The organism is Methanomassiliicoccales archaeon, from assembly GCA_026394395.1.
Classification (GTDB): Archaea; Thermoplasmatota; Thermoplasmata; order Methanomassiliicoccales; family UBA472; genus UBA472.
The window spans coordinates 225,781-437,772 of sequence record JAPKYK010000001.1 but is presented as its reverse complement, the minus strand read 5'-3'; the positions used below and the strand labels follow the sequence as shown (position 1 = coordinate 437,772).

The 211,992-nt window shown below is 58.7% G+C and carries 220 protein-coding genes and 11 tRNA genes (1 of these 231 only partly in view); 108 read left to right on the top strand and 123 right to left on the bottom strand.

The genetic code is table 11. The features are described 5' to 3' along the window. On the bottom strand, window positions 1-4,686 hold a 4,686-nt coding region (locus NT131_02335), incomplete at its 3' end, for a hypothetical protein (protein ID MCX6650482.1). Between the two features lie 274 nt (window positions 4,687-4,960). Between NT131_02335 and NT131_02330 the strand changes: the two genes are divergently transcribed. Genes NT131_02330 through NT131_02320 form a run of 3 tightly spaced genes read left to right on the top strand, consistent with a single transcriptional unit; the run spans window position 4,961 to window position 8,098 of the window. Continuing rightward, the gene (locus NT131_02330; protein MCX6650481.1) at window positions 4,961-5,698 is read left to right on the top strand and encodes a hypothetical protein; all 738 of its coding nucleotides are present in this window, start codon (window positions 4,961-4,963) and stop codon (window positions 5,696-5,698) included. Next, entirely contained in the window at window positions 5,698-5,937 is a 240-nt protein-coding gene (locus NT131_02325) for a hypothetical protein (GenBank protein MCX6650480.1), read from the top strand. Before NT131_02330 ends, NT131_02325 begins: the two co-directional genes overlap by 1 nt. Window positions 5,938-5,941: 4 nt before the next feature. Next, a complete protein-coding gene (locus NT131_02320; protein ID MCX6650479.1) occupies window positions 5,942-8,098 on the top strand; it encodes a hypothetical protein in 2,157 nt (718 codons plus the stop codon). On the opposite strand, the gene NT131_02315 is transcribed toward NT131_02320, so the two are convergent. Continuing rightward, on the bottom strand, window positions 8,074-9,609 hold the full coding sequence (locus tag NT131_02315) for a tripartite tricarboxylate transporter permease (protein ID MCX6650478.1): 1,536 nt from the start codon (window positions 9,607-9,609) through the stop codon (window positions 8,074-8,076). The genes NT131_02320 and NT131_02315 overlap by 25 nt on opposite strands. A gap of 96 nt (window positions 9,610-9,705) precedes the next feature. Here NT131_02315 and NT131_02310 point away from each other — a divergent pair, with 96 nt between their 5' ends. Both NT131_02310 and NT131_02305 read left to right on the top strand, forming a co-directional pair. Then, window positions 9,706-10,614 (top strand): ATP-binding cassette domain-containing protein, encoded by a 909-nt coding sequence (locus NT131_02310; GenBank protein ID MCX6650477.1) that lies wholly within the window; start codon window positions 9,706-9,708, stop codon window positions 10,612-10,614. Further along, complete coding sequence (locus NT131_02305) at window positions 10,611-11,399, top strand: ABC transporter permease (GenBank protein MCX6650476.1); 789 nt, start codon at window positions 10,611-10,613, stop codon at window positions 11,397-11,399. Before NT131_02310 ends, NT131_02305 begins: the two co-directional genes overlap by 4 nt. On the opposite strand, the gene hpt is transcribed toward NT131_02305, so the two are convergent. Next, window positions 11,392-11,982 carry a hypoxanthine/guanine phosphoribosyltransferase gene (gene hpt / locus NT131_02300; GenBank protein ID MCX6650475.1) on the bottom strand — a complete coding sequence of 197 codons (591 nt, stop codon included), beginning with the start codon at window positions 11,980-11,982 and terminating at the stop codon, window positions 11,392-11,394. The genes NT131_02305 and hpt overlap by 8 nt on opposite strands. A gap of 57 nt (window positions 11,983-12,039) precedes the next feature. Between hpt and NT131_02295 the strand changes: the two genes are divergently transcribed. Continuing rightward, on the top strand, window positions 12,040-12,342 hold the full coding sequence (locus NT131_02295) for a Rieske (2Fe-2S) protein (GenBank protein MCX6650474.1): 303 nt from the start codon (window positions 12,040-12,042) through the stop codon (window positions 12,340-12,342). 3 nt (window positions 12,343-12,345) lie between these two features. Here NT131_02295 and NT131_02290 read toward each other — a convergent pair whose 3' ends face one another. Together NT131_02290 and ade are read right to left on the bottom strand one after the other, a co-directional pair. Then, window positions 12,346-13,032 carry a phosphoribosyltransferase gene (locus NT131_02290; GenBank protein MCX6650473.1) on the bottom strand — a complete coding sequence of 229 codons (687 nt, stop codon included), beginning with the start codon at window positions 13,030-13,032 and terminating at the stop codon, window positions 12,346-12,348. Window positions 13,033-13,085: 53 nt separating this feature from the next. Beyond that, entirely contained in the window at window positions 13,086-14,711 is a 1,626-nt protein-coding gene (ade, locus tag NT131_02285; GenBank protein ID MCX6650472.1) for an adenine deaminase, read from the bottom strand. Window positions 14,712-14,773: 62 nt separating this feature from the next. Here ade and NT131_02280 point away from each other — a divergent pair, with 62 nt between their 5' ends. Next, window positions 14,774-15,001 carry an RNA repair domain-containing protein gene (locus tag NT131_02280; protein MCX6650471.1) on the top strand — a complete coding sequence of 76 codons (228 nt, stop codon included), beginning with the start codon at window positions 14,774-14,776 and terminating at the stop codon, window positions 14,999-15,001. A gap of 1 nt (window position 15,002) precedes the next feature. On the opposite strand, the gene NT131_02275 is transcribed toward NT131_02280, so the two are convergent. After that, the gene (locus NT131_02275; protein MCX6650470.1) at window positions 15,003-15,608 is read right to left on the bottom strand and encodes a hypothetical protein; all 606 of its coding nucleotides are present in this window, start codon (window positions 15,606-15,608) and stop codon (window positions 15,003-15,005) included. Between the two features lie 168 nt (window positions 15,609-15,776). On the opposite strand from NT131_02275, the gene NT131_02270 reads away from it, so the two are divergent. Together NT131_02270 and NT131_02265 are read left to right on the top strand one after the other, a co-directional pair. Further along, entirely contained in the window at window positions 15,777-16,538 is a 762-nt protein-coding gene (locus tag NT131_02270; GenBank protein ID MCX6650469.1) for a C15orf41 family protein, read from the top strand. A 49-nt stretch (window positions 16,539-16,587) separates the two neighbouring features. After that, on the top strand, window positions 16,588-17,577 hold the full coding sequence (locus tag NT131_02265; protein MCX6650468.1) for a PD-(D/E)XK nuclease family protein: 990 nt from the start codon (window positions 16,588-16,590) through the stop codon (window positions 17,575-17,577). Window position 17,578: 1 nt separating this feature from the next. Here NT131_02265 and glmS read toward each other — a convergent pair whose 3' ends face one another. Both glmS and NT131_02255 read right to left on the bottom strand, forming a co-directional pair. Beyond that, on the bottom strand, window positions 17,579-19,375 hold the full coding sequence (glmS, locus tag NT131_02260; protein ID MCX6650467.1) for a glutamine--fructose-6-phosphate transaminase (isomerizing): 1,797 nt from the start codon (window positions 19,373-19,375) through the stop codon (window positions 17,579-17,581). Continuing rightward, a complete protein-coding gene (locus NT131_02255; GenBank protein MCX6650466.1) occupies window positions 19,375-20,565 on the bottom strand; it encodes a sugar phosphate nucleotidyltransferase in 1,191 nt (396 codons plus the stop codon). Before NT131_02255 ends, glmS begins: the two co-directional genes overlap by 1 nt. A gap of 145 nt (window positions 20,566-20,710) precedes the next feature. Here NT131_02255 and NT131_02250 point away from each other — a divergent pair, with 145 nt between their 5' ends. Further along, entirely contained in the window at window positions 20,711-22,150 is a 1,440-nt protein-coding gene (locus tag NT131_02250) for a hypothetical protein (GenBank protein ID MCX6650465.1), read from the top strand. A 9-nt stretch (window positions 22,151-22,159) separates the two neighbouring features. Further along, window positions 22,160-22,840, top strand: coding sequence for an RAD55 family ATPase (locus tag NT131_02245; GenBank protein ID MCX6650464.1), 681 nt, complete (start codon window positions 22,160-22,162; stop codon window positions 22,838-22,840). On the opposite strand, the gene NT131_02240 is transcribed toward NT131_02245, so the two are convergent. The 7 genes from NT131_02240 to rnhB form a co-directional block, all read right to left on the bottom strand. Continuing rightward, the gene (locus NT131_02240; GenBank protein MCX6650463.1) at window positions 22,841-23,044 is read right to left on the bottom strand and encodes a hypothetical protein; all 204 of its coding nucleotides are present in this window, start codon (window positions 23,042-23,044) and stop codon (window positions 22,841-22,843) included. 39 nt (window positions 23,045-23,083) lie between these two features. Next, entirely contained in the window at window positions 23,084-24,073 is a 990-nt protein-coding gene (locus NT131_02235; protein MCX6650462.1) for a heterodisulfide reductase-related iron-sulfur binding cluster, read from the bottom strand. After that, on the bottom strand, window positions 24,070-25,125 hold the full coding sequence (locus NT131_02230) for a hypothetical protein (protein MCX6650461.1): 1,056 nt from the start codon (window positions 25,123-25,125) through the stop codon (window positions 24,070-24,072). Before NT131_02230 ends, NT131_02235 begins: the two co-directional genes overlap by 4 nt. Then, window positions 25,122-26,648: an anaerobic glycerol-3-phosphate dehydrogenase subunit A gene (gene glpA, locus NT131_02225; GenBank protein ID MCX6650460.1), complete on the bottom strand. Its 1,527-nt coding sequence runs from the start codon at window positions 26,646-26,648 to the stop codon at window positions 25,122-25,124. Before glpA ends, NT131_02230 begins: the two co-directional genes overlap by 4 nt. Window positions 26,649-26,719: 71 nt before the next feature. Next, window positions 26,720-26,794 (bottom strand) — tRNA-Met (locus NT131_02220). A 63-nt stretch (window positions 26,795-26,857) separates the two neighbouring features. Further along, window positions 26,858-27,190 (bottom strand): SCP2 sterol-binding domain-containing protein, encoded by a 333-nt coding sequence (locus tag NT131_02215; GenBank protein MCX6650459.1) that lies wholly within the window; start codon window positions 27,188-27,190, stop codon window positions 26,858-26,860. A 4-nt stretch (window positions 27,191-27,194) separates the two neighbouring features. After that, complete coding sequence (gene rnhB, locus NT131_02210) at window positions 27,195-27,836, bottom strand: ribonuclease HII (protein MCX6650458.1); 642 nt, start codon at window positions 27,834-27,836, stop codon at window positions 27,195-27,197. Window positions 27,837-27,969: 133 nt separating this feature from the next. Between rnhB and NT131_02205 the strand changes: the two genes are divergently transcribed. After that, window positions 27,970-28,632 (top strand): GTP cyclohydrolase, FolE2/MptA family, encoded by a 663-nt coding sequence (locus NT131_02205; protein ID MCX6650457.1) that lies wholly within the window; start codon window positions 27,970-27,972, stop codon window positions 28,630-28,632. Further along, window positions 28,629-29,309, top strand: coding sequence for a phosphoglycolate phosphatase (locus tag NT131_02200; GenBank protein ID MCX6650456.1), 681 nt, complete (start codon window positions 28,629-28,631; stop codon window positions 29,307-29,309). Before NT131_02205 ends, NT131_02200 begins: the two co-directional genes overlap by 4 nt. Before the next feature lie 220 nt (window positions 29,310-29,529). Here NT131_02200 and NT131_02195 read toward each other — a convergent pair whose 3' ends face one another. The 5 genes from NT131_02195 to NT131_02175 form a co-directional block, all read right to left on the bottom strand. Continuing rightward, a complete protein-coding gene (locus NT131_02195) occupies window positions 29,530-30,024 on the bottom strand; it encodes a hypothetical protein (GenBank protein ID MCX6650455.1) in 495 nt (164 codons plus the stop codon). A gap of 63 nt (window positions 30,025-30,087) precedes the next feature. After that, window positions 30,088-30,441: an aspartate 1-decarboxylase gene (locus tag NT131_02190; GenBank protein MCX6650454.1), complete on the bottom strand. Its 354-nt coding sequence runs from the start codon at window positions 30,439-30,441 to the stop codon at window positions 30,088-30,090. Between the two features lie 85 nt (window positions 30,442-30,526). After that, window positions 30,527-31,312, bottom strand: a complete 786-nt coding sequence (locus tag NT131_02185; GenBank protein MCX6650453.1) for an ABC transporter ATP-binding protein — start codon at window positions 31,310-31,312, stop codon at window positions 30,527-30,529. After that, window positions 31,312-32,337 (bottom strand): iron ABC transporter permease, encoded by a 1,026-nt coding sequence (locus NT131_02180; protein ID MCX6650452.1) that lies wholly within the window; start codon window positions 32,335-32,337, stop codon window positions 31,312-31,314. The genes NT131_02185 and NT131_02180 overlap by 1 nt, the downstream gene beginning before the upstream one ends. 53 nt (window positions 32,338-32,390) lie before the next feature. Beyond that, window positions 32,391-34,403: a hypothetical protein gene (locus tag NT131_02175; protein ID MCX6650451.1), complete on the bottom strand. Its 2,013-nt coding sequence runs from the start codon at window positions 34,401-34,403 to the stop codon at window positions 32,391-32,393. Window positions 34,404-34,585: 182 nt separating this feature from the next. Between NT131_02175 and NT131_02170 the strand changes: the two genes are divergently transcribed. From NT131_02170 to NT131_02160, 3 genes are all read left to right on the top strand, one after another. Then, window positions 34,586-34,915 (top strand): hypothetical protein, encoded by a 330-nt coding sequence (locus NT131_02170; GenBank protein ID MCX6650450.1) that lies wholly within the window; start codon window positions 34,586-34,588, stop codon window positions 34,913-34,915. A 64-nt stretch (window positions 34,916-34,979) separates the two neighbouring features. Then, window positions 34,980-36,059 carry a hypothetical protein gene (locus NT131_02165; GenBank protein ID MCX6650449.1) on the top strand — a complete coding sequence of 360 codons (1,080 nt, stop codon included), beginning with the start codon at window positions 34,980-34,982 and terminating at the stop codon, window positions 36,057-36,059. A gap of 147 nt (window positions 36,060-36,206) precedes the next feature. Continuing rightward, on the top strand, window positions 36,207-41,297 hold the full coding sequence (locus tag NT131_02160) for a PKD domain-containing protein (protein MCX6650448.1): 5,091 nt from the start codon (window positions 36,207-36,209) through the stop codon (window positions 41,295-41,297). A 4-nt stretch (window positions 41,298-41,301) separates the two neighbouring features. Here NT131_02160 and NT131_02155 read toward each other — a convergent pair. Further along, window positions 41,302-41,374 (bottom strand) — tRNA-Asp (locus tag NT131_02155). A 175-nt stretch (window positions 41,375-41,549) separates the two neighbouring features. Between NT131_02155 and NT131_02150 the strand changes: the two genes are divergently transcribed. Together NT131_02150 and NT131_02145 are read left to right on the top strand one after the other, a co-directional pair. Beyond that, window positions 41,550-42,662, top strand: a complete 1,113-nt coding sequence (locus tag NT131_02150) for a zinc ribbon domain-containing protein (GenBank protein ID MCX6650447.1) — start codon at window positions 41,550-41,552, stop codon at window positions 42,660-42,662. A 62-nt stretch (window positions 42,663-42,724) separates the two neighbouring features. Next, window positions 42,725-43,525: a CBS domain-containing protein gene (locus NT131_02145; protein ID MCX6650446.1), complete on the top strand. Its 801-nt coding sequence runs from the start codon at window positions 42,725-42,727 to the stop codon at window positions 43,523-43,525. Window positions 43,526-43,541: 16 nt separating this feature from the next. Here NT131_02145 and ppsA read toward each other — a convergent pair whose 3' ends face one another. Then, entirely contained in the window at window positions 43,542-45,854 is a 2,313-nt protein-coding gene (ppsA, locus tag NT131_02140) for a phosphoenolpyruvate synthase (protein MCX6650445.1), read from the bottom strand. Window positions 45,855-46,341: 487 nt separating this feature from the next. Here ppsA and NT131_02135 point away from each other — a divergent pair, with 487 nt between their 5' ends. The 4 genes from NT131_02135 to NT131_02120 are packed head-to-tail and all read left to right on the top strand — an operon-like array spanning window position 46,342 to window position 49,281. Beyond that, entirely contained in the window at window positions 46,342-46,902 is a 561-nt protein-coding gene (locus NT131_02135; GenBank protein ID MCX6650444.1) for a 2-oxoacid:acceptor oxidoreductase family protein, read from the top strand. Then, on the top strand, window positions 46,902-47,183 hold the full coding sequence (locus tag NT131_02130; protein ID MCX6650443.1) for a 4Fe-4S binding protein: 282 nt from the start codon (window positions 46,902-46,904) through the stop codon (window positions 47,181-47,183). The genes NT131_02135 and NT131_02130 overlap by 1 nt, the downstream gene beginning before the upstream one ends. Then, window positions 47,183-48,346 (top strand): pyruvate ferredoxin oxidoreductase, encoded by a 1,164-nt coding sequence (porA, locus tag NT131_02125; protein ID MCX6650442.1) that lies wholly within the window; start codon window positions 47,183-47,185, stop codon window positions 48,344-48,346. Before NT131_02130 ends, porA begins: the two co-directional genes overlap by 1 nt. Window positions 48,347-48,378: 32 nt before the next feature. Further along, a complete protein-coding gene (locus NT131_02120) occupies window positions 48,379-49,281 on the top strand; it encodes a thiamine pyrophosphate-dependent enzyme (GenBank protein ID MCX6650441.1) in 903 nt (300 codons plus the stop codon). Window positions 49,282-49,303: 22 nt separating this feature from the next. Here the strand turns inward: NT131_02120 and NT131_02115 are convergent, their stop codons facing one another. The 6 genes from NT131_02115 to NT131_02090 all read right to left on the bottom strand — a co-directional run bounded on the left by NT131_02115 (window position 49,304) and on the right by NT131_02090 (window position 54,130). Further along, window positions 49,304-50,002: a radical SAM protein gene (locus tag NT131_02115; protein ID MCX6650440.1), complete on the bottom strand. Its 699-nt coding sequence runs from the start codon at window positions 50,000-50,002 to the stop codon at window positions 49,304-49,306. A 55-nt stretch (window positions 50,003-50,057) separates the two neighbouring features. After that, window positions 50,058-50,270 carry a HypC/HybG/HupF family hydrogenase formation chaperone gene (locus NT131_02110; GenBank protein MCX6650439.1) on the bottom strand — a complete coding sequence of 71 codons (213 nt, stop codon included), beginning with the start codon at window positions 50,268-50,270 and terminating at the stop codon, window positions 50,058-50,060. 17 nt (window positions 50,271-50,287) lie between these two features. After that, complete coding sequence (locus NT131_02105) at window positions 50,288-50,617, bottom strand: nascent polypeptide-associated complex protein (protein MCX6650438.1); 330 nt, start codon at window positions 50,615-50,617, stop codon at window positions 50,288-50,290. A 104-nt stretch (window positions 50,618-50,721) separates the two neighbouring features. Continuing rightward, window positions 50,722-51,399, bottom strand: coding sequence for an SOS response-associated peptidase (locus tag NT131_02100; protein MCX6650437.1), 678 nt, complete (start codon window positions 51,397-51,399; stop codon window positions 50,722-50,724). Between the two features lie 58 nt (window positions 51,400-51,457). Then, window positions 51,458-52,801 (bottom strand): glutamine synthetase family protein, encoded by a 1,344-nt coding sequence (locus tag NT131_02095; GenBank protein MCX6650436.1) that lies wholly within the window; start codon window positions 52,799-52,801, stop codon window positions 51,458-51,460. A 150-nt stretch (window positions 52,802-52,951) separates the two neighbouring features. Further along, window positions 52,952-54,130 carry an alanyl-tRNA editing protein gene (locus NT131_02090; GenBank protein MCX6650435.1) on the bottom strand — a complete coding sequence of 393 codons (1,179 nt, stop codon included), beginning with the start codon at window positions 54,128-54,130 and terminating at the stop codon, window positions 52,952-52,954. A gap of 346 nt (window positions 54,131-54,476) precedes the next feature. Between NT131_02090 and glnA the strand changes: the two genes are divergently transcribed. From glnA to aspS, 3 genes are all read left to right on the top strand, one after another. Further along, window positions 54,477-55,904 carry a type I glutamate--ammonia ligase gene (gene glnA / locus NT131_02085; protein MCX6650434.1) on the top strand — a complete coding sequence of 476 codons (1,428 nt, stop codon included), beginning with the start codon at window positions 54,477-54,479 and terminating at the stop codon, window positions 55,902-55,904. A gap of 205 nt (window positions 55,905-56,109) precedes the next feature. After that, window positions 56,110-56,574, top strand: a complete 465-nt coding sequence (locus NT131_02080) for an Lrp/AsnC family transcriptional regulator (GenBank protein ID MCX6650433.1) — start codon at window positions 56,110-56,112, stop codon at window positions 56,572-56,574. 174 nt (window positions 56,575-56,748) lie between these two features. After that, window positions 56,749-58,569: an aspartate--tRNA ligase gene (gene aspS / locus NT131_02075; GenBank protein MCX6650432.1), complete on the top strand. Its 1,821-nt coding sequence runs from the start codon at window positions 56,749-56,751 to the stop codon at window positions 58,567-58,569. On the opposite strand, the gene gatB is transcribed toward aspS, so the two are convergent. From gatB to gatC, 3 genes are read right to left on the bottom strand one after another with little or no spacing between them, the layout of a single operon-like run. Continuing rightward, complete coding sequence (gene gatB, locus NT131_02070) at window positions 58,566-59,900, bottom strand: Asp-tRNA(Asn)/Glu-tRNA(Gln) amidotransferase subunit GatB (protein MCX6650431.1); 1,335 nt, start codon at window positions 59,898-59,900, stop codon at window positions 58,566-58,568. The genes aspS and gatB overlap by 4 nt on opposite strands. After that, window positions 59,897-61,213, bottom strand: a complete 1,317-nt coding sequence (locus NT131_02065; GenBank protein MCX6650430.1) for an amidase family protein — start codon at window positions 61,211-61,213, stop codon at window positions 59,897-59,899. Before NT131_02065 ends, gatB begins: the two co-directional genes overlap by 4 nt. Then, on the bottom strand, window positions 61,210-61,482 hold the full coding sequence (gene gatC, locus NT131_02060) for an Asp-tRNA(Asn)/Glu-tRNA(Gln) amidotransferase subunit GatC (protein MCX6650429.1): 273 nt from the start codon (window positions 61,480-61,482) through the stop codon (window positions 61,210-61,212). The genes NT131_02065 and gatC overlap by 4 nt, the downstream gene beginning before the upstream one ends. A 104-nt stretch (window positions 61,483-61,586) precedes the next feature. Here gatC and NT131_02055 point away from each other — a divergent pair, with 104 nt between their 5' ends. Beyond that, the gene (locus NT131_02055) at window positions 61,587-62,015 is read left to right on the top strand and encodes a ribonuclease HI family protein (protein MCX6650428.1); all 429 of its coding nucleotides are present in this window, start codon (window positions 61,587-61,589) and stop codon (window positions 62,013-62,015) included. Between the two features lie 149 nt (window positions 62,016-62,164). Here the strand turns inward: NT131_02055 and hisS are convergent, their stop codons facing one another. After that, window positions 62,165-63,412 (bottom strand): histidine--tRNA ligase, encoded by a 1,248-nt coding sequence (hisS, locus tag NT131_02050; protein MCX6650427.1) that lies wholly within the window; start codon window positions 63,410-63,412, stop codon window positions 62,165-62,167. 92 nt (window positions 63,413-63,504) lie between these two features. Here hisS and NT131_02045 point away from each other — a divergent pair, with 92 nt between their 5' ends. Next, a complete protein-coding gene (locus NT131_02045; GenBank protein ID MCX6650426.1) occupies window positions 63,505-63,864 on the top strand; it encodes a hypothetical protein in 360 nt (119 codons plus the stop codon). Here NT131_02045 and NT131_02040 read toward each other — a convergent pair. Together NT131_02040 and NT131_02035 are read right to left on the bottom strand one after the other, a co-directional pair. Then, window positions 63,861-65,024 carry an aminotransferase class I/II-fold pyridoxal phosphate-dependent enzyme gene (locus NT131_02040; GenBank protein MCX6650425.1) on the bottom strand — a complete coding sequence of 388 codons (1,164 nt, stop codon included), beginning with the start codon at window positions 65,022-65,024 and terminating at the stop codon, window positions 63,861-63,863. The genes NT131_02045 and NT131_02040 overlap by 4 nt on opposite strands. 45 nt (window positions 65,025-65,069) lie before the next feature. Further along, on the bottom strand, window positions 65,070-66,185 hold the full coding sequence (locus NT131_02035; protein ID MCX6650424.1) for a GTP-binding protein: 1,116 nt from the start codon (window positions 66,183-66,185) through the stop codon (window positions 65,070-65,072). Window positions 66,186-66,448: 263 nt separating this feature from the next. On the opposite strand from NT131_02035, the gene NT131_02030 reads away from it, so the two are divergent. From NT131_02030 to NT131_02015, 4 genes are all read left to right on the top strand, one after another. Beyond that, window positions 66,449-67,420: a zinc ribbon domain-containing protein gene (locus NT131_02030; protein MCX6650423.1), complete on the top strand. Its 972-nt coding sequence runs from the start codon at window positions 66,449-66,451 to the stop codon at window positions 67,418-67,420. A gap of 78 nt (window positions 67,421-67,498) precedes the next feature. After that, window positions 67,499-69,484 (top strand): DNA topoisomerase VI subunit B, encoded by a 1,986-nt coding sequence (locus tag NT131_02025; protein ID MCX6650422.1) that lies wholly within the window; start codon window positions 67,499-67,501, stop codon window positions 69,482-69,484. Then, window positions 69,477-70,571 (top strand): DNA topoisomerase IV subunit A, encoded by a 1,095-nt coding sequence (locus NT131_02020; protein MCX6650421.1) that lies wholly within the window; start codon window positions 69,477-69,479, stop codon window positions 70,569-70,571. Before NT131_02025 ends, NT131_02020 begins: the two co-directional genes overlap by 8 nt. A gap of 53 nt (window positions 70,572-70,624) precedes the next feature. Beyond that, a complete protein-coding gene (locus NT131_02015) occupies window positions 70,625-70,984 on the top strand; it encodes a hypothetical protein (protein ID MCX6650420.1) in 360 nt (119 codons plus the stop codon). A 32-nt stretch (window positions 70,985-71,016) separates the two neighbouring features. Here NT131_02015 and NT131_02010 read toward each other — a convergent pair whose 3' ends face one another. Next, window positions 71,017-71,337, bottom strand: a complete 321-nt coding sequence (locus NT131_02010; GenBank protein MCX6650419.1) for a DsrE family protein — start codon at window positions 71,335-71,337, stop codon at window positions 71,017-71,019. Window positions 71,338-71,400: 63 nt separating this feature from the next. Then, window positions 71,401-72,933 carry a lysine--tRNA ligase gene (gene lysS / locus NT131_02005; protein ID MCX6650418.1) on the bottom strand — a complete coding sequence of 511 codons (1,533 nt, stop codon included), beginning with the start codon at window positions 72,931-72,933 and terminating at the stop codon, window positions 71,401-71,403. Between the two features lie 126 nt (window positions 72,934-73,059). Between lysS and NT131_02000 the strand changes: the two genes are divergently transcribed. Continuing rightward, window positions 73,060-73,227 carry a preprotein translocase subunit Sec61beta gene (locus NT131_02000; protein ID MCX6650417.1) on the top strand — a complete coding sequence of 56 codons (168 nt, stop codon included), beginning with the start codon at window positions 73,060-73,062 and terminating at the stop codon, window positions 73,225-73,227. Between the two features lie 11 nt (window positions 73,228-73,238). On the opposite strand, the gene NT131_01995 is transcribed toward NT131_02000, so the two are convergent. Continuing rightward, a complete protein-coding gene (locus NT131_01995) occupies window positions 73,239-74,591 on the bottom strand; it encodes a cation:proton antiporter (GenBank protein MCX6650416.1) in 1,353 nt (450 codons plus the stop codon). Window positions 74,592-74,770: 179 nt separating this feature from the next. Between NT131_01995 and NT131_01990 the strand changes: the two genes are divergently transcribed. Further along, on the top strand, window positions 74,771-75,307 hold the full coding sequence (locus NT131_01990) for an inorganic diphosphatase (GenBank protein MCX6650415.1): 537 nt from the start codon (window positions 74,771-74,773) through the stop codon (window positions 75,305-75,307). 71 nt (window positions 75,308-75,378) lie between these two features. Here NT131_01990 and NT131_01985 read toward each other — a convergent pair whose 3' ends face one another. Then, window positions 75,379-75,696 carry a rubrerythrin gene (locus NT131_01985; protein MCX6650414.1) on the bottom strand — a complete coding sequence of 106 codons (318 nt, stop codon included), beginning with the start codon at window positions 75,694-75,696 and terminating at the stop codon, window positions 75,379-75,381. Between the two features lie 83 nt (window positions 75,697-75,779). Here NT131_01985 and NT131_01980 point away from each other — a divergent pair, with 83 nt between their 5' ends. After that, entirely contained in the window at window positions 75,780-76,139 is a 360-nt protein-coding gene (locus tag NT131_01980) for a hypothetical protein (protein MCX6650413.1), read from the top strand. A 5-nt stretch (window positions 76,140-76,144) separates the two neighbouring features. Here the strand turns inward: NT131_01980 and NT131_01975 are convergent, their stop codons facing one another. After that, entirely contained in the window at window positions 76,145-76,549 is a 405-nt protein-coding gene (locus tag NT131_01975) for a hypothetical protein (protein MCX6650412.1), read from the bottom strand. Window positions 76,550-76,733: 184 nt separating this feature from the next. Between NT131_01975 and NT131_01970 the strand changes: the two genes are divergently transcribed. The 3 genes from NT131_01970 to NT131_01960 are packed head-to-tail and all read left to right on the top strand — an operon-like array spanning window position 76,734 to window position 79,091. After that, a complete protein-coding gene (locus tag NT131_01970) occupies window positions 76,734-77,720 on the top strand; it encodes an ATP-binding cassette domain-containing protein (GenBank protein ID MCX6650411.1) in 987 nt (328 codons plus the stop codon). Next, window positions 77,713-78,447, top strand: coding sequence for an ABC transporter permease (locus tag NT131_01965; protein MCX6650410.1), 735 nt, complete (start codon window positions 77,713-77,715; stop codon window positions 78,445-78,447). Before NT131_01970 ends, NT131_01965 begins: the two co-directional genes overlap by 8 nt. Beyond that, window positions 78,444-79,091 (top strand): ABC transporter permease, encoded by a 648-nt coding sequence (locus NT131_01960; GenBank protein MCX6650409.1) that lies wholly within the window; start codon window positions 78,444-78,446, stop codon window positions 79,089-79,091. The genes NT131_01965 and NT131_01960 overlap by 4 nt, the downstream gene beginning before the upstream one ends. A 68-nt stretch (window positions 79,092-79,159) precedes the next feature. On the opposite strand, the gene NT131_01955 is transcribed toward NT131_01960, so the two are convergent. After that, window positions 79,160-79,654 carry a PH domain-containing protein gene (locus NT131_01955; protein ID MCX6650408.1) on the bottom strand — a complete coding sequence of 165 codons (495 nt, stop codon included), beginning with the start codon at window positions 79,652-79,654 and terminating at the stop codon, window positions 79,160-79,162. A 270-nt stretch (window positions 79,655-79,924) separates the two neighbouring features. On the opposite strand from NT131_01955, the gene NT131_01950 reads away from it, so the two are divergent. After that, complete coding sequence (locus NT131_01950) at window positions 79,925-80,680, top strand: formyltransferase family protein (protein ID MCX6650407.1); 756 nt, start codon at window positions 79,925-79,927, stop codon at window positions 80,678-80,680. Window positions 80,681-80,983: 303 nt separating this feature from the next. Here NT131_01950 and NT131_01945 read toward each other — a convergent pair whose 3' ends face one another. Together NT131_01945 and NT131_01940 are read right to left on the bottom strand one after the other, a co-directional pair. Beyond that, on the bottom strand, window positions 80,984-81,313 hold the full coding sequence (locus tag NT131_01945; GenBank protein ID MCX6650406.1) for a hypothetical protein: 330 nt from the start codon (window positions 81,311-81,313) through the stop codon (window positions 80,984-80,986). Window positions 81,314-81,533: 220 nt separating this feature from the next. Beyond that, a tRNA-Glu gene (locus NT131_01940) sits at window positions 81,534-81,608 on the bottom strand. Between the two features lie 96 nt (window positions 81,609-81,704). On the opposite strand from NT131_01940, the gene NT131_01935 reads away from it, so the two are divergent. Beyond that, complete coding sequence (locus NT131_01935) at window positions 81,705-82,181, top strand: hypothetical protein (GenBank protein ID MCX6650405.1); 477 nt, start codon at window positions 81,705-81,707, stop codon at window positions 82,179-82,181. On the opposite strand, the gene NT131_01930 is transcribed toward NT131_01935, so the two are convergent. Further along, window positions 82,182-82,982, bottom strand: a complete 801-nt coding sequence (locus tag NT131_01930) for an NAD+ synthase (protein ID MCX6650404.1) — start codon at window positions 82,980-82,982, stop codon at window positions 82,182-82,184. Window positions 82,983-83,032: 50 nt separating this feature from the next. Between NT131_01930 and NT131_01925 the strand changes: the two genes are divergently transcribed. The 7 genes from NT131_01925 to NT131_01895 all read left to right on the top strand — a co-directional run bounded on the left by NT131_01925 (window position 83,033) and on the right by NT131_01895 (window position 89,026). Beyond that, window positions 83,033-83,845 carry a carbon-nitrogen hydrolase family protein gene (locus NT131_01925; protein MCX6650403.1) on the top strand — a complete coding sequence of 271 codons (813 nt, stop codon included), beginning with the start codon at window positions 83,033-83,035 and terminating at the stop codon, window positions 83,843-83,845. A 74-nt stretch (window positions 83,846-83,919) separates the two neighbouring features. Continuing rightward, window positions 83,920-84,020: transfer RNA gene (locus tag NT131_01920), tRNA-Ser, on the top strand. Window positions 84,021-84,139: 119 nt separating this feature from the next. After that, the gene (locus tag NT131_01915) at window positions 84,140-84,637 is read left to right on the top strand and encodes a hypothetical protein (GenBank protein ID MCX6650402.1); all 498 of its coding nucleotides are present in this window, start codon (window positions 84,140-84,142) and stop codon (window positions 84,635-84,637) included. 1 nt (window position 84,638) lies between these two features. Further along, window positions 84,639-85,658 (top strand): homoserine dehydrogenase, encoded by a 1,020-nt coding sequence (locus NT131_01910; protein MCX6650401.1) that lies wholly within the window; start codon window positions 84,639-84,641, stop codon window positions 85,656-85,658. Window positions 85,659-85,735: 77 nt separating this feature from the next. Then, window positions 85,736-87,322: a citramalate synthase gene (gene cimA / locus NT131_01905; protein ID MCX6650400.1), complete on the top strand. Its 1,587-nt coding sequence runs from the start codon at window positions 85,736-85,738 to the stop codon at window positions 87,320-87,322. Window positions 87,323-87,337: 15 nt separating this feature from the next. Further along, window positions 87,338-88,273, top strand: a complete 936-nt coding sequence (locus NT131_01900; protein MCX6650399.1) for a hypothetical protein — start codon at window positions 87,338-87,340, stop codon at window positions 88,271-88,273. Between the two features lie 144 nt (window positions 88,274-88,417). Continuing rightward, window positions 88,418-89,026, top strand: a complete 609-nt coding sequence (locus tag NT131_01895; protein MCX6650398.1) for a hypothetical protein — start codon at window positions 88,418-88,420, stop codon at window positions 89,024-89,026. Window positions 89,027-89,238: 212 nt separating this feature from the next. On the opposite strand, the gene NT131_01890 is transcribed toward NT131_01895, so the two are convergent. Together NT131_01890 and NT131_01885 are read right to left on the bottom strand one after the other, a co-directional pair. Beyond that, window positions 89,239-89,625 carry a VOC family protein gene (locus tag NT131_01890; GenBank protein MCX6650397.1) on the bottom strand — a complete coding sequence of 129 codons (387 nt, stop codon included), beginning with the start codon at window positions 89,623-89,625 and terminating at the stop codon, window positions 89,239-89,241. Window positions 89,626-89,751: 126 nt separating this feature from the next. Next, window positions 89,752-89,923, bottom strand: a tRNA-Trp gene (locus NT131_01885). Between the two features lie 451 nt (window positions 89,924-90,374). Here NT131_01885 and NT131_01880 point away from each other — a divergent pair. After that, complete coding sequence (locus NT131_01880; GenBank protein ID MCX6650396.1) at window positions 90,375-91,211, top strand: PH domain-containing protein; 837 nt, start codon at window positions 90,375-90,377, stop codon at window positions 91,209-91,211. A gap of 138 nt (window positions 91,212-91,349) precedes the next feature. On the opposite strand, the gene NT131_01875 is transcribed toward NT131_01880, so the two are convergent. Then, window positions 91,350-91,450 (bottom strand) — tRNA-Arg (locus tag NT131_01875). A gap of 211 nt (window positions 91,451-91,661) precedes the next feature. Between NT131_01875 and NT131_01870 the strand changes: the two genes are divergently transcribed. Continuing rightward, a complete protein-coding gene (locus tag NT131_01870) occupies window positions 91,662-92,228 on the top strand; it encodes a nitroreductase family protein (GenBank protein ID MCX6650395.1) in 567 nt (188 codons plus the stop codon). Here the strand turns inward: NT131_01870 and NT131_01865 are convergent, their stop codons facing one another. Further along, window positions 92,229-93,119, bottom strand: a complete 891-nt coding sequence (locus NT131_01865) for an amidohydrolase family protein (GenBank protein MCX6650394.1) — start codon at window positions 93,117-93,119, stop codon at window positions 92,229-92,231. A gap of 66 nt (window positions 93,120-93,185) precedes the next feature. Further along, window positions 93,186-94,076 (bottom strand): amidohydrolase family protein, encoded by an 891-nt coding sequence (locus tag NT131_01860; protein ID MCX6650393.1) that lies wholly within the window; start codon window positions 94,074-94,076, stop codon window positions 93,186-93,188. A 244-nt stretch (window positions 94,077-94,320) separates the two neighbouring features. Here NT131_01860 and NT131_01855 point away from each other — a divergent pair, with 244 nt between their 5' ends. From NT131_01855 to NT131_01845, 3 genes are all read left to right on the top strand, one after another. Further along, window positions 94,321-94,725 carry a DUF4332 domain-containing protein gene (locus NT131_01855; protein ID MCX6650392.1) on the top strand — a complete coding sequence of 135 codons (405 nt, stop codon included), beginning with the start codon at window positions 94,321-94,323 and terminating at the stop codon, window positions 94,723-94,725. 447 nt (window positions 94,726-95,172) lie between these two features. After that, complete coding sequence (locus NT131_01850) at window positions 95,173-96,024, top strand: 4Fe-4S binding protein (protein MCX6650391.1); 852 nt, start codon at window positions 95,173-95,175, stop codon at window positions 96,022-96,024. 52 nt (window positions 96,025-96,076) lie between these two features. Then, window positions 96,077-96,265, top strand: a complete 189-nt coding sequence (locus NT131_01845) for a hypothetical protein (GenBank protein MCX6650390.1) — start codon at window positions 96,077-96,079, stop codon at window positions 96,263-96,265. A 41-nt stretch (window positions 96,266-96,306) separates the two neighbouring features. On the opposite strand, the gene NT131_01840 is transcribed toward NT131_01845, so the two are convergent. From NT131_01840 to NT131_01825, 4 genes are read right to left on the bottom strand one after another with little or no spacing between them, the layout of a single operon-like run. Continuing rightward, on the bottom strand, window positions 96,307-97,053 hold the full coding sequence (locus NT131_01840) for an ABC transporter permease subunit (GenBank protein MCX6650389.1): 747 nt from the start codon (window positions 97,051-97,053) through the stop codon (window positions 96,307-96,309). Between the two features lie 2 nt (window positions 97,054-97,055). Continuing rightward, window positions 97,056-97,985 (bottom strand): ABC transporter ATP-binding protein, encoded by a 930-nt coding sequence (locus NT131_01835; GenBank protein ID MCX6650388.1) that lies wholly within the window; start codon window positions 97,983-97,985, stop codon window positions 97,056-97,058. Further along, entirely contained in the window at window positions 97,982-98,803 is an 822-nt protein-coding gene (locus NT131_01830; GenBank protein MCX6650387.1) for an ABC transporter permease subunit, read from the bottom strand. The genes NT131_01835 and NT131_01830 overlap by 4 nt, the downstream gene beginning before the upstream one ends. Continuing rightward, window positions 98,803-99,768 carry an ABC transporter ATP-binding protein gene (locus tag NT131_01825; protein ID MCX6650386.1) on the bottom strand — a complete coding sequence of 322 codons (966 nt, stop codon included), beginning with the start codon at window positions 99,766-99,768 and terminating at the stop codon, window positions 98,803-98,805. Before NT131_01825 ends, NT131_01830 begins: the two co-directional genes overlap by 1 nt. A 139-nt stretch (window positions 99,769-99,907) precedes the next feature. Between NT131_01825 and NT131_01820 the strand changes: the two genes are divergently transcribed. Together NT131_01820 and NT131_01815 are read left to right on the top strand one after the other, a co-directional pair. After that, complete coding sequence (locus NT131_01820) at window positions 99,908-100,099, top strand: hypothetical protein (GenBank protein MCX6650385.1); 192 nt, start codon at window positions 99,908-99,910, stop codon at window positions 100,097-100,099. Window positions 100,100-100,823: 724 nt separating this feature from the next. Continuing rightward, entirely contained in the window at window positions 100,824-101,036 is a 213-nt protein-coding gene (locus tag NT131_01815; GenBank protein MCX6650384.1) for a 4Fe-4S dicluster domain-containing protein, read from the top strand. Between the two features lies 1 nt (window position 101,037). On the opposite strand, the gene NT131_01810 is transcribed toward NT131_01815, so the two are convergent. The 7 genes from NT131_01810 to NT131_01780 form a co-directional block, all read right to left on the bottom strand. Continuing rightward, window positions 101,038-101,110 (bottom strand) — tRNA-Ala (locus tag NT131_01810). A 257-nt stretch (window positions 101,111-101,367) separates the two neighbouring features. Further along, window positions 101,368-102,777, bottom strand: a complete 1,410-nt coding sequence (gene purF, locus NT131_01805; protein ID MCX6650383.1) for an amidophosphoribosyltransferase — start codon at window positions 102,775-102,777, stop codon at window positions 101,368-101,370. A 17-nt stretch (window positions 102,778-102,794) separates the two neighbouring features. Next, window positions 102,795-102,962 carry a 50S ribosomal protein L37e gene (locus NT131_01800; protein ID MCX6650382.1) on the bottom strand — a complete coding sequence of 56 codons (168 nt, stop codon included), beginning with the start codon at window positions 102,960-102,962 and terminating at the stop codon, window positions 102,795-102,797. 9 nt (window positions 102,963-102,971) lie between these two features. After that, window positions 102,972-103,187, bottom strand: coding sequence for a small nuclear ribonucleoprotein (locus tag NT131_01795; protein MCX6650381.1), 216 nt, complete (start codon window positions 103,185-103,187; stop codon window positions 102,972-102,974). A gap of 80 nt (window positions 103,188-103,267) precedes the next feature. After that, the gene (locus NT131_01790) at window positions 103,268-104,395 is read right to left on the bottom strand and encodes a YkgJ family cysteine cluster protein (GenBank protein ID MCX6650380.1); all 1,128 of its coding nucleotides are present in this window, start codon (window positions 104,393-104,395) and stop codon (window positions 103,268-103,270) included. After that, a complete protein-coding gene (gene pyrC, locus NT131_01785) occupies window positions 104,388-105,638 on the bottom strand; it encodes a dihydroorotase (protein MCX6650379.1) in 1,251 nt (416 codons plus the stop codon). Before pyrC ends, NT131_01790 begins: the two co-directional genes overlap by 8 nt. A 4-nt stretch (window positions 105,639-105,642) precedes the next feature. Further along, a complete protein-coding gene (locus tag NT131_01780) occupies window positions 105,643-106,236 on the bottom strand; it encodes a TIGR00296 family protein (GenBank protein MCX6650378.1) in 594 nt (197 codons plus the stop codon). A gap of 128 nt (window positions 106,237-106,364) precedes the next feature. Between NT131_01780 and NT131_01775 the strand changes: the two genes are divergently transcribed. Beyond that, a complete protein-coding gene (locus NT131_01775; protein MCX6650377.1) occupies window positions 106,365-106,922 on the top strand; it encodes a CBS domain-containing protein in 558 nt (185 codons plus the stop codon). A gap of 4 nt (window positions 106,923-106,926) precedes the next feature. Here the strand turns inward: NT131_01775 and NT131_01770 are convergent, their stop codons facing one another. The 8 genes from NT131_01770 to NT131_01735 form a co-directional block, all read right to left on the bottom strand. Continuing rightward, window positions 106,927-107,229, bottom strand: coding sequence for a hypothetical protein (locus NT131_01770; protein MCX6650376.1), 303 nt, complete (start codon window positions 107,227-107,229; stop codon window positions 106,927-106,929). Between the two features lie 9 nt (window positions 107,230-107,238). After that, a complete protein-coding gene (locus tag NT131_01765; protein ID MCX6650375.1) occupies window positions 107,239-108,387 on the bottom strand; it encodes an ArsA family ATPase in 1,149 nt (382 codons plus the stop codon). Between the two features lie 98 nt (window positions 108,388-108,485). Further along, window positions 108,486-108,590, bottom strand: a tRNA-Met gene (locus NT131_01760). A 15-nt stretch (window positions 108,591-108,605) separates the two neighbouring features. Continuing rightward, window positions 108,606-109,316, bottom strand: a complete 711-nt coding sequence (locus tag NT131_01755) for a 30S ribosomal protein S3ae (protein MCX6650374.1) — start codon at window positions 109,314-109,316, stop codon at window positions 108,606-108,608. A gap of 107 nt (window positions 109,317-109,423) precedes the next feature. Further along, window positions 109,424-109,717, bottom strand: a complete 294-nt coding sequence (locus tag NT131_01750) for a DUF749 family protein (GenBank protein ID MCX6650373.1) — start codon at window positions 109,715-109,717, stop codon at window positions 109,424-109,426. A 9-nt stretch (window positions 109,718-109,726) separates the two neighbouring features. After that, entirely contained in the window at window positions 109,727-110,581 is an 855-nt protein-coding gene (hdrB, locus tag NT131_01745) for a CoB--CoM heterodisulfide reductase subunit B (protein MCX6650372.1), read from the bottom strand. After that, on the bottom strand, window positions 110,582-111,091 hold the full coding sequence (gene hdrC, locus NT131_01740) for a CoB--CoM heterodisulfide reductase subunit C (protein ID MCX6650371.1): 510 nt from the start codon (window positions 111,089-111,091) through the stop codon (window positions 110,582-110,584). It abuts the gene before it with no gap. 87 nt (window positions 111,092-111,178) lie between these two features. Beyond that, window positions 111,179-111,988 (bottom strand): LysR family transcriptional regulator, encoded by an 810-nt coding sequence (locus NT131_01735; GenBank protein MCX6650370.1) that lies wholly within the window; start codon window positions 111,986-111,988, stop codon window positions 111,179-111,181. A gap of 92 nt (window positions 111,989-112,080) precedes the next feature. On the opposite strand from NT131_01735, the gene NT131_01730 reads away from it, so the two are divergent. Next, complete coding sequence (locus NT131_01730) at window positions 112,081-112,542, top strand: hydrogenase maturation protease (GenBank protein MCX6650369.1); 462 nt, start codon at window positions 112,081-112,083, stop codon at window positions 112,540-112,542. Here NT131_01730 and NT131_01725 read toward each other — a convergent pair. After that, complete coding sequence (locus NT131_01725; protein MCX6650368.1) at window positions 112,539-113,816, bottom strand: pitrilysin family protein; 1,278 nt, start codon at window positions 113,814-113,816, stop codon at window positions 112,539-112,541. The two genes, NT131_01730 and NT131_01725, sit on opposite strands and share 4 nt — an antisense overlap. A 100-nt stretch (window positions 113,817-113,916) precedes the next feature. Here NT131_01725 and NT131_01720 point away from each other — a divergent pair, with 100 nt between their 5' ends. The 5 genes from NT131_01720 to NT131_01700 are packed head-to-tail and all read left to right on the top strand — an operon-like array spanning window position 113,917 to window position 117,094. After that, window positions 113,917-114,678, top strand: a complete 762-nt coding sequence (locus tag NT131_01720; protein ID MCX6650367.1) for a PAC2 family protein — start codon at window positions 113,917-113,919, stop codon at window positions 114,676-114,678. A 59-nt stretch (window positions 114,679-114,737) separates the two neighbouring features. Further along, window positions 114,738-115,226, top strand: coding sequence for a GTP-binding protein (locus tag NT131_01715; GenBank protein MCX6650366.1), 489 nt, complete (start codon window positions 114,738-114,740; stop codon window positions 115,224-115,226). Between the two features lie 2 nt (window positions 115,227-115,228). Next, entirely contained in the window at window positions 115,229-116,182 is a 954-nt protein-coding gene (locus NT131_01710) for a DUF835 domain-containing protein (protein ID MCX6650365.1), read from the top strand. A 40-nt stretch (window positions 116,183-116,222) separates the two neighbouring features. Continuing rightward, complete coding sequence (locus NT131_01705; protein ID MCX6650364.1) at window positions 116,223-116,693, top strand: pyruvoyl-dependent arginine decarboxylase; 471 nt, start codon at window positions 116,223-116,225, stop codon at window positions 116,691-116,693. After that, window positions 116,693-117,094: a hypothetical protein gene (locus NT131_01700; GenBank protein MCX6650363.1), complete on the top strand. Its 402-nt coding sequence runs from the start codon at window positions 116,693-116,695 to the stop codon at window positions 117,092-117,094. The genes NT131_01705 and NT131_01700 overlap by 1 nt, the downstream gene beginning before the upstream one ends. Here the strand turns inward: NT131_01700 and NT131_01695 are convergent. From NT131_01695 to NT131_01685, 3 genes are read right to left on the bottom strand one after another with little or no spacing between them, the layout of a single operon-like run. After that, window positions 117,091-118,170, bottom strand: coding sequence for a transglutaminase domain-containing protein (locus NT131_01695; protein MCX6650362.1), 1,080 nt, complete (start codon window positions 118,168-118,170; stop codon window positions 117,091-117,093). The genes NT131_01700 and NT131_01695 overlap by 4 nt on opposite strands. A gap of 26 nt (window positions 118,171-118,196) precedes the next feature. After that, window positions 118,197-118,892: a hypothetical protein gene (locus tag NT131_01690; GenBank protein MCX6650361.1), complete on the bottom strand. Its 696-nt coding sequence runs from the start codon at window positions 118,890-118,892 to the stop codon at window positions 118,197-118,199. A 26-nt stretch (window positions 118,893-118,918) separates the two neighbouring features. Beyond that, the gene (locus NT131_01685) at window positions 118,919-120,838 is read right to left on the bottom strand and encodes a phosphoadenosine phosphosulfate reductase family protein (protein ID MCX6650360.1); all 1,920 of its coding nucleotides are present in this window, start codon (window positions 120,836-120,838) and stop codon (window positions 118,919-118,921) included. 81 nt (window positions 120,839-120,919) lie between these two features. On the opposite strand from NT131_01685, the gene NT131_01680 reads away from it, so the two are divergent. Continuing rightward, window positions 120,920-121,591: a hypothetical protein gene (locus tag NT131_01680; protein MCX6650359.1), complete on the top strand. Its 672-nt coding sequence runs from the start codon at window positions 120,920-120,922 to the stop codon at window positions 121,589-121,591. Here the strand turns inward: NT131_01680 and NT131_01675 are convergent. Then, on the bottom strand, window positions 121,584-123,029 hold the full coding sequence (locus tag NT131_01675) for an FAD-binding oxidoreductase (protein ID MCX6650358.1): 1,446 nt from the start codon (window positions 123,027-123,029) through the stop codon (window positions 121,584-121,586). The genes NT131_01680 and NT131_01675 overlap by 8 nt on opposite strands. 137 nt (window positions 123,030-123,166) lie before the next feature. Between NT131_01675 and NT131_01670 the strand changes: the two genes are divergently transcribed. From NT131_01670 to NT131_01645, 6 genes are all read left to right on the top strand, one after another. Then, window positions 123,167-123,478, top strand: a complete 312-nt coding sequence (locus NT131_01670; GenBank protein MCX6650357.1) for a rhodanese-like domain-containing protein — start codon at window positions 123,167-123,169, stop codon at window positions 123,476-123,478. 261 nt (window positions 123,479-123,739) lie between these two features. Next, window positions 123,740-124,378 carry a corrinoid protein gene (locus NT131_01665; protein ID MCX6650356.1) on the top strand — a complete coding sequence of 213 codons (639 nt, stop codon included), beginning with the start codon at window positions 123,740-123,742 and terminating at the stop codon, window positions 124,376-124,378. A gap of 1 nt (window position 124,379) precedes the next feature. After that, window positions 124,380-125,477, top strand: a complete 1,098-nt coding sequence (locus NT131_01660) for a uroporphyrinogen decarboxylase family protein (protein MCX6650355.1) — start codon at window positions 124,380-124,382, stop codon at window positions 125,475-125,477. Between the two features lie 70 nt (window positions 125,478-125,547). Further along, the gene (locus tag NT131_01655; GenBank protein MCX6650354.1) at window positions 125,548-126,249 is read left to right on the top strand and encodes a hypothetical protein; all 702 of its coding nucleotides are present in this window, start codon (window positions 125,548-125,550) and stop codon (window positions 126,247-126,249) included. Continuing rightward, a complete protein-coding gene (locus tag NT131_01650) occupies window positions 126,246-126,719 on the top strand; it encodes a hypothetical protein (protein ID MCX6650353.1) in 474 nt (157 codons plus the stop codon). The genes NT131_01655 and NT131_01650 overlap by 4 nt, the downstream gene beginning before the upstream one ends. A gap of 2 nt (window positions 126,720-126,721) precedes the next feature. Beyond that, window positions 126,722-127,033: a hypothetical protein gene (locus NT131_01645; protein ID MCX6650352.1), complete on the top strand. Its 312-nt coding sequence runs from the start codon at window positions 126,722-126,724 to the stop codon at window positions 127,031-127,033. On the opposite strand, the gene NT131_01640 is transcribed toward NT131_01645, so the two are convergent. The 8 genes from NT131_01640 to NT131_01605 form a co-directional block, all read right to left on the bottom strand. Next, a complete protein-coding gene (locus NT131_01640) occupies window positions 127,034-127,411 on the bottom strand; it encodes a hypothetical protein (GenBank protein ID MCX6650351.1) in 378 nt (125 codons plus the stop codon). Continuing rightward, window positions 127,408-127,761, bottom strand: a complete 354-nt coding sequence (locus tag NT131_01635; protein MCX6650350.1) for a hypothetical protein — start codon at window positions 127,759-127,761, stop codon at window positions 127,408-127,410. Before NT131_01635 ends, NT131_01640 begins: the two co-directional genes overlap by 4 nt. Then, entirely contained in the window at window positions 127,739-129,766 is a 2,028-nt protein-coding gene (locus NT131_01630) for a hydantoinase/oxoprolinase family protein (protein MCX6650349.1), read from the bottom strand. Before NT131_01630 ends, NT131_01635 begins: the two co-directional genes overlap by 23 nt. A 105-nt stretch (window positions 129,767-129,871) precedes the next feature. Beyond that, the gene (locus NT131_01625; protein MCX6650348.1) at window positions 129,872-131,014 is read right to left on the bottom strand and encodes an ABC transporter ATP-binding protein; all 1,143 of its coding nucleotides are present in this window, start codon (window positions 131,012-131,014) and stop codon (window positions 129,872-129,874) included. 4 nt (window positions 131,015-131,018) lie between these two features. Further along, the gene (gene cbiQ, locus NT131_01620; GenBank protein ID MCX6650347.1) at window positions 131,019-131,804 is read right to left on the bottom strand and encodes a cobalt ECF transporter T component CbiQ; all 786 of its coding nucleotides are present in this window, start codon (window positions 131,802-131,804) and stop codon (window positions 131,019-131,021) included. 3 nt (window positions 131,805-131,807) lie between these two features. After that, window positions 131,808-132,068 (bottom strand): energy-coupling factor ABC transporter substrate-binding protein, encoded by a 261-nt coding sequence (locus tag NT131_01615; GenBank protein ID MCX6650346.1) that lies wholly within the window; start codon window positions 132,066-132,068, stop codon window positions 131,808-131,810. Between the two features lie 28 nt (window positions 132,069-132,096). Continuing rightward, on the bottom strand, window positions 132,097-132,765 hold the full coding sequence (locus NT131_01610; GenBank protein ID MCX6650345.1) for an energy-coupling factor ABC transporter permease: 669 nt from the start codon (window positions 132,763-132,765) through the stop codon (window positions 132,097-132,099). Beyond that, window positions 132,756-133,142 (bottom strand): transcriptional repressor, encoded by a 387-nt coding sequence (locus NT131_01605; protein MCX6650344.1) that lies wholly within the window; start codon window positions 133,140-133,142, stop codon window positions 132,756-132,758. The genes NT131_01610 and NT131_01605 overlap by 10 nt, the downstream gene beginning before the upstream one ends. Window positions 133,143-133,296: 154 nt before the next feature. Between NT131_01605 and NT131_01600 the strand changes: the two genes are divergently transcribed. Genes NT131_01600 through NT131_01575 form a run of 6 tightly spaced genes read left to right on the top strand, consistent with a single transcriptional unit; the run spans window position 133,297 to window position 138,813 of the window. Beyond that, window positions 133,297-133,608 carry a hypothetical protein gene (locus tag NT131_01600; GenBank protein MCX6650343.1) on the top strand — a complete coding sequence of 104 codons (312 nt, stop codon included), beginning with the start codon at window positions 133,297-133,299 and terminating at the stop codon, window positions 133,606-133,608. A gap of 1 nt (window position 133,609) precedes the next feature. Next, the gene (locus NT131_01595) at window positions 133,610-134,287 is read left to right on the top strand and encodes a DUF1638 domain-containing protein (GenBank protein ID MCX6650342.1); all 678 of its coding nucleotides are present in this window, start codon (window positions 133,610-133,612) and stop codon (window positions 134,285-134,287) included. 31 nt (window positions 134,288-134,318) lie between these two features. After that, a complete protein-coding gene (locus tag NT131_01590) occupies window positions 134,319-135,437 on the top strand; it encodes a tryptophan--tRNA ligase (protein ID MCX6650341.1) in 1,119 nt (372 codons plus the stop codon). Beyond that, on the top strand, window positions 135,434-135,823 hold the full coding sequence (tsaA, locus tag NT131_01585) for a tRNA (N6-threonylcarbamoyladenosine(37)-N6)-methyltransferase TrmO (GenBank protein MCX6650340.1): 390 nt from the start codon (window positions 135,434-135,436) through the stop codon (window positions 135,821-135,823). The genes NT131_01590 and tsaA overlap by 4 nt, the downstream gene beginning before the upstream one ends. Next, window positions 135,813-137,258: an MFS transporter gene (locus tag NT131_01580; GenBank protein MCX6650339.1), complete on the top strand. Its 1,446-nt coding sequence runs from the start codon at window positions 135,813-135,815 to the stop codon at window positions 137,256-137,258. Before tsaA ends, NT131_01580 begins: the two co-directional genes overlap by 11 nt. A gap of 34 nt (window positions 137,259-137,292) precedes the next feature. After that, entirely contained in the window at window positions 137,293-138,813 is a 1,521-nt protein-coding gene (locus NT131_01575) for a phenylalanine--tRNA ligase subunit alpha (protein ID MCX6650338.1), read from the top strand. On the opposite strand, the gene NT131_01570 is transcribed toward NT131_01575, so the two are convergent. Next, on the bottom strand, window positions 138,803-140,062 hold the full coding sequence (locus NT131_01570; GenBank protein ID MCX6650337.1) for a tetratricopeptide repeat protein: 1,260 nt from the start codon (window positions 140,060-140,062) through the stop codon (window positions 138,803-138,805). The genes NT131_01575 and NT131_01570 overlap by 11 nt on opposite strands. A 126-nt stretch (window positions 140,063-140,188) precedes the next feature. On the opposite strand from NT131_01570, the gene NT131_01565 reads away from it, so the two are divergent. After that, window positions 140,189-141,019, top strand: a complete 831-nt coding sequence (locus NT131_01565) for a D-aminoacyl-tRNA deacylase (GenBank protein ID MCX6650336.1) — start codon at window positions 140,189-140,191, stop codon at window positions 141,017-141,019. On the opposite strand, the gene NT131_01560 is transcribed toward NT131_01565, so the two are convergent. Together NT131_01560 and pyrH are read right to left on the bottom strand one after the other, a co-directional pair. Next, a complete protein-coding gene (locus NT131_01560) occupies window positions 141,016-141,792 on the bottom strand; it encodes a zinc ribbon domain-containing protein (GenBank protein ID MCX6650335.1) in 777 nt (258 codons plus the stop codon). The genes NT131_01565 and NT131_01560 overlap by 4 nt on opposite strands. A 34-nt stretch (window positions 141,793-141,826) precedes the next feature. After that, a complete protein-coding gene (gene pyrH, locus NT131_01555; protein ID MCX6650334.1) occupies window positions 141,827-142,510 on the bottom strand; it encodes a UMP kinase in 684 nt (227 codons plus the stop codon). Window positions 142,511-142,572: 62 nt separating this feature from the next. Here pyrH and prf1 point away from each other — a divergent pair, with 62 nt between their 5' ends. From prf1 to NT131_01540, 3 genes are read left to right on the top strand one after another with little or no spacing between them, the layout of a single operon-like run. Beyond that, window positions 142,573-143,820, top strand: coding sequence for a peptide chain release factor aRF-1 (prf1, locus tag NT131_01550; GenBank protein MCX6650333.1), 1,248 nt, complete (start codon window positions 142,573-142,575; stop codon window positions 143,818-143,820). Further along, complete coding sequence (gene argS / locus NT131_01545; protein MCX6650332.1) at window positions 143,821-145,533, top strand: arginine--tRNA ligase; 1,713 nt, start codon at window positions 143,821-143,823, stop codon at window positions 145,531-145,533. Continuing rightward, window positions 145,533-146,024, top strand: a complete 492-nt coding sequence (locus NT131_01540) for a GNAT family N-acetyltransferase (protein MCX6650331.1) — start codon at window positions 145,533-145,535, stop codon at window positions 146,022-146,024. Before argS ends, NT131_01540 begins: the two co-directional genes overlap by 1 nt. Here the strand turns inward: NT131_01540 and NT131_01535 are convergent, their stop codons facing one another. The 4 genes from NT131_01535 to NT131_01520 all read right to left on the bottom strand — a co-directional run bounded on the left by NT131_01535 (window position 146,025) and on the right by NT131_01520 (window position 152,306). Beyond that, window positions 146,025-146,765 (bottom strand): biotin/lipoate A/B protein ligase family protein, encoded by a 741-nt coding sequence (locus NT131_01535; GenBank protein ID MCX6650330.1) that lies wholly within the window; start codon window positions 146,763-146,765, stop codon window positions 146,025-146,027. A 43-nt stretch (window positions 146,766-146,808) separates the two neighbouring features. Then, entirely contained in the window at window positions 146,809-149,694 is a 2,886-nt protein-coding gene (locus tag NT131_01530) for a PKD domain-containing protein (protein ID MCX6650329.1), read from the bottom strand. A gap of 153 nt (window positions 149,695-149,847) precedes the next feature. Next, window positions 149,848-151,005: a formate--phosphoribosylaminoimidazolecarboxamide ligase family protein gene (locus tag NT131_01525; GenBank protein MCX6650328.1), complete on the bottom strand. Its 1,158-nt coding sequence runs from the start codon at window positions 151,003-151,005 to the stop codon at window positions 149,848-149,850. A 56-nt stretch (window positions 151,006-151,061) separates the two neighbouring features. Next, window positions 151,062-152,306, bottom strand: a complete 1,245-nt coding sequence (locus NT131_01520; protein ID MCX6650327.1) for a magnesium transporter — start codon at window positions 152,304-152,306, stop codon at window positions 151,062-151,064. A 274-nt stretch (window positions 152,307-152,580) separates the two neighbouring features. Here NT131_01520 and NT131_01515 point away from each other — a divergent pair, with 274 nt between their 5' ends. Together NT131_01515 and NT131_01510 are read left to right on the top strand one after the other, a co-directional pair. Continuing rightward, on the top strand, window positions 152,581-153,231 hold the full coding sequence (locus NT131_01515) for a potassium transporter TrkA (GenBank protein MCX6650326.1): 651 nt from the start codon (window positions 152,581-152,583) through the stop codon (window positions 153,229-153,231). Next, on the top strand, window positions 153,231-153,809 hold the full coding sequence (locus NT131_01510) for a potassium channel protein (GenBank protein MCX6650325.1): 579 nt from the start codon (window positions 153,231-153,233) through the stop codon (window positions 153,807-153,809). Before NT131_01515 ends, NT131_01510 begins: the two co-directional genes overlap by 1 nt. A 9-nt stretch (window positions 153,810-153,818) precedes the next feature. On the opposite strand, the gene NT131_01505 is transcribed toward NT131_01510, so the two are convergent. Next, window positions 153,819-153,894, bottom strand: a tRNA-Gln gene (locus NT131_01505). Between the two features lie 48 nt (window positions 153,895-153,942). Further along, complete coding sequence (locus NT131_01500) at window positions 153,943-154,575, bottom strand: adenylate kinase (protein ID MCX6650324.1); 633 nt, start codon at window positions 154,573-154,575, stop codon at window positions 153,943-153,945. A 106-nt stretch (window positions 154,576-154,681) separates the two neighbouring features. On the opposite strand from NT131_01500, the gene NT131_01495 reads away from it, so the two are divergent. The 3 genes from NT131_01495 to NT131_01485 all read left to right on the top strand — a co-directional run bounded on the left by NT131_01495 (window position 154,682) and on the right by NT131_01485 (window position 155,873). Further along, window positions 154,682-155,212 (top strand): GNAT family protein, encoded by a 531-nt coding sequence (locus NT131_01495; protein MCX6650323.1) that lies wholly within the window; start codon window positions 154,682-154,684, stop codon window positions 155,210-155,212. Then, entirely contained in the window at window positions 155,206-155,760 is a 555-nt protein-coding gene (locus NT131_01490) for a GNAT family protein (GenBank protein MCX6650322.1), read from the top strand. Before NT131_01495 ends, NT131_01490 begins: the two co-directional genes overlap by 7 nt. 29 nt (window positions 155,761-155,789) lie before the next feature. Beyond that, window positions 155,790-155,873, top strand: a tRNA-Leu gene (locus NT131_01485). A 44-nt stretch (window positions 155,874-155,917) separates the two neighbouring features. Here the strand turns inward: NT131_01485 and NT131_01480 are convergent. Continuing rightward, the gene (locus NT131_01480; GenBank protein ID MCX6650321.1) at window positions 155,918-157,402 is read right to left on the bottom strand and encodes a leucine-rich repeat domain-containing protein; all 1,485 of its coding nucleotides are present in this window, start codon (window positions 157,400-157,402) and stop codon (window positions 155,918-155,920) included. 212 nt (window positions 157,403-157,614) lie between these two features. After that, window positions 157,615-157,878: a universal stress protein gene (locus tag NT131_01475; protein ID MCX6650320.1), complete on the bottom strand. Its 264-nt coding sequence runs from the start codon at window positions 157,876-157,878 to the stop codon at window positions 157,615-157,617. Between NT131_01475 and NT131_01470 the strand changes: the two genes are divergently transcribed. Then, window positions 157,856-158,176: a hypothetical protein gene (locus NT131_01470; protein ID MCX6650319.1), complete on the top strand. Its 321-nt coding sequence runs from the start codon at window positions 157,856-157,858 to the stop codon at window positions 158,174-158,176. The genes NT131_01475 and NT131_01470 overlap by 23 nt on opposite strands. A 51-nt stretch (window positions 158,177-158,227) precedes the next feature. Beyond that, complete coding sequence (locus NT131_01465) at window positions 158,228-158,632, top strand: pyridoxamine 5'-phosphate oxidase family protein (protein MCX6650318.1); 405 nt, start codon at window positions 158,228-158,230, stop codon at window positions 158,630-158,632. A gap of 1 nt (window position 158,633) precedes the next feature. On the opposite strand, the gene NT131_01460 is transcribed toward NT131_01465, so the two are convergent. The 3 genes from NT131_01460 to NT131_01450 are packed head-to-tail and all read right to left on the bottom strand — an operon-like array spanning window position 158,634 to window position 161,615. After that, window positions 158,634-159,839 (bottom strand): glycosyltransferase 87 family protein, encoded by a 1,206-nt coding sequence (locus NT131_01460; protein MCX6650317.1) that lies wholly within the window; start codon window positions 159,837-159,839, stop codon window positions 158,634-158,636. A gap of 16 nt (window positions 159,840-159,855) precedes the next feature. After that, window positions 159,856-160,557 (bottom strand): glycosyltransferase family 2 protein, encoded by a 702-nt coding sequence (locus NT131_01455; GenBank protein MCX6650316.1) that lies wholly within the window; start codon window positions 160,555-160,557, stop codon window positions 159,856-159,858. Window positions 160,558-160,574: 17 nt separating this feature from the next. Beyond that, window positions 160,575-161,615 (bottom strand): lysylphosphatidylglycerol synthase transmembrane domain-containing protein, encoded by a 1,041-nt coding sequence (locus NT131_01450; protein MCX6650315.1) that lies wholly within the window; start codon window positions 161,613-161,615, stop codon window positions 160,575-160,577. 166 nt (window positions 161,616-161,781) lie between these two features. On the opposite strand from NT131_01450, the gene NT131_01445 reads away from it, so the two are divergent. Next, on the top strand, window positions 161,782-162,219 hold the full coding sequence (locus NT131_01445; protein MCX6650314.1) for a flavodoxin family protein: 438 nt from the start codon (window positions 161,782-161,784) through the stop codon (window positions 162,217-162,219). A 2-nt stretch (window positions 162,220-162,221) separates the two neighbouring features. Here the strand turns inward: NT131_01445 and NT131_01440 are convergent, their stop codons facing one another. From NT131_01440 to NT131_01430, 3 genes are read right to left on the bottom strand one after another with little or no spacing between them, the layout of a single operon-like run. Beyond that, entirely contained in the window at window positions 162,222-163,550 is a 1,329-nt protein-coding gene (locus NT131_01440; protein ID MCX6650313.1) for an MFS transporter, read from the bottom strand. Window positions 163,551-163,609: 59 nt separating this feature from the next. Beyond that, window positions 163,610-163,948, bottom strand: a complete 339-nt coding sequence (locus NT131_01435; GenBank protein MCX6650312.1) for a DUF1634 domain-containing protein — start codon at window positions 163,946-163,948, stop codon at window positions 163,610-163,612. After that, window positions 163,948-164,793, bottom strand: a complete 846-nt coding sequence (locus NT131_01430) for a sulfite exporter TauE/SafE family protein (GenBank protein ID MCX6650311.1) — start codon at window positions 164,791-164,793, stop codon at window positions 163,948-163,950. Before NT131_01430 ends, NT131_01435 begins: the two co-directional genes overlap by 1 nt. Window positions 164,794-164,868: 75 nt before the next feature. Between NT131_01430 and NT131_01425 the strand changes: the two genes are divergently transcribed. Continuing rightward, a complete protein-coding gene (locus tag NT131_01425) occupies window positions 164,869-165,720 on the top strand; it encodes a THUMP domain-containing protein (protein MCX6650310.1) in 852 nt (283 codons plus the stop codon). A 9-nt stretch (window positions 165,721-165,729) separates the two neighbouring features. On the opposite strand, the gene NT131_01420 is transcribed toward NT131_01425, so the two are convergent. From NT131_01420 to NT131_01380, 9 genes are all read right to left on the bottom strand, one after another. Then, complete coding sequence (locus NT131_01420; GenBank protein ID MCX6650309.1) at window positions 165,730-166,368, bottom strand: 50S ribosomal protein L15e; 639 nt, start codon at window positions 166,366-166,368, stop codon at window positions 165,730-165,732. Window positions 166,369-166,499: 131 nt separating this feature from the next. After that, window positions 166,500-168,932: a DNA polymerase II gene (locus NT131_01415; protein ID MCX6650308.1), complete on the bottom strand. Its 2,433-nt coding sequence runs from the start codon at window positions 168,930-168,932 to the stop codon at window positions 166,500-166,502. Between the two features lie 3 nt (window positions 168,933-168,935). Then, the gene (locus NT131_01410) at window positions 168,936-170,126 is read right to left on the bottom strand and encodes a redox-regulated ATPase YchF (GenBank protein ID MCX6650307.1); all 1,191 of its coding nucleotides are present in this window, start codon (window positions 170,124-170,126) and stop codon (window positions 168,936-168,938) included. An 86-nt stretch (window positions 170,127-170,212) separates the two neighbouring features. Then, complete coding sequence (locus NT131_01405) at window positions 170,213-170,989, bottom strand: DUF169 domain-containing protein (GenBank protein MCX6650306.1); 777 nt, start codon at window positions 170,987-170,989, stop codon at window positions 170,213-170,215. 37 nt (window positions 170,990-171,026) lie between these two features. Then, complete coding sequence (rsmA, locus tag NT131_01400; protein MCX6650305.1) at window positions 171,027-171,836, bottom strand: 16S rRNA (adenine(1518)-N(6)/adenine(1519)-N(6))-dimethyltransferase RsmA; 810 nt, start codon at window positions 171,834-171,836, stop codon at window positions 171,027-171,029. A gap of 1 nt (window position 171,837) precedes the next feature. Beyond that, window positions 171,838-172,386 carry a DUF655 domain-containing protein gene (locus NT131_01395; GenBank protein MCX6650304.1) on the bottom strand — a complete coding sequence of 183 codons (549 nt, stop codon included), beginning with the start codon at window positions 172,384-172,386 and terminating at the stop codon, window positions 171,838-171,840. Between the two features lie 12 nt (window positions 172,387-172,398). Next, the gene (locus NT131_01390; GenBank protein MCX6650303.1) at window positions 172,399-172,731 is read right to left on the bottom strand and encodes a hypothetical protein; all 333 of its coding nucleotides are present in this window, start codon (window positions 172,729-172,731) and stop codon (window positions 172,399-172,401) included. A gap of 11 nt (window positions 172,732-172,742) precedes the next feature. Beyond that, window positions 172,743-173,039: a 50S ribosomal protein L21e gene (locus NT131_01385; GenBank protein MCX6650302.1), complete on the bottom strand. Its 297-nt coding sequence runs from the start codon at window positions 173,037-173,039 to the stop codon at window positions 172,743-172,745. A 2-nt stretch (window positions 173,040-173,041) separates the two neighbouring features. Beyond that, entirely contained in the window at window positions 173,042-174,277 is a 1,236-nt protein-coding gene (locus tag NT131_01380; GenBank protein MCX6650301.1) for a tRNA pseudouridine(54/55) synthase Pus10, read from the bottom strand. Window positions 174,278-174,387: 110 nt separating this feature from the next. Between NT131_01380 and NT131_01375 the strand changes: the two genes are divergently transcribed. Both NT131_01375 and NT131_01370 read left to right on the top strand, forming a co-directional pair. Next, on the top strand, window positions 174,388-175,302 hold the full coding sequence (locus NT131_01375; GenBank protein ID MCX6650300.1) for a 4Fe-4S binding protein: 915 nt from the start codon (window positions 174,388-174,390) through the stop codon (window positions 175,300-175,302). A 4-nt stretch (window positions 175,303-175,306) separates the two neighbouring features. Next, entirely contained in the window at window positions 175,307-176,179 is an 873-nt protein-coding gene (locus tag NT131_01370) for a radical SAM protein (GenBank protein ID MCX6650299.1), read from the top strand. A gap of 8 nt (window positions 176,180-176,187) precedes the next feature. Here NT131_01370 and NT131_01365 read toward each other — a convergent pair whose 3' ends face one another. The 4 genes from NT131_01365 to NT131_01350 all read right to left on the bottom strand — a co-directional run bounded on the left by NT131_01365 (window position 176,188) and on the right by NT131_01350 (window position 178,798). Next, window positions 176,188-176,733: a KH domain-containing protein gene (locus tag NT131_01365; protein ID MCX6650298.1), complete on the bottom strand. Its 546-nt coding sequence runs from the start codon at window positions 176,731-176,733 to the stop codon at window positions 176,188-176,190. After that, window positions 176,730-177,521, bottom strand: coding sequence for a serine protein kinase RIO (locus tag NT131_01360; protein MCX6650297.1), 792 nt, complete (start codon window positions 177,519-177,521; stop codon window positions 176,730-176,732). The genes NT131_01365 and NT131_01360 overlap by 4 nt, the downstream gene beginning before the upstream one ends. Before the next feature lie 7 nt (window positions 177,522-177,528). After that, a complete protein-coding gene (gene eif1A / locus NT131_01355; GenBank protein MCX6650296.1) occupies window positions 177,529-177,870 on the bottom strand; it encodes a translation initiation factor eIF-1A in 342 nt (113 codons plus the stop codon). A gap of 100 nt (window positions 177,871-177,970) precedes the next feature. Next, window positions 177,971-178,798 (bottom strand): hypothetical protein, encoded by an 828-nt coding sequence (locus NT131_01350; protein MCX6650295.1) that lies wholly within the window; start codon window positions 178,796-178,798, stop codon window positions 177,971-177,973. Window positions 178,799-178,970: 172 nt separating this feature from the next. Between NT131_01350 and NT131_01345 the strand changes: the two genes are divergently transcribed. Then, a complete protein-coding gene (locus NT131_01345) occupies window positions 178,971-180,035 on the top strand; it encodes a site-specific DNA-methyltransferase (GenBank protein ID MCX6650294.1) in 1,065 nt (354 codons plus the stop codon). Between the two features lie 116 nt (window positions 180,036-180,151). Then, window positions 180,152-180,254, top strand: a tRNA-Glu gene (locus NT131_01340). Between the two features lie 272 nt (window positions 180,255-180,526). Here NT131_01340 and arsB read toward each other — a convergent pair. From arsB to NT131_01305, 7 genes are all read right to left on the bottom strand, one after another. Further along, entirely contained in the window at window positions 180,527-181,615 is a 1,089-nt protein-coding gene (gene arsB, locus NT131_01335) for an ACR3 family arsenite efflux transporter (protein ID MCX6650293.1), read from the bottom strand. Between the two features lie 159 nt (window positions 181,616-181,774). Further along, window positions 181,775-182,056 carry a hypothetical protein gene (locus tag NT131_01330; GenBank protein MCX6650292.1) on the bottom strand — a complete coding sequence of 94 codons (282 nt, stop codon included), beginning with the start codon at window positions 182,054-182,056 and terminating at the stop codon, window positions 181,775-181,777. Between the two features lie 10 nt (window positions 182,057-182,066). After that, the gene (locus tag NT131_01325; protein ID MCX6650291.1) at window positions 182,067-182,840 is read right to left on the bottom strand and encodes a sulfite exporter TauE/SafE family protein; all 774 of its coding nucleotides are present in this window, start codon (window positions 182,838-182,840) and stop codon (window positions 182,067-182,069) included. A 13-nt stretch (window positions 182,841-182,853) separates the two neighbouring features. Continuing rightward, window positions 182,854-183,492, bottom strand: a complete 639-nt coding sequence (locus NT131_01320; GenBank protein ID MCX6650290.1) for an FmdE family protein — start codon at window positions 183,490-183,492, stop codon at window positions 182,854-182,856. A gap of 272 nt (window positions 183,493-183,764) precedes the next feature. Beyond that, window positions 183,765-184,097, bottom strand: coding sequence for a hypothetical protein (locus tag NT131_01315; GenBank protein ID MCX6650289.1), 333 nt, complete (start codon window positions 184,095-184,097; stop codon window positions 183,765-183,767). Between the two features lie 207 nt (window positions 184,098-184,304). Further along, complete coding sequence (gene dcm / locus NT131_01310; GenBank protein MCX6650288.1) at window positions 184,305-185,657, bottom strand: DNA (cytosine-5-)-methyltransferase; 1,353 nt, start codon at window positions 185,655-185,657, stop codon at window positions 184,305-184,307. A gap of 58 nt (window positions 185,658-185,715) precedes the next feature. After that, the gene (locus tag NT131_01305) at window positions 185,716-186,582 is read right to left on the bottom strand and encodes a hypothetical protein (protein MCX6650287.1); all 867 of its coding nucleotides are present in this window, start codon (window positions 186,580-186,582) and stop codon (window positions 185,716-185,718) included. 150 nt (window positions 186,583-186,732) lie between these two features. On the opposite strand from NT131_01305, the gene NT131_01300 reads away from it, so the two are divergent. From NT131_01300 to NT131_01235, 14 genes are all read left to right on the top strand, one after another. Continuing rightward, window positions 186,733-186,966 carry a winged helix-turn-helix domain-containing protein gene (locus NT131_01300; protein MCX6650286.1) on the top strand — a complete coding sequence of 78 codons (234 nt, stop codon included), beginning with the start codon at window positions 186,733-186,735 and terminating at the stop codon, window positions 186,964-186,966. A 650-nt stretch (window positions 186,967-187,616) separates the two neighbouring features. Beyond that, window positions 187,617-188,579, top strand: a complete 963-nt coding sequence (locus tag NT131_01295; GenBank protein MCX6650285.1) for an NAD-dependent epimerase/dehydratase family protein — start codon at window positions 187,617-187,619, stop codon at window positions 188,577-188,579. Between the two features lie 58 nt (window positions 188,580-188,637). Beyond that, window positions 188,638-189,831 (top strand): aminotransferase class I/II-fold pyridoxal phosphate-dependent enzyme, encoded by a 1,194-nt coding sequence (locus NT131_01290; protein MCX6650284.1) that lies wholly within the window; start codon window positions 188,638-188,640, stop codon window positions 189,829-189,831. A 216-nt stretch (window positions 189,832-190,047) separates the two neighbouring features. Next, window positions 190,048-192,006 (top strand): FAD-binding protein, encoded by a 1,959-nt coding sequence (locus NT131_01285; GenBank protein ID MCX6650283.1) that lies wholly within the window; start codon window positions 190,048-190,050, stop codon window positions 192,004-192,006. Then, window positions 191,999-193,363 (top strand): glutamate synthase-related protein, encoded by a 1,365-nt coding sequence (locus tag NT131_01280; protein MCX6650282.1) that lies wholly within the window; start codon window positions 191,999-192,001, stop codon window positions 193,361-193,363. Before NT131_01285 ends, NT131_01280 begins: the two co-directional genes overlap by 8 nt. Further along, the gene (locus tag NT131_01275; protein ID MCX6650281.1) at window positions 193,356-194,846 is read left to right on the top strand and encodes a glutamate synthase-related protein; all 1,491 of its coding nucleotides are present in this window, start codon (window positions 193,356-193,358) and stop codon (window positions 194,844-194,846) included. The genes NT131_01280 and NT131_01275 overlap by 8 nt, the downstream gene beginning before the upstream one ends. Further along, on the top strand, window positions 194,843-197,434 hold the full coding sequence (locus tag NT131_01270) for a hypothetical protein (GenBank protein MCX6650280.1): 2,592 nt from the start codon (window positions 194,843-194,845) through the stop codon (window positions 197,432-197,434). The genes NT131_01275 and NT131_01270 overlap by 4 nt, the downstream gene beginning before the upstream one ends. A gap of 51 nt (window positions 197,435-197,485) precedes the next feature. Beyond that, a complete protein-coding gene (locus NT131_01265) occupies window positions 197,486-198,196 on the top strand; it encodes a hypothetical protein (GenBank protein MCX6650279.1) in 711 nt (236 codons plus the stop codon). Window positions 198,197-198,244: 48 nt separating this feature from the next. Beyond that, complete coding sequence (locus NT131_01260) at window positions 198,245-198,787, top strand: THUMP domain-containing protein (protein MCX6650278.1); 543 nt, start codon at window positions 198,245-198,247, stop codon at window positions 198,785-198,787. A 231-nt stretch (window positions 198,788-199,018) separates the two neighbouring features. Then, entirely contained in the window at window positions 199,019-199,237 is a 219-nt protein-coding gene (locus NT131_01255) for a hypothetical protein (GenBank protein ID MCX6650277.1), read from the top strand. Window positions 199,238-199,358: 121 nt separating this feature from the next. Continuing rightward, window positions 199,359-200,648 (top strand): glutamate-5-semialdehyde dehydrogenase, encoded by a 1,290-nt coding sequence (locus NT131_01250; GenBank protein ID MCX6650276.1) that lies wholly within the window; start codon window positions 199,359-199,361, stop codon window positions 200,646-200,648. After that, window positions 200,645-201,736, top strand: a complete 1,092-nt coding sequence (proB, locus tag NT131_01245) for a glutamate 5-kinase (protein ID MCX6650275.1) — start codon at window positions 200,645-200,647, stop codon at window positions 201,734-201,736. Before NT131_01250 ends, proB begins: the two co-directional genes overlap by 4 nt. Before the next feature lie 69 nt (window positions 201,737-201,805). Then, window positions 201,806-202,966: a hypothetical protein gene (locus NT131_01240; protein ID MCX6650274.1), complete on the top strand. Its 1,161-nt coding sequence runs from the start codon at window positions 201,806-201,808 to the stop codon at window positions 202,964-202,966. Continuing rightward, window positions 202,963-203,238: a hypothetical protein gene (locus NT131_01235; protein ID MCX6650273.1), complete on the top strand. Its 276-nt coding sequence runs from the start codon at window positions 202,963-202,965 to the stop codon at window positions 203,236-203,238. Before NT131_01240 ends, NT131_01235 begins: the two co-directional genes overlap by 4 nt. 29 nt (window positions 203,239-203,267) lie before the next feature. Here NT131_01235 and NT131_01230 read toward each other — a convergent pair whose 3' ends face one another. The 4 genes from NT131_01230 to NT131_01215 all read right to left on the bottom strand — a co-directional run bounded on the left by NT131_01230 (window position 203,268) and on the right by NT131_01215 (window position 206,443). After that, entirely contained in the window at window positions 203,268-204,329 is a 1,062-nt protein-coding gene (locus NT131_01230) for a HAMP domain-containing sensor histidine kinase (GenBank protein MCX6650272.1), read from the bottom strand. 126 nt (window positions 204,330-204,455) lie between these two features. Further along, window positions 204,456-204,677 carry a hypothetical protein gene (locus tag NT131_01225; protein MCX6650271.1) on the bottom strand — a complete coding sequence of 74 codons (222 nt, stop codon included), beginning with the start codon at window positions 204,675-204,677 and terminating at the stop codon, window positions 204,456-204,458. A 155-nt stretch (window positions 204,678-204,832) separates the two neighbouring features. Then, on the bottom strand, window positions 204,833-205,945 hold the full coding sequence (locus NT131_01220; GenBank protein ID MCX6650270.1) for a hypothetical protein: 1,113 nt from the start codon (window positions 205,943-205,945) through the stop codon (window positions 204,833-204,835). Between the two features lie 93 nt (window positions 205,946-206,038). Next, entirely contained in the window at window positions 206,039-206,443 is a 405-nt protein-coding gene (locus NT131_01215; GenBank protein ID MCX6650269.1) for an archease, read from the bottom strand. Between NT131_01215 and NT131_01210 the strand changes: the two genes are divergently transcribed. From NT131_01210 to NT131_01195, 4 genes are read left to right on the top strand one after another with little or no spacing between them, the layout of a single operon-like run. Further along, a complete protein-coding gene (locus NT131_01210; protein ID MCX6650268.1) occupies window positions 206,442-207,389 on the top strand; it encodes an aspartate dehydrogenase in 948 nt (315 codons plus the stop codon). The genes NT131_01215 and NT131_01210 overlap by 2 nt on opposite strands. Before the next feature lie 46 nt (window positions 207,390-207,435). Continuing rightward, window positions 207,436-208,527 carry a Xaa-Pro peptidase family protein gene (locus tag NT131_01205; protein ID MCX6650267.1) on the top strand — a complete coding sequence of 364 codons (1,092 nt, stop codon included), beginning with the start codon at window positions 207,436-207,438 and terminating at the stop codon, window positions 208,525-208,527. Continuing rightward, complete coding sequence (locus tag NT131_01200) at window positions 208,527-209,900, top strand: TldD/PmbA family protein (protein ID MCX6650266.1); 1,374 nt, start codon at window positions 208,527-208,529, stop codon at window positions 209,898-209,900. The genes NT131_01205 and NT131_01200 overlap by 1 nt, the downstream gene beginning before the upstream one ends. Next, entirely contained in the window at window positions 209,901-211,256 is a 1,356-nt protein-coding gene (locus NT131_01195; GenBank protein ID MCX6650265.1) for a TldD/PmbA family protein, read from the top strand. Here the strand turns inward: NT131_01195 and NT131_01190 are convergent, their stop codons facing one another. Both NT131_01190 and ilvC read right to left on the bottom strand, forming a co-directional pair. Continuing rightward, window positions 211,257-211,628 carry a cyclophilin-like fold protein gene (locus NT131_01190; protein MCX6650264.1) on the bottom strand — a complete coding sequence of 124 codons (372 nt, stop codon included), beginning with the start codon at window positions 211,626-211,628 and terminating at the stop codon, window positions 211,257-211,259. 47 nt (window positions 211,629-211,675) lie between these two features. Next, window positions 211,676-211,992, bottom strand: the 3' portion of a protein-coding gene (gene ilvC / locus NT131_01185) for a ketol-acid reductoisomerase (GenBank protein ID MCX6650263.1). Its footprint extends 673 nt past the window's final position; 317 of the gene's 990 nt are visible here — the last part of the coding sequence; its start codon lies beyond the right edge, outside the window — the gene reads right to left on this strand; it ends in the stop codon at window positions 211,676-211,678.

Below are 211,992 nucleotides of genomic sequence, written 5' to 3'. Positions count from 1 at the left end.
GTTGTCGGGGCAACCGTCGTCATCGGTGTCATTGCGAGTGGGGTCGGTTAAGGTGCCGCAAAGAGTGTTGCCATGTATCTCGTTCCAGTCCGTGACGCCATCGCTGTCGCTGTCCGCGGAGCGCGGGTTGGTGCACCAGCCGTCGACACCGAACTCCACCTCCTCGCCGTCCAGTATGCCATCGCTGTCCGAATCGGCGACCAAGGCGTTGGTCGTCCCGTTCACCTGCAGGCGGGCGTACTCCACCCGGCCCTGGGTACCCGCCGTGACGTCCCTCACGTATATGTGCCAGACGTTGGCGGTGCTGAGGTCGCTGGCCGAGTATGGTGAGGTCATCGTGAACAGATTCTTGAGGACGAAGTAGTTCGCGCCGCTGCCGGTGTTGGCGGCCTTGATCACCTTCTGCGTTCCCGTGCCCTTGGCGATCTTTATTTCCAGCTGGTGCTGCGCTCCGTGCATTATGCCCAGCACCAGGCACAGGGACGATATGGACGACGTTCCGCCTTGAATGGCTGGCAAGGACAGGTCGATGATGAGGACGGTGTTGTTGTCCGGTATGAGGTACGAGTCGTCAGTCGACCAGGTGTACGAGTATCTCTCGGAACCGTCGAGCAGTCCGTCGGAATCGGTATCGGGATCACAGGGGTCCGTGCCGTACGTGGAGACCTCCACGTTGTCGTTCAGGCCGTCCGAGTCCGTGTCCGCCGAGAAGGGATTCAGGTCGTGCAGGTGCGTTCCAACGTCGGCGATGGTCATCCTCAGAGCTTCGTACGCATCGCTGTAGGTGTCCCCGTCGCTGTCCCGACATACGGAGATGGAGTCGATGGCGACGGAGTTGTAGGAAGTGATCTCGAAGATCAGGTCGACCTCTCCACCGGCGATATTGTCGTACACATTAGCGGGGGAGGTGATGTAACTGGTGGTATGCCATTGTCCATCTACGATCAGATTGCCCAACGAAAGGTAGCCGCCATAGGCGCTGCCGCGGTACTGCTGCAGGATGGCCGTTCCGGAGGTGGCCTTGTAGGTGATGCTCACGACGTAACTGGTATCGCTCTGCGCCCCGTTGAGGTAGAAGTTGGCGTAGCTGCCCTGGGTCGTTCTGCGCACCGTGCGGGAGTCCAGAACGGTCATGGAGCCCCATTCCGAATTGCCCAAGAGGCTGATGCCCGGCGTGTGCGCGCTGGCGTCCGTGTCTCCGCTCACGCCCACGTCGGTGCGCGACTGTGAGGTCCACAGGATCGCCCGGGAAAGATTTACCAGCGGGGCCGTCAGCCTCAGGCGCAGGTTCATACCGGGCGTGGACGATGAGATATCGTAATAATAGGCGGGAGCGAGCTGTATGACCGCGGACGTTCCCCAGCTCTCCAGCGTTCCTATGCTATCGTAGGCGGAGCCGTCCCACTGCTGCACCCCGATGCCAGAGCATGAGTCCATGTTCACGAGCTCCAGGAAGTAGGTGAGGTCGGTGCGCGGCAGGGAGACGATCAGAGTGGCGTAAGTGGTACCGTTGACCACGGCACTTCCGATCTGCCAATTGTTCTCCAGCATGACGCCGGGGTAGTTCGGCGTCCCCCCGAAGAAGTCGGAGGCATACGCTACGGGCATGACGTCTATGGAGTCGACGATGACCTGATGGTCGAAGCGCAACCGGACATTGGAGGCGAAGAGCGTAGCGGAGGAATCGGAGAGCAGGTCGCTCTTCAGGACGAAGCTGTAGGTCCACGCCGTCGACCTCCCGGGGAGCGTGGCCACCGTGGCCCAGGCATCGCCTATCAGCACGGAGACGTCCACGTCGGCCGAGGAGGTATAGGCTATCGACATCTCATAATATGTGCTGGACTGGTACGTTCCATCGTAAATGTTCAGCAGGAAGCTGCCATTGACCGACGTTTCTCGTTTACCGCCCGAGACGGCGTACCAACCGGTGCCGTCGAGGAGGGCCAGGCCAGGCGTGTGCGCCAGTACGTCATTGTCGCCGGATGCGCCGACGTCCAGGGAGTAACGGTCATAACCGCCCAGCACCTGCACGTCGAGGGCGTACATGCCCTGACCGGAACCGGACTGATGGAACGCCCGCACCTTCCAGGCACCGTTGACGTTGATGGTGTACTGCAGGTTCTCGTCCACCCCCACCCCGTTGGTCGAGGAGGCGGCGAGGGTCCCGGAGGGATTGTAGAGATAGAGCTGATAATCAAAGTTCGACGGAACGTCCAGTACGAGCTTGACGGTCTCCCCACTGAACAACGGCAACGAGTAATAATCATTGGTGTCCAGGCTGGCATCGAGGTAGCCGAAATAGGAGCCGGGGGACAGGAGGGAGGCGGTGCTTAGCGAGTCACCCGCATCAACGTTCAGACCGGCATCGCCCACGTTCTTGGTCGTGAACGTGTGGTCCGTGCTTATGGCGTAATTATTGGGATTGGTGGAGGATACGGACTTGACCTTGTAATGGTAGACCGTGCTCGCGGCTAGGCCGTTAATGTTCACGGTATGCGAGGTACCCGTGTTCCCGGAGGCCGTTGAACCGTAGGATGTCGTCGTACCATAATACACCGTGCTACTGGCAGCGATGTTCGTCGTCCAGATTATGCGAACCGCATTGAGGTCGGTTAAGGTGGCGGAGAGAGCGCTTATGCTTATGGTTATCGGAGCGGAGGTGAACGATCGGTCACCGCTCACTGAGCTGAGCGAGAAACCGGTCACGGAGTACGTCGAGCTGACCCGGTAGTGATAGAGCGTGCTGGTAGCGAGATTGTCGATAGTGATAGAGTGAGCTGTGGTCAGGGAGCTGTCGGAGACTACGTTCCCGTAGGAAGAGGACGTGCCGTATTCGACCTGCGATGTGGTATTGCAATCGGTGACCCAGGTGATGATGGCGGAGCCGGAATAAGTGGAGACGGAGATCGAATGGAGGTATATCGTTCCAGGATACGTCCGGAAAGGACTTGGATAGTACGATTCCAGATCGTATGTTCCAGTGATCACATGGCATGAGGCATAATACGTGGTGTTCTCGCTCAGACCAGTGATGTTCGCAGCGAATGTGGTCGACAAAGTATGTGGGGTATAGACCAGGCTGCCGTTCAACCTGTTGGAGAGGTTCGTCGGGGAGTTTCCCCATAGGATATAACCTGAAACGGCGATCCCGTCCGATAGAATCCATACGGCTTCCGCAGTGGTGTTCGTGACCGCGGAGAGCCGTGAGAAGTAAACGGTGGTATCACCGGGGACTGGATCGGGGATTATATTGCTCATGACCGTGAACCCATCTGATGGGTCGTCTATCGTGTCCAGGTTCTTCTTGATCTTGTTTTTAACCTCTTCGATCCCGCCCAGGTCGGCGTAGGGGGCGTAGACGAAGTAGGTGGCGAGAGAGGTCCTGAGGGATAGTGCTTCCGTCAATGCCGTCGCCTCGCTCTTCTCCTCTAACTGAGCGATCACCTTGTCCAGCTTATCCATCAGTTTTTGTATCGAGACGTTTCCCTCGGAGAACATGATCGGATCGAGCGCTTCGATGTACTTCTTTAGGCGAGGAATATCTGGGATGACGAAGTCCAGGTCCTGCTTCAGGAAGAGCTCCTGCGAATCGTAATGCTCCTCCGCATAGACGCAGGAGATCACACCAGGAGCGGTGACGAATACCACCGGGGCACTGCTGCCCAAACCGGGGGTGGAGATGATCTCAGCATCCCTTTTGACCCTGCCCTGCAGATCGCACTCCAGGTCGTATACTCCGGACCGATCGGAGGTTTCGACAGCATACGCTATGCGGATCGAACCGTCGGTGACGATCATGGACGCTTCCGATATGGTGTCGTTCGATTGCAGCGGCGTGCAGATCGCCCAGTCTACTGGATCGCCAAGGCGGCGGGCCAATTTGATCGTTCCGCCATCCACGAACATCAAACGCTCCGTTCCGTCCGTGACCAGGAGCTCGAAGTCCTTCGCTCCCTGCGCCCCACCGACCCGGGAAGGGGAGGTGATGACCGTTCCGTTCTCCGACAGCTGCAGGAACAGGATGGAGCCCGAGCCCCCATCGAACAGGGCCAGGTCGATCAGCCCTTCGTGGAACAATATATCTCCGTCCACCGCCGCCAGCGGAAGCGCGGCCAACATGGTGGCGTTGACCGCCCCTTCCTGCATCTGTAAGGACAGCAAGCAAAAACGCCTCCGCCCCTCTAGGACCGCGTTCATGCCGAGGAACGCTATTTCGCCGTCACCGCAAAGCGAGGGGGAATCACCCTCCGAGACGGCGTACGTTGCGCTCCACTCATCACCGTTCTCGGAGAAAAGGAAGTAGACCGTGGTCATAGAACCTGCGCTCGACCTGCCTTCGAAAGCGACCGCCATCCCGAACGGGCCATCGAGAAGGAGGATCGATAGATCGGAGATCGAATAAAAGGAAGTGGTTATGATCTTATCGGAGGTGAAGGTGCTCAAGGAATCGTTGGACCGTTTCCAACAGACGCTCTGCGAGCCGATCTCTCCGTCCACCCAGGCCATGTGCGTCTCGCCGTCCGTCCCGACGGCGACGACCGGGGACGATGCCTTGGAGTTCGATATCGTGATGCGCCGGTCGACGTGGTCGATGTTCGAGACGGCGTCCTCGATCTCGTTCTCCGTGACCGTGGTATCCTCCGCGCTAACGTCCGCGGTCATCACGTAGAAGGCGGCGATGACCATCAGATAGACACAGGCTACGCTGAGCCATTTCTTTGTGAAAGAGTTCGTCCAACTTCCCCCCTAAGTGTTTGGACAAATTACGATTTTGTCGGGTATATAACTGTGATCAGAGCATCCTCATTTTAATAGAGCCCATCAGAATGTTTCCGACCCTACCGTCGTGCACCAATTGCGGATTGCGCACTATGATATTTTTGAATCCGGTTCCATTTTCATCGACCTCCCCCTATCATTCCTTTATACCCTCAAGGCGAAAACGGTACAGGGGGAACAGATGTACCGCTCTATGCCGGATATAGTGACCGAACCGATGGTCCATGACTTTCATTTCGAGGCGGATGGAATGCTGGCCACCACCGCCATACCCCCGGTGGACGAGCTTCTCGGAGGTTTGGAAGCGGGAACGGTCACCACCATCGACAGCTCCGACCGGCTGCTGTTCACCATGGTCAACATGCTCAGCGTGAACTTCGTGCGGGAATGGCATCGCGACGTGGTGTGGGTGGACGGCGGGAACTCCGTGAATCCGTACGACCTCACCTACGTGTGCAAACGCTTCCGGATGAGGCCGGAGGAGGTATTGACTAGCATAAACGTCTCCCGGGCCTTCACCGCCTATCAGATGTCCACCTTGGTCGAGGAATCATTGGAGAACGAGCTGCTGCGCAGCAAGGGCGGCATGGTCGTCGTATCGTGCTATCCGGACCTCTTCCAGGACGCCGACATGGACTGGGGGGAATCGCTGAAGCTCATGGAAAGGGGGATGGGCAAGTTGCGCTCCCTCACCGCCAAGCACCGCACCGTGACGGTGGTCACCAACTACGGGCTGGCCAAGCTGATGTATCGCAAGGGGTTGCGCTCGCTCTTCTACGAGAAGGTGGACCGGGTGATCAGCGTGGAGCACCGCTCCGGGTACGTGCGAATCTCCCTGCCCCGGGAAGAGAAGGAGATAATGTATCGTCCAGTTCCACCAAGCCAGACCACCCTGGACGAATATCGGAGGCGGTCCTGATGGGCCGCACCGTCCCCACGTTCCGCATGGCCTCGGAGAGCGTCTTCCGCAACTGGAACGATTTCCGGAGGGCGCTGCCGCAGGAGGACCAGGAAGCGTTCGACCGTCTTTCGGACAAGGTGCGCCTGCATGCCTCGGCCGCCACCGTAGCCGCCTTCCTGGACCCCCTGGAAGGGGCGTTCCTCTCCATCCTTCTGGAGCAGGAGAAGGAGCTGGAACGCCTGAGGAAGAAGGCCTGATAGGATGCGTGGCTGGATCCTGGACTGCTACGCCGACGAGGTCAATAACGAGATGGTCACCTGGGTGAAGACCACCTCCGGCGTGGAGCGCATCGCTGACAAGGAGTTCCGGCCCTCGTTCTACGTGAAACCGTCGCCTGAGAGGCGAGCCTCACTTCTTATGGGGCTAAAGGAGGCGGGCGTCGAGCATCACTGGGAGAAGCACCGCACCTGGCTGACCGGACCTAAGGAGGAGGTGCTGCGGGTGACGCCCCGCGGCTACCGCAACCTCATGCCCCTGGCCAAGACCATCGACAAATGGGGATGCCACCGCGATCACACGCTCTTCAACGTGGACACGCGCATGGACACGCGCTATTTCCTGCACCGCAAGGTCTTCCCCATGGGCCTGATGGACGTGGAGAAGTGGAAGAATCTGGACACCCCGTTCCGCTTGGACTATCCCATGCCGGACCTCAGCATAGGTGAGCTGAAAATAGAAACGTCCGCCCGGCGGGGCATGCCCATGCTGGACGACCGCCTGAAAAGGGTGACGCTGGACGATGTCGTTATGGAGGGCAAGGAGGCGGACATACTGGAGCAGCTGCAGGACCTGCTGCGGGAGAGGGACCCGGATGTTCTGGTCACCGACGGCGGGGACAGCTTCCATCTGCCTTTTCTGGAGAAGTGCGCCGAGCGCAACGAGATGGAGATCGAGCTGGGGCGGGAAGGAGGAAAGCGCCAGGGCAAGGGCAAGAGCTACTTCACCTATGGGCGGATACTCTACAAGCCGCCGGCGTACAAACTGCGTGGACGGATACATCTGGACAAGGGATCGTCCTTCATCTTCCAGGAGGGCGGCATGGCCGGTCTCATCGACCTGTGCCGTCTGTCGCGGATATCTTTGCAGGACATGGCCCGCATGTCCCCGGGCAGCGCCATCAGCGCCATGCAGTTGAACGAGGCGACGAAGATGGGTTCGCTGGTCATGTGGAAGAAGAACCTGCCGGAGGACTTCAAGACCGCCGCCGAGCTGGTGGCCTCGGACCGCGGCGGGCTGATCTACGAGCCGAAGGTGGGCCTGCACGAACATGTCCAGGAGGTGGACTTCACTTCGCTGTATCCGAGCATCATGGTCCGGCACAACATCTCCCCGGAGACGCTGAACTGCGAATGCTGTAAGGATGACGGGGAGCCGGTGCCCGGGCTGGGATACTGGACCTGCTCCAAGAAGGTGGGCATGCTGGCCCGGGTGCTGGAGCCGATAGTCCGCCGCCGCATTTCCTTCAAGCGTCTGAAGAAGGAGGGTGGCCGGCACAGCGCCATCTACGACCAACGAGCGAAGGTGCTCAAGTGGGTGTTGGTGACCTGCTTCGGTTACACCGGCTATCGCAACGCCCGCTTCGGGCGCATCGAGTGCCATGAGTCCATCACCGCCCACGGCCGGGAGATACTGCTCAAGTCGGCCGAGCTAGCCGAACGCAAGGGCTTCCGCGTTCTGCACGGCATCGTCGACTCGCTGTGGTTGGAAGGGGACGGGGACATAGAATCGTACTGCCAGGAGATCGGCCGCCGGATGCAGATACCGCTGGTGTGGGAAGGCGAGTACAAATGGATAGTGTTCCTTCCGAACCTCACCAACGGGGCAGGCGCCCTGAACCGTTACTATGGGGCGTTCCAGGACGGGGAGCTGAAGGTGCGCGGAATAGCTTTGCGCCGCCGGGACACCTGCACATTGGCCAGGGAGCTGCAGCAGGGCATGCTCGACCATCTCGTATTGGGAGAGGACGCCGAAGGCTTCCAGCACCGCATACCAGAGGCTTTGGGCGTTCTCGATTCGTACGTGCGCCAGCTGAGGGACATGAGCGTCCCTTTGGAGAAGCTGGTGCTCTCGAAGCGGGTCACCCGGGAGCTGAACGAGTACCGGCAGAAGAACGACCAGTTCAAGGTGCTGTGCCAGCTAGAGCAGCAGGGCTTCCGCACTCCGCCCGGGGAAGCAGTGGAGTTCGTGATGACCAAGGGCAAGGAGGTCAAGGTGGCGCAGTTCCTGGACGGAGACGAAGAGTATGACGCCGAACGGTACGCGGAGCTTATGTTCCGGGCCGCCGGCGAGCTTCTTTCGCCGTTCGACCTGGGTCAGGACCGCCTGCGGGACTTCTATCGCAGGAACGGGGCGAAATAGTAGATAAGGATGGGCAATAGCAAACAACCGGTCAGATGCACCCGGCTGACGCCCACCTTGGACGGGACCATCCCCAGAATGGTGGACAGTGTCAGCAGCACCAGACCGCCCGGTCCGGCCAGAAGGAACGATAAAGCGATCATGCCGATCAGAGCCGCCTGGTTGAGCTTGGTGAGATCCCGGCCCTGCGCCTTCCGCAATAAGCGCCATCCCAGCTTCATCGTGAGCCAGTAGGAGAGCAGCGATGACGATAGCACGCACAGCAGCAGCGCTGGGACGTACTCGACGGCCAGGGAGGGCATGGTCTCCTGCATGGCCAGCAATGTCCCGCTCCTTCCCTTTCCCAATAGAAGCAGCGTGCCCAGGCCCAGCACCGCCGCGGCCGTGGCCACCGAGGACACCATGGCTATGAACCCTTCCGGATCGTTCTCCTTGGAACGAGGGAACATGGTGGTCAGCACCGCCCCGGCCGTGGCCGTTACGCCCGGGAGCCAGCCCACCAGCCCGCCCATGAGCGAACCTTTGAGCGCTCCGATCACTGACGGGGGTTCTCCCGCTTCCGGGTTCTGCTCTGGCATCCGTCCGCGGCTGGAACCGATGAGAAGAGGTAGTCCGAACAGCCCGGTGAAAAGAGGCATGAGCATGTTGCCCTCCATCCCCCTCCAGATGTCCTCTCCGGGCACCAGGCCGTCCATGGCCATGACGCCTAGCACCCCTGAGCAGAAGAAAAGGAGAACGCACCGGACGGTCAACGGAAAGCGGTCCTTGCGCACGATCCAGTGGCCCATAAGGAGCTGCCTGCCCGGCTGAAGCCCGGCGCCCTTTATCCTGAACGTTTGCAGCGGTGTGCGCACCTCCCATCGCCCATAGCGCCGCCTCACCTCACCGATCACCCGGGCGGAATCACCGTGCACCGGTACGTGCCTCTTGAGAGACACTGTGTCGGTCAGTTCCGCCCTCCCTCCGCGCGTGTCCAGCTCTGCCTTGGGATCGGCCTTGCCCCCTTCAGCCCAGACCAGGATGAAAGGGACGCAAAGCAATATCCAGGGAATGAACCGGGTCAAAGAGAGAAGCATACCGGTGATCTGAACGTGGATGAAAGGCAGCGGGAGCAGGACGATAAGGCCGGCCATGGCCCCCACCAGGCTCCCTTGCGCCGCCGCCTGCAAAGCGTCCAGCCCTCTGCCCTCCAGTAGGAGACGGTGAGACGGCAGCACGGACAGGCACTCCGTCTCGTCCGGCACGCCCATGATCAAAGAGGGGATGAAATCTAGGAAGGAATGGCAGATGGCCGCGGCCAGGATGGCGCAGGAGAGCAGCAGTTCCGGCGGCAGGGAACATCCTGAGGAAACACACAGACCGTCCAGCGACGGGGATAACGAGGGAACGGTCATCACCAGGAGCACGGCCAGAGTGTTCACGTGTATGCCCGGCGCCAGACCTGATAATGCGCCCAGCCCCATGCCGAAGAGGGTGAAGTAGAAAAGTAGAAGCAGGTCGGCCGTGAACACGCCGGTGATTTATCTGCGGGGAGGTAGTGATGTGGCAATGCAATGAGGCTAACCGGACGCCAACACTAATATCCTGAAGGTCATTTCAGGGCGTTTATGCCAGCGGTGAGGGCGGAAGGGCTGACCAAGATGTTCGACAGCCTCAAGGCGGTCGACGGCATCGACTTCCAGATCGAAGAAGGGGAGTGCTTCGGTTTCCTGGGCCCTAACGGCGCGGGAAAGAGCACCATCATGCGTATGATCCATTGCGCCAGCCCGCTGACCTCTGGAAAGCTGGAGGTGCTGGGGATGGACGTCACCGCCAGCCCCAGGGAGATCAAGCAGGTCATCGGCGTCGCTCCTCAGGAGAACAACCTGGACCCGGACTTCACCGTGCGCCACAACCTGACGGTCTACGGCCGCTATTTTGGCATCCCCAAGAAGGAATCGCAGGATAGGGCGGACCTTCTGCTGGAGTTCATGCAGCTCAGCGAGAAGCGGGACGAGAAGATACAGGAGATCTCCGGGGGCATGAAGCGCCGGCTGATAATCGCACGGGCGATGATGAACGACCCCCAGATGCTCATATTGGACGAACCGACCACCGGTCTTGACCCACAAGCCAGGCATCTCATCTGGGAGAAGGTGCGGGAGCTCAAGCGCAAGAAGGTTACGGTCGTCATTACGACCCATTACATGGACGAGGCGGAACGCCTCTGCGACCGCCTGGTCATCATGGACCACGGCAAGATAATCCTGCAAGGCAGACCGTGCGACCTCATCGACCAGGTCATCGGCACGGACGTCATGGAGATCGATGTGCCCACGGATGAGATGGAAGCGTACATCAAAGGAAAAGGATGGCAGTACGAGCGGACCATTGACCGCATGTTCATCTACACCAAGGAAGGACAGAGGGTGGCCGCGGAGCTCAAGGAACATTTCTCCATGAGCTACTATCTCATACGCAACGCCACCCTGGAGGACGTGTTCCTGCGCACCACGGGAAGGGGGCTTATCGAATGAGCCTCCTCTCCAATATCTCCTGGCGTTCTCTCGCCCTGTGGAAGCGCAACCGGGACGTGTTCCTGACCACCTGGAAGACCAACTTTCTACCTTCGTTCCTGGAACCGATACTGTACCTGCTGGCCATGGGCCTCGGCTTCGGCGCCCTCATCCAGGCGGACATCGTCTACGGCGGGGAGAGCGTGGAGTACATCAAGTTCCTGGCCCCCGGGCTGGTGGCCATCAGCATAATGAACGGGGCGTTCTACGAGTGCACCTACGGCTCCTTCGTGCGCATGTACTACCAGAAGACCTTCGACGCCGTCCTGGCCACACCTCTGTCGCTGGAGGACGTCATCGCCGGGGAGATATTATGGGGGGCGACCAAGACCTTCATCAACACCACCATCGTGCTGGGCGTGATCGCCGTGCTCGGTTTCGCCGAGCTTCCCGGACTGCTGCTGATACCGCTGATCGCCTTCGCCGGAGGACTGATGTTCGCTTCCGTGGCCATGCTCTTCACCGCGCTCGTTCCGAACTTGGACTCCTTCAACTATCCGTTCTTCCTGTTCATCACGCCCATGTTCCTGTTCAGCGGGACGTTCTTCCCGTTAAGCGTGCTGCCGGAATGGGGGCAGCAGCTGGCCATGGCCCTTCCCCTCACCCACATCGCCAACATGGCCCGCGACCTGTGCTACAACATGGTGGGAACGAACGAGCTCATCGGGGCGGTATATGTGGTGGTCTTGGCGGTGGTCACCTTCCTGGCCTCGATATACCTGATGAAGAAGCGCCTGGTCAAGTGAGGACGCGGACCTTTCCGTCCCGGACCTCTACTTTTACCAATGTCTTGATGCGCACGCCGAGCTCCGCCTGCAGCCTCTCCAGCTGGTCGGTCTTCTGGACCACGATGATTATGTCGACGATGACCACGCCCATGTCCTGCAGCGCCTTTACGATCGCCTTTAGGGTCCCGCCGGTGCTGATGACGTCGTCGACTATGACCACCCTGTCCCCCTTTTTCAAGCCGTTGATGTACAGGTCCTTTTCCGAATAACCAGTGGTCTGGCGCACGCTGACCTCTCCGGGCAGCCCGTACTTCCTCTTGCGCACGATGTTGTACGGTAAGCCGGTCCTCAGGGACAGGGGGACCATCAGCGGTATGGCCATGGCCTCGGCCCCGATGATCAGGTCGCAGTCCAGGTCGCCTATCTCCTGCATGCGGTCGATTACCTCCTCCAGCACCTTGGGGTCCATGGCTGGGATGCCGTCGGTGATTGGATGAACGAAATACTGGTACTCGCCGAAGCGGACGATGTCGCTCCGTTCCAGGCTGGCCTTCAGTCTTTTCAGCATGAGCTTCCATAGGACATCCGTTCCGTTGCTCATTAATTGTGCGCCGTCCAAAGGCAGTTTTATCTACTACCAGCTGTCATTCGAACGAGCATGAAGGTCCTCGTGGGCAAGGACGCGGACATCAAGGAAGGGCGGCTGAAAGGCCTGAAGGTCGACGGCCGGTCGTTCGTGGTCGGGCGGTACAAGGGACGGCTGTACGGCATGGATGGAAAGTGCTCGCACTTCGGGTTCGACCTGTCCTATGGCACCATCAGGGACGGCGTGGTCGCCTGTCCGGCGCACGGGGCGGAGTTCGACATAGGCACTGGAAGGAAGATGTCCCATGACGGGGCCAAGGACATGCGCGTCTACATCGTCTCCGTGGAAGGGGACGACGTGTTCATAGAGATCTGAGAATCATTTGGGATTCATCGCCACGTCGCCGTCGGTCTTGTGCCATTTGGTGCCCTTCTTCATTATTTTGCCCGAAGCGGTCAGGTGCCGCAGGGTGCGGCGGATCAGCTCCTCGGGCACGTCGATCTGGAACTGCTCCTTGAACGCCTTCTGAACGCCGGTCACCGTCTTCGGCTCGTACAGCGTCTTGGGGAGGAGCGCCCTCAGGTCCTCGTGCAGGTTCCAGGGGAAGATGAACCAGGTCCAGTCCTCCTTGGGAACCTCCACCTCGTAATAGTCCGGCTCCTTCTTGGAATGGGTGATGTGCAGCAGCGTGGCCGTCCGCACCTCCTTGGGCCCGAGCTTCTTCAGGTGCTCTTCGGCCAGAGCGATGCTCTCCCCAGTGTCGGTGATGTCGTCGAAAATGAGGACCGACTCGCCCTCGATGCTGGTGTTGAGCTCCTGCGTCAGCAGCGCTTTCCCGCAATTGTTGGCGGTGATGCCCCAGTGCTCCGTCTTCACCGCGTACAGCCGCTTCACCTGCAGGTGGTCGCAGACGATGCGCGCCGGCACCCACCCACCGCGGGTCAGTCCGATGATCACCGTGGGCCGGAAGCCGTTGTCCTCGATGTCATGGGCCACGGCCTCGGTCCATCTGGATATCTCGTCCCAGGTCAGAATGCGGCACTTGAAGCTTTCCACGTTGTCCATGTCCTCACTTCCGGAGCGTGCTCTGAACCGGCCTGATAGGAAATAAACCTACCTCAGAGCAGCGGCGGGACCAGTTCATTGTGTGTCGTGTCGAACAGGCCGCGGTCGCTGATCTTAAGCTCGGGGACCACCAGCAGGGACTGGAAGGACAGGGTCATGAAGGGCGCCGGTAGCCTGCATCCCAGGTCCTTTAGCATGTCCACCAGCTCGGCCTCCTTGGCCGCCACCTTTTCCATTGGAGAGGTGCTCATGAGGCCGGCCACCTCCAACGGCAGTTGTTCCAACCGATCTTCGTCCGATACGGCGAAACCGCCGCTTCGAGATACGGCGTTGATCGCTTTAGCCATGTCCTCCGCGTTCTGACCCACGGACAGGATGTGATGTGAATCGTGCGCCACCGAGGTGGCCAAAGCCCCGCGTTTTAGACCGAAACCTTTTATCAGGCCGAGGACCGGCCTCTCGTCGATATAGCGGTTCACCAGGGCCAGAAGCAGCACGTCCTGTTCGGGGCTGGCCTTTACGGACCCCTGACGCACTGGCACCTCGGTGATCAGGGCGCAGCTCTCGATGCGGTCCGGGAAGACCTCGATTACTCGTACCGAGGCCTTGTCTCCCTCGGCCCTCAGAAGAAGGTCCTCGGCCGTGAGCTTCCGTTCGATTATGGCCTGCCCGTTGCGGGTGGGATCGAACTGGAACAACGCATGGCCGTTCTCGGCCACCATCTGGCCGCCGATGTAGACCTTCAGGACGTTGAAGCTCTTCAGGTCCTCCACCAGCACCAGGTCGGCGGTGTGGCCCACGGCCACGCTTCCTCCGGGCAGGCTGTACTGCCAGGCTGGCCAGGCGGTGACGGCGCGGATGGCGTGCATAGGCGCCATGCCCAGGGCGACGGCCTTTCTCAGCAGCACGTCCAGGTGCCCGTTGGCCAGGTCCTTCGCCCGCAGGTCATCGGAGACCAACATGCATTCGTGCGTTTTGGCGAAGGGCATCAACGCTCGGAGATCGTGGGAGGCGCTGCCCTCCCGCACCTGTATCCACATGCCGAGGAAGTACTTCTCCTCGGCCTCGTCGGCCGTCAGGCTCTCGTGGTCCGTCCTGATCCCGGCGTTTATGTATTTCACCAGGTCCGTGCCGACCAGCCCGGGACAATGGCCGTCGATCACCTTCCAAAACTCCTTGGCCGCTTTGATCTTGCCTATTATCTGCGGATCGTTCCTCAGCACGCCCTGGACGTCCATCACTTCACCTAAGGCCACGAACCGGGGGTCCCGGAACATGCTTTCGATGTCCGCCACCCCGATCACCGCTCCGGACCTTTCGTAGGGCGTCGGGGGGACGCAGGAGGGGGCGGTGAAGAATATGCGCAGAGGCACCTTACCCGCGTCCTCGAGCATGTATTCGATGCCTTTCATCCCCGTCACGTTGGCAATCTCGTGCGGGTCGGATACCACCGCCGTGGTCCCATGGGGCACGACCGCCTCGGCGAAGCGGGACGGGCACAGCTGGGAGGATTCTATGTGGATATGGGCGTCGATGAGCCCGGGCAGCAAGTAGCACTTCGGTGCTTCCTGGATAGGTGAAATTTCCACGAACTTACCGTCCATCATTACCACCCTAGCCGGGAATATCTTTCCTTCGATGATATCGACCAGCTGCCCTTCGACCTCGATCCGTTCCATGGCACCTATTCGGCGCTATTAGCGCAAAAACTTTTTGACCGGTCCTTCCGATGTTATATACCATGTCCTATCCCCGGGAGGTCCTGAACGAGATCAAATGGGGCCAGGGTGGACTGGGAGGAGTGACGGTAATCTACCTGCACCGGGGCGCCTTGGAGGACCTGGCATGTGTCCGGGGAGAGGATATCATAGAACTGGGCAAGTCCTTCTTCAGCACCGCTGACGGCACCGTCCCGTATCACAGGATCAGGATGATAGAAAAGAATGGGAAAGTGGTTTTCCGAGCCTAGTTCAGTGCTTGGGCTCGTTGCAGTTGGGGCAGTTGTGCATAAAGGTTGGGAAGTTCACTCCGCACTTGCGGCACTTGATCATCTCCACCTTCTTCTCCTTGTGCTCTTCGGCCGAGGTGGGCTGGGCCGGGGCCGGTTGAGCGGGAGCGGGATGCTCCTGGGCCGGGGCTGGCTGAGCGGGTTGCTCCGTCGGGGCCACCTGATACTGCTGGGCCTGGTACTGATTGTACTGGGGCTGCTGGAATATGTCCTGCAGCTTGAGGTACCCCAACAGCAGGATCACTCCGGGTATCAGGTAGACGATGAGACCCACGATGAACCAGATGAGCAGTGCATCACTGGCCTGTTTGAACTTGCCCTGATCCAGAGGAGAGAACACCTGATTCTTCAACATGTAGACGACGATGAGACCGAGGGCTGCCGCCACCAGCGACCCGATGCCAGCCAAATTGCCGGTAATTACCATGAACACTCCCACGATGAGGGCGATCAGGGCGAATATCAAGGCTATCAGCTGACCGAAGTACATCAGTTTACGGGCCTCGGCCACACTGGCTGGGAGCCACGGTGGTCCATTCTCTGAGGCTAAGAAATCATTGAGCTGCATTTTTTTCCTCCTTCAAGGTATATTAATATGAAAATTGTACATGGGTTTTACGATAATCAATCTATCGCAGGACGGTTTGCTCGTTGACATTGGACGCCCCCCATTGGTGTTGAGCGCATAACCATTATATACGATACCCAATCTACGAAAAGCGCCAAGAGTGAACAGATGAAGAATGAGGATTTCAGATACCTGTACGACCGATTGAACGAACCCTCTGATATCGATGTACTTTCTAAGGAACTGTGCCTGGACCATGAGCTGCTGACCGTCATCTACACCCAGAGGACGGTCCGGGAGACCACCAAGAAGTTCTACAAGGTGCAGAGGAACAGCCAAAAGATGGTGCAGTCCTGGCAGCACGGAGAGACCCTGTTGGAACTGTCCCGTCGTTACGAGTTCCCCCCTATACTCACCGGCCTGATGCTGTTCCAGGAGACCGGGCGCTCCCGCAAGCAGTACTGGGCCATGGTACGGAACCCCGAGGCCATCGATGACCCGGAACTGAAGAGGCAGATCGAGGAGATCGCCCAGACAGACCTCATCTACTCCCCGGAGGGCATGGAGAAGCAGTACCAGAGAGGAACCTGGGGCGAGAAGAACCTGCAGGACTGGTTGGACAGCCAGGACATCGGCTACCGCACGGAGAAGGAACTGCGCGGGGAGTTCACCAAGACCCCGGACGCCTTGCTTGACAAGCCCATCGTGGTCAACGGTTGGAAGGTCAATTGGATTGAGTCCAAGGCCTCGTTCGGCGACAGGATCGAGGTGAACAAGAACACCAAGAAGCAGCTGGCCCCCTACGTCCAGCTTTTCGGGCACGGCCTCGTGGTCTACTGGTTCGGCTTCGTGGACGAGATCACCATGGAGGATGGCATATTCATCACTGACTCTTCCCTGACCCACCTGAACTGCCGGCCGGTGACCTGAGCTGGTCCACCTGCCAAGTTAAAAATATCACCAATCTGTATTTTAGTGCATGGACCGGGACGAGGTCATCTCCGCCAGCGACCTGGAGCGCTACGGCTATTGCCCGCTCAGCTGGTGGTTGGGACGGCAGGCCCAGGTCCGGAACCAGGAGCTGGACGAAGGGGACAAGGCCCATCGCAACAAGGCCGAAGAGTACCGTCGTATCAGGTCCGCGGAGCAGGCGGCCTGGGAATGGGAACGCCTGGTCTTCCTGTTCTCTCTCGTCGCCACCGTGTTGGCGGTAAGCGGTATATCATTAATGAGCGGAGGCGACTACACCGATTGGGGTTGGATCCTGTCGCTGCTCAGCATCATCTGGTTCTTCGCGGTCATCGTGATGCTGTACCTCTCGGCGCAGAAGGGGGCGACCATGACCAAGTTCCGTCGCCTGCAGGTGTGGGCCATACTGGGCCTGGTGGTCATGGCCGTGGCCATGAACCTGGGCAGCATCATCGATACCGACCCCGTGGTGTCCATGCTGCTGGAGGCCATGGCCCTGTTGTGGCTGATCGGAGCCTCGTTCGCCTTGTACTACTCTATGTCCGCCTCCGAGAAGGCCAAGGAGTGGAAGGGGGAGCAGGGGCTGGAAGGGGACATCCATTACGTGGGGACGGAGAACTCCCCCATCTACCTGTCCGAGAAGTATGGTCTGAGCGGTCGTCCGGACTTCGTGCTGGAGATAGGCGGGCAGCTCATACCGGGGGACCTAAAGACTGGGCGCACGCCTAAGGGACCACTATTCTCTCATATCCTGCAGGTGGCGGCCTATTGCCTGCTCATATCCGAGGATTCTGGAAAGAGGCCGCCGTACGGTCTGCTGAGGTACGGAGGGGAGGAGCACGAGATCGAGTTCACGGCGGAGCTGGAGAACATCTTACTGGGCAAGCTGGAGGAGATGCGGGGCATCTTGAAGACCGGCGAGGCCCACCGTAACCACAATCGGCCTGGAAAGTGCGCCACCTGCTCCCGTCGGGCCTCCTGTCCGGAGCGCTTGCCTTAGTTCACTCCACGGTCACGCTCTTGGCCAGGTTCTTGGGTTTGTCGATCGAGCAGTCGCGTCTCTTGGCCACATAGTAGGACAGCACCTGCAGGGCCACGGTCACCGGGATGGGGGAGAAGACCGGCTTCACCTGCGGGATGTATATCATCTTCTCGCATAGCCTGGCCAGCTCCGTGTCCCCTTCGATGCCCACGCCCAGCACCGGGCTGTCCCGGGCGGCCACCTCGGATATGTTGGCCAGCATCTTCTCGTAGGTGTGGTCCCCCTTAATGGCCACGGCGATGACCGGGGTGCTCGAATCCAGCAGGGCCAACGGACCATGTTTGAGCTCTCCGGCGGCGAACCCTTCAGCGTGGATGTAGGATATCTCCTTGAGCTTCAGCGCACCTTCCAGGACCGTCGGGTAGTTGATGTTCCGTCCGATGAAGAAGCAGTGCTCGGCCGAATCGATCATCCGGCTGGCGTTCTCTATGTCGTGCACGTGGTTCAGGACCGCCTGGACCACGTTGGACGATTGCCGCAATGAGGAGAGGACGCTGCGCATGGAATCGTAGCTCAGGGTGCCTTTGGCATAACCAATGCGTATGGCCAACAGGTACATGGCCAAGACTTGGGTGAGGAACGTCTTCGTGGCCGCCACCCCGATCTCCGGGCCGGCCTTGGTGTAGAACACCTCGTCCACCTCACGGGTGATGGTCGAGCCGATGACGTTGGTGATCGCCAGGGTCCGGCACCCGCGGCGCCTGGCCTCCCTGGCTGCGGCCAGCGTGTCCGCGGTCTCCCCACTTTGGCTCACCAGGATGACCAACGGAGCCTCGCGCGCCCCGGGCGAGTACCTGTATTCTGAGGCCAGCTCGAGCGTGGTCGGCACCCCGGCGAACTCCTCCATGGCGTACTTGCCGCCCATGGCCGCGTGGTAGGAAGAGCCGCAGGCCACTATCTTGATGGACTGGAAGTCGGTGTTGGGAAGCACCTCGCCGTTCTCGATCATGTCTAGGGCGCCCATCATCGTGTTGTGTATGGCGTTCGGTCCTTCGAATATCTCTTTGAGCATGAAGTGCTCGAACCCGCCCTTCTGGGCGTCCTCGGCGGACCAGGTGATCATGGACGGATCGCGCTTGACCTGGGAACCTTTCGAATCGTACACCTTTACCCCGGACGGCGTCAGGGACACTGTCTCCCCGTCCATGATGTACAGGACCTTGCTGGTGTAGCTCAAAAGGGCGGTGACATCTGACGCCAGGAAGTTCTCCTTGACCCCCAGCCCCACCACCAGGGGGTTCTCCTTGCGAGCGGCAGCTATCTCCTTTCCGCCCTCCTTGACCGCCGCTATGGCGTAGGTTCCCTGGATGTCCTGGACCGTAAGGGCCAGAGCTTTACGCAGGTCGCCCTCGTAATGCTCCTCCAGCAAGTGCACCATGACCTCGGTGTCGGTGTCGGAGGTGAAACGGTGACCCCGGGATTCTAGGTCCTCCCTGAGGGCCATATAGTTCTCGATAATCCCGTTGTGAACGATGGCCAGTTTGCTGTCGCAGGATAGGAAAGGATGGGCATTGCGGTCCGAAGGACGACCGCAGGTGGCCCAGCGGGTGTGCCCGATGCCTGAGCGCCCCTCGAGCTTAGGCAACGAGCCCCTCAACACCTCCAGCTCTCCCTGGCGTTTGACCAGCACCAGGTGGTCCTTCTCTACCGTGACCACTCCAGCGGAGTCGTAGCCCCGGTACTCCAGGCGTTTCAGGCCCTCCATCAGCACATCCACCGCTGGACGGTACCCCGAGTAACCTACTATGCCGCACATCAGACCACGATGCTCCTGTCGTCGAGAGTGCCGCTGACCTTGGCCCCGTCACCCACCCGTGAGTTCGCCCCGATGATCGTACCGGCGGACAGCACGACCTTGGGACCCATATAGGTGAACTCTCCGACCATGCTGCCGGCCTTGTCCACCCGGAAATGCTCGTCCTCCACGCGCACCTGCGCCAGCCCAGAGGGGGCGGAGAAGCCTGGCCCGATGCGGCATCCGTCGTCTATCACCGCCTGGGAGAGATGCGAGTGCGAACCGATGGAGACATTGTTCATGATGATGGAGTTGTAGATGGCGGTGAAGGGCGCGATGTGCACTCCGTTCCCTATGCTGGTGGTCGGGAATATCGTGGCGTAAGGGCCGATCTCGCATCCTTCGCCGATGACCGCCGGCCCTTCGATGTAGGAACCAGCCTTTATCCTGGTGCCCGCGCCGACGTAGATCGGGCCGCGCAGCGTCACCCCGGCCTCGATGGTCCCGGAGGTCTCCTGGCCGGTCAGGTTGAAGGCGTACTCGTTCAGGCGTATCAGGTCCCAGGGATACACCGCGTCCATCCAACGGCCGTTGGAGCGGACCACGTCCACGTTGATCTTGGAGATGTAGCTGTGCATGACGTGGGTGATGCCGGCCTTGCCCGTCATCACTCCCCTTTCCAGGTAATCGAATATCTCTGGCGGGAAGCGGTAGATGCCGGTGTTGATGATGTTCCCCACGCCCTTGTCGGGCTTTTCGATGATGTCCACCACTCGTCCGTCCCTGGTCTGCACCACTCCATATTTGGATGGGGTCTCTGAATCGGTGACCAGCATTGAAAAGCCGCCCTTGTGCCGAAGCAGGTCGGCGATGACCTGGGCGTCGATAATGTTGTCCCCGGCCACCAGGATGAACTCGTCCTTGATCTGGTCGCGGACGGTCAAGGCGGCGTGGGCGGTGCCCAGTTGCTTCTCCTGGATGGCGTAGGATATCTTGACCCCGAAGTTGGACCCGTTACCGAAGAAGGACATTATCCTTTCCTTCATATAACCGACCACCAGGATTATTTCGGTGATGCCGTTGGCGGCCAGTGCCCGTACCACGTATTCAAGAATGGGCCGGTTGCCGATGGGTATCATCACCTTGGGACGGGATACGGTGAACGGTCGGAGCCTGGTCCCTTCCCCTGCGGCGAGAATGACAGCTTTCATCGATACTCCTCTGGGCATAGCCATCCCTGTGGCCGTTAATTAAACTTTTTAGCTGTTGGTCGTTCCGCCTTACTTACTAAGATTGATAACGAGGGGCAAATATAGTTAAAAATAGAGCCATGTCCAGCGGTCAAAGGACTGTTCTATGAATGAGATGTCCGCCTCGATGCTGCCGCCCGAGATCGTGCAATTCCTGAACAACCCAGGGGGCCATTCCCTGATCGTGCGGGGGAACGCAGGCACTGGTAAGACCACCTTCGCTCTGCAGGTGGCCGAGGAGTTCAAGGACGTTCAGGACTCCCACTATCTTTCCACCCGGGTCTCGGACAGCTCCTTGCTCCATCATTTCCCCTGGTTGGAGGACCGATTGCTGAAACGGGGCGACGACGGGGCATCACGGCGCCAGCGGTCTGGGCTGGGTCACCTGAAAGGCGTCGGTTCCGGGGAGATGCTCTCCTCCCGCAGCGAGATGACGGTCACCATCGGCCGGAACATGCCCGACCTGGAGCGCCTGTACGAGATGGTGGAAAAGACGGAGGGGGTCCGCCAGCTTTTCATCGTCGACAGCATAGACGCCTTGGCCGACCGCTACGACCTGAGCTGTCGGGACCTCATGGTCGCCCTGCAGCGGGACCTAGTGGAAGGCCAGGGGACCAACCTGGTCTTCGTGCTCGAGAGCAACGACCATATGCTGGACTACCTGGGCGACGGCGTGGTCCAGTTCAGCCGCGTGGAGCATGACCGGCGCCTGGTCCGGGAGATGGACCTCATGAAGCTGCGGGGGTGCGAGGTGCACCAGCCGATTTACCTCTTCAGCCTGAAGGGCGGACGGTTCCGCTGCTTCGGGGCCGATTGGGACCGGGGCAACGTGTCCGTGGGATGGACCAGGGTCGAGGACCCTGCGGGCAAGCTCTCGTACGGCATCGAGGACCTGGACCACATGACCGGAGGGCTGGTCCCCGGGATGGCGGTGATGATCGAGATGGGTTCGGGGCTGCCGCCGGTGGTGAGCGACGTTTTCGAACGCTCCATAGTATCGAACTTCGCCTCTGCCGGACGGGGCGTGCTCTGGATGCCCCTGCGCAAGGCCAGCGGGGCCAACGCCCGAGCCTCGCTGCGCGGCTTGATACCCGACGCGGACATGGAAAGGTCGGTGAGGGTGGTCGAACCGGCCTCCCAGATGGACCTGGACAGCGGACGTTACGTCCTGCCGGTGGAGGGGAGCAATGTGGCCAACGACCTGAAATGGAAGAACCTGACCTACGCTTTGGACGGGGCGGCCATGCCCTACCTGTCGCTCATGGGCTTCGACTCCCTTGAATCGATATACGGTGGGGAGGTGATGGAGGGCCTGGCGGAGCATCTGGCGGCCATGAGCCGCAACGGAGGGATGTTCGTCGGGCTGACCTCCCCGACCAGCCGGTCGATGGCCCGGCTGGCCGACCTGGCCACGGTGCATCTGAAGGCCGAGAGGATCGGAGGAACGGTGGTGGTGTACGGCATCAAACCGTTCACCGAATGCTATGCCTTGACCTTGGAGGAAAGGCCGCGGGGAGGGCACGTTTCCCTGACCCCGCTGGTGTGAGGTGATCCTATGTTCAAGACCAATTTCCCTCAGATGTGCTCGGTCCTGCTGCTCGGAAGCCCGGGAGTAGGCCTGCTGGAGTTCGAGTTGAGCATGGTCAAGGAATACCTGGACGACGGAGAGCCGGTGGTCTTCGTCTCCATGGACATGCTGCCGCGGGACCTCCTGAACATGATGGAGCGCTTCGGCATACCGATGGACCGGCTGGGTGACGGTCTGTACGTCATCGATTACCATTCCAGCCTCCTCGGCAATTCCGAGGACCGGGACGGGCAGGAGAAGGACAAGGTGCGGCGCATCCACGACCTAGAAGGGATCATGTTCAATGTGGCCAACATCCACGCTGAGGTCAAGAAGCCCCTGCGCGTCTTCGTCCACACCCTCTCCACGCTTTTCCTTTACAACCAGCCGAGCGTGGTGCTCAAGTTCTTCCAGATCAGCGCATCGCGCATAAGGAGCGAGTTCGGAACGGCCTTCATCGCGGTGTTCGACGGAGTACATGACGAGAAGTCCCTGAACCACCTCATGGCCCTGGCGGACGGCGTATTGGAACTAAGGTTCGATACGGACCTCAATCGCATGATGAGGGTGAGGCATATGCGCGGCATGTCCGCGTCCAATCGTTGGATACCGTTCGAGATCGCGTCGATCGGGGACGAGGCCTCGACCCACGTGCTGCAGTGGAAGTGATCATTCTTCGGCTTCTTCCATGACGCCGTACAGGGCTCGATTGAGCTCCTGCACCGCTTTGCTGGTGGCTTTGGAATATAAGTTGCACTCTATCTTCGGCCGGACCACCATCTCCTTCTTGCGGCAGTAGATGAGCTGATCGCTGAGCCCCAGTTCCGGGCGGTTCTCGCGATGCAGGCATGAGAAACAGAGCGCTTTCGTCATCTGGGGCGTCCAATCGTGCAAGGTGTATTTGATGCTATCTCATTCTTTCCACGCCAGGACCTGTGACACGTCCAGGACCACCAATCCGGCCTTCCTCAGGTTCAGGGAGCAGAAGGGGCAGGAGGTGATGACCCCCTTCGCCCCCGCCTTTTCGTAGACCTCGGCCTTGGACCTGGCCATGGATGACGATGTTTCCGGGAACCCCGAGAGCAGCCCGCCTCCCCCGCCGCAGCAGGAGTCCTCTTCCTTCAGCCTGACGATGTCAATACCGGCCTGGACCAGGGCGTCGACCATGCCCTCGGCCGCCCAGGGGCTCAACCCCCGTTTCAGATGACAAGGGATCTGCAAGGCCCAGCGTCCCTCGGCCTTGGATCTGAACGACCGTCCGGGAAGCAGCTCCACCAGATGCTTGACCTGAACACCGTAATGCTCCCTCAGCTGGTAGGTGCACCCGGGGCAGGACGTGATTATCTGGTCGTAGGCGGCGAAGACCTCCATGTTCTTCCGCTTAAGCTCCTCCGCTTCCGCGGTGGCGCCTATCTTCAGCAGGGGCGAGCCGCAGCATACCACCTGGCTAGAGATGTCATGCTCGATCCCCATGGAATCAAGAAAACGGGAGGCGGCCTCGACCAGCTCTGGCTGCCGCCCCAGTCCGATGCAGCCGGGGAAGTAGAGCACCTTCTTCCCGTTCTCCTTCCATCCCTGAAAATCCCCTTCCACCGTCCGGCCGAAGCGCCTCACGTTCTCCTTCATGCGCCGGTGGCCCGGCAGGGGCGCGGTCGCGGTGGCCAGTCCCTCCCTCAGTTTGGCCATGGAGCGGGTGAGGGTAATGGACGAAGGGCAGGCCCACTCGCAGGCGTGGCACATGGTGCACATCAGGGCGTCGCTGCCTATGCTGTACTGTTCGGGGAAGCGGGGGGCGTCCACCCCCACTGTCCTGGGCCCGGGGAAGGACCTTCCAGCGTGATCGTTTAGAACCGGACAGGCCCGCAGGCAGCTGCCGCACTTGATGCAGCGCCCTTCGTTCATACGGCCTCCATGGCCTGTACGATGTCCCAGGCATCGTTGAGCGCCTCGGCCAGCCCTTGTCCGTACTTCCTTTTCGGGGAGGCCAAACAGTCGCCGGCACCGAACACGTTCTCCATTACCGACCCGTCCTTCGCCAGCAGCCTTCCTTGGCGATGAGCGTAACCGTTCTCGATAGCTGGACCGGCGTTGGCCAAACGGAAGGTGCCGAACGGATCGGTCATGCCTTCCCGTAGCAGCAGCCCGTCCCCCAGAGGTCCGCCGGAGGCCATGAGCACCGCGTCCGCCTCGACCCATCTGGATTCGAGTTCGCCTTGTACCTCGGCCTCCAAGAGAGCATTCCCTTTAACTTTCAATGAGGTCATTTTGCGGCCAGGCCACAGTTCGACCCCTGAACGAGCCGCACCGGCCTCCAGCGCCTGAACGAACCGCAGCCCTGGCTCTCCGAGGGGGGTCACTGCCTCCAGCACCTTCCTCCCGCTGCGGCGTTCCAGTTCCTGCCATCGCCCGTAATCCGATAAGGAGAACAACGATGGCAGCAGGACCGCTTCGCCCGAGCATTGCTGGACCTCGTTCACCAAATAATCGATCATGCCCTCTGAACGGAAGATCGTGGACAGGGATATGTCCGCGGGAACCTTGAGCTCCAGCTTTCTCCCTTTGGTCTTGGGTCCCCAGGTGTTCAGGACCGAGGCGGCGAGCATGGGACGCATGGAAGGGTGTCCGTCCGATCCCAGGACGGTCAGGCTTTTCGGCCCATCTCCCTGGTCCCAGGTGGAACGTTGAGGGGACAGCGTACATTCGAATCGGGTGCCTATATTGGTAGCTCCCGTCCTGGTCTCGTTCCTGCCGACCATGGGCATGCCGGCCGCCTGGAACAGGGTCTGAACCTCCTTCATGCATTCTGGGTGGAGAACGCCCCTGACGCAGCCAGTGGACATGGCGCTCGCCGGTGTGCCCCGACCGACGGCGGTCACCTTCCAGCCTTTAAGGGCCAGCAAGGTGGAGGCCAACAGACCGGAGGCGCCCATCCCCACGACCAAGGCCTTTCTCATCGCTCCAGCCTCCTGACGCCGTATACGCCTTGGAGCAGATGCCTGCGCAGTAGTTCCTGCCTCGACTGTTCCCCGGGGACCGATGCGCCTTTATCCCTCTCGTCCAGGAACTCGGCGAGCGTGGACATGGGGTCCGCGTCCCTGGCCTCCACGAACATTTCCAGTACGCCGAGGGAGCAGTCCAGGCCCTGGCAATAGCCCATGCCGGCCCTGGTCCGGCGCATGACGTCGGTCATGGTCAGGACGTCCGGGTCCTCCATGACGTATTGGACCTCGGACCTCAGCACCTGTTCGCAGGAGCAAATCAGACGCTGATCGGCTATGGGTATGGATAGTGCTCTATCACCGTATTTGCGGTGCAGTCTGGCCAAGGCGATTCCCTTGCCCAGGACGGGGGTGTCAGGACCGAGCGTTTCGATGTGGGTCCGGCAATGACATGTCTTACCCAGCAACGCGCAGGCCTGGTCGGAGACCTTTTCGGCCATGAGGCGATAGGTGGTCAGCTTTCCTCCGGCCACGCTCAGCAGGTTCTCCGCTCTCTCGTTCCGGACTATGCTGAAGGACCGGCTGGCCTCCCGGCCCCCCGTTCCGCCCAGCAGGGGTCTGACCCCGCAGTACGCCCGTACGACCCGGGCGCTGCGGCACTCAGGCAACATAGCTGAGATTTCGTGCAACAGCAGTCCGGCATCCTTGGCGGTGACCTCGGCCTTCTCCGGCGAGTCCACGGAGGCGGACGTCGTGCCCAGGACGGTGGAAGTATGGTTGGGCACAGCGATGTCCCCGTTGGACGGGGGGCGCAGCCGGTCGATCACACGGCCGCAGAGGCGGCCGTCCAGCACCAGCATGCTTCCCTGGTCCAACGCCATGGGCATTTCCACCTCGGCCATCTTGGCGATGGTCGGCGTCCAGGCTCCCGCGGCGTTCACCACGACCTCCGGGAGGACCGCGTGCTTCTGACCGTCCCGCCCGTCCAGGTACTCGACCCGGTCCACCCGCTCACCGTCCATATGCAGGGCGGTGACCTGACAATGGTTCAGCACGCACGCGCCGCCCTCCCGGGCCTGGTCCAGGTTTGCCAGGACCAGGGAGAATGGGTCGATGGAACCGTCCGGGACCTCGAAACAGCGCACGACGTCACGGCTGAGGCCTGGTTCCAACGACAGCGCCTCCTTTACCGTGACCTCCTGGGCCTGTACTCCGGTCACTTGGCAGGCCTTGCCGAAGGTCTCGGGGAAATTGGGATCGTCATCGGGCAGGGAAACGAAAAGGCCACCGGTGGTCTCGATGCAGAAGGGGGCGATCCTCCTCAGTATGGCGTTCTCATGGGCGCACTCGCTGGCCGAGGAGGCATCCTTGACCGCGTAGCGCCCGCCGCTGTGAAGAAGCCCATGATTGCCGCCGCTGGCCCCGTGGCAGTAGTCGCCCATCTCCAGCAGGGCGCAGTCCACGCCTCGGAGGGCGAGGTCTCGGACCACCCCGGCCCCGGTAGCTCCGCCCCCTATGACCAGCACTTCCTTCCGCATATGTCGTCCGGCGATATGGAATGGAGGAGAACGTATATGGAAGTTGAGAGGACCGAAGAGTTCAGAAGAAGTAGCGGGGGGTCGATTTGAACGACCGGTCTCCGGGTTATGAGCCCGACGGGATGTCCTGGCTACCCTACCCCGCTATGGTATTTCCCCATCATGCTTAGGCCGGTTATAAACCTTTCTACCTGCGATGGAAGGCTGGTTCAAAAGAACTTGCGCAGCTTCAACACGTCCTCGAGCGAACCTTTTATGACCACTTTGCGCAAGGCCCAGGCCTTCATGGGCTTCAGCTTGCCAGTGAAAAGGTCCTCGATGGTCTGGGGGTCCGAGCACACCACGATGTCCGGGCACTCCAGCACCCCTTCGTCGAAATGGGATATGCAGCTGTCCTTGAGGAGGAAGGAGTAATGCTCCGTCCCCAGGTCGATGTTGACCTGCTTCTTCAGGGCGCCCACCTCTTCCCGCAGCTGGGCGTCGCACTGCATCTTCTCGTTGAACTTGTCGATAGCGTTGAGCAGGTGTTGTTTGACCGCCATAAAATCACTCCCATTCGTCCAGCTTGGAGACCTTGGACACGCCAAGCATCTCCTTGGCCGTCGCCCATGATCTCCGGGTATGGGGTGGCAAATCCCCCTTCTCCCTTATCCATTTTTCCAGGAAGGCCCTGGTCTTGGGATCGGAGGTGTAACCGCTGCCGACATCTCCCAGCTCTGCCCCGATGCAGCGCATCGCCTCGTCCCGATGGACCTTGGCTATGATGGAGGCTGCGGAGACCACAGGATAGTTCTCGTCCGCCTTGTGCTCGCAGACCAGCTCCGCTCCGCACTTGGTCTGCCTCATGAGCAGACGGCGGAAGTTGACCTCGTTCACATCGCAGGCGTCCACGAAGGCCTTCTGCGGGCGCAGGTCGTCCAGGAGGGAGGCGAAGGCCCTTATCTCCAGGGTGTTGAGCGAGGTGGACCCTTTCCGGTCGTCGATGGACTCCGGGGTGATGACCACCACCTTCCAGGACGAATAGGCCTTGATCAGCTCAGATAGCCGTTCCCTCTCCTCCGGTTTGTGCTGCTTGGAGTCCTTGACCCCCCATTCGCGGAAGAGCCGGTCGTCCTCCACCAGCACTGCGGCCACTACCAGGGGTCCCATGACCGGACCCCGGCCAGCTTCGTCAAGGCCACATATCATCGTATGGTGATTTTGTATTCCGTATAAATGACTGCTGAAGGAAGTTCGACCAGTTGGAACATCGTTTACCAAAAAAATTGTTGATAGGCTAAGATATAAAATGAATCCCCGGATGGAGGAAGCGGTGATGTGAATTTCTAAGAGCGATGTTCAGAACCGGCATTTGACCAATGGGTTCAAATTGACCCGGGTGGGGGTCACCGGGGTCAAGAAGCCGGTGCGGGTGCACCGCGGGGGCAAGGACACCTGCCTCAACTGCGATATCGACGTTTTCGTCGACCTGCCTTCCACCCAGAGGGGCTCCCACCTCTCCCGGAACCTGGAGGTCATTTCGGAGATCGTGGAGCAGGGGGTAAGCCAGCCGATCAAGGGACTGGAGGTCCTGGCCGCGGACGTGTGCCGCAAGCTGCTGGAGCGCCACGATTACGCCACCTACGCCGAGGTGCACATAAACGCCGACTACTTCCTGGAGAGGACCTTGCCGACCGGACGCAAGAGCATAGAGTCCTACAAGCTGGTGGCCAAGGCCAGCCACAAACGGGGCAATGGCATGACCAAGATGATCGGCGTGCGGGTCATAGGCATGACCGCCTGCCCCTGCGCCATGGAGTCGGTGGACAAGTTCGTCGAGGACATCGTGCGCGACATCCTCAAGGCCGTCGTGGAGCGCTACAGCGACCTGCCCGACACGACCGAGGTCATCGTGCGGTCGGAGAGCAAGGAGTCCATCCACAAGCACAACGCCATGGCCGAGAGGATCACCACCCTCGGCGAGCTGCGACGGGATTCGGAATGAAGATGCGATATCGGGCGATGGTGTGCGATGTGGACGGCACCATCACCGATCCCCGCAGGGTCATCCAGACCCTGGGGATAGAGACGTTGAGGAAAGTGCAGGACAAAGGATACATGGTCATGCTGGCCAGCGGGAACGTTCTCCCTATCGCCTACGGCCTTTCAACTTTCATCGGTCTCCAAGGACCGGTAGTGGCGGAGAACGGCGGCATCGTCTCGTACCGGGACGAGGTACATCGACTATTTTCCAACGAGGAGCCCCTCAGGGCCTTTGCTCATCTTCAAAAGAAGATACCTGGGATAAAGCGCCTTTATACCGACCAGTGGCGGCAGACCGAGGTGGCGCTCAACCGCAGCGCCGACCTGGTGAAGGTGCGGGAGCTGCTATCAGGATGGCCAGTGGACATCGAGGCCACCGGCTTCGCCATCCACATGATGGAGAAGGGGCACAGCAAGATGGCCGGAGTGGCCAAGGCCTGCCAGTTGCTGGACCTGGACCCCTCGGAGGTGGTGGCCTTCGGGGACGCGGACAATGACGCCATCATGCTGCGGGGGTGCGGCTACGGGGTGGCAGTGGGGAACGCCTCGGAGCTGGCCAAGCAAGCGGCGGACTACGTGGCGAAGAAAGAGCACTCCGAGGGCGTGCTGGAAGGCCTGGAGCACCTGAAGATGCTCTGAGGCGTTAATGATATAAACCGACCGAACAATGGAATTCCATGGAGGTCCTGGGCCTCTGCTCCTATTGCGGAAAGCCGGCAAGATATAGCTGTAGCCTGTGCGGTCGGCTGGTCTGTTCTCAGCACTTCGACCGATATGGTCACGTGTGCCAGAATTGTTCACCGGACCGACATGACCGCGGTCATGAAAGACCGCCGGAAAAGGAGCTGCTGCATTAAGCTTAGAGCAACTTCTTGGCCCCGGCCTCGTCCAAATCGATGGACTTCAGCAGGTACTTGAGCGCTTTCTTGGCGATGATGGCCCGGGTCTGTTCGTCCAGGCGCTGCTCGTAGACCACCAGCGCCTTCTTGTAGTACTCCACGCCGAACTCCGAGTAGTAGTAGATGGCGTTCTCCGGGTCCACCTGGGCGGCTTTGGTGTAGCAGGTCTCGGCGTCGTTGAACAGGCCGATGTCCATGCAGAACGCGCCCCAGCCCTGATAAATGAACGGGTTCTGGGGGTCCAGCTCGGAGGCCTTCTTGTACAGCGCCACGATCTCCTCCTGCGAGACCTTTGGAACTAGTACTCCGGCGTCCGCCTTGGCCAGATAGGCCGAGGGCTCGGAAGGTTCCATCTTGATCGCCTTGTCGAACTTGGACAGGGCTTGAGAGTACTCCCCTTCTTCCATGAGCTGATAACCTTGCTTCATCAACTTGTCGAAGTCACTGGACGCCATTAGATCACTTGTGCGAGTAATGGACGGGATATGATAAAGCTTTCTTGGTCCCTGGGCTAGCCATCACAGGTTGCGCACGAAGCGGTTGCCCTGGTCTACCAACACTACTTTGGAGGGTATGGGTTGGTCCGTCATCTCGAAGGCCATGATGATTATCTTGTCGCCGACCTTCACCAGGTGCGCAGCGGCCCCGTTGACGCTTATGACACCCGAACCCCGCTTGCCTGGAACGGCGTAGGTCTCGAAACGGGCGGCGTTGTCCACGTCGGAGACAAGTACCTTCTCCCCCGCCCAGATGTCTGCCCGGTCCAGGAGGTCCTGGTCAATGACTATGCTTCCCACGTAATCGGGCTCGGCGGCGGTGACCGTGGCCCGGTGTATCTTTCCCCGCAGGAGCTGCCTCATGGAACTATGCAAGAAAAATCTCCCTCTTCTAACTTTCCCTGATAATCCGTGAGTTCCAGGAACATGTTAACGTTGGGGACCAAGGAAGAATGAAGGCTCAATACTTCGGGCAGGAACCGAGTATCTTGATACTGTTCCTTTTCAGTGTCTCATCGTATTCGAATGCCGCATCGATGTTGAACGCCGTTCTCATGTTCTCCCTCGTGAGCACTTCCCCCGGGGTTCCCTCGGCGAATATCCTGTGATCATGGATGAGCACCATACGATCGCAGTATTTGGTCACCATAGGCAGATCGTGCGAAACGATGACCACCGTCAGCCCTTCATTGTCGGATAATTTCTTCACCAGGTCCAGGATCTCGAACTGGTGGTTGATGTCCAGATGCAGCGTAGGTTCGTCCAAAAGCAGTATATCCGGCTCTTGTGCGATCGCTCTGGCAATGATCACACGCTGACGCTCCCCTCCGCTCATGTTGTTGATGAGCCTGTCGGCGAACTCCGTGATGCCCGTCTTCTCCATCGCCTCTTCCACGATGCGCATGTCGTCAGACGATTCCCCCCTGAAACTGTCGAGGAACGGCATACGCCCCATGGTCACTATGTCCCTCACCGAGAAGGCGAACCTGATCTCATTGCTCTGCGGGACCACTGCAATGTGCCTGGCGATGTGTTTCTTTGAAACGTCCTCGAGGTCGGTGCCGTTCATCAGCACCTTCCCGCTCTGCGGGTGGAGGTTGCGGTTCAAGAGCTTCAGGAGAGTGGTCTTGCCACACCCGTTCGGCCCCAGAATGCCCAGTATCTCCCCATTGTTCACCGTAAGGTCAACGTTCTCCAGGACGGGCTTTTCCCGGTACATGAAACTGATGTCCTGGGCGCTCAGCATCAGTCCCACCCCACATCGCTACGCCTTCTGCGCAGCAGGTAGATGAAATATGGCGCTCCGATGAGCGCTGTTACGATGCCAATCGGGAGGATGCCGATGTTGGGCGCGATGACCCTGGATATGTAATCACACATCATCAGAAAGGCCGCCCCGCCGATGAGCGAGGCTGGTAGCAGAGCCCGGTTGTCCGGGCCCATGAGGATGCGCAATATGTGCGGCACCACCAATCCGACGAAGCCTATGACACCCACGAAGGCCACTGCCGCTGCGGTCACCAACGCTGAGGCGATAAGGAGCTGGAGCCTGACCTTCTTGACCTCCACGCCGAGGTCCTGCGCGTGGGCGTCCCCCAGCATCATGGCGTTGAGGTCCCGGGAGCAGGACACCATGATGATGCACCCGGCCATGATGAGCGGGGCCACGATCATTATGTTGTCCCACCTGGCGTTGGTCAGGTTCCCCATGGTCCAGTAGACTATGCCCTGCATCTGATCTCCGGCTACGTAGGTCAGCAGGGAGACCAGGGCGGACAGCAACGATCCCACGGCGATGCCCGATAGGAGCAGGGTCTCCGTTGGCACCCTTCCCCCCACCTGGGATATGAAGTAGACCAGGAACAGCGTTCCCATACAGGTTATGAAGGCCAACAGGGGAATCGTAATCAGAGAGGGGAGCCAGGATATGGTGAAGCTCAGCCCGATGGCCGCGCCCAGGGAAGCTCCGGATGAAAGGCCCAGTATGTAAGGGGAGGCCATGGGGTTGCGGAACAGTCCCTGCATGACCGCGCCCGCGATGCCCAGACCGGCACCCACGCAAACGGCCATTATCACCCGGGGCAGGTTCATCCTTTGCACGATTATTACATCCGTCTCGGAACCGATGCCGAAAAGAGCCCAGAAGGCATCCTCGAAGGACAGTGGTATGAAGGCCTGCGTCAGGTCCAGCACCATGAATATGAACAATATTACGAAAAGGGCGGCAAAGACCACGACAGTCCTTTTACGCTTCTTCGCGATGCCGTCCATGGTTCCCCTCATAAGAAAAGATGATGATTAAATGGTTTGGATGGGGCGTTCCGTCACCCCTTCCTGCCCTTCCTCCTGGTGATCATGACCACGCCGACCGCTAGCAGGATTATGCATATCCCGCCAGCGGCTATCATCAGAGTGTTGGTATCGATCCCCCCATCGTCGGTTTCATTCGTATATTCCGTGGGAATGCCCCCTTCAAAGTAGTTCGGATAGAGCAGACTGGCCACGGTCCACAGGCCGGTCATGGCGTCGGGGCAATAGGAGTTCCAGGACTTGTTCATCTTGTAGACGATGATGGAGCTGTCCCCTATCAGCGCTGAGAAATCCTCCGCGCTCCCAGTGTAATACCCATCAAGTAGCACATACTCCGGGTGCAGTTGCAGTATGGCCGAGAAATCGACGGCGTAGGATGGAGAGGCCTTGGACGGGTCTTCGGCGACGTTCACTCCACCAGCGTAGTTGATGAAGTCCACGGTCACCGATCTATTGTTGCCGAGCTTCAGCGTATTGCTGCTGTAGCTGGCATACAACGCGGTGACCTTTTGCGAGGAGTTGGTGATGCCGTGGTCGCTAAGGACCGTAGCGATGTATTCCTTGACGAAGGCCATCTGCTCGGAAACGCTATGGTTCGCTCCGACGATGGTCTCGATGTCCTCTACGACCTGGACTATGCCATCATACGAGTTTGGATAGAAGGTCACCACGTTGAACCCGTATCCCTCGAGCTCGGACCACATGACCGAATAGGAATTGTAACCGTATCCCAAGATCACGTCCGTCGTCTTGTTCCAGGTGCTGTTATCCACCATGTCCAGCATGGTCTGGATGACGGCGTCCTTGTTGCTGGAGCTGATAGTAATGAACTTGTCGGCCGAGAAGTTCTCCACCTCTTTGATCCCGCTGCTGGAGTACGCGGAAGATGCGTCGAATATGACCGCGCTATCCAAGGCCTCTATGTCTACCAGGGTGTTGGTGACGAAGGCGCCGAAGGCTGCCACATGCGGAGCGGGCTGGGTCAGGTTGGTGGTGACTCCGCGCGAGTCCGTTATGGATATGGTCCCGTTATTATTCTCTCCCTCCATTGGCATATTGCCGCTGAACTGTTCCGGATAGAAAAGACAGGCAACGGTCCACAGTCCCAATGCCGCGTCTGGACAATACGAGTTCCACGATTTGCTCAATTTATAGACAGGCATTGTCAAGTTACCGATCAGGGTGGAGAAGTCGTTTGCTGTCCCGGAATAATAACCGTCGAGAAGCACGAAATCAGGGTCAAGCTGCAGTATTGCTGAAAAGTCCACAGCGTACGTTGGAGAGGCCTTGGACGGGTCTTCGGCGACATTGATGCCTCCGGCGTAATTGATGAAATCGACCGTCACCGAGCCGTTGTTCCCGAGCTTCAGAGTATTGCTGCTGTAACTGGCATAGAGGGCTGTCACCTTCTCCGAGGTTTCGTCGATTCCAGCATTGCTCAGGGTTTCAGAGATGTATGTTTTAACAAATGTCATCTGCTCGGAAACGCTATGGTTCGCTCCGACGATGGTCTCGATGTCCCTTACTACTTGGACGATACCGAGATATGAGTTAGGATAGAATGTGACCACGTTGAACCCGTATCCCTCGAGCTCGGACCACATGACCGAATAGGAATTGTAACCGTATCCCAAGATCACGTCCGTCGTCTTGTTCCAGGTGCTGTTATCCACCATGTCCAGCATGGTCTGGATGACCGCATCCTTGTTCGCGGCACTGACGGTTATGAACTTGTTCAGCGGCATGCCCATCATTTCTGGTATGGCGCTCTTGTTGTACTCTGAACCAGCATCGAAGATTACGGCTTTCTCAAGGAACTCGATGTCCACAAGGGTGTTCGTGACGAACGCCCCGAACGAAGCCACATGAGTGGCTGGTCCGGTGAGGTTGGTCGTGACCCCACGGGAATCTGTGATGCTGATGTTCCCGCTGCCGTCGACCGTGCTGTCAGCCATCGTACCCAATGGAATGACCACGGTCAGCATGGCAATGGTGGCTATTATCGCGATTACCTTCGTGAATTTCATGATGACACCATCGATTCGAATTGGCACAGTAACATTTTATTGATATAAAGTATTATGTTAAAAATGGACACGTTCGTGTTACTCATCAATATATCGGGTATTGACCTGTGGCTGTCCCATAGAGATCTGCCAACTTCTTACAAGATAAGTGTGTTATACCCCTAGTCGGATTCATCGTTTCAATGACATCCAGGGTCAAGGTGGTCACCCCGATCTGCTCGCACGAGACCTGGGTGACCGCGGAGATGGACGGGGAGGACCGGATCAAGGTTAAGATCGAATCGGACTGCTCCAACGTTATGAACTACGCGGAGCACTTGCATAGCGTGAGCATGGACGACATTAACGAACAAAAGGGCTCCCGCATATTGACGGAAGCAGAGGACGGCATACTGACCCCGACCTGCCTGGTGCCCATTGCGGTCTTTAACGTCTGCTGGGTGGAGGCTGGCATGATCTCCAAGAGATTGGCGACGAAGGAAGGTTCCGTGGCCATCCATTTTGTCGATTGATAGACAAAAGTTATATGGTCTATCCTACGCCTAAGCTGAAAGGGCCAACGGAAAGGTCACACTGATGAGCGGAACCACAGCTTTCCTCTACAATGATGAAATGCTCAAGTACCAGTTCGGTCCGAAGCATCCTTATCAACCAATCCGGTTCCAGAAGGTCCGCGACACCCTTTGGGAGCTGGACGTCTTCGATCATCGACTGATCTATGTGGAATCGCCCCTGGCCACCGAAGAGGACCTTCGAGAGGTCCACGTGCAATCGTACATCGATCACGTGAAGGGGATGAGCCGCCTGGGGGTCGGCCTGTTGGACAACGGGGACACCCCAGTGTGCAAAGGGCTGTACGAGGGCGCCCTGGCCATGGTCGGGGCCACCCTGGCCGGCGCGGAGGGCATTGCCCGGGGGGAATATGATCATGCCATGAACCCGGGGGGCGGGCTTCACCACGCCCGGCGCGACCAGGCCGCCGGTTTCAGCGTCTTCAACGACCTATCCATAGCGGTGCGCCGCCTGCAGCGGAAATACGGTTACAAGCGCATCGCCATCATCGACATCGACGGCCATCATGGGGATGGGACCCAGTCCATATTTAATGGGGAAAAGATACTGACGATATCCTTCCATCGCTTCGGTCCAGGCTTCTACCCGGAGACGGGGGCGGTAACGGACATCGGAGAGGGCGAGGGGAAGGGTTACTCCATCAACGTGCCCATGCCCAGGTGCACGCCCGATGACGTCTACGCGCCCACCTACGAGAAGGTGGTATCGGCCGCCTTAGAGGCCTATCATCCGGAGATAATCATCCATCAGTTCGGCACGGACGCCCACTACACCGACCACCTGGTGGGCATGGGGCTGTCAACGAGAGCGTTCGAAAAGATGGCCGAGGCCACCCACCGCCTGGCGCACGTCCATTGCGACGGAAGGTACCTGGTGACCGGGGGTGGCGGTTATTCCGTCGACGCCTGTCGGAGGATATGGAGCATCGTGGTCTGCACCGTTTCCGGATCGTTTCCCCTGAACCCGGAAGGAATGCATCTCCTGCAGGATTCGGGGCTGAACCGTAAATGGAAGGTCCAGCAGGACGAGTTCCACAAACGCCTCGATTACATATTTGATGAGGTCATCCCGATGATCCGCTGAGCTGAATTGCTAATATGCTTAAACCGATCAAGAATCGAACGATTACGATTTGTCATTCTAATATTTTCCAAGATGCGATTTTCTTGACAGCGATGTGAATCGAATTATATATCAAAGGGTACCTTCTGAATATGACTGGGGTTGCATATGGACGCGTCGACCAGCTTGCACAGGGCGGCAATAGTGATATTGGCGGTCCTGATGGTGCTCCCCCTTCCATCGGCCAGCCTGTCCGCGGAGGACGGGGACCTGACCACGTCCTATGAGTATCATTTCTCTGCGCCCACCGTTGACCTGGAGAGCGACGAGCGGACATTCACCTTGCAGGGGCTGTCGCAGGACGCCGTCGCCGGAGCCCCCTCACTGCCGGTGGAGAACTTGCTTTTGGCTCTACAGCCTGGCTACACCTTGAAGAATTTGGAGGTGGGCTCGTCCTCGCCTTCTAAGGTGGAGATAATTTCCGACTATCCTCGGAATCCCTTCGAGTCCCCGGCGGGCAACGGCACTGTGGTCGAGGAGATCGTCGATCGAGGGTCCTGGGACCTGGCCGGCACCTATGTGCTGGAAGGAGTGGAGATCGTTTGCCTGAACCTGCGTCCTTTGGTCTGGGACAGCCGCTCCGGACAGCTGACCTTCATATCCGATTTCACCGTCACCATCGTGAGCGAGGAGACCGGCATCGATTGGCTGGGCGACCTGGATATGGTTCGGGAGATGGTCGATAACCCTGACGAGGTACCCTACTTGGACCGCCTGGTGCCGGAGGGCGTTCTGCCTACGGGAAGCTACGAACACCTCATCATAACCGATGAGGCCCTGACGGCACCGTTCCTATCCCTGGCGGAGTGGAAGGGGGAAAGGAACGAGCGGGGGTCGAGCTCCCAGGACATCACCAGCGTGGTGGTGACATTGCAGTTCATCCTGGCCCAGAGCGCTTTCTGGGGGACGCCGTCCTCGCATGACGGCACGGGCAACGATACCCAGACCATCGTCCGCAATTTCATCATCGCCGCCCATCAGGAATGGGGCGTCAGCTACGTGCTCATAGGCGGGGACGAGGAGGTCATTCCTTCCCGGAAGGTATGGGTGTCATATAGCACTTACTCCGATGAGCTGCCAGCTGACATCTATTTCACATGTCTGGACGGAGATTGGGACAGTGACCTTGATGGCGTATACGGGGAATCGTATGTGGATGGGACCGATATGCTGGCCGAGGTCTACGTCGGCCGCGCTCCGGTTTCCAACGTCCAGGAGGCCTGGAACTTCGTCAACAATACCATTGAGTACGAGAAAGGATACGTTAGCCAATACAGCGTCGATCTGCTGTTCGTCGGCGAGTATCTGGATGATTATCCAACTTATGGCGATGATTACAAGGACGAGGTGTACGACAATATTCTGGCCGACAAAGGATTGAGCCTAACCACCCTGTACGCGAAGGATGACACCTTCTCCGCCTCCGCTTTCATATCAGCGATGAACACCAGCCCGCACATCATAAACCACATGGGCCATGGCAACTACGGGACGTTCGCCGGCCTCAGCGTTTTGAACGCCGCGAACCTGAACAACGAGCATCCGTTCATCGTCTACACCCAGGCCTGCATGGTAGCTGGCTTCGACCAGGGGACCGATTACCCGTACGACAGCATAGCTGAGGAGTTCGTCATCGGGGAGAACGGCGCGGCGGCCTTCATCGGCAACTCGCGCTACGGCTGGTACTCCCAGGGCAGCACCTCCGGGTCTTCGCAGAAGTTCGATCTGTCCTTCTTCAGCCAGGTGTTCGACGATGATGTGACGCAATTGGGCAAGGCTATGTCCCAGTCTAAACAGGAATTGGTGGGGTCGGCATCCTCCGCGAACACCATCCGTTGGGTGTACATGGAACAAAACCTTCTGGGGGATCCGGAGACCAGCGTGAAGAAGGCCGGGCAGGGGACGCACGACCTGGCGGTGCAGGAGATATCCGCGGACGCCTACGTGCTGGGAGAGGAAACGGAAGTGAACGTGCTGGTGAGCAACAATGGCGATTTCCCGGAGGAAGGCAACGTCAGCCTGATGGCGGATGACGTCCTGGTGGACCAGACTAAGATCTCCATCACCTCTGGGCAGAGCACCTGGGTGACCCTCTCATGGACCCCCACGGAGGCGCGCCCATACGTCCTCACCGCGGTCGTGGAATGCGCTACTGACGGTACCTCGGAGAACGACCAGCTTAGTGTGGAGGTCCGGGTCTACCAGAGGATATCCAATTACACCCTCTGGGAGAACCTGCATAAGGAACTGGCTGGCAGCCTGATCATCGACGATGGAGCGACCCTGGACATACGCAACTGCACCATCGAGTTCCTTTCGGCCGGGAGCGACCACCAGGTCCAGGTCAACGGCACGTTGCTGGTGAACGGTTCCTCCTTTAGCGGTTCCAGTTATGTATTCATGTCCAACGGAGGTGTGGTGAGGTTCAGCGGCAGTGACCTCTCAGGACTCTCCACGACATCCCCGAGCACGATGGACGGTGGGTCGCTGGAGCTTCGGGACACCATCGTCCATGGGGGGATGGGGTGGTCGCTGGAAGGCGCGTCGGTGACCTTGTCCGGAACACAGTTGCTGGACCAGAGCTCGGAATGTCTGTTCAACGGCTCATCATTGGTCGCTGAGGGCGTCACAGGACATGGAGGAGGGCTTTACCTCCTGAGCTCCTCTGGCCAGCTGTCCAATGTGACCTGGACCGAAGGGTCCGTGGGCTTGACCATCGATACATCTAGCGGGCTGGTGCTGCGGAACATCGAACTGCTGAACAATGAGGCGGACCTCAGTATCTCGGGAACGCTGGAGGCGCATTTCCTGCCGGACCTGGAGAGGGTGAACGTCACCTTCGGCCCGGTGGTGATACTGCATCAGGAGGACGGCGTCACCGTGGAGGGTGACATCGGTGCGTTGTACCTGGTGGACTGCCACGATACTGTGGTGCGCGGACTGCGCCTGGGCGGCAGCGGTCAGGGATTGACCTTGGTCGACTGCACTGGCATAGAGGTGATCGGGAACGCCGTGGAGAACTGTTCGGTCGGCATATGGGCGATGGGCTCGGACGCCTTGATCTGGAGCAACGACCTGTTGAACAACGAGCGGCAGGTCTGCGGGACGTCGTCAACATTGACCTTCGGCAAGGACTATCCTGCCGGGGGGAACCACTGGTCCGATCACCTGACTATTGACCACAGGAACGGCGTGTCCCAGAGCATTTACGGTGCGGACGGCATCGTGGACGTGGCCTATGACACCGATGACGTCTACGACCATTATCCCAAGGTCTCGTTGTGCAGCATATTTCATGATAAACCGGAGGCCGACTTCTCGGTCAGTCCCGCCGTCCCGGACGTCCTGGTCAGCGTGATATTCACCGACTATAGCGACAGCGGCTCGGGCATCGCCAACTGGACCTGGGACCTGGGGGACGGAACTCTGGCTTACGGCAGCCAGGTGAGTCACCGGTACAGCGTGAAAGGCCCAATAATCGTAGAGCTGATCGTGACCGACCACAAGGGGCTCAACAGCACCTGTGACCGGGACCTGAACATCGTGAACTACGCCCCGACCAGCGATTTCTCGTACTCCCCAACGCAACCTTGTTCTGGTGACCTGGTGCATTTCACGGACCACTCATCGGACGCTGACGGAGGCGTCGTGACCTGGAGCTGGAGCTTCGGCGATGGCACCACCTCCGATGTGGCCTCGCCGAACCACGCCTTCAGGCTGAACGGGGATTACACCGTCACCTTAACCGTGTTGGATGCGGATGGTGGGACCTCCACGAGGAGCAGGAACGTTCCGGTGGGGAACATGGCGCCAACGGCCGCCTTCTCCTGGTCCCCTTCATCCATCTACAGCCTGGACCAGGTGACCTTCACGGACGGCAGCACGGACAGCGACGGTTCGATCGCTTCCAGGACCTGGAGCTTCGGGGACGGACAGAGCGGGACGGGAAGCAGTGTCGTTCATCGCTATGCCAGGCTGGGAACTTACCAGGTAACCCTGACGGTTGTGGATGATAATGGCGCTTCGAGCACCACCTCCAAGAGCCTGACGGTGCTCAACTCCCCTCCCACCGCCTCTTTCGTATGCACGGGAACAGTCCTGAGCTTGATAGAGGTTCACTTCAATGACACCTCCTCTGACCGCGAAGGTACGTTGGACCACTGGAGCTGGGACTTCGGGGACGGGAACGGTTCCACCGCGTCATCTCCCGTCCATGCCTACGCCCTTCCGGGCGAATACCTGGTGGTCCTAACCGTCACCGACCAGAACGGCGCGAGCCGATCGGCCTCCAGGACGGTGGTGGTGCTCAACCGTCCGCCAGAGGCTTCCATCATCTCTCCGGAAGGGGAGCACTGGTCCCTGGACCTGATAGAGCTCCAGGCGACCGGGAGCGACGTGGACGGAACGATCGCGTCGTACAACTGGGACTTCGGCGACGGTAGCACCGGGGAAGGAGAGACCGTCGAACACGCTTATTCGTCCCCGGGCAACTATACCGTCGCCCTCACCTGCGTCGATGACGTTGGAGGGTCAGCGACGGCAGAGGCGACGGTGGTCGTGCTCAACTTGCTACCAGAGGCGCGAATAATTGCTGAACAGGGAACCGGCCATCCGCGAGATATGGTCCTGACCGCGGACGCCGAGGACCTGGATGGGAGCGTGACCAACTACACCTGGGCCTTTGGCGACGGTGGATCGGGAGAAGGACCGAGCATCGTTCACCGGTACGAGCTGGATGGCGATTTCTGGGTGAGCCTGACGGTCACGGACGACCACGGAGGGCGGAACGTCACCTTCGCCCTGGTGAGCGTAAGGACCGGGGACATCGCGATGAACAACGCCACCTGCACCGAAGGGGATGACGGATGGACGCTCAGTGCGGTACTGACCAACGACGGCCCGCTGGACGCGGACGTGGTGGTGGAGGTAGAGGCCGGGGGCGTAGTGTACCGCAAGAACGTGACGGTCCTGGCAGGCGGATCAGTCGCCTGCCAGATACCTTTGACGGACTTCGCAGAAGGGGACCTCACGGTCTCGGTGATCACGGAAGAAGGCTGGGATTCGGACCTGGACGACAATCAGTGGACCGGAACGCCGGTCGCCTCAGCGGACGAGTTCCCGTGGCTGTTGGTCGGAGCGTTGACCATCGCGACAATAGCCATCGCTGCGGTCGTCATCGTACAGGTGAGAAGGAGATGAAAAGCGTCCCGGTCGGGATTTGAACCCGAGTCGAAGCCTCGACAGGGCTTCATGATAGGCCGCTACACTACCGGGACTTACGGCCTTTCCCCTTATCGAATTGTAATATTTAACCCTTAGGTGCCGTAGGATTGCTGGCACCATTGCATTCACGTCATCCAGACGGGCGACGGATAGGTCGGGACTTCCTTTTTTTATAAATCGTTAGAAATACATATAAATGATGATGCAGATAGGCCTGGCGGTGGGGATTTGAAGAACGAGACTTTTATCAACAAGGGCGGGCTGGTGAGGACGTTTTCGGTCTGCGACCCTTCAATCAAGAGGAAGAGACTGATAGTCAATTTGGCACTGCTGGACCTTTTCTTTCTGAATGGCGTGCTCCTATCCGTCGGCCTGTTCTTGGTTCCTTCGATGCTATGGATATTTATGGCCATGATGCCGATAATATCTGCGGCCACCATCACCCAGCACCTCCTCCTGAAGTCCGTCCTGATGAAAGGCGCGTATCCGGTCACCCTGTATTCGAACGGGTTCGAGTTCCATTCCTTTCTGTTCAACCGGGTTCTTAGGCGGCCTGATTTCATCAGACGGGAGGATGTAGCTTCCATTTCTGTCTCCAGCTTCTCGGAAGGACCGAGGGCCGATGAGATGAGAGACCTGCTAACCATCTATTTCGAGACCAAGTCCGGCAGGATCAACAATACTGGAACCAGGAACCGGGTCGAGGTCGAATCGGCCATCGAGTGGATCGAGAGGAACTGGGGGCTTAAGGTGGAAAGGAAAAACTCGTACTCTCCCTCGCCCCCGCAGACGGCCGCGCATGTGGCGCACAAGGTGAACGTCCATACCATCTATTGCCCCCAATGTGGCAAGGGAAACGATCAGGGGTTCAACTTCTGCCCTTTCTGCGGCGCCAACTTCGAACTCAAGTCTGCACCATCTGAACCTCAGGGCGGACAATGGACGGCTCCGTCGACCCCGTCGTACAATCCCTATCAGCGTGCGCCGTCTGAGACATACCAAGCACCTCTGCCCGTTAACGCGCCGTTGAACTATCCTGGTGGCAAGGACCGGCGGAAGGCTTTCTTTCTCGGATTGGGGCTGGGATTCATGGGCTTTATGGGTGTCGGGCACATCTATATGGGGAAAAAGGCCAAAGGGGTGACCCTCCTGATCGTCGGGGGGTTTCTGGCCTTCTTTTCGCTGATGTTCTGGATAGTCGCCCTCGATCTGACGGAATATTCCCTCGGGGTCAGGGTGTTCACCGCCCTCCTGATGTCCGCGCCTTACCTGGCATTGCAGATATGGCAGGCGTTTGACGCGCCTAAGCCGCCGAAGGAAAACGGCCGGGGGAGATATTGAGCTGATTGATAGGCCATCAGGGAAAGTATTAATCACCGACTGCGGTTAGTTCGGCGGATCACATGGCCGAACGGAAGCTCAAGGTGGAGGACTACATGATCAGGGAAGTGGTCCACGTGCCCCTCAACTATACGGTGAAACAGACGGTAGACCTGCTCATATCCACCGAGTTTCACGGCATGCCAGTGACCGAGGACGGGCACCTCATGGGGTTCATTACCGCCAAAGAGCTGCTCCGCTTCTATCACACACCCGAACAGCCGATAAAAGATATCATTCGCAAGGGAACCGTCACCGTCAATCCCAAGATGGACCTGGACGACGCCGCCCGCATCCTCTTCCGTTACGGTCTGAGGAATGTGCCGGTGATCGACGACGACGGCATCCTGCTGGGCATCATCTCCAACCTGGACATCGTGCGTTCGCATATCGAGCGGGCCACCCCGAACAAGGTGGCCATGATCAAGAACTTCCTGGAGGCGAAGCACGGCGTCTCCATCATGGTCCGGCGCCGCATCGTCCCCGTGGAGCTGCTGCGCCCCACCCAGCGCGAGGTCTACGCCGACGAGCTTATGGGCCGCAAGGAGGAGATCAAGCGCGGACTGGTCGAACCGATCATCGTCATCCAGAAGAACGACCATTTCATTCTCGTGGACGGACATCACCGCGCCCTGGCCTCCAAGCAGATGGGCGTGCGGCAGTTCTCCGCGTTCGTCCTGGAGCCCAGCCGGGATGTCGACCTTGGGCTGGAACACAGCGCGGACGAGCAGGGACTGTATACCCTGGACGACGTGAAAATAATAGAGGGCTCGCACCATCCCCTGGTGGAGATCACCACCAGGCTGCTCAAGGGCGAGCAATAGAAATGAGCAAAGGGGTTTAGTGAAGGGTCTTTCTGGCCGCTTCCAGCAGTATGCGCTGTTCTGCCGAGGCAATGATGACCTGCGTGCTGATCACCGTGTCCGGGTTCAGGCTGATGCTGTCTATCCCCGCCTTTACTAGGAACTCGGTGAACTCCGGGTAGACGGACGGGGCCTGCCCGCATATTCCCACGGTGCATCCCTTGCGGTGGGCGGCCTCGATCAGAATCTTGATGGCTCGCTTTATGGCCTCGTTCCTCTCGTCGAAGTAGCCCATCTTGCCCAGCACGTCCGAGTCGCGGTCCGCGCCCATGATCAGCTGCGTGAGGTCGTTCGATCCGATGCTGAAGCCGTCGCACCACTCTGCGAACTCCTCGGCCATGAAGATGTTGCACGGGATCTCGGCCATCAGGTACAGCTTGAAGTCGCGGTTGCGAACCAGACCGACATCGGTCATCATGGCGGTGATCTGCCTGACCTCGTCGATGGTACGGACGAACGGTAGCATCACATGCAGGTTCTTCAGGCCCATCTCCTCACGCACCTTCTTGATGGCCCTCAGCTCCAGCTTGAAAGCTTCGCGGTAGGAGTCGGAGACGTAGCGGGAGCATCCGCGCCAGCCGATCATAGGGTTCTCCTCGTGAGGTTCGAACTTCTCCCCGCCCTCCATGTCCCGGTACTCGTTGGTCTTGAAGTCCGAGGTGCGCAGGATGACCGGCCGGGGGTAGAAGGCCTTGGCCACCATAGAGATGCCGTCCGCCAGCTTGTCTACCAGGAACTTCGATTCGCCCTTCTCGATGAGGGCGCAGGGGTGCTCCTGGATGTAGGAGGTGAAAAGGAACTCGATGCGCATCAGTCCCACGCCCTGCACCGGGAGCTTGGAGACCTCCTCGGCCTTCTGCGGGATGGCTAGGTTCACAAACACCTTGGTTCCGGTTACCGGGGCCACGTGGGCCACGGCGACGGATGCTATTTTTTCCTCGGCCTTCTTGGGAGCGGCCACGCCCTCGTACACCACGCCCATGCTGCCGTCCACGGTGATCAAGGTGTTCTCCTTTAGCAGCTCGGTGGCGTGGGAAGCGCCGACGATGCAAGGTATGCCCAGTTCACGGGCCACTATGGCGGCGTGGCAGGTCATGCCACCTTCGTCGGTGACGATGGCCGTCGCCCTGGTCATGGCCGGGACCATGTCCGGCGAGGTCATGGCTGTGACCATGACGTCTCCTTTCTTGACCACTTCCAGGTTCATCTCATCGGAAACTATGCGCACGGGGCCGCCGGCCAGACCGGGCGAGGCCCCCATTCCTTTCACCAGCACCTTGGCGCTCTTGGCCAACCCATGATCGACCGCCTTGCTGCCGGGCTTGACCCCGTTCGTCGAGAGGGTAGTCACCGGGCGAGCCTGCACAATGAAAAGGACCTTCTCTTCCACGCACCATTCGATGTCCATCGGCTTGTCGTAATGGGCCTCGATGTTGCGTCCAATCTCCCCGAGGGCCAGTATCTGTTCGTCGGTCATCTTCTGGGATTCGCGCATCTCCTCGGGGACGTCGGCCTTCTCGGTGTCGCCGCTCTTTCCCCGTACCAGCTTCCAGCTCTGCTTGGCGATGCGCTTGTTCAGTATCTTGTCGTGGAACTTATCGACCACGTAAGTGTCGGGGGTGACCTTCCCTCCGACCAAGGCCTCTCCCAGCCCAAAGCCCGCCTCGATGATTATGTGCGGCATCTCGGAATTGGGGTCGACGGTGAACATGATGCCGGAGATCTCGGAATTGATCATCTTCTGCACCACGACCGCCAGCTTGACCTTGGAGTGCTCAAAACCCTTGGTCACTCGGTAGTAGATGGCCCTGGGGGTGTACAGAGAGGACCAGCACTTGCGGACCTTGTCCAGAAGGTCCTCCGGCGTTTCCACGTTGAGATAGGTGTCCTGCTGGCCGGCGAAGCTGGCCGTGGGAAGGTCCTCCGCCGTGGCGCTGGACCTCACCGCCACCAGGCCGGACTTTTTCCCCTTGAACATGGTCTTGTAAGAGGACAGAACCTGCTCCTTCAGGTCGTCCGGTATCTCCATCTTCTCAAAGAGCTCCCGGATGCGGACCGAAGCGTCGTTGAGCGAGGACTCGGAGGCCGCATCGACCTTGGCCAGGATATCCTTGACCCGGTCCGAGATCTTGCTGGTCTCCACAAAATAGTCATAAGCGGCGGTGGTCAGTACAAATCCGGGTGGGACGTTGAATCCCGCGGAGACGAGCTCTCCCAGATTGGCACCCTTACCTCCGGCGATGTCGATGTCGTTCTTGCCTAGGTCAGATATGCTCACTATCCTTTTCATGGAATTTTTCACCACTCTAAGAACGTACGATGCAGGCAAGTTCACCGGGGCCGTCGGCCCGTCAATGCCCTAACCTGAATGGAAAATAGGTGGGGAGTCTATTAATTTATCTAAGTGCTGAATGAGTCCGATTATGATGATTTTCGGCATCATGTGGCGAAAGTGCTTCTGCAACGGCTTCGGCCAGCATAGAAAGGCCCTGGTCTTTTCGCCGAATTCCATGGTCGATCGGACCAGACCGGAGGTCTTTGAGGAAGGTAGTGTTGTTGATTCCGTTAGGAATATCCTACGGAATTATTCTATGTACGTAGCGTAATCTGAAATAGAGGTTTAAACGATTAGTTTTAGACTTGATGATTCCGCAAATACTGTGCGTATCTCGTATTTTCGAAGAATTTCTCCTGTTTAATTGTGGCTTTCGTAAACAATTTTCTGAAATGATTTTATATTATAACATTTTAGAGGAAATACCGTACGAGGAGTTGATGTGAGCACCATAGAGATTAGATGGCATGGAAGGGGCGGTCAAGGAGCCGTTACCGCGAACGAGATTTTGGCTGGTGCTGCCCTCAAGGAGGGTAAGTTCATCAAGGCCTTCCCCGAGTTCGGGCCGGAAAGGATGGGTGCGCCTATCCGAGCCTTCGCCCGCATCTCGGACGAGCCTATCACCGTGCATAGCCAGGTGTACTTTCCGGACGTCGTCCTGGTGATCGACTCGACCTTGCTGAAGGCAGGCAAGGTCGTGAACGGTCTGAAGGAGGACGGGGCGGTCATCGCCAACTTCCCTGATGACAATGCCAAGCTGGCGGCCATCGTCGGCCGGACCAAGAACGTTCATGCGGTCAACGCTACCAAGATCGCCTTGGAGGAAATCGGCAAGCCCATGACCAACACCGCCATGTTGGGCGCACTGGTAAAGGTCACCAACGTGGTGGCCATCGGTTCCATCATCGACGAGATGAGGGCCAAGATGTCCAGCAAACTTAGCAAGGACGTAGTGGAGAAGAACCTGAAGGCCATCATGAGGGCCTATGAGGAGGTGCAGTGATGGCCAATGAGAGGTCCAAGGACCTGCCGGCTGGCGGTATGATCACCGAGGCTGGCAGCTCGAAGAAGTATCACACCGGGGAATGGCGGTCCCAGAGGCCGGAGGTGGACAAGGAGAAGTGCACCAACTGCCTGACCTGCTGGATCTATTGCCCGGATAACAGCGTCATAATCAAGGACGAGAAGATGGCTGGATTCAAGTATACCCATTGCAAGGGCTGCGGCATCTGCGCCAACCAGTGCCCGGCCAAGGCCATTACCATGAAGGAGGAGGGTCTATAATGAGCGAACCAATGGCGATCAACGGAGACACGGCCATCGCCATGGCCTGGAAGCAGGTCAATCCGGATGTTGTGGCGGCCTACCCCATCACTCCGCAGACCATCATCGTGGAGGCTTTCTCCGAATACGTGGCCGACGGTCAGGTTGATACTGAGTACGTCTGCGCCGAGTCGGAGCATAGCGCCCTGAGCATATGCTTGGGCGCCTCCGCCGCCGGGGCCAGGGTGGCCACGGCCACGGCCTCGGCCGGACTGGCCTTCATGTGGGAGATGTTGTACGTAACGGCATCCATGAGGACGCCTATCGTCATGGCCATTGCCAACCGCACTCTCAGCGGGCCTATCAACATCCATTGCGACCACAGCGATTCCATGGGTGCCAGGGACTCCGGGTGGGTGCAGATATTCGGAGAGAACGTCCAGGAGGCCTATGACAACACCCTGATGTCCTTCCGCATCGCTGAGCACATGAATGTGCGATTGCCGATCATGTCCTGCATCGATGGGTTCATCATCACCCACGCCTTGGAGCGCTTAATACCTCTGGACGATGAGGTGGTGAAGAAGTTCGTCGGTCCGTTCAAGGCTACCAGGCCGCTGCTGGACATTAAGAACCCTACGACCTACGGTCCCATCGCCATGCCTGACTACTTCTTCGAGATCAAATACCAGCAGGCCGTGGCCATGGAAGCCGCCATGGACGTGACCAGAGAGGTCATGGCCGATTTCGCCAAGGTCTCCGGGCGTAAGTACGATCTGGTGGAAGGATACCGCACCGATGACGCCGAATACGTTATCGTGGCCATGGGCTCCACCGCCGGCACGTTGCGTTATGTTGTCGATCAGCTGAGGGAGAAGGGCATGAAGGTCGGGGCCGTAAAGGTCCGTCTGTTCCGTCCCTTCCCCGCCGAGGATATGGCCAAGTTGCTTAAGGGCAAGAAGGCGGTGGCCGTGATGGACCGGGCCATGAGCCCGGGGACGGGTGGAGTGCTGTACCTCGATGTTCTGGAATCCATATCCAGGATGAAGGACTCTCCCAGGGTCTCCAACTACATCTACGGCCTGGGTGGTCGGGACGTCATGCCTGGACAGCTCATCGGAGTCTTTGATGAGATAATCGCTGGCAAGGGCGAACGCGTGAACTACATGGGGGTGAGGATCTGAACCTAAAGGAGCTGACACACAGCGAGGTGCGCATGTGTGAGGGACACCGCCTCTGCGCCGGATGCGCAGAACCGATCATCGCTCGCCAGGTATTGATGGGCACGGACAAACCAGTGGTCGTAGCCAACGCCACCGGCTGTTTCGAAGTGTCGACCACCATTTATCCGTTCTCCTCATGGGAGGTACCGTGGATACACACCGCCTTCGAGAACGCTCCAGCCACCATGAGCGGGGTGGAGGCGGCCTACAAGGCTCTGAAGCGCCAGGGCAAGATCGATCAGGAGATCAAGTTCGTGGCCTTCGGAGGCGACGGCGCCACTTACGACATCGGCCTCCAATCCTTGTCCGGAGCCATCGAGAGGGGGCATGACTTCCTCTACGTCTGCTTCAACAACGAGGCGTACATGAACACCGGCATCCAGAGGAGCGGAGCGACTCCGAGGGGAGCGTCCACCACCACCTGCCCGTCCGGTACCTGCACACCGGGCAAGAAGGAGTTTCCCAAGGACCTGACCAGGATCATCATCGCCCACGACCTGCCCTACGCCGCGCAAGCGTCGCCGCACAACTGGAAGGACCTGGTGGAAAAGTCCCGCAAGGCCTTCGAGATCCACGGACCGAAGTTCATCAACGTGATATCTCCATGCCCCCGCGGCTGGAGGCATGACGGCTCGCAGACCATAGCCATGGCCAAACTGGCGGTGGAGACCTGCGTGTGGCCTCTGTACGAGTACGAGAACGGCACCTGGAGACTTACCGGGGAGTCCCTTCGCATCGCCCAGGGCACCAAGGAGAAGAAACCGGTGTCGGAGTGGCTGAACTCGCAGGGACGCTTCAAGCACCTGATGAAGGGCAAGTTCACCTCCGTGGCCGACGAGATACAACAGGGCGTGGACCAGAAGTGGGCGTCCCTGCAAAAGCTCTGCCAGATGTGAGAAACCCTTTACCTTTCCTTTTTTATTTCGAGTTCATGCAGCGGATGCCAAAGAACTTGTCCCAGGCCGCCTCCGCCTCCCGCTTGTTGAGCTTGTGGGAGGGGTCGCAGTGCTCCGGGTCGTTCAGGTAGACGTAGTCCGGGCACAATTCCCGGCAGATCTGGGCGATGCTCTCTAGCTCGGATAGGTTCTCCCGCACCAGGGTCACCTGGACCCGGAACGATCCGTGGAAGCACTGCCTTGCTTCTTTCATGCCCTCCAACACGTCGGACAGCTTGATGGAGGGGTGGGGGCGGTTGATCTGCTGGAAGGTCTCCTCCGTGGAGGCGTCCAGCTTGGCGATGATGATGTCGAAGGCGTCCAGCCCGTCCAGCACCTCCGGGTCGCGCAGCAGGGAGCAGTTGGTCAGGACCGCCACTTTCTTCGGGGCGGCCTGCTTAAGCTTTCTGGCCATGGAGAAGATGTTGCTGGCCAGGAGAGGCTCTCCCGTCCCTTTGAACATGACCGCGTCGCACTCGTCCCGGAACAGGCATTCCCCCACCTGGTCCAGTATCTGGGAGTCGTCGATGAACGCCGTTCTTTCGAGAAGGAGCATACCCCTCTGCCCCAGGCGGCAATAGATGCAGTTGAAGTTGCAGACCTTGGGATGCCTGCTGATGGGGTCAACAGCAATAGCCCTTCCCAAGCCCAGGGAGTTAATCGGTCCGTAGACGATCCTCATGCTCCATCCTTGCGGGGTTGATTAGGGAAGGAAATAGCACATAAAGGTTTGCCACTCAGGCGTCCTCGGAGCTGTCCAGGAACTCGTTCCAAAGTTTCAGGGTCTCCCTGGCCTCATCCTCGTCCACCTTCTGGATGGCGAAACCGGCGTGGATGATGACGTACTCGCCCACCTTGGCATCCACCATGGACACGTTGGTCTTCCTGATGACACCTCCGAAGTCCACCTCGGCCTCATCGCCCACGATGGACAGTACCTTGGCTGGCATAGCTAAGCACATTTCACTCACCCGGACATGATCTTCAGGATGGCCTCGGCCGGTTGACCGTCACAATCATTCAGCGCCTGGATGGCCTTCTCCTTGGAGGCTCCGGTCTGGGATATGACCAACTGGACGTCCAGGTCCGGTATCCCGGGCTTTTCTTCCTTGACCATTTGGCGGGGGCGCACCTCGGCATCCCCTACCACCTGGTAGGTCTTCTGCCCCTGCATGGTTATGCACGACACGGCGGCGTCCTTGATGACGTACTCCTTGTCGGCGGTCCTTATGATGACCTCCTCCACGCCCTGTATCTCGTCCTGGGAGATGCCCATGCGCTTCATGGCCTGCTTCATCTGGCGCGGGTTTACCCCCCTTCCCATTCCTGGCATCATGAGATCGCTCGACGCATTATTGCTGCCTGTATAAATATGGTTGGGAAATCCCCGATGGGCGGCTCTCAGAACAGAGTGGCTTGCCGTATGTTGTAGGGAACGACCATGTCCGGATCGTCGGCTTTGGCATCGTTCACCGCGTCCGAGACCGGGTAGCTCTCTATTCCGTTGGCCGGGAAGGGATCCATTATCTCCCTGAGGGCGCTCTCGGTAAGCGCCCCTTTGGACAGCCAAGACTCCTCGGAGGATCGGGACAGTATGACCGGCATGCGGTCGTGCACCTTGGCCACCTCCTCGTTGGCCTGGGTCGTGATAATGGAGCAGGTGATCAGCTCTTTCCCGTCCTTCCTCCAGACATCGTATATCCCGGCCATGGCGAAGAAGTCCTGACCCTTCAAACGGAAGTTGAACGGGCGTTTCTTGGTTCCCAGCTTCGACCATTCATAGAACCCGGTGGCTGGCACCAGGCAGCGCTGGGAGCTGAGCAGGGGCTTGAACATTGGCTTGTCCAGTACGGACTCGGCGCGCACGTTTATGAGCTTCAGTCCGAACTCCTCGCCCTTGGCCCATCGGGGCACCAGTCCCCAGCGCATCCATCGCAGGGAATTGGGGCTCTCCCTGACGATGACCACTATCTGCTGGAAAGGGGCGATGTTATAACGGGGCGTGAGACCAGATTCCTCCGGGACCCCGAACCTGGTAGAAAAACCGTAGACCAGGCCGAGGGAGAAGCGGCCGCACATGATGCACTATTGAACTCAGAAAGGATAAAAGGTTTGAGAGGAAGGGGTTTGCTCCGGATCAGAGCACTCTGAGGTACCGCTGGATCTCCCAATCGGTGACGTACTTGCGGTACTCGTCCCACTCTATGCGCTTTATGTGCAGGTAGTGGTTGAATATGTGCTCGCCCAGGGCCTCTTTCATCACCGAGCTCTCGGACATTATGTCCAGGGCGTCGCCTAGGTTCATGGGTAGGTCTACAATCTTGTTCTTGCGGCGTTCCTCGGTGTTCATGTGGTAGATGTCCTTCTCCACCGGCTCGCCTGGGCTGGTCTTGTTCTTGATGCCGTCCAGACCGGCGGCCAGCATGACCGCGAACTGCAGGTAGGGGTTTCCAGCCGGGTCGGGGTTCCTCTGTTCCACCCTGGTCCTCATGCCGCGGCCCGCTGGCACTCTGAGCAGGGCGCTGCGGTTCCTGTTGGCCCAAGAGATGTAGCAGGGCGCCTCGAATCCAGGCACCAGGCGCTTGTAGGAGTTGACATGGGATGCCAGTATGGCGCAGTTCTCCCGGGCGTGGGTCATGAGCCCTCCCATATAGTGCATGGCCATATCGCTCAGCTCGAACTTCCCATTGGGGTCATAGAAGGCGTTCTTGTCCTTGGATGCCAGCGACTGGTGGACGTGCATGCCGGAGCCGTTCTCCCCGAACAGGGGCTTGGGCATGAAGCTGGCGAACAGGCCGTACTTCTGGGCTATGCACTTGACGCCGTACTTCAGGGTAAGCATGCGGTCCGCCATCGTCAGGGCGTCCTGGTAGCGCAGGTCTATCTCCAACTGACCGGGGGCGACTTCGTGGTGCGCAGCTTCCATGTCGTAGCCCAGCTCATCGAAGGCCAGGACCATCTCCTTGCGGGCGGTCTCGCCCTTGTCCTGAGGCATGAGATCGAAATAGCCGCCTGCGTCGGAAGGGACGGGAACTGGCACTCCGTTCTCCATGGGGAACATGAAGAACTCGAACTCCGGACCGACGTTGTAATCGTAGCCCATCTCCTTGACCTTGGCCACCATCCTTTCCAGGGCGTAGCGTGGGTCGCCCTTGAAACGGACGCCGCTGTGGTCGGCGATGGTGCACATGAAGCGGGCGGTCTTGACGTTGGAGTCGATCCAGGGGTATATCTGGAAGGAATCCAGAATGGGGTTGGCCCTCATATCGGATTCCTCTATGGTCGCGTATCCCAAGATCGAGGAGCCATCTAGAAAGACGCCGTCGTCGATGACGCTCTCTACCCTGGTGGTGGGGATGGAGACGCTCTTCACGGTTCCTACTATGTCTGAGAACTGCATCTCGATGAACTTTACATTCTTCTGTTTGACTTCCTTAAGGATCTTCTCCTTAGTCTCATAGATATCCTTTTTAGGTGCCACGACCAATGGTAATAATATAATATTTTTAAACCTTTCTGCATGCTGAATTAACAATTATTGGCGTATTTTTTCATCAAATGAACTTGAATGTGCCAATTTTATGAAAAATAAATCATTTTGCAATTGAAGCGGTGCTCGAACATACCCCGTTCATTTGCCTTTCAGACCTATATGCTGAAGCACCTTGGAGATGATGATGCCCCCCTCCACGGCCCCGGGCGTGCCTCCGGTGGCGAAACCCGCCTTCCCCCCGCCCCTTCCTCCGAACTCCGATAGGACCTCATTGACGATCGAGACGCAATCGATGTCCTGATCGGGGGACCGGGAAAGCACTAGGAACGACTTGTCCTCCTCAGATACCAGGATAGCGATGGAACATGTGCCAGAAACTATGTCGGTGGCCTTGTCCATCAGCAGCTTGCGGTCGATGCCCCTGAAATGAGCGGCGTATACTTTGGTCTCTCCAACTAGGTTCGGTTCGAGGGCGTTCAGCACCACTTTGGAGTATTGTTTCAAGGATTCCATGGCCTTCCGATGCTCGGACTCGCGGTTCTCGAAGGCCACGCGGAAGTCCTGCGGGTTCGACCCCAAGATCTCGGACGCCCGGAGCATTTCCACGGCGAAGCTTGATGACGACCTCGCCGCCGCCTCCCCTATCTGGAACTCTATCTCCCAATCCCCTACCGGCTTGGCGGAGGTGAACTTGGTGATCATCAGGAAACCTATCTCCCTGGTGTTGTGGACGTGCACACCGGTGCAGGCCGCCTCATCGTAATCACCTATGCTGATGACCCGCACGCTGTCCCCGTGTATCCTGTCCATCTTGATGCGCGTCCTTGAGCCGTCCACGCAGTTCTTGGAAAGGACCTCGGCCCTGACCTCCTGCCCTTTGAGAATCAGGCCGTTAACCTCCTGGAGTGCGTCTTTGATTAGGTCCCAATCGATATCGCCCTTGACGATCAACGATCTCTTCTCTGGGGTCAGCGAGATCTTCACCAGCTCGATTTCGGTCCGTCGCGATAGTGCGGAGAACAGCATGTGCTCCCCGGTGTGGGACCTCATGAGATCGTACCTGCGGGCCCAATCCACCCGGCAATGGACGACCTGCCCGATGCTGAACTTATGTCCAGGTACCCTGTGCTCGATGCGGTCCTTGACCCTGGAATCGCTGACATCCAGCCCATCGATGGTCCCTTGGTCCTTGTTCTGACCCCCGCCTCCTGGATATAAGGCCGTGCGGTCCAGGGCGACCCATTCTCCGTCCGTATGGTCGACGCGGGCCTCGAACTCGGCCATGTATGGATCGTCCTGGTAAAGCTTATGGGTCATGATGCGGAATCGTTGCCTCCATCTAAAAAGTTAATCACCTGCCGTAGGGAATAGGACCGCTGGGCCGTTTATGCCATATTATTTTCAAATGAATGAAATTATATACAATTGAATAGTAAAATTATAATTTAATGCGCATGTAACTATCAACAAAAGCTTTAACTATACATTTATCTATTAGCACCTTTTGTTGAACATAAGATGTCGTCTTGAAGACCTCAAGGGATGTGAAAGGACGGACAAGTGCTGCTCTTACCTCGTTCAACAAAGGTGCGCCTCCGACATGAGGCCGTGAGTGGAGGAAAACAAGATGGTGATGGCAACCGGAAAGGACAAAGCGCCTAAGATGGACGGAAAGGAACGGATCGACGAAGTGCTCAAAATGTGCGGGTCGGACAAGGTAAAGATGGTCGATTTCAAGTTCGTCGACATGCCTGGGACGCTGCAGCACGTCTCTATACCTTCGAACAAGCTGAGCGAGAGCCAGTTCAAAGAAGGCCATGGTTTCGACGGCTCCAGCATCAGGGGGTTTGCCCATATCAACGAGAGCGATATGATCCTTATACCTGATGCATCGACCGCGATCATCGACCCAGTAAACAAGATACCGACCCTCTCGATCATCTGCGATGTCGCGGACCCAGAGAACGGTAAGAGGTATTCCAGGGACCCGAGGTACGTGGCGCAGAAGGCCGAGGAGTACCTGAAGAGCACTGGCATCGCCGACACTGCTTACTTCGGGCCTGAGCTGGAGTTCTTCGTGTTCGACTCGGTGAGCTTCGATCAGAACCAGCATTCAGGATACTATTACATCGATTCCGAAGAGGGCATATGGAACTCAGGTGCGAACGGGAAGCCGAACCTGGCCCACCGGCCCAGGAACAAGGAAGGCTATTTCCCTGTACCGCCGGTCGATACCCTGCAGGACTTCCGCTCGGAGTGCGTCATGAAGCTGATGGACGCGGGGATAGACTGCGAGGTACATCACCATGAAGTGGCCACCGCCGGGCAGTGCGAGATAGGCATGCGCTTCCAGACCATCACCAAGATGGCCGACAGCACCATGATGTACAAGTACATCCTGAAGAACACCGCCAAGGAGCATGGCAAGACGCTCACCTTCATGCCCAAGCCCCTGTTCAACGACAATGGGACCGGGATGCATGTCCACCAGAGCCTGGCCAAGAACGGTGACAATATCTTCTTCGATAAGGACGGGTACGCCCTGCTCAGCGAGACCGCCTTGTACTATATCGGCGGATTGCTATATCATGCCCCCTCGCTTCTGGCGATCACCAACCCGTCGACGAACTCATACCGTCGGCTGGTCCCAGGGTTCGAGGCGCCAGTGAACCTGGTGTACTCCAAGAGGAACCGCAGCGCGGCCATCAGGATACCGGTGTATTCCAAGAGCCCCAAGAGCAAGAGGATAGAGTTCAGGCCCCCGGACGCCACCAGCAACCCGTACCTGGCCTTCGCCGCCATGCTGATGGCTGGCCTGGACGGCGTAAAGAAGAAGATCCATCCGGGCGAACCCCACGACATGGACCTTTTCGAGCTGTCGAAGGAGGAGCTGAAGAACATCAAGACCGTCCCAGGCAGCCTGGAGAAGGTGTTGGAGAACCTGGAGAGCGACCAAGACTACCTCCTTCAGGGCGGAGTGTTTACCAAGGACCTGCTGGAAACATGGATCGACTATAAGCGTCATAAGGAGAACGATGCCATTCGCCTCCGCCCGCACCCGTACGAGTACTTCCTGTACTATGATGCGTGAGGGGAACGGCCCTCTCCAGCAAATCTTTTCCATCCCCTTATTTTTCGTGACCGTATTACGGTACTGTTCTCAACTGAACTTTTCCTGTCAAACGAGCCACATCATTATTTGAAGGATTTCTTTAGACATTTGGACAATACTATATCAATCTTAAAAGACATATATCTAATAAAATATATTCCATTAGTATCTCAGGGGGCACATCATGCTAGATGAATTGGATAAAAGGATCATCGAGGAACTTTGCAAGTCTAGCCAGGGTTCTTCCAGAGCTATAGCGAAGCGCTTGGGTATCCATCCTACCACCTTCATTCAGCGCGTCCGCAACCTGGAGAAGCAGGACGTGGTCAGGGGTTACCGGGCCAACGTGGACTATATGAAGCTGGGCTACGAGTTCATGGCCATCGTCCACATCTACGTCGAAGGGGACCTGATGGGCGTTCAGAAGAGTATCAAGGAGCTGAAGAACGTCGTCGCCATCCTGGACGTTACCGGGGAATGCGACTCCATCGCCTGGGTGGCCTGCCGTTCCCGCGAGGAGTTCAGCCGGGTGGTGAAGTCCATGCTGACCATACCCGGGGTCAAGAAGACCAACACCTACGTCATACTGAACGTGATCAAGGACCCGTTCAACTTCCTGCCGGACTTCAGCCACGCTGAACAGGAATGAGGTTCTTTTAAACACATTCCGTCCGTCTTATTATTTGCATGTTGTCATTGTGACAATAATATCATTATTTTATTGCCATATGTGGGCATTTTGCTCTATTTTAAATGGACAAGGATTTAATAGGGAATCCACGTTACTCCGCCTCACCGACCATATCCAACCAGAGGAATGGAAATGTTGAGGACACACCATTGTGGACAATTGAGTAAGGATGACCTTGGCAAGCGAGTGACCCTCGCCGGTTGGGTAAGGTTCTACAGGGACCATGGGGGCGTGCTCTTCTACGACATAGCTGACTCCCACGGGAGCACCCAGGCGGTGTTCGACCCTGAGGCCACCAACAGCGGGGACTTGGAACGGTTGGAGACTTCCTTGAATAATATCGGTCGGGAGTTCGTCCTGACCGTCACCGGCGTGGTCAGGGACCGCGTGGAGGGCACCGCCGACCCGCGCAACCCTACTGGACAGATCGAGGTCCTCATCGAGAAGGCCAAGGTGCTCAGCCGCTCCAAGGTCATACCCTTCGAGGTGGCCGAGCAGAAGAACTCCATGCTGCCTGGCGAGGACCTGCGCCTGAAGTACCGTTACCTGGACCTGAGACGGAAGGAGATGAACGCCAACCTCAGGTTCCGTTCCAAGATCATCTCGAGCACCCGCCATTTCCTCGAGAACGAGGATTTCATGGAAGTGGAGACGCCCATGTTGACCCGCAGCAGCCGCGAAGGCGCCAGGGACTTCCTGGTCCCCTCCCGCACCATGCCCGGGCAGTTCTACGCCCTGCCGCAGTCACCGCAGCTCTACAAGCAGATGCTGATGGTCGGAGGGGTGGAGCGTTACTTCCAGATCGCCCGCTGCTTCCGCGACGAGGACAGCCGCGCGGACCGCCAGCCGGAGTTCACCCAGTTGGACCTGGAGATGTCCTTCGTGGAGATGGAGGATATCCTGAGCATAGTGGAGCGCATGTACGTCTCCGTGTGGAAGGACATGTTCAACGAGACGCTCTCAACCCCGTTCCCGCGCATCAGCCTCAAGGACGCCCTGGCCAAGTATGGCACGGACGCCCCGGACGTGCGCTTCGGCCTGGAGATGAAGGAGGTGACCGACCTGGTCAGGGAAGCTCCCTACGAGATATTCCAGAAGATCCTGGCCAAGGGAGGTGTGGTCACCTGCATCAACTTGAAGTCGTCCATGCTCAAGGAGCAGGACGCCGACGGCTCGGTGGGGCGCAAGCAGGTGGACCGGCTCATAGAGTGGGCCAAGTCCCAGGGCATGGGAGGGCTCACCTGGATGCGCATGACCCCGGAGGGACTGAGCTCTAACATCGTGAAGTACTTCCCGGAGAGCGTCCGGACCGCCCTGGCCGAAAGGACCGGGGCCGAGAACGGCGATCTATTGCTGTTCCTGGCCGGACCGCGGGAATCCACGCTCAAGGCCGGCGGACAGCTGCGCCTTAAGCTGGCCCGGGACCTGGGGCTGCTGGACGGAAAAGCCCATCAGTTCATCTGGCTGGTATCCTGCCCTCTGTTCCAGAAGGACCCGGCGACCGGCGGTCTGACCAGTTTCCATCATCCGTTCGTGCGACCTGTCGGTGACGTCATCCCGGAGGGCAAGGATTGCGAGAAGGCCATAGGCCACTCCTACGACCTGGTCCTGGACGGCAGCGAGATTGGCTCCGGTTCCCTGAGGAACCACGACCCGGAGATGCAGCGTCGTATGTTCCGCATCCTGGGCATGGACGAGGAGACCATGCAGCGGGAGTTCGACTTCTTCCTGGAAGCTTTGGAGTACGGCGCCCCGCCCCACGGCGGCATCGGCATGGGCATGGACCGCCTGTGCTCCATATTGCTGGGCTGCGAGAGCATACGCGATGTGATCGCCTTCCCCAAGAACAAGAAGTTCCAGTCCCTGCTTGACGGCGCGCCAACGAAGGTGGAGGAGGCCAAGCTCACCGAGCTGCAGCTTCTCTGTCTGGCCGAAGAGGACAAGGAAGACTAAACCCTTTTATCCAATTCCTTTTTTACCTCTTCCACTACCTCTTTCGATGAGTGGCGCCCCTTGCTCTCCTTCATCATATGCCCGATGATCATGTTGGCCGCCTTGGGGTTCTTGCGGTAATCGGCCAGGACCTCCGGATGCGCCTCGATGCAATCGGTGATGAGCAAGCTCAGGTCGCTCTCCTTCGCTCCAGCTTCTTTCTGCTGCACACCAGCTAAGGTCAGGATGCGACGCTTGGCCTCGTTGTCGGTCAGGCTGCCCTCGGCATCCGCCCTCACGATTTTGGTGATCTCGGGCCAGAGCTCGGGCCGCTGCAAGGCGGACCAGTTGCTAGATATCGGCCCCATGGTCCAGGTGACGGCCTTCTCCGGCGGAACGAAACGGCATAGCTCCTCGAAGAGGTCCGCCAGCGTGGATGATGTCAGCACCAATTGCTTGGCCGTGGCCTCGTTGATCTCATGGGAATCGACCAGGCGTCGAGCCCTAGCGAGCGGCGTCTCTTTGAGGTTCATCGCCCTGGCCATATCCCCGATGCGGAACTCGCCCAAGTCCGGTTCCCCTATGTAGCCGTAGTCCTCCTCGGTCTCCTTTTCCCGGGCGGGCATAGTCACCTTGCGCTCCTCGTCGAAGCGCCGGGTCTCCCGGACCACCTTCCTGTCTGCCGCTAGTAGCTTGGCCTGGCGGTTGGCCTCGAACCTCAGGGCACGCTCCAGGTTCTTCAGCCCCTGCACGTTCTTGACTTCCACCCTCTCCTCGCCCATGGATATGTTGGCATCGACCCGCACGTTCTGCTCGTCCTGGGCCTCCAGTCCGACCAGCGAGCGCAGCTCTATTATCAGCTGGTCGATGAAGGACCGGGCCTCCTCCGGGGAGGTCAGGTCGGGGGCGGTGACGATCTCCACCAGCGGTATTCCGCTGCGGTTGTAGTCGACGAAGGCTATCTCTTCTCCGGACCGACCTACCCTCTTGATGCGCCCAGGGTCCTCTTCCAGATGCACCCGCCAGATCCCGATCCTCCGGCCGTTGACATCGAAGTGACCGTCCGTGCCCAGGGGAGATTCGTACTGGGTTATCTGGAAGTTCTTGACCAGATCGGGATAGAAGTAGGTCTTGCGGGAGAACCAGATCCTCCCCTCTATCTTGCAGTTCATGAATCGGGCGATGCTCACCCCCGTTTCCAGGGCCTGACGGTTCAGAGAGGGACGCGACCCCGGGTAGCCCAGGCACACCGGGCACACGTTGTGGTTCGGCTCCGCCGAACTGGTGGGGCAGGAACAGAACAGCTTGGATTTGGTCGGCAGCTGGAAATGCATCTCCAGTCCTATCTTCATGGTCTGGCCTCCGGGTGATGGTATGCGAACGCGCCTTCCCAGGCCGCGGCCATCTCCAGCAGGTCCATCTCGTGCCAGTGGTCGGCCACAAGCTGCATGCCCACCGGCAGCCCTTCGGAATATGCGCAGGGCAGCGATATGTGGGGCATCCCCGTTAGGTTGGGGGGGATGGTGAGGAAGTCGGCCCCGTACATCTCCAAAGGCTTCATGCGGCTAATCTCCTCGAACTTGGGGGCTATAAATGGCATGGTGGGAGTGAGCACCGCCTGGTGCTCCTGCAAGACCTTTCGGTACTCATCGATGAGCATCTGTCTCACCGCCAACGATTTCAGATAGTACCGGGAACGGAAACCGACCATGCGGCAGTACGTTCCGAGCAGAATGCGCCGCTTGGCCTCGTCGCCGAAGCTTTCGGAACGCACCCCGGTGAAGAAGTCGTTGAAATGCTGGTTCAGCTCCTCCTCCCGGCGGCCGAAGCGCATGCCGCAGTAGCGCGCCAGGTTGGTGGACGCCTCGGACGTCGCCAGTATGTAGTAGGCGGGCATGGCGAAGCGTAGGGAGGGCATGGATATCTCCCTCACTTGGACGCCCATTTCCTTCAGCCTTTCCACGGCCTCCTGGAAGCCTTTGCGCACCGCGGGGTCCAGGTTGACCAGGGACTCGGTCGGTACCGCCAAGGAATCAGGCATCGCCCCCTGGGTCGGGAGAACGGGTTGGGCGCAGGAGGTGGGGTCCTTGGGGTCGGGACCGGCGATGGTCCGGAAATGCTCCTTTACCAAGGAGGAGGATCGGGCCAGGAGCCCCACCTTGTCCAGTGAGTTGCCGTAATCGATCAGACCGTAGCGCGAGACGCGGCCGTACGTTGGGGATAAACCGACCACCCCGCAGAAGCAGGCCGGCCCGGAGATGGAGCCACCAGTGGATACGCCCAGGGCGACGTGTCCAGGTATCAGGCAGGCGGCCGCCCCGGCCCCGCCGGAGGACCCCCCGCAGGAGCGGGTGATGTCGAACGGGTTTAGTGGTATCCCATGAGCGGAGTTGACGCTGAAGGTGCCGAAGCCGAACTCGTCCATGGTGGTCTTTCCGACCAGCTGCCCCCCGGCGTCCTTCAGTCGCCTGATGGGGGTGGCGTCGAAGGGAGGTGCGTAGCTCTCGAGCACCGCCGACCCAGCCCGGGCCTGGAAGCCTATGGCGCACAGGTTGTCCTTGGCCGAGAAATGGAACTTGGCCTCCTCGATCGGGACCGTCTCGGTGAAGGCCCGGTACTTCTGCTGGGCCAGCCGTATGAGGCCTTGGGTGACGGAAGCGCTCACGATAGTCTGGGCCCCCTGACGTAGTCCTCGTAGGTGCCCATCTGCTCCCTGAGGACCTGGGGGTCTATGTCCTGGGCTGGCTGGTCCTCCCGCAGCACGTCCACCACCGGTATGGGGTTTAAGGTGTAGGTGTCGCTCGTAGGCGCTTCGTCCAGCACCGAGAAATTATTAAGAATGTCGTCCAGGTCCTTGGCGTAGCGTTCCAACTCTTCCTCGGTAAGCTCGAGCCTGGCCATCTTGGCCACCCTGGCTATGGTCTCTCGGTCCATGCTATCGACGTCCGTGCCTTAGTCCGGCGAAATGGGTATAATATAGCATATTGTCAAAGTTTCGCATGGTATGATGGATTAATATCGAATCACATACTCCGCCGATGAAATTCAGGCTGTACAGCGACGGCGGATCGCGGGGGAACCCCGGGGACTCCGCTTACGCCTACATCATTTGCGATGAGAAGGGCAAGGAGGTGGGCTCGGGCTCGAACTTCCTGGGGACCATGACCAACAACGAGGCGGAGTACCATGGGCTGCTATCCGGGCTGAAGGAGATTATCCGGAGGGGCGGCACCGAGGTGGAGGTGTTCATGGACTCTGAGCTGGCCATCAAGCAGCTGAAAGGGTTATACCAAGTGAAAGCTCCCAACCTCGTCCCGCTGTACGATGAGGCATTGAGGATACTGGAGAGCATGTCGATGGCCAAGGTCACCCATCTGCACCGGGAGAACGAGGCCATAACCAAGGCCGACGCCATGGTCAACTGGACCCTGGACCAACATGCATTGGCCCGTCAGCTTCACCGTTGAACTACCGTCGTCGGGCGCCCTCGCTTTTTAACAAAAGCTTAAATACAAGATGTATTTTCGTCGTTTCGAGGCGCCGGGAGCCGGAGGAGCCATATCCTCCCATTAAATAACTCCATAAGATCCCCCCTATTATCCCGGCCCTGGCGTCCTCATTTCTTCAACTTGTCGATGACATCGTTCCAACCGACAAAGGTCTGCTCCCCGCTGATGAGGTCCCGTACCGTTACGGAACCGCTCTCCAGCTCCTTCTCTCCCACGATGATGGCGAAGCTTGCTTTCGCCGTGTCGGCGAACTTCAGGCTCTTGCCCACGCTGCGGCGCATGAGGTCCACGTCGGCGGATATCCCCGCCCGTCTGAGCTCCGAGGTTAACTGGAATGCTTTCGTCCGAACGCTGTCGCTGACCGGCACGACGAAGGCGGTGACCCGGGGACGGGGGAACTCCACGCCCTCGGTCTGCAATGCTATCAGCGTACGATCGAAACCGATGGCGAAGCCGGTGGAGAACACCTTCTCTCCGCCGAAGAGCTCGGAAAGGGAATAGGAACCACCACCGCAGATCTGCTTCTCCGCCCCCAGCTTGGGGGCGTCCACCTCGAAGACCATGCCGGTGTAATAGGCCAGTCCGCGCACCACGCCTAGGTCCACGCTCACATTGCTGAAGCCCATGGCCAGTAGGACGTCGCATACCTGTCGGATGTAGTCACGGGCCGGACCCTCGAAGGAGTCTAGCACGGACACCGGACCGGTGACCTTGGTGGTGGCGATTATCTCCTCGATGGCCTGCGGACCGATGCCGGCCTGGACCATCAGCTCCTCGGCCTCCGGGTACATCTTCTTGTCCAGCTTCTGCAGGATCGGTAGCGCCTGGTCCCCCTGGACCCCGGCCTTGGCTATGAGCTCCCTGAGAATGCCAATGTGGCCGATGCGGATGCGGTAGTCCTTCAGCCCCGTCCTCTCCAGGATGGCCGCGGCCAGACCGATGGCCTCGGCGTCCGTCTCCGGCGTGGGGCTGCCGATGATCTCCGCCCCGAACTGGAAGAACTCCCGGTACCTTCCAGCCTGCGGGCGTTCGTATCTGAAGCACTGGCCGAAGTAGAACATCTTGAGCGGCCGGGGCAGGGTGGTCAGGTCGCTGATGAAGAAGCGGATCACCGAGGCGGTCAGCTCCGGGCGGAGGCATATTTTCCGCCCTCCCTTGTCCTGGAAGGCGTATATCTCCTCCACCACCCCTGGGCCGGACTTGAGGGTGAACAGCTCGGTGTGCTCGAAGATGGGGGTGGCTATTTCGCGGAAGCCATGCAGCACGGCCTCCTGGCGCATCATGCCTTCAAAGTACCGTCGCACCTCCATTTCGTCCGGGCCGAAATCCCTGGTCCCCCGGGGCCTTTGGATCATGGACCGTGAGAAGGAACGGGCGATAATAAACATTGCGAGACTGGTGGTCAAGGGAAAGCCATAATTACCCTCGGGCCTGATTCGCTGAGAGCATGTTCGAGGATGACGAACGGAGGGAGCGCCTGCTGCGGGCTTGGGCCGACGACCTCGACCGTAAGGGGTTCACGGAGCTGCGGGTGAACTTGGACCGGTACCCGGAAAAACCGGAAGGTTTTGGCCAGCACGTCCCGGACATTGTGGCTCGGCGTAAGGACGGCCGCAGGCTGGTGGGAGAGATCTGGTTCTGCGAGTCCCTGGAGCGGAACGACATGTTCTCCCGGGCCATGAGCTACGCCTACCGCGGGGACGTGGTCATGCTGCTGGTGCCCTTCGACTGTCTGGAGGAGGCCGAAGGGCTGGTGCGGGAGTGGGGCCTTTCCTCGGAGATCTTCGTGCAGGGGATCCTTGACTAGCGCAGCGCTTGGTCCAGGTCCTGGCACAGGTCCTCGGCGTCCTCTATTCCCACCGAGAGCCTTATCATGCCGTCCCCGATGCCCAGCTTGCTGCGCTCTTCCTTACTGAAAGCGGTGTGGGAGGTGTTGATGGGCATGCTAGCCAGTGATTCCACTCCGCCCAGACTAGAGGCGCTGGCGATAATCTGGAAGCGTTTGAGCGCTCTCTCGGCCGCCTTCCTGCCCCCCTTGACCTCGAAGGTGACCATTCCACCGAAGCCGTCCATCTGCTTCTTGGCCAGCTCGTGGTCCTGGTGGGAGCGCAGCCCGGGATATATGCATTTGCTGACCTGGGGATGCGACTCCAGGAATCCCGCTACGGTCGTGGCGTTGGACACGTGCCGGCTCATGCGCAGCTCGAGGGTGCGCATCCCCCGTCCCAGAAGGTAGGCGGGCAGGGGGTCTAGGATCGGTCCTAGGACCTTGCGCTTGGCGTGCACCTTTTCCATGTTCTCATTGCTGCCCACGGCGAACCCGGCGATGACGTCCGAGTGCCCGTTCAGGTACTTGGTGGCGCTGTGGAGAACCACGTCCACGCCCATGGACAACGGCCTCTGCAGGATGGGGGTGGCGAAGGTGTTGTCGATCATGACAATGCAGCCCTTCTCCTTGGCCAGGCGGCACACCTCTCGGATGTCGATGAGCTTGAGTAGTGGATTAGTGGGGCTTTCCAGGTAGACCAGCTTCGTCCGGTTGTCGATGGCCGCACACAGCTCCTCGGCGGAGGTGGTGGGGACGAAACCCACCTCGATATCCATTTTCGGCATCTCGTTCTTCAGCAGGGAGTACGTGCCTCCATAGAGGTCCTGCATGGCCACCATCCGGTCCCCCTTCTGCAGGAAGGACAGCAGCGCGGTGCTTATGGCCCCCATTCCGGACGAGAAACAAAGGGCCGCCTCCCCTCCCTCGAGCGAGGCCAGCTTGTCCTCCACCGCCTTCACCGTAGGATTGCTGTAGCGGCTGTAGATGTAGGTGCCCTTCGGCACCTCCCCCTCCCAGGTGCGGGGGTTCTCGGTGGGGAAGGCGAAGGTGCTGCTCTGGAAGATGGGGGTGTTGATAGCGCCTTCGTAACGCATGGACAGGTCGCCATCATGGACGGAGCGGGTGGACATTCCTTTCATAGCTATCGCCAAGGGAATCTCACAGGGTCGGTATAATCGTTCCCTTCACTCGCCTGTGCGCCTGATTATGACGGAAAGGACGTCCCCGTCGGCCAACTTGTGCTCCAGTCCCACCATCTGTCCGGGGAAGCGGGCGCTCTTGCCCCACACCAGGGCGTAGCGAAAGTTTTGCCGGAACACGCGGTGCATGGAATTGCAGACGTCGCCCACGGTGCTGCCGTTCTTGGCGATGAGCGGTTCGTCCAGGTCTGCATCCTCCCCCTGCTTCTTCATGTAGACCCGGATGAGCTCCAGCTTGTCGAATATCCTGGCCTTTAGCTCGTCGATGCCGATGTCCTTGACCGCGGAGATGAGCACCGGGTCCCAATTCTTGAGCTTCTTGCGTATCTCCTTGAGGTACGTCTCGTCGGAGATGTCGATCTTGTTGATGGCCAGCACGGCGCTGATGTATATGCGGTTCCCGGTCAGTACGTCCACTAGCTGGTCCTGGTCGATGTCCTCGCGGATGACCACGTCGGCGTTGACCAGGCCGAACTCCATTATCATGGCCTTGGCCAGTTCCAGGTCTATCTTGGTCAGCTTGACGGTCGTTTTGACGTCTATGCCCCCGATTTCCCGCTTCGCAATGACCACGTCCGGGGGTCGGGTATTGATGCGCATGCCAGCGTTCTCTAGCTCCCGCACCAGCACCTGCAGGTTGGTATCGTAGAAATCTAGGATGAACAGTATGAGGTCGGATGATCGTACCACGGAAATGACCTCGCGGCCGCGGCCTTTACCCTTGGAGGCGTCGCGGATCAGCCCGGGCATGTCCAGGACCTGTATCTTAGCGCCATTGTACTCATACGCCCCTGGCACCACGTCGATGGTGGTGAAGTCGTAGGCGCCCACCTCGCTCTTGGCCCCGGTTAGGGTGTTCAGCAGGGTGGACTTGCCCACGCTGGGAAAGCCGACGAGGGCCACGGTGGCGTTCCCGCTTTTCTTGACCGAATAACCTTTGGCCGGGCCTCCGGCGGATGTCCTCCGCTTCTCCACGTCGTCGCGCAGCTTGGCCATCTTGGCCTTGAGCTTGCCGAGGTGGTATTCGGTGGCCTTATTCTTCTGCGTCTTGTCGATCTCGTCCTGGATCTGCTTGATCTGCTCTTCTATCGTCAGGGCCATCTTAGTTTATCCTCACTTCACAGGCATTTGTGACCGCGCCTCCCAAGGACAGGTTCACCCTCGACCTGGGTGCGTTCCTGTAAGGGCATGGGTCTACAATAGTGAAATCCAGATTGACGGCCTCAACATCTGTTACTATTATTAAAATATCGGCTTTCGACCCAGGAGCCGTATTGGTCGGTTCCAGATGTGCATCCCGGCCATCGCACGCCCCCGCCTGTCCATACAAAAGGATATTAAGATGCGATATTTATGGGCGGCCGATGTCGGTCTTGGATGCGTTCAATGACAAGATGAAAGGGCTGCGCCAATCGAAGGACGGCCTGATCGTAGGGCTCGTGCTGACGGTCTTGGTCACGGTGCTCCTGACCGTCGTCTCCTACCTCTGGCTCTCTGACATATTGTGCTTCCTGCCCATGCTCGTGGCCTTATTGGCCTATGGGATACCCACCTATTTCGGCCTCAAGGACCGTAAGAAGCTGGCGGTTTTCGGTCTGGTGCTCTTCCTGATAATAGGGCTGTCCGTCGGAGCTGCTCTCTACACCACTATCGCCAACTACGAGGGCGATCCGTTGAGCTCGGATGACAATACTCTGGTGCAGGGCACGGTCACCCCCATAGATGGTGTGCCGGGGGACACGTACACCTTTAACGTCACCCTCACCAGCGGTTCCAACAGTTCGATGGTGCGTTTGTTACTCACCAACAATTGGGGGGACGAGAACGGTAATCGCAATCTGACCATGCTCTGGGTCTCGAACAGTTCTTTGGGTAGGGTATATCAGCTGCAACTTGACGACCTGGACGAGGGCATCTATTATTATCAGTACACGCTGGACAACGGCACGAACTACGTTATCACTGATCAGAACTTCGGGCCGGTCAACGCCGACATGAACAAGGTGCTGAGTAATTCCCTGGTCTCCGGCATCCTAGTGTCCTACGTGGACATGGCCTTGCTGTTCTACATCCTGGTCCTCATGACCTGGTGGATGGACCGCTCCAAGAAGAAGGTCTACGAGATGGAGCAGAAAAGGACCAAGGTAAAGGAGAAGAAGGCCGTGGACGAGAAGTTCGTCTGCTCTGACTGCGGGGCCGACGTGCCGGCGGACGCCGACAAATGTCCGGCCTGCGGCGCAAGCTTCGAAGAGGAGAAGGAGCTGCTGTGCCCGCAATGCTCGGCCAAGCTTCTCAAGACCGACGAGAAGTGCTGGAACTGTGGCAAGAAGCTCTGAGGCGCAAAACCTTTTTACTGCGCCCGGGGATATGCACCCCGGGATGCAACTTACCTTTTACTTTCAGAGGGATGTCCAATGAGTTCGATCGCTGACGAGCTAGCGAAAAAGCAGAAGGAGATTTCCGTCTCCGAGTTCTTCGAGCGCAACCGTCACATTCTGGGCTTCGATTCCCCGGTGAAATCGCTCATCATGGGCATCAAGGAGGCGGTGGACAACTCCCTGGACGCCTGCGAGGAGGCCAGCATCCCTCCTGAGATATTGGTCGTGGTGGAGAGGGTGGACAAGGACGAGTACCGGGTCACCGTGGAGGACAACGGACCGGGCATCGTCAAGAAGATAATTCCCAACGTCTTCGGGCGCCTTCTTTACGGTTCGCGCTTCCACGCCGTGCGGCAGTCGCGCGGTCAGCAGGGCATAGGCATCTCCGCCACCGTCATGTATGGGCAGATCACCACCGGCAAGCCCGCCACGGTGGTATCCAAGACCGGAGCTGACGATGTGGCCTGGGTCATGGACATCATGATCAATACCAAGAAGAACATGCCTGACGTGCTCAAGGAGGACCCCTTCGTCTGGGACGGCAAGGAGCACGGCACGCGCATCACCTATTACATCAACGGCCGGTACATGGGCGGCAAGCAGTCGGTCATGGAATACCTGAAGCAGACGGCCATCGTGAACCCGCACTCCCGCATCACTTTCGTGGACCCGGACGGCAAGCGCACCACGTTCGAGAGGGCCACCGACAACCTGCCACCGGTGACCAAGGAAATCAAGCCGCACCCCTCGGGCCTGGAGCTGGGCACCCTCATGAACATGGCCAAGGAGACCAAGAACAAGAACCTGGCCAAGTTCCTGCAGCTGGACTTCTCCCGCATAAGCGACCGCCTGGCCAAAGAGATCTGCGAGAAGGCCAGGCTGGACCAGATGGTGAACCCGGCCAAGCTTAACCTCGATGATCACAAGAGGCTTCTGCAGGCCATCGGCGAGGTCAAGATCATGGCCCCGCCCACGGACTGCCTTTCCCCCATCGGTCCCCATCTCATCAAGAAAGGATTGCGTAACGTGCTGGACGAGGTCCGGCCGGAGTTCTACGCCCAGCCGGTGACCAGGGACCCCAAGGTGCATTCCGGGAACCCCTTCCTGGTGGAGGTCGGAATCGTCTATGGCGGGGACCTGCCCAAGGACCAACCGGTGCAGATCCTGCGCTTCGCCAACCGCGTCCCCTTGCTGTATCAGCAGGGAGCGTGCGTCATAACCAAGTCCATAGAGAGCACCGACTGGAGGCGCTACGGGCTGGAGCAGCGCGGCGGCTCAGGCATACCGTACGGTCCGGCCATCATCCTGGTGCACGTAGCCTCCACCAAGGTCCCTTTCACCTCCGAGGCCAAGGAGGCCATCGCCAACCTGCCGGAGATCCAGGCCGAGGTGGAGCTCGCCCTCAAGATATGCGGGCGCTCTCTCAAGTCCCATCTGAACAAGAAGGAGACCAAGAGCAAGACCAGGGTCAAGTTCGAGATCGTGCAGGTGATATTGCCGCTCATAGCCCAGAAGAGCGCCAAGATAGTTGGGAAGCCGGTGCCGAAGCTCGGGGGCACCATCACCAAGATCATGAACGTGGTCTGGATTGACGACACCGTGACGTTCGAGAAGGGGAAGCACAAGGTGCACCTGTCCATATACAACTACACCCCGCAGTCGCAGAGGTTCAACCTGCACATGGTGCTGCCCCCGGGATCCTTCGATTACAAGGGCCTGCAGTTCTTCCCCACCGAGGTGCGGGATGACGGAAAGGCCTCTTGGGAACTGCAGAAGATAGCGTCCACGGACAAGCTAGATTTGAGATTCACCCTCACCGGTCTTAACAAAGAGGACTACGACGAGAACGAGATCTACGCCTCGGGCATCAATCCGGTGATGATCATCGGCGCGGAACCGCTGCCCGGCGACTGGGACGTCAAGGGGCTCGAGGTCACGGAGAGCGTGCAGGAGCCGGTGGCCGAGGAAGAAGAGGACGAGGTCGACTACGACGAGTCCGCGGAGGCGCTCAACGATGACTGAGGGAGAGAACAAGGCAGTGCGCTCGCTGAAGGAGATCGCCCAATCGATCTACGACCAGATAGATACCGGCCGGGTGCCGAAGATGACCCTGCCGCTGAGGACCAAGAGCAACATCCGCTTCGATCCCAAGCACGGCGTCTGGAAGTACGGAAAGGCCACCGGAGCCCGTTCTGCTAAAAAGGTCAACGGGGCTATGATGCTTTTGCGCACCATGTACGTGCTGGAGTTCATCGAGGACATGATCGCCACCAACAAGTCCTCCACCTTGAGGGAGATGTACTACATCTCCGAGGGTTGGGAAAAAGCTAAGTTCTCCTCGCAGGACGAGAGCAACCTGCTGGCCGAGGACCTGGAGATCGTCACTACCTGCCTGCGCGAGGACTTCAAGCTGCGCCCGGAGGAGGACGGGGCTCGGGTCATCGGCGACCTGACCTTAAGCGAGATGGACCGAAAGGGCAAGTTGAAGAAATTCAACTGCCGAGACGACGTTGGCGACTCCGGGTACGGCATCCCTTACAACGTGGAGAAGGAGAAGCTGCAGCTGCTCAGCACCAACGCCAAGTTCGTGATAGCCATAGAGACCGGTGGTATGTTCGACCGTCTGGTGGAGAACCGCTTTGACGAGGATAACGACGCGGTCATAGTGCATCTGAAAGGGCAGCCGGCCCGTTCCACCCGCCGTTTCATCAAGCGCCTGAACGAGGAGCTGAAGCTGCCAGTGGTGGTCTTCACCGACGGTGACCCCTGGAGCTTCCGCATCTTCGCCTCGGTGGCCTACGGTGCCATCAAGACCGCCCATATCTCCGAGTACCTGGCCACGCCCACGGCCGAGTTCGTGGGCATAAGCGCCTCGGACATCACCAACTACAAATTGCCGACGGACAAGCTGACGGACATGGACGTTCGAGCGCTCAACGCCGAGCTGAAGGACCCCCGCTTCGCCGACGAGTACTGGAGGGGCGAGATCGAGACCATGCTCAAGTTGAACAAGAAGGCCGAGCAGCAAGCGCTGGCGAAATACGGCCTGGACTTCGTGACCGACAAGTATCTTCCGGAGAAGCTTGGCAACATGGGCGTCCTGCGCTAGGCTGGACGGGGCAAGTTTGATTATCCGGCCCCACATTATTCCATCTGAAGTCGATGAACGACCGTACCTCGGTGACGTTGACCAGTTTGACGCTCTCGTACATGATCATGGCCACGGCCGCGGCCTTGATGATCGCCTGGGTCCTGGAGGACTGGACCCTGTTCATACCGGCCATGCTATTGCTGGGGGGAATCTTCGCCCTCTTCATCGGCCTGCGCCAGCGGTCCGGGTCCTTGGTCCGCAGGGAAAGGAACGACGCTAACTACTTCATGTTCTGGGGGACCCTGCTGATAGCCTTCGGCACCATTTGGATGGTAAATTACGCCTACCCGGGGAACCAGTTCTTCCTGCTGATAGCCTTCCTGATATGGACAGGCGTGGCGATACTGCTCTTCACCATCAGGAAGAGATGATCCCCTGGCGAGGGGACACGGCGATGCTCAGCTCAAAAAGTGATCACCCTGTCGCTCTCGGTGATTATCCTGTACAGATCGGCCATCTTTGATAGTGCACAGACCTGGGTCTCCCCCTTGGCCCTCAGTTTCATGCAGGACGTGCAGCTGAAGGTCTTTCCTCCGGCGTCCATGAAAGCCTTGATCTCCTTGGTGATGTTGAACTTCTCATTGCCCAGGTCCTCACATTCCACGCCCTTGGCCAGCAGGAACATGTAGACCTGGTCGCCCTGGGTCAAGGAATAAATGCCTATCCTGAACGCTTGAAATACGGTCTCCGGGTCGTTAGAGTACAGAACCATTCCGAGCTTCATGTATGCTGGTTTGATGCTGTTGATATAAAAAAGGAGTGGAAAGAAGGTTCGGTTTCCGAGAGCTCAGGCCTCGGCCAGTCGCTTGAGCACGAACTCCTTGTCCAGGGTGGACAGGAAGAAGCCCAGCCGGGGGCCGGAGCGCCTGGCGATGAACAGCCGGTAAAGCGCCTGGAAGCATACCTTGGGCTGCATCCCGCGTCCCTTGGCCGTCTCGTAGATAGCGTCGTGGATGTGGTCTCCGGTCCATTCGGTGGTGGCCAGGCGTTCCCTCAATTTGGCGATGTAACCCTTCTCTTCCTCAGTGATTTCCACGTCCGGTCTTTCCTGGCTGACGGTGTAGAGCACCTCCTCGGGGGCGAAGACGCTGAGCCAGTGCCGTACGCATTCCAACCTCTGTTCCAGGACGTCCATGTCCTCTTTGGAAATGTCGTCTATGCTCATGGAGCGCTTGAGGACGTTGATCGCGCCCTCGAACGAATCGGATATCTGGGCCACACTGACCAGGTGCCGGTAGGGCACCTGCAAGGGCAACTTCTTGCGGACCCCGGAGGGCTGGGCGATCTCGTAAGCCCGCAACAGGTCCTTCTCCTTCTCGTCCTCGCCTCCGTTGAAATAGAACGTTTCCACCTTGTCATACTCGTCCACGATGTCCAATATGCCTATGCCTGGGTCGTAGTCGATGTGCCTCTCCGGGTTGTAGCGCATCACGCTGAAGGCCAGCACGGGGGCGGGGGTGATCTGCAAGGCGTCCGTCCCGGTGACCACGTTGCTGGTGGACTTGTGCATCTGGCCCTTTCCCTTGAACTGGATGAACTCGTAGGGCACCGGGTGGGGCGGCTCCACCTTGTATATCTCCCTGGCCAAGCGCACTCCGCTGTCGTAGGACCCTCCGGCGGCGGCGTGGTCCTTGCCGAACGGTTCGCATGTTACTCCGAATAGCTTCCATTTGGCCGGCCATTCCACGCGCCAGGGCATCTTGCCCTCTCCCTTGCGTATGTCGGCGTCGCCCTCGTACCCGCACGAGCATCGGAAATGTACGTAGGGGAACTCGTAACCGGTTATCTTGTCGCTGAACAGGCCGCACTTCGGGCATTCCGCAGAGAACGGCCAGAAGTCCTCGGGCATTTTCCTTCCGGTGACCTCGCCCAATATGCTGGCGACCTGGGCCCGTTCCCGTAGGACCAGGTCCACGATCTCGGTGAACTTGCCCTCCTCGTAGAGTTTGTGCGTCCAGATGATGCGGGGTTTGATGCCCAGCTCGCCAATGGCGTTCAGGAAGGGAGTGATGTAATGCTCGGCGTAGCTGCCGTGGCAGCCGTCCGGGCAGGGAATGTAGCAGATGGGTTTGCCCACCTCCTTCTCGAAGCATTCAGGGAGGAAGGGGTAACGCTTTCGTAACGGATCGTACGAATCTACCAGATAGATGAAGTCCACGTCGGCCTTCTGGTCCTTGAGGGCCTTGTAGACCGCGTTGGCGGTTATGGACTCCCTCAGGCTGCCTACATGGATGGAGCCGGAAGGGGTGATGCCCGTGGAAATGAGATGCTTGCCGCCCCTGGCCACTAGGGTGTTAGCTATCACGTCTGCCCAATGCATATGTTATCAGGCCGTGTAAACCGCCCCGCATTAAAAGGGTTTCGCAGCCTGGACCTTTGACATCGGGTGTTCCGCTCCCCTCCTAAATATTTTTATATCCTTTTGTAGGTAGCAGGTCCGATCGACATGGCTAAGGAAAACAAGACCGGGGGATTCCAGTCCGCGGCAGGCCTCATCAGGTACTTTGACAGTGAGGACGAGAAGGCCTTGAAGATGAGCCCCTATGTGGTCATCGCCCTGTGCGTGATAACCATAGCCGTGGTCGTGGTGGCCAGCGCGCTCTACCCGACGTAAACGTCCTAAGATCATTCGGTCCTTTGCTCGACATCTGCAGGGATCCGGGCTTGATTTTTTCCATGTTTCCTTTTGAACGTGTATGATAGTAGCGGTGGCGCCATTAATGTGGTGGCCACAGACATGAAGACGATGGCATTGTAGAGGTTCTGCTCAATGAATGGAAGACCGGTTCCTTTATCTATCATTGTTATGCCGATGCTAGCAACGATTAGGCCGACCTCGCCACGGGGGATCATGCCCACCCCGATAATGGCCATAGACTTCCCACCGAGCTTCTTGGCTCCCAGCCCGCACCCTATGAACTTGGTAACGATAGCGATCCCGGTTATCACCAGGGCCAGTACTATTACGTCTTTGAAATCGGCCAGTACGACACTTATGCCCACGAAAACAAAGAAGAATGGAGACAGGAACTCAGTGATGGGCTCAATCTTGCTCTCACAGGGCCAGGTGTCCTTGAACTCGGCGAAGGCCATTCCTGCCAGGAAGGCTCCGATAATTGCCGCTAGACCTATGTACGAGGAGACGAAGGAGAGAGCAAAACAGATTATCAGAGCCAGCGGGAGGGGGCTGATGCCCTTGGACCTGCGGTCAGTGGTCCTGAGCCTGACTGCCTTCTTCTCCCTGCGCTTCTTGGGATAATTGGGGAACAGACGAGAGAACAATCCTCTGGGCCGGTCATCTCCGAAACTGGCCCTCCTCTTATCGCTCCTTCCCTTGACCATCTTCGGCAGCAAAAGGGAACCGATGAATATTATGGCCAGGACGAACAACACTGCCTCAACGGACACCAGGCCCACCTGGACTATATCGAAGGCGCCTCCGCCAGCGATGCCGACTACGATGGCCAGTACGATCATGCCTTGCACATCGTCTATTACTGCGGCCCCGATAATCACTCGCGATTCGATGGTGCGCATGAGGTCCATGTCTTTGATTACTCGGGCGGTGATGCCCACGCTGGTGGCTACCAGCGCAGCCCCCACGAACAAGGACTCGATAAGCGGATAGCCCAGGCCGACCATGAGACCGTAACCAGCGAAGAACGGGAGGAGGACCCCGCAAGTGGCCACTAGGATGGCGGTCCCACCTATCTTACGGATGGTGCTGAACGGCGTTTGCAGACCTACGGAGAACAGAAGGAATATCACACCCAGATTCTTGAGGATCATGAAGAAGTCCATGTCGGAATCCAGGTCGATTAAGCCCATCAAGATGGTATTGGCGATGATGATGCCCACCAGTATCTCGCCGATCACCGATGGGACCTTGGTCTTGTTGCATACTATCCTGGCTACTTCTACCAGGAGTATGATAACGAAAAGCTGGAACAAGACCAACTGAATCTCTGCCTCTCCCATCGCTTTAACAGTATGCGTTAGGTCATATATTAAGTTCTGACAGGCACACCAGTCAATTTAATCTGGTGGTCGTTAAGGTATTTTTTATCGCTTCTCTGTTCGACCTCTGTTACAAGGCGGGGGGTCAAGGCAAAAAACATAAGTAAACCAAGGCAATCGAAGTTTCTAGAGGAAAATTAATGTCATTATGGAAAGAGGTCCCCTCGGGAAGGAATCCACCTGAGATCGTCAATGTCATCATCGAGACCCCCAAGGGCAGCAAGAACAAGTACGAGGTCTCCAAGGAGTTCGACTGCATGCTCCTGGACCGCGTCCTGCACTCCAGCGTGGTCTTCCCCCTGGCCTACGGGCTCATACCCCGCACCTTCTACGAGGACGGCGACCCCTTGGACGCCATGGTGCTCATCAGCGAGCCGACCTTCCCCGGATGCGTGGTCGAGGCCCGTCCCATCGGAGTGCTGGAGATGAGCGACGAGAAGGGGCAGGACGACAAGATCCTGACCGTGGCCTGCGGCGACCCCAAGAACAACCAGTACTTCGAGCTGGAGGACATCCCCCAGCACTACCTGGACGAGATCTCCGAGTTCTTCAAGACCTACAAGAGGCTGGAAGAAAAGAAGGGGACGAACGTCATAGGCTGGCAGGGACGGGCTAGGGCCACGGAGATCGTCACGGATTCCCTGGCGCTGTTCCGCAACAAGTACGGCTACAAGTGAACTCTAAAACCCCTTACCTCCTTTTTATAGACCGAGTGGTGAAGGCGGGCTTTCCCAGAGGGGGCTTGCCCTTATTCCAGCTCTTCCTCCACTTCCTTTCGCCCCTCTTCCAGCTCCTCGCTCTGCTCCGGATCGATGAGGAGCAACAAGGTCTGGAACTCCCCCACGTGGGTCTTCTCCTCCCGGGCCACATCTAAAAGTATCTTGCGGACCTTGTGGTCCCCGGTCATGGAAGCTAACTGTTCGTATAAGCTAATAGCGTCCAGCTCGGCGATGATGGCCGCTCTCAGGATCTCCCGGTCCAGGTGGTCCGCGTTGAGGTTCTCCAGGTCGACGGGTATCTTGGACATCATGGTATCAGTGAGATTACAACATCCCTTCGAGGACATAAGTTTAGTGGAAATTGCTTCCTGTTTGAATGCCAAGGCATGGCAGCAATGGATAAATCTTCAGGCACCCATACCGGGGAAAGATGGCTGGCAGCATGAACAATGGCAATGACGGTCTTGAAGGACCGGGACCGGAAAAGCAAGCTCCTGTCCCGGTCAGTGCGATTGTGCTGGCCGCGGTCGGGGGCATGCTGCTGTTCATGGGCTTCTTCTTCGGCCTCGTCGCCAGCCTTGGCGTGGGCGGCTTCCTCGTCCCTGCCCTGGGCATATTGCTCGTGGGCGGGCTGATGGTCATCGCTGGTTATCGCATCTGGAAGAGGACCAGGGCGCATCACGAGGAGAAGATGGAAAAGGAGAAGGAACGCCTGCTCTGCGATTACTGTGGAGGGCAGAACGTCGATGGGGCTACCCAATGCCAGTTCTGCGGCGCTCCCTTGCGCTGAGGAACTTATGTTCCCAGATAGCCGCTGTAGGTGGCCTTCTTGCAAACCGGTAGCTTACCCTTGAGGCATTTATCCAAGACGTCCGTGACCTTATTGCCGTCGCATCCCGCGTGGACCTTGACCCCGGACATCTCCAGCTGCTTCAGGGCCTTTGGCCCGATGGTCCCGGTTATGACAATGTCCACCTTCTGCTTGGCCAGTTCACTGGCCACCTTGAGCCCGGATTCGCTTCCGGCCTTCCTTACTAGGTTCTCCATCACCAGATAGTTCTTCGGTTCGCCCTCGAATATGATGAAGAACTTGCTCCTGGCCATGGGGACTATCTTACCCTTCAGGTCGCTCTCGTCGCAGGTCACCGCCATGCGGCACGGTCCCTCGCCTCCAGGGGCGGTCTTGATCTTGCCTGCCATATTTAACACCTAATAGAGGTTGTATTCTCCATCATATCATTATATCGTTACTACACTTGAAATGCTCGAACCAACGGTCGCTGCCCATCGGATGCCACGAATCGTGTCCCTGCCCGGGCACCTTCGGTCGATACCAGTAAAAGTTTATTAAAGTCTAAGTTCTGCCATGGGAACGGGGAGATACGTGAGCTGTGGGAATGAGGTCGTAATCAAGGTGAAGGGGCTGGTTAGGACCTACCGCAGTTCCTCCGGTATGTTCCATCAGAAGAGGAGGGAGACCGTGGCCGTGGACCATATCGACCTGGAGGTCCGGCGCGGCGAGCTGTTCGGTCTGCTGGGCCCGAACGGGGCTGGTAAGACCACCACCATCAAGGTGCTCACCACTCTGCTGCTGCCCACGGAGGGCAGCGTGAGGATCCTGGGCCACGACGTGGTCAAGGATTCCATGGAGGTGCGGAAGCACATAGGTCTGATCCTGGGAGGGGAGAGGGGGCTTTACTATCGCGTTACTGCGCGCCAGAACCTGAGGTACTTCGCAGATATCTACGGCGTTCCCCTGAGCATTAGGGACCAGAGGATTGACGAGGTCCTGAAGAAGGTCGGCCTGACGGACAAGGCCGACATCCGGGTGGAGGACTACTCCCGGGGCATGAAGCAGCGCCTGCACATCGCCAAGGGCATAATCCACGACCCGGAGCTGATATTCATGGACGAGCCCACCATCGGCCTGGACCCCCAGGCGGCCCGTGACGCGCGGGAGATGACCAAGGACCTCATTACCGAAGGCAAGACCGTCCTGCTCACCACCCATTACATGTTCGAGGCCGACGAGCTGTGCAACCGCATAGGGGTCATAGCTCGCGGCAAGATCGTGGCTCTCGATACGCCCCATGGACTTAAGTCCCTGGTGAAGGACACCTCGGTCATCGAGGTGGAGGGGTTCGGCATCACCAACGGAGACCTGGACGCGTTGAAGGCGCTCCCCGGCGTACGCACCGTCTCCGCCAACATGAGCGAGGACAAGCAGGTCCTGAGGGTACAGGCCGGGGACGCTTCCGCCCTGCTGCCATCGGTGACCAACCTGCTCAACGGGAAGAAGATCATCGGCATACGGATCAAGGAACCGACGCTGGAGGACGCCTACCTGTGGCTGGTGAGGGAAGATGCCTAGGCTGAGAGCGCTCACCGCCTCCTTCTGCCACCAGGCCAATATGTTCTTGGCCGAGCCGCAGTGGCTGATACCGAACATCATCGCCCCTTTCATATTCACCATGGTGGTCCTGATGCTGTTCCAGGACCCCGGCCCCGACGCCCTGCTGTACGCCGTGCTCGGCGGGGGGATGATGGGCATGTGGGGGAACACCCTGTACGCTTCCGGATTTTCCATCCAGTCGGACCGCTGGTGGGGCACGGCGGACGCCATATTCGGCGCGCCGAGCCCGCTCATATGGATCATCGGCGGACGGACGCTTTGGAACGCTCTGATTGGTATCCTCAATGGGCTGTTCGTGCTCGTCGTGGTCGTCGTCGCGTATCAAATGCCGTTCCAGGTGGCCGACCTGCCCCTGTTCCTGCTGGCCTTCATTACTACGCTGCTGTCCCTGGCCGCCCTGGGGATGCTGTTCAGCGCCGCCTTCGTGCTCACCCGCTCGGCGCAGGTGCTGACCAATGGGCTGGAGTTCCCTATCTACGTCGGAACGGGAACCATGTTCCCCATCGCCCTGCTGCCTTTCTGGACCGGCCCGCTCTCTCTCTCCCTGGCGCCCACCTGGGGCATAGACGCCATCCGCTACGCGGCCTTGTCCGGGTACGATCAGGGGCTGTGGGTGGGATACTGGGGGGACATGCTGGCCATGGTCCTGCTCTGGCCTTCTTCGTCTACGTCGCGACGTTCGTGAACAACGACGACATAAGCGTGGCGTACGTGGCCATCGGGAACGCCCTGCAATCGCTGGCCTCGGTCAGCATTTTCGCAGTGTGCAACATAACCGGGGAGGAGAAGCAGCAGGGGACCATCGAGAACCTGCTAGTGTCGCCGGCCAACCGCTTCTCGGTGTTCGTCGGTAGAGCCATGTTCCAGATCGTCAACGGCATCGCCACCGTGGTCATCGCCTTCTTCTACGCGGCCTTCATATTCAACGTGGACTTCTCCCAGGCGGACCTGGTGTCCCTGGCCGCGGTCATCCTGGTCACCACCTTCGCCATGACCGGGTTCGGTCTGATGCTTAGCTCGCTGGGGCTGTTCCTCAGGACCTCCATGATAATCGCCAACGTCTTCCTGTTCATCGGGCTGCTGGTGTGCGGGGTCAACTTCCCGGTGTCCTACCTGCCGGTGTGGCTGCAGCCCGTCTCCTACGCCATTCCTATGACCTACGGGACGGAAGCGGCCAGGATGGCTGTGGACGGTTCCTCGTTATCGCAGATATCCGGGCTGTTGGGGCTGGAGGCCCTGGTGGGGTTCGCTGTTCTCATCGTCGGCTATTTCATGTTCCGGGGCTTCGAATATCTGGCCCGCAGCCGGGGCACGCTAGACCAGTTCTAGAGATCAGAACGCTGAGCCGTGATTCACTCGTGTACCGGATGGGCCTTCTTCACCGCTTCGCAGATTATCTACTGCACACCATAGGGGTCGTTCAAGGACCATAAGGCCGGCCGGGTAGCGTTCGGGCCGGCCTCCATGACCATCCCGGAGGCGGTGGAGACCATCACCGAACCGGTGCCGAAGAAGCGGTCGATGATGCCCACCTTGACGTACACCTCGCGCACCCATTCGTTGTCGATGTAGCGGGTGTCCAGGCCGATAACGCCGGTCTGCGTGATTATGCGGCGGTCGGTGACGATGTACTCGGTGTTGTTGTACCTCAGCCACTGGATGATCGGCCCGCCGAATAGGATGAAGAGGTCGATGAGCATGAAGATGGAACCGAAGATGAGGAACTCTGAAGGCGCCCTGGTGGAGCTTGTCGATGCGGTCCAGAACAATGAAAAACCGAAGAACATCAGTCCTGGAATTATCCCCCTGAACCCGGAGAGCAGGAAGGACATGAACTCCGGCCCGCCCTGCCATAGGACCTTCTCCACGGGCTCCAGGTTCTGCTGCGCCAAGGGCGTGTTGCCAACAATTGTGGCAGCGGATGGACATTAGGAGGCCATGCTCTCCCCACAGCTTCCGCAGAACAGATTGCCGTTGGGATTGTCCTTTCCGCAGTTATTGCACTTCGTATGACCCCACCTCAGATTGCATTCATTGGTCATAGTAAAAAACTAATCCTGCCTAGGGTGAGGTCTGAACTAAGATCGGACCTGATCTTCATCACGCCAAGGAATGCTCGGACGACGCGGTTAAAATATGAAGGTGATTCCCATTACGGTCTGATGGCGATTAAGCGGATCGGATGGTTCACCACCGGCCGGGGCCCAGGCTCTCTGGGACTGTTCACCACGATGCGGTCCAAGATCAAGAGCGGGGAGATCGACGCACAGCTGGCCTTCGTGTTCCTCAACCGGGAGGTCAAGGGGAATCAGTACCGGGCGAAGCTTAAAGTCATGGCCGAAGAGGACGGCGTGCCGGTCATCATACTGCCATCGGACACCTTTCGTCCGGAACTGAAGAGGAAGGACCTGGTGGCCTGGAGGGACGCCTACGGAGAAACGTTGAGGGAAAGCATATCCGGACACAAAATGGACTTTGGGGTGCTGGCCGGGTACATGCTGATATTGGACCCTAAGACCTGCCAGAAGTATGACATCATTAACCTCCATCCAGCGCTTCCTGATACGTACCAAGGGACTTGGGAGGAGATTGTGCGCCGGGTCGCGGCCGGTGACGATGAGAAGTATGGTTCAATGGTCCACGTCTGTACCTCGGAGCTGGACCGAGGGGCTGTGGTGGCCTACGATAAGTTCGACATCAGCGACCTGAGACTAACCGTTGGCTCGATTGATGAGCTGGCCAAGGCTATCAGGGCCAGGGAAGCAAAGAGAGAGGTGCCGCTCCTGATGGAGACGGTTAAGTTGCTGGTCAACGGTGACCTGACCCTGAAAACAGGTTACGTATACGATCAGCAGGGAAGGCGAGCGAAGAACCCGATCTCATTAGCGTCCACGATTGATTCGTCGAGCTGTAAATGAATGATAGATGATTTCACGAGGTAGTTCTTTTAAACCAAAGCGTATTATGTGCTCACATGTGACTGGCTTTGTATTAAAACTGTTAATGATGTGCATAAATATACATTGATGTTAATTGCAATACCCAGATACTATGTAATATTGATTTTCAGGGAACATGCGATTCGATAGCGGTGAGCATAGAATTCGACCCTCGACCGGAAAACTAGCAAAGCATTGCCCACCTATTCCCATAAGTTCAGTTTGAAGAAATGGTTAAAGGGGTCGAACGGTCCAGGCCCCTTGTCCCCTTCAGTTCCCGTTCTAAAATGGACCTGAAAGGGTCGGAAGGAAGATACCGATTACAATTGCCACTATCCAAATGATGATGGCGATGATTAGTGCCTTGCCCCAACCGATCTTGTACAGGCCCTTGAGAGCCAATAACCAAACGATTCCTGCTACAACCGCTGCCAGCAGACCACTGCCTAGCAAGAAATATGCTAAAATGTAAATGACCGTGCCAATCAAAGCCGCCATGAGCGCTTTGCCGAAACCTTCCGTCTGCCCAAATAGTTTAGTGACAAAGAAAATCACTATGGTTGATACCAACCAGGCGACGAGGAATCCTATGATAGTAATTACCTCGACCATGATGTTAACCCTCATTTTAACAGTATTTAAACCTACCTCGGGGACAGGGAGATGCCGATGGACCTCAAGTTCTAGTTGGGCATCTGCTGGCTCTCTTTATTTTCAAGTTCGGGGGCATTGGAAAAATCGAATCGTACCGGAGAAAAGAAAAACTGCCATTAGAGATGGACGAAAACCATGAAATTGAAGAAAGAGCTCAGGAATCAAGATAAGAGTGAAGTGCTCCCGTCGGGATTTGGACCCGAGTCGAAGCCTCGAGAGGGCTTCATGATTGGCCGGACTACACTACGGGAGCGTGTAAGGCCCCAAATTAGATGGCCATAATTAAACCTTACGGACGAGCGAGGGACGCAAGGCATAATTAGCCCCCATTTCACTATCATCCACATCTATGGACTTCGATTACGATAAGAGTCCGGCGATCGCCAATCTCGTGATCTGGTTGATCGCCGCGGTTTGGCTGCTAGCTTTGCTCGTGCTGCTGCAAATGGATCAACTGATGTTCATTTTACTCATCGGGGTAGTGCTGGTCATCGCCGTGGTCGTGGTGGGCGTCTCCCCCCTGCTCACCTCCCACGAGGTCGAGGAAGGCAAGATAATCATACGCCAGGGATGGCATTCTCGTGTCGTCATGCCGATGGAGCAAGTGAGCTCCGTTCAGAGAATGGATAAGATAGAGGTCAAGGAGGGCGTCATCCTGGACGCCTTCAACCGCACCCTGGTGATGACGGGTAGTAAGAAGAACGGAGTGCGGATCGAATTGAAAAATGAGATTCGGGTCCCATCATCATTCTGGAAGAAGGTGAGGACCGTCGTTTTGGACGTTAATGAGCCTGAACGGTTCATCGCCGCGATAAGTAAGAGCTAATCATTCCCGCCAATCGCAGCCCACGGTCCTAAGTCCCAGCTTAGGTATCAATGGCAACCGCCGCTTGTGCCTGGACGCCTCGTTCTTCTCGGCTACCATCTCCACCAGGGCTATAGGCACTCCGGTCCTGCGGGCGATGGTGCTCAGATCGAGCTGCTCCTCCAGCCCGGACAGCACCATATCCAGATCATCGTAGGCGATGCCCATCTCCGATTCGTCGGTCTGCCCCTCCCACAGCCCGGCGGAAGGCTCCTTCTCGATAATCTTCTCCGGCACCCCGATCTCCCGCGCCAGCACCCGGACCTTGGTCTTGTACAGGTCGCCTATGGGCAGTATGTCCGCCCCGCCGTCCCCGTATTTCGTGAAGTAACCCATGAGCAGCTCGGACTTGTTTCCCGTACCTACGACCAGACGATTCTCCGCGTTGGCGTGGGCGTACAAAATGGTCATGCGGATGCGGGCCATGAGGTTCCCAGCGACCTCCTTGCGGTCGGAACCGGGCATGATGGTGCTGTAACCTTTCAGCAGCGGGCATATGTCGTACACCAGGAGCGTGGTGCCCCAGGTCCGGCTCATTTTCTGCACGTCCTGCAGGTCCTCCTTGGGGGTGGTCGGTGAGGGCATGAAGACGCTCAGCACCTTGTCTGGACCGAGCACGTCCACGCAGAGCTTGGTGACCACGGCCGAGTCGATGCCGCCGGATAGTCCGACTACCACTCCGGAGGCCTTAGAACCGGTAACCTGGGCCTGTATGAACTCCTTGATGGTCTCCTCGGTCAGCTCCTTCGATTTCGACGGCATATGAATGAGGATAATGACCTCCCGTTAATTAATCCTCTTTCTGGCAAAGGTTGAATAACGTTACCTTCAATCTCACCATCATGCGATTGGCCCTCTGCCAGCTGAAGAGCGTTCCCGGGGATAAGGAAGGAAATCTGGAGCGGATGCGCTCGATAGTCCAGGGGACCGACGCCGACCTTTTCATCTTCCCGGAGGCCTACGTCACCGGCTACATGGTCCGGGACCGCTTCGTCACCCTAGCCGAGGACATCGACGGGGATAGCGTCTCCTCCCTGGTCGAGCTCTCAGACCGCACCGGCAAGGCTCTGGTCTTCGGCATGCCCCTGAACAGCGCCGACAATCGGGGGCTGATTACCAACAGTGCGGTGATGGTTTCCCCCGACGGCAGCGTCCAAAGGTACGACAAGATGCATCCGGCCAACTTCGGGCCCTTCGAGGAGGGACTGTATTTCACTTCCGGGCAGGTCCCCAGCATGTTCCAGTTCCGCGGGCGCGGCGTGGGCGTATGCATCTGCTACGACCTGTTCTTCCCGGAGATCTGCAAAGCCTACGCCATGCAGGGGGCGGACCTACTCCTGTGCCTGGCCGCTTCCCCGATGACCTCACGCATGCCCTTCGAGAGGATCATACCCGCGCGTGCGGTAGAGAACACCTGCCCCATCGCCTACGTGAACAACGTGGGATGCCAGCTGAACATGGTGTTCTTCGGCGGGAGCCAGGCCTACGACGCTCGCGGACGGCTCCTGGGCAAGCTTCCCTACCTGAAGGAATCGGTAGAGGTCGTGGACATGGACCTGACACAGAACGACCTCGCCCGGCGGGCCCGGCCGACCATTCGGGACTCGCTGGGCAGCCTGCACTGAACCCCTTGAAAGTTGGGCGTCCGCGCCCAATGACAAATACTTTTAAATGAGGTTACGATTATCGCCGCAGAAGTGCCGAGGTGGCCCAGACCGGTAAGGCGCGAGCCTGGAAAATTTCCGCCAGCTAGCTCGTGGCGGCAACGCCTCGGGAGTTCAAATCTCCCCCTCGGCGCCATTTTCTTATAGTCGTTCCAACAGCGACATTGTGCATTGAAAGGATTAGATAATCGAACCCATATATGTGGCCGGGCACCGCCCATTGGCATATTGCCCGAAAAAACTGGAGATGACCAGATGAGGGTCAACGTAGATCTGCGCTTGAAGGACGTCCCGGGGCAGTTGATCAAGGCCCTGGAGCCGATATCGCTCAACGAAGGGAACATCGTGGGGGTCATACACAACCACGAGCAGGTGACCGGAGGACGCATATCGGTCAATGTGACCTTCGAGTACCCAGACCAGCGGTCGCTGGACGCCATCTTCTCCATGTGGAGGGAGAGGGGCGTCGAGGTGGCTAAGATGGGCGAGATATTCCGAACCTATCCAGCCGAATACCTTCTGTTGGGCGACCTGAGCCATTCCGCCCTGCGCTCCATCACCGAGGGCATTGAGAAGATGGGGGGCATCGAGACCATCGACCTGCAATACTCATTATCCACCACCACGGACAGCAAGTCCGTGCTCTTACTGGTCAACGTCCGGGAGAAGGAACGGGTGAAGCAGATAGACGAGCTGCTGAAGGCCCGGAGCAAGCGCAACGACTTCCTCCTGATCCGCGGGATGGGGGTGTGACATGCGCTTGGCGTTGGTAGGCTTCGGTACCGTCGGACAGGGGTTGGCCGAGGCCGTGGCCATGAAGAAAGGGCTAATACGAGAGCGCCTCGGCACTGAACTGGATATAGTCGCCGTCTTCGACTCCAAGACCTATTCCTACGATGTACGGGGCCTGGACCCGCTCGATCTGGTGGCCAAGAAGATGGCCGGAAAAGGCCTGGGGAAGGTCAGGAGGAAGGACATCGCGGATATGCTCGGCGACCTGGACTATGACGTGCTGGTGGAGATGACCCCCACCAACATCGTGGATGCGAAGCCGGGATATACCCACATGTGCACCGCGCTGAAGGCGGGGAAGGACGTGGTCACCTCTAACAAGGGACCGCTGGCCTTGAAATACCGCTCCTTGGACCAGCTGGCTAAAAAGAACGGCGTGGAGCTGCGCTTCGAGGCCACCGTGGGCGGGGCCACTCCCATCATCAACCTGTCACGAGAACTGCTGATGGCTGAGAAGGTGGAGTCGATGAAGGGGATCCTGAATGGCACCTGCAACTTCATCCTTAGCCGCATGGGCGAGGAGGGGCTGCCGTTCGAATACGTGCTGAAGGAGGCCCAGGAGATGGGCTACGCTGAGACGGACCCCAGCTACGACATCGACGGTATCGACAGCGCCAGCAAGCTGGCGATACTAGCTAACGCGATAATGGGATTGGACATAACCTACCACGACGTGCGGCGCACCGGCATACGCCGCGTGACCCAGGAAGCGGTGGATCTGGCCGCCAGGGAGAAGAAGGTCATACGGCTGATCGGCGAGGTCAACGGCGGCGGGGTGGAGGTCTGCCCGCGCATGGTGCCCTTGGGACATCCGCTTTCCATCTCGGGAACGCTGAACGTGCTGCACATGCACACCGATCTGGCCGGGGCCATAACCGTGGTCGGAAGAGGCGCCGGGAGAAAGGAGACGGCCAGCGCCATAATGAGCGACCTGGTGGGACTGATGAAGAGGGACACCTGTCTTAACGGCAGGGTTAAATAGGTCGTGCCATGATAAGGCATAACTTGCCTGAGGCATCAACATGGTCAAGAAATCAAACGTCGGGTGGGATTTATTTATTGCCCGCCAGGGCTAGTATCTTCGACACCACGCTGCGCGACGGCTCCCAGACCGAAGGGGTCTGCTTCTCCACCGAGGACAAGCTGGAGATCTTGAGCCGTCTGGACGAGTTCGGCATCGACTTCATAGAGGGCGGTTATCCCGGCTCCAACCCTAAGGACAAGGCCTTCTTCAAGGCCGCGAGAAACGTTAAGCTGAAGAACGCCAAGCTGGTCGCCTTCGGCTCCACGCACCGGCCGGGAACGCCTCCGGAGGAAGACAAGGGCATGGCCGCGCTCCTGGACACGAAGACCGAATGGGTCAGCGTATTTGGGAAGGCCTGGGACCTGCACGTGGAGAAGGCTTTGCAGGTGACCTTGGATGAGAATCTGCATATCGTGCACGACACCGTCGCCTACCTCAAGAAGAACGGGCGCAAGGTGATCTTCGACGCCGAGCACTTCTTCGACGGATACAAGTGCGATCCAGATTACGCACTTAAGGTGCTGAAGCAGGCCGAGGAGGCCGGGGCAGACTGGATATGTCTCTGTGACACCAACGGGGGAGCGTTCCCCAGCGAGGTGTTCCAGACGGTTTCTCGCGTTCGTAAGCTGATAAAAGTACCGCTGGGGATGCACGCCCACAACGACAGCGAGCTGGCCGTGGGCAACTCCCTGGCCGCGGTGGAGGCCGGGGCCTCCATGGTGCAGGGCACCATGAACGGGCTGGGGGAGAGGTGCGGCAACGCCAACCTGTGCTCCGTGATACCCAACCTTATGCTGAAGATGAAGGTGCAGACCAACGTCAGCGATCTGGACCAACTGACCAAGCTGTCCAATTTCGTGGCCGAGATGGCCAACGTCTCACCGAACTCCCACGCTCCTTACGTGGGGAAGAGCGCCTTCGCCCATAAGGGCGGGCTGCATGTCAGCGCCATGCTGAAGGACGCGCGTACCTATGAGCACGTTAACCCAGAGCAAGTGGGCAACCAAAGGCGCATACTGGTCTCCGAACTTTCCGGCGTCTCCAACATCATGGTCAAGGTGGGGGAGCTAGGCATAGACACCGAAAAGGACGGTGGGCGATCCATACTGGAGAGGATGAAGGAGCTGGAGGCGCAGGGATTCCAGTACGAGGCCGCCGATGCCAGCCTGGAGCTGTTGATACGCAAGCTCAAGGGGCAGAACACCTCGCCGTTCCATTTGGAAGGGTTCCGCACCTTCATGGACGTGACCGGGGACGTCATGACCTCGGAAGCTTCGGTCAGGGTAGTCGATTCCGACGGCACCGTGGAGCATACGGCCGCTGACGGCAACGGGCCGGTGAACGCTCTGGACCGCGCGCTGCGTAAAGCGTTGGAGCGATTCTACCCCGTGCTTAAGGAGGTGCGCCTGATCGACTACAAGGTCAGGGTCATCGACGGCAAGGAAGCCACCGCGGCCAAGGTCCGAGTGCTCATCAGCTCCACCGACGGGACGCATACTTGGACCACCATAGGGGTCTCGGAGAACATCATCGAGGCGTCCTTGATGGCGCTGATCGACAGCATCGAGTACAAGCTCATGAAGGCCGGGGTCAACAGCGGCGGTAAATTGAACTGCCAGTAATTACTATCGGGGGTCATGAGCTACCCCGTGCGGCTGATCACGCCTGAGGAGAAGGAAGCATTATACGATAAGTATTCCTCGCTAAACTTCCACACCGCCAAGGCGGACGTAAACGGTTGCTGCATCAAGCTGTACACCCTGAGCGACGCGGTGCAGGACATGTGGGAGGACAACTTCTTCTCCATGTCGGAGAACGTGCGCTCCCACGGGCGGATCATATGCCTGGAGGAGCCGGGGCGACCGCTCGAGGTGCTTTACGAGCCTTTGGCCAAGACCGCGTTCCTTTACAACTTCGATTATTACGGCTGGATAAAGAGCGTCGCGCTCGCCGTGGCCGGGGACGTGCTGGAGGACGAGCACCAGATATTCTCGGTGCACGGGGCCGCCCTGGACGTTGGCGGGAAGGGCATAACGCTCATCGCTCCGTCGAAGACCGGGAAGACCACCCATTCTTGGGGGTTGCTGCGCATGAAGGAGGCGCGATTGGTCACCGACGACTGGTACTTCGTGCGTTTATCCGACCGTAGGCCCATGGCCTTCGCCTCGGAGAAGAACTGCTACATCGACGCGGACATCGGCAGCATCTGGGAAGAGTACCGCGCGTTGGTGGAGAAGGCCAAGTTCGACAACCGCCAGAGGGCGGTGGTCAACGTCCGCTGGGTGGTGGGGAAGGGCTCTGTCGTCCCCATGACCACAATACGCGAGGTCGTGCTGCTGAAACGGGACCGTGATGACCCAGAGCAGGTTCGAGAACTTACTCCGGACCAGGCCTGGGATTACTTGAACGCCAACGATCTGTGCAACCCGCACCAGATGGTGCGCGGAGAACGCAAGATGAAGGTCCGGGAGAAGTTCTTCCGCCAGTTCCTATCACAGTCCAGGGTGCATCTGGTGAACACCACCAGAACGCCTCAGGAGACGCAAGAGGTCATCCGTCGCTTGTTGGTGTGAGGAACCTTATCTCTCGTCGGCCGGCTTGCTCATCCATCGTTAGGATGCCCATCCGGTCAATCATTGTCTTTTTGCGTACATTATATAAGGTCCAACGCTCAAGTCTTAATCACCATGAGATCGGAAGATCTCGGGGGGGACTATATGAAAACCATTATGAAGACGACGATGGCGATCGTAATGGTGATGGTGATGTTGGGCGCTTTCTGTTTGAGCGCGCCCTCCGCAGCCGCTGCCAATAATATTCAGCATGTTGTATTGAAGGAGGATATCGAAGAATCCTTCGATATCCCGTCAGAAGTGCTAGAACTGACGGACGAGCTGTTCCCGAACCTGATACCATATTATGATGAATGGCCCGAAGGTATGACCGCAACCGTCAAGATCGACGGAAAGGTGCACTTGAACCTGAAGTGCAGTGAGCAGAAAGATTGCCTTGATGTAAAGGTGGAAGGGTTCTTCCATGGATCAATTGAACTGTGGTTAAATAACGAAGGTCAATCGGAAATGGTCTACTCCCTTGACGTTAAGAACCTACAGATAATGGCCCACCTGGAGATGTGTGATGGCGATTGCCTTGAGCAGGTCATTATCAACGCGCACATGAACGCCGACCTGGCCTCGGGATATCCGGATGATATCGGACTGGAACCGCTGAACTTGGACCTTAGCGCACATGTCATCGTTCACTATATGAACGGTAATTTCTGGGTCAAGATCTGGCTTCCGGAGTTCTTAGATCTAACTCTTTGATCGATCTACAAAACCCCTTTCCTTTTTTCTTTTTTCATAACTGGTAAGGAGCCCCCGCAAAACGATATATAGTGGGGAAGTTGGAGAAGGTCCGCGGGGACTCCCATCATCCTAATTTCGTTGCTGATTATAAAAGGTGTGCGTTAGTCGTAACGTATTCTATAAAGATTCCATCCTCTGAGCCATCCGCCATATTTTAATGGGATCTTGGCCTACTTCAGATATTCCATCAGCCCGATGCAATTTCCTTCGGGGTCTTGGATGATGGCGAAAAAACCGAAGTCCAATATGGGGGATTTCGGCTTCACTACCTTCCCTCCTGATCGAATGACCTTGTCCAACGATTCATCGATGGAATTGACCTCCACCTCGAGGAAAGTGCCGTCTATGCCATGCGTGCCCTTCTGGAACAGGCCACCGTTGATGAAACCCTTACTGACCGGGATCCCGGCCTTGTCGGTCTCGGTGGTGATCACGCTGTGATAATCGCCTGAACTGCCTTCGATTGCCGTAACGCCCCATCCGAACACACTTCGATAGAAGACCGCCTGCGCTTTCATGTCCTGAACTGGAATGTTGAACGATTTGACTCCGTCCAAGGTACCATCTCGTAAAAACCATCGGTCCGGACGCTCATTGAACTTTCGATGGCGTGAGCTGCGATTCAGACATAAATATGGAAAAGTGAGGTTTGGGGGACTTTCGCCCCTAAGAAGATTAAGAGGTGGGGGCACTGGGATTTGAACCCAGATCAGCGGGTTTCCACCACGTGGGGAGCGACCCCACGCGAATTAACAGGTCATCGCTCCAGTTATTCATCACCGGATCAGCAAACCCGTTAGCAATCACTCCATATTAACTGGAGCCCGCGAGGATACCGTGTTACCCCATACCCCCACTTGGTTCAGTATTAGCGCTTGCGCATCTTCTGGGCCCGCTTCCGTCGTCTCATCTTTTTCTTGCGCCATTTCCAGCGCTGCTTGCCCTTCTTCTTCCAGGCGCGTGAACTTCTTTTCATCTGTACACACCAGACTATCTGCCCTGATTCAATGGGTATTTAATAACCTTTTCTACAAATGGGGGGTCCGCAGGACCTGCGTGACGTATTTTGATCGGGCAAATGACCCATGAGAAATCAAGGATTATCAGTATTACCAGATGTCTTCTTTGTATTTGAGCGCGCTTAATTATCGGGGTTCGAAGGCAATCATCGATATTTTTTTAACGAATCGTTTTCCATCCAAATCCTACTAATAATCGGGATGACAATGATTCTCCCACACTTTGTACCATAATGGCCGGATGATCCGTACTGTGCCAGGATGAGGGAGTGAGGGGGAACAATGCAATGGGGAAGAACAAGGGAGGATCATTATTGTCTCGAGCGGCGAGCGGTTCGCCGGCCTCGGATTATCTGATCGAGGGCGAGAGCATCAAATGGAAGGGAAAGCCGGCTGCCATCGTCATACTCGGTAGGGGGCTGTTGCTGACCGCTTTCGCCCTGATCTATATGATAAGCATGGTCTTCTTCTTCAACGGCGATCATGGTGACCTGCTGGCCTTGGGTCTCGCCGTGGTCGCATGTCTGCTAATGGTGGTCATCGAGAAACGTCTGGGCCTGATCGGCGGTCTGGCCGGAATAGCCATCGCGACGTGGGCGGCATTGGACAGCGGTGGCATCGAGTGGTACTGGTTCCTGATACCGCTGGTCTTCGCAATACTCTGTCTGGTCATCAATTACATCTACCTTAGCCGGGTGATGTTCGTGGTCACCGATCAAAGGATCATCACGCGTTACGGTATCTTCACCTTGCGGTATGCGGACATTGGCATAGAGAAGGTCCAGAGCGTTACGACCATCCAGCCTTGGTACGAGAGGATATTCGGATATGGCGATGTCTTCTTCGCTACGGCTGGTGAGAAGGGAGGGATCGATTACGAATCTCCGGGCATCAAGCTGATGAGCGGCGGAGCGGTCTCCTGGGAGAACGTGGGCAAGCCTTTCGAGGTCACCAAGATAGCCAGTGCGGTAATTCACTTCGATCCCCCGGCAGTTGTGATAAACCAGCCAGTCGAGGCCAGCGCGCACGACAAGCTCAAGGAGATCGAGGACCTCAAGCAGAAAGGTATGATCACCCAGGAAGAATACGAGAAGGAGAGGAAGAAAATACTCGACGAGCTGTGATCTCTCTTTTCTAAATCTTTTCCTTTTTTATCTTTATTTGATAAATTTATCAATATTCACGATAATAAAATTGGAATGATATAACCCCACTCCAGGATCCTGTGAACTTGGAACAGATATGGATCGATGGAGCAATATTGGCGGGCCCGCCGGGATTCGAACCCGGGACCACTGACTTGCCTCTTCCCCCTCGTCGGGGAATAGAAGGCCAGTGCTATATCCAGCTAAGCCACGGGCCCGAACGCTCCGCAATAACCGTTCCCGATTTAAAGGTTTATGGTCGGTTACGGGCTTGGAAATGCCATACGGAGCATATTGCCAGTAACTGTAATGGCCCTGAATAACCCTCGGTCTTTCTTGCGATCACTTGGTCCGCCCGGTTATGAATGTGTAGGGGGACGGTCTGGCAAAAGGATATTTACGGAACGCCCTTATTTTGGCTCGATCATCATGGAAGTTCAAGATGCGGTGCTCAAACGGAGGGCGACCAGGGCTTTGGACGCTCGATCAGTGGCCGAAGATGTTATCGCTGAGCTCATAGAGGCCATGCGCCTTTCCCCGTCGTGCAACAACAACCAGCCCTGGCGGGTCATCGTCGCTCAGGACCCGCCGTCGTTGGATGCCGTCAAGTCCTCTATGCCCAGAGGCAACACCTGGGCCACCAAATCGCCTCTCATCATGGTCGTCTGCGCTCGACTGGACGACGATTGCAAACTGGCCGACAGACGCGATTATTACCTGTTCAGCACCGGCCTGGCCGTGGGCGAGATGATGCTGAGGGCTACCGAACTGGGCCTCATCGCTCATCCCATTGCTGGATACGACGCCCTGACCATAAAGCAGAAGCTTGGCATACCGGATGATTACGTCCTCATCACCCTGGTCATATGCGGATATCCCGGGACGGACACCTCCATGCTGTCGGAGAAGCAGCTCCTGGCAGAAAGAGAGAGGCCGTCCAGGAAGCCGTCGGGTGAGAACTTCTTCAAAGGACGCTGGGGCCGGTCCTGGGCCTGATCAGAGGCCCAGCAGCCTCTGCATCGTACCGCCGAGCAACTTCTCTTTCCTTTCCTCGGAGCAGAAGGGCTGGTCTCGAACGAAACTGCACCAACCCTCGTACGGATAGGCAAGGTCGAACAGCGGCCAGTCCGTTCCGAATATGACCCGGTCGCCCATGTGTGTGAAGGCCTCCCGGAGGCGGTCGTTCACTACCTCGGGCTCCCCAGGCAACCATCCTTGCAGCGCGGAGCAGTCGGTGTAAAGATTATCATAGTCCTTCGCCAGCTCGTAGGTGTCCTGACGGTACTTGCCGCCCAAGTGGGCGATGATGAGCTTGAGCTCCGGATACCGCTCGAGGACCGGGCGGAAATGGATAGGGCGGCTCTTCTCTTCGTCGAGCGGACCCCAGCTGGCCCCGGCGTGGCTGATGACTATTAACCCCATATCCATCACCTCTTTCCAGAACGGGTCCAGCCGCTCTTCGAAAGGATAGAAACCGTTGGGAGGATAGATCTTGATGCCCTTCGGCCCAAACTTCGAATGGTACTTCCTCATCAGCCGTATGGCCTGTTCGCCGCGGGTGGGGTCTATGCCCATGAACGGGATGATCTTGTCCGGATAGGTCTCGGCGCTCTCGAAAATCCAATCGTTGTAGGCTTCCACCCCGACCTTCGGTTCCTCTACCGTGCCGAAGTCCAAAGGTAGGACCACGGACCTGTCGACCCTGGCCCGCTCCATGTATTCTACCAGGGTCTCCGGGCGCACCTCGGAGGTGGGGAAGTTCTCTTCCTTGTCCCGGGTCATGTCCATGAACTCCGCCATCGCCAGCCATGGTTCCAGATAGGCGTTGATGATGGAATCGGGGTACATCGGCCGGAGCCAGAGGTGTACGTGACCGTCGATGATCATCGCCCTAAGCATCGAACTGCCGATAGAATATCTTTGCTAGGCGTGGCCGTTATCTTTTTCACGCGCTCAAAGACCGAGGACCTTCTGCATGTTCCCGCCCAGCATCTTCGCTTTGACCTCGTCGTCGGCCCAGGGCTGCGTCCTCACGAAATCCAGCCACGTGGGGGACGAATAGCTCAGGTCGAACAGCGGGAAGTCGGAGCCGTAGCAGACCTTGTCTGGCACCTTCTCCGCCACCTCTCTCAACCTGGACAGCGCGGTCTCCGGCTCGGAGGGCAACCAGCCCTGTAAGGCAGAGCAGTCCGTGTAGCAGTTGGGAAACTCCCGGCAGAGCTCGAAGACCTGCTGGCGCCACCTTCCGCCGAGATGGGCCAGGACAATGTTCGTGTTCGGATACCTTTCCAGTACGCCGGCCCAAAAGTTCGGCTCGGTGAACTTCTCCTCCAGCGACCCCCAGGCCGCCCCGGCGTGGGTGATGACCGACAGTCCCAGGTCCTCCACCTTGTCGTAGAAGGCCTTGATCCTCTCCTCGTACGGATACCAGCCTGTCGAAGGGTAAAGCTTGACCCCCCGGGCGTCGTACTTGGACGTGAAGTGGTCCAGGAGCTTGAGCGCCTCCGCGCCCCGCTGCGGGTCGACGCCGATGAACGGCACAATCTTGTCCGCATAAGGTGCGCAACTCTCGAAGACCCAGGTGTTGTAATCGTAGATGTCGATGCGGGCGGGCTCCACCAGATTGAAGTCGATGGGTAACGCTACCGCCTTGTCCGCGCCGCTCTCCTTGAGCATATCCATGATCTTCTGCGGGTCGACCGTGTATTCTGGCCAGACAGTGTCGATGTCCACCTCCCAGTCCATGACCTCCTTGAGTATCGCCAAAGGCTCGAGGTAGGCTCGGACCATCGAATCGGGCAGATGGTCCCTCAACCAGATGTGGACGTGGCTGTCGATAATCATGGTGGTTCTGGCGGGACATGACTTGAAGGCGTATTAATCCATCGTCATCCAGCAGTGATAGGACGGCCTTAGGAGCGGGCCTCTTTCCCGCTGCCGATGCGGTGACCTGAGAACAGCGTTGGCCATTCTATAACAGAATAGGACAATCTGATGATTCTCATCGGCGTTATCAAAAACGATAATATATCGACAGACCTATTCAATTGTTAAGGTTGGGACGGGATGAGAGGATCAGAGGCAGAAAATGACCAAAATCGCTGAGATAGAAGGCATCGGGCCAGCAATCGCGGGGAAATTGGCGACGGCTGATATTCTCACTGTAGAAAAGCTGCTAGAGGCCTGTGCCACGGCAAAGGGCCGCGAGGAAGTGGCCAAGAAGACCGGATTGAACAAGACGGACCTGTTGACCTGGACCAATCATGCGGACCTTTTCCGCATCAAAGGCGTCGGGTCGGAGTACTCTGAACTGTTGGAAGTGTCGGGCGTGGACACCGTCGTGGAACTTGCTCTACGGAAGGCGCCCAATCTGGTAAAGAAGATGGAAGAGGTCAACGCCCAGAAGAAGCTGGTTCGCCGGACGCCTACCGAGAAGATGGTGGAGAAGTGGATCGCCCAGGCGAAGAAGCTGTCAAAGGTCGTGAGCCACTAAACACAGGATTTAATTTTAGATAGCTCACCGAAATTGAATGGATGAGCATAGGAAATGTTGTGTCCATTCAATAAAATATTTTTTATTTATTTAAACAAGTCTTTTGAAATATTTAGATTATTACGCGTTTTTCATTAATATAATTAAATCATAACCATTGTTATCGCTATTACGATTCTTCGCATTTACCTTGAGATATCGCCCTCGTAGTACAATTAATAAATATTCGACAATTGATAAATATTCATGTTGTCCGATTTATGAAAGAATATTATGAGATCGAGAATTTATAACGACAATAGACGAAATAATTTAATTTTTCAATTTACGAATAATCGTAATATTTTTTAATTTTTGATGCTAAAATATATAGCCTCTTTACTTAAAACGATACACCGGGAGTTGATCACCATGAGCATTCTTATGAAACCGGCAACCAAGGCTTTTATGGCTGAGGCCAAGAAAAATAACAATGGTTTTACCAAGCAGATTCACGGCTATATCTATGTCAGATGGACCCCACAGTACATCAGATGGCTGAGAAACCATACTCTGCCGAATGCAAGTGAGAAGAAGAAGAGAAGATGGAGCGAGCACTACCATAGTAAGGTCCTGCCACTGGAGCTGGCGGAATCGATCATAACCATCGACAAGGACATCCCATTACAAGACCTCGAACAGGTGATACCGTACACCATGGCCCGGGACATCGTGATTAAATCCCCGACGGAAGTGGTCCTTTACGAATGCGGTTGTCGCGCAGCGAGCGAGAACGGGTGCAAACCGTCTAGGGTATGCATGGTCATTGGAAAACCATTCACTGACAGCGTGCTCGCATTGCATCCAGATAGGAGCCATCGTGCCACGATCGAGGAAGCCTTACAATTGCTGAGAGATGAGGACGAACGGGGGCACATGCATACTGCATGGTTCAAGGATGCCTGCATCGGACGATTCTACGCGATATGCAATTGCTGTAAGTGTTGTTGTGTGGGCCTGAGGGCCATGATGGTCAATGGGACGAACATGATCGCATCGTCGGGATATTCCGCTCACATGGACGAGGGGAAATGTAAAGCCTGTGGAAAATGCGCTAAAGCGTGCCCGTTCGAAGCCATAACCTTCGAGAACAAGAAGGTCGGTTTTGATTGGGCAAAATGCATGGGCTGCGGGGTATGCGTGGGGCAGTGCCCTCAGCACGTCTGGTCCCTGGCCTTGGACGATAAGAAGGGAATACCGATGGACGTGCGTATGATCGCGCAGGTGGGGCCAAAGGATGCGGCCGTTGTAAAAACTTAATTTTTTCAAACCCCTTTTCCTTTTTATTCCATTAATCATATTATGCATCCTGGTGAGGAAGTTGGCTATTTGCCCCAATTGCAAATCGGAAGTGAACGGATATAACATCCTTAGAGAGCGCATAGACGACGGCCAGAAAGCAAAGATCGACACCCTGATCTCGATGTATGTAAGGACCACGATGTTCTCATGCCCTAATTGCCGCGCGGTCCTGGGCCTCGGCCAATACACCAGCTATTAGAACGTCCAAGATGAGAAGCGGAGCGCGGGATATTCCCTCGATCAGGGGACCTCCATCTCCCTGAACAGGAAGGCGCCCAACGTCACGAACACGATCGCAAAGGCGATGAGGACGATGGCGGCAACTGCGCCGTCCCCTGTCACGTTGGTGATGTCGCCCTTGCTGATCATCCCGGACGCTACTACCCGCAACTGCTGTCTGATGGTATAGGACCCGATGGCCCCGGGGACCGAGGCGACGAACCCTTCCCATACGAAGACGTAGAGGAGGCCCAGGTAGACCGGCTGCTTGATGACCGTCCCCATCAGAAGGAACAGCGACGAATAGACCAGTGCGCCAAGGCATTGCACGACGATGAAGGCCAGCATCAGCTCTATCCCCCCGCCCCCGTTCGGGCAGAGCACGATGAACGTAAGCCCGCCGACCAGGGTGGCCACGGCGAGCAGGGCGGACAGCACGATCGTCAATGCCAGATAATAACCGACATAGGCGATCCGCCGATCGAGGGGGGAGGTGATGACCTGCACGATGCTACGGTCATCGATCTCGTTGCGTATCATCGAGGCGCCGTATATCAGGGCCAGCACCGGCAATAGGAACGCTATCAGGAGAAGGGCCATCAGGTCGCTCGCCGTGTTCATATCGGTCTCGTCCTGGACGGCGGCATATCCCATAACCACCGTCACGAGCGCGGTGAGGAGGACCATAATTATCCAGCGTCTGTTCTGCAGCAGCTTCCGGGCGGAGAACACCACCATCGTCCATAGACCGATCAAGTTGGAGGACATGCTCACCATCTCACTAGATAGCGGAAGACGGATTCGAGGTCGTCGTCCAGGCTCTCCATCCTTTCCAGCTCGCACCCGGCCTCGGCCACCAGGTCAGGGATGGCATTGAAGAAGTCCTCGGGTTTGTCGACCTTGACGAACATGCCCGTACGGTCCGGCCGCAGCTCGATAGATGCGGTGTACGGTTTGGTCAACAGGACCTTGGCCAGTTCCACCATGCCTTTGCCCTCAAGGATGATGTTGTGAGGATGACCGCTCATGAGCTGTCGTATCTCAGATATTTCCCCGGTGGCCACCGCCCTTCCCTTGTAGATCAACGCCACCTGATGGGTCATCCTCTCGATCTCATGAAGGACGTGGGAGGAGACGATGACGTCATGCCCATGCACCTTGTGCAGGTCCTTGATCAGGTCGATTATCTCCTTGCGTATCAGCGGATCGGTGCCCGTGAGAGGCTCGTCCAGCAGCAGGAGCCGGGGATTGTGCAGCAGCGAACCGGCGATCTTGATCCGCTGCCTCATGCCCTTGCTGTACCCGCCCATGGGCCGGTCGGCATCCTTGGTCATGCCCACGATCTGCAGGACCTCGTCCACCCTCTGGGTCATCTGACCAGGTGCCATGCCATGCAGCCCCCCGACGAAGCGCAGGTATTCCCTTCCTTTTAGCTCTGGGGGCAGGAAGTCATAGTCGGGACAAAAGCCCAGTTGGGCTAGCAGAGGCGGGTTCTTCCAGGGGCTCAGCCCGAGCACGCTCAGCTGCCCGACGTTCGTCCGGATGTTTCCGGTCAGGAGCTTGAAGAAGGTGCTCTTGCCCGACCCGTTGGGACCGACTATGCCCGTGATGCCAGTGGGGACGTCTATGCTGAAATTGTTTAGCCCGATCACCTCCCCGTACCATTTGGAAATGTTCCGGGCCTCGACCACGTTCGTCATTTACCCACCCCCTTGCGCAATACGCGAAGGTAGACCAGCAGCAGAGGCGGGACGGTGAGGATGAAGGCCATGGCCCCCAGCAATGCCACGTTGGTATCTCCGGGAAGGGTCAGCCCGTAGAGCACCGTATGGTAATCGTACAGCAATACCTGGGGGCTCAGCAAGGCCCAGTCCGCGGAGAACCCGGAGAAGATGGACGCCACGATCATGAGGACGAAGAAGAACATGAACGTCCCTACCCCGGCATAGGTCCTCTTACGGGTGATGGAAGATATCGCCAATCCTATCGGGACGAAGAACGCCGCGGACCACAGTCCGGCCAAGAAGGTCTGGCCGACCACGGTCAGGCTGGATATGTAATCGGTGCCGGACTGGGTGGCGGTGATGGCGATCGATACTGCCATGGGCGGCAGGAGGGTGAAGAGGCAGACCGTGACCATCGCACCGCACCATTTCCCTAATAGATATCCATCCACCCTCAGCGCCCTTGAGAGGTACAGGATGATGGAGTTGGACCGGATGTCTTCCGAGATCAGATCGGAGCATACCAGGGCCACCAGGATGACCTCGAAGATGAAGAAGAGCCCGTCGCCCAGATAGTCCCTCATAAGGGTCGCGCTAAGGTCTTCGTGCGGGACCGTCGAATAGATGATCAGGGGCAGGATGTGCACCAGGAAAGTGCCCAGTATCAGCATCCCCAGGAACCATTTGCCCTTGAGCTTATGACGGAGGATGGCGTCGGCGATGACCAGGAAGCGGCGGTTGTGCTCCGTGCGCTTCCCCGCCCAGGGCTTGTAGCCGATGGGGTCAAGCCCCATCAGACCCCCTCCTTCATGGACCGTATGAAGACGTCCTCCAGCGATAGCCGGTCAGGGACGTAGGAACGAACCTGCACACCGTGATCTCTCGCCAGGTCCAGGATCGCCGTGCTCGGTCCTTTCCTGACCAGCACGATGGTCATCTGCCCGAACTCCTCGGAGATGGACGTAACCTCATATTCCTGGCGTATCCGTTCGGAGAATATCTGAAGCGCTTTGGCGCTCCCCCGGACCGTCATCTTCATTTTGGCCTTCTCCTGATCGAGGAGGCTGGCCATGGTCCCCTGGGTCACAGACCTGCCGCCGTTTATGATGATGATGTGCTGGCAGACCTTCTCCATGTCCTGCATGATGTGGGAGGATACGAGAATGGACTTGTCCGAGGCGGCGATCCGGCTGATCAGCTCGAGCATTTCTTCCCGGCCTAGCGGGTCCATGCCGTTGGTCGGCTCGTCCAGGAACAGTATGTCGGGGTCGTGCACGATGGCCTGGGCCAGCTTCACCCGCTGCTTCATGCCGGTGGAATAGCTGGCCGTGGGCCGATAACGTTCCTCGCCCAGACCGACGAAGTCGAGGACCTCGTGGCTGCGGGGGATGGAATCCTCCTTGGTCATCCCGCTCAGCCTGCCGAAATAGGTCACCATCTCCAGGCCGCTCATCGTGTCGATGAGGCAGTCGTGCTCCGGCATATAGCCGACCTGGTCCCTTATGACCATGATGTCCTTCTTGGGGTCCAGGCCAACGATGTCGATCTCGCCCGATTCTGGCTCGACCAGACCTAGGACCGTCTTGATGAACGTGCTCTTGCCAGCCCCGTTCGGGCCTAAGAGGCCGACGATCCCCCTGGGTATGCTTACGCTGAAATTGTCGAGAGCGAGGATGTTGTCGTACCGGACGATGACGTCCGAGGCTGTGATGGTGTGCTCTCTTTTCAGCTTGTCAGTATCGGCCACGTCGTCCCCCACTCCCTCACCCCGATAAGCATTCGATATTTCATTATATATAATCCAGGATAATACTTTCAATGGTCACTTTGTGCCTTTTCACTTGTTTCTGTGTGCACAGTGATTTTTACCAAGGTCTATAGCCAGTGAACGACACCTCTTGATTGAACTCCTCCGCCTTGTCAAAGGCGTCCCATATCTGCCAGTACCAAAGGATGGAAAGGGGCCATATGGGAAATGGATGTTGAAAGTAGAAGATGGAATAGATCAAGAGGATTTCAATTGCGATGCAGCAAATCCCGGTCTTCCATTTTCTAATGTAAATGTGACCGGTGCCAATGATGAAAGCTGAAAGGAGCGCGGCAATGCTAGGATTTTTATTAATTTCACTGGGCTCGCTCATCGCATTGCAAATTGAATCTTGCGATATAAACAGTAACGGATTATCGAGCATGAATTACCTTCAATTTTTCTGAATAATGCCAAGGTAGCGATCTTCCAGCTGATCCACCTATTCGTGTAGGATGGCAAAACGAATATCTGGAGCAAAGCCTAAATCCGTTCGAACTCCTCAAACCTCTATGCGGCTCGAGGACAGATTAAGGAACCTGGTCAGAGGGGAAGTCGATTATTATGGGTTTGCTGACCTTACACCTGCCAGGAACGCCATAAAATGGCAATGCGGCCTGGACGTCGTCACGTATCCTCGCGCGGTATCGATAGGAATAGCCCTTATTGACGATATCGTTGAACTATTGCCATCACGAGAGGAGAGATGGGCTGCGGTCATGTACAAGTCCCATTCATATGATGTAATAAATTCGCGTCTGGACCATTTGGCCTCACGAGTTGCGAGTGAGCTGCAGAGGGCGGGACATCGCGCCTTGCCCATTCCGGCGTCCGAAAGGATTGACGACGATAAGATATGTGGGCCTTTCTCGCATAAGATGGCCGCCCACCTGGCCGGATTGGGTTGGATCAGCAAGAGCTGTCTGCTAATAACGCCGGACCGGGGACCGAGGGTCCGATGGATATCCGTGCTCACGGACGCCGCCTTGGAACCTTTAGGGACGCCGATGGAGCAGAAGTGCGGCAATTGTACGAGATGCGTGGAAGCGTGCCCCGTGTCTGCGTTCACTGGGCGTAATTTTATGGAAAGCGAGCCTCGAGAGCTGAGGTTCGACGCAGCCAAATGCGATAGTTACTATAAGCATTTGAAAGCGCAGGGCAAAGTGGAAGTCTGCGGGATGTGCCTTTACGCATGTCCGTATGGAAAAAACAGGAAATGAGTGGACAGGGGGGGATTTGAACCCCCGGCCTCTACCATGCCAAGGTAGCGATCTTCCAGCTGATCTACCTGCCCGTGTGGGAATGCCAAAGTGATTTTCCCTATTTAACCTTTCCTTGATGACCTGGCCATCGCCTAAGAGAACGAAAAAATGGTTGCTGGAAAGGGTTTCAATGCTTGCCGAAGAAGGCCTTGACGTTGGTGGTGTTCATATGGAGCACGATGAGATCGGTATAGTGAGGTCGACCAGCATCTCCCATATCGCATCCATGTCCATGCCTTCTTTGAGCTAGGAGACCATGCTTCGGATCATGCCGATGATCGTGGGCGGCTCAGATCTCGAGGGTCCTCTGGAAGCGCATCTTCTCCCCAGGTATCTTGGTCGGGTACTCGCCGCTCAGGCAGGCCATACAGAGCTCGGACTCCGGGATCTCCAGGGCCTTCACTAGTCCGTCCATGCTCAGGTAGCCGACGGAATCGGCTGTAATAAGATCGGCTATCTGCTGGCTGTTGCGGTTGGTAGCCGCGAACTGCTCCCTGGTCTTCATGTCGATGCCGTAGAAGCAGGGGGCGATGACCGGCGGGCAACCGATGCGCACGTGGACCTCCTTGGCCCCGGCGCGTCTGGTCATCTGTACTATCTTCCTCATGGTCGTCCCGCGGACGATGGAATCGTCCACGATGACCACCCTCTTCCCCTCCATGGTGGAGCGTATCGGGTTAAGCTTGAGCAGCACGCCCTCGTCCCGGAGGGACTGGTCGGGCATGATGAAGGTGCGCTCGATGTAACGGTTCTTCATGAACCCCTCGGCGTAGGGAATGTCGGAGGCCTCGGCGTACCCCAGGCCGTGCGCCCTGCCGGAGTCGGGGACGGGGACGACCACATCGGCCTCCGTGGGCTGCTCCTGCGCCAGGATGTGCCCTATCCTCATGCGCACCTGATAGACCTCCTTACCCTCGATGACCGCGTCCGGGCGGGCGAAGTACACCCACTCGAACATGCAGTGGGCGGTGTGCATGGGGGAAGGGGTGCGGGTGGAGGTGATGGAGGTCGTGGTTATCTCCACGATCTCCCCGGGAAGTATGTCCCGTATGAACTCCCCGTTCAATATTTCGAAGATGGAACTTTCAGAGGCCAGGGCGTAGCCGCCGGGGGCCTTGCCCACGCACAGCGGGCGGAAGCCCAGCGGGTCGCGGAAGCCGAAGACCCGGCCTCCCAGCATCAGGGCGATGGAGTACGAGCCTTCCAGGGACTTCATGACCGTCTTGATGGCCCTGATGGGGTCAGGGTTGATGGAAAGCTCTGTCGCCAGCATGCGCACGATGATCTCCGAGTCGGTGGATGTCAGGAAGGCCCAACCTTCCGCCTGCAACCGGTTGCGAATGGCGGTGGCGTTCACCAGGTCGCCGTTGTGCGCCAAGGCCAGGTCCCCGGCCAAAGTGGTGACGACGATGGGCTGACAGTTCTCGGCGCAGGACGAACCGGTGGTGGAATAGCGGACGTGGCCGATACCGGCGTTCCCGATCAACGCGTTGTACTGCCGCCCGGACAGGACCTCGTGCACCAGGCCCATGCCGCGATGGTAGGAGATGGACTTGCCGTTGAAGACGGCTATGCCCGCGGCCTCCTGACCGCGATGCTGGATGACCCGCAAGGCTTTCTTGAGATGGGGAACGACATCGCCTTCCAAGGCCATGCCGACCACGCCACAGAAATGCTTCGGCCGGTCGTCATCCTCCAAGGGACTAACCTCGACCATTAATGAGTCTTGGCCCAATTATACGTTCTCATGGTGGTGGTCTTGCCGTAACCGCAAGAGGCGCAGTAGGATGCGCGGATGTTGTAGGCCCTCTTCCCGCACCTGCGGCAGGGTACGTGGGTCTTGCGGTCTCCCATCTTACCATGTGCAGCCGTTCCTTTTGTCATAAAATAACCTCAGGGTGAAATGTAGATGACATTGTCCCCGCGGACAATGGTGAGCGGAAGCTTACGGACTACCTCGTTGTTTATAAGCTCCTCTGCGTTCTTCAGAACCAGGTTCATGTGGGGGTCGTATCCGTCCAGGACCCCACGGTACTCCCGGTTGCCCTTCAACGTCACCATCACCTGGTTGTTGATCGATTGGTTGAGGACATTCAGAGGCTTTTGCATCGCTCAAATCACCTGAAAGGTCGAATGAGCGTTCAGTATATGAAGTTTTTGCGTTTCCCACATCACGCTGAAGCATCCAGTCAGATGAAGGCCCCCAGGGTCGGAGCGTCTAGTCGGTCCATGTCGTAGAATATTATGCCCTCTCTCATGCGCTCACCGTCCGGGGTCCCGGGGAAGAAGGCGGCTATGAGCGAGGTGCGCCACAGCAGGTCGAGGACGGACGTCGACAGCACGCCGCCGTAGACGTTCGGCCAGGGGTCCTCGTAATCGTACTCGTCGAGGAGGTTGAAGGCGTAACCCATGAAGCTGTCCCGGTTGTTGAGCACCTTGATGTAATCGCGCAGCACCTGGCGGTCCCGGCCCTCGGGCTGGCGGAGCTTGATGTCCCGGATGGACATGTCCCCGACCTTGCGCACGTCTCCGCTGACGTCCAGCACGTGCCTCTCCACCCTCTGCCCGGCCACCCGGAACATATTCCAGACCCCGTCCGGGGCGCAGTAGATCGGGGCCTGGAAGAGCTCGTCCGCCGCCAACGAGTCCGTCACCATCTCCAGGGCCGACTGGGACAGCTCGGCCATGGTGCTCCCCTCGAGGGAGGGCTTGGCCAGGAGGTCCGGGATGCTCAGTTCCTCGTCCTCCACGCTCGCTTCTAGCAATGAGGCGATGAGCCGCAGGTCGGTCATCTGGTCCAGGCGGGCAGAGATCTGGGAGCGCACCTTGGGCACATCCACGTCCAGACCGGCGTCCTGGCAGTTCAGGTTGAACTCGCGGTACACCGGCACCGACTCCTTGAGCGTCCTCCTGATGTTCTCCTCGTTCGTTTGCACCAGGCGCAGGCCTTCGCTCATGGCCTCCTCCCCCTGGTCCAGCCAGACTCCGCGGCAGCTCAGGTCCAGCTCCACCTGGGCCCGCGATCCCACATGGATGTGAAAGGGAAACTGCCTGCAGAAATGAGGGCGGTGGGCGTAGACCTCGCAGAGACCCTGGTTCAGGAAAGCGCAGGACCCCTGCCCCTTCTTCAATGTCAGGGCGTAATGCCGGTGCGGCTCCTTCTTCAGCACCAGGTGGTCGGGGTGGTTCTTCTTGAAGAAGTCCACCTCCTCCGGCAGGCACTCCGGCTGGCACAGGCAGCACAGCTTGCAGGGGTCCTGGCAGATGAACTTGCGCCCTTCCAGCTCGCTAAGGTCCAATGGCAAAGGTTCAGGCATGAGGCACTTCCCTCCCCAGACGGTCCTCGGTGACCGAGCCGTCCTTCATGATCAGTTTCCCCCGCAGGAACACGGCCTGGGGGAACAGGGCCTCCCGGCCCTCGAAGGGCGTCCAGCCGCATTTGCTGTGCAGCTCCTTGCCCTTTATGATGGTGACGTCGCGGGGGTCGATCACGATCAGGTCGGCGTCGCGCCCTTCTACGATCTCCCCCTTGTTGAGTCCGAAGGTCTTGGCCGGGTTCGAGCAGGCCGTCTGGACCAGCGTATCCAGCGACAGATGTCCTCTCTTCACCAGTGCCAGCATCATGGCCAGTCCGGTCTCCACTCCCGGCACCCCGGAGGGCGCCTCCCCGAACCCCCGCTCTTTCTCCTCGGGGGCGTGGGGAGCGTGGTCCGTGGCCAGCATGGGCACCTCTCCCCGACAGAAGGCGGCGAATATGGCCTCGCGGTCCGCCCGGCGCCTCAGCGGCGGGTTGACCTTGCCCCAGGCGCCCAGGTCCATGCTGGAATCGAGGAGCATATGGTGCGGGGCGGCCTCGAAGGTCATGCGGCTCCCTTTCAGCAGCGCCAGGGTCTCCGGGCAGCTGACGTGGCACACGTTGATGCGGGCCCGGTCCTGGTAGCGGAGCAGGCGTTCCACCGCCTTCATCTCCGCCTGCCGGGGGCGGCATTCCTCGTGGTCCCGAAGCGACCGCTCATCCATCCTGGTCAGCATCCTGTCCTCCTCGGCGTGCACGCTGACCACCTTGCCGGTGGCGCCGACAATGTCCAAAGCCTTCTCCAAATCCCCCTCCTCCTGGACCAGTACGCTCTGGGTCGACGAACCCAGGAAGATCTTGTAGGCCTGACAGGACGAAAGGGACGACACCTTGGTCTTGGGGGAGATGCCGGCGAACAGCCCGTAGTCCACCCAGGAACGGCCGGATATGTGCTGCCTCTTCTCCTCGAGCGCCTCCTGGTCAATGACCGGGGGCAAGGTGTTGGGCATGTCCAACACGCAAGTGACCCCTCCGAAGAGAGCGGATAACGAGCCGGTGGAGAAATCCTCCTTGTTGGTGAGCCCGGGCTCTCGGAAGTGCACGTGGGGGTCCACCGCCCCGGGGAGGATCAACCTCTCCCCGAACTTGTGGTGATCCTCCCCGTGCAACACCTTCTTGACGCTGACGATGCGCCCGCCCTCGACACCCACGCAGGCCTTCTGCAGCCTCCCCTGGAAGAGGACTTTTCCCTCGATTACGTCCATTCCATCACTGGGTAAGTTCACGGAGTATTTGACCGTATGGCGACCCCTCGTGGAATATCTCCGCCCCGAAGGTCTGCAACCTGGTTCGGCGGTCCAGCCACATGTCCGGGGTCAGCCCGGCTTTCATGCAGGCCTGTTCCAGGAAGGTGGTGGCGTCCCATTCCCATTCCACCGGGACCTGCGGGAGCAACAGCCCCCGGTACGGCCCCCTCTCCACGATCAGGCCGTCCCGGCCGATGACGATGCGCCCGGGCATGTCCTGCCGGGGCTCCACCTTGAACTCCTCAGGAGGGGTCAGTATGCTGACCTCCACCACGATCTGGTCCAGTTCCTCCGGCCTCAGCGCGGGGAAGCGCGGATCGTGACAGGCTCCCTGGGCCGCCCGCAATATCGTCTCGGCCAGGGAGAATATCGGCTCCGGATATCCTATGCAGCCCCTCAGCTCCTCGCTGGGGAAGGTCTTGAGCGTGACGAAGGCCCCGCTCTTCAGCCGGAAGCTGTCCGGAACGTCGAATGCGTCGATGTCCAGGTCCCTGGTCTCGGCGTCCACCCCCCGGCGGGCCAATTTCACCGCCAAGGCGCCCTCTTGGTCCTTCATAAGTCTTTCCCATAGTATGAGGAATTATCACGGTAAAAATAACTATGGATTGTTCGTGGACCTGCGGTCGGTGTTGATAGGCCAGGAACTGGGAAAGGTATATAGTGCCTTGGCGACAAGTATCAATCATGAGGGGCAAAGAGGTAAGGGACATACTGGTTCGGGAAATCATGTCCAACCGGCCCCGTACGGGCCGGCCGGATATGACGGTGAAAGAGGCGGCCAAGCTCATGCTCCGGGAGGGCGTGGGCAGCCTGGTGATTCTAGAGGACGGGGAGCCGATAGGCGTACTGACCGAAAGGGACCTGCTCTATAAAGTGGTGGCGGAGAGCCGCGTGCCCTCGCGCACCAAGGTGGAGAAGGTAATGTCCTCGCCGGTCATCACCGTGTCGCCTGGTTCAAGCATATCCGAGGCGGCCAAGCGCATGTCGGACCTGCATATGCGGCGGCTGCCGGTGGTGGAGGACGGCAAGCTCGTAGGCATGCTGACGGAGAAGGACATATTGAGGCTGTCCCCCTCCCTGATCGAGCTGACCCGGGAATGGTCCAAGCTGGGACAGGGGATGGGCAAGCGCCCCGAAGGGCACGGCACCGTGGCCGGGTACTGCGAGAACTGCGAGTCCTACTCCATCGACCTGCATCTGGAGAATGGCATACTGCTGTGCCCGGACTGCCGGGAAGAGTGAGATCTCACTCCAGGTCGATCTTCCTCAGGCGGGGGGCGGGAGCCTCCGCCTTTTCTTCCATGTCCTTCAGATGGCTGTCTATGAAGGCGCGGAACAGGAGCATCGTCTCCTTCTTAATGTTCTTGTAGTGCTCCTTGATCTCTGGCGTCATGACGTTCTTGGGCAACAGGGTGTCCATGGCCAGGAGGAACTCCGTGCCGGACTTCATTAGATGGACGACGGTATCCTGGGGCAGAGGACCAGCGGTCCTGGACCGGTGGGACCTCTCCTTCGGCTCGCTCTCGGATTCTTCTTTTTTGCTGGACATGTGACTACCTCACTTGAAGCTGATGAGCAGCCGGCCATCCTTGAACTCCGCCTTGTGCGCCTCCTTCTGGACCAGGGAGTATGGCAAGGCGACCGAACGCTTGTACCAGCCGACCGTGACAATTAATACATCGCTCGATTTATATAATTCTACCTGCCCCTTGCTGGAGAAGGGAAGTTTCAGAGCCAGCATGTCCACGCCGTCCCGGGTGAATATCTCCATGCTCTTCTCCGTTGAATAGACCTGGGCCGGGTCGGTATCCCCGAAGAGCTGGTCGGCGAGCACCATCAGGGACTTCTTTCCCACGACCTCGGTGGAGGACTGGTACGCCCTCAGCATCTTCAGGGGCGAGAAGGACTCGTCGATGAGGTCCATGTACTTGGCCTGCTCCTCGTACTTGGCGTCGGGGTAATGACCTCGGTCCTCCTCGGGCAGTAGCCGGTTGATGACCAGGCATTCCACGGTGAGGTTGTACAGGGAGAGGTAGGTGTAGGCGCGCTTCGTCTCGTTGATCACCATCTTCTCCGGGTTGACCACCAGCCGGACGGAGGTCATCTCCGCGTCCTGCAGGATGATGCGCACCGTCTTCAGTCTCTCCTTGAGGTGCTCCAGGTCGTTGAGGAAGGCGTTGGAGGGCATGGGCATGCTTATGACCTTGCCCACCGTGGCCCGGGCCAGCTTGATGGTGTTCTTGAAGATCTTGTACATCTTGTCGAAGTACCAGTCGGCGGTGTCGGGGAAGCTGAGCAGGCGCAGCGTCTCTGCTGTCGGCGCCGTATCCATGACCACCACATCGTAGCGTCCACTGTCCTTGAACTCCTCGATGTAGAACAGGGCGGACATCAGCTCCATGCCCGGCCACACGGTCATCTCCTTGGCCGAGATGGGGTCCAGGCCCTGCGACACCATGAAGTCCGAGAGGTACTGACCGATCTCCTTCCAGCGGGTCTCCATCTCGTGGATGACGTCCACCTCGATGGCGTCCAGGTTCTTCTCGATGGTCTTGATCTCCCCGGAAAGGGGGATGTCCAAAGAATCAGCGAGCGAATGCGCCGCGTCGGTGCTCACGGCGATGGTGCGATAGCCCATCTTGGCGCAGCGCAGGGCGGTGGCCGCGGAGACGGAAGTCTTGCCAACTCCGCCCTTGCCAGTATAGATGATCAGCCTCAGTCTCTCACCGCAGGATGCACCATACCGGTCCTACTTGAAAGATTGCATGCGAAAATTCAACTGTGGGATGAAAAGTGTAAGGGGAGTGCCGGGGAGGGGGTTCGAACCCCTGACCTTCGGATTTCCCTGGAGAGGGTCTGTTGTCCTAATCCCTATGAGTCCGACGCTCCACCAGGCTGAGCCACCCCGGCATAGGGGGAAGTGGTTTACTGGTCAGGCTCGGCCGCTTCCGCGACGGGTTCCGCAGGCACCTCTTCGGCGGCGGGCTCGGCCACGGGCTCGGGGGCGAACACCGGCTGGTCCTGGGGCTCGGAGCCCATTTCCAGCACTTCGGTCTTGCGGATCTCGACCCTCTTGATGGGGACGATGACCTTGCAGACGGTTCCCAGCCTGTGGGCCATCTCGCCGTCGATGATGGCCTTGACGATCTCGGAGATGGTCTTCTCCTCGCCCATCTTCGCCATCTCGGCATCCATCAAGGCACGCACAGCGGTCTCCTGGGAGGACTGGATGCGCTTCTCGGTGATGCTCATGGGCTTCACGCGGATGAGGTATCCGTCCTTGGTGCGGACGTCGATGACATGGTCGGTCTTGGTCCGCTTCCTGCGGGTCAGCCGGCGGATGTAATCGCTGGTCAGGTCCTGCCCCACGAAAACAGTGTGGGCGTCGAAGCCTTCGACGTTCTGGACCTTGAACTTGAGCTTAACGTGCATCTTCGAGAAGTCGCCATTTATGTCATGTACGGTGGCCTCGGTGGTTCTGCCGATAAGGTTAGTGGCATCGGCGCTGGGGGTTTCGCCCAGCTGGGCCTGGTTGAACATGCGCGGAGCGTATATCTTATACCACTCCTTGGCCTTCCACCGGTCCTTGACCTTCCTTGAGGCGGCCTTCGTAGACGCTTTTTTAGTAGCAGCCAATTAATAGCCTCCAATCGCGAGATGAACTCGGAAACAGGTAACCCTATTAATAAGTTTTCTATTGCCCAAAAGCCTCGCCATCAGTTATCTGAAATAAAGAAATGGAATTAAGGGGTTTGCACTAGGGCTAGCTCCTGCAGCACCCGCTGCAGGGAGACCTTGCTCACCGGGTCCGCCTGGACCTCTTGCTGGTCCAGCTTGGACTCCAGGTCCTCGTAGCAGCACAGGTCGCCCAGGAAGACGGGTATGTAAGAGTAGGTGCCCACGACGTTGAGCACGGCGATCCTCTCCCCGTTCCTCATCTGATGCCCTTCCCGCGCCGCCTGATACCTGACGAAGCCTTCCAGCTCCTCAGGCATCTCCTCGGGGGTGTAGACCCCCACCAGGTGAGCTTTGTCCACGCCGAGGCCTCAGAGGTTGACCTTGATCTCGTGGGCCTCAAGTCCGAGCGAGGACATGGGCAGGCCCATGGCCAGGCCGTATAGCTGCGCCAGGTGGATGACCGGTATGTCGTAGCCGGGCAGGTCCTTCTGACCGCGGTCGAACTGTAGGTGGCAGAAGGGGCAGACGTCGATGATGAACTGGGCCTTCACCGCCTTCATGTTCTTCAGCTTGGTCTCGGTGAAGCTCAGGGCGAACTTGCTATCCCTGCTTCTCACACCGCCGCCGGCGCCGCAGCACATGTTCTTGTCGGCGTAGGGCAGGCTCTTCGCTCCGGTCCACTCTACCAGGTCGTCCAATATGTGCGGCCTCTCCGGGTCGTCTATGTGCTTTATCTTGGTGGGGCGGGAGAAGTGACATCCGTAGTGGACGGCCACGTTGTAGTTCAGCGGGTTGGTGATCTTCTGCTTCATCTTCTCGATGCCGACGTCGTTGAACAATACGTCGGCGAAGTGGCGCACGCGCACCTTTCCCTCGTACTTCATTCCGACCTCGGCCAGGATGGCGTTGACCTTCTTCAGCAGCTCGGGGTCCTCCTTGAGCATGTGGTTCGCCTCGTACAGCGAGCCGAAGCAGCCGTTGCAGATGGTCAGGATGTCGCAGTCCTGCTTCTCGGCGATGCATAGGTTGCGGGCGGCCAGGGCTAACCAGGTGGCCTGGTCGAATGATCTTATGACGCCCGGGGCGGGGCAGCAGCCGGCGCCGGTCATCTCTTTCAGGTCGTATCCCAGGGCCTTGAACATTTCCCTGGTGGCCTTCTCGATACCGGGGTATCTGAGGGGCGCCACGCACCCCAGGAACAGGGCGAACTTGTCAGCGGCCATCTACTGACCTCCTATGAGCTTGACGAAACCGGTCTTCTCCATGATCTTGTGGAAGTCGGCCATGGCCTTGGCGTCTCCGATGGTGGTCGGCGGGTCGGCGGAAAGGCCCATGCTTACCCTCAGCGCCTTCATCTTGTCGGAGGCAGGGACGGTGTGACCGCTCTTCAGCAGGGAGCGCCCGACCTTCTTGTGGTCCTCGGCCATGTATCCCTTCTGTACGGCCATGTTCCTCATCAGGATGATGATGTCCACGATGTCGACGTCCCTCGGGCATCTCTCCACGCAGGAGTAGCAGGTGGTGCACATCCACAGTTCCTCGGAGGGCAGGATGTCGTCCTTCAGTCCGAGCTGGGCTTTCCTGATCAGCTGCCTGGTGCGGAACGCGGTGGTGCGTCCGGAGGGGCAGCTGCCAGTGCAGGTGCCGCACTGGTAGCACAGGTCCAAGGTCTTGCCGCCAGCATCGATGATGCTCTGGGCGAAGGCCGGGTCCGGTATCTTTGCATTTGACATGAAAGTCTTCCTCTGCCTCTGGGGAGCGGAGATATGCTATTTAAAAGTGAACAAAAAAGGCTCGGAGTGTTAGCTATATAGGTAACACTATGTCCGGGCGTTGGGGCGCATCGCCCGCAGCAGCTCCTCCACCTTGGGCACGCCGGGACGGTAGAGACAAAGTATGGCGTAGGCCAGCAGGGTCGGGTCGGTAGAGCTGCGTATCTTGTGCCCTTTCCTGGCCATCAGGCTCTCGCTGACGAAGTAGCTGTAGTTGCTGCGGACCAGGGCGGTCAGGGACGAGTAGGTCCGGACCACCTTGTACCCTTCCTTGAGCGAATCCAGGTGCTTGTATCCCAGACGTTGCGGGCCGAAGCGGTACAGGGCGTAGTCCGCCCCCTGGCGCACGTGCATCAGCCGGTCACTGCCTACCTCCTCCCATTCGGCCCCTTCCACATCGTAGGCGTACAAGGGGTCGTCCAGCACCACCAGGTCCAGCATTCCCGCCTGGAACTCATTGACGTTGTGGCGGTCCTCGGAGATGACCACTTCCGCCTCCCCCTGGGGGTCCACGACGTTCAAGGCCTGCAGCAGGAGCTCCTGGGACAGGGGGGTGCACCCGACGACCAGACGTTCCCGCTCTCGCAGCTTCCCTTGCAGCGCCAGCTGTTCTCGGGCGATGTTCTCTCCCAGTTCGTTCAGCACCGTCCCTCGCGCCCCGCACTCCATGATCGGACGGCCGGCCTTGGCCTCCACCTGGCGCAGGTGGCGGTTCAGCACCGGGGCGGAAACCCCGAGTGAACGGGCGGCGGCCCTCTGGGTGCCGTTCAGGAACAAGGCCAGCACGGCCTCGGCCTGCCTGGGGGTGAGCGGTCTTCCGTCCACCTGCACCGTCAGCGACGCTTGGACCTGGGTCACGTTGCCCTAATTCGCCTGGGATTAGATTAATCCGCCGTCCGGCGGGGGGAAGGGGCAAAGTTAATTATGAACGCCCTTCTACCGCGGGTCCGATGAAAGCTTCCCGTTTGGTGCTAGGCATCGGCAGCCCGCTGATCTGCGACGATGGGGTCGGGTTCAAGGTCGTGGAGGATCTCAAGGCCAGGAACATCCCGGACCTGGACCTGGACCAGCAGTCTGTAAGCGGCCTGGACCTCATCGAAATCATGATGGACTATCAGAGGGTGGTAGTGGTCGACGCCATAGTCACCGAGCAGTTCCCGGCCGGCACGGTCATGCTGCTGCAGCCGGAGGATTTTAAGAACGCTTTGCACGGCACCAACCCGCACGAGACCAACATCCACATGGCCATCGAGCTCGGACGGATGTTGGCTCCGGACCGGATGCCCAAGGACGTGCAGTTCGTGGCCATAGAGGTGAACGACGTGTGGACCGTCACCGACGTCATGACCGAGGACGTGGAGAAGGCCGTCCCCGTGGCCGTGGAAGCGGTGCTGAAGATACTCGGTGATTAGAAGTCGAGCGCCTGCATGCGCCGGGCCGCCAGCCCCCCTTCCTTCTCCGGGGCCAGCATCGTGACGCACATCCTCTTTCTCTGGAAGATCTCGTTGACCGTCCTTAGCACGTCCTCCCGGGTGATGCGCTCGAACTCGCTCAAGGTACGGTCCGTTATCGCCAGCTCCCCGTTCAGCATGAAATGCTCTCCGTACCAGTAGAGGCGGCTGTCCGTTGCCTCCAGCTTGCGCATGAGCATGCCTTTGATCCAGCGCTTGGCCTTGAGCACCTCCTCCGGCGAGGGCCCTTGTTCCTTGAAGCGGGTGATCTCCGCAGACAGAATGCCCATCACCCGGTCCAGCTTGTCCATGGAGGCGGAGAAGAAGGTGTCCACGATGCCACAGTCGGTGTAGGCCTGGGGGAACATGCTGATGTGATACACCAGCCCCTGGTCCTCCCTCACCGTCTGGTACAGGCGGGAGGAGGTCCCTCCGCCCAGGATGATGCAGGCCAACATCAGCGCCTTACGGTCCGGGTGCCGGCTCGACAGCCCGGGAAAACCTATCTCCACGTAGGCCTGGTCCCCCTCCCGGGGGAATACCTTGGTGCAGGCCTTGGGCACTGGCGGCACGCGCTCCCCGTTGGGCGCCGCCCGGGGAAGGCTGTCGAAGGTCCTCTCGGCCCAATCCAGGACGTCCGTCACGTTCACGTTCCCGCAGGCCACCACGCACATCTTGGGCGGGCGGTAGTGTTTCTCGAAGAAATCCCTCAGGTCCTGGGCCTTGAGCTGGGAGACGCAGTCCGGCCGACCGGTCTCCGTTTTGGACATGGGATGCCCTTCCCACATGGAGCGGTCCAGGAGCTCCCGGGAGTAATCCTCGGGGTCGTCCTCGAGCATGCTGATCTCCTGCAGCACCACGCCCTTCTCCAGCTCCACATGCGCCCGGTCGATCAAAGGGGAGGTCATCATGTCGGCCATCAGTCCCTTCATCACGTCGAACGTCTCGTCCAAGGAGAACACATGGTAGGAGGTGGTCTCCTTGGTGGTATAGGCGTTCATCTCGCCCCCGGCCCCTTCCACCATCTCTGAGAACTGCTTGGCGTTCCTTTCCTTGGTCCCCTTGAACATTATGTGCTCGAGCAGATGGGCGGTGCCGCAATGGTCCAAGGGCTCGTCCCGCGAGCCGACGCGGAAATTGACCGACAGGGCGGCGGTCCTGGCGTGGGGAGATGCCTCTATGATGACGGGTATGCCCGCCGAGGTGTGATGCAGTACCGGTCCTTCCTCTGTCACGCCCCCGGTGATGGCGTTCCCTGAGTTAATTCTTTTTTCACCCGGTTCCCACCGTCAAGTATTAAGTCGCCCTTCTCCATTTAAAGCGCCAGTGAACCAAATGAAAGATGGCGAGATGTTCATCCACGAGTACGACGAGGCGGACCTGAAGGACGGAATGGCCATTGTGGGCTTTCCCAGCGTGGGATTGGTGAGCTCGATCGCCGCCAACTTCATCGTGCGGTCCATGAAATTGGAGCGCAAGGCGGCCATCATATCCCAGTACTTCCCGCCCTTCACTATAATCCACGAGGGCGTCCCCTCGCCACCCATGCGCATATACTCCGGTCATCGCGACTGCGACCAGTCCGGGGAGAAGTGCGAGAAGCTGGCGGTCATCACCTGCGAGTTCATGCCTCAGCCAGAGCTAATCAAGGACCTTTCCGACACCATCTTGAGCTGGTGCAAGAAGAAGGGCATATCCAAGATCCTGACCCTCGAAGGTATAAACATGGTCGGGGAGACCGATGTCAAGGTCTACGGGGTAGGCACCACCGCCAGGACCAGAGAGATGCTGGGCCAGTATGGCATAAAGGAGCTGAGGGAGGGCATGGTCACGGGCATGTCTGGACTGCTGCTCTCGGAAGGTGAGCGCTACCAGATGGACGTCATCTGCCTGCTGGGCTCCGCCCGCACCGACCTCCCGGACGCCAGGGGGGCGGCCAATCTTCTCGACGTCGTAGGGGACATGCTGCCGGAGATCAAGCTTGACCCCGAGCCGCTGATAAAGGAGGCCGAGCAGATAGAAGCTGATATGCAAAAGGCTATGGAATCGGTGCAGCCGCCCAAGAAGCCGATCGAGTACTCGCAATTGTACGGTTAGGAACGAATATATATAGACTCTGGCTACATACTGTGAATGGCATGGGGAAGCGTCAGTTTGTGAAGAAGATCTGCCTTCTTGGGGACGGGGAGGTGGGCAAGACCAGCCTGATAAGACGCTATGTGCTGGACCTTTTCGACGACCAGTACATCCAGACCTTCGGGGCCAAGGTCAGCAAGAAGGTGCTGGAGCTGGAGGACGTCAACCTCACGTTGATGATATGGGACGTGCTGGGACAGAAGACCCAGAAGGCGCTGCACTCCACCTATTATTCCGGGGCCAACGGAGCGCTGGTGGTCTGCGACATGACCCGACCGGAGACCATGGCCAACCTAGAGCACTGGGTGGCCGACCTGAGGGAGGTGGCCGGGGACATCCCCATCATAATAATCGGTAACAAGTGCGACCTGGAGATGAAGATCGACAAGGCGGAGATGCAGCGCTTCGCCGCAGAGACAGGCGCGCCGACCATGTTGACCAGCGCCCGGACCGGGGAGAACGTCCAGGAGGTCTTCGAGCTGTTGGGCGGAAGGGTCATGGAGGGTTGAAATTGGGCAAGGACATGCACCCCTTCTTCGTTATGCCAGGGTCAGCCTTGAAGGACCTGCGGGAGGAGCTCCAACTTTTGAACGGAACGGACTCCGCCCGGACCATGGAGCGCTACGGCTTCCGCGCTGGGGTGGGGTTGGTCCGTACGCTCGGACTGGAATGCACTGACATAGCCGAAGCAAGAGCGATAATAGAACAGGTGTGGACCGAGACTGGCCTCAGCCGCCTGAACATCGAGATCATCAACGAGACGGAGATCGTCATCACTTTCAAGGAATCGGTGGAGGCGGAGAACGGCGACCATTGCGACTTCACCCGCGGCTACCTTTCTGGCATCATCTCCTCGCTCATGAAGAAGAAGTACGATGCCTTCGAAGCGTCCTGCATCTCCGACGGGGCGGCTAAGTGCGTCCACGTGTTCACCCCTTCCCCGACCTATCGCATAGAAGGGCGGAGCGCCATCAGGACGGAGGACGAGCGGGAGCGGAAGTACCTGCTGGAAGCGGGGACCTCGTACTTGGTGGAGGCGGCCACGCCCGACTCCGCCTACCAGATGTACACGGACCAGGTGGAGGACGGCTGCACCGGTATGGTATTGGCCCGGGAGTACCCGGAGAGGGTGCAGAGGATGTACGGCATCGGGGAGGGCGCTGTACTTTGGCTTTCCTACGAGAGGGGGAAGCGCTACGCCCGCGAGCCCACGGACATCCCTATGATATACAGCGAGATCAAGAACTTCCTGGAGGCCAACAGCCGGGCGGTGGTCCTGCTGTCCGGGCTGGAATACCTCATAAGTCAGAACAACTTCCTGAAGGTCCTCAAGCTGCTGCAGCTGCTGAACGACAATGTGTCCATGACCGGCTCCATGCTCATCATACCGATGGTGCCCGAGGCTCTGAACCCCCAGGACGTCAAGATGCTGGAGCGCGAGCTGCGCGTGCTCGACGTGGATTGAAGGCAAACCTTAAATCGAAATTCGTTTTTACTTGGGAGACATGAATCTAGTCCCGAAGAAGTTCTTTGTCACCCAGGGATCGGCCGTGAGCAAGGTTTCCGACCTTAACGCCTTCGATGAGGCTTTGAAGAAGGCGCAGATCGGAGAGCAGAACCTCGTGTCCGTTTCTTCCGTACTGCCCATCGGTGCCAAGAAGGTGCCGGTCCGCGAGCTGCCTATGGGCGCCATCACCCACTGCGTGCTAGCCCAGATGAGGGGCGGCGAGGGTGAGATGATCTCCGCCGGGATAGCCTACGCCTTCCGCAAGGATGGCAAGGGCGGATATGTCGCCGAAGGGCACATGCACGGCACCAAGAAGGCCCTGAAGGAAGTCCTGGAGTGGAAGATGAACGAGATGGAAGCTCTGCGGGGCATCAAGCTCATGCGCATCAGCTACGCCGTGGAAGAGCTCTCCGTCCCCATGGACCATTACGGGACCTGCCTCGGCGCCTTGGTCTTCGTCGAATACTGATGTTCGGCGCAGTGGTGTGCCCCCGTTGCCGGAAAGGCTTCGCCATCGACCTGGAGCGGCGCACATCCTCCTGCCCGCACTGCGGTCGCCAGGTCCAGACCAACCGCATGAAAACGCATTTCACCTCTTCTTCAGCCTTTCTAACCGCTAAAGCCGTGGGGGAGCTCAACAGCAAGGGGCGGACCCTGAAGGCCTTCGACGGCGAGGTGGAGCTGAAAGTTGACAGACCGTCCTGCTCCCCGGAGCGCGTCGAGTCATTTCTGCAGGAGCTGGACGAGTTCGGTCTCTCCGATTTGGAGGCCTTGCTTGGAGGGCGGGAGACCGCCGAGGAGATGCTGAAACGCCTGCTCCTGCTGGGATCGGTGTACGAATCCTCCCTCGGCCGCTATCGCAGGGTCTAGTCCTCCACCCTGGTCATAAGGGGCGTGGACAGCGTGACCTTCTCGTCGCTCTCCTTGTAGCTCAGCACCTCCCAGGAGCTGATGAACTGGGGCGTCTCACCAGGGGCGTAGCTGCTTGGATCGTAGGTGATGCTGATAGGGTGGTAGAAGTCCTCCAAGGCCGTCCCGTTCCCATCGTCGGTATACTCGCAGAACAGATTGGGCATCCAGACCAGGAAGTTGCGGTTGACTATGTCGATGGTGACGTTGACGTCCCCCTCATCGGTGGGCATGCACATCTGGACCCAGCCGTGGCCGCCCATGGTCCCTGCGGAGCGGTCGTATATGGCCCCCAGCTGTATCCATGCCGGAACACCGGCGGAGCGGGCCAGGGCGCAGAAGAGTATGGACTGGTCGTCACAGTCCCCTTCCAGGTCGTTGAGCGTCTGCAGCGAGGACTTGGGGATGTCGTTGGTGGTCTGCTCGGGGTAGTCCACGTTGTTCACTATCCAGTCATAGATGGAGCGGGCGATGAGGTACACGTTGGTCTCGTTGCCCACGACGTCTTGCCTGAGATCGGCTATGGCTGGGTCGTTGACCACTATCTTCCATTCATCGCTTAGGTAACGGTCCCTAGTGGCCAACGATATCTCGTCCTTGTCCATGACCGTGTCCTCGTCTAGGTCCCATGCGTGAAGCGTCTGGGTCAGGTTGACGGTGAATGTGATCGTTCTTTCCGAATAGAGATCATCGCCCTCCCAGACCATCATGTTGGCCCCACCGGCGTCCAGCAGTTGGTCGTAATGCGGGGCCGTGATGATGGAAGTGACGTCCTGCTGCCGCACCCCGTCACTGAACTGGTCCACCGGTAGAGGAAGGTCTAGGCGATAGCTGGTAATGTGGCCGCCGTTGGCGTCGATGGTCATGGTAAGGCTTACCTCCATCTCCACCCCTTCCGGGTATTGGGTGGAGAAGGGATCCACCAGATATTTGCGCAGGAGGTCCTGGGTGGGCGGCAGGAGCAGAAGGAAGACTACGATCAGCAGCACCGCCACCACCAGCAGCGCCTTTCCCGCCCTGCGCTTGTTGAACGCCACAGTGGTTCAACCAATGGTTGGATTATTCAAGCTTTCGCCTTATTCATATGGTCGAGCGCTTCTTTCACCATGGCTGGCAGCACGTGACGGTGTATCTGCAGGTAGAAGTACACCGTCAGCAGCGTGGCCAGAATGACCCCGGCCCAGGCGATGTAGATATTGTCCACGTTCAGCGGCACGGCCATGAGCAGATTGTAACCGATGTGCAACAGACAGGCTTGGGCGAAGTATCCCCACATCTCTCCCCGGGCGGCTCCGGCGCCGATCATGGCCCCATTGGAGGCATGAAGCATCACCAGCTGGACGGCAATAAGGAAGACCGTGGCCCAGACCTCGATCCCCATGTCCCCGGACTGCTGCATGGTGTAGAAGACGGTCCCAAAGCCCATGGTACTGCCTATGCCTAGGCCCAGGGCGTAACCGTAGAAGGAAGTGTCCAACTTCTGGCTGAACTGGGGCATGTTGAGTATGATCAGCTTGATCAGCTCCTCGAACACGGCGAACAACAGGGCGAACAGCAGGTAGCCCAGATAGAAGTAGGATTGGACCACGTATATGACGACGCCGAGGACCATGCCCACCGCCAGCATCAGGAACAGCTTGCGGTCGTCGAAGAACGGCCTGTCGACTGCAGGGTAGGTGAAGTCCTTCAGGGTCCAGAACATCAGCGTCAGGGCCGGCCCTATGCCCAGGGCCGCGGCGATCATCATCTGCCAATCCATGTCCGGGTCGCCTCACTAACGTCCGATTATTTAACGCCTGCGTAGGCCGGTTTTCCTTTTCCAGCGTCCACCAGCTTGTCGTAGTAATGGGCCACGACGCAGGCCTCCGCGCATTTCCCGCACTGTCGGCACTTGTATTCGTCCACCCTGAGCTGCCCATCGGCGGTGATGGCTCCGAACTTGCAGTTGCGCTCGCAGATGCGGCAGTTGGTGCACATCTGCCCTTTGAGGAAAGCTTCGGCGCCAGCGCGGAACAGTTTCTCGGTCCCCTCCTTGGTCGGGGCGATGGCGGAGATGTGCCCGCCGCCGAACATCTTGAGCGTCCCGTCCCTGGTCTTGACCATCACAACCTCGAACTCCGGGGAGTACTTCACCTTGCCCACGGTCTTCAGGACCTCGGCCACCTGGGAGAAGTCCCTTTTGTGCGGCACGGTCAGCACACCTTCCATGGAGAAGCCCCCGGCCACGCAGGGGCTGGCTCCTTTGGAGATCCTCAGTTCCATGCTATCGCTCCTCATTTGCGGCACCTTCATGTGCAGTTCCTCGGCCACCAACCTCATCTTGGGCGGCAGCGATTTCCAGCGCCAGAACCCGTAACGGACGAACTCGGGCGACACGCCCACCTTCTCTCCCCATTCGTTCAATTGGGCTTCCCACTCCGAGTGCAGGTCCGGGTGCAGTTCGCCGGTGGCCTTCCACTCGCTGCCCAGGCAGGAGGCGCACAGGTAGCAGCCGATGCGCTCGAAGTCGTTCTCGTACAGGGGGTTGTATTCCAGCTCCTCGAGCCAGATGTAGCCCCAGACCTCCGCGGCCGTCCAGTGCCTAATGGGGTTCAGCACGGTCTGGTTGGGGACGAAGGGGTTGCGCTCCACGAAGCCTATCTCCGAGCGGGCGAAGGACTCCAAGGCCCGGTTGCCTTCGATGGTGACCGTTCCCTGGGGGAAGTGAGCCTCGATCATGGAGGTCAATGGCCCCAGCTTGCACACCTTGCAGCACCAGCGGAAGTCCTTGGCCGGAGGGCCGAAGGAGCCTACCTGCTCCCAGAAGGCGTTCCCAGCACTAGCCACCCTTAACCTTTCCTTTCTGGCCTGGGCGAAGTTTTGCACGTACTCCACCGTCTCCGGGAACTCTAGGCCGGTGTCCACGAAGAGCAGGTCGAAGCGTTTCAGGGCCTTCTTGGCCAGGCCATAGCAGGCCAGCGAGTCTTTTCCTCCGGAGAAGGATAGGGTGATGGGCAGCTTCGTATTATTGATGAAGGAGCGGATGTCGCTGACCGCGCTCGATTCCAAGGCCTGGAGATGATTCTTGTTAGCTTTAACGAAGTCCTCCCAGGAGGCGGATACCAGGGGGAAGGGGATGTCGGCCTTGCCCACGTCCCGGAGGTGGATGACCTTCTCGTCCTCCTTGACGTGGGCGGAATCCGTTCGGGCTTCCCCGGCGGCCACGTTGTTGCCCATGACCACCACGACCGGGTCCCCGGCCTGGAACTCGCCCAGCGTCTCGATCACGTCCGCCCCGTTCAGCTTCTTTCCCTTGAGGTGGCCTGGCGGTCGATGGGCCTTGACCAGGCCTTTCCTGGCCGCTTTGGCCATCAGGGCGGCGCCCTCCGCCTTCAGCTCCAGCGAGAAGTCGTTCTTGATCAGTTCGAAGCGCAGGACGCCGATCACCCGTCCATCCAGCACGATCTCGTCGGTGCGGTCCTCCCCGGCCACCTTGTTCAGGAACAGGTTCCGAGTGCGCAGCACCCCGGCGGTACCGAAGTGCTTGAGGAAGAGGTTGGCCACCGTATCGACGCCCTTTCCGAAGCAGGGACGTATGTCGCCGGGGGCGGACACCTCGAAATCTCTGCCCGGACCGCCGCATTTGCCGCATTTGTCGCCTAGGACCAGGGTCCCGCAGGTGTCGCACCACCCGAAAATCACTTTTCCGTGCTGGTATCTCTTCATTTTCGGAAGCTATCCTTCCCCTAGGTACTTCAACCTTGCCATCGACCGCGGCGTCGGCGGATAACTTTTATCTATGAGGGGATGCAGTGGGCCGTCGAGATGTACGACGAGTACGGGAACCTGATAATCCCGCATAACTACGGACGCATCCACTTTAGCAAGGTGGAGATAAGGCAGATCCTGATCAGCGTGGCTGCTCTGACCGCCGCCTTCACCATAGTTCTGCTGGGAGGAGCCTTCGGGGACATCGGGGAATACACCGCCCTAGACTGGATGTTCGCCCTCGGGGTTTCGGTCGTGGTATCCGTCACCGGATTCCTCCTGCATGAGCTGGCCCACAAGTTCGTGGCCCAGCACTACGGGGCTTGGGCGGAGTTCCGCATGTACCCTACTGGTCTGTTATTCGCTATCGTCTTCGCTTTCCTGGGCTTCCTCTTCGCCGCCCCGGGAGCGGTCTACATCCAAGGGCGCATCAACCGCAAGCAGAACGGCCTGATATCTATAGCCGGACCAGCCACCAACATCGTATTCGGCACGATCTTCATTGCCCTGTGGCTCCTTTTCCCCGAAATGGGCATCTGGTCCTTCGCCTTCAACCTGGTCGGGGTGCTGTCCCTCTTCCTGGCCGGGTTCAACCTGATACCGTTTGGACCGCTGGACGGCAAAAAGGTGTTCAGCTGGAGCAAAGCGGCCTGGCTCGTTGCCGTGGTGGCCACCGCCATCCCCCTGTTCATCGGATGGGGGATCATTTAGGGGTGCAAAGGTCCCGGCAGGGGTAGCGCAGGTCGCGGATGATCCCGCCCTCCCACTGCATCATCTTTCCCGGGTTCAGGATGTTCTGGGGGTCCAGCGCTCTTTTCAACGTCAGCATGGTCCTCCAGGCGTCCGGCCGCTCCTTCATCATGTAAGGCGCTTTGGTCATGCCCACCCCGTGCTCCCCGGTCACCGTTCCTCCGAGGGAGATGACCTTATCGAAAATTTGACCGACAGCCCTCTCTCCCCTCCTCCAGGCGTCCTCCGAGCAGGGGTTGAGCAGCATCTTGGTGTGCAGGTTGCCGTCGGCGGCGTGTCCGTAGGTACCGACTATCACCTGGTTCTCCTCGGCTATGCGGTGGAACGCCACCACCGCCTCAGGTATCCTGGATATGGGCACTGCCATGTCGTCCGCGAGTGAGACGGACACCAGGTCGTCTCCCAGCCGGCTGAGCGCCGACATCACCGACTTGCGGGCGCTGGTCCATCTGGCCATCTGCTTGGCGTCGTCGGATATCTGCACCGTGGAGGCGCCGCTTCGGCGGGCCACGTCCTCGACCACTTTCAGCTCCTTGGCCACGATCTCCGGCTCCCCGTCGACCTCGATCATGCATAGGGCCTGGACGTCGGGCAGCCCGGCATTTAATGCCTTGTTGACCGCCCGGATGCAGATGTCATCCATCAGCTCGGTGGCCGACGGGATGAGGGGGATGGATATCAGGTTGGAGACGCAGGCCCCGGCGTCCTCCAGGCGGTCGAAGGCCGCCAGCACCATGGCCGCCTTCTTGGGCTTTGGGGCGACCTTGAGGGTGACCTCGGTGATTATTCCTAGCGTTCCCTCGCTGCCTACGAAGAGACGTTCCAGCTGGTACCCGGAGGAGTTCTTTATCGTTCTCGTTCCAGTGTGCATGACCGAGCCGTCGGCCAGGACTACCTCCAGGCCGAGCACGTAGTCGCGGGTGGCACCGTACTTCACCGCTCTCATTCCCGAGGCGTTGGTGGCCACCATGCCTCCGATGGTGCAGGCCTCGCCGCTCCCTGGCGAGGGGGGAAAGAAGAACTTGTGAGGGGCAAGCGCTTCGTTCAGTCGGTCGTATACTACGCCGGCCTGGACCACGCAATAGAGGTCGTTCACCCTGACCTCCTTGATCTCGTTCATGCGGGTGAGGTCCATGACCATGCCGCCGGCGATGGGCACTGCCGCGCCACAAAGACCGGTGCCTCCGCCTCGGGGCACCACGGGAATCCTCACCCTGGCCGCCAATCTTACCAGTGCGGAGACCTCCGACGTGCTCTTGGGACGCACTACCACGTCCGGGTTGTGATGGTGGATGGATGAGTCGAAGCCGTAGGTGTAGAGGTCCGCGATTCTGGTGGAGCAGTTCTCCTCGCCCACAATGGCGGCCATCTCCTTTACCACTCCTTCATTCAGGGTCATTTCGTGCGAGATACGCAGCCGGTGATAGATAATCGTTACTCGGAGAACGATAAGATAATCTATCCCGTCATCAAGATACGGGTTCCAGGGAGCATGATGCGCAAAGAAAGGCGACCCACGTCTCCGCTCAGGAGTTCATTCCGCTTTTAGAGAAGGTCGAGAACGGCGAATACGTATTGCTGGACGTGTGGAACCCCGAGGAGTATCGCAACGAGAGGATTGAGGGGCCCAGGAACGTCCCCGTCGACTCCTTGAGGTTCAGCCTCGAAAGGATGGACCGGGACACTTCTCTGCTGGTCTATTGCAAGGTCGGCAAGCGTTGCGTAAGGGTCGTATACCAATTGAATGAGATGGGCTTCCACGATGTCCGCGTTCTAGACGGCGGCATCGAAACGTGGAAGGCGCACCACCTCAAGATCGAAAAGAGCTGGGCGACGGTCGCTAATTGACATTGGATGGATCTACCCCAACTTTCATCGGAATCCGATACGATAATAAAGGTTTTTTCGTTTTTTATTTTATTATTTAATTGTTTTCTCCATATGTCCAGTAATAGGAATAATTCCTATTCCTGTTTTTCGAAATCCCTTCTTTTTCATCGACAGGGGCATTCAATATTGGATGGATAAACCATCCATAACGATAGTTTATATCCCCATCTGCGTTTGTAATTATTACCATAATTTGGTAAGTGGAGAGGTGTTGAACAAATGCAAGGAAAGGATATTTTGGCTGGATTGGAGAAGGCTGTCATCACTGGCAACAAGGCCGACTCCATAAAATTCGCCAAGGATGCCTTGGCCGGAGGCGTCAAAGCTTTGGACGCCATCGACAATGGGCTCGTGAAGGGAATGACGATTGTCGGGGATAAGTACGCAAAACACGAATTCTTCCTGCCCCAGGTGTTGCTGGCCGCCAACGCAATGTATGGTGGTCTGGACGTTCTGCTTCCTCATATCCCGAAGGCAGATAGCGACAAGAAGAGGGTCGGTGTCATTGGCGTGATCGAGGGAGATGTTCATGATATCGGCAAGAACATCGTCAAGACCATGCTGACCGCCGCCGGTCTGGACATGCACGACTTCGGGAGGGACGTTCCGATCGAGAACTTCGTGAACTCTGTTAAGAAAGAGAAGGCCAACCTGATTGCCATGAGCACCTTGATGACGCCCACAATGGACGGCATGAAGGCCGTGGTCGACGGACTGATCGAGAACGGGGACCGCACGAAGGTAAAGATCATCATCGGTGGTGCGCCGACGTCCCAACCGTTCGCGGATGACATCGGGGCGGACATGCACGCCATCAATGCCCAGGAAGCGGTCAAGAAGGTCAAGGGGGCGATGTAAGATGACTGACACAATGAAACATCAAGAGAGGTGCATGGCAGCCCTGACTAACCAGCCGGTTGACAGGCTGCCGGTATACCCTATCGCCTGCGGCGTTTGCCGCCGGACGGTCGGGGACGGCAAGATGCTGTACAGGGATTGGTGTTCCGACCCCAAGAAGCTCGCTCAGGGATTCATCTCCGGGCAGAAGTACTTCGACTTCGATTTCACCATCGGTCTGGTGGATTTGTCGGTCATGGCCGGGGATCTGGGTGCGCATGTCAGGATGGACGAGCAGAACACCCCGTTCGTTGATGTCCCGGCGATCAAGGGGCCAGAGGACTATGAAAAGCTCAAAGTGCCTGATGTGACCAAAGGCCGCTCGGGAGTTCTCCTTGAGGGGACCAGACTGTGGGTGGACGCCTTGAAGAACGAGACCATCACCGCCGGGTTTGTAGAGGGACCACTGCTGGTGCTGACGCAGTCAGCCAGCGCGGAGAAGGTCTTCATGGATATGTACAACAACCGCTCCGCAGTGCACAAGGCGCTCGCCACTATCACCGAGTTCGACAAGGAGATGGTGAAGGGTATGGCAAAGGCGAAACCTGCCGGACTGGTATGGGACTACCTCTGGGGCTCCTACTCCTGTTTGGGCGACCAGGAGTACGACGAGTTCGAGGGACAGCACAAGTACGCTGGCTCGCTGAACGAGCTGGTGGCCAAGGAAGGGATGGCCAACTGCATCCACAACTGCGCCGACCTGCCCCATCTGGACACCCAAATCAAGAAAATGAAGCCGGCCATCTACTCCATGGCCTATTACCCGCTGATACCCGGTTCCCCGTCTCCGACGGAGACCATCGGGAAGGGCTTCGCGGACAACTGCCTGGTGGCCGGAAATATCGACCCTCAGGGCTTCATCAGGTGGAGCCAGGAGAAGATGCAGAAGACCACCATGAACCTATGCCAGGAGGTCAAGACGGCCCTGTGCGCCCGCGGCCTGAAGTCCAGGTACGTTGTTGCCTCCGGCTGCGAAGTGCCTCCGTCGGTAACCACCCGCCTGGAGAACATCAAGGAGTGCGTGAACACCGTCAAGCAGTACGGTCAGGTTAAGTGCTGAACGATGGCTTCGGCCATCACCTTCAAACCTTTTCCTTTTCATTTTTTAACAACCTATTCATACTTGGAACTTGATTTCCGAACATACTGGTGAACTGATGAAGATCGCTCAGGTCGCAGGTTTTCTGGGAAGCGGCAAGACCACCTTCCTCATAGAGTTGGCCAAGATTCTGGTGGACCGCGGCCATAAGATCGCCATCATCGTCAACGATGTAGGCGAGATCAACGTAGATGTCAGGATAGTTGAGATGTATGGGCTGAAAGCCAAGGAGATATCGGGTGGATGCATTTGCTGCCAGATAGCTGGCAATTTTGCCAACACCATCGCAGTGTTGCAGAAAACGTTCCATCCTGACCTCATTATTGTAGAACCGTCGGGAGTGGCCATCCCGTGGGGATTGAAGCGCGCCGCCGAGTATTCCGAGGAGGAGATGGATGAGACCATCGTCCACGCGCCGGTTATCACCTTGGTGGACGCATTGAGGATCGAGGAGCTAATGCATTCAGTTCGCCGCCTTGTCGAGACGCAGATACGCGAGGCCGATGTGGTCTTCATCAACAAGATTGACAGCGCCACCCAGGAGAAGATCGATCTGTCGGTTCAGTTCTCCAGATCCATCAACCCCAAGGCTGAGATTATGTTCGGTTCGGGAAGGAACAACGAAGGAGTTAGAGAAGCGGCCGACCTGATCGAGATCAGGACATCTCCTCGCTACGATGAGTCCTGTGAGAAGGAGATGCTCAAGAGGGACTACGGGGGTAAGACCCAATGACGGAACTGGATGAGGACGATGACCTACATCTAGAAATGCACCGGGCGGTGGACGAGCTTGGTAAATTCTCTTTGCATATGAAGACCGACTTTGGTAAGGGAGCTTCGGCAGATAGGGCGATCTCGTTCATCGAAGAGTTGCTCATCAAGACCACGGACGCCTGCCTGCACCACGGTGCCGACCTGGTAGGACATGTAAAGGCGTTCATGATGGTGGACGATGGCTCCACTGTAGGTTTCTCCCTCATACATCAGAACATGAAGGTCAACATCACCAAGCAGCTGAAGAACGATACCATAGAGAAGGCCGAGGTCATCGTGCACGTGATCGTCCATGGCATCTGGGACCCGGAGGTGCGCGAGCAGACCATGGGTGTCCTGGAGGACCTGGCCAAGAAGCACGGAGTGAAGTTCCAGATCATCAAGGACTCCTACGATAAGGAGAAGAGCGCGGCGCATCACGGGGGTTGAGCATGGACACGTACTATCAGGCCATGAGGGCCCAGGGGTTCTCGCGCAACACCGTCGACTCCATCCGCAAGTTCAAGTGCCCTAACTGCGGCTTCGAGTTCTCTATCACCTACGCCCGCACCTTCGCCTGCCGAGGCTGCGCCGAGGTCATGAACAACTGCCCCAAGGTCCGCTGCGCCAAGTGCGATTACGAGTTCTACTTCAAGGAAGCCCCGCACATCCGGGGAGACCTGAGGGAGCGCCAGATCTCCCAGCACGTCACCTCGGTCGTCAAGGATTATTATAATCAGCAAGGCTGGAAGAAGAACCGCTAATCAGCGTATAGCCTCTTCCATGGCTTTGACCATCGCCGACACCTCGTCCTCGGTCGCTTCCTCGAAGTCGAAGTCTGAGGTGAACTGGCAAGGCCTGAGCTTCCGCTGGACGTGATCGTCGACGGTCACGGACTTCCCTATCCTCAACTCGTTCTGTTCCATCAGCCGGTCGCAGCAGCGGTTACGACAACCGTTGACGGTGACCAGGGTGCCCATGTCCACCCCGCCCATCTCCAGCATTATCGGGCTGAGGCCCACGGTGCACACCGAGAACTGGATGACCTTGTCCATGTTGCCCTTGGCGAAGGATTCCGTCACCTTCTCTAGAAGGTAGCCCCTCTCCCCGTTGGCCCCGCAGACGATGACCCCCTTCCTCAACCGCGCACCTCCTTGATGGCCTGGCGGATCTGCTCCTTCGCCTTATCGATGCCTTTCCTGGTGACGTTGAAATGCTTCTCGATCATGACGATGGATGATGGCAGCACCTCGAAGCGGTTGAGGACCTGTAGGCCGCATCCCCCTTCGCAGCCATCGACAACGATGACCTTCCGTTCCTGCAGGGAGCGCATCTCCTCCACGGCCTTCGGAATTCCGGCCAGGGCGGGGGCTATGGTGACGACGCGGATGCCCTCTTCCTTGGCCAGCTCTCTGACTGCAGCTCGCAGGACCCGGGCCCCGGGACTGAAGCCGCTGCAAATGGCTAGGTCAATCGAACTCGTCTGACTCATGCTCCACCTCGAAGTACATACGGGGCTTGCCTACCGCCGTCACTTTCAAGTGAACCTCCAGCAGCAGCCCCTCGCCCCATGTTTTACCGATCTGGCCCATGATACGGTTGTTCTCCACGACTACTTCGATCTCGTCGGCACCGGCCATCGAGGCCATGCGACGTACTATGATGTCACCCCACGAACTGGCATAGGTGACCGCCTCGGTGACGGTCTCGAACTCCCTCATCTCGGCCTGGGAGTGCAGGCTGCAGGGCGGGTCCTCCATGACCCCGAGACCGGGCTTTGGTTTTATGAGCACCTCCACGGACTCCATTATGCTGCCAGTGATCGCTCCGACGGCGTTCCCTACGTCCGAGTTTTGGGGCATGAGCAGACTGGTGTGCAACCTCTCGGCCACCGATGGCAGGTAGGCGGCGATGGGTGCGCCGATACCTATGATGTTCTTGTGAACCCGGATGTCCGCGGAGTAGTCGATACCTGCACGGTGGGTGATCATCTTCTCGTAGAAGGAGTCACAGACCTCGCAATGGGACATCTTGCCAGTATCCTCGTAGACCAGACGGTAGATGATCTCCCGGGCGATCTTCTGTATCACCGCCTCCTTGACCGCGGCGCAGAACTCCTTGACCTCCATCCCGCACAGCCTGGCACGGTATTCCGCAGCGATCTTCGAGGCCTCGGCGTCGTACTCCACGTACTCGCCGGAGGCGTGCAGGGCGTCGGTGGGGGTGAAACCGATGCGAGTGATTATTCCCAGCTCCTCCAGTTTGCGCACGTTGTAGCTGTACGGGTGCACCTTGGTCGCTTCGGAGATCTCGTGCAAGGTCTTGGGCTGCTCCTTGATCTGGTCCACCAGGACCTTCTCGCTCTCGGAGAGCTCGTAGCCCTTGGCCAGGCGGGAGAAGATGAACAGCTCGTCGGCCTGCAATATGTTCTCCAGGGCGATGTGCGTGGCCGGGGGGGTCTGCTTGAGCCCCTTGGCCTTGACCAGGGCCTCCTTCACTCTCGGGTATTGGCTGGAGGCGATGCACAGCGGCATAACCCGCAGCGCGCCCAGGACGATGTTCTCGTTGACGATGACCACCCGGCTGTCGCCGCCGATGCCGGACGTGGATATGTCTGCGGCCTTGACCCTGGTGCGCCAGCCGCCAATGATAGCTCCTTCTGGGTCCAGACGAGGTTTGCCGCCGCGCAGCACCCCGATGTCCGTGGTGGTCCCACCGACGTCCACGACCACACCCTCGTCCTCGCCCGTCAGGTTCCTGGCCCCCACCAGGCTTGCCGCCGGTCCAGACAATATCGTTTCGACCGGGCGCTCGATGCCCATCTGTTCGCCCATCAGCGAACCGTCACCCTTGACGATCATCAACGGAGCGGCTATGGCGTTCTCCTTGAGCACCTTCTTGACCGACTGAAGAAGGTCGGCCATGATCGGGATGAGCTTGGCGTTGAGCACCGCGGTAAGCGTGCGTTCGTAGAACCCCAGCTGCGTGGACAGCTCGTGGCCGCAGACCACGGGAATGCCCCAGTTGCTGGAGATCATCTCCTTTAGAGCGATCTCGTGCTCGGGGTTGCGCACGCTGAAGAATGTGGATATCGCCACGGCGTCGATCTGGTCGGCGATGCCCTGGATGAAGTCCTTGGCCGCGGCCAGGTCCACGTCGCAGATGGCCTTGCCCCGGATGGTGTGACCGCCCTGTATCTGGATGACGTGCTCGACCGGCACGCTCTCCTTGTACTCCTCGCCGGCTATAATGAGCGCCACCCGGCACCCCTTCCCCTCGACCACGGAGTTGGTGGCCAGGGTGGATGATAGCGATACGAGGCGAATGTCCTGGAACTGTATCTGCCCAAGGTTCTTTATGGAACCGGAGATGCCTATGCTCAGGTCGTTCCTGGTGGTCAGGGCCTTGGCCTTGACCAGGACCTTGCCGTTGCTCAGGTCGATCAGCGCCGTGTCAGTGTAAGTTCCTCCGGTGTCGATTCCCAATCCCAGATTCATCTTCTGACCCTCCATCTTTGCTGTGCTATGTTTTGAATCAATCAAGTGTTTATAAGGCAATCGTTAAGCCCTGTTCATCGTACGAAATCACAGCTGGGGTCGACCTCAATCGCGGGTCACTTCGATGCGGGAATGATGCTTTCGAGCTAAATTATTAATATGATGCTCGATGAAGGGCATCAGCTTAGGTTCGGCGTACAGCACCGCCTCCCGGCCGTCGATCATCTTGTCCAAGCATTCGGTCAATCCCGGCAGCCTCACGTCGGTGGGCAGGGTGCTGGCCAGCAGGTGCTTGGCCGTGGAACCGTAGTATCCCACCACCTTCCCCTGGGAGATCAGTCCGTGCACTTCCAGTATGGTCGGGATACGGTCTTGGTCCACCTCCTTGATGTGCATGCCGCCGATAGGCCGGCGGTTCATGTGGCTGATCTTCAATCTCATCTCGGTCATATTCCTCGGCACCGGCTCCACGGACATGAGCGCGGACCTGACCATCTCCTCGTTCATGCGGTAGACCGGCGGGGCTTGGAAGCCCAAAAGCTCTAGCAAGGTGCGGTTGGCGAACAGCTCGTCCGCCCCACCCGAGAACATCAGCCGCCCCTGGTGCACGACCTTGAAGTCATCGGCCCAGGAGTAGGCCACCTCCATCTCGTGGGTGGACATGATGAGCGTTATGCCTTTCATGTGCAGCTCCTCCGTGAGCTCTAGGACCTCCTGCACCATGTGCGGGTCCAGGCCCGCGGTCGGCTCGTCCATTATTAGCACCTTAGGGCGCATGGCCAGGGCACCGGCCAGCGCAAGCCGTTTCCTTTGTCCGAAGGACAGCTGCTGCGACGGTCGTTCTCGTATGTGGGACATGTCGACCAATGACAGCGCCTCGTCCACCCGGGCCTCTACCTCGTCCCGGGGCAGCCCCAGGTTCAGGGGACCGAAGGCCACGTCCTCCTCCACTGTGGCCGAGAATATCTGGTCGTCCGGGTTCTGCAGTATGACCGCCACCTCCTTTCGCAGCTGGCTGAGCTCCTTGTTGCGGTAGACGATCGGTTGGCCTTGGAACAGCACCTGGCCTGATTTGGGTTTCAGCACGCCGTTGAAATGCAGGAACAGAGTGGACTTGCCGGCGCCGTTGGGGCCGATTATGGCGGTCTTTTTCCCCTCCTCGATGCTGAGGGAGATGTCGCGCAGGGCCTGGCCTCGGTTGGGATATTCGAAGCTGACGTTCTGACATTCGACCAAGGTCCTGCTCATCGATCTACCCCAACAGTAATCCGACGTGGACGCACATTAAGTTGAGCTGGAACAGCCCCAGGAAGGCGATGACGCTGACGATGCCCCAGGCGTAGGTGATCCCTTTTGGCTCTCGTAACATGCTGACGCTGCTCTGATAGTTGCGGCACTGCATGCCGATGTTCTGCCTCTCCGCCGTCTCGATGGACCGGATGAACATCCCGGTAAGCATCTTGGCGTAGGTGCGCAGGGAGTTCATCTTGCCCCGGAAACCGAGCCGGCACTGGGCTGCCAGATACATTTTTTCCAGTTCGTCGAACAGCATGAAGGAATAGCGGTAGACCAAGGTCATGAGCTCGGCGAACTCCTTCGGCACCTTCATCCGGACCAGCATGTCCGCGAAGTAGGGAATGGGGGTGGAGGTGGCGAAGAACAGCATGACGCTCATACCGGCCAACGCCCGCATTGTGACCAGGGTAGCGATGAATATTCCAGCATTCGAGAAATCAATCTGGAACAGCCATAGGTCTAGGTTGTATATGGTGTCCCCGGGCGTGACCGCGGCTATGATGATCGCACCCAGGATCATCATTCCTATAGCGTCCAGCAAAATGATACCTATGATCTTGGGGAATCTGAAGCGGATGGAATATCCCAGCAGGACGATGCCGATGACCGCTATCACTATGGGCACCAACAGGGACTTGGATAGGAGCGAGGATATCAGCAGGGTCAGAACGAAAACGAACTTGCCAGTGGGGGACCACTTCAAACATGCGGACCGGTATGCAAGCTCGTCGAGTTCGAACATCCCTTACTCCTTTCCCTGTTCCTTGTTGACGGTCAAATTCCTCTGATGGGTGACACCGATGAAATATCCGATCACCAGGGCGCCTATGGCTGTCTGCAGGCAGAACAGCAGCGTCGCCGTTTCGCCGGAGGGCTCCCACAGACTGTGGAACCACGGCTCATAGTTCGGGTCGATCTTACCTATCGTCTTTCCGCCGCTGTCGTCAGTGCCTCCGAAATCAGAGGACGGGTTCAAAATTATGGCTGCGACCAATATCATGGCGATGGCGACGAAACCCAGAAAATAATAGTAATTACGATTCAGCTTCAGTCCCCCTCTTTTTAGGGAATATCCTTTCCGTTAGGTCTGGCCTGGCCCTTTCCAGGTAGTCGATGAAAATGGTGAAGAGTATGCCTTCCACGATTCCCAGGGGTATCTGGGTTATGGCGAAGATCGACATGAAGCTTATAAAAGAATCAGTGAACGGGCCGAAGGCCAGCGCCAATTCGATGGAGGTCATAACGTAGGTCATGAGGTCCGCGATGAAAACTGTGATGAACACCTTCACCGGAGTGGATGCGCCAGCCTTGGTCAGGGCTTTGAATACCAGGAAGGCGACCAGAGGGCCAGCAATGCCCATGGAGAACACATTTGCACCGAGGGTGGTCAGGCCGCCATGCGCTAGCAGTAATGCCTGGAATATCAGCACGATGAGAGAAAGGATGGAGGTCACGCCGACACCATAGAACATAGTGGAGAATCCGGTTCCAGTGGGATGGGATGAGGAACCGGTAACCGAAGGCATCTTTAGAGAGGAAAGAACGAAGATGAACGCCCCGGACAATGCCAGGACCGTCTTTTGCCCCGGGTCCTCCCTCAGCATCCTCCTGATGGAGTAGAACCCGTAAATCAGGAAGGGCAGCGCTAGCAAGGCCCAGAACAAGCACCAATAGATGTCCAGATAACCCTCCATTATATGCATTTCGAGGCACACTCCTTACATAGGCCTTTCAATCGTAGCTCATACCCCTCCAACCGCAGCCCGGTCTCCCTGGCTACCTGCCCCAGTTGCAGTTCGTAGCTGACGTTGAACAGCCGGCCGCAAACCTTGCATTCCAGATGGGTGTTGGAATAAGGGTGGGAGAAGAAGCACTGCACCGCGCCGACCTTGGACTCGGATATGAGCCCGGACTGCACCAGCCGGTTCAGGTTGCGGTACACGGTCCCCAGGCTAATGCGGGGAAGGACGCTCCTGGCGCTTTCGTATACATGGTCCGCGGTGACCGGAGCCTGGGCGTCATAGACGATGTCGACCACGACCTTCATCTGCTTGGTCCATCGGGAAGGGTACGAATTCATAATAGTAATCATTACTACCTTATTAAGTTTATAAAATTATTGTTATCTTCGGAAGACATATCAGATAGTTATGCGTTTTAACGAAAAGCGACTCGCCTGACCGAACCGCTCGGACCGGCCTTGGCAAGTTTCAAATATCATGTGAGGTAGCGATTTGGACTTCGACCCCTACGTCATCGACCTGAATGCCAAATGCCCCTGCGGCTGCATGGAAGGGAACCGCTTTCATAAAATCTACCGCTTCCCCAACGATTACGGGGCCTCGGTCGTTTCCAGTCCCAAGAGCGATGCGAGCAAGAAAGGGGGCTATCGCATGATGGTGATCCATTTCGATTCCCCGGCGCCCGAGCACATGTGGACCCTGGACGACGAGAACCCCATATTCGACTCTATAGTCGATTGCAAGGACTGGAACATGACCGCGGAATACCTGGAGCGCCTGTTCCGCTTGTCCCGGAGGGATTAATTTGGACGGGGCGACCTCTACCCCCAACGGAAGGGGCCGCCTGGCCATAATCGCCTGCGAGATACTCAAACCGGAACTGGAGAAGCTCACTGAAGGCTGGGACGACGTGGTGCACAAGGAATACCTGGAGTTCGCTTTGCACATCAACGTCGACGAGCTGCGGGCCAAGGTACAGGACAAGGTTGACGCCTTGACAGGACAGGCCGATGCCGTCTTCCTGGGGTACGCCGTCTGCCAATCATTGTCGGGCATCACCTCCAAGCTCAAGGTACCTACGGTCATGCTGGAAGGGGACGACTGCATCGCCGCAATACTCGGCCCTGTGGAGTACGAGCGGCAGAAACGGCTGTGTGGGGGCACCTGGTTCAATACTCCTGGATGGGCGCTCAGGGGCATCGAGGGCGCGGTCAAGGAATTGCACCTCGACGCCATGGTCGATCAGGGGTATGAGCCGAAGTACTTCCTGGACATGCTCTTCGAGAACTACGAGCTATGCGCCTACGTAGACACCGCGGTGGGCGAGGCGGAGAAGTACGAGGGGCTCTCGCGCCAGTTCGCGGAAGAGCTGGGGTTGAAGCACGTGATCCGGCCTTGCGGGACGACCAACCTGGCGAGGTTCCTCAACCGCGCCCGGGAGCTGGCTCAGAGCGAGGCCGCCAAACATCAACAATCCTTTTGAACCAGTAAACCGTTCCTGCGGCCGGAAGAAGATGAACGACGACTTCAAGGTCACCCCATGGGAGGTCACCGGGGACATCGATTACGATCAGCTCATCGTCCGCTTCGGCACCAAGAAGATAGACCAGGAGCTGCTGGACCGTCTGGCGGGCTACGGAGAGCTGCACCCCATGCTGCGCCGCGGGGTCGTTTACTCACATAGGGACCTGGAATGGTTGCTGGACCTTTACGACAAGGGGCAGAAGTTCTTCCTCTACACCGGCCGGGGGCCGTCCGGAGGGACCCACCTGGGGCATCTCATGCCCTGGATGCTCAACCGCTATCTTCAGGACCTGTTCAAGGTCAACATGTACTTCCAGCTGACCGACGACGAGAAGTATCTCTTCAACGAGAACCTGAACTTGGAGGACACCCGGAAGGCCGCTTACGAGAACGCCCTGGACTTCATCGCCCTCGGCTTCCAGCCGGAGAACACCAAGATCATCGTGGACACCGAGGATATCAAGCTACTCTACCCTCTTGCGCTCAAGGTCGCCAAGCGCGTGACCTTCTCCACGGCCAAGGCCGTGTTCGGATTCGATAACAGCCACAACATCGGCAGCATCTTCTACACCAGCATCCAGGCTGCCCCTTGCTTCATCGAGGACGCCTTATACGGGAAGAAGACGCCATGCCTCATCCCCTGCGGCATCGACCAGGACGCCCACTTCCGGGTGGCCAGGGACGTCGCACCGTTGTTAGGATATCCCAAGCCGACCCTCATCTACAACAAAATGTTCCCCGGGCTGGCCGGCACGGACAAGATGTCCTCGTCCCAGCCGCAGACCACCATATTCACCACCGACAAGCCCAAGGAGGTCAAGAAGAAGATCGACAACGCCTTCACCGGCGGGCAGGTCTCGGTGGAGGAGCAGCGCAAGCTGGGAGGGCGCCCGGAAGTGTGCTCCGTGTTCAAATACGAGTATTACCTGTTCGAGAAGGACGACAAGGCGCTGGACGTTTTGGCCGAAAAGTGCCGCAAGGGGGAGATTCTGTGCGGAGAGTGCAAGCAGCTGCTGACCCAGAGGATAAACGCGTTCCTGGAAGAGCATCAGAGGAAGAGGAAGGAGGCCAAAGAGCACCTCCACGAATATCTGCTCCCTACCAAATGATCCCCATAGGTCAGGTGTCCTCGGTCGAGGACTATGGCATCTCCGAGATAGAGGTCCTTCCGGAGTTCGAGGAAGGTCTTTACCGCATCGAGCAGATGAGGGAGCTGGACGTAATCTTCGTCTTTGACCGCAGCGAGGGCTTCGATCCGCTGGTCCATCCGAGGAGCGATCCGCAAAATCCGAAGATGGGCGTGTTCTGCACCCGCAGCCCCCGTCGCCCCAACCCGCTCGGGCTCAGCCGGGTCACTCTGCTGGAGAGAAAAGGGAGGGTGCTCCGGGTGCAGGGCCTGGACGCCTTCCTGGGAACGCCGGTACTGGACATAAAGGGAGTACCGGGCAAGGGTTTTGATTGGCGGAAGACCGGGAAGGTGGCGGATGGCCCGTAGCGAACTTTTCCAGGGATACCTGGGAAAGGTGATGCTGGTAGCCTGCATCGGTTCGCTGATGGGCACGCTGGACAGCACCATCGTGAGCGTTTCGCTCCCCACGATAACCAAGGACCTGGGCATGGACGGGAGCGCGGCCATCTGGGTCCCCGCCGCTTACCTGGTGGCCATGGCCGTCCTGCTCCTGACCGTGGGACGCTACTCCGACATGCATGGGCGGAAACGGGTCTTCGTCGCCGGTTTCGCCATCTTCACCCTCGGTTCGCTGCTGTGCAGCCTGTCCTCTAGCGGGGACCAGCTGATCGCCTTCCGCGCCCTGCAGGGGGTGGGCGGTGCGTTCATCACGGCCACCTCCACTGCCATAATCACCAATTCCGTGCCGCCCAGCATACGCGGACGAGCTCTCGGAATCAACACCATGGCGGTCTACGCCGGCCTGTCGCTAGGACCGGCCCTGGGGGGCATACTTACGCACGCCTTCGGCTGGCGCTCCATCTTTCTGGTCAATCTGCCGATAGGCATACTGGTGGTCACTTTAGCTCTCTTTTGGCTGAAAGAGACGGAACCGGCTAAGGAAAAAAAGCCCTTCGACCTGCGCGGGGCCCTAGTCTTCTCCGTGGCCTTGGTCTCCCTGATGGTATCATTGACCCTAGGAGGGAAGCAGGGGTGGGACACGCCCCTTCCAGTAGTGCTCCTAATTATGGCCCTGGTTCTGCTGCCTCTCTTCCTGATCATCGAGAAGAGCAGGAAAGGATGGGCCATGTTCGAACTGGAACTGGTGCGGCGCAATCGGCTGTTCGCCGCCGCCAACCTCTCCGCGTTCCTCAATTACATGGCATATTACAGCATCAGTTTCATGATGTCCTTCTACATGCAGAGCGTGCTGGGCATGTCCATCCTTTCCACCGGCATGGTGCTACTGATCACCCCGGTCACCATGGCGATAGTGGCTCCTATCAGCGGATGGGGGTCGGACCGGCTGGGCTCGCGGGCTCTGGCCACCGGCGGAATGGTCATCATTACCGTGGCCATGTTGTCCATGCTTACCCTGGACCTTGACTCCGGTCCGATGCAAATCGCCCCGCTGCTGGCCTTCCTAGGGGTTGGAATGGGGTTGTTCTCCACACCGAACACCAGCGCGGTCATGGGCTGCGTCCGGCGGGACCAGCTCGGCCTGGCCAGCGGGACCATCTCCCTGATGAGGACGGTGGGCATGTCCCTGAGCCTGGTGATTATGGGCATGGCGCTTTCCATGTTCGGCTCCCCGGAAGTGATGGAGGCGCTGGGCGGCGGCTCCGGGACCTTGGACCCCCAGCTGTTCGTGGACGGCATGCACGCCTCTCTGATCATTTCCGCCGTCATCTCCATGATAGGAGTGATGACGTCCTCCCTGAGGCCGTCGGGGAACGGCAATTTGGGTAAAGGAAGCCCATAAGTGTCTAATACGTTGGACAAAATCTCCTCCCACCATGAAGGCCGCCGAAGTGTTGGAAGGTCTCAGCCATTCCGAGAAGAAGGTGCTGGTGACCCTGCAGAGATTAGAGGGCAGGGCACCGCCGGAGAAGGTTTTCGAGGAAGGGGGCTTCCAGCAACTGGTGGAGGTCATGAACGCTGCCTCCTGGCTGCAGTCCAAGGGCGCCTTGGACATAGAGGAGAGCGCCCGCAAGGCCTATTGCCTGAAGGACCGCGCGCTGCTGCAGAAGGGCGTGCCGGAAAGGCGTGCGCTGACCATCATATCCCAGAAGGGCGGGTCGTTGGGCGTCAAGGACCTGGAGGCCGCCATGGGCAAGGAGGAGTCCTCCATGGCCATCGGCTGGCTGATGAAGAAGAAGCTGGCCCGCCTGGACAAGTCCGGAGCGGAATCCCTGCTGCACCTCAGCGATGAAGGTAAGAAGTTCCAGGACGTCGAGATGCCGGACGAGGCCCTGCTGAACAAGCTGGGAGAAAAGGACCTTCTGGAAGGAGAGACAGAACCGGCGGCGCTGGAGCTGCTCAAGGCCCGCAAGGGCGTTCTCCAGGAAAAGCTGGTGGTGTCCCGCGTCCTCTGCCTGAACAAGCTCGGGCTGGAGATCGTATCGCTTGGCCTGGAGCTGGTAGACGAGGTGGCGCAGCTGACGCCGGAACTGTTACAGACCGGCAAGTGGAAGAGCGTCAACTTCCGCAAGTACGACGTTCGGACGTTCGCCCCTTGCCAGTACCCGGCCAAGAAGCATCCCTTGACCAGGGTGGCCGACGAGGTCCGCCGCATATTCATTCAGATGGGGTTCACCGAGGTCGACGACGAGTACGTGCAGCCGGCCTTCTGGAACATGGACGCCCTGTTCACGCCCCAGGACCATCCCGCGCGCGATCTGCAGGACACCTTCTATCTCAAGAGCCCGAACCGACTGGTTTTGGATAACGAAGAGGTGGTGCGCCGGGTAAAGGCCGTTCACGAGGACGGCGGGGACACCGGGTCCACCGGATGGCGCTACGCCTGGTCCCGCGAGGAGGCCGAGAGGGCCTTGCTCAGGACGCATACCACGGTCAACAGCGTCCGCTACCTTTCAGAGCACCCTGACCCCCCGCTGAAGATCTTCTCCATCTCCCGCATCTTCCGCAACGAGAGCATCGACATGACCCACCTGCCGGAGTTCATGCAGATCGAGGGCATCATCATGGAGGAGGGGGCGAGCTTCGACATGCTGGTCAGTATGCTGAAGGACTTCTATCACCGCATGGGGTTCGACAAGGTGCGGGTGCGGCCGGGCCCGTTCCCCTACACTGAGCCGTCGCTTGAGGTGGACATCTACTACAACGGTTCCTGGATGGAGCTGGGAGGCGCCGGGGTGTTCCGCCCTGAGGTCGCCGGTCCGCTGGGCATAAAGTATCCGGTGCTGGCCTGGGGACTGGGCTTCGAGCGCCTGGCCATGCTCAAGTGGAACCTGAAGGACATCCGAGAGCTGTACGTCACCGACCTGGACATGCTGCGGCAGAGTCCTATTTTTTAGAGGAGGCCTTGCGGGAGTACTCCCTGGCCTTCTCCTTCATGTCCAGCGCATCGTAGCAGGCGGCCATGGCCTTGTAGATGTCCCGCTTGTCCCCCGGACGGGCCAGCCCCAAGGCCTTGCTGTAGTTGGCAATGGATTCCTCCTGGCGACCCAGTAACGACAGTACCTGGCCCTTGCGGGCGTACACCTCCTCCAAGAGGTCAGGGTCGGCTATGCCCCCTTTCCGGCCGATCGATTCCAACAGTTTGATGGCCTCCTCCTTCTGCCCCAGCTGCCCCAAGCACATGGCGATGTCGCAATCCAGCAGGGGGGACGGGTGCCCTTCCTGAGCCTGTTTTAGGTGGTCCAGGGCCTCCTGGACCTGCCTGCCCGCCAGCAATAGCCTTCCTTTGAGGGCCAGCCCATCGTCGATCTCCTCCTGCTCGCCCGTCAGCAGCATATCTTCGGCCACCTGGAGCCCGTAGGGGGTGTCGCCGTTCCGCCTGGCCGATTCCCCCTTGATCCTGCGGACCTCGCGAGCGTAGCGTGGCATGACCTGGTCAAGCCCCTTGAGCGCCTCCAGCATCTCCGGTCCTGAGGAACGGGCCATCTGCCATCCTCGGTTGGCCAGGAGCATCTGCGCTTCCATGGACCGATTGGCCTGCAGGAGGTGATACAGCCTTTCGACGTAATCCCCTTCCTGCAGCCAGTAGTCGGCGGCGAAGCTGTGCGCCTCCCTCAGCGCGGGCCTCTCCATGAGAACGGGGATGGAGCTTCGCAGGGACGGCGGGATATCCACCATGCCCTCGCGGTCCTCGGGCAGGAGACTGACGTTGGAAGATGGCAGGGCGGAGCGCTTGAATGGTTTTCGGAACACCACGGCCTTGGCCAGCAGCGATCGGAGCTCGGGGTTCAGTCCGTTCCAAAGTTCTTCGCCCTTGCACTTCTTGAGGTCCAGCAGGGGCATTATCTCGATCCCCTGGCGGTTGGCGAAGTCCTTGAGGTTGCGGGCCTTGTCCTCGCCGGTTTGGGTGAGGAAGTACACCTTCCGTTTGACCGCTCCAGCCCTTATATGGGATATCCTCTCCGCGACCGTGCCCGACTCCTTGAGCTTCTTCAGTTCTATGGCCGCGTGGGCCCGGGAGATGCGCAGAGCCTCACCGATGCCATCCTGGCTCACCTCGAAGGGAGCGTCGAAATCGTTCTGGTTCTTGGTGTATTGAGCCAGATGCAGTACTATTCTTTCCCCGACCGTGATTGGCGTCGCCATATCAATCTGAAAGACCAACAACAGGTCGCTTTAAACCTAATGCGATTACATGTAGCATTTCTGATAATCAGACCGAAAGCCTGTGGCGTCCACAACCGTAATATCCCCCGAAAGGGTTTGCGGGTCATGCGCCTCTTTGTGTGCTGCACCTCCGACGTGGCCAGTGTGAACCTACGCGACCGATTGCTGGAGACGGCCGATTGGAGCGAGGAGGGGCTCTTCCAAGGGAAGCCGGTCCGCCGGCTCAAGGACCTGGTCATGGTGACCACCGACACCTTGCACCTGTATCTGGACAACATCGACCAACTGGTGAAGGAGGAGGTCGGGGTCCGGGCGGACGAGGTTGTCTTCCTCTCAAAACATCGGGCGGCCTCGGGCCGGCCCACCCTGACCGTCCACCCCATAGGTAACTTCGGAAAGGCCGAGCACGGCGGGAAGGACGGAACACTGGTCCCGGCCTCGCCGACCTTTCTCAGCGGCATGCTGCGGGAAATCGCCGTCAGGGGAAAAGGGCTGCCTTTCCAGATCTCCTACGAGGTCACCCACCATGGCCCGTTCCTGGATGTCCCCACCACCTACCTTGAGATAGGGAGCGATGATAGCAAATGGGGAGATCTGGACGCAGCCAAGGCCCTGGCCGGGTCCTTGCTGAACTTCACTCCGAGCCAGGGGCCAGTGGTGGTGGGCGTGGGAGGAGGGCATTACGCCCCCCGCTTCACCGAGGTCACCCTGGCCAAAAAGGTGAGCTTCGGGCACATGGTGGCCAAGCATGTATTGGAGGCGGGGGACGACGACCATGCCATATCGGCAATCGCCAAGGCCATGAAGGCCAGCGGGACGGACGTCGCCTATCTTCATAAAAAATCGTTCTCCCGCCCTGAGGCCAGACGCCTGACCGAGCTCATCGAGGGATCCGGATTCAAGGTGCTGGAAGACGGGGACCTGCTCGACATTTAGAGCTTGTCGTCGTCGCGCCCGCCGGATATGAAGGCGTGTCCGCAGGCCGGGCAGGCCTTCCAGCCGGGCTGCACCTCCTCTCCGCAGGACGGGCAGCGCGGGGCCTTGACCGAGCTCTCCGGGGGCTGCCATTCCTTTCTGCCGGCGGGAGCCTCGCTGCGTTGGGCCAGGGCCTTGAACCCTACGGGCTTGGTCTTGACCGATCTACTGGACACCACCTGCATGAGCATCGCCCCGGCCATGGCCAATATGGCTCCGACCACGCTCAGGAAGGCGCCGGCGCCGTACAGGGCGTCCTGTCCGTTATAGGTCCGCTCCAGAAGGAGCATCTCCAGGATGACCAGCAATGACGTGGTCATGGCCAGGATGGCCTGGGCCAGCGGGGTACGGCCGGCTCCCTTGCTGGAACGGAAACCTCGCACCAGGGCGATGATAGAAACGACCAGCAAGGCCGCACCGAGGAAGGGCACGGGCAGTCCGGCCAGGAAGAAGGTGTTCTCCTCCATCAAGCCGATGAGGTCCAGGTTCGTCCCGTTCAGTGTAAGCCAGGGCAGGAACAGGGAGAGCAGCATGAGAAGTCCGCTCACGATGCAGAAGAAACCTCCGGCCAATAGGGAATCGTGCTGCACCTGGGAGAGACCTGCGGTCGGCCTGGGGCGCTCTTTGGTTTGCGGTGGAGCAGGTTGAGATGGGGCTTTCCGGGGCGGGGCCTTAGGTTGCTCCTTGGAATCGTCCCATTCTTTCTGGGGCTTTTTGCCCTTCTTCCTCTGCACCTGCTGCTTGGCGGTCTTCTTCCTTCGGAAAAAGCTAATCTGAAATCACCGTCCCTTTGATCGGCCTTCCTTCGATAGCCGCCTGCATCTCGTCCAGGTCTCGCCCGTTGACGATGAATATGTCGATGCTGTTGTCCCGGGCTATCTGCGCTCCCAGCTTGTCGAAGACGTTGGACGGTCCAGCCCCATGAAGTCCGACGTTGACCAGCTCGAACAATTGCTGGTGCGTGATCTTCGCCAGGCGTTCGGCCTGGTGGTCCTTGCGGGGGTCGGCGGTGTATGCGGCGTCCACGGAAGTGCCGTTGATGATGCGGGCGGCATGGACCTCCTTGGCCAGCATGGCCGAGACCGCGTCGGTGGTGTGTCCCGGGACCGTTCCGCCCATGACCACCACCTTGCCCTTGCGCTCCAGACGATGGGCCTCCAGGACCTCCGTGGGCACCTTGCCCGCCGCCCGGTCCCCTATGGCTTTCGCCACCAGGGAGGCGTTGAGACGGGTCGCCATTATGCCCAGCTCATCCAACTGGTGTTCCGAAAGGCCCAGCGAGCGCCCCACGTCGATGTAGTAGCGGGCGATCTTGCCGCCCCCGCAGACCAAGTATATCTGATAGCGTTCGCTAAGTCCTTCGATCATCGCGGAGAAGCTCTTCAAGAAGACATCGTCCTTGTCATCTGGCACGATGACCGAACCGCCGAGGGAGACCACGACCTTGTCCATTTGCATACCAACAGATATAAGTTAGAACCGTTTTCACCTAAAAAAAGGATAGGTCGTCAGATATGGACGAAATCAAGGGCGAGACCCTCTCGGATCGTCAAAAATACGATTTCAAGAGGTCCTTGGAGGAGATACAGGCTCTGAAAGGGCGAGGCACTGAGCTCATATCAGTGTACGTGCCGCCCAACAAGCAGATCTCCGATGTCGCCGCCTATCTGCGCGAGGAGTTCTCCCAGTCGTCCAACATCAAGTCCCAGGGCACACGCAAGAACGTGCAGGGAGCCATCCAATCCATACTGGCTCGGCTGAAGTACTTCAAAGCCCCGCCGGCCAACGGCGTCATCTTCTTCGTGGGGGAGATATCCACCACCGGCGACCAGACCAAGATGGTGCAGTACGTTCTGGAGCCCCCGGACCCCATCACCACCTTCCTTTACCGATGCGACTCCGACTTCTACCTGGAGCCGCTGCTGAGCATGCTGGTGGACAAGAAGGTCTTCGGTCTCGTGGTCATCGACCGCAGCGAGGCCACCATTGGTGTGCTGCGCGGAAAGCGCATCAGCGTCATACGCAATTTTGATTCACTGGTGCCGAGCAAGCACCGAATGGGCGGCCAATCCGCCCAGCGTTTCGAAAGGCTGATCGAGATCGCGGCCAACGAGTACTACAAGAAGGTCAGCGACATCATGACCGAATCCTTCCTGAACCTGGAGGGATTGCAGGGCATCCTGATCGGAGGTCCGGGACCGAGCAAGGAGTTCTTCCTCAAGGAGGGATATCTCCACCACGAACTGGAAAAAAAGGTCATCGACACCTTCGATATCGGCTACACGGACGAGTACGGACTGAAGGAGCTGATGGAGAAGGCCAAGGACAAGCTCTATGACCTGGACCTAATGCGGGAGAAGCGCTTCTTCCTAAGGTTCATGGAGGAGATCCGCAAGAGCGACAACAGCCTTTCCGTCTACGGTGAGGACCATATACGCAACGCCATCACGATCGGCGCGGTGGATGTGCTGCTCGTATCGGAAGGGCTGCGAAGGCGCCGGGTGACCGTCGAATGTCCTAGCTGCGGCGTCATACAGAAGACCATGGACAAGAGCCCGGATGGAGCGACCATGCCCTGCCCCAAGTGCGGGACCACGGGCACGGTGACCAAGGACATCGACCTGGTCGACGACCTGTTCGAGCAGGCCGAGCTGATGGGCACCAAGGTCGAGCTCATATCACCGGAGTCGGAGGAGGGGGAGATGCTCCTGAAGGCCTTCGGTGGCATCGCCGGTCTGCTCAGGTTCAGCATAGGTGAATAAATGGACGCGCTAGGGCATTTCGAATCGCACATCAGGGAGCGGACGGACAGGGAGCTGGCATCCATGGGCTTCACCGGGGATTTCATTCTGGAGCGGCCGGACCACGAGATGGCCGATTTCGCCCTTCCCTGCTTCCAGTTCGCCAAGCAGATGCGCAAGGCGCCCCAGATCATCGCCAAAGAGCTATGCTCAAAGATGACCGTCGACGAGTACATCGGCAAGGTCTGGGAGGCCGGGGGATATCTCAACTTCCGGGTGAACGAGACGTTGCTGGGCACCATGGTGGTCCGCGATGCCCTCGAGAGGAAGGGTGACTTCGGACGGGGTGACCCCCGGCCGGGGAAGGTCTTGTTGGAGCACACCTCCGTCAACCCCACCGGGCCGATCCACGTGGGCCGGGCTCGCAATCCGCTGATAGGTGACACGCTGGCCAGATGCCTGCGCATGTGCGGCCATGAGGTCGCCACCGAGTACTACGTCAACGACGTGGGCAAGCAGGTGGTGCTGCTGACCTGGGCCCTGACCCATCTGACCGAGAAGGAGGTACCCAAAGCGGACCGGGAGAAGAACGACCACCGACTGGTCGGCTACTATCAGGTGGCCAACAAGATGATGGAATCGTCCGCGGAGGTGGCGGCAGAAATCGCCCAGATGACCCAGCGCTTCGAGGCCGGCGATCCCGAGGTCATCGCCCGGGTACGGCGCACCGTGGACATGATGCTGGACGGTATACGCGTGAGCCTGAGCGGGGTCAACGTGACCCTGGACCGCTACACTTACGAATCACAGTACATACTGGACGGGAGCGCCCACCAGGTCGTGGACAAGCTGAAGGCCTCCAGCTACACCGAGATCGATGATGGGGCCTACTTTCTCAACCTCGAGGAGTTCGGCGTGCACGGGCGGGACACCCGCTTCTTCTTCACCCGCAAGGACGGGACGACGCTTTACACCACTAGGGATCTGGCCTACCACATCGACAAGTTCCGCCGTGCGGACCAGCTCATGAACATCCTGGGCGAGGACCAGAAGCTGGGGCAGAAGCAGCTGGCCTCGGCCCTGAAGATCCTGGGATACGACCGGGCCCCGGAATGCATCTTCTATTCCTTCGTCTCCCTGCCCGAGGGGCGCATGTCCACCAGGAAGGGCGTCGTGGTCTATCTGGACGACCTCTTGGAGGAGGCGGTGGAGAGGGCGCACAAGGAGGTCTGCGATCGCCGCCCGGACCTGGAGGAGGAGCATAAAAGGCGCATAGCCCAGGAGATCGGGGTGGGTGCGGTGCGCTACAACATCATCCGGGTGCAGGCGGAGAAGCAGCTCATATTCAAGTGGGAGGAAGCGCTGAACTTCGAGGGCAACAGCGCCCCCTTCGTGCAGTACGCCCACGCCCGTTGCTGCTCTATATTGCGCAAGACGGGAGATTTTAATAAAGGGGCTGACTTATCGGTACTGACAGACCCGTACGAGCGCAAGCTCATATGGATACTGGCGCAGTTCCAAGAAGTGGTAAGGCAGGCGGGGGACAAGCGGCGCATAAACATGCTCCCCACCTACGGCCACGAGTTGGCCTCGGCCTTGAACCAGTTCTATGGCGTAGTGCCGGTACTGAGGTCTGAGCACCAGGATGCCAGGCTGTGCCTGGTGGAGGCGGCGCGCTGGGCGTTGCACAACACCCTGGTGACCATGGGGATAGCCGCTCCGGAGGAGATGTGATGGTAGACATAAGGAAGGTCAAGGACGAGGACCGATCGAACGTGAGGACCTTGGAGCTGTTCTGCATCAGGGAGTATCTGGAGAGCTCCCTGCAGAAGGATTGGGACGAGCTGCCGCCGGAGCTGATGGAGCAGTTGGGCGCCTCGACCAAGGACTCCTTCGAGTTCTACCAGAACAGCGGCCTGAGCTACGTGGCCCTGGAGAAAGGACAGGTGGTCGGCTTCCTGTTCTCCCAGATCGTGGAGCATGTCAACGGCATCGAAAAGGTCCTGTGGATCGAGAACGTGGGCGTGCACCCCGACCACCGCCGCAAGGGCGTGGGGCTGAAGCTGCTCAGAAAGGCGTCGCTGGACGCCAAGAAGAAGGGCGCCAAGGCGGTGCAAAGCGTCATCATGCCCGACAGCAAGAGCACGATCATGCTGCATAAGAAGGTGGGCTTCTTCATGGACGGCCGGAAGTTCGCCTTCCTGGACCTGGAGAACTTTCAGTAGTTAGAACTGGAGGATGTACTCCTCCTTTCCATACTTTTCATTTATCAGGTCCTTGACCCGCTCTTTCTCCCTTTCGTTCACCGGGATGGGGACCACCCTCTGCTCCAACGCCTCGGCGTAGGCCTGGACCAGGGCGTTCTTCACCTGGGCCATGTCCACCGGCCGTCCCAACGCCTCCCTCAGGCAGGTCATGTCCGTCCTGCCCCGGGCGTGCTTATCATGGCGGGGGCGGAGGATGCGCATCATGCGGTCCAGGTCGGTGTCCACCAGGACCGTCCCATGCACCAGGATCATGCCGCGCTTCCGGGTCTGGGCGCTGCCGGATATCTTCTTCCCTTCCACCAGGACGTCGTTGGGGGGCTTGTGCTCCGCGTCCAGCCCCAGGGTGCCGAGGGCGGATATCAGGACGTTGCAAGTAAGTGCGTAGGCCTCCTCCGGCCGGGGAAGCGCCCCTTGGTCGATGGTGAGCGAGAATATCAGCTGCCCCTGGTCGGTGAATATGGTGCTGCCCCCGGACATGCGGCGGACCAGGAACACGTCCTCGCGCATCACCGCCTCCATGTCCACCGCTTCCGTCACCTTCTCGAAGTATCCCAGGGAGACCGTCGGCCGGTCCCGGGAGTACAGGTGCAGCGTGGGCGGCATGAGCCCCAGGGCGCATGATTCCATTATGGCCTCCTCCAGGGCGACGGTGTAAAGAGGATGACAGAGGCCGGAGTCGATGAGCCGAAGCATTGGCATAAAAAAGAAAGAGGAAGGTTAAAGGGTTTTGGGCTTGCTTTTATTATTTTTTCTTGGTCGGCGGGGCGGCGGCCTTCTTGCCGGAGACCATGGGCAGCTTCTTCCTGAACAGGAAGAGGACTATGACCACGATGACCACGGCGAAGATACCACCGTACAGCAGCCAGGCCTTCCAGGAAGCCTCTTGGACCTCCAGGGAGACGGTGTTGGAGTTGTCGCCCATGACCGAGGAGACCTCGTTGTTGGCGGTGACGTTCACCTGCAGGGTGTAGTCACCCTTGGAGTCGAAGCTGTACTCAATTCTCAGCATGCCGGTCTCGCCGATGTTGAGGTAGGTGGCCTCGCTGTCGTTGACCCACAGCGTTCCGACGTCGGTGAGCAGCTTGCTGTCGCCGTCAAGGTTGACCTTGAACAGCTGGACGTACAAGCCCTCGGCCTTGGCGGAGCCCACGTTGGTCACGTTGACGTATATGGTGCCCTTCTCGCCCTCGGTGAACTTGGTCGGGTCGAAGGTCACTCCGTTCACCCGGATGTCCGGGCGGTTGGAAGTGGTGATCTTCAGGCTGTAGTTGTAGTAGCCCTTGTTCCCGGCCTCGTCCGTCAGGACCAGCTTCACCGAGAATGTGGCGATGCTGGTGAAGTTGTGGCTGGGGGTCTGCTCGGTGCTGTTGGTGCCGTCGCCGAAGTTCCAGAAGTAATCGACGATTTCGCTGTCGTCCGTAGAGGCCGAGCAGTTGAAGACTAGGGTCTGGTTCTCCTTGGCGGTGGTGACCGTGGTGCCGTTCAGCTTTACGGTGAACTTGGCCACAGGCGCCTTAGTGTCGAGCACCGTGACGGTGACCATTTTGCTGGTTGTGTGGTTGACCACGTCGGTCACGTTGAGGTACATGCTGAAGGTACCCGGTTTGGTCCAGGTGTTGCTGACGTTCTGGTTTTCGCCCAGCAGGATGGTCTCGGCGTTCCCGTTGCCGAAGTTCCAGGCGTAGCTGGCAATCAGCCCGTCCGCAGTTGCGTTCAGGCGGTCGTAGCTGTCCTCGCTGGTGAAGGTCACGGCGCTGTTCTGGTCGACGGTCAGGATGCTGCCGACGGCCGAGTCGTTATAGGTCATGACGATCACCGGGGCGACGTTGTCCACGCGGACCTTGAATTCCTTATAGGCGACCAGGCCGGCCTTGTCGGTGACGGTCAGGTTCGCGGTGACCTGCTTGGCCACGGTGTAGATGTGGTTGGTGGTCAGGGTGGTCACGGTGGCGCTGCTGCTGTCGCCGAAGTTCCAGATGTAGCTCAACGGGTTGCCGTTGGGGTCGCTGGAACCGGTGGCGGTGAAGGTGGTGTTGACGCCGCTGGAAACGATGTAGTACATCAGGGTGGAGCCGTTCAGGACCTTGTAGGCGGCGGTCCCGGTGACCACGGCCGCGGCGGCCACGGGGGCCTCGGACATGTCGATGGTCAAGGTGGCGTATCCGCCGGTGGACGAGGCCACGACGGTAACCTCGGTGTAGCCGACGACGGTGATGCTGGTCGGGCTGGTGACGTTCTTCACCAGTTCGTACATGTCATCGCCGTTGGGCAGTGCCAGCGTGTAATTGTAGGCCATGGACGAGGTGGCGGCGGAGGTGTACACCTTGGCCGTGTATGCTCCCAGTCCATTGGTTATGGCGGATGCGGACTCGTAGTTGGCCACGATCTCCAGCTGGAAGCCGGAAGTGCTGCTTACGGCAGCGTCCAGGCCAGTGGCGCTGAAGGTCGGGTCGACGTCCTCAGAGTAGTATACTATAGAGGACACGGTAAGCATGCCGTCGGTGGTGACGTCCCAGGGGCCGAAGGAAGCCATGACGTTCGTGTAGTTGGTCAGTTCATTGGCTTCCACGACTCCGTCTCCGTCACCGAGGGCCAGATCGATCTGCATCCTGGCGCTGGGCAGGTAGGAGTAAGCTATTCCCGGAACGGTGTAGTCGTAGTCCAGATCCAGGGCCTTGGTCAGCACGACGGTGTTCCAGTCGTCGGCGGCGAAGGCGAAGGTGTTCTCCTCGGTCTGCAGGTTCTGCGCGGCGAGGGCTACGGTGGTCATGTCGTTGCCGGTAATGGTGACGTCGGATATCTGGGCCAGTGCGCCGCTGGCATCGACCAGCAGGGTGAAGTTGCCCGGATAGGCGTCAAAGCGGAAGAAGTTGGAGGTCACGGTGGCGGCGATGATGATCTTGGCGTCCGGAGCGGACAGCGGGTCATCCTTGTCGACCAGGTAGGCCTTCACACTGGTGGCCGGGGATCCAGCCACGGTTACGGTTCCGCTGTAGGACGCCGAAGCGCTCAGGGAAACGTTCTGCATCATGTTGCCCGAGACGGTCAAAGCGACGACCTTGGTCACGAAGTAGCTCTTCTTTACCACGGCGGTGAAGGAGCCGGTGTGCAGGGTCACGTTGAGCAGGCCGGAAGCGTTCGTGCTGCCGGTGGCGACCGTCTGGGTCACGCCATTGTAGGTCTCCTTGACGGTCACGACGGCCGATGAGACCGCGGTGGAACCGGAGGTGACGTTGAACTGGACGGACTTGTTAGCGGTGGCCATAGCGGTCATCATCGCGTTGCCCAGGTTTCTTGCGCTGATGCCATCGAAGCGGATAACGTCGCTGTATACGAAGTCGTAATAGCCGGTGGCGGATATCCTGAGCTGGTAGTAACCAGTCGCAGGGGTGAACTCGATCAGTCCGGCGCTGTCGGAGTTGTCAGAGTAGGTGGTGGCCTGCTTGCGCACTTCCGTAAGGGAGGCAGTGGCTCCAATGATCGGACCGTCGTTATCAAACACGTTGATCGATAGTTTGTTCCCGGTGGCGGCACTGACCTCGGAAGGCACGAACGCCAACAATGGCGTGGCCAGGAGTATCAGGACCATCAGTCCGGTCGCTAGCTTCCAGGTTTTATTCCTTTGCATTATTTCCCTCCCTCGCGATAGGCGCACCTATTGTGCTGACTGAGTCTAGGATTACTTCGGAATAGTGTTGCCGTTTATAAAGGTTACTTAGACCTAAAAAAAATGCTGGCCATAAGGAAAAAATAATAAAAAAGGGGTTTTACGAAGCTTCCATCAGGTGACGATCTCCTCAATCCTTTGCTCGTCCACCGCTCGCCTGACCTCCATGGCCAGTCGGCGTCCGGTGCTCATGCTCCGGCGCCATAGGGAGTTGCCGTAGGGGTGACCGACGGACATGTGCACGTTGGTGCCCCCGCCGATGCGCGGAGCGACGTCGTATATGAAGAAGTGCAGGTCCTTGTCCACACAGGTCTGCAGGCAGAACGGCCCGATCATGCCCGGATGGAAGTGCTTTTCCGCCACCTTCACGAACTTCTCGGCCAGCTCAAACGCCCCGTCCAGGAGGGACTCTCTCATGGTGGAGGAGTTGTGCCCGCAGACGGTGTACTCAGGAATGCTTTGTGCATCATTTAGCGCCAGCTGCTGCGCCGCCGGCAGGCGTACGAAGCCGTCCAGGGACGACTCGAACCTCCAGTCTATGCCAAGCAGCTCGATGCGGCTGCCCTTCTCCTCCAGGGGAGAGTAGAAGAAGTCCAGATTGAAGACGGGGCCGATGATGTATTCCTCCATGCGAGCCTCGGCCAGCGATTCCTGGTCGATGACACCGTCCTTGATCAGCTTCCCTGCCTTCTCTCGATACTCCTCGGGGGTGGAGGCGGTGAAGAAGCCCCGCTCCAGCTTCTTCTGCTTATGATGCAGCTTGACGATGGTCAGGGCGCTGATGTCCTCCGGCCGCTTCACCTTGCGGGGCGAGGGCATGCTGGCCTGTTCCAGCAGCCAGTAATAGTCCTTCTCCCCGCCGCGGTCCTCGCAGCGGAGCAGGTTGCGGGAGCCGACCAGGGGGACCTTGAAGTCGTTCTCCACCGCGTCGATGCCACAGTAGGAGGTGAAGGAGCGGTTGGGTACGAAAAGCACGTTCTCCTTGAGCAGGCGCTCGGTGACCTTGGGGGTGGTGGCCTCCTTGAACTTGGTCAACATCAAGGCTTCGTCGATCATGCCCCGGCGGAGCTTGCCGTTCTTCTCGCGGTAAGCCTTGAAGTATTTGGTGTAGGCGGCGTCCCGGCCCTCCTGGCACACGGCCAGGGTACGGAAGCCCTCTTCCACCGCCCCGTCGCAGACGTCCAGGGCGGAATGGGATGCCAGCACGCCTATCTTAATCTTCTTGGGATCGTATCTCTCCAAATTGGCCAGGATGCTCTGCCTGTCTATCATTCAGCTCCCCTTCGGATACTTAGGGAACGTTCCATAGCATATTAATTTGTGCCAACTCAGACCGAGAGGCCGAGCAGGACGATCATGCCCATGAGGGCCAGGGCCCCGATGAAATCGATGGCCGAGGAGGTCACCGGGATGCTGTGGTCGTCCGGATCCAGGGAGAACATGAAGGTGGTCACCGCCACGTAATATGATAGGAAGTTCAGCACGGTGACGGTTATCAGCCCGGCCAAAAGGCCCAGAGTGATCATGGCCAAGAGACCGGGCGAGGCCAGCCCCATGGCCAACGATACGAAGTGAGCGGTTACACTGGTCAGGGTGAACACCCAGAGGGCGAATATGTAGATGATGACAAAGTTCTCGTAGCTGGCCTTTCCAGGGACGCTCTTCGGTTCCAGTATACCCATATGCAACAGGGAGGACATGCGGGACGTCAATATCCCACCCAGGGCGTTGCTGTTCTCCAGGAACAGCGGTATCATGACCAACAAGGCCGGGAAGGCCACCAGATGGGTCAAATGGTCCTCAATGGTGAGACCGGCACCCAGGTCGAGCATGGTGCATATTAAAAGCACAGGGGCGCTCTGCACGAAGATGCGCTTGGCCTCCTCGTCCCTCCGGTACAGGGCGTCGTAGATCAGGTAGACAGTGATGATTAGGAAGATCACCATCATGATGTCGTAGAACATGGGGTTGATGACCAGTTGCCCGCCATGATTCGTCCAAGTTACCAGTAGGGCGGCGATGAAGAGCATGGGCAACGTTACGATGTCCCCGGCGGCCGTCAGCACGGGGGCGCTGATGTTGTCGATGTCCCAGTTGCGGTGAAAGCCTACGTTGGCCACGATGATGTTGACCACTATAAGTACCAATCCGGCCAGCACTCCCCCGAACACGGAGATGAAGATGAACTGCTGCAGACTGATGCTCTCCACGCCGAGGGCGACGGAGACGACCTTGGCCAGCACGCCCATGAGGAAGGAGATGACCATGGTAAGGATCAGGGATGCCTCCATGTTCTGCCGCAGTATGCTCCCTTTGCGCAGGGATAGCTCGAACGTGCCCACGTGCATCGAGGTTCCCAACCGGCTTCCCAGCGCCCCGAATATGTTACCCCGCATGCCTATTGCCGGTGGAATTAGTATCATGAGCCCGGGAAGCAGCTCAAGGCTGTCGGTCATGAAACCTAGTGTGACCCCGGCCGATATGTCGCCCAGCGAGGATATCAGCAGGGCTATGAACCCCATGGTGAAGACCGCTTTATTGTTGCTGAAAAAAGTCCTCACTGCCCCGCTCATGTCAGCACCCGGATAGAGGTAACATTTTAAAATATTAATAATAAGGCATTCCACCAGATGGTAAAAAATGAGTTCCAGCAGGTATGCAAAACGACGGCATTATTTCGCAACGATGATATATAGAGAAAAACATAAGGAATGATGACGGTGGTGCCTGGGAGAGTTCTGCCTGGCGACCCCGTGAGGCCAACCAAGATGTCACGCGCTAAATCGACCAACAACCCCCGGTTCAGCCGGTGGCCTGGTGCCGTGACTCGGTACAGGTGTTCTTTTTATGAATGAGCTTGGAAAGGAGCAGCGGTTAGAGAAGTACGATCTGGCCCACGCCACGGTCCGGGAGATACTCACCGAGATGAAGGACATCTCGGAGATAATGGTAGACCTGGCCTACGCCTCCATAATGTTCGACAGCCATGAGATCGCGGACGAGGTCCAGAAGATGGAGGAGGACGTGGAGGAGCTGAGCAAGAACATCAGGATAAAGGCCATGCTCTCCGCACGCACCCACAAGGACGCCAACAAGCTGTCCTCCCTGTTAGAGGTGGCCGCGGCCTCCCGGCGCATATCCAACGCCGCCGGGGACATAGTCAAGCTCATGGAGTGCGAAGTGGACAAACGACCCTTCCTGACCTTCATACTGAGGGAGGCGGAGGAGAAGATCAAGCGTCTGGTCCTCAGCGAGGGATCGGACATGGTCGGCCGCACCATCGAGGAGCTGGGCGTGGAATCCGAGACGGGCATGCGCATCATCGCCCTCAAGCGCGGCAAGCGCTGGTTATACGATCCTGAAGAGGGGACCAGGCTGAAGGCTGCGGACACATTGATCGTGCGCGGCACCGACGACGGCTACGACATCCTCAGAAAGTACGCCAATGGCGAGGAAAAGTGGCCGGTCTATCCCGACGACAAAGGGGAGGAAGAGTGATGGACCAATTAGAGGACATGCTTCTGGAGCTCAAGGACACCTCCGAGCTGATGATCGACCTGGCCTATTCCTCCCTGCTCTACAACAACAAGGAGATCGCCGAGGAGGTGGTGCTGATGGAGGAGATGCTGGACGAACTGGCCAACAACATCCAGCGCCAGGCCATCGCCCGGTCCGGGCAGGACCACGACGAGGGAAAGGCCTTCGCGATCATCAAGCTGGCCATGGCGGTGGAGGAGATATCCGAGGCCGCGATGCAGATAGCCATGGTCACCATCCACGATGACGAGCCGCACCCGGTGATCCGGTTAAGCATCAAGGACGCCGACACCACCATCACCTTGGCCGAGGTCAAGGAGGGCTCGGACCTGGTCGGACGCACCTTGGGCAGCATGAGGCTGGCCAGCCAGAGCGGCATGTGGGTCGTCGCGATCAAAAGGGGCCGCAAGTACCTGTACGGGCCGGAGAAGGACGCTAAACTGGAGGTCGGGGATGTCGTGATATCCCGCGGACCGCCGGACGCGGAGAAGTATTTCCAGGACCTGTGCCAGGGTGAAGAGCGTCTGGAAGAGCCGTAAGGGGATAAGTGGTAGCCCCGGGCAGATTCGAACTGCCGTCGCAGGATCCAGAGTCCCGCATGATTGACCGCTACACTACGGGGCTGTGCGAAACGGTGGTAATTACTACCTGCCTTTAACCTTTTCGTTAACTTCAGGCAGCCTTTATTACCTTGGCGATGCGCTTGTAAACGTCGTCGATGGAGCCCATGCCGTCCACCGATTTGAGCACGCCCTTCTTGCGGTAGTGCTCGGTGAGCGGGGCTGTGCGTTCGGTGTAGGTGGTGAACCTTTCCCGCACGATCTTCTCGGTGTCGTCGCTCCTTTGATACAGCTCTCCGCCGCACTTGTCGCAGATGCCCTTTTTCTTGGGTGGGTTGAACTCCAGGTGGAACACGGCGTTGCAGGCCTTGCAGGACCTCCTCTCGGTGAGGCGTTTGATGAGCACTTCCTGGTCCACTTCCAGGTCCACGGCCATCTCCACGTGGAAGAACTTGTCCAGGGCCTTGGCTTGCTCCAGGGAGCGGGGGAAGCCGTCCAGCAGCACGGCGCCCTTCAGCCCCTTGAGCTTCTCCTTGATCAGGCCGATCACCAGGTCGTCCGGGACCAGCTTCCCGGCGTCCATGTAGCCCTTGGCCTCCTTTCCCAATGGGGTGCCGTTGCGGACCGCCTCGCGCAGCAGGTCCCCGGTGGATATCTTGGTGAAACCAAACTCGGCTACCAGCCTCTCGGTCTGCGTTCCCTTGCCCGATCCCGGGGGTCCCAAAAGCACGATCTTCAGGTCCATGCCCGGCCATGCCGTTCCCCATAAATCATTTTTGCGCTGGAAGGAGGGGAAGGCCCGAAGCATGCCGGGGAATAGGATTATTTCCCACTTAGGCTATGGATGCCTCATGCTCCGAGGAAGGCTGGTGGGGCTAGAGCCCTTGCAGTCCACTGATGAGATTACCATGTTCCGCTGGTTGAACGACCCCAAGGCGCGCCGGGCCGCGGGGCGGCCCTCCTGGAAGGCCTGCTACAGCCTGGAGCAGGTGCAGGACATCATAAAGGAACGACTGGCCCAGCCCTCGCGCTTCGACCTGGTGGTCCTTGGGCTGTCTCAGGAAACGCCTCTCGGCCTGGTGGAGATCGGCCACCTTCAACCCATGAGCGACTCGGCGCAAGTAACATTGATATGGGGAGAGAAGACGGACCAGGAACAGATGGAGGAGGCACTGGCATTAGCCACCAAGCACCTGTTCGACGGGCAGGGGCTGCACCGGTTGTGGACCAGGGTGTCGTTCGATAACCAACCTGTCCTGGACGCCTTCCAGGCCGTGGGCTTCCAGGTGGAAGGTGTGCTCCGTCAAGACCATTTCAACGGTGGGGAATGGCGCGATTCGACGCTGCTCTCCCTGCTGTCCACGGAGGCGAAACCATGCTGATAGGGGAGAAGGTCGACCTGGTGGCGGCCGAACGCAGCTACGTTTCGCTGTACGAGAAGTGGATCAACGACCCGGAGGTGACCCGCTGGCTAAAGGCCGACTCGCCCATCAGCCTGCAGATGGAGCATAACTGGGTGGACAACATCAGGCGGGAAGGGAAGATGGTCTTTACCATCTTGACCAAGGAAGGTAAGCCCATCGGCAACGCCGGATTGGAGGATATCTCCTGGAAGTACAAGCGGGCCACCATGGGCATCCTGATCGGGGAGAAGGACTACTGGAGCAAAGGTTACGGCAGCGACGCCATCACCACCCTGCTCCGCTACTGCTTCGAGGAGCTGGGCATGCGCCGGGTGGACCTCATCACCGATTCCGAGAACCTGCGGGCGCAGAAGGCCTACAAGAAGTGTGGTTTCGTTGTGGAAGGAACGATGCGCCAATACCGCACCAAGAACGGCCGGAACGTGGACGACTTGATGCTGTCCATACTCTCCAAAGAATGGTTCGCCATGCACCCTCGAAAAAGGAACGAATGCATAAGGTATTAGTAGGTTGATTTCCTTCGGCTAAATCCTAGGCAGGGGTAGCCAAGCTTGGCCAACGGCGCTAGATTCAGGGTCTAGTCCCTAGCGGTCCGAGGGTTCAAATCCCTTCCCCTGCACTTGACTATTTTATCTTTGGGGGAACTGATTCTCCGTGCTCTGATCACGCCTTTCCTTTGCGCTTACGCATTAGCATTATCACAGCCACGAGCACGGCTATGATAGCGATGACGGCCAGTATTATTAAAATGGTGTTATCGTTGGATTCGGGTTCGGGCGCCTCGATGTTGTAGCCCATGGTCAGCCCGTAGAAGGTGGCTCCTGGCACTGGGAAGTTCGAGTCAGGGTCCGCGTGGCCCCGCAAGGTCGCTGGTGTGTCCGTTATCCAGGCCTGCCCGACGTACAAGGGAGAGACCAGCCCAAGGAAGGTGATGTTGGTCAAGGAATAGCAGCCAAAGAAAGCAAAGTCTCCGATAGTTGTCACACTTGCCGGTATGACGATGGAGCTCAGTCCTGTGCAGCCTAAGAACGCTGAGAGACCGATTGTTGTTATGCCCTTTCCCATAGTCACCGAGGTCAGGTTGCTACAACCATAAAATGCGCCCCAGCCGATGGTGGCGACGTCGTCTCCCATGGTCACCGAGGTCAAGTTGTAGCAATTGATACAAGCTCCTCTCTCTATTTCTGTTGCACTGCTGGGGAGGACGAGCACGCCTGCTTTTCCGGCTGGATATTGAAGAAGGGCGGTCGCGGTCTTGTTGTACAGAACACCATCAATGCTGGAATAATTGGCGTTCGCTTCCTCCACGTCGATCGATGTCAGGTTATTACAACCGCCGAAAGCGTAATTTCCGATGGACGTGACGCTGGCTGGTATCATAACGCCCGTCAACGAAGTACATTCTGAGAATGCACCCGATTCGATCGAGGTGACATTTCCAGGTATGTTCAACGGGGTCAGCGAAGTGCACGACCGGAACGCACTGTCCCCAATGGTCTCAAGCTTGTCCGGCAGATCGATGGCCTTCAACGAGGTACAGGAATCGAAAGCCCGTTCTCCGATGGATACGAGATTGCTGTTCGGAGTGAAGGTCACCGATTCCAGGGCGGTGCTTTCGTAGAATGTGTAGGATTTGATGGACGTGATACCATTTCCCATGGCCAGATGTTCCAGGAGTTTACAGGAATCGAAGGCATACCAACCAATCGAGGTGACACCGTGGGGGATTATTACCTCTCCAGCCTTGGCCGACGGACATTTGATCAAGGTGGTAAGGTCTTTGTCGTACAATACACCTACAATGCTTCTATAGCTCGGATTGGAATCGTCCACGGTGATGGAGACCAGGGAATCGCAGCCGAGGAACGCCTGTTCTCCAAATGATGTGACGCCACTGCCAATATAGGCCGAGGTCAATAGAATGCAATTGGCGAAAGCATAGTCCTCGATGGTAATGACGTTGTTGGGGATGATGACCGAGGTGACCAGGAGCCCGCCGGGGTAGCTGAACGCCTCGTGTTGAATCACCGCGGTCTGATATCCTCCTAAAGTGGAAGGGATGGTGATGTCTCCTCCAAGGCCCACATATTGCTTGATCGTGGCCTCGGTGAGAGAGGCGTTGACCGTATAGATGTAGTCACCATCCATGAATTCTTCCTCGGCGGATGCCACATTGGCAAAGCCTACGCACAAGGTTCCGAACAGTAACAATGAGATGAAGACCACAGAAAGAACATTACCCTTAGATCGTCCAACCATCGATGCAAGCCACCTATACCTTGGGTATTGGGGTCATTACGCATTTGAAATAGATATAAACCGTTCGTCTCGAACGGTGGTCCGAGGACCATCTGATATATTCAGATGTTCAGATCATCGGACGGGTGGCGGAGGCCCTGACCACCAGGACAGGGCATTTGGATTTCCTGCTCGGCCACGCTTCCGAGCCGCAGGTGGGCCAGACCGGTCCGTCCGGCGGTGCCCATGACCACTATGTCATAGTCCTTGGACGCCTTGACTATCTCTTCTGGGGGAGAGCCGGGGACCCCCGAGCGTTTCATCTCCAAACCCATCTTACGACCTTCCTCGGCCACGAACTCAATGGCCTTGGTGCTGGTCTCCATCGGCGATCTGACCACCCAGGCCATGCGGGCCTACCTGGAACAGCACCAGGGACCGGTGTATCGCATCAGGAACATGGAGGATATCGCCATCAACCGCCAGGACCTGGCGTCCCTCGACGGTATGGTTATCATCAACAACGTGGAGCGACTCACGTTCGAACCGGATGTGGACTGGCCCCTGGTCCAGAGCCACATACACTCCATAGAGAACGTAGAGATCCTGGTCATACCTCGAGGGATTTCCAAGTTCCAGATACTCACCAATGCTAAGAACGTGGAGAACATCAGATCGGTCTGAGCCCGACACCCCGGCGTACTGATTATTAGTACATAGGACCATGCCTGAAGCATGGTAGTGCTCACCCCGGAAATGATAGAGGCCTTCAAGGCCACCAAGTACTTCGCCATGGCCACCGCCTCCAAGAAGGGAGATCCGAACGTCGTGCCCATCGGCATGGCCATATTGATGGACCCGGAGACGATCTGGATAGGCAACCAGTTCTTCCACCAGACCCTGAAGAACTTGAAGGAGAACCCGCGCGTTGCTTTGTTGGTCTGGACCGCCGGCGTCCCTGGCTGCCTGAAGGTCAAGGGCGACGTTAAGGTCCTGGAGTCCGGCGCGGACTACGAGAAGATGAAAGGTATGGTCAAGGAGAGGAGGCCCAACCTCGATTGCAAGGGATTGGTGGTCATGAAGGTCACCGAGGTCTTCGACTGCCGCTCCGGCGCAGAGGCTGGAAAGAAGCTGCTCTGAATCAGCCGGAAGGGGCGGCCTCGATGAAGGGGCGCTCCTTCATGGCCAACCGCACGGCGTCCACGAACATCAGCAGGCCGATGAGCGCCAGTACCAACCCTAACAGCCAACTGCCGTAGAACTCTACCGGGGGCGCCGTGCCCTCGCCTTCGGCGAAGGCGGTAGCCAATATCATCGGCACGAAGGCCAGGAAGATGCGGAGCAGTATCTTGCGGTTGTCTACGGCCCAAACCGAGAGCAGGGCGATCAACATTATCCAGTAGCCCCCGTGGACCTTGGGGTAGAAAGCGAAGAACACCACCAGCATGAGGGTCATGCTCTGCCAGGCGGGCATCTTCTTGTAATAGGGGTACAGGTAGGCGGAGGCCATGGCTGCGCCGAGCAAGCCGAGCTGCACGATGCTCGGAATTCCCCAGCCGCCCATCCTCAGGAAGTGCCAGACGCTGGACCCGCCGGTGGGGCGCCCCTCGTTCCCCAGGAAGTAGAAGTTCAGGAAGTAGGAGAAGTCGCTCCAGCACAGGACGACGAAGGGCAGGGTGATTAGGAGGGTGATCGCCAGCACTATCCCCGAAATCATAAGACGGTCCTTCCAGCGGCGTTGCTGCAGGAAGTGCACTGGGAACAGTAACAAGGGGAACATCTTGGTCCAGATGCCCACGCCGATGACCGTGGCGGCCGATCTTTTTCTCTCCAGGAGGATGAGCACCGCGGCCAGCATGAAGACGAAGGCGGTGACGGACTCGTCCTCACCGGTGCCGGACTCGATGAAGGTGAAGGGCGACAGCAGCACGACCATGCCGGCCAGGTAGGCCTTCCATTCGTCGAATTGGCGCAGAGAGCAGTACATCAGCACGGCTATCAGGAAGGCGAAGAAGGAGAAGTAGGCGCTCCAGACCCAGTCCAGCTCCGCGCCGCCCAGCAGCTGCGGGGGGATCAGCAGGTAGTTGATGATGGGCGGGGTCTCGGTGTGCACGTCCCGGTACAGCAACCCCCCGTCCAAAATCGTCTGCGTCCGGGCCCGGTACACGTCCAGGTCCGGATGCGATAGGTCGTCCTCGATGGTTCCGACCAGAAAGACGTGGTCCACCACGATCATGGAACCGTAGAGCAGCAGGGTTATGATCAAGTACACGGCGATCTTGCGCCCCACCGACATCGGGCGGAGCTTGGACATCGCCTTGTCCCAGGTCCTTCGCAGCCCGTTCATCAAGGCATCCCCTCGCTCAGCCCTTCTTCTTCAGGGCCTTGATCTCTTCCTTGTGGTCCTTCTTGAACTTGGAGAAGTCGCGCAAAGTGATGAATGGCACGGTGTAGAACTTGATGTACGACTTGCCGCTGGGTCGGTCGTAGTGCACGATGGGCACCTCAGCTATCTTCAGGCCCTTCAGCGCCGCTAACGGAAGGATGAAGCGGTGCAGGCCCTGGTAGCCCTCGGGGTCGAAGCCCATGGCCACCGCCTTTTCCCGGCGGAAGGCCTTGAAGCCGCTGTTCTGGTCCTTGATCTGCAGCTTGAACTTGCGGCGGATGATTAAACGGTTGTAGGTTCGGGAGATGAAGCGGCGGATAAAGGTGTCGGTGCGTTCCTTCCTCCAGCCAGTGACCACGTCGTAGCCCTCGTCCATCTTGGCCAGGAACATGGGGATCTGCTTCGGCTCGTACTGGCGGTCGGCGTCCATGATTATGACGATCTCGCCCTTGGCCTGCTGGAAGCCGGTGCGGATAGCGTACGACCGTCCCAGATTCTTCACGTGGTGCACCGTCCGCACGTTCGGGTGGTCCTTGGCCAGCTGATCGCATATCTCCTTCGATTTATCGATGCTGCCGTCGTCCACCAGCAGGACCTCGCCGTCGATCTTCTGGTCTCGGTACACCTCGAGTATGTCCTCGGTCAGCGGGCCGACGTTCCCTTCTTCATTCTTTAACATCAGAACGATTGTGCACTTCAGTTCAATCCCTTCTTTTCGTCTGTAGTCTTGCTGGACTTTGCCGAGTTGGCCGGCGGTCCCAGCCGGTGATCGACCAGCATAGCTATGAGACTTACCGGCACGGCAAGCCATATGGAGGTCAGGGCACTTAATACGCCCGCGGTGGTGGCGATGTGCACGTCCAATTTAGCGGCGGTGAAGACCGCCGAGGACATGACCACGTTGCCGCTACCGGCCGCTAGCAGCACGCCGCTGAGCGAGGCCAGGCTGGAGGCGGCCACCACCGCGACCAGCGAGACCTCCGCACCCAAGGCCATGATGATCAGGAAAAGGCGGGCGATCTCGTTCACCCAGATGAATACAGTGAGCACCGCGGCCCATACCATGAGCTTACGGTTCCCCTTGAAGGTCAAGGCCTCGTTGAAGGAGCCGATCATGCCCATCATCTTGGCGGAAAGCTCGGTGCCCTTCTCCCCTTTGAACAATCGGTCCATCTTTCTGGCGGCCCAGGCCCCGAGGCGGACCAGCAGCGCCGGCTTGGCCAAAATGTAGATGAAGAAGATGTTGGCCACGACCATGACCGCGACCATGAATATCAGGTACCCGCGGAGGTCCTCCACGATGTACGCCAGCAGCAGCACCAGGCTGGTGACCGAGAGCACCGTCAGCACCACGAAGTCCATGATTCGCTCGGTGACCACCGTGGCCAGCCCCTTGCCCATGCTGACCCCCTCCCGGGTGTTTATGTCCACGATGCGCGAGGTCTCTCCGACCACCCGCCCGGGTATGAGGTTGTTGATGGCCTGGGACAGGGAGAAGGCGGTGAAGGTGGAACGGAAGGGGACGTCGTGCCCGGCGTGCTCCATCAGCACCCCCCAGCGGTAAGCCTTGAAGGCCATGTTGATGAGATAGAGGATGACGACCAGCCCGATGAGCCAGAGGTTGACCCCGGACAGGGCCTCTCCCATCTCCCCGGGGTCGGAGTACAGCACTACCAGTACGATGAGGGCGATAGAAACGCCCAACTTGATCTTAGTGCCAAGTCCTATCCTGCCCATGGTCCATCCAATTCCCCGATCCGAACGGACCTTGCCTGTCCATGTTAGGCGATCAGGACCCGTTGGCCGGAACTTATGACAAGAATTGCCTTATATGAAATTTTGCCCACGCCCGGCCACGTTGGATGGGGCAAAGAATGTAAATGACGGAAGGGATGCCTGGTTTATGAAGATCCTGGTCATGTACGACTCCATCTACGGCAACACGGAACGCATGGCCAAGGCCATCACCGAAGGTCTGAAGGAGAAAGGGCATGAGGTGGAATGCCGCCATCAATCGGTCTCCGGGGAGGAGGATTTTATGGGAGCGAAACTATGGGTGCTCGGCTCCCCCACCAGATGGGGACGAGCTACCTTCCGCTTCAGGACGCTGGTCCTGAACGCCGTCAAGGAGGCCGGGACGGACCACGACTTCGTCACCTTCGACACCCGTTATGAGAACATGCACTACGGGGCGGCCGACCGATTGAGCCAGCTGCTTACGAAAAAGGGGTTGAGGATGCTCTTGCCGCCCGAACATTTCATAATGGACGGGAACGAGCTTCGTCCGGACCAGGAGGAACGGGCCCGGCAGTACGGACGGTCTATCGCCAGCATGCTCTGATATCAGACCGTGGCGACCTCTTTCACCGTCTCGTCGGCCTCCTTTTCCACATCGGTGCTGAACAGTAGGGCGATGGCCGATATTATGAAGATTGAGGAGAGGATGAACAGGGCCAGATAACCGTAGAACTCTGCCACCAGACCGCCGACCAGCGAGCCGACTATGGAGGATATCCCTCGGATGGAGTTGTACATGCCCATGGACTGGCTGCGGTACTCCCGCTTGGCCATCCGGGCCACCAAGGTGTCCCCGGCCACTGCCAGAAGCGCCCAGCACATTCCAGCCAGGCCGTTCAGGAGGCACATGAGCAGGAACAGGGTGGTCAGGTCCATGGATAACGTGGTGACCACGAAGAAGGTGGGGAATATCAGTACCCTGAGCCCGAAGGCCATCACCTGCACCTTCCTCCCGCCCAGACGGTCCACGAACCTCCCCGCCACCGCGTAGAAGACCAGGGACACTATAGAACTGGCCAGATAAACGGCGAACACCTGGGCGCTGCTTATGCCCACGTATTGGCTGAGGAAAACGGGTAGGGCCACATAGAAGCACAGGAAGCCGGTGAAGGCCAGGAACACCACCATGTAGTACCGCTTCAGGTTGGAGGGGAAGTTCTTGGAACTGAGGTTCTTGCTGGATATCTCCACTATGTCCAGAAGGTGCATGGGTAGGTAGCGCAGCTTTTCCATGAGGTAGGACGGCACCTTGTAGAGGTCCATGTGCTGCATTTCCCGCCGGGTGATGTTCCGGGCGGGTTCCTTCATATAGCGCCAGCCGAGGAAGACCGATAGGAATCCCAATATTCCTGCTATGACGAAAAGAGTCCGCATGGGGAAGGCGTCCCCATCGGAAGGGAATACCATGAGCCATACCGTGCCCATGAGCAACCCTACGACCCAACCGAGACCGCCGACACGGCTGAACTCCCCTAGCTTCTTGGCCCATTGGTCCTTGCTGAAGCTTTCCAGGACCATGACCGTGCCCACCGGGGCGATGGCCGCGCCGAGAAAACCGAACATGAAGTTGGCCACGTAGTACTCGGAGATGCCCTGGGACAGACCCATGAGCACCAGGGAGAAGGCCACGCCCAGGAATCCCAGGAGAACGAAGGGGACGCGGCGCTTGGTGGTGTCGGATAGATTTCCCCAAAGCACCGCCCCGGGGACCGCGGCCAGGGAAGTGGCTGCGCTGACTATGCCCACCTGGGCCACCGTCCCCTTCAGACCCTCGGTGATGAAAAGGGGGATCAGGGCGTTGGTGCTTCCCCCGGACAGGTTGTAGGGGAGGAAGGAGTAGTACCAGCGGTCGTCCTTGGAGCGTTCCTTGACCATGTCCCACCGGCATTGTTGGACCGTATGGATATACTATGCGGTTCCACAGATGTCGAGGCTCAGGTCGCCCCGAGAAGGACGGCGGCGGTGACCGCGAGCAGAACGGCCACGGAGATCAGTATGAACTTGCGGTCGCCTTCTTTGAGGAAGACGAACAAGGCCCCGACCACCCTGGTCAGGGGCGTAGCGATCAGCAGCACCAGCCCCAGTGTCAGGAAGGCCAGGGGATCCAGCTCGGCTAGTCCAGCGGGGATGCGGTCCAACGAGAGCACGCCGGTGGCCTCCGTGCCCTCGACCGCCCCTATTGCTAATCCGATCAGCATCATACATAAGCTCGATATCATGCCCCAGCGCAATATGGGCTGCACCACATGGCAGAGGTTGACCTGGGAGGTCATCAGGCACCTCCGTAGATGCCGAAGGCCTTCAGGACCATGGTCACGGCCACAATGAACAGCAGGACGGCGAACCAGCCCCGCAGCTGTTCCGACGAACGCTTGGCCATGAGCACCGTTCCCACATACGCCCCGGCGAACACGCCCAGGGCCACGGCGGCGCACAGGTAGGCGTCCAGCAGCCCGTGCCCGTAGAAGATTATGGCGCCGGTGAGGGCGGTCACCCCGATCATGAAGTTGCTGGTGGCCGTGGCCGCCTTCAACGGAACGCACATGCACACGTTCATCACCGGCACTTTGATCAGCCCGCCGCCGACGCCCAGCAGCCCGGAGAGAATGCCGGCTACGGAGCTGTAGGCCAGCCCTTTCTTCAGGCCCTTGACCCCGTAACTGACCTCGCAGCTGTCCTTGGGGTCGACGTACTGACAGGAAAGGTCCAGCATCTGGCCGTCGATGGCCGCGTCCTCGGGGGAGATGCGCTTCTCCCGGTGACGGAGCATGGTGAGCCCGGCGTAGACCAGGAGCATGGAGAAGAGCAGGAAGAGAACCGTCTGGTCCGTGTAGACGGCGATGAGCGCGCCGACTATCGAACCGACGGTGGTGGACATCTCCAGGAACAGTGCCAGCCGCACGTTGGTCAGCCCCTGCTTGACGTATTTAGTGGCCGCCCCGGTGGAGGTGGCGATCACGCCGATGAGGCTGGCGCCGATGGCCTCCTGCATGGGGATGCCGAAGCCGAGGGTCAGCAGAGGGATGATGATCAGTCCTCCGCCGATGCCCATCATCGCGCCGATCGTGCCTGCGCTCATGCACAGCACGGCGACGAGCAACAGGACCAGCGCATCCATCCTCCGGTCATTCCCGCCCTATCTCATAATGCTAGCGGGAGAATTGTTTATTACCCCGCTTGGCATGGAAGGGGCATGGGCCTGCTGTTGATCAGGTACGCCGAGATGGGGCTGAAGGGCCCGGGCATCCGCCGCCACTTCGAGAGGGTGCTCATCCACAATATGATGGCCTCCCTGGCCCAGGAACGAGTGGAGGCCTTCATCGAAAGCCAGTACGGCCGCCTTTTCGTCACCACCGGTCAACCGCAGGAGGCCGCGGCCGTGCTGCGCCGGGTCTTCGGCATCTCCTCGCTGAGCGTAGTGAGGGAATGCACGTCGGACGTCGGCGAGGTCCGTAAATTGGCGCTACAGGTGGCCGCCCCCCTGCTGAAGGACAGCGGCAGCTTCAAGGTGGACGCCCGCCGGAACGGCACCCATCCCTATACCAGCATGCAGCTGGCGGCCCAGGCCGGAGAGGAGATTTTCGAGGCATTGAAGCCCCGCGGGGTGCGGGTGGACCTGCACCATCCCGACCTGGTGGTCTACGTGGAGGTGCGCGACAAGCGCGCCTACGTCTTCAGCGAGTATCTGGAGGGGCCGGGCGGGCTTCCCATGGGTAGTCAGGGCAAGGTGGTGGCCGTCATCGAAAATAGGAGGGACGCGCTGGCCGCCTGGATGATGATGAAGCGGGGCTGCCGGGTGCTGCTGTTGGGCGATGACCCGGAAGCGTTGCATATACTAGAACGATGGGACCCCGAGCCCTGGAAGATAAGCGGGCACTTGGAGAGGGAAGTGCATGTCAGGAAGGTCGCGGGCGTGGTTGTGGGCTGGGACCTGGCCGAGGTAGCATCCGCTCCGCGCCTGGACGTGAACGTTCCGATATACCATCCTCTCATCGGAATGTCAAAAGAAGAAGTGGAAAGGCGTTTGGAAGAGATTTCTAAGTAGGCCAGAGGCCTACTTTATGCCGTGGTCGTGGGCGCGCACCGAGGGGCGGGCCTTCTCGGCACCCTTGCCCTTCCAGTGCAGTCCGCGGCCCTTGCGGCCGGCGGAGGTCTTACCGCGGTAGACCCTGCCCTTGTTGGCGTTGTCGCACAGCCAGTTCAGGTTCTTGTCGGCCATGACCGAGGGGTGGTGCTTGTCGACCAGGATGATCTCGAACCACACGTTCTTGCCATCCTCGCCGACCCAGTAGGAGTTGAGGACCTCCATGTTGGGGAAGTGCTTGGCCGCCCTCTCCTCGGCGATCCTCTTGATGCTCTTGCCCATGGTGATCTTCTTCATACCCTCGCGCTTGGACCGGCGTCCCTTCCAGATCTTGCGCTTCTGCAGCCCGCCCTTGCGGACGCGGCCACGGACCATGATGATGCCCTGCTTGGCCTTGTAGCCAAGGGCGCGGGCGCGGTCTAGGCGGGTCGGCCTCTCGATGCGGCTGAAGTTCTTCTCCCGCCTCCAGGAGATGTAACGTTCCCATTGAAGAGCCTTTACGTAAGAAGCCTCGGGTCGGTCCCAGGCCTTGGAGATGTAAGAGTAAAAGCTCTTACCGTTCACGGGCCTCGGTTCTTCCTCGTTATCGTCAACCTTCTTGTCAACCATTTGTATCACCAGTGCCACCAAGGGTGGCGCTTCGGGATTCGCCCCTTTCGGGGTACAACTCCGGCGAGACGCATCTCGCTACAGCGGCCTCAAATAATGTAGCTCTATTTAAACGATGCGCACGGAGCCTCTCACATGAAGTCGTCCAGCGACAATTTCTTGTCCGTCTTCTTGACCTGCTCCAGCCTTATGACCGGTTTCTTCTCCTCCGGATCGTAGTCGAAGAGGTTGGCCTGCTGGTTGCCGCTCATGAGGTCCTTGTCTCCCCAACCGAAGACCTCCGTCGCGCGCGACAGCGTCTGCGCCAAGCGCTCCGCATAGTAGCGGTAGTCGGGGGTATAGGTGAACTCCTGGCCGGAGATGTACGGTTGTACTTCCTGCGGCTTCCTGCGGGAGTTGGTGACCACCCAGGAGACCTTCATGCCTGGGACAAATTCGTACCCCATCTCAATGAGCTTCTTGGCCGTTTGGACGGTGGCCTGGGCCTCCGGGTTGGTGTAGTCCTTGAAAGCCCGGCAGCCCTTGGAGATGATGAGCTTCTCCAACGGCACCTTCCCGGCCAGGGTGTCCTGCACGTAGTTCCGTGCGGACTTCACCGCCTCCTCGGTCTTCCCGTCCATGATGAACTCGAACATGGCCATCAGGGATTCGGACTGCAGGTCGAAGGCGTCGGTGCGGCGCACCTCGTAGCCGCGTATGACCAGCTCCTCCTTGGGCCAGACCATGCGCCCGACGTACCTCTTCTTCTTGCCGTGGGAGAAGAGCGGCTCCATGATCTTCTCGAACTCCAGGGAGCCGCCCTCCTTGGAGAAACGCGTCGCCAGCTCCTTGCCGAAGGCCAGGGAACCTTCTATGTTGTCGTGCGGTGACTGCACGAAAACCGAGTCGGTGTCGGAGTAGATGACCTTGGTCCCCTCTCCCTCCAGGGAACTGATGATGCCTTTTGTCGTCTCCCTGGCGAAGGCGGTGATGCTGCCGCCGATGCTGCGGTCGGTGAAGCGGTAGAAGGAGGAGGCGAACACCCCGTAGAAGGAGTTCATGAGGATCTTGATGGCCGCTTGGAGACCGTCGTAATAGTGCGCCTCCTCGGGGTCCTTGGCCTTTTTGGCCAGGGCCTTGGTCTCGTCGCGCCGGTGCATCAGGTCGGCCAGTATCGACGGCAGGATGCCCGGCCTTTGCTCCTTGCTCAGGAAGTGCACGCCCAACGGGGAGACTATCTCCCCCTTGTCGTCGCGGGTGGTGAAGCAGATGTTGCGGGAGATGATCAGGCTGGGGTACATGGACTTGAAGTCCAGGACGCACACCCAGTGGTATACTCCGGGAGATATCTCGTGCACGTACCCGCCCTCGATGGCCTCCTCGTCGTCATCGAAGTTGCTTGTCAACGGCACGGCCACCTGCGGGACGTGGCGGTCGGCCGCGCGTATCATTATGGAGTCGATGAGCTGGGAGGAGCCACTGTTCAGCACGTCGTCCACCGGCATGCGCGAAACGGCGGCCAAATCCATGCCTTTCCGTATGCGGCCGACCTTTCCTAGGATCTTGAGCGCCAGCTCGGCATCCCTCGTGCAGTACGCCAGCACCTTGTCTCGATTGTTGGTCCATTCCTTGTCGATGGCCCGGGGATCGTAGTCCTCGCCCACCTTCATCTTCATGTCCACGTCTAGCTTCTCTTCGCCCAGGAGGAGCTTGGACACGGCGTTGAGCGTCTCCTGCTTGGGCTTTATCTCGATCTTCACCGCCCACCAAGCGTCGGTGATGAGCCGGCCGGTGCAGCGCCAGAAGCGGTTCATCACCCGGCGCGGGGTGGAGTGGTCCCGGCCCCACTTGAGCTCTTCTATCCCCAGCTTCTTGGCCCGCCCCATTATGAACGGTATGTCATACCCGTCGATGTTGTAGCCGGTGATGATGTCCGGGTCCTCCATCTGGATGACCTCGGTGAAGCGTTCGATGATCTCTTTCTCCGTCCCCGTGACCGGTTCCCCGCTACGTACCCCGCCCTCATCCTTGATGACGTAGCAGATGGTGTAGATCATCTGGTCGGTGATGGAGTTCTCTATGTCGAAGCTGAGCACCTTCAGCTTCGGCGTGAAGGGGGGTATCTCGGTGAAGCCTCGCAGGTTGATGGCCAGGTCCGTGGTGTAATCGCCCTTGATCTCCTCGCCTTTGGCGGTGAAGCAGGCCGGCAGATCGTTGTCGTAGATGAAGCGGTGGTGGAACGGTATGTCCGCGGCGTAGACCTCGAAGCCCTGCCTCTTTAGCTCGGAGCGGTACTGCGGCACCACCCAGGGGAACTTGATAACCACTTTGGAGCAGGTCTGCGTCCGGCCCTTGTTGATCAGGAACAGCTCCACGGGGTCTATGGCCAGGAAGTCGTCCTTGCCCTGCACGTAGGGCAGCACGTCCTCCGGCGGCGCGGCCACGTGGAAGTAGGGGCGGAAGCCGGTGCGGCGCATGGTGATGGAGCGCCCGTCACGCGTCTTTCCGTACAGCTCGACGACGATGTTGTCGTTGTCCGTCTTCGAGTAGGAAGCGGTGAGCAGCCGGACGTCCCATTCGCCCATGCCTCATCTCCTGGCCACTATGGTCATCACGTCCCCGTTCTCCAGCAGGTGGTCGTGCCCCACCACCCGGTGGGTGCGGGCGTTGATGGCCCTTATGAAATTGTCCCCCAGGTCGCTGTGGACCTTGTAGGCCAGGTCCCTGGCGTTGCTGCCGTTCTTCAGCATGAAGGCGTCCGGCAGCACGCGGCCGTCGTGGTCGGTCAGGTGGGTCTCGTCCTCCACCGGGTAGACCACGATCTGTTCCAGCATCTGGTAGGCCACCATCTCCAGGCATTTCTGCACCCCGGTGCCGCCGTACCTCTGCATGACCTGGGCCATGTAGTCCAATGCTTTCTTCTGATTGGCGTTCAGTTTGCCGGGGTCGTTGACCTTGAACTTCTCGTCCCCGGGAGTGTAGCTGATGAGGCCGGCCTTGGTCGCCCTACGCAACGCCAGCTCGGTCTCCGCGCAGGTGGGAATGGTCATGAAGCCTTCCAGTTCGCTCAGCCTCTTTATCAGGGCGGGGTCGGCCACATCAGCCTTGTTCAGGGCGATGAGCATGGGCTTGCTCTGGCGGCGGATGTGCTGCGCCAGGCGGAACATGTCCTCGTCCTTCCAGTCGATGATCTTGGCCGGCATGTCGGAGGCGCGCAGGGCCGCCGACACCTGCGCCTCGGTGACCCCCAGGCCGGTGAGGCGCTCGTGGATGACCTCCTCGATCTTATCGCCTTCTAGATGGGCTCCCCGGGCGATCTTGTCAAAGCCCTTCATCATGATGCCCTTCATCCACTGGACTATCTCCCGTTCCAGGAAGATCAGGTCCTCCACCGGGTCGTGGCTGCCGTGCGGGACGGAGTTTCCCTCACAGTCGGTGGAGCCGCTGGCGTCAATGACGTGGATGAAGGCGTCCGCCTGTCTTAGATCGTCGAGGAACTGGTTCCCCAGGCCTTTGCCTTGACAGGCGTCGGGGACCAGCCCGGCCACGTCGAGAAGCTCGACGGGCACCAGGCGCACCCCGTTCTCGCAGGCAGAATTTCGAGGCTGGCACTTGACGTTGAAGTCCAGATGCGGGCACTTGGCGCGCACGAAGCCCATGCCCTTGTTGGGCTTGATGGTGGTGAAGGGGTAATTGGCGATCTCCACTGTGGCCATGGTGGCCGCCGAAAAGAACGTGGACTTGCCCACGTTGGGTTTCCCGACAATACCGATGAGCATTTTCTCTCCTGCTATCCATAAGGTGGCCTGGGTAAAAAATGATTGCCTGAGACCGGCTCGTCACTTCTGCGCCTCAGGCACCAGGTTCATCTCCCTTCCGGGAAGGCCACCTGCGAACGCTTGCTTAGGAAGGATGATGGCAGGTCTCTTACCAGGCGCTCCGCGTCTCTGATACGGAGCCCCAGGGACATCAGGCCCGGGGGCATCCATTTGTTGCCGGTAGGATCCACCGGACCGATTATGAGGGTCTGGTCGGGGCAGTTGGAGGCCAACCCAGCGGGGTAGCTGAGGAAGGAGGCGCAGCTGGGGCCCCAGGGCGCAGATGTGGATGTGAAGGCGTCCGCAGTGCCGAAGTGGTGTAATGCCAGAATGTTCCTCAACTGTTCCGCTCCGGCGAACAAGAGGATGGCCCGAGGGACCCCCTCTCCTTCGCGGAAGTCCTGACTGGGCATGATGCACAGGTAGCGATCTGGGGGTCGTACCTTGCCCACGAAGACCTTGCTGCGCATGACCAGCTCCGGGTCTCGCTTCAAGTATTCGGCCTCTCCGTGCCTGAAGGTCGCGGTACCTGTCGATATGAAGAATTTCAGTCCTTCGGCCATCTCCGTCAGGCCAGTCCAGGTCTGTCCACCAGGACATACACCGGACCGGGCGTCGGCACCGATATGCAGGAGGTGCTCCTCTCCTTTGGCGCACATGAAAACGGCTTTGGCCAAGCATCTGTCCACCTCGCCAAATGGTTTGCTACCTGCCAGGACCTCCTTGCTCTCGAACACGCACAGGGGCTTTAGTTCCAGATGACCCGCCTTCTTCAACGTTTCGCCCAGGGTCGCTATGGGCATACCGGTCTTGCTGATGACCATTGTAAACACCCGTATTATCGATTGGTTGACCGTGTAATCAATGTGAGCATGAAGTTGTTCCCATGTCGAGCAACAGGTCCGAGAGCTCGGCTATCTGCTCCGGGGTCAGCCGCTCCACCCTCTCGTCCAGGTACGGAAGCGTCTCCCGTCCGCCCTCCGGGAGCATGTGCTTCATCTTAAGGATGGTGCCGATCTTCTTGCGCCGCTGCTGGAAGAGGACATCGATCAGCTTCAGGTAGTGCTTCTCGTCCTTCAAGGCAAAGGGGGCGGGCCTGGGCCTCAGCAGGACCACCGTGGAATCGACCTCCGGCTCAGGCCAGAAGCGAGACCGGGGGACGTTCTCGAGCAGCTTGCACTCCGCCCGGTAGTAGACGTTCACCGACAGCCGCGAATACTCGGTGTCCCCGGCCGGCGCGGCCATGCGCTCGGCGAATTCCCGCTGCACTATGATCACCGCCCGCTTGAACCTCAGGTCCAGAAGATGGAAGAGCAGGGGCGAGGAGATGCTGTAGGGGACGTTGGATATGAACAGGTCGAACTCCGGGACCTCCGTCTCCAGGAAGTCGCCCTGGATCACGTTCACCTGCGGGTAAGCGTCCTTGAGGTACCTGACCGCCCCCTCCTCCAGCTCCACGGCGGTGACGTTGGAGGTGCGCTTGAGCAGCGCTTCTGTCAATATGCCGAAGCCCGGGCCGACCTCCAGGACCCGGTCGTCCGGGGAGATGTTGAGATAGTCGACCTCCCGTTCGGCCACGCGGCGGTCCACCAGGTAGTTCTGCCCTTTGGACTTGGAAGGACGCACGCCGTACCGCTCAAGGAGGGAGCGCAGCTCCCCTACGCTTATCATCTCACCTAGAAACGAATATGCGGTATTTTTGTGTAGGGTCCGCCAGTTCGGACTCGATGCGCTTGGAGACCACCTTCTCCGGGTGCTTGAAGGTGGGTATCCTGGTGGCGATGTCCTCGAAGGACTTGAACGGCCCCTTCTTCCTCTCGTCGATTATGGCCCACATGGTCTTCTTGCCCAGGCCGGGCAGCAGTTCCAGCATGTGGTGGCGGGTGGTGATGGACTGGGCCTCGTTGAAGAACTGCGTGAACTTGGGCTCGTTCTCCTTCACGATCTCCAGTATGACGTACGGAAGCTCGCACTGCGCCCCGGCGGTGAGCTCCTCGAAAGCGACACGTCTCTTCACATGCAGGACCTTGTCCCGCTGCTCCATCTCCTTGCCGATGTAAACGGTCTCGCCCAGGTTGATGATGACCCCGGGCTTGGGGACCAATTCGAACAGTTTGAACTCGGTGCTGCCTAGGGCGTACGCTACTGGCTCCTTCCGGAAGCCGCGGTCCGAGGGTATCCCCTGCGGTAGGAAGTCAAGAATATGAGCGTAGTCCTCCAAATCGACACCAGCCTAAAGATACTCGTTCACCAGTTTAAGAATCTGCTCCCCCTGCTTCTTGTCGATGACCCGCCTCTCCTTCTGGAAGATCAGGCGTATATCGTCGAAGTGGGTGGGCACGAGGTCGGTTATCTTCACTGCCACTATTTCGGAGGTGTTCATGTCGTCGATGAAGTCAAGCTCCAACAGCTTGGCCCTCAGCTCCTTGGCCTTCGCGGCGCTCAGCTTCGCTCCCTTGGCGTGCTCCAGGGCCAGCTTCTGCTCGGGAGTGAACTCCCGGTCCTTGGCCTCGACCTCGAGCATCTCCTTGACCTCGGCCAGGGTGACGTAGCGATCAGCGGTCATTTTAACCACCGTCAGTTCTTCACTTTGCGCATGTGCTCAGGCCGGGATATGACCGTCTTGTACTTGTTGCCGTCCTTGACGGACAGTACATAGGCGCGCCCCTGGGCGGCGGTGACCGTTCCGGTCTTGCCGTGGAAGCGCAGGTGCGGAGCGCCCTTTATGATGCTGGGGTCCAGGTGGATGTGGGCCTGCTCCCCTACTTCGAACTGAACGAACTCGTGGGTGATGGCGGAAAGCCCGCGAGACCTGGGGGTCCTCCTTAGAACGTTCCTGCCTCTCCGCCTCAATCCGTGCGATGCTTTGACCATATCTATACCTCGCTGCTGTCGATGATCCCGATGACGTCCAGGGAGTCCACGGTGCAGGGGACCCCCAGCATCTCCGAGAGATTGGGTTCCGTCCTGCCATCGTCCCCGTGTACGAACTCCTTAACGTAGGTGCCGGACTCGGTGCGCAGGCGGAGCGTCATCTTATCCTCCTGGAAATTCTCCAGGACGACATAGACGATGCTCCGTTCGCGCTTCAGGTCCGCACGCCGGTGGGCCACCCTAACAGGCGTCCGCTGGACTATACGGGTTCTGTTGAACGTGCGAAGAACCTCATCAACTTTACCCTTATTAACTTTGCCGTGAATGGACACCTGCACGCGGTACTCCTTTTCCGGTGTGGCATCCTTGATCCTGCGGACCTCTTCGCGCGAAGATGGACGGAGGCCTTCGACCTCCACCAGTCCCTTGCCTTTCTCGTTGATCTCCCTTTCCAGGGAGGCGAGGTCCAGGGAGCGTATCACCGGAGAGCTTATCTCGATGACGAACGGCCGCCCGTTCCCTATCATGACGGCGTCTATATCCTCACGCCCCATCCCGTGGAAGAAGTGCTCCTTAGCTTTAGCGTAAGGAATAATGACGTCCCCGATCTGCTCCTGCACGCTGGTCTGGTACATCTTGCCGGTGTTGCCGCAGCGGGGGCAGCCCTTCCCCTGGCACACCCGGCAGGGCCACTTGGTCTGGGGGATCTCCCTGGACAGTTTGCGATAGCGGCCGTAGATGAAGAGGGGGGCGACGTCCAGCTCCACGTGGGCGAAGCGGGTGTCGACCAGCGCCACGACCTGGGGGTTTTTGAAATCGACGTCCTTGGAGGTGATGGCGAAGACCGCCTTGCCGATCTCCCGGTTCAGCTCCGATTTGATGGGCTCGGCGTGCTCCTGGCCCACCACGGACCATAGCTCCTCCTCTCGCGCCTGCACCACCGGGTCGACCCGGGTGCCCACCAGGAAGTTGTCGTACTGCACTTCCTGCAGCTTGAGGGCGATGGCCTCGGCGAAGCGGGGGACCTGGTCGAAGATCTCGTCGCAGACCGAGCACCTGGTGTGCGTCATCGGTCCCAACCCCCGTCCGGCCCGGTCCTCGTCTATCAGCGCGCGCAGCTCCGCTCCCCGCTTTTCGTCCGTGGTCCCCGTGCCCACGTGGGCGAACGGGCGGCCCAGGCAATGGTCGCACAGGTCGCGCTCCTGCGCCTTCAGCGCCTGCTCGAGAACTTCCTTCATGGTCGAGCGGCCTACCTCCTCCCCCTAATTAAAATGTTGTTAGCCTAACCAATCGTTAACGGGCAAAAGATTAATCCCCCGGGAGCCATGGCTCTTGCCGAAACGCACCCATGGTCAAACATAAGGACATCTTGCAGCTCCTGCGGGACAAGGGATACCTGGTCAGCTCCCTGTCCGTCTCCCACCTGGACGAGGTGAAGCGGGACGTGGAGCGCTGGCGCGAGGACGGTTCCCTGGACAAATATCTCTACGATACCTACCTGTTCCGCTTCCGTTATCAGATACCTGAGTCCTTCCCCAAGGCCAAGAGCCTGATCGTGGTGGCCGTACCACAGCCCACCTGCGAGGTGACCTTCGTCTGGAAGGGGCGGAAGGTCAAGGCCATCGTCCCGCCCACCTACGCCCATGCTGTCGAAGTGGACATGGAGATCGTCGACCTCATCGAGAGGGGCGACGGGAACGGGGTGCATCTCATGCGCGCCATATTGCCGCACAAGACGCTGGCGGCTCGGACCGGACTGGTGCAGTACGGGCGGAACAACATCACCTACATCCCGAAATACGGCAGCTTCTATCGCCTGACCAGCTTTTTCACGAACAGGGAGCTTCCGGACGATTGGCAGGAGGTGCGGGCCATGAAGAGATGCGATGACTGTGGCGCTTGCGCCGCAGCCTGCCCCACCAAGGCTATATCCGACGACCGTTTCCTATTGCACGCGGAGAGGTGCCTGACCTACCACAACGAGATGCCCACGGAGATGCCCTTCCCCGCGTACGTGTCCGAGGGCATGCACAACGCTGTGGTGGGCTGCATGATATGCCAGAAAGTATGCCCGGCCAACGAGAGCGTCAAGGACTGGATGGTCCACTGCAACGTTCTGACGGAAAAGGAGACCGATTATCTAATGAAGGGCGACTTCAGTGGCCCAGAGGCCAAGAGGATGACCGCCCGGCTGGAACCGATGGGACTGGACCTCACCATCTTCCCCCGCAACCTGAAGGCGCTGCTGGACCAGAAGGGGTGAGGCCGTGCCTCGTCGGCCTAACACCGAAGATGAGGGGGCAGAAAGGACGCAGACCGCTTCCCGGCACGTCCCCTTCATCACCTTGTCGGAATACGTCCCCCGGGTTTGGGTGACCCTTTCCGGATGCAACCTGGACTGCCGAGGATGCTTCTCCATTGCCAAGAAGGAGGTGGGACCCCCGCTTACCGTGCCCGAGCTAGTACGACTGATCGAGACCTCCGCCCAAGGTCTTTACGGTAAAGGACCGGAGGAGGTGCTCCTGACCGGGGGAGAGCCGACCCTGGACGAAGAGTACCTGGTGCACCTGGTGCGGTCCCTGAAGGACATATCGAAGAGGGTGACCGTGCAGACCAACGCCTCACTGCTGACGCCCGCGCTCCTCGATGCACTGCTGAGGGCAGGCATGGACGAGCTGCTGGTGGACGTCAAGGCTGTGAACGATGAGAAGCACAGGTGGTACACCGGTGCCTCGAACTCCCCGGTCCTGAATAACGTCGCCTATGCCTGCTCCAGAATCTGCACCGTGGTGAACACCCTGTTCATCCCCGGACTGGTGGAGGAGGACGAGGTGGTGGCGATAGCCCGCTTCCTGGCGGACTGCCGCCCTCTGGACCTGGAGTTCCGCATAAATCCCTTCCGAGCGGAGCTGAGCCCCTTCCTTATGTCCAGGACACCAGGGGACGAGGAGCTGGAGTCGGCGGCCATGACCGCCCGCGCATATTATCCGAATACCGTAAGCAGCCGCAGCTGCCTCAAAGAAAGCAAGGGGGGCCCGTCCAAGACATGGATCACCGTTTTCCCGGATGGGAGGACGGAGCGGCGGGGGTTGGACGACTACCGCGCCAAGAACGTCGAGCTGTTCGGGGACAAGGGCTGACCCGTCATTCAGAGCTCGAAGCCCATCTCGGCGATGTGCAGCTCGGGGCGCTTCCTTTCCAGGTAGCGGTAGACGGTAGCGTGCTCGCTACCGCTCATCAGCATGTCCACGGCGGTACGGGCCACCGGCATCTGCACGGAGTTGCCGATTATGCCCACGGTGTCGCCGTACACGGAGATGTTCACGCCGACCAGGTCTTCGATAATGCGGCGGGTCTTGCCGCCGGCACCGATGACCCGGGCGCGGACGCGGATCAGCTGGTTGTTGCTCTTCCCCACGTAGTCGTCGATCTCCATGAGCTCGAGGTACTCGTCGTCGTCCAGTAAACGGAAGGCTTTCTGCGGGGCGAAGCCGCGGCCTATCGCTTTTACAATATCCATGATCTTCAGCGGGAGCAACGGGTCTTCGGTTTTCGTCTCGTCGAAGGACACCTCGCCCTCCTCGGCGTCGATGTAGATCTTGAGCCCGGTCCTCTCTTCTAGGAACCTCTTGGTCTCGCCGCCTTGGCCGATGAGCGCGCCCACGCGCTCCTTGGGAACCTTCACGATCTTCATTGGCCTCTAACCCCCTGGACGTACTTCAGGACGGTCTCGTCGCTCCACACCTCGACGTCGATGCTGCGGAAGTAGCGGTTGATGTTCTTCACGTCCCGCTTCAGGAACTCCACGGCGTTGGGGTGGTCGGTCAACATGGCCTGACCGCAGTCGATTATGTAAGGCTTTCCTTCGTGCATGAGGATGTTATACTCGCTGAGGTCGCCGTGCACCAATTTCGCTTTCTGGAAAGCGCGCTTCATGAAACGTATGATCTCGCGGTACACCTTCTGCGGCTCGTCCACGCGGACGGAGCGCAGCTGCGGGGCGGCCATGACCGCGTCGCCGATATAGTCCATGACGATGATGTTCTTCAGGAAGCGCCGGGGATGCGGCACGCGGACCCCGGCCTGCTCCAGGCGGTTGAGGTTCTTGAACTCCTTGGTGCACCAGGCGTATATCAGCTTGCGCGGATTGCCGGTGAGCCCTTTGAAGCGGGCGTCGCCCTCGATGTACTTGGCGATGTTCTTGAAGGTGGCGTTGGAGGTGCGGTAGATCTTAAGCGCCACAAGCGTGCCGTCCGGAGTGGTGGCCCGGAAGACGTTGCCTTCCTTGCCGGTGGAAACGGGAAAATCGACGCTGGCGATCTTCTTTTCGCAGGTGAGCTTGAAGATGACGCCGAGGGTGAGGTTGTCGAAGACCTCCTCCATGACCTTGCGCCCTTCCTGCGAGCTCTCGTAGGAACGTGTTAGACGCAGTTGCTCGACCTTGCGGTCCAGCTTGAGGATGTGCTTGTCCTCGTGGGGCATAGATCCCTCAGAATATGTCCAGGTTCTTCGGCAGGACCTTCTTGCGGCTCAGATGGTTGGCCTGGGTCTTGGTGTAACGGTAAAGGACGTCACACTTGTCATCCTGGAAGTCCCAGGGGCTGACGATGACCAGGTCGCCCTCGCGGATCCACATCCTCTTCTTGATCTTGCCAGGGATGCGGCCCATGCGGGACTTGCCATCGGCGCACATTATCTTGATACGGGAGGCACCCAGCAGCTGGTCCGCTATCCCGAATAGTTCGCCCTCCTTCTTGTTCGGGTACGGGCAGCGAAGTATCTCCTCGCTCTCAGCGCTTTGGTCTCCCTGGGTGAAAGGTTCGTTGCTCAATGGAAGCCTCCAATGGTAGGTTTCCTTTAAACCCGTTCCGATATATAACATTGGTGTAACAGAGATAAAAAGGAGTTGCCTGCTGGAGCAGACCACGAGGTCAGTCCAGGGCGCTCTGGATTATCTTGGTCATGTCCTCGATGTTATATGAGGTCCCGCAGTACGAACAGAACTTCAGACCCTCTTTCTTGGAGTCCTTGTCGATGGTGATGCTGGCGCCGCAGGAGGCGCACTTGTAGGGTATGGCCAGACCTTTCGTGCTGATCTGGTCGATGAGCGCGTTCATGTCCACGGTGATGTGCTTTATTACTTTCTCATCGTCCAGCTTGCGCACCCGCCCGGCCTCCTCATAGAAACTGTACTTCTCCAGGATGACCGCGGCCTTCTCGTAATTGCCGGCGCGCTCCATGTTGTGGGCCATGGACAGCTCGTTGAGCATGGTCTCTTCGGGCAGTTGGTTGGGGTGGTCGTTCTTCCAGACCTTGATCAGCTTGCCCACCCAGGGATCGTTCTTCTCTGTGTTCTCGACCTTGGTCATGTAGGCGTAGGCCTGGGCCTCCTGGGCCTGTTGCGCCTTGGTGGCCGCTTCCTGCTGCTCGCGGACGATCACGTCCTTGCATTTCGCGCAGGCCATGGTCCCGCCGGCCATCTTGTGCCTCTTCTCTAAGATGGGAAGGACGCCGGCCATCAGTATGGGCAAAGTGATCATCAGGGCGACGATGGATATTATTATGTATTCGAATCCGAAGGGCATGAACGATTCCATGAAGGAAAGCTGCTCCTTCATCCAATCGTCGTCTATCACCAGAAGGTTGAAGAAGAACATGGCGAAAAGATAGATCGCAAGGATGACGGCGACCACTTGGACGATGTACAATTCTACGAACGGCTTGCCGCACTTTGAGCACTGTTTGTTGGAATTGGCCACGCGCAGTGGTAGCCTATTTTTTGATATATAAAACATTCTTGGAGGCGTGGGATGGACGGGAACGGGATTATTGTTTTGATTTAATTATATAATAATATTAATTTTTATAATTGTTATATAAAATTCAAAAGGTGCAAATAATTTAGTATGGGCAATCTTGTCTCAGATGACAATGGTCGAACCAACGGTCCATCGGATCATCGTGGGTGATTCACGAGATCTAAGCGCCTTACCGAGCGGTTCCGTTGATCTGATCGTCACCTCCCCGCCGTATCCCATGATAGGGATGTGGGATGACCTGTTCTCCAAGCTTGACCCAGAGATTGGGACCTGTCTTACGGATAAAGACGGGAACGGCGCCTTTGAACGGATGCACCGGCAGCTGGACCAGGTTTGGAGGAACTTACCCCGGCTGGTCCGGACGGGCGGCGTGGTCTGTATAAACATCGGGGACGCCACCCGAAAGATAGGCAGCGACTTCCAGCTGTACTCCAATCACGCCAGGATAATCTCCAAGATGAGGGATCTGGGCTTCTCCGAGCTTCCGGGGATTATCTGGAGTAAGCAGACCAACGCGCCGAACAAGTTCATGGGTTCGGGCATGCTGCCGAACGGTGCTTACGTCACGCTCGAGCACGAGTACGTCCTAATATTCAGGAAGGGCGGGAAGAGGGTGTTCTCGGCGGAAGAGAACGAACGAAGGTACGAGAGCGCCTACTTCTGGGAGGAGCGCAACGAATGGTTCTCCGATATATGGGCCTTCAATGGCACCAGGCAGGTCATAAAGGACGCGAGGTCGAGGAAGAGGAGCGCCGCCTACCCGTTGGAGCTGGCCTATCGATTGGTCAACATGTTCTCGATAAGGGACGACCTGGTCCTCGATCCGTTCCTGGGGACGGGGACGACGACCATGGCGTGCATGGCCGCAGGCAGGAACAGCGTCGGTTACGAGCTGGACGGAACGCTGAGGCCGGCCATCCTGGAGAGCTTGCTGAGCTCCAAGGACCTGGCGAACGAACTGGTGAAAGGAAGGTTGCAGAGGCACCGGGAGTTCGTCGGGCAGAGGAAGGGCGGGATGACCCATGAGAACGAGAGCTACCTTGTCCCGGTGGTTACGAAACAGGAGACCCGGATCAAGTTCAGGGCAATCGACAAGATCGAGCTGGACGGTGACGGTGTGCATGTGGACTATTCTAACCTGCCATCCGCTCGGGCGAAGAAGGGCAAACGGTCGTGAGCGTTCAGCTCTTCAAGGATTTTGTTCATTGAACGATTTCGTCTGGTATCTGCTTATGTCCCGGCGTTTCCAATTCACTAAGTTTAAGTATATTTTCTCATATCAACGCGCACAAGGCTCCCGTAGTGTAGTCCGGCCAATCATCCCGCCCTTTCGACATCGCTGAAAGGCGGTGGAAGGTAGGCGAAGACCCGGGTTCGAATCCCGGCGGGAGCACCAAGATCTCATCCATTTCCTCGTTCTTTTCGATGATCGCTCTCTTCCGTTTCGATATCTGGGGCGAACATCATGAGCTCGTTTGGAGCGTCCCCTCCACGAACTCGAGCATCCTTTGGTCCCCTATCCCGCTGATGCGAGCGGCCAGACCCACTGCCTCTCGGATCTCCTCCATGCTTATTCCAAGTTCTTTCGCCTTTAAGAAATGGTATTTGAAGCAGGGTTGACAATGCCCCGCGACCGATGCGCTTATCGCCACCAGTTCCTTTGTTCGTTCATCCATTCTCTTCACTCCTTGCGTTTGATTTTTTCAATTTCCCGTTCTCATCGTAATATTTCCTACGGAAGTATAGAGATAGGTTGACGAGGGATATCAGCACTGGAACCTCGACCAGAGGTCCGATCACCGCTGCAAAGGCAACACCCGAGCCGATGCCGAACACCCCGATCGCCACGGCTATCGCGAGTTCGAAGTTATTGCTGGCAGCCGTGAACGACTGGGTTGCCGCGTGAGGATAGTCGAACTTGAAACGCCAGGATAGATAGAAGGATAGCAGGAACATGATCAGGAAATAGAACAACAGAGGTATGGCAATCCTCACCACGTCGAAGGGAAGCTGGACGATATAATCCCCTTTGAGAGAGAACATGACCACGATGGTGAACAGCAGCGCCAGAAGCGATATCTTGCTGGCCACAGGCAGAAACTTGTTGTCGTACCAGTCCTCGCCCTTTCGCGGTCTGAGCGTGTAGCGGGTGATCATCCCTCCAAAGAAGGGTATGCCCAGGTAGATCAGCACGCTGATGGCCACGGACACGATCGATATCTCTACATTAACGCCGGAACCTGGAGATATGATATTGGAAAGAACGGCTATGAGGAAGTAGGCATAGAACGAGAACAGGATGATCTGGAATATCGAGTTCAAGGCCACTAGGATCGCGGCATACTCGCTATCCCCATCTGCCAGTTGGTTCCATACCAGCACCATCGCGATGCATCTCGCTATCCCTACGAGGATGAGCCCGATACGATATTCAGGTAAATCCGGCAGGAAGATCCAGGCCAGGGTGAACATCAGAAAAGGCCCGATAACATAGTTCAGGAACAATGAGGTCGAGAACATTTTTTTGGTATCTGGCATCCTAGAAAGTTTTCCTAATTTCTCGTACCTGACCTTGGCCAGGGGCGGGTACATCATCAATATCAGACCTATGGCGATGGGTATGGACGTTGTGCCGATGCTGAGCGAATCAAGGAAATCAGCCAGGTCGGGGATGAGGACGCCCAGTCCAATGCCCAATGCCATGGCGGCGAATATCCAAACTGTGAGGTATTTGTTTAAAAAGGATAGCGTTTTCACACCTGTCGGCGCAGACCTGGACATCGCATCTCCACCGTTCATCCCAACCTCTCCCACTGCCGAGACAATAAGGATTTCAAATAATGTTGAAGTATCTAATTTACTGTATTAATATTTTCGTAACTATTGTTATTTTCCTGTGTCCTTCGATCGTTCATGCTAATGTTTTCGATATTCCTCCAACAATGCGCTCTTGTACTCCGAACTTGCGCTCGGGGGGATATAATTGAAGATCTTGATCCTCTTCAGTAGTATCTCTCCGATTTCGGCATCGTTCTGGAGACCCATGGCTTTGATCTCGTTCATGACCTCATCGAGATGAGAAAGGCCTATTGAGCATCCGTTCACGTTGATCTGTTTGATCATGCGCGCTGCCGCGGCCGCGCAACAGGGCCTCTCTGCCAAGGACATCTGCCTCTGTTCTGATCGTTCCTTCGCCATTATATGCGCCTCACATATAACCCAGGAGTTTCAAGATCAGCTGAGCGGCAAGTGCCAACATGATTAGGCCCAGCCCGGCCTTCATCGCTCCGGATTTGAACCTCATACTGGTCCTCGCTCCAAGATTTCCTCCGATGAGCACCGCTACTCCCGTCACTAATATCAATGGAAGATTAAGGCTGCCGTATGCCGAATGACCTATGATCCCGAAGAGCGCCGAGAAAGATATGATCAGATGCGACGACCCGGCCGCGAACTTCGTTGGGTACTTGCACACGTAGACCATGAAGGGCACGACGAGTATGCCACCGCCGACGCCGAGCAGGCCGGAAAGTATCCCCACAGCAAACCCGAAGACTGTGATGAGCGCGTACATGGCCGGGGTGAAACCGGTCGGACATTCCCCCTCCGGCTTTCCCTTTTCCCAATAGGTGTAGAACATCCGCGCCCCTACCCCGATGAGGAAGATGACGAACAGCCACAATAGGACGGTAGTATCGACAAAGTTACCCATGGCTCCGCCTATGAGAGCCCCGATGCATATGCCCGGCACGAAGATCATGGACGTTTTGAAGTCGATCATCTTGTTGCGATAGAATATGTAGCCTGCGGACACTGACGTGATCAGGTTGAGGACGAGGGAGGTGGAGGTTGAGATCAGTACCGCGTAGCCGAGCAAAAATAATGTGGGGGTGTAGACCGAACCCCCACCCTGGCCGAACATCGAGAAGACCATCGCGATCAGGAAGACCAGCACGATGGCGACCAGGAGGACGGTTCCCATTTTAGAGACCTCTTTACTGCATGCCCTTCAAGGCATCGATCCTTGATTCCGTGAACCCCGAGCAGGGGATGCACACGGACTTGCCATCTACGGTCCGGACGTAGCGCTCGAAGGTGTATTCCCCGCATTTCGAGCACTTGACCTTGGCGAACGAGCCTTTCGGGCGGGAGAAGGAGAAATCCGGCTTCTTTTCGATCTTGAACATCTGTTCCTCGCTGGTCTCCATCACCATCTTGATCACCCTTTCCGTCAGCTCGACCGGGATGTCCGATGGCTCGATCCCTTTCTTGCGGTAGGCGAAGAACTCCTCCTTGCCCAGCAGGTCCTGGAAATCGGAGTTGAGGTAGACCCTCACCGCTCCCTTTCCCGGGGCGTACAGGGTGATCGCCACCTTGCCATAGTTCAAACGTTCCATCATGAGCTTTCCATAGGTGCAGCCGGTGGCAGCCATGACCCCGTCTATCATGCATGTCTGCGGATGCCCCACGCCCATTTCCGCTAGGGCGAACGCGCCGTGGTCCTTGACCCTCTCGATCCCAAGCTCGCGCATGGCGACCACGCCCATCCGGTAACCTATCGGCATGAACGGGCAGCGGTGGCCATGGAATTCCCAGGTCCAGTCTGGCAGCTTTACCTGCGTTTCGTTCTTCATTTTTTCACTTCGCTTCCTTTGATTTATTCCCAATTTTTCACCTTTTCATCTCGAATCGGACTTCTTAATATCCGTCTTAGATAGATGCTCAAATCGTCGATGGTATTCATTAGATAAAGTATTTCAACTTTTCTTGAACTATCGTTGAGGGATGCACCCTCGGTAACGATGCTGCCCTTGTGACTCCGAGCCGTTCATCGAGAATGAACTGAGGAAAAGAGGGTTGGGACATGCCCCCTGATGTAATCGCACAACGAGTGATCGATCGGGGATCAGTCCCCTATTAGCTCGATGTTGAGCGGAACGCCAAGTTTCGCATAGGACCTGGCGATCATACCCGCCTCCATCCAGGCCGCCGTGATGACTCCGGACAGCGTCAAACAATTCGCGCTCATATCTGAATTGATGAAGTCACGGAAGACCTTGCTCTCCTTCTTGTCGGTCAGGTCGGTCATGGATAGGGGGCCCAGCCCATCAACGAACTTGGTCACCTTCTTACAGCTACTGTTTACTTTGACGGTGTAATCCCCATCATCCGTCGTATTGACCTCGATCTCCGAGGTGTTCTTGCATGGGAACATATTGACCCGGACTTTGGATGTCATGAATTCGCCCGACCTGAATATTGTTCAGAATGGGGATAGCCCCAAATTAAAACTATTGTGAAAAAAATGGAAATGGCTTCTGGAAGTCGCTCGAAGGTCTTCACGATTTTGATAAGGCCTTGAAAATGTTGACTGGCTACATACGAGGGTGCTTCCCGTTGGGAGTGCTCAGAAATATTTTAATTTTTATAAAATATAAAAAGTGCTTCAATTTGACCCATCGCATATGTCCAGTGGTCCTATGATCGTTCCCCCTTTTTTCCTATTTGCAGGGGATCCAGATGTATTTTTATCAGCTTCTTTAGCGAGTTCCATCAATCGCCTGCCCATCTGCTCTATGACGCCGACCACAAGGGCGTTGCCCATGCAGAAGTACCTCCACTTCTCCGGCATTCCTTCCGTCCAATTATCATCGAACCCGTTCAATCTCTCGGTCTCGACCGGGGTCAGGACCCGATAGAGGTTCTTTTCCGGGTCGACCGGAATGATGTGACATATCCGGTTAGGTCTACGATTGCCTTCGATGGTCAACATGGTCCTTGAAGGCTCGTCGAGCTTGTCCGGGAACGGTATTCCTCCCTCATTATATCTATAGGCGTGTCCGTTCCGATGGACCCGGGCCTCGTTCTTCGCGCCCTTGCAGTATCTCCAGGTATTTCTGAACCCCTCGTTCCCTCGGTTGGCCTCATCACCTATCCATTCCGGAGGAATCAGATACTTTTCATCCACATCTTTTTCGAGGATGCTTCCTAAGGTGCCTTTTCCGGATTTTTTATCTCGGACATGGGTAGTGTTTACCTTCAGAGTGAACACCCTTCCGTCCTTCATGAACCCGGCATTCTCGAAATTGAACTCGAACTGTTTGGTCATCATGACCAGGTCGGCTAAAAGGCAGATGGACGAGCCGTTCTGTCCCTTGACGGGTGCGCTGGGAAACTCCTTGGCGAAGAAACCGTCCTTGGTCAGGACCTTGACGTCCGACCTTGAAGAATAGAGCCTGTCGACCGTGCCATTGGCTAGTGTGGCGAAGATGAACGTTCTTCTCCTCTTTTGCGGGTATCCGTAATCGGCAGCGTTGATTACTCTCCACTCAGCTACGTATCCAAGGTTGTTGAGGCATGAAAGGATTATTCCAAAGTCCCTGCCTCTCTGTTTAGATGGGGACTTCACAAGCCTATCCACGTTCTCCAGTAGGACGTATGGTATCGCTGTTCCTCTATCGATGTTGTCCCTGAGGAGCCTTTCAATGTGCCACCAGAGAACACCTTTCTTCCCTTCGATACCGTGGGCATTCGAGGTGGCCACTGAGTAGTCCTGACAAGGGAACCCGCCGACCAGCAATTTTGCAGGAGGCATTTCAGAGGTATCAACCTTGGAGATGTCCTCGTTCACACATTGCGTGCCAGAGCTGTTGAAGTGCCCCTCATAGCATCGGAACGCCCACTGCTCCTTCTTTCCTGGTTCCCACTGGTCCGCCCATACGACGTTCCAGCCGCTTCTAGAAAGTCCGAGATGGAACCCACCCACACCAGCGAACAGCTCGATGACGGTCCGTTGCATCCAATCCCTGAAAGACGGACCCTATCAATAACATTATTGCTAAGGTCAATGAAACTGATTAGATCAATGTACGTTGAAGTGGATTGAGGATGAACTGCCCTGAATTTTTAGTTGTCAGATATGGGCTAAGATAAACAGGTAAATCTGCCATACTAATCGGGCACACGCCCCGACCATTAATCAGGTCCTGCATTATATCGTATAGCTGGTCGAAGTCGGTGATCTTTCCATCAGATCTCTCCATCTGATATTCCTTCATAAAATTTGAGACTTCGAATGGGATTCGGATGCATGTTAGGAACGTGTTTACTCGACCTATTTTTGTCTTTGATTTTCCAGCGTTCTTGCCTTCAGTAAAGGTCCCTTTGCCCTCGAAAGAGTGGTATTTCACATCTTCATTCCAGCCCAACAGGTCGATGAAGCGTAGCAATCCGTCTACGCTCCTAAACTCTGTCTTATCTCCGACAAAATGGTCCAATGCTGTTATGCATTCCTTTATTTTCGGACTTGGAGAGTACCTTAAACGACCCTCCCCATTTTCTTCATGGTCCAAGAGATAGGCGCTACGATATATCAAAATCAGAATTGCGCGGAACGCCTCGAAATCGATAACGGCGATTTTCGTGAGCTCTTTCCATATAAAAGCGAACGAAGGTGAGGGGAGAGGGCTATCTCCGAATTTTATAGTGGGCCTCATATCATTTGGATTGGTACCTGCCTTAGCTTCCTTACCTGGTTTTTTAAAGGACAAGATCGCCCCATCATTGCTATGACCAACCACATGTTCTCTAGGGGCCTCTATCGAACCTTCCCATGCTATTGCTTCGTTTATTAACTGAATTCTCTTCTTCAATACGTTCTCTGGAGTGCCCGAGATAATTTCGGTCCTAAGCACGTCTTCCCATTCAGAGGCAACCCACATCATATTGTAGGGACAGCTATTGACGGTCGAAATCCATTATTACCAATATGATATCCTTAAATTACCTAAATAATACCATATGGTAACAATATGGTAATAATTCGTAAAAGCTGAGTTGATATTATCCCTTGTATGTGGGAGTTACTATCATTTATGCAGGGAAAGACCCGAAGGTCTGTTCTTGAAGCCCTTGAGAAAGGACCGAGAACTCCAACCAATATAGCAGATACCACTGGTGAACACCTTCCTCATGTTTCCAGGGCACTTGGTGAGCTTAGTGAGAATGGGTTGTTGAAATGCATGACACCAAAAAGCTCAAAGAACAGGATATATACAATTACTGAGGAAGGTAGAAAGGTCCTAAGCAAACTCCGCGAGATGGGATGAAACACCGGGGCATCATTTACTAAAAGCATTGAGATCCTTGATGTGTGCTTTGATCTTTTCCGCACATTGATCGACATCGGCCTTGATTTCATGTTCCCAGAATACAAAGACCTTCCAACCGTCGGCCTCTAACTGGGATAATCGCTTTTGATCCCTCTGCACGTTCCGTTCTAGCTTCGCCCCCCAGAATTCTGTATGGGTCTTAGGTAGAGGAAGAGCACATACTGGGCATCTGTGCCAAAAATCACCGTGGACGAAGATAGCTACTTTGAGACGTGGGTATGCGATATCGGGACGTCCTGGTGCTCCTTTCCAGTTCAACCTATAACCGGGTAGACCGATTTTCCTTAATGCGCCTCTCAACTTAAGTTCTGGTGTAGTGTTCTTTCCACGATTTGCGCTCATTACCCGGGATGTTGTTTCCGATTCTGGTATCGGTGATCGTCCATCTCTTTGGTAATGAACCATATTTCTGTAAAAGCGATAAGATGATATGAGTTTATTTAGATGAATTTTCCACATTTCTCAATCATCTATGGTTTATCCTCATTGTATGCAGCCCTTATTATGGGACCATCGAACTCCAACTCGATAGAATATAAATCTGCATCCTGCGTTTTGGGGACATTCGCACGATCAAAGGTGTTCACTTGAGCAGAAAGATAATGGTAGCTGGCGCGACCGGCCAGATCGGTTCTGAACTGATCGTTGAACTGAGAAAGAGGTACGGCAACGACAACGTCATAGCCGTCGGCCACAGCCGCGCTCCCTCCAAGGAGCTCGCGGAGGCCGGTCCCTACGAGACCGCCAATATCCTCGACATCAAGCAGATCGACGACCTGTGCGTGAAGTACGACATCGGCACCATATACCACCTGGCCGCGGTCCTTTCCGGCATCGGTGAAAAAGATCCCCAGTTCGCCTGGGACCTTAACATGAATGGGCTGATCAACGTTCTCGAGATCGCCCGCAAGCGCAACATCAAGGTCTTCTGGCCTAGTTCTATCGCCGTCTTCGGCAACAACTGTCCTCACGTGAATACGCCTCAGGATACCGTCCTGCAACCCACCACCATGTACGGCGTGACCAAGGTCGCCGGGGAGCTCCTATGCGATTACTATCATAGTAAGTATGGCGTGGACGTCCGTAGCGTTCGTTACGCGGGCATAATCAGCGCGGAGACGCCCCCGGGCGGCGGGACGACGGACTATGCGGTCGCCATCTTCTACGAGGCGGTGCGCAAGAACCAGTACACCTGCTTCGTGAACGAGATGACCGTCTTACCGATGATGTACATGCCCGACTGCATCAACGCGGCCATCAGCGTCATGGAGGCGCCCACGAAGGACCTCAGCACTCGCCTGGCCTACAACCTTAATGGGCTGAGCTTCTCCGCCGCGGAGCTGGCGAAAATCGTCGCCAAGCGCAGCCCGGGATTCAAGATAGAGTACCAGCCTGATTTCCGCCAGGTCATCGCCGATTCCTGGCCGGACTCCATGGATGACTCACGTGCTACAAAGGACTGGGGCTGGAAGGCGGAGTGGAACCTGGACCGCCTGGCCGACGATATGTTCGCCCGGCTCCGAAAGAGGAAGGAGCAGGGCAGACTCTGAACTGGCCGAGGGAAAGCTTAATTGGCGGGCGAACCGCTCCGGCCTCCGGAGACGTTCTATGAGAGATCCCGCCTCATTCCTCAAGCAAGAGTACCAGGACCTGGTCGACCAATCGCTGGACTGGCGCATCGCCAAGTTGCAAGGGGCGAGCACGCCGTGGTGCAAGGTCGACGGGAAGAGGGTGCTCATGTTCTGCTCCAACAACTACCTGGGCTTGAGCAATCACCCGCACATGAAGGAGCTGGCCAAGAAGGCCGTAGAGAGCCACGGGGTCGGTTCCGGCTCCGTGAGGTCGATAGCGGGCACCATGGACCTGCACCTGGAGCTGGAGGAGCGGTTGGCCAAGTTCAAGAGGTGCCCCGCCTCGTTGGTGTACCAGACGGGCTTCGCCGCCAATTCTGGCCTCATACCTCAGCTGGTGGGGAAGGGCGACCTCATCATCTCTGACGAGCTCAACCACGGCAGCATCATTGACGGTGTGCGATTATCGACGGCGGAGAGGGCCATCTACAAACACTGCGACGTCAGCGACCTGGCCCTGAAACTGGAGGAGATCGAGAAGAAGCAGCCGGCCTACCGCCGCATCCTGATCATCACCGACGGCGTCTTCTCCATGGACGGGGACATGGCCCCGCTGGACCAGATAGCCAAGCTCGCTAAGCAACACGGCGCCATGCTCTACGTGGACGACGCCCACGGCGAGGGCGTGCTGGGGGAGGGCGGACGAGGTATCGTCTCCCACTTCCATTTGGACCACCTCAGCGTGCAGGTGGAGATGGGCACGTTCTCCAAAGCGTTCGGCGTGGTCGGCGGGCACGTCTCCGGTTCCCTGGACCTCAAGAACTTCGCTCTCAACAAATCTCGCACCTGGCTCCTCAGCGGCTCGCACCCGCCGGCGGTGGTGGCCGCCTGCATCGGGGCGATAGACGTGCTGGAGAACGAGCCGCAGCACGTGAGGAACCTGTGGGCCAGGACGAACTATTTCCGAAAAGCCATGCAGGACCTGGGGTTCGACACCGGCAAGAGCGTCACCCCCATCATCCCGGTCATGGTCGGGGACAGCGCCAATGCCAGGCAGCTGAGCCAGAGGCTGTACCAGGAGGATGTCTTCGCGTTGCCGATAGTGTTCCCGATGGTGGCCAAGGACAAGGCGCGCATACGCACCATCATGAACGCCGCTCTGACCGAGAAGGACCTCGACTTCGCCATCGGCAAGTTCGAGAAGATCGGGAAGGAACTGCACATCATCTGACCGCCAGGACCTTTGGACGGTGGTGCAACATCTGGCTGAACGCCCAGGCATGCTGTCATCAAGGTTATTTTTATAGTACTATTCTTCATAAAATACCTAAAAATTAGCGATATGTATAGAAATTTGGATATTCCTCGACATATGACTAATAAATTTCTTTAAAAACAACAAGCGTCTACCATCTTCTCTTCAGTCATAGTTTCAGGTGAGATCATAATGGAATCGAACGCTGGCGGCCAGACCATAACGCCCGAACGTTTCCGCGCCAAGGTGGAGATGTCCTCGGGACTGGCCAAAGAACTGGATGTGCTGAACACCCCCGACCTACGGGTCGTCGTCGGCAACGGTGAGAGGGACCTCTATTCCCGGGACCAGGCCGATGTGCCGCAGCTGTTGAAGGACGTTCTCATCCAATACACCCCGGACGCTGTGGCGCAGCCTTTTACCTCTGAGGCGGCCATGGCCGTCCTCGAGTTCGCCAAGGCTCGCGGCCTGGCGGTCATCCCCCGCGGTTCCGGCTCTTCGCCTTTCGGCGGTTCCATCCCCGTGAACGGCGGCATCGTGGTGGACGTTGGCAACCTGGACAAGGTGCTGGACGTGGACGTTAAGAACAAGCGTGTCCGCGTGCAGGGAGGCTGCCGCTGGGCGGACGTCGATCACGCCCTGCCCCAGCACGGGCTGCGCATCATCTCCTGCCCGTCCAGCCGATTCTCCACCGTGGCCGGCTGGATCTGCGGCGGCGGTCTAGGCGTGGGCTCCCTGGGCGGGGGGCACCTCAGCCGCATCGTCACCTCGGTGAAGCTGGCCACCCCCGGAGGCATCATCACCCTGCAGCCGCCCCAGGAGGAGTTCCAGGCGGTGTTCGGCAGCGAGGGCCAATTGGGCGTGATCGTCGAGGCCACCCTCAAGGTCAAGGAGATCGACCGCGCCTCCAGATCGCATCTGCTGCTCTTCCATGACCTTGATGCGGCCGTCGAAGCGGCCGAGAGGCTGCGCCGTTTGTCGCCGTTGCCGGAGGACCTCATCTACTTCTCCCCGGGCAAGCTGCGCTACGCCAACAAGCTGCTGCACGGGGAGCACTTCGGGGAGGGACACGCACTGCTGGTCACCTCCGCCGACGCCGCCTCGGAGAAGGCCGTCGTGGATCTGCTCTCCTCGTTGGGCATCAAGGAGGAACCGGCGTACCAGGCCCGCCTGCTGTGGCACGAGCGCTCCTTCCCCATGAAGCTGCGCCGCCTCGGCCCAGGTATGCTCGGGGCGGAGGTGCTGGCGCCCATGTCCAACCTCAAGGCCATACTGCACCGGGCCGAGGACCTCTGCCAGGAGTTCGACCTGGACCCCCTGCTCGAGGTGCATTTCATGCAGGGCCGAGAATCGCTACTGCTCTGCTACTATCTAACGGACCAGGTCAACCAGTCGCTGTATACCCTGGACGCCGCCAAGTCCATGGTGGTGACCTCCTCCCTCATCGGGCTGGGGGCGCGACCGTACTCCCTGGGCGTCTGGAACAACTCCTTCGCCGACCACTGGCCGGAGGAAGAGAGGGAGAGGCTGAGGAAGGCCAAGGACAAACTGGACCCCACCAACGTCATGAACCCGGGCAAGTACTTCGCCTTGAAAGGTAGAATGTTCGGCGCCGCCGGCCTGGTCTTCAGCCCCCTGGGCTCGGGAACGGGCTTCCGGTTCATGGCCCGGCTGCACGCGCCGCTGGGCCTCGTTTTCCGCTCGCTCTCCTCTGTTTCCCGCAAGGCCATGGGGCCCCGGAAACGGGACGTGCTGGTGGAGATGGCCAACCAGTGCGCCATGTGCGGTGCCTGCGTGAGCGTCTGCCCGGCGTACGCCTTGACCAAGGACGAGAGGGTCACCGCCCGCGGCAAGCTGCTGACGGCCAAGGCCATGGCCGAGGGGAAGGAGATCACCAAGGAGCACGCCCACCGAGCCTTCCTGTGCATGAGGTGCAAGGCCTGCGAGCAGGTCTGCCAGTCCAAGCTGGACCTGATACCGGCGTACGAGGAGCTGGAGGCCCGCCTGGAGAAGAAGTACGGAAAGGACGCCGTGGAGATAGAGCGCTTCGTCCGCCTGGCCGAGGTCAGCCCGCACTACGAGGAGATGATCTCCCGCGGCCTGGTGCTGGGGGCGCCCAAGAACGGCATGGGAGGTGAGCGCCGTGTATGAGCGCTACCACATCCACACCGAAGTGATACCCGGACGGCATAAGCCAGTTCCTAAGTTCCTGGTGCATCGGGCGGATAACTGCATCAATTGCGGGAAGTGCGAGAGGGCCTGCGTGTACGACGCGCACAAGCGCGATGCGAACGACCCGCGGAAGATGGCCGAGCCTGACAGCATGCTGTGCAAGAACTGCTTCCGCTGCGTCGTCGAGTGCCCGCAGAGAGCGCTCTCCATCAAGGTGAACGAGGAGTTCAAGGCTCTCGGGAACGGCGTTTGGACCCCGGTGCGCGTGACCACCATGTGGAACGAGGCGGAGAACGCCAAGATCCCGGTGCTGGGCGCTGGGTACCGCGGAACTTTCTCCGGACCGGGCTTCGACGCCATGTGGACGGACATGTCCGAGATCGTCCGCCCCACCAGGGACGGCATACACGGAAGGGAGTTCATCTCCACCGCCGTGGACATCGGGCGCAAGCCTTCCGTCCTGACCTTCGATGAGCAAAGGCGTCTCCTCACCGACATGGGCACGATCGTCGACCTTCCGGTCCCGTTCCTACTGGACGTCTCTCGTTTGGATGTAACCGACGCCGTGATGAAAGGCATCGCCGGCGCCGCCAGCGAGCTGGGGACGCTGCTGGTTCTGTCCATCGGTCTGATGGATAAATTGGGCGGGGAGATCAAGGCCGAGATGCTGGTGCCCATAATATCCGGGCCGGCCGACCTGGACCGCCTTTCGCCCCACGTGCGCATGGTGGAGATAGAGCCCGCCGACAACTGGAAGGCGGTGCTGAAGGACCTCAAGGCCAAGCGGCCGGGACTGCTGGTCGGCATACGGTTGAGATCGTCGCCGGACCTTCCGTCCACCGTGGACGAGATGGCCAAAGAGGCCGACGTGCTGCACGTCCTCTTCGAGGAGAGCGGGATGGACGGAAGCGGTGCGTACGCCAGGGACGCCATGCGCAAACTGCATAAGCACCTGGTCTCCGTCGGTCTCCGGGATAGTGTGACCATCATATCCTCCGGCGGACTGGCCGCGGCGGAGATGGTACCCAAGAGCATCATCTGCGGAGCCGACGCGGTGACGCTGGAGAGGGCGATGAAGGTGGCCCTGGGCTGCCATGCCTGCGCGGAGTGCGGTAAGGACTGCACGGCCGACGTGAAGAATGCGCCACAGGAGTTTGCCAGGCAGAGGGTGACCAACCTCTGCAGCGCCTGGAGGGACCAGATGTTGGAGATGCTTGGCGCCATGGGGATACGCGAGGTGCGCCGCATTAGGGGCGAGACCGGACGTGCGATATTCGAGGAGGACGCGCACCGTGACGCCTTCTCCGGTATCGAAGGGGGTGCCAAAGTTGACTGAGGAGTACACGTGCGTGCCGGAGGCCTCCTGGATACCGTCCGAGAGGCTGAAGTTCGTCAACCGCTACATCGTGGAGCGGAAGGACGCCTGCATCTCCTGCGGGCTGTGCGAGACGTTATGCCCCTACGGAGTGCACAAGAGGATGGAGGGGCACGCGAAGATATTGCCCCCGTACAACCAGAGGTGCATCGGGCCTTCCTGCCAAAGCAATGACTTCTACTGCGCCTCCCACTGCCCCACACATTCGTTGAGCGTCAGGGCCAGCGAGACCTTCAGCGCCCTCGGCGACGTCAGGTGGACCACGGAGATGATACTGGCGACCTGGCAGATGGCCGAGACCGGCGAACCGTTACCGCTGGACCACCCCGGCAACACCGGGAACGCCGGGGGCGGCTTCGACCACCTGCACTTCAAGCTTGGTAACGTTCCGGATAAGGTCGATTACAGAGAGTTCTCCACGGCCATCGACCTTAACCGCCGGGGCGGGAAGAAGCGGCGCATATCTCTGCCTATCTACGGCGGCGGCATGTCCTACGGTTCCATATCGCTGCACACCATGGTCGCCCGCGCTCGGGCGGCCAAGGCCTGGGGCACGTACACCTGCACGGGCGAGGGCGGATATCCCGTCGAGCTCATCCCGTACCAGGACAACGTCATCACTCAGATCGCCACCGGCCTCTTTGGGGTGAAGGAAGAGACGATAATGCGCGCCCCGATAGTGGAGTTCAAGTACGCCCAGGGGGCCAAGCCCGGGCTGGGCGGCCATCTGCTGGGCGATAAGAACACACCGCTGGTGGCCAAGATGAGGGAGGCGGTGCCAGGCACCTCGCTCTTCTCGCCCTTCCCCTTCCACAGCGTGTACTCCGTGGAGGACCACAAGAAGCACCTGGACTGGATCGCCTCGATCAATCCAAGGGCGCTGCTGTCGGTCAAGGTCTCTACGCCCAACGACGTGGAGATGGTGGCCATCGGCTCGTACTACGCCGGGGCGCACATCGTGCACCTGGACGGCGGGTACGGAGGCACCGGGGCGGCCCCGGAGATCGCCAAGAAGAACATCGCCATGCCGATAGAGTATGCCATCCCCAAGGTGCACCGGTTCCTGACCAACGAGGGGGTACGCGACAGCGTTACCCTCATCGCCAGCGGGGGCATGCGTACGGCTTTGGATGTGGCCAAGGCCATCGCCCTAGGCGCGGACGGCGTGGTCATCGGGACCGCGGAGCTGGTAGCGCTGGGATGCGTGCGCTGCGGCAACTGCGAGTCGGGACGCGGGTGCCCGCGTGGCATAGCCACCACCGATCCGGTGCTGTTCCTGCAGATGGACACCGACTGGGGCTCGCAACGGCTGATCAACCTCTATTCTGCCTGGCGCAAGCAGTGGTGCCACCTTCTGGCCTCTTTCGGCATGAAGGACATCAACGAGCTGCGTGGACGCACGGATCTGCTGCGCTACGACGAGGGAAAGGAGGTGCAGGCATGAACGACCCGGAGATGATCATCAGATCGAGGAAATGGATGCAGGAGTGCCGGCCGAAGCTGAGCCGCCTGCAGATGGAGGCGGAGGGCGGGTGCGGAGTGGTCGGCCTGGCCGCATCGGTCGGACTGCCGGGAAAGCACATACTGGAACCGCTGCTGCAGATGCACAACCGCGGCAACGGGAAGGGCGGCGGGATCGCCGCCGTCGGTCTCGACCACCAGCAGATGAAGGTCCCCCAGGACATCCTGGAGGACCACTACTTGGTTCAGGTCGCTTACGTCGACCCCTCGTTCCGGCAGGAGCTGGAAAAGGAGTTCATAGACGAACGTTACGCAGTGCACACCCGCTACCAGGTGGAGGAGAGCGCCAATCCGCTCGTGCTCTCCGCCCTGCCGGTGCGGCCGCCGCAGGTCTGGCGTTATTTCTGTAGGGCCAGACCAGAGAAGCTGAGGAGCTTCGTCGAGGAGCGCAAGCTGCAGGGCCTGGACCCCCGCCAGGCCGAGGACGAGTTCGTGTACCAGACCAGCTTCGCCATCAACCATCTGTACTACGTGCAGAAGGGCATGAAGGCCTTCGTGATGTCCCACGGACGCAACATGATCATCATGAAGGTGGTCGGCTACGCCGAGGACGTCATAACCTTCTACCGCCTGGAGGAGGTCACCGCCCACGTCTGGATCGGGCATCAGAGGTACCCGACCAAGGGACGGGTGTGGCATCCCGGCGGAGCGCACCCATTTATGGGCTTGGACGAGGGACTGGTGCACAACGGCGACTTCGCCAACTACCACTCGGTGAGCGAGTACCTGGCGCAGAAGAACGTGGTCCCGCTGTTCCTCACCGACACCGAGGTCTCGGTGCTGCTGTTCGACCTGCTGAACCGGACGTACGGTTACCCGCTGGAGTACATCATAGAGGCATTGGCGCCCACCACCGAAAGGGACTTCCACAGTCTGCCAGAGGAAAAGAGGCCGCTGTACCAGGCGATACAGCGCACCCACATCCACGCCTCGCCGGACGGCCCGTGGTTCTTCATCATCGCCCGCAACCAGTTCTACGAGGACAGGTTCCAGCTGATCGGTATCACCGACACGGCCATGCTGCGACCGCAAGTGTTCGCACTCGTGGAGGGAGAGGTGCAGATTGGCCTCATCGGCTCGGAGAAGCAGGCCATCGACTCGGCGCTGCGCTCCATAGCCGCGGACCATCCGTCGGTGCCCCGGCAGGCGGACGCATACTGGAACGCCCGCGGCGGTAGTCATACCGACGGCGGGGCGTTCGTCTTCACCCTCGAGAAGGAGGGGGACGGACGGACGCTCAGCGTGGTCAACAAGTTCCGCGCGCCTGTGAAGTTAGAGCTGTCGTACGACCGGCAGGGGGACCGGTCGCTGTCCTCGCTGCTGGTGTCGGGCGGTACCGACGCCGTGGTGGACACCGGCGACGGCGGAGAGATGTTCCAGAGGTTCCGGTCCGCCCTGCCGGGCATGGACGCTGCGGCGTTCCGTTCCCTGCTGCAAGCGGCGGTGCAAAGAGCCTCGCGCAGCGAGGCGGACCTGCGCAGCGTGCTGTCGTTCCTCAGCCTGATGATCGATCGGCGCTACCCCAGCGGCAAGCTGAGGCGCAGCCGCATCACCGAGAAGGCGCTGGAAGCGGTGAACCTGTCCCTCAGGTCCGTTCCCCGGGCGCCGCAGGTCGGTCACGGGTTCACTCTGGTGGACCGCGAGAACCGGGGCCTGGTGCCCGCCGCAGGGAACGGTTCCACCCTGGCCGTGGACTGTCGCGGCTTCCCCATGGAGGGGGAGGAGGGACCGTCCTTCGTCATCCGCGACGCGCACGCCAAAGGTTGGCGGCACGTCATCGCCTTCGACGCCCACGGGCAGCGCTTCTTCGGCTGCGGCCTGGGGCAGGGCTCCCAGGGCCTGAAGGTGGAGGCTTTCGGAACGCCAGGCGACTACCTGGCCTCCGGTCTGTCCGGGGCCGAGGTGGAGGTGCACGGCAACGCCCAGGACCAGCTGGGGCAGATATTGGCCTCCGGAAAGCTCATCGTGCACGGGGACGTCGGCCAGACGTTCATGTATGGAGCGAAAGGGGGCGAGGCCTACGTCATGGGCAACGCTGCCGGGCGCCCGCTCATCAACGCCGTCGGAAAACCTCGCGTGGTCATCAACGGCACCTGCCTGGACTACCTGGCGGAATCGTTCATGGCCGGGGACCCTCTGAACGGAGGTGGCTTCGTCATCCTGAACGGCGTGGCCTTCGATCCCAACGGGACACCGGTGGAGCTGCCCACGCCCTATCCGGGAGGCAACCTATTCTCCCTGGCCTCGGGAGGCGCCATCTACGTGCGGGACCCCCAGAGGAAAGTCACCGCGGACCAGCTGAACGGCGGCCGCTTCGGGAAGATGACCGACCAGGACTGGGAGACCATCCTGCCCTACCTGAGGGAGAACGAGCGGTTGTTCGGCGTGCCCGTGGAGGGCTTCCTGCTGAAGGTCGGAGGACGGAATCTGGAGCCGTGCAAGGTCTATCGCAAGATCGAACCGGCCTCGGCCAGAACGGCTGCGGAGGAGGTCGTGGACGACGACACCTGAGGCGAAAAGAACATTGACCTATTAGGGGCATAACGGCTCCGGAGAGGGCCGATGAACGGGACGGAGAAACGGAACCTTGCGGACAGGCTGATATTCGACCATATCAGCCAATCCCAGGTCACCGTGGAGTTCTTCTACGGGCTGTTGATGGCCATGGCCCTGAGCAACACCCTGCGCCTGGCGCTATTGGGGCAGCCGGCGGAGGAGATCGCCTTCGTGGTCACCGTGGCCATTCTGGGATGCAACACCGCCTGGGGCTTCGCCGACGGCGCCGTCAACATGCTCACCTCCCACTACGAGAAGGTCTATTTTTACAGGAAGGTCAAGGAGATCAAGGACGGCAAGGACCACGAGGCCTCCCGGGAATTGGCCGTGGAGGTGCTGACGGAAGCACTGACGGAGCTGCAGGAGGACATGCTAGACGAGGATACCTGGCAGCGCATGGCCGACGTGGCCATCCAGGCCATCAAGAAGAAGGAGATCGTGAGGCCCACCCTGGAACGTTCCCAGTGGCTGGCCGCGGTCTGGTGCGTGCTGCTGAACCTGGCGGCCGCCACTCCCTTCGTTCTGATCTACCAATTGGCACCTACCATCGACCTCAACCTGGTGACCTTCATGGCCAACGTCACCGGCGCCATCCTGCTGTTCCTCCTGGGCCGGTTCCTGGAAAGAAAGGTGGGCAGCGGCGGCCTACGGTCCGGCCTGGTCATGGCGGGGGTGGGCATGCTGATGCTGCTAATCATAGTCGCTTTGGGCGGCTGAGGGCAAGTTATTTGAGCGCGCATGCGCAAATGTAATCAGGGTGTTTGCATGCTTGCCTACAACCTCCTGGTGACCTTTCACGGCAATCAGAGGGGTCACGCCGAACAAGAGATCATGGAACGGATGAAGGACCTGGGCGTCTACGTGGAGAAGATAGACCTCTGCGAGGTGGAGGGCGTCTTCCTGCTGCAGGTCGGCGGTGACGCCAAGGTGCTGGTCGCTCAGCTCAAGCGCGTTTGTGATGAGAACCCATCGCAGTTCATCTATACGTACCACTGGGTGCCTATAGAGCGCTGGGTGCCGTCGAACAAGCGCGAGATAATCGACGCCGCCACCGAGCTGGGGCGGGGCATCGGAGAGGATGAGACCTGGATGATGCACCTGCACAAACGGCACTTCGAGGAGCACCACGACGACCTCATCGCCCAGCTGACCGGGCCGCTCAACCGCGGGCGAGTGAACCTGGAGGACCCGGACAAGATCGTGGCCGTGGAGATACTGGGAAGGAACACGGGCCTATCCCTGCTCAATCGCCACGAACTGCTAGACGTGAACAAGGTGCGCTTGGCCGCGGGGGCGGGCACAATCTAGTCATCTCCCTCGGACGTTCCCTGACCGTTCATAGCGTGAGCTTTATTCGATTTAACTGATTTATTTGACGAATGAGCTCGATTATTCGATTCCGACGGACAATTGCGCATTTCATTCGCATTTCGTTAGATAATAAGCTATTGAAGTATCACCCATATTATTAATTTTATTTACAATAATAGTATCCGGCGACCGCAATCCTTAATAAAGGGTAAAAAATCTCCCGGACTCATGGTATCCCCTCAAGTTGAGAAACTGTTCAGTGCGTTGATAAAGGCCGGAGTTACTTCCGAGGACAAGGCCATTAGCGCCGAGAAGGCCACCGCCCTGTCCAAGCTGCCCAAGGCCCAGTGCATGAATGCCATTCAGGAACTGAAGAAGGTTGGCGCCCTCAAAGATAAGAAGAAGAACAACGCCGTCGACTATTATCTGGTCAAAACTTCCCTTTGAGCGCACCCGGGGATGCCCCCGAAGCGCCCTTTCCTTACCTCTTTCCCCCCTGTTCTTTCATTCGATATGCGCCCTCCAAGACGAAAGGATTATGATTTCTTTCGCCATGCCATAGCCCGACATGGACGCGGTTGAGAGGGCAGCCAAGGACGCCAAGGAGGCGTCCTATCGCCTGCAGAGCCTGACCCAGGCGGTCAAGAACGAAGTGCTGGAGGAGATAGCCTCGGCGCTGCAGGAGCACGCCGGTTCGATCTTCAAGGCCAACGAGGCCGACCTGAAGGAGGCGGAGAAGGCCGGGCTGCCCAAGCCCATGGTCAAGCGCCTGCGCTACGACCAGGGAAAGATGGAGGAGTCCGTGGAGTCCCTGCGCTCCCTGATCAGACAGGAGGACCCCATCGGCAAGGTGGTCTCGCGCACCGAGCTGGACGATGGACTGGTCCTGGAAAAGGTAACTTGCCCTATAGGGGTCATCGGCGTGATATTCGAATCGCGCCCGGAGGCGCTGGTCCAGATATCATCGCTGTGCCTGAAGTCCGGTAACGCGGTCATACTGAAGGGCGGCTCCGAGGCCCATCGGACCAACGAGGCCTTGGCCAAGGTCATCGTCGATGCCGCATCGGACGTGGACGAGCGCTTCAAGGGAGCGGTGCAGCTTCTCTCCACTCGCGAGGAGATCAACAAGCTCCTGGCCCTGGACGAGCAGGTCGACCTGATCATCCCCCGCGGCTCCAACCAGCTGGTCAAGTTCATCCAATCCCACACCAAGATCCCGGTGCTGGGGCACTCCGAGGGCGTGTGCCACACCTATGTGGACCAGAGAGCGGACCTGGAAATGGCCCTGCGGGTGTGTTACGACGCCAAGGTCCAGTACCCGGCGGTGTGTAACGCCATGGAGACGTTGCTGGTGCACGAGAACGTCGCCCTGTCCTTCCTACCGGCCATGGCCGAGGCCTATCATCGGGCGGGCGTGGAGCTGAGGGGCGATGCGTCCGCGAGATGCATCGTGGAAATGAAGGAAGCTACGGAGGACGACTGGTCGGCGGAGTACAATGACCTGATACTTTCCATAAAGGTCGTCTCGTCCTTGGAGGAGGCTGTCGCCCACATCAACAAGTACGGGTCGCATCACACCGATGCCATAATCACCAGCGACGAGAGGGGTGCCAGGCGCTTCATGGACGAGGTTGATTCCTCATCCGTAATGTGGAACTGCTCTACGCGCTTTGCCGATGGCTACCGCTACGGCCTGGGGGCGGAGGTGGGCATCAGCACCAACAAGACCCACGCCCGCGGGCCGGTCGGACTGGAGGGGCTGACCATCTACAAGTATCGCCTCCTCGGCTCGGGACAGGCCGTGGCCGACTATTCCGGGGAGAACGCCAGGAAGTACACCCATAGGAAGATGCTATGAGGGACATCAAGGTCACCCGCGCGGTCATCAAGATCGGCACAAACACCATCTGCGGGGAGGACGGCAAGGTCGATGCGGCGTATCTGGACGGCATCGCCCGCCAGGTCCTGGAGCTGGAGAAGACGGGGGTACAGTCGATAATCGTCACGTCCGGAGCGATAGGTTCAGGCAGCAGCGAGCTCGGTCTGGACGACGTGCAGAAGGACATGGCCCACAAGCAGGCCTGCGCCGCCGTGGGCCAGGCGGTCCTCATGCTCACCTACCGAGAGGTGTTCGCCCGCCACGGGAGGTCCGTGGGGCAATTGCTGCTCACCTACAACGTCTTCTCCGACCGGAAGGTCTACCTCAACCTGCGCAAGACCGTGGACGCGCTGTTCAATCTGGGTGTCGTCCCCATCATCAACGAGAACGACGTGATATCCACGGACGAGATAGGCGGCACCTTCGGGGACAACGACAAGCTGTCGGCGCTGGTCGCCAGCAAGGTGGACGCCGACCTGCTCATCCTCCTCACGGACGTGGACGGCCTGTACGACCGCAATCCCGACACGGACAAGGACGCCCACTTCATCGACACGGTCGACGAGATCACCAAGGACATCGAGATGATGGGCGGAAGCGGGACCAGCGACCGGTCCAAGGGCGGGATGAAGAGTAAGATCAACGCGGCGCGCATCGCCATGGGCGCCGGCTGCAACACCATAATCGCCAACGGTCGGGAAAGGGATGTCATCCTGCGCCTGGTCCGCGGCGAAAAGCTAGGAACGCTGTTCTCCGCCAACGCTTTGTACACCAACCGGGAGCGCTGGATACTCTACGCCAGCCCACGCGGCAAGATAACCGTGGACGAGGGCGCGGAGAAGGCACTGAAGGATGGTGGGAGCCTGCTGCCCTGCGGCATTACCGCCGTCGAGGGGCGATTCAAGGAGGGCGACGTGGTGCGCATCGGCACATTCGCCAAGGGCGTGGTGAACTTCCCCTTCGGGGAGGTCATGCAGCTCAAGGCCAGCTGCGAGAAGAAGGGAAAAGAGAAGGTCCACAACGGCAGCGTGGTCATCGACCACTGCAACGTCGTTTTCCACGAGTGAGCCGAGCTTTCCAGGAACGTATCGGCGAGGAGTAACCTTTTACCGCTTCCCGCCACATTCTATCTCATCATGGAGGCTCGGGATCTATTCTCTAAATGGTGGTTCATAGCCCTGGTCTCATTGGCCGCTGGCGGTCTGGTATTCCTCCTTCTGCCCATGGTCCTGGACGTCCCATCCCGATCTATTGTGTGGTTGTATACGATGGTCGGTTCCGCATGGGCGATCGTCCTCACGTGCATAATCATGACCGCCGTCCCCTGGAGACCACTGGACGTCGAAGGGGAATTGGACCCGGTCAAGCTAGGTCAAGCGGGATATAAGGTGACCGTCGGGGGGAGCGATTTCGACCTGCGGGTGGCGAAGTACTCCGTCGCCCGGATAAGGATGCGCCATGGTCGGTTCTCGTACCGTTCCTTGCCCACCTCCACCGGGTTCTGGGCCGTGTTCCTGCTGAGCGTGTTCTCATACAGCGTCATATTGGCGTTCCCCTTCATGCTGTACATCTACGTCCAATGCCAGAAGGGCCTGGGAACGGTGGTCTCTATATTGAAGGACCTCCCACGTTCACCAGAGAAGAGCGTGGACGAGCTGGTGATGGACAGCATAACTTCGGCGTACATGCTGGCCAGGCAGGCAACTGACGATAGCAGGTCGAAATTTCACGATCACTGCCTCATACTGGTCACCATAGCCTTGGTGGGATTCGTCGTGCTCCTGATGATGAGCGTGCAATATCCAATCGATGCCAACGAGTTTGCTTGGAGATTGGGGGGCGGGACCGTCTCACTGATCGCCATCGCCATCACCGGCATGTTGGTGCTCAGGAGGCGGGCGAGAAGGACCGTGGAGAAGGACGAACGATGGACCAACGAATTGATGACCGTGATGAGGGGGTCGGTACCAGAAGGAGGGTCGGCGGTGGAGATGCTGCTCCGAGCCTGTTCGGAGGTCCCAAGATGGCTGAACGCCCATCGGAAGGGGATGTGGAATCGCAGACCCGCAATGACAATGTTGATCGTACTGATACTGGACCAGGGAGTGCTCTTTCTGATTAGAGGGTACGGTTTCGACCTGATACAACTGCTTGGCGGAGCCCTCATCGTCCTATGGATCATACTTCTGTTGGACCAGTATCGCCGTGGAAGGAAGGAATCTGATGAGCTGAAAGAGGACTGGCAAAGGAAGATGTCGGAGCTAGAGAGCGTCCTTGGCCTGGCGGGGAAGCGGTGAGGGGATTGGACCGGCCCGACCTCTACGTGGTGGCCAGGATGCTGGAGAGGCTGTGGCATGAGCCATCGCCGATGCTCAAGACCCGCCTGCAGACGGCCATTGGGACCAACTACGATGTGTTCAGTAAATACCTAGAGTGGATGATTGAAAAAGGACTGGTGATCCTGCGGGAAGAGGATGGTCATCAGAAGGTCGAGCTGACCGGGGAAGGCCGAGAATCGTACCGTAAATTGGTGCAGTGGATAAACGAGACGGTGCACGGAAAAAGGTAAGTGAAAGGGGGTTTTTTCATCACTCTGGATCAAGGTTCGACCGAGCGGAAGGTGAGCTCGAAACGGGCGCCCCCACGGGGGTCGTTGTCCGCCCGGATGCTCCCCCCGTAGCGGACCATGGTCCGCTTGACCAGGTAGAGGCCCAGGCCGGTGCCCTTGGACTCGCCGAAGGCCACGCCCTCCTGGAATATGCGGTCCAGCTGATCGACCGGCAGACCTTTCCCGTCGTCCCGCACGGCCAACACCACCTTTCCATCCTTCTTGATGATGACGAACTCCATGCCTTTGGCCTGGCCGTGCTTCTTGGCATTGCGCACCAGGTTCTCGATGACCGCCTTGAGCGCCGGGTCCGCCAGTATCTGAGCGTCCCCTTGCACCGTGTAGGGCATCTCCAGGGCGGGCAGCGTGGCGTTGATCACCTGGGTCAGGCTGGTGGCGGTCATCTCCCTGCGGGCCAGCAGGAAGCTGTCCAGGTCCCTCATCTGTGTGATTATGCTATGCATGCGCAGCAGGGACCCCTGGGCCCGCAGGAGGTCCCGCTCCCGGTTGTTCTGCCGGTAAAGGTCCAAGGAGGAGCTGATGACCAGCATCTCGTTGGCGATGTCGTGCCGCAGGATCTTGTTGGCCACGCCCAGGGATTCAGATAGCCGAGAGAACTGGTCCCGGGATTCGTTCAGCTCCTGCATATAGCGGATGTTGCTGAGGGACAGTTCCAAGGCGTCGGGCAGTGCCAGTATGAACGGCACGGCCTGGTCCAAGTCCCTCGGTTCCCGCACCCCGTCCACTATCAGCAGGCCGATGCGTCGCCCCCGGTTCTTCAAGGCCACGGCGAAACCCTTCTTGGAGGGCAGGAGCTTGATCATCTGGTCCGGAAGCAGGCGCGCCTCGGCGGTCCAGGGGCCGCTATCGCCCATGGCCGTGAACCCGCTTCGCTCCTCGGGGACGAAGCACACCCTTGCAGGTAGGAACATTCCGGCCACTGCGTCCATGACCGCGTGCAGCGCCGATTCGTTGTCCTCGGCCTTCTGCAGGGTGCGGAGCATGTCTAGGAATAGTCTGTCGTGATGATTGGCGGCCTCATTATCGCTCATGAGAACGTTTTCTCACAATCGTTTCAGGCTATTAAACCATTTCAAGCTTGTTATCCAGATTGATAATAAGGCCATTCCTATCGGCGATGCCCTAGTCCTGCTGGGAGCCCCTTACCGGCGTCCGGCTCAGTCCATCATATCGTTGAGCAGGTCGTGCACCAGCCAGACGTCGAGCGGCCCCACCAGCCCGTCCTGCTTCTTGGGTCCTTCGGTACCCAGGGGCAGTTTCTGGCTGACCCCCCGAGACGGCGGGTCGGCTCGTATAAGACTGCGGGTCACGCCTCCTAGCTGGTATTCCTCGAAGTAGTAGTCCAGCATTTCCGGGTCGGGAATTATGGAATCACCCACCCTCCTGTGCCGCGGGCGCGTGATGCGGAGAAAAAGCTTCGAGGTCATGTTTTGAGTCACATAGGCGTGCGTATTTTAACGTATCGCCCGACCTTGGACGTGCTTGTCGCCAGAGAGCCGAAAGGGGGTGCTCGGGACGACGGCCTCAGAGGAGGTCAGATCTTGGCCGCTCCCCGCACCTTCTCCCTGATCCTCAGGCTGGACCCCAACAGCTCCTGGATGTTGTCCTTGTTCACCCGGCGCACCTCGGGCAGCCCCTCGGGATACAAGTGGAAGCACTCCCGGAGCAGGTAATCGTGCACCAGACCGGAGCGGCGCAGGGAATCGTGACCCCAATCCTCCATCGCCTCTAGGACCCCGTCCCTCCCGGCGCGATAGAATATCTCGGCCAGCACGGAGGTGACGATGGTGTTCTCGGACATCACCGCCAGGTCCGCTTCCTGCAGGGCGTGGAGGTTGCCGTTGAACGACACGGCCAGACCGCCGCTGCGCCGCACCACCTGCAGCGCCCGGGCGTCGGTCACCCCATCGCCAACGTACATGCAGTCCTCCAGCGCCACGCTGAGGCGCTTGCATATCTCCACTACGGACGTCGCTTTCTCGTCCCCGCCCACCGGGTTGACCTGGGATATGAACTGGTGGGAGGACAGGTCGGTCATCTCGGTCCAGAATATTTCCTCTAGCCGGCGGACCAGCAGGCGGTCGTCCGGTTCCAGGTCGCGCACGTTGCGGGCGTTCCCCGGGACGTTGATGAGCGGCATGCGCACGATCTCCCGCGCCAGGTTGCGCAGGGTCTCCACCTCCCATTCCTCCACCTCGTACATGTCCATGTTCAGGCGGGTGCAGAAAGCGTTCTCGAAGGGGAACCCGATCTCCTCGCAGGCGGCTCCCACGTAATGCTCGTAGCTGGTGCTGACGATGAAGCTGGACATGAACTCCTGCACGTAGCGCATGGTCTTGCCCGCCCCTGGTACGACCTTCAATCCCTCTCGGGACAGTCGCAGCAGGGAGGAGTCGGTGGCCCCGTAGGCCTTGAGGAACGGAAGTATCAGGCGGAGGGTGTCCCCGGCCTTGATGCCGTCCTTGCGCACTACGTTGGCCAGCACGTCCTCGTAGCGGCTCAGGGCCTGGTACAGCCGCTCGCCGTTCTCCACCAGCTGGGAGGTGATCTCCAAGGCGTTGTCGTTGGCGGTGACCGGGCCTTGCAGGTCGGAGACGAATATCTTGCCCTCGAACGGCATGGCCTCGTCCATCATGTCGAACTCCATCGGTCGCTCTCCCGCCATCAACTTGCGGCGTGGGGCATAACGGAGGGTTTCCTTATTAAAATGCGCCTCGGATTCCTGAAAAGGGCCGTTCCTTCAGATGTCGAAGACCACGCGCACCGCCGGGGTGGCCGGCTCGATGGCCATCATGTGGTAGGTGATGGCCTTGACCTCCTTCTTGGGGCGATGCCTCTTGGCGTCGTAGGCCTCGCCCCAGGCTCGGCACACCACCTTGTCGCCATCGAAGCGCACGGTGAACTTGGAGAAGACCATGCCGGTGACGTCGAAGACGAACAGCAGCTCGGAGAGGAAGTTGTAGAGCATCGATTCGTGGTCGTGCCCCTCGGCGAGGATCTCCCGCTCCAACTTAGGGCGGACCTTGGAGACGTCCAGTATCTGGTCCGTAAGGGCGTAGGCGGCGTTGCCGAAGCACTCCTCGAGGTTGGCGCCATAGGCCTCCACCATGACGTCCGCGGTGTGCTCCAGGGTGCGATACCTCATGAGCCTTGCATGGGGGAACGGATTATTAACCAATCCCCTGGGACAGGTGACCGCCGCCAGCGCCAGCCATGACCGTCACTGGAGGGGGAGGGACAAGGTTATATCAGGGTTAGGCGATTATGCGCCGATGCGACTCCTAATCATCGGCAGCGGGGCCATCGGTACTACACTGGCTGAGGCCATCGAGGAAATGGAAGAGTTCGATATCTTCTACATAACGGACAAGAACCAGGAGAGGGCCAAGAAGATCACCAAGGAGTGCAAGAAGGGCAAGTTCATCTCCCCCACCGACGAGAGCATCAAGGCCCACCTGAAGAACGTCGACCTGGTGGTCGAAGCCGCCTCGCAGGACGCTGTAAAACATTACGTCCCCATCGTCCTGGGCATGGGCGTGGACGTGCTGGTCATGAGCGTGGGCGCCTTCGCTGACGACGAGACCAGGGAAAGGTGCTTCAACGTGGCCAAGCGCAAGGGCGGTCGTCTTTACGTACCTTCGGGAGCCATCTGCGGTACGGATGGGTTGCATTCCGCTTCCTCGGACGTCATAGACAGCGTGGAGCTCGTATCCACAAAGGGGCCCAAGAGCTTCCAGGACAATGCCTATCTGACATCGAAGGGCGTGGACGTCAACTCGCTCAAGCAGAAGACCATCCTTTTCGAGGGCTCGGCACGTGATGCCGTGGCCCATTTCCCCAAGAACGTCAACGTCTCCGCCACCATTTCCCTCATCGGCATCGGCCTGGACAAGACCAAGGTCAAGCTGGTGTGTGATCCCATTTCCGACTGCAACGCCCACCGTCTGGAGGTCAGGGGGGAGTTCGGTCACATCGTCTGCGAGACGGACAACGTGCCCTTCCCGTCCAACCCGGCGACCAGCTATCTGGCCGCGCTCTCGGCCATCGCCGCCATCAGGCGCATTGCCGGTAACGTTTGGATAGGCATCTGAGGTCAGCCCTAAATACGGAAAAACCCTTTTCGCCCTCGTGATAGGGATGAAGGACCGAGTAAAGTGGATCTTTTCCAATTGCCAGGAAGGGCTGGACGCCATCGTGCTCGTCAACGGTGAGGAGCCGATGTTGGACGTGGCGTTCCCCTACGTCACCGGGACCAGGTTCGGGCTTTTCGAGGGCTGCCTGGGGGTCATCACCCCTGACGGGCGCTCCACCCTCATAACTTCCCAGCTGGAGGAGACCTCCGCCCGGGCCGGGAAGGCGGAAGTGCTCACCTACCGCACCCAGAAGGACCGGGAGATGGTCGGCGGGGGCATCTTGGGCAACTTCCGCAAGATCGGGATACACGGTTGGGGCATCACCTACAACAACTATCTGGACCTCCAGCGGATGGCGCCCTCGGCGGAGCTGGTGGACATCAGCCCCGGGCTGTCCGCTGCTCGCTTTATCAAAGACAGGGACGAGGTGGAACGCATGAGGAAGGCCTGCCGCATCGCCTCCCGGGTGGCCGATGAGATACCCCGCATCCTCAAGGACGGCATGACGGAATACGAAGCGGCAGCGGAGCTGGACTATCGCATGATGCGCATGGGCGCCACCGGGTCGGCCTTCGGCACCAACGCCTCCTTCGGCCCCAGCTCGGCGGAGCCGCATCACGGGGCCGAGGACATCAAGATCAAGCGCGGGGACACCGCCCTCTTCGACTTCGGCTGCAAGGTGGAGGGCTACTGCTCGGACATCACCCGCACCTCCTTCTTCAAGGAGGCCAAGGACTGGCAGAAGCGCATGTACCAGGTAGTGCTGGAGGCGCAGATCGTCGCCCTCAAGGTGATCAAGGCCGGGGTCAACGGCAAGGACGTGGACGCCGCCGCCCGCAAGGTCATCGACGCCAGCGAGTTCAAGGAGCTGATGATCCATTCCACCGGGCACGGGCTGGGACTGTCGGTGCACGACGGTGGACGAATGGCCCCGAACCACGATTTCATTCTCAAAGCAGGCATGGTCCTGACGGTCGAGCCGGGCGTGTACATCGCTGGGCAGGGCGGGGTGCGCATCGAGGACGACGTGCTCATCACCGAGGACGGGTACGAGATGCTCACCGACGCCGCCAAGGAACTGAAGGTGGTCCAATGATGGACCAGCTGGAACTGGCCGTGGAACGCATGCGGGCCGAGGGCGCGGACTTCTGCGACGCCCGCTACCAGGTGATCACCAGCACCGGGGTGGCGGTGGTGGACGCCGCCGTCAAGCGCATATCGGAGGACAGACTGCGGGGAGCGTGCCTGAGGGCCCGGAAACGAGGCTCCTGGGGCTACGCTACGACGGTGGACGTGTCCAAGGAGGCCATGATGGAAGCGACGGCCAAGGCCGTCCGCAACGCTCTGGCCGGGACGGCCCAGGGCAAGCTCATACCAGACCGGGGCGGGGCCAAGGCCGACCTCAAGGCCCAGGTCAAGCTTCACCCTTCCAAGGTGGGCATGGACGAGAAGGTCCAGGCGGCTCTGGACATGGACCGGGCGCAGCGGGTAGACCCGCGCATAGTCAACAGCAACGCCATGCTGCGGGAGGAGGTGCGGGAGAACATGCTGGTCAACAGCCACGACAAGCGCCTGAGCTGGGAGGAGGTGCGTTCCACAATAATGGTGGAGGCTGTGGCCCACGAGGCCGGGCGTACCGAGTTCTTCTACGACATCCGGGACGGCTCCGTCGGTTACGAACTGGTCAAGGAGACCGACCTGGAGGCCTTCGGGCGGGAGACGGGGAAGGAGGCCATCAAGATGCTCTCGGCGGTGAAGGCGCCTTCGGGCCTGGTCACCTGCATAACCGACCCCTCCATCTCTGGGCTGCTGGCCCATGAGGTCATGGGGCACGCGTCCGAGGCGGACGAGATAGTCAAGCGGCGTTCCTTCCTTACCGACATGGTGGGCAAGAAGGTCGGCTCGCCCCTCATCACCATGGTGGACGACGGGACGTTCAAGGGAGCGAGGGGTTGCATCCCCTTCGACGACGAGGGCTCGCCCTCCTCGCGCACGGTGGTCATCCAGGACGGCGTGTACCGCGGGTACATGCATTCGTTGGAGACCGCGGCGGAGATGGGCGTGGAGCCGACCGGCAACGGGAGGGCCCAGGCCTTCGACCACCGGGTGTGGGTGCGCATGACCAACACCTTCTTCGATAAGGGGGACCAGGACCTCGACGAGATGATCGCCGATGTCAAGCTGGGAGTGCTCACCGACCACATGATCAGCGGCATGGAGGACCCGGTGGGCGGCGGCTTTGAGGCCAAGGCCTTGCGCGGATTCCTCATCGAGAACGGGAAGATAACCAATATGCTGCGCTCGTTCACTCTGACCGGCAACGCCCTCAATATCCTTTCGACGGCCGATGCCATGGGCAAGAAGGTCGAGCTGGACGGCGGGTACTGTGGCAAGGGCATCGAGGACTGGGTCCCCGTTTCATCTGGGGGCCCGCACTGTCGCTTCAAGATAGTACTGGGAGGCGATTGAATGGACCTCGAGAGGATGACCAAGAAGACGGTGCACAAGGTGCTGGAAGAGGGGGCCAAGGAGGTCGAGGCCTACCTGGTCCGCGTGCGCTCGCTCACCGCCTACATAGATGACGACAAGGTGAAGAACCTGGAGGAGAAGCTGGACCAGGGCATATCCGTGCGGGTGTCCCTTAACGGGCGCCTGGGGCAGTCCAGCTCCACAATGTACACCGTGCGCGATCTGGAAGAGTGCGGGGCCAAGGCTGTCGCCTTAGCCCGGCTCTCCCGTCCCGACCCTCATTTTAAGAAGTTCCCCGGCTTCTCGCAGCCGGTAGGCTCCGTGGAGAACAGCCAGGAAGAGGTTCTGACCGCCAGCCAGGAGATGCTTAGGGACAAGGTGGCGGAGGTCGTGAACGCGGTCGGAGAGGGGATCAAGGTCCCGAGAGGGCAGCTGCGCGTGGCCATATTGGAACGTGCTCTGACCAACTCCAACGGCGCCACCTTCCGGGAGAAGGGGACGATGGCCTACGCCCACTTCACCTGCATGACCACCGGGGCGGACCCCGGCGAGGGCAGTGAAAGCTACTATTCGTCAGGGCTGTCGGCCCTGGACACGCAGAACATGGGACAGAGGTTGAGGGAGAAGGCCCTGAACGCCCAAAACGCCGAGCACTTCAAGGGCAAGATGACCACCTCGGTGATCCTTCCACCGGAGGAGCTGGCGGAGATGCTCATAGCTTCCGTGGGCTATTCTCTCGACGGGGAGAACGCCCTGCGACACCGCTCTCCCTGGGGGGAGCTGGTGGGACAGGAGGTCGGGAACAAGCTGGTGGACCTGCGCGACCAACCCTGGGACCCCCGCTCCTCGCTCTCCTGCAAGTTCGACGACGAAGGGACGCCCACCAGGGAGAAGCCGCTAGTGGAGAGGGGAGTGCTGAAGGGACTGCTCTACGACAACTATCACGCCCAGATGGGGAACGTCTCCGCCACCGGCAACTACATACGGCGCGATCCATCGGACGCCCTGAACCTGTACCGCCGGGGCGCGGTCACTCTGCCCATGAACCTGGTGTGGAGGGCGGGGACGAAGAGCGTGGAGGACATGGTCTCGGAGATGAAGGAGGGAGTGGTCATCGAGAAGCTGGCCGCCCCGGACGTCAACAACATCACCGGAGGCTTCGCCCTGGAGGTGCGCTCCGCCAAGCTGGTGCGAGACGGACAGGTCGCGGGACACATTGACCAGTGCCTGCTGGTAGGTAATTTCTATCAGGCGCTGAAGCGCGTCGGGGCCGTAGGAAACGACGCCACGGTACACCGCAACTGCATCACCCCTTCCGTACGCTTCGACGACCTGGAGATGGTGGGAAGCGAGTGATCAGTCCGCCCGCTCCAGGGTCACCCTGGTGCGGTCCGGGAGCTCGGCCAGGGCGCTGACGTTGTTCAGCACGCGCCCGACCGGGGTCACCGGGGAGAAGGCCTCGGGCTTGGAGGTGCTGGACACCGGTGTCCGCCCGAAGAAGAAACAAAGGGCGTTGCCTTCCGGCCAGAAGGCCACCTCGCCCTCCTCCAATATCTTCTTGCCGTTCTCGAGGGGGTTGCTGACAGGGACCGTGAAATAGATCTCCCCGCCCCACACGTTTATTTCCCGCTCCAGCGGCAGCGACTCGTTGATCTTCCAGGCGGCCACGGTGTCGTTGAGCTCGATCTCCCACCGCTCATACCTGGTGCGCATAAGAATACGTTCCATGCCCCCTCCCTATGAAGGGAAAGGGTGGAAGGGTGAAAAGGGTTTCGTCACTTCTTGGTCTCGAAGAGGGCGCGTATCTCCTTGCCCACCTTCTCCACCTGGGTCTCGGACTCGGCCTTTTCCAGGGCCTTCATCCGGGGCATGCCCGCTTTTGCGTCGGCAAGCCATTCCTTGGCGAACTCGCCGTTGCAGATGCGGTCCAGCATCTTCTCCATGGCCGCTCGGCTCTGGTCGTTGATGACCAGCTCGCGGGTGGTCAGTCCGCCGAACTCGGCGGTGTTGGAGACGCTGTTCCACATGTTCATCATGCCGCCCTGGTAGATCAGGTCGACGATGAGCTTGACCTCGTGCAGGCACTCGAAGT

Bases quoted from the DNA above. Each gene is read 5' to 3' on its own strand.
- NT131_02330 (MCX6650481.1), top strand. From the start codon at position 4,961: ATGTACCGCTCTATGCCGGATATAGTGACCGAACCGATGGTCCATGAC.
- NT131_02325 (MCX6650480.1), top strand. From the start codon at position 5,698: ATGGGCCGCACCGTCCCCACGTTCCGCATGGCCTCGGAGAGCGTCTTC.
- NT131_02320 (MCX6650479.1), top strand. From the start codon at position 5,942: ATGCGTGGCTGGATCCTGGACTGCTACGCCGACGAGGTCAATAACGAG.
- NT131_02310 (MCX6650477.1), top strand. From the start codon at position 9,706: ATGCCAGCGGTGAGGGCGGAAGGGCTGACCAAGATGTTCGACAGCCTC.
- NT131_02305 (MCX6650476.1), top strand. From the start codon at position 10,611: ATGAGCCTCCTCTCCAATATCTCCTGGCGTTCTCTCGCCCTGTGGAAG.
- hpt (MCX6650475.1), bottom strand. From the start codon at position 11,982: ATGAGCAACGGAACGGATGTCCTATGGAAGCTCATGCTGAAAAGACTG.
- NT131_02295 (MCX6650474.1), top strand. From the start codon at position 12,040: ATGAAGGTCCTCGTGGGCAAGGACGCGGACATCAAGGAAGGGCGGCTG.
- NT131_02290 (MCX6650473.1), bottom strand. From the start codon at position 13,032: ATGGACAACGTGGAAAGCTTCAAGTGCCGCATTCTGACCTGGGACGAG.
- ade (MCX6650472.1), bottom strand. From the start codon at position 14,711: ATGGAACGGATCGAGGTCGAAGGGCAGCTGGTCGATATCATCGAAGGA.
- NT131_02280 (MCX6650471.1), top strand. From the start codon at position 14,774: ATGTCCTATCCCCGGGAGGTCCTGAACGAGATCAAATGGGGCCAGGGT.
- NT131_02275 (MCX6650470.1), bottom strand. From the start codon at position 15,608: ATGCAGCTCAATGATTTCTTAGCCTCAGAGAATGGACCACCGTGGCTC.
- NT131_02270 (MCX6650469.1), top strand. From the start codon at position 15,777: ATGAAGAATGAGGATTTCAGATACCTGTACGACCGATTGAACGAACCC.
- NT131_02265 (MCX6650468.1), top strand. From the start codon at position 16,588: ATGGACCGGGACGAGGTCATCTCCGCCAGCGACCTGGAGCGCTACGGC.
- glmS (MCX6650467.1), bottom strand. From the start codon at position 19,375: ATGTGCGGCATAGTAGGTTACTCGGGGTACCGTCCAGCGGTGGATGTG.
- NT131_02255 (MCX6650466.1), bottom strand. From the start codon at position 20,565: ATGAAAGCTGTCATTCTCGCCGCAGGGGAAGGGACCAGGCTCCGACCG.
- NT131_02250 (MCX6650465.1), top strand. From the start codon at position 20,711: ATGAATGAGATGTCCGCCTCGATGCTGCCGCCCGAGATCGTGCAATTC.
- NT131_02245 (MCX6650464.1), top strand. From the start codon at position 22,160: ATGTTCAAGACCAATTTCCCTCAGATGTGCTCGGTCCTGCTGCTCGGA.
- NT131_02240 (MCX6650463.1), bottom strand. From the start codon at position 23,044: ATGACGAAAGCGCTCTGTTTCTCATGCCTGCATCGCGAGAACCGCCCG.
- NT131_02235 (MCX6650462.1), bottom strand. From the start codon at position 24,073: ATGAACGAAGGGCGCTGCATCAAGTGCGGCAGCTGCCTGCGGGCCTGT.
- NT131_02230 (MCX6650461.1), bottom strand. From the start codon at position 25,125: ATGAGAAAGGCCTTGGTCGTGGGGATGGGCGCCTCCGGTCTGTTGGCC.
- glpA (MCX6650460.1), bottom strand. From the start codon at position 26,648: ATGCGGAAGGAAGTGCTGGTCATAGGGGGCGGAGCTACCGGGGCCGGG.
- NT131_02215 (MCX6650459.1), bottom strand. From the start codon at position 27,190: ATGGCGGTCAAACAACACCTGCTCAACGCTATCGACAAGTTCAACGAG.
- rnhB (MCX6650458.1), bottom strand. From the start codon at position 27,836: ATGATATGTGGCCTTGACGAAGCTGGCCGGGGTCCGGTCATGGGACCC.
- NT131_02200 (MCX6650456.1), top strand. From the start codon at position 28,629: ATGAAGATGCGATATCGGGCGATGGTGTGCGATGTGGACGGCACCATC.
- NT131_02195 (MCX6650455.1), bottom strand. From the start codon at position 30,024: ATGGCGTCCAGTGACTTCGACAAGTTGATGAAGCAAGGTTATCAGCTC.
- NT131_02185 (MCX6650453.1), bottom strand. From the start codon at position 31,312: ATGCTGAGCGCCCAGGACATCAGTTTCATGTACCGGGAAAAGCCCGTC.
- NT131_02180 (MCX6650452.1), bottom strand. From the start codon at position 32,337: ATGGACGGCATCGCGAAGAAGCGTAAAAGGACTGTCGTGGTCTTTGCC.
- NT131_02175 (MCX6650451.1), bottom strand. From the start codon at position 34,403: ATGAAATTCACGAAGGTAATCGCGATAATAGCCACCATTGCCATGCTG.
- NT131_02170 (MCX6650450.1), top strand. From the start codon at position 34,586: ATGACATCCAGGGTCAAGGTGGTCACCCCGATCTGCTCGCACGAGACC.
- NT131_02165 (MCX6650449.1), top strand. From the start codon at position 34,980: ATGAGCGGAACCACAGCTTTCCTCTACAATGATGAAATGCTCAAGTAC.
- NT131_02160 (MCX6650448.1), top strand. From the start codon at position 36,207: ATGGACGCGTCGACCAGCTTGCACAGGGCGGCAATAGTGATATTGGCG.
- NT131_02145 (MCX6650446.1), top strand. From the start codon at position 42,725: ATGGCCGAACGGAAGCTCAAGGTGGAGGACTACATGATCAGGGAAGTG.
- ppsA (MCX6650445.1), bottom strand. From the start codon at position 45,854: ATGAAAAGGATAGTGAGCATATCTGACCTAGGCAAGAACGACATCGAC.
- NT131_02130 (MCX6650443.1), top strand. From the start codon at position 46,902: ATGGCCAATGAGAGGTCCAAGGACCTGCCGGCTGGCGGTATGATCACC.
- porA (MCX6650442.1), top strand. From the start codon at position 47,183: ATGAGCGAACCAATGGCGATCAACGGAGACACGGCCATCGCCATGGCC.
- NT131_02120 (MCX6650441.1), top strand. From the start codon at position 48,379: ATGTGTGAGGGACACCGCCTCTGCGCCGGATGCGCAGAACCGATCATC.
- NT131_02115 (MCX6650440.1), bottom strand. From the start codon at position 50,002: ATGAGGATCGTCTACGGACCGATTAACTCCCTGGGCTTGGGAAGGGCT.
- NT131_02110 (MCX6650439.1), bottom strand. From the start codon at position 50,270: ATGCCAGCCAAGGTACTGTCCATCGTGGGCGATGAGGCCGAGGTGGAC.
- NT131_02105 (MCX6650438.1), bottom strand. From the start codon at position 50,617: ATGAAGCAGGCCATGAAGCGCATGGGCATCTCCCAGGACGAGATACAG.
- NT131_02100 (MCX6650437.1), bottom strand. From the start codon at position 51,399: ATGTGCGGCCGCTTCTCCCTCGGCCTGGTCTACGGTTTTTCTACCAGG.
- NT131_02090 (MCX6650435.1), bottom strand. From the start codon at position 54,130: ATGACCCATAAGCTTTACCAGGACGATCCATACATGGCCGAGTTCGAG.
- glnA (MCX6650434.1), top strand. From the start codon at position 54,477: ATGGACGGAAAGGAACGGATCGACGAAGTGCTCAAAATGTGCGGGTCG.
- NT131_02080 (MCX6650433.1), top strand. From the start codon at position 56,110: ATGCTAGATGAATTGGATAAAAGGATCATCGAGGAACTTTGCAAGTCT.
- aspS (MCX6650432.1), top strand. From the start codon at position 56,749: ATGTTGAGGACACACCATTGTGGACAATTGAGTAAGGATGACCTTGGC.
- gatB (MCX6650431.1), bottom strand. From the start codon at position 59,900: ATGAAGATAGGACTGGAGATGCATTTCCAGCTGCCGACCAAATCCAAG.
- gatC (MCX6650429.1), bottom strand. From the start codon at position 61,482: ATGGACCGAGAGACCATAGCCAGGGTGGCCAAGATGGCCAGGCTCGAG.
- NT131_02055 (MCX6650428.1), top strand. From the start codon at position 61,587: ATGAAATTCAGGCTGTACAGCGACGGCGGATCGCGGGGGAACCCCGGG.
- hisS (MCX6650427.1), bottom strand. From the start codon at position 63,412: ATGATCCAAAGGCCCCGGGGGACCAGGGATTTCGGCCCGGACGAAATG.
- NT131_02045 (MCX6650426.1), top strand. From the start codon at position 63,505: ATGTTCGAGGATGACGAACGGAGGGAGCGCCTGCTGCGGGCTTGGGCC.
- NT131_02040 (MCX6650425.1), bottom strand. From the start codon at position 65,024: ATGAAAGGAATGTCCACCCGCTCCGTCCATGATGGCGACCTGTCCATG.
- NT131_02035 (MCX6650424.1), bottom strand. From the start codon at position 66,185: ATGGCCCTGACGATAGAAGAGCAGATCAAGCAGATCCAGGACGAGATC.
- NT131_02030 (MCX6650423.1), top strand. From the start codon at position 66,449: ATGTCGGTCTTGGATGCGTTCAATGACAAGATGAAAGGGCTGCGCCAA.
- NT131_02025 (MCX6650422.1), top strand. From the start codon at position 67,499: ATGAGTTCGATCGCTGACGAGCTAGCGAAAAAGCAGAAGGAGATTTCC.
- NT131_02020 (MCX6650421.1), top strand. From the start codon at position 69,477: ATGACTGAGGGAGAGAACAAGGCAGTGCGCTCGCTGAAGGAGATCGCC.
- NT131_02015 (MCX6650420.1), top strand. From the start codon at position 70,625: ATGAACGACCGTACCTCGGTGACGTTGACCAGTTTGACGCTCTCGTAC.
- NT131_02010 (MCX6650419.1), bottom strand. From the start codon at position 71,337: ATGAAGCTCGGAATGGTTCTGTACTCTAACGACCCGGAGACCGTATTT.
- lysS (MCX6650418.1), bottom strand. From the start codon at position 72,933: ATGCATTGGGCAGACGTGATAGCTAACACCCTAGTGGCCAGGGGCGGC.
- NT131_02000 (MCX6650417.1), top strand. From the start codon at position 73,060: ATGGCTAAGGAAAACAAGACCGGGGGATTCCAGTCCGCGGCAGGCCTC.
- NT131_01995 (MCX6650416.1), bottom strand. From the start codon at position 74,591: ATGGGAGAGGCAGAGATTCAGTTGGTCTTGTTCCAGCTTTTCGTTATC.
- NT131_01990 (MCX6650415.1), top strand. From the start codon at position 74,771: ATGTCATTATGGAAAGAGGTCCCCTCGGGAAGGAATCCACCTGAGATC.
- NT131_01985 (MCX6650414.1), bottom strand. From the start codon at position 75,696: ATGTCCTCGAAGGGATGTTGTAATCTCACTGATACCATGATGTCCAAG.
- NT131_01980 (MCX6650413.1), top strand. From the start codon at position 75,780: ATGGCTGGCAGCATGAACAATGGCAATGACGGTCTTGAAGGACCGGGA.
- NT131_01975 (MCX6650412.1), bottom strand. From the start codon at position 76,549: ATGGCAGGCAAGATCAAGACCGCCCCTGGAGGCGAGGGACCGTGCCGC.
- NT131_01965 (MCX6650410.1), top strand. From the start codon at position 77,713: ATGCCTAGGCTGAGAGCGCTCACCGCCTCCTTCTGCCACCAGGCCAAT.
- NT131_01950 (MCX6650407.1), top strand. From the start codon at position 79,925: ATGGCGATTAAGCGGATCGGATGGTTCACCACCGGCCGGGGCCCAGGC.
- NT131_01945 (MCX6650406.1), bottom strand. From the start codon at position 81,313: ATGGTCGAGGTAATTACTATCATAGGATTCCTCGTCGCCTGGTTGGTA.
- NT131_01935 (MCX6650405.1), top strand. From the start codon at position 81,705: ATGGACTTCGATTACGATAAGAGTCCGGCGATCGCCAATCTCGTGATC.
- NT131_01930 (MCX6650404.1), bottom strand. From the start codon at position 82,982: ATGCCGTCGAAATCGAAGGAGCTGACCGAGGAGACCATCAAGGAGTTC.
- NT131_01915 (MCX6650402.1), top strand. From the start codon at position 84,140: ATGAGGGTCAACGTAGATCTGCGCTTGAAGGACGTCCCGGGGCAGTTG.
- NT131_01910 (MCX6650401.1), top strand. From the start codon at position 84,639: ATGCGCTTGGCGTTGGTAGGCTTCGGTACCGTCGGACAGGGGTTGGCC.
- NT131_01900 (MCX6650399.1), top strand. From the start codon at position 87,338: ATGAGCTACCCCGTGCGGCTGATCACGCCTGAGGAGAAGGAAGCATTA.
- NT131_01895 (MCX6650398.1), top strand. From the start codon at position 88,418: ATGAAAACCATTATGAAGACGACGATGGCGATCGTAATGGTGATGGTG.
- NT131_01880 (MCX6650396.1), top strand. From the start codon at position 90,375: ATGGGGAAGAACAAGGGAGGATCATTATTGTCTCGAGCGGCGAGCGGT.
- NT131_01870 (MCX6650395.1), top strand. From the start codon at position 91,662: ATGGAAGTTCAAGATGCGGTGCTCAAACGGAGGGCGACCAGGGCTTTG.
- NT131_01865 (MCX6650394.1), bottom strand. From the start codon at position 93,119: ATGATCATCGACGGTCACGTACACCTCTGGCTCCGGCCGATGTACCCC.
- NT131_01860 (MCX6650393.1), bottom strand. From the start codon at position 94,076: ATGATTATCGACAGCCACGTCCACATCTGGTTGAGGGACCATCTGCCC.
- NT131_01855 (MCX6650392.1), top strand. From the start codon at position 94,321: ATGACCAAAATCGCTGAGATAGAAGGCATCGGGCCAGCAATCGCGGGG.
- NT131_01850 (MCX6650391.1), top strand. From the start codon at position 95,173: ATGGCTGAGGCCAAGAAAAATAACAATGGTTTTACCAAGCAGATTCAC.
- NT131_01840 (MCX6650389.1), bottom strand. From the start codon at position 97,053: ATGTCCTCCAACTTGATCGGTCTATGGACGATGGTGGTGTTCTCCGCC.
- NT131_01835 (MCX6650388.1), bottom strand. From the start codon at position 97,985: ATGACGAACGTGGTCGAGGCCCGGAACATTTCCAAATGGTACGGGGAG.
- NT131_01830 (MCX6650387.1), bottom strand. From the start codon at position 98,803: ATGGGGCTTGACCCCATCGGCTACAAGCCCTGGGCGGGGAAGCGCACG.
- NT131_01815 (MCX6650384.1), top strand. From the start codon at position 100,824: ATGGAGCAGAAGTGCGGCAATTGTACGAGATGCGTGGAAGCGTGCCCC.
- NT131_01800 (MCX6650382.1), bottom strand. From the start codon at position 102,962: ATGACAAAAGGAACGGCTGCACATGGTAAGATGGGAGACCGCAAGACC.
- NT131_01795 (MCX6650381.1), bottom strand. From the start codon at position 103,187: ATGCAAAAGCCTCTGAATGTCCTCAACCAATCGATCAACAACCAGGTG.
- NT131_01790 (MCX6650380.1), bottom strand. From the start codon at position 104,395: ATGCCTGAACCTTTGCCATTGGACCTTAGCGAGCTGGAAGGGCGCAAG.
- pyrC (MCX6650379.1), bottom strand. From the start codon at position 105,638: ATGGACGTAATCGAGGGAAAAGTCCTCTTCCAGGGGAGGCTGCAGAAG.
- NT131_01780 (MCX6650378.1), bottom strand. From the start codon at position 106,236: ATGAAGGACCAAGAGGGCGCCTTGGCGGTGAAATTGGCCCGCCGGGGG.
- NT131_01775 (MCX6650377.1), top strand. From the start codon at position 106,365: ATGAGGGGCAAAGAGGTAAGGGACATACTGGTTCGGGAAATCATGTCC.
- NT131_01770 (MCX6650376.1), bottom strand. From the start codon at position 107,229: ATGTCCAGCAAAAAAGAAGAATCCGAGAGCGAGCCGAAGGAGAGGTCC.
- hdrB (MCX6650372.1), bottom strand. From the start codon at position 110,581: ATGGCCGCTGACAAGTTCGCCCTGTTCCTGGGGTGCGTGGCGCCCCTC.
- hdrC (MCX6650371.1), bottom strand. From the start codon at position 111,091: ATGTCAAATGCAAAGATACCGGACCCGGCCTTCGCCCAGAGCATCATC.
- NT131_01730 (MCX6650369.1), top strand. From the start codon at position 112,081: ATGAAAGCTTCCCGTTTGGTGCTAGGCATCGGCAGCCCGCTGATCTGC.
- NT131_01720 (MCX6650367.1), top strand. From the start codon at position 113,917: ATGAAAGATGGCGAGATGTTCATCCACGAGTACGACGAGGCGGACCTG.
- NT131_01705 (MCX6650364.1), top strand. From the start codon at position 116,223: ATGAATCTAGTCCCGAAGAAGTTCTTTGTCACCCAGGGATCGGCCGTG.
- NT131_01700 (MCX6650363.1), top strand. From the start codon at position 116,693: ATGTTCGGCGCAGTGGTGTGCCCCCGTTGCCGGAAAGGCTTCGCCATC.
- NT131_01690 (MCX6650361.1), bottom strand. From the start codon at position 118,892: ATGGATTGGCAGATGATGATCGCCGCGGCCCTGGGCATAGGGCCGGCC.
- NT131_01685 (MCX6650360.1), bottom strand. From the start codon at position 120,838: ATGAAGAGATACCAGCACGGAAAAGTGATTTTCGGGTGGTGCGACACC.
- NT131_01680 (MCX6650359.1), top strand. From the start codon at position 120,920: ATGCAGTGGGCCGTCGAGATGTACGACGAGTACGGGAACCTGATAATC.
- NT131_01675 (MCX6650358.1), bottom strand. From the start codon at position 123,029: ATGACCCTGAATGAAGGAGTGGTAAAGGAGATGGCCGCCATTGTGGGC.
- NT131_01665 (MCX6650356.1), top strand. From the start codon at position 123,740: ATGCAAGGAAAGGATATTTTGGCTGGATTGGAGAAGGCTGTCATCACT.
- NT131_01660 (MCX6650355.1), top strand. From the start codon at position 124,380: ATGACTGACACAATGAAACATCAAGAGAGGTGCATGGCAGCCCTGACT.
- NT131_01650 (MCX6650353.1), top strand. From the start codon at position 126,246: ATGACGGAACTGGATGAGGACGATGACCTACATCTAGAAATGCACCGG.
- NT131_01645 (MCX6650352.1), top strand. From the start codon at position 126,722: ATGGACACGTACTATCAGGCCATGAGGGCCCAGGGGTTCTCGCGCAAC.
- NT131_01635 (MCX6650350.1), bottom strand. From the start codon at position 127,761: ATGAGTCAGACGAGTTCGATTGACCTAGCCATTTGCAGCGGCTTCAGT.
- NT131_01630 (MCX6650349.1), bottom strand. From the start codon at position 129,766: ATGAATCTGGGATTGGGAATCGACACCGGAGGAACTTACACTGACACG.
- NT131_01625 (MCX6650348.1), bottom strand. From the start codon at position 131,014: ATGAGCAGGACCTTGGTCGAATGTCAGAACGTCAGCTTCGAATATCCC.
- cbiQ (MCX6650347.1), bottom strand. From the start codon at position 131,804: ATGTTCGAACTCGACGAGCTTGCATACCGGTCCGCATGTTTGAAGTGG.
- NT131_01610 (MCX6650345.1), bottom strand. From the start codon at position 132,765: ATGCATATAATGGAGGGTTATCTGGACATCTATTGGTGCTTGTTCTGG.
- NT131_01605 (MCX6650344.1), bottom strand. From the start codon at position 133,142: ATGAATTCGTACCCTTCCCGATGGACCAAGCAGATGAAGGTCGTGGTC.
- NT131_01590 (MCX6650341.1), top strand. From the start codon at position 134,319: ATGAACGACGACTTCAAGGTCACCCCATGGGAGGTCACCGGGGACATC.
- tsaA (MCX6650340.1), top strand. From the start codon at position 135,434: ATGATCCCCATAGGTCAGGTGTCCTCGGTCGAGGACTATGGCATCTCC.
- NT131_01580 (MCX6650339.1), top strand. From the start codon at position 135,813: ATGGCCCGTAGCGAACTTTTCCAGGGATACCTGGGAAAGGTGATGCTG.
- NT131_01575 (MCX6650338.1), top strand. From the start codon at position 137,293: ATGAAGGCCGCCGAAGTGTTGGAAGGTCTCAGCCATTCCGAGAAGAAG.
- NT131_01570 (MCX6650337.1), bottom strand. From the start codon at position 140,062: ATGGCGACGCCAATCACGGTCGGGGAAAGAATAGTACTGCATCTGGCT.
- NT131_01565 (MCX6650336.1), top strand. From the start codon at position 140,189: ATGCGCCTCTTTGTGTGCTGCACCTCCGACGTGGCCAGTGTGAACCTA.
- pyrH (MCX6650334.1), bottom strand. From the start codon at position 142,510: ATGGACAAGGTCGTGGTCTCCCTCGGCGGTTCGGTCATCGTGCCAGAT.
- prf1 (MCX6650333.1), top strand. From the start codon at position 142,573: ATGGACGAAATCAAGGGCGAGACCCTCTCGGATCGTCAAAAATACGAT.
- argS (MCX6650332.1), top strand. From the start codon at position 143,821: ATGGACGCGCTAGGGCATTTCGAATCGCACATCAGGGAGCGGACGGAC.
- NT131_01540 (MCX6650331.1), top strand. From the start codon at position 145,533: ATGGTAGACATAAGGAAGGTCAAGGACGAGGACCGATCGAACGTGAGG.
- NT131_01535 (MCX6650330.1), bottom strand. From the start codon at position 146,765: ATGCCAATGCTTCGGCTCATCGACTCCGGCCTCTGTCATCCTCTTTAC.
- NT131_01530 (MCX6650329.1), bottom strand. From the start codon at position 149,694: ATGCAAAGGAATAAAACCTGGAAGCTAGCGACCGGACTGATGGTCCTG.
- NT131_01525 (MCX6650328.1), bottom strand. From the start codon at position 151,005: ATGATAGACAGGCAGAGCATCCTGGCCAATTTGGAGAGATACGATCCC.
- NT131_01520 (MCX6650327.1), bottom strand. From the start codon at position 152,306: ATGAGCGGGGCAGTGAGGACTTTTTTCAGCAACAATAAAGCGGTCTTC.
- NT131_01515 (MCX6650326.1), top strand. From the start codon at position 152,581: ATGAATGAGCTTGGAAAGGAGCAGCGGTTAGAGAAGTACGATCTGGCC.
- NT131_01510 (MCX6650325.1), top strand. From the start codon at position 153,231: ATGGACCAATTAGAGGACATGCTTCTGGAGCTCAAGGACACCTCCGAG.
- NT131_01500 (MCX6650324.1), bottom strand. From the start codon at position 154,575: ATGGACCTGAAGATCGTGCTTTTGGGACCCCCGGGATCGGGCAAGGGA.
- NT131_01495 (MCX6650323.1), top strand. From the start codon at position 154,682: ATGCTCCGAGGAAGGCTGGTGGGGCTAGAGCCCTTGCAGTCCACTGAT.
- NT131_01490 (MCX6650322.1), top strand. From the start codon at position 155,206: ATGCTGATAGGGGAGAAGGTCGACCTGGTGGCGGCCGAACGCAGCTAC.
- NT131_01480 (MCX6650321.1), bottom strand. From the start codon at position 157,402: ATGGATGGTGACTACATCTATACGGTCAACGCCTCTCTCACCGAGGCC.
- NT131_01470 (MCX6650319.1), top strand. From the start codon at position 157,856: ATGGCCTTGGTGCTGGTCTCCATCGGCGATCTGACCACCCAGGCCATG.
- NT131_01475 (MCX6650320.1), bottom strand. From the start codon at position 157,878: ATGGAGACCAGCACCAAGGCCATTGAGTTCGTGGCCGAGGAAGGTCGT.
- NT131_01465 (MCX6650318.1), top strand. From the start codon at position 158,228: ATGGTAGTGCTCACCCCGGAAATGATAGAGGCCTTCAAGGCCACCAAG.
- NT131_01460 (MCX6650317.1), bottom strand. From the start codon at position 159,839: ATGAACGGGCTGCGAAGGACCTGGGACAAGGCGATGTCCAAGCTCCGC.
- NT131_01455 (MCX6650316.1), bottom strand. From the start codon at position 160,557: ATGTTAAAGAATGAAGAAGGGAACGTCGGCCCGCTGACCGAGGACATA.
- NT131_01450 (MCX6650315.1), bottom strand. From the start codon at position 161,615: ATGGGCAGGATAGGACTTGGCACTAAGATCAAGTTGGGCGTTTCTATC.
- NT131_01445 (MCX6650314.1), top strand. From the start codon at position 161,782: ATGAAGATCCTGGTCATGTACGACTCCATCTACGGCAACACGGAACGC.
- NT131_01440 (MCX6650313.1), bottom strand. From the start codon at position 163,550: ATGGTCAAGGAACGCTCCAAGGACGACCGCTGGTACTACTCCTTCCTC.
- NT131_01435 (MCX6650312.1), bottom strand. From the start codon at position 163,948: ATGACCTCCCAGGTCAACCTCTGCCATGTGGTGCAGCCCATATTGCGC.
- NT131_01430 (MCX6650311.1), bottom strand. From the start codon at position 164,793: ATGGATGCGCTGGTCCTGTTGCTCGTCGCCGTGCTGTGCATGAGCGCA.
- NT131_01425 (MCX6650310.1), top strand. From the start codon at position 164,869: ATGGGCCTGCTGTTGATCAGGTACGCCGAGATGGGGCTGAAGGGCCCG.
- NT131_01420 (MCX6650309.1), bottom strand. From the start codon at position 166,368: ATGGTTGACAAGAAGGTTGACGATAACGAGGAAGAACCGAGGCCCGTG.
- NT131_01415 (MCX6650308.1), bottom strand. From the start codon at position 168,932: ATGGGCGAATGGGACGTCCGGCTGCTCACCGCTTCCTACTCGAAGACG.
- NT131_01410 (MCX6650307.1), bottom strand. From the start codon at position 170,126: ATGCTCATCGGTATTGTCGGGAAACCCAACGTGGGCAAGTCCACGTTC.
- NT131_01405 (MCX6650306.1), bottom strand. From the start codon at position 170,989: ATGGTCATCAGCAAGACCGGTATGCCCATAGCGACCCTGGGCGAAACG.
- rsmA (MCX6650305.1), bottom strand. From the start codon at position 171,836: ATGATAAGCGTAGGGGAGCTGCGCTCCCTCCTTGAGCGGTACGGCGTG.
- NT131_01390 (MCX6650303.1), bottom strand. From the start codon at position 172,731: ATGACCGCTGATCGCTACGTCACCCTGGCCGAGGTCAAGGAGATGCTC.
- NT131_01385 (MCX6650302.1), bottom strand. From the start codon at position 173,039: ATGGTCAAAGCATCGCACGGATTGAGGCGGAGAGGCAGGAACGTTCTA.
- NT131_01380 (MCX6650301.1), bottom strand. From the start codon at position 174,277: ATGAAGGAAGTTCTCGAGCAGGCGCTGAAGGCGCAGGAGCGCGACCTG.
- NT131_01375 (MCX6650300.1), top strand. From the start codon at position 174,388: ATGGTCAAACATAAGGACATCTTGCAGCTCCTGCGGGACAAGGGATAC.
- NT131_01365 (MCX6650298.1), bottom strand. From the start codon at position 176,733: ATGAAGATCGTGAAGGTTCCCAAGGAGCGCGTGGGCGCGCTCATCGGC.
- NT131_01360 (MCX6650297.1), bottom strand. From the start codon at position 177,521: ATGCCCCACGAGGACAAGCACATCCTCAAGCTGGACCGCAAGGTCGAG.
- NT131_01345 (MCX6650294.1), top strand. From the start codon at position 178,971: ATGGTCGAACCAACGGTCCATCGGATCATCGTGGGTGATTCACGAGAT.
- NT131_01330 (MCX6650292.1), bottom strand. From the start codon at position 182,056: ATGGCGAAGGAACGATCAGAACAGAGGCAGATGTCCTTGGCAGAGAGG.
- NT131_01325 (MCX6650291.1), bottom strand. From the start codon at position 182,840: ATGGGAACCGTCCTCCTGGTCGCCATCGTGCTGGTCTTCCTGATCGCG.
- NT131_01320 (MCX6650290.1), bottom strand. From the start codon at position 183,492: ATGAAGAACGAAACGCAGGTAAAGCTGCCAGACTGGACCTGGGAATTC.
- NT131_01315 (MCX6650289.1), bottom strand. From the start codon at position 184,097: ATGACATCCAAAGTCCGGGTCAATATGTTCCCATGCAAGAACACCTCG.
- dcm (MCX6650288.1), bottom strand. From the start codon at position 185,657: ATGCAACGGACCGTCATCGAGCTGTTCGCTGGTGTGGGTGGGTTCCAT.
- NT131_01305 (MCX6650287.1), bottom strand. From the start codon at position 186,582: ATGATGTGGGTTGCCTCTGAATGGGAAGACGTGCTTAGGACCGAAATT.
- NT131_01300 (MCX6650286.1), top strand. From the start codon at position 186,733: ATGCAGGGAAAGACCCGAAGGTCTGTTCTTGAAGCCCTTGAGAAAGGA.
- NT131_01290 (MCX6650284.1), top strand. From the start codon at position 188,638: ATGAGAGATCCCGCCTCATTCCTCAAGCAAGAGTACCAGGACCTGGTC.
- NT131_01285 (MCX6650283.1), top strand. From the start codon at position 190,048: ATGGAATCGAACGCTGGCGGCCAGACCATAACGCCCGAACGTTTCCGC.
- NT131_01270 (MCX6650280.1), top strand. From the start codon at position 194,843: ATGAACGACCCGGAGATGATCATCAGATCGAGGAAATGGATGCAGGAG.
- NT131_01265 (MCX6650279.1), top strand. From the start codon at position 197,486: ATGAACGGGACGGAGAAACGGAACCTTGCGGACAGGCTGATATTCGAC.
- NT131_01260 (MCX6650278.1), top strand. From the start codon at position 198,245: ATGCTTGCCTACAACCTCCTGGTGACCTTTCACGGCAATCAGAGGGGT.
- NT131_01255 (MCX6650277.1), top strand. From the start codon at position 199,019: ATGGTATCCCCTCAAGTTGAGAAACTGTTCAGTGCGTTGATAAAGGCC.
- NT131_01250 (MCX6650276.1), top strand. From the start codon at position 199,359: ATGGACGCGGTTGAGAGGGCAGCCAAGGACGCCAAGGAGGCGTCCTAT.
- proB (MCX6650275.1), top strand. From the start codon at position 200,645: ATGAGGGACATCAAGGTCACCCGCGCGGTCATCAAGATCGGCACAAAC.
- NT131_01240 (MCX6650274.1), top strand. From the start codon at position 201,806: ATGGAGGCTCGGGATCTATTCTCTAAATGGTGGTTCATAGCCCTGGTC.
- NT131_01230 (MCX6650272.1), bottom strand. From the start codon at position 204,329: ATGAGCGATAATGAGGCCGCCAATCATCACGACAGACTATTCCTAGAC.
- NT131_01220 (MCX6650270.1), bottom strand. From the start codon at position 205,945: ATGGAGTTCGACATGATGGACGAGGCCATGCCGTTCGAGGGCAAGATA.
- NT131_01210 (MCX6650268.1), top strand. From the start codon at position 206,442: ATGAGCCTTGCATGGGGGAACGGATTATTAACCAATCCCCTGGGACAG.
- NT131_01215 (MCX6650269.1), bottom strand. From the start codon at position 206,443: ATGAGGTATCGCACCCTGGAGCACACCGCGGACGTCATGGTGGAGGCC.
- NT131_01205 (MCX6650267.1), top strand. From the start codon at position 207,436: ATGAAGGACCGAGTAAAGTGGATCTTTTCCAATTGCCAGGAAGGGCTG.
- NT131_01200 (MCX6650266.1), top strand. From the start codon at position 208,527: ATGGACCAGCTGGAACTGGCCGTGGAACGCATGCGGGCCGAGGGCGCG.
- NT131_01195 (MCX6650265.1), top strand. From the start codon at position 209,901: ATGGACCTCGAGAGGATGACCAAGAAGACGGTGCACAAGGTGCTGGAA.
- NT131_01190 (MCX6650264.1), bottom strand. From the start codon at position 211,628: ATGGAACGTATTCTTATGCGCACCAGGTATGAGCGGTGGGAGATCGAG.